We start from the raw sequence: 228,557 nt of genomic DNA on the forward strand, positions 1-228,557 counted from the left end.
GGGCAGCAGCTTCTTGCGCGACAGGTCTCCGGTGACTCCGAACAGGACCAGGACACAGGGCCCGGCCACCCGGGGCAGCCGCTTGTCCCGCGGGTCCCGGAGCGGGTTGTGTGCGATGGTCACGTGGCGGCCCTCTCTTCCCGCGTCGTGCCGTGGACCGTTCCTGCCCACTGATTCATCCTGCTATCTCCCGTGGCCGCGCGCGTTCCCCGGGTGCCCCCGTGCGCGGGCCGTCGTGTTCGGTCAGATGTCGGCTCAGATGTCGGCTTGCGTGTCGTGGTACGTGTGCTCGGTATACCTGTGCTCGGTCAGGACGAGCTCATGCCCCTCCCCGGGCGAGTTCGAGCAGCCGGGCCAGGCCCGACCGGCGGTCGTGCAGATGCAACCGGACCACCGGGCGGCCGCCGTGACGTGCCGCCCGCGCCGCGGCCAGCGCCCGCGCCGGCTGCGCGGCGCCCAGCCGGCGATGCCGTCCGGCGACCGGCACGTCGTGCACGACGTTCCCGGTCAGCATCAGGTATACGCCCTTCTCGCGACGATCATTCCCGGTCGCCGGGAGCCGGCGGCCCCAGGTCACCGTCACGGGCCGGGAGGTGCGCGCGGCCATCAGTCCGGCCAGCCGCCTGACCTGCGCGCCCTGCCCCTGCCGCCGGTCGGGGTCGAGGAAGGCCACGATCGCCAGGTGCCCGTCGTCGGTGACCCGCCAGGTCAGCGCGTCCAGCAGGGCGGACAGGTCGCCGCAGGCGGCCAGGGCGGGGTCGGCGGTGTGCGCCGCCACGGCCTGGCTCCCGTGCCCGTCGACGAAGATCGGTTCGTCGGCGGCGTCGGGCCCGGCGGGATCCGGAACGGCGGGATCCGGAACGGCGGGCTCGCCGGCGTCGTCGGCGGCGGGGGAGGCGAGGGGGTCCTCGCCCAGCAGGTGCCCGGCCACGGCCGCCGCGTACTCCCACACGACCAGCTGAGCGGCGAGCGGTCCGGACACCGTGACGTCGTCCTGCCGCGGCCGCCCGTCCAGGGTCACCAGGAACAGGTCGTCGTCGGGCAGCACCGGCAGGCCGCCGTGCTGCACGACCGGAAGCAGGCGCCCGTGCGTCGCCCCGGCCAGCACGGGGGCGATCCAGTCGGCCAGCTCCGGCGGCTCCGCCGAGTACCCGCCCAGCACCACCGTGCCGCGGCCCGCGCGCACCGCGCCGCCCAGGATCGCGCCCAGCACCAGCCCCGGATTGTTCTCCGGACGGGTCAGGGCGGGCAGCACCGCGGTCGCCGCGTCCAGCACCGCCGCCACGTCCGCCCCGGCGAGCCCCGCGGGGACCAGCGCGTACGGCGACAACGCCCCGAAAACCGTGGGCGAGGGGGCCTCGACCACCGCGTGGCCCGCCTCGGCGGCCAGCTTGGCGGACCTGCTCCCGGTGGCCGCGACCGTCACGAACCGCCGCGCCGTCTCGGCCGGGGACAGCCCCAGCTCGCCGAACAGCGCCGTGAACGCCCGGCTCAGGGCGTCGGTGTCGGGGTCGTCCCCGGTGACGACGACGAGGGTGCGGCCCAGCCGCCCGTGGTCGGACGCCAGCCGCGCCACCGGCCCCGGGTCGCCGCTGTCGAACACCGTCAGCGGGCAGCGGCTCCCCGGCGGCCGCTCGGACGGGTCGCGGTCGGCGAGCCAGCGGCGGACGATGACGTCGGCGGCGCGGGCCGGCGGGCCGCCGCCCAGCAGCGCCACCTCGGTGAGACCCGCGTCCCGCGCCCGGGCCCGCAGCTGCGCCACCCGGTCGAGCACGGCGCGCGCCGCGCCCGGCTGCCCGGGCCAGCACAGCGTCCGCCCCTCCCGCTCGGCGGCGGTCGCCGACGGCCACAGCGTCGCGTCCTCCGAGGCCAGCCGGACGGGGACCTGGTCGATCCACAGCCGCCCCATGACCCGCCGGGCGTGCTGCCGCACGGGATCGCGGGCGGTGACGGTGACCCCGCCCGAGACGACCGAGGTGTACTCGGTCACGGGCCCGTCCGTCCCGCCCGGCCGTCGCCGCCTCCCGCGGCGCGGGCCGCTCCGCCGGCGCGCACGCCGGTGCGCGCGCCCGGCGCCGCGCGCACCGCCTCGATCAGCCGGGCCGCGCCCTCCACCGGGTCGCGCAGGTGCAGCCGGACGACCGGCAGGCCCCGCTGCCGCAGCGCCCGCACCTCCGCCAGCGCCCGCGCCAGCTGCAGCTTGGCCAAGCCGTACGAGCGGCCGGGCACCGGATGGTCGGCCAGCGGGTCGCCCGGCGCCGGATCCCCGGTGACGATCAGGAACGCGCCGCCGCCCGGGCCGTCCTTGTGCACCGGGCCGGTGGCGTGCGGGTACGCCGGCCCCTGCCCGTACAGGACGGGACGGCCGCTGCGCCGCGCCAGCGCGGGCGCCAGGTACCGGCCGGAGATGTCCCCGGACACGTACGTGGCGACCGACACGTACCCGTTCATCGGCATGTGCGCCAGCAGCGCGTCCAGCACCCCCTCCAGCCGCGACCCGCCCAGCGACGGCACGTCGGTGTGCACCTCGATCCCGCCGTCGACGAACGCCGGATCACCGGTCAGCAGCGGGCCCGAACCCGCCGCCTGCAGCATCGTCGCCGCGTCGTCCTCGGCCTCCTGCACCACCAGGCTGCCCGGTTCGAACGGGTTGACGCCCATCAGCCAGCCCGCCACCGCCGTGGCGTACTCCCACAGCAGGAACTGCGCGCCCAGCGGCGCCCACAGCGAGGTGTCGGTCTCCGACGAGCCCTCGGCCCGCGGGTTGATCGCGATGCTGTGCACGTCGGGCCGCTCGCCCGGCCCGCCGGACGGGTCGAACGCCAGGATGCCGCGGCCGCGCTTGCCCGTCGCCACCGCCAGCAGCTGGGCGATCCAGGCGCTCAGCGCGGTCGGGCCGCCGGGCTCGCGCAGCATCACCTTGTCGCGCGGGCCGCCCTCGACGCCGCGCTGCGCGCAGCCGCCCAGGATCGCCCCCAGCAGCAGGCCCGGGTTGTCCTCGTCGCGTCCCAGCGACGCGGCCACGGTGGCCGCCTCGTCCAGCACGCGGTAGGCGTCGGCCCCGGCCAGCAGCGCGGGCACCAGCCCGTAGGCCGACAGCGCCCCGTAGTGGCCGGGCAGGTAGGGATCGGTCAGCCCGATGCGGTAGCCGCACTGGCGGGCGAAGTCGTGCAGCGGGCTGCCGTGGTCGGTGATCACCAGGAACCGCGCGGCGATCTCGCGTTCGGACAGGCCGTGCTCGCGGAACGCCGCCATGAAGATCCGCCGGTAGGCGTCGCCCTCGATGGACACGCCCGGCTTGCTGGCCAGCACCACCAGCGTCCGGTCGAGCCGGTCCAGCGCGTAGCCGAGCGCGGCGGCGTCCCCGCCGTCCAGCACGGTCAGCCCGCCCGACGGGGCGTCCGGCCGGGCCGCCGGGTCGGGCACCGCCGGACGCCCGGCGGCCGCCAGCGGAAGCCCGGCGGGGGAGTGCGCCTCGACGATCGCCTGCGCGGGCAGCGCGTCGGCGCCCACGCCGATCAGCACGACGTGGTCCAGGCCGGTGTAGCGGGCCTCGGTGACCAGCGGCTCGATCTGGTTGAGCAGGCCGCGGGAGGCCACGGGCAGGTCGAGCCAGCCCAGCCGGCTGTGGTCGACCGCGCGGCGGCCCCACAGCCTGGGGTCCTTGGCGGCCAGCGCGCCGGGCACCCCGCAGCTGACGAGGTAGTCGCGCGCCTGCAGCGCCGCGTCCAGCACCTCGCCGCGCGTCAGTACGTCGAATCCGGACACCGTTCCTCCCGACGCCCTATCGTTTCAGGAGAGAACAGGCATTCGCGACCCACTCCCGGATCTCTGGACCGTTCAGTCGGTGAGCGCCGCGACGAGGCGGGCGACGCCCGCCGCGCGGTCGCGCAGGTGCAGCCGCACCGCCGGGCGGCCCACCGAGCGCAGCGCCCGCAGGTCGCCGAACGCCTGGGCCAGTTGCAGCTCCCGCAGGCTGTACGGCCGGCCCGGCACCGCCACGTCGCGCGGCGCCTCCCCGGTGAGCTGCAGGAACACCCCGTTCTGCGGCCCGCCCTTGTGGTACTGGCCGGTCGTGTGCAGCAGCCGCGGCCCCCATCCGAACGTGACCGGGGCCGGGCGCTTGCGGATCGCCTCACCGCGCGCGGCCAGCAACCCGCGCAGGCCCGCCGCCGCCGCGTCGCCCTCCCGGTCCAGGTACGCCATGACGGCCAGGTAACCGCCGTCGGGCACCGCCTCCAGCAGGGCCTCCAGCACGCCGGTCAGGTCGGTGACGCCCCGCACCAGCTCCTCGGGGGCGTGCACCTCCACCTCGTCGCACACCAGCGCCGGAACGCGGCTGATCACGGTGGGCGCCAGGCCCTCCTCGGCGCGCAGCAGCGCCGCGGTGTTGCGCTCGGACGCCCGCACGTCCGGCTGGTCGAACGGATTGACGCCCAGCACCCGGCACGCCACCGCCGTCGCGTACTGCCACAGCAGGAACTGCGCGCCCAGCGGCCCGGACACGCCCAGCGCCGTCTCCTCGCCGAACGGCCCGTGCGCCGCCGGATCGTCGGGGCGGGTCCCCAGCACGACCCGCCGCACGTCCTCGGCGGGCTCGAACCCGGGCGCGTCCACGCCCTCGACCACCACCGGCAGCAGGCCCCGGCCGTCCTTGCCGGTCGACTCGGCGACCAGATGCTCGATCCAGCCGTCCAGGCCGCGAAGGCCGGACCCGTTGTCGGCGATCAGCAGCTTGTCCCGGCCGACCAGCACCGAGGCGCCGAGGACGGCGCCCAGCGCCAGCGCCGGGTTCTCGTAGGGCTGGGCCAGCACCGGGACCAGCTCCGCCGCGTCCTCCAGCAGCCCGGCCACGTCCGCGCCCGCCAGCGCCGCGGGCGCCAGCCCGAGCGCCGACAGCGCCGCGTACCGGCCGCCGACGTCCCCGGGTGCGGGCAGCAGCCGGTACCCGGCCGCGCCCGCCGCCTCCGCCAGCGGCGAGCCGGGATCGGTGACGACCACGAACCGCCGCGCCAGGTCGGCGCCGGTGATCCCGGCCTCCGCGAACGCGGCCTCGAACACCCGGCGCAGCGCGTCGGTCTCCACGTTGTCGCCGGGCGGGTCGGCGACCACCACCAGCGTGCGCAGCGGGTCGCCGTCCAGCGCCCGGCCCACCTCCAGCGGATCGGTGGTGTCCAGCACGGTCAGCGGCACGCCGCACGTGCGGGCGATCACCTCCGGTGCCAGCGCGGCGCCCCCCACGCCCGCCAGCACCACCCGGTCCAGGCCCGCGTCACGGGCCGCGCCGGCCAGCTCGGCCAGCCGCGCCGGCAGCGCCCGCGACCGCTCGGGCAGCCGCAGCCACCCGAGCCGCCGGGACGCCTCCCGCGCCGCGTCCGGGCCCCACAGGCCCGCGTGCCCCGAGGTCAGGGAGCGCGGCACGCCGTCGGAGACCAGGCGCGACAGGATCGTCTCGCTCTCGTCGACGACGGCGCCCCGGATGGTGACCGAGACACCGCCCGCGGTCACCACCGCGGTCATGGCCGGCACCTCCCGGGCCGGCCGTCGGAGACGCGACCGCCGCTCCCCGGCGTCACGCGCCGCCCCCGCCGGGCGCCTTGTCCTCCAGCTCGCGGCGGATCGTGCCGAGCATCTCGCTCCAGGACGCCTCGAACTTCTCCACGCCCTCGTCCTCCAGCACGCGCACCACGTCGTCGTAGTCGACGCCGACGTCCGCGAGCGCCCGCATGTGCGCCCGCGCCTCGTCGTAGGCGCCCTGGACGGTGTTGCCGCGCACCTCGGCGTGGTCGGCGGTGGCCTCCAGCGTGGCCTCCGGCATGGTGTTGACCGTCCCGGGCGCGATCAGCTCGTCCACGTACAGCGTGTCGGGCAGGTTCGGGTCCTTCACGCCGGTCGACGCCCACAGCGGACGCTGCGGACGCGCCCCGGCGTCCTTGAGCGCCTGCCACCGGTCGGAGCCGAACTTCTCCTCGTACAGCGCGTACGCCAGCCGGGCGTTGGCCACGCCCGCCTTGGAGCGCAGCTTCGCCGCCTCCTCCGAGTCGATCTTGTCGAGCCGCTTGTCGATCTCGGTGTCGACCCGGCTGACGAAGAACGACGCCACCGAGGCGATCTTCGACAGGTCCAGCCCGTTCGCCCGGGCCTTCTCCAGCCCCTCGAAGAACGCGTCGATGACCTGCCCGTACCGCTCCAGCGAGAAGATCAGCGTGACGTTCACGCTGATGCCCTCGGCCAGCGCCGCGGTGATCGCGGGCAGCCCCTCCACGGTCGCCGGGATCTTGATGAACAGGTTGGGCCGGTCCACCATCCACCACAGCGCCCGCGCCTCGGCGACCGTCTTCTCGGTCTCGCGGGCCAGCCGCGGGTCGACCTCGATGGAGACCCGCCCGTCCAGGCCCTCGGTGCGGTCGTACACCGGGCGCAGCACGTCGCAGCCCCACCGGATGTCGTAGGTGGTGATCGCGCGGGACGCCTCCTCCACGTCCACGCCCCGCACCGCCAGGTCGCGGACCTGGTCGTCGTACGCCGAGCCCTTGCCCAGCGCCTTGGCGAAGATCGTGGGGTTGGAGGTCACCCCCACCACGTTCTTCTCCCGCACCAGCTGTTCCAGGTTGCCGGTGCGCAGCCGCTCCCGGCTGATGTCGTCGAGCCAGATGGACACGCCTTCGGCGGACAGCCGCTTCAACGTCTCACTCATCGTTCCTCCTGCTCGGGGGTCGCGATCGGGGATACGGCGCTCAGTTGCCGGTGGTCTCGCCGCGCCCGGCGCCCTCGGCGTGCGCCTTGATCAGGCTGGCCTTGGCCGCGGCCACCACCCGCTCGGCGGTCAGCCCGAACTGCTGGAACAGCGTCCTGTAGTCGGCCGAGGCGCCGAAGTGCTCCAGGCTCACCGACTCGCCGGCGTCCCCGACGTAGCCGCGCCAGCCCAGCGCCACCCCGGCCTCCACCGAGACCCGGGCCCGCACCGCCGGCGGCAGCACCTGCTGCTTGTAGGACTCGTCCTGCGCCTCGAACCACTCCACGCACGGCATCGACACCACGCGCGTCGGCGTGCCCTCGGCCTCCAGGATCTCCCGGGCCTCCAGCGCCAGCTGCACCTCGCTGCCCGTGGCGATCAGGATCACGTGTGGCCGCCCGCCGTCGACCTCGGCCTCGGCCAGCACGTACCCGCCCTTGGCGGTGCCCTCGGCCGACGCCAGCCCGTTGCCGCGCTCGACCGTCGGCACCTTCTGCCGGGTCAGGCACAGCCCCGCCGGGCGGTCGGTGTGCTGCAGGATCGTGCGCCAGGCCACCGCGGTCTCGTTGGCGTCGGCGGGGCGCACCACGTCCAGCCCGGGGATCGCGCGCAGCGCCCACAGGTGCTCGACCGGCTGGTGCGTCGGGCCGTCCTCGCCCAGGCCGATGGAGTCGTGCGTCCACACGTACGTCACCGGCAGCTTCATCAGCGCCGCCAGCCGCACCGCCGGGCGCATGTAGTCGCTGAACACCAGGAACGTGCCGCCGTACGGGCGGGTGCCGCCGTGCAGCGCGATGCCGTTGAGGATCGCGCCCATCGCGTGCTCGCGCACACCGAAGTGCAGGGTGCGGCCGTACCGGTGCCCGGGGAACTCCTTGGTCTGGAACTCCTCCGGGATGAACGACGGCTCGCCCTTCATCGTGGTGTTGTTGCTCTCGGCCAGGTCCGCCGAGCCGCCCCACAGCTCCGGCAGCACCGGCGCCAGAGCGTTCAGGATCTGCCCGGACGCGGCGCGGGTGGCCAGCTCCTTGCCCGGCTCGAACTCCGGCAGCGCCTTGGTCCAGCCGTCGGGCAGGCGGCGCTCGGCGAGACGGTCGAACTCGGCGGCGCGCTCGGGGTTGTCCTGCCGCCACGCCTTGAACGCCTTGGTCCACTCCGCGCGCAGGGCGCGGCCCCGGTCGGCGACCTGGCGGGCGTGCGCGAGCACGTCGGCGGGCACGTCGAACGTCTTACCGGGGTCCAGGCCGAGGACGCGCTTGGTCGCGGCGACCTCGTCGGCGCCCAGCGCCGCGCCATGGATCTTGCCGGTGTTCTGCTTGTTGGGGGCGGGCCAGCCGATGATCGTGCGCAGCGCGATGAACGACGGGCGGCTCGTCTCGGCGCGCGCGGCCTCCATCGCGGCGGCCAGCGCCTCGACGTTCTCGTGGTAGTCGCCGCCCTCGGTCCAGTCGACGTGGTGCACGTCCCAGCCGTAGGCGGCGTACCGGGCGCGCACGTCCTCCGACAGCGCGATCGCGGTGTCGTCCTCGATCGAGATGTGGTTGTCGTCGTACAGGACGACCAGGTTGCCCAGCCGCTGGTGACCGGCCAGGGCGCTGGCCTCGTGGCTGATGCCCTCCTCGATGTCACCGTCGGAGCAGATCGCCCAGATGGTGTGGTCGAACGGGGAGGCGCCCGGATCGGCGTCGGGGTCGAACAGGCCGCGCTCGCGGCGGGCCGCCATCGCCATGCCGACCGCGTTGGCGATGCCCTGCCCCAGCGGGCCGGTGGTGGTCTCCACGCCCGCGGTGTGACCGTGCTCGGGGTGGCCGGGGGTGAGGCTGCCCCACTTGCGCAGCGCCTTCAGCTCGTCCAGCGTCAGCGGGTAGCCCGACAGGTAGAGCTGGATGTACAGGGTCAGGCTGGAGTGCCCGCAGGAGAGCACGAACCGGTCGCGGCCGGGCCATGAGGGGTCGGTGGGGTCGTGCCGCAGGAAACGCTGGAAGAGCAGGTAGGCGGCGGGAGCCAGGCTCATGGCCGTGCCCGGGTGACCGGAACCCGCTTCCTCCACCGCGTCCATGGCGAGGGCGCGGATCACGTCCACGGCCCGCCGGTCCAGGTCGGACCATTCAAAGGTGCTGCTGTCCCCAGTCACGGAACGCCAGGCTCCTCTCGAACCACTGTCTCGGATTGTCGTGTGCGATGTGCGCGGCGCCGCCGCGCTCGCCCCGCCCCTAGGCGCAACGTGGCCCAGCCCGCGTGTTCTTCCCGCACGGCCCGGACCCCTCGCCCGACCTGCGGCCGCGCGTGGGAGCGCGATACCGCTCGGCCGTCCTCGGACGGCGTCCCGCCGTGGCCGGTGAAGATCATGCTTCGCCGGTCCGAGCCTAGCGGACCGCCGTGCCGTCTCCGTTGACGTCCGTACAGGCGGCGGGGGGCGTGCCGCCTTGACGACCCTTGCCCGATCGCCTTCGGCCCTAACCCCCCGCCCGGGTGAACTCCAGGGGGACGCCGCGTCCCACCGACGGCGCCGTCGACACGCCCCCGGACCCCCCCTCGGCCGCGGCGCGTCCGGTGACCCGGTGCGTGACCCCGGCAGGGGGCGGACTACAGTGATTGCGCGGTCGCTCCAAGCGGCCGCGGTCGTTTCACCGAACCGAGGTGCGACCCAAAACGCGGGGGCGCCGCCGAGGTGGTACGCGAATCTCCTATGCCTAGCTGAACGTGGACCGATTGTGACGGTGCTCAGTAACAAGTACGCGGTCGATCTCGCCGACGAGATGCCGACCGGGATGACCCCCGAGGCGCCCGCGCTTCCGCCGGCCGCGCAGGCCGCGGCCGGGCGGCGCCCGCTGCCCGAGCTGCTGCGGGCCTACGTGGCGCTGACCAAGCCCCGCGTCATCGAGCTGCTCCTGATCACCACCATCCCGGTGATGTTCCTGGCCGCCGGGGGAGTCCCGCCGCTGGGCACCGTGCTGGCGACGCTGGCGTTCGGCACCCTGTCCGCCGCCGCCGCCAACGCGATCAACTGCTACATCGACCGCGACATCGACGCCAAGATGCGCCGCACGCGCCGCCGCCCGCTGGCCCGCGCGCAGGTGACCCCCACCGAGGCGCTGGTCTTCGGCATCGCCCTGGCCGTCGCGTCCACCGTCGGGTTCCTGCTCACCGTCAACGCGCCCGCGGCGGCGGGGGCGGCGTTCGCGATCCTGTTCTACATCTTCGTGTACTCGCTGCTGCTCAAGCGGCGCACCTCGCAGAACGTCGTGTGGGGCGGCATCGCCGGCTGCATGCCGGTGCTCATCGGCTGGACCGCCATCACCGGCGAGCTGGCCTGGACCCCCTTCGTGCTGTTCGGCGTGGTGTTCCTGTGGACGCCCCCGCACACCTGGACGCTGGCCATGCGCTACCGCGAGGACTACGCGGTCGCCAAGGTGCCCATGCTGCCCGTCGTCGCGGGCGAACGGCGCGTCATCGTCGAGTCCCTGATCTACACCTACGCCACCGTCGCGTGCTCGCTGCTGCTGTGGCCGGTCGGGGGGATGGGACCGGTGTACGGCGGTGTGGCCGTCGTGCTCGGCCTGGTGTTCCTGGCCGAGGGGCACCGCCTGCTGAAGGCCGTCCGCGCGGGCGTCACGGGCGTGCACCTGCGCCCCATGCGCTTCTTCCACCTGTCGAACGTGTACCTGGCGCTGCTGTTCACCGCCGTCGCGATCGACCCGCTGCTGCGCTGACCCCCGCCGCCGCGCCGGCCCCCGCGACCGTGCCGACCCCGCCGCCGTCGCGGGCGACGCGCGCTTAGCGCCCGGCCGACGGGCCGGTTACGCTCGCGACATGGCACGCGTAGACCCCAAGGCGGTCCTGGCGGGACGGATCCCCGGGCGCCCGCCGATCGGACTGATCGCCGGGCTCACCGTCTCCTCGCTGTGCGCCCTGGCCGCGCTGGGCGTCTCCGCCCTGTACGGCGGGGCCGGCTTCTGGACCGGGCTGGTCCTGGCGATCCTGCCGATCCCGCTGCTGATCGCGCTGATGCTCACGCTGGACCGGCTGGAGCCCGAGCCGCCGCGCACGCTGGTGTTCTCGTTCATGTGGGGCGCCGGGGTGGCCGTGCTCGGCGCGCTGGTGCTCAACACCCTCGGCATGATCTACGTCACCGTGCCGGTGTTCGGCGAGGCCGAGGGGCACTTCGTCAGCGCCGTGCTCGGCGCCCCGCTGATCGAGGAGACCCTCAAGGGCGCGGTGCTGTTCGGCCTGCTGTGGTTCCGCCGCAACGAGATCGACGGCGTCGCCGACGGGCTGATCTACGCGGGCATGGTCGGCCTCGGGTTCGCGATGATGGAGAACGTCACCTACTACATGCGCGCCTTCGACGAGGGCGGCGCGCACCAGCTCGGCGCCGTGTTCGTGCTGCGCGGCATCGTCGCGCCGCTCAGCCACCCGCTGTTCACCTCCATGACCGGCCTCGGCGTCGCCTACGCCGCCACCCACCGCCGCGGCCGCGTCGTCGTCCCGCTGATCGGCCTGTTCGGCGCGATGCTGCTGCACGGCATGTGGAACGGCGCCACCACGTTCGGGCTGGGCGGCCTGGCCATGGTGTACGTCCTGGACTTCTGCGTCCTGCTCGTCCTGGTCATCCTCGTGGTGGTGGACCGCCGCGGCACCGTCCGCCGCATCGAGACCTACCTGCCGATGTACGCCGGCACCGGGCTGGTCACGCCGCAGGACGTGCAGATGCTGCGCTCCATGCAATCCCGCCGGATCGCCCGGCGCTGGGCCCGGATGGTCGGCGGCCCCGGCGCGGCCCGCGCCATGGCCGACTACCAGCTGGCCGCCACCGAGCTGGCGCTGCTGCACAAGCGCGTCGAACGCGGCGTCGCCGACCCCCGGTGGTTCGACGCGCGCCGCGACGCGCTGCTGAACCTGATGGCGCTGGCCCGCCAGGCGTTCCTGCGGACGCCGCCGCCCGCCGCGCCGCCGTGGGCGCCGCAGGGGCCGTCCGGCTTCATGCCGCCGCACAGTCCCTACGGCCGCTGACGGCGGCTACCGCGGGGGCGGATCCAGGTCACGACGGACCGCCAATACGATGAATGGCGTGGCCGACGAAGTGCTGTCCCTTTTCTCCAGAGCGCGTGACGCCGTGTGGCGTCCCACCCCCGCGTCGATGCGGCTGCTCGCCCTGTTCGGAGTGATCGGCAACGCGGGGATCATCGCGACCGGCGGCGCCGTGCGGGTCACCGAGTCGGGCCTGGGGTGCCCCGAGTGGCCCAAGTGCACCGGCGACAGCCTCGTCCCCACGCACAGCCCCGAGCATCCGGCCGTCAACATGGCCATCGAGTTCGGCAACCGGATGCTGACCTTCCTGGTGCTGGCGATCGGGCTGCTGGTGTTCGTCGCGGCCCTGCGGCTGCGGCCCCGCCGCCGCGACCTGCTGCTGCTGGCCGCCGCCCAGCCGCTGAGCGTGGTCGCCCAGGCGATCATCGGCGGCATCGTGGTGCTGACCGAGCTGCACCCGACGTCGGTGTCGCTGCACTTCCTGGTCTCGCCCGCGCTGCTGATCTTCTGCGTGGCGCTGTGGGTGCGCGCAGGGGAGGGCGACGCGGCGCCGCGCGCCCTGGTCGGCCCGGCCGTCCGGCGCATCGCGCAGGCGCTGGTCGTCGCCACCGGCGCCGTCCTGATCGCGGGCACCGTCGTGACCGGCACCGGCCCGCACGCGGGCGACGCCGACTCCCGCCGCTACGGCTTCAACATCGAGGACGTCACCCGCGTCCACAGCCTCCTGGCGTGGGTCACCGTCGCCCTCACCGTCACGCTGCTGGCCGCCCTGCACCGGACGAACGCGCCCCGCGACGTGCGCCGCCGCACCCTGGAACTGTTCGGGCTTGAGCTGGGCCAGGGCGTGCTCGGCTACGTCCAGTACTTCCTGGGCGTGCCGGCCCCGCTGGTGGTGCTGCACATGCTCTGCGCGGCCCTGATGTGGATCGCCGTGCTGCGCGTCCTGCTGTCCACGCGCGACCGCGGCCCCCTGCCCGTCCCGGCCCCCACCCCCACCCGGACCAAGGCCCCACAGCCCGCCTGACCCGGCCCCCGCTCGTGCGGCCGCACGAAACCGCATCGCCGCGGCGAGCCTTCGTCGGCGGGCAGCGCGCCGAGCACCTGGTGCCCGGCGCGGGCCTGTCAGGTTTTGCGCAGGAAGGCGCGGAGGCGGTCGAGGGGCCAGGTGTTGATGACGTCGTCGGGGGTCAGCCAGCCGCGCTGGGCGGTGCCCACGGCGTAGCGGATGTTGCGGTGGTGGCCGACCGCGTGGGCGTCGGTGTCGATGGAGAACTTGACGCCGAAGCGCTTGGCGCGGCGGATCAGGTCGGCGGGCAGGTCCAGCCGGTCGGGGAAGGCGTCGATCTCCAGTGCCGTGCCGGTGCGGGCGGCGGCCTTGAAGACCTCGTCCCAGTCGGCGTCGACGGGCGGCCGCCTGCCGATCAGGCGGGCGGTGGGGTGGCCGATCACGTGGACGTGCGGGTTCTCGCAGGCCCGGACCAGGCGGCGGGTCATCTCGGCCTTGTCCTGGGTGAAGTGCGAGTGCACCGAGGCCACGCAGACGTCGAAGCCGGCGAGGAAATCGGCGTCCCAGTCGACGCCCCCGTCGGGGTCGATGTTGAGCTCGGTGCCGTGCAGCAGCGTCAGCCCGGGGTGGCGCTCCTGAAGCGCGCGGATCTCCTCGCGCTGGGCCAGCGCCTTCTCGTCGGTCATGCGCTGCATGAACAGGTTGGGCGCGTGGTCGGTGACGGCGTAGTACTCCAGGCCGCGGCCGGCGGCCGCGGCGACCATGTCCGCCAGCGACGCGGTGCCGTCGGTCAGGTCGGTGTGGCTGTGCAGGTCGCCGCGCAGGTCCTCGACGGTGACCAGGCGGGGCAGGTCCCCGGCCAGCGCGGCCTCGATCTCGCCGCCGTCCTCGCGCAGCGCCGGGGGGATCCACGGCAGGCCGAGGCGCTGGTAGACCTCCTCCTCGGTCTCGGAGACGATCAGCTCGTCGGTGCCGGCGTCGAACAGCCCGTACTCCGACAGCTTCAGCCCGGCGCGGACGGCGATCTCGCGGGTGCGGATGTTGTGCGCCTGCGAGCCGGTGAAGTACTGCAGCGCCGCCCCCCACGACTCGGGCGGGACGACGCGCAGGTCGACCTGCAGGCCCTTGACGGTGCGCACGGAGGTCTTCTTCTCGCCGCGCGCGATGACCTCGGTGACGTAGGGCAGCGCGGTGAACGCCTCCATCAGCGGACCCGGGTCGCCGGAGGCGGCCAGCACGTCGATGTCGCCGATCGTCTCGCGCATGCGGCGCAGCGACCCGGCGTAGGTGCAGCGGACGCACCCGGTGACCCGCGACAGCTCGGCCACGATCTCCTCGGCGAGGTCGGCGGCCACGTCGATGAGGACCCGCTCGCCCGCCTGCTGCATCAGCTCGATGCCGTGCAGGATGTTCTCCTCGGTCTTGGCGCCGAAGCCCCGCAGGTCGCGCAGCCGGCCCTGGCGGATCGCCTCGGCCAGCTCGGGCACCGAGGAGATGCCGAGCGCCTCGTAGACCGCCATGGCCTTCTTCGGCCCGAGCGTGGGGATCGAGGTCAGCGCCCGCACCCCCGCCGGGATCTGCGCGCGCAGCTCCTCGACCTGCCGGATGGTGCCGGTGGCGAGGTAGTCGAGCAGCTTCTTGGCGATCGCGTCGCCGACGGTCGGGATCTTCTTCAGCCCGGCCAGGTCGAGCCCGGAGATGTCCTCGGGGTAGCCCGCGATCGCCCGCGCCGCCTTCTCGTACGCCCGGATCTTGTACGCGTCGCCCCCGGTGATGGACAGCAGATCCGCCAGCTCCTGGATGAGGTCCGCCGCCTCGTCGTTCGCCCGTGCCATATCGGCAGTCTAGGAGCCGGGTACGACGTTCCGCCGGGCCGCCGGAGCCGGTGCCGCCGGGGTCAGCGGAGCGGGGCGACCGGGCCGTCGGGGCGCTCGTAGCGGCCCTGGACGACCTCCTCGACGATCTCGGTGACCTCGTCCTCGGACAGGGCGCGGAAGCCGTCGGCGGTGGCGACCGCGACCGTCGGGTAGATGCGCCGTTGGCGGTCCGGGCCGCCGGTGGCGGTGTCGTCGTCGGCGGCGTCGTAGAGGGCGTGCACGCACACCGCGGCGGCGTCCCGCTCGTCCAGGCCGGGCCGGTAGAGCTTCTTCAGCGCGCCGCGGGCGGACGGGGAGCCCGACCCCTCGGCGTGGAAGTCGCGGGCCTCCTGCGGGGAGCCGGTGATGTCGTAGGTGAAGATGCGGCCGCGGTCCTCGTCGGGGTCGTATCCGGCGAACAGCGGCACCACCGCCAGGCCCTGCATCGCCTGGGCGAGGTTGGCCTGCACGACGGCGCCGAGACGGCGGGCCTTGCCCGCCAGCGACAGCCGCGACAGCTCCATCTTCTCGTAGTGCTCCAGCTCGACCTGGAACAGCCGCACCATCTCCATCGCCAGCCCGACGGTGCCGGCGAACGCGACGATCGAGTACTCGTCGGCGCGCTGCACCTTGTCCAGCTCGCGGTAGGCGATCTCGTGGCCGCGGGTGGCGCGGCGGTCGCCGGCCATCATCACGCCGCCGTCGTAGACCAGCGCCAGCACGGTCGTGCCGTGCGGCAGGTCCGGCAGCGTGCCGCCGTCGCGGCCCACGCGGTTGACGGGCAGCAGGTCGGGGGAGTGGACGCGCAGGAAGTCGACGAACGACGCCGATCCCGCCTCGAAGAACTCGGGCGGCAGTCCCTGCTCGTCGGCGCGGCCGGTCACGGCGGCTCCTTTCCGGTTCGTCCTGCGGGTGATCCTTTCACGGGCCGGCGCCGTCCCGCCACCGTGCCGCGGGCGGTCAGGCGGACGGCTCCTCCCGGCCGCGGGTGGCGCCGACGCAGGCGACGATGACGCATCCGATCGCCGCCCACTGGCGGCCCGACAGCACCTCGCCGAGCAGCGCCACCCCGATCAGGGCGGCCACGGCGGGTTCCAGGCTCATCAGGATGCCGAACACCCGGGCGGGCATGCGCCGCAGCGCCTCCATCTCCAGGCTGTAGGGGATCACCGACGACAGCAGGCCCACGCCCAGGCCGAACAGCAGCAGCTCCGGGTCGAGCATCGCCTCGCCGCCCGCGGCGATCCCCACGGGCATGATCGCGACGGTGCCGACGATGCTGGCCACGGCCAGGCCCGTCGAGCCGGGGAACCGCTGCCCGGTCGCCGCGGTCAGCAGGATGTAGGCGGCCCAGCAAACCCCGGCCAGCAGCGCGTACGCGATGCCGACCGGATCCATCTCGCCGCCGCGCGCCAGCATCAGCACGCCGGTGAAGGCCAGCACCGCCCACACCGCGTCGCGTGCCCGCCGCGACCCCATGATGGCCACGGCCAGCGGCCCGAGGAACTCGATCGTCACCGCCACGCCCAGCGGGATGCGGGAGAACGCCTGGTAGATGGAGAAGTTCATCAGCGCCAGCGTCAGCCCGAACCCCGCGACCACGGCCCAGTCGCGCCGGGACCTGCCGCGCAGCGTGACCCGCAGCGCCCCGCGTGTGACGAACGCCAGCACCACCGCCGAGGTGAGCAGCCGCAGCGAGACCACCGCGTCCGGGGGCAGCCGGTCGAACATGTGCTTGGCCAGTCCCGCGCCCACCTGCACCGACAGGATGCCGAGCAGGATCAGCGCGGGCGGCGGCACGGTGCCCAGGGACAGCGGGCGCGCACGTCCCGCGAACCCGCCGGGACGTTCGTACGAGCCGGGGGCCTCAGCGAGCGCCACGGATCACTCCCATCGGAAGAAGCGGGCGGCCAGGGCCAACCCGGCGGCCGCCCACACCGCCAGGACCAGCAGCGGGCCGCCGGGGAACGCCGCGCCGTCGCGCAGGACGTCGCGCAGCCCCTCGGCCAGCGCCGAGATCGGCAGCAACTCCAGCGCGTCCCGTATTCCCGCGGGGAACTCGTCCAGGGGGAACACCACGCCGCCCACCGCGAGCAGCAGGATGTAGACCAGGTTGGCGGCGGCGAGGGTGGCCTCGGCGCGCAGGGTCCCGGCCATGAGCAGCCCGAAGCCGCTGAACGCGGCGGTGCCCAGCAGCACCAGCGCCAGCACCGACAGCGGGTCGCCGTGCGGGCGCCAGCCCATGGCCGCGGCGACCGAGCAGATCACCGCCGCCTGCAGCACCTCCACCGCGACCACGGTGAGGGTCTTGGCGGCGATCAGCCCGGACCGCGGCAGGGGGGTGGCGCCGAGCCGTTTGAGGACGCCGTAGCGCCGCTCGAAGCCGGTGCCGATGGCCTGGCCGGTGAACGCGGTGGACATCACCGCCAGGGCCAGGATGCCGGGCGTCAGGAAGTCCACGCGCGGCCCCGGGCCGAGGTCCAGCAGGGACGTGGCGCCGAACAGCGTCAGCAGCACCACGGGGATGATCAGCGTGAGCAGCAGCTGCTCGCCGTTGCGCAGCAGGGTCCGCAGCTCGTAGCCGGTCTGCGCGAGGATCATGCGCGGGACGGGCGCGGCGCCGGGCGCGGGGGTCAGGTCGAGGGCGTCCTGCCGCGCGGGCTCGTGCGCGGTCTCGTGCGGGGCGGGGGTCATGACCGCAGCTCCCGTCCGGTCAGTTCCAGGAAGACGTCCTCCAGCGTGCGGCGCTCGATGCGCAGGTCCTCGGTCATGACGCCGTGGGAGGCGCACCAGGCGGTGACGGTGGCCAGCAGTTCGGGGCTGACCTCCCCCTCGACCAGGTAGTGCCCGGCGGGCGACTCCTTGGCGGCGCTGCCCGGCGGCAGCGCCGCCAGCAGCTCCTCCAGGCCCAGGCCGGGGCGCGCGCGGAAGCGCAGCTGCCGCTCGGCGCCGGTCAGCTCGGCCGGGCTGCCCTCGGCGACGACGCGGCCGTGGTCGACGATGACGACGTGGTCGGCGAGGCGCTCGGCCTCCTCCATGTGGTGCGTGGTCAGCACGATCGACACCCCGGCGGCGCGCAGCCGCCCGACCAGCTCCCAGGTGGCGTGCCGGGCCTGGGGGTCCAGCCCGGTGGTGGGCTCGTCGAGGAACACCAGCTCGGGACGTCCCACGACGGCCACCGCCAGCGACAGCCGCTGCTGCTGCCCGCCCGACAGGCGCCGGAACGGCGTGCGCGCGTGCGCGGCCAGTCCGAGCAGGTCGAGCAGGGCGGCCGGGGCCAGCGGACGGGTGTGGAACGAGGCGACCAGGCGCAGGAACTCGCCCGCGCGTGCCGTGCCGGGCACGCCGCCGGACTGCGGCATCACCCCGACCAGCGGCTTCAACGCGCGCGCGTCGGCGACCGGGTCGAGACCCAGCACGCGGACCGTTCCGGCGTCGGCGCGGCGGAACCCCTCGCAGATCTCGATCGTGGTGGTCTTGCCCGCGCCGTTGGGGCCGAGCAGCGCGGTGACGGCTCCCCGGGCGGCGCGCAGCGACAGACCGTTCACCGCGACGGTCCGGCCGTAGCGTTTGACCAGGCCGTCCAGCTCGAGCGCGCTGCCTCCGGGGGGTGCCATGGAGTCGAGTTTAGGTCCGGGCGCCGACACGGCCGTGCCCGGTGTCCCGGATACGGCCCCGCACCCGCCCCGCGGACGCTCCCGCTGACCCTCGCCGGCCCTTCCGGCCGCGGCCCGTCGTCGCCGCCACCCGATCCGGACTGTCAAAGGTCAGGCACGAGTCAATAAACTGGCTGTTTACGTGCAAGTTTGCGTTGGGGGGAAGACATGGCGCTGTCGCCGTCGGAGTGGCAGATCCTGAAGGAGCTCGCCGAACGGACCGCCGCCGAGGACCCGGACTACGTCCAGCGGCTGGCGACCTTCGGCAGCCACGAACCGTGCGAGGCCGCCGTGCCGGCACGCGGGCGGGTGCTGGTGCCGGCTGTGGCGGCGGGCGCCCTGGTGGTGCTGGGCTTCGTGGTGACCGCCGTCGCGGTCGCGGGGTTGGAGGCCGCGGGCGGGCGCAGGCGCGCCTCGTCCGGCCGTTTCCGCCGCTGAGCCGAATACCCCGCGGTCATTTTTGTTCAGTGTGACTGCTGTGACTCGAGAGGAAAGTGAAACGGCGCGCGAACCCCGTCGCACACGCCGCTCGCCACTTCTTAGGTAAGCCTTACCTGTGTGACCTACAACATCGGGATCGGGTTGGTCGCGGGGAAGGAATTACGGCACACTGATGTTGTGAAAAACGTGAGCGAGGAACCGACGAGGACGCAGACCGCCGCCGCGCGGTCCGGCGTGCCGTCGCAGGGCCACGCCATGGGGGCGGGGGAGCGGCACGGCACGGCCGAGCGCGACACCCGCGCCCGGGTGGCGCGGCTGATCCTCGAGCACGGCCCGATCACCGCCTCCGCGCTGGGCGAACAGGTGGGGCTCACGCCCGCCGCGATCCGGCGGCACCTGGACGCGCTGCTCGCCGAGGGGATGATCGAGGTCCGCCGGGCCCGGCCGCAGGCGCGGCGCGGGCGCGGCCGCCCGGCCAAGTGGTTCGCCATCACCGACGCCGGGCGCAGCGCGTTCGTGCACGCCTACGACGACCTGGCGACCGCGGCCCTGCGCTTCCTGGCCGAGAAGAACGGCGACCGCGCGGTGGCCGAGTTCGCCCGCCGGCAGATCGCCGACCTGGAACGGCGCTACCACCCGGTCGTGCAGGCGGCCCCGCCCCACCAGCGGGTCCGCAAGCTGGCCGAGGCGCTGTCGGGCGACGGGTACGCGGCGGCCGCGGCCGAGGCGCCCCGCCCCGGCGGCGGCGAGCAGCTGTGCCAGCACCACTGCCCCGTCGCGCACGTGGCGGCGGAGTTCCCGCAGCTGTGCGAGGCCGAGACCGAGGCGTTCAGCCGCCTGCTGGGCACACCCGTCCAGCGCCTGGCGACGATCGCCCACGGCGACGGCATCTGCACGACCCACGTGAGCCCGCGGTCCCTGTGCGAGGGGGCCGCCGCGTCGCCGTCCGAGCGGTCGCAGGCCTCGCCGTCTCCGGCGGCGGACGCGGGGAGTGGCTCCCCCGAAATGAATCTGACCAGTGACGAGGAGTCCGGGAGGACCTCCCTATGACCACGGCAGCCCACCCCGAACTGGAGGGGCTCGATCGGTACAAGTTCGGTTGGGCCGACCCCGACACGGCCGGCGCGTCGGCGCGCCGCGGCCTGAACGAGGAGGTCGTGCGCGACATCTCGGCCAAGAAGGGCGAGCCCGACTGGATGCTGGACCTGCGCCTCAAGGGGCTGCGGCTGTTCTCCAAGAAGCCGATGCCCACCTGGGGTTCGGACCTCTCCGACATCGACTTCGACAACATCAAGTACTTCGTCCGCTCCACCGAGAAGCAGGCGGCGAGCTGGGAGGAACTGCCCGCCGACATCAAGAACACCTACGACAAGCTGGGCATCCCCGAGGCCGAGAAGCAGCGGCTGATCGCCGGCGTGGCGGCCCAGTACGAGTCCGAGGTGGTCTACCACAAGATCCGTGAGGACCTTGAGGAGAAGGGCGTCATCTTCCTGGACACCGACACCGGGCTGCGCGAGCACCCGGAGCTCTTCCAGGAGTACTTCGGCTCGGTGATCCCCGCGGGCGACAACAAGTTCGCCTCGCTGAACACGGCGGTGTGGTCGGGCGGCTCGTTCATCTACGTGCCGCCGGGCGTGCACGTCGAGATCCCGCTGCAGGCCTACTTCCGGATCAACACCGAGAACATGGGCCAGTTCGAGCGGACCCTGATCATCGTCGACGAGGGCGCCTACGTGCACTACGTCGAGGGCTGCACCGCGCCGATCTACAAGTCGGACTCGCTGCACTCGGCGGTCGTGGAGATCATCGTCAAGAAGGACGCCCGCTGCCGGTACACGACCATCCAGAACTGGTCGAACAACGTCTACAACCTGGTCACCAAGCGCGCCGTCGCCTACGAGGGCGCCACCATGGAGTGGATCGACGGCAACATCGGCTCCAAGGTCACCATGAAGTACCCGGCGGTGTACCTGCTGGGCGAGCACGCCAAGGGCGAGACGCTGTCGATCGCGTTCGCCGGCGAGGGCCAGCACCAGGACGCGGGCGCCAAGATGGTGCACGCCGCGCCCAACACCTCCTCCACCATCGTCTCCAAGTCGGTGGCGCGCGCCGGCGGCCGCACCTCCTACCGGGGCCTGGTGCAGATCCAGGAGGGCGCCCAGCACAGCAAGTCCACCGTCAAGTGCGACGCGCTGCTGGTCGACCAGATCAGCCGGTCCGACACCTACCCGTACGTGGACGTGCGCGAGGACGACGTGGAGATGGGCCACGAGGCCACCGTCTCCAAGGTGTCGGAGGACCAGCTGTTCTACCTGATGAGCCGGGGCCTGAGCGAGGACGAGGCCATGGCGATGATCGTGCGCGGGTTCGTCGAGCCGATCGCGCGCGAGCTGCCCATGGAGTACGCGCTGGAGCTGAACCGGCTGATCGAGCTGCAGATGGAAGGGGCGGTCGGCTGATGGGCCTGGAGTCCGGCACGCCGGTGTCGACCCTGCACGAGAGGGCGTCCTACAAGGTCGGCGACTTCGAGGTGCCCACCGGCCGCGAGGAGGAGTGGCGGTTCACCCCGCTGCGCCGCCTGCGCGGCCTGCACAACGGCACCGCCGCCGAGGGCGGCAAGGTCATCGTGGACGTGGAGGCCGCGCCCGAGGTGACGGTGGAGACCGTCGGCCGCGACGACGAGCGCCTGGGCAGGGCGTACGTCCCGGCCGACCGGGTCAGCGCGCAGGCGTGGGAGTCGTTCGACCGCGCCACCGTGATCACCGTCCCGAAGGAGACCGTGGCGACCACGCCGACCGTGGTGCGGCTGCGCGGCGAGGACGCCTCCGGCGCCGTCTACGGGCACACCACCGTCGTGGTTGAGCCGTTCGCCGTGGCGACCGTGGTGCTCAGCCACCGCGGCTCGGCCACCTACGCCGACAACGTCGAGTTCGTGGTCGGCGACGGCGCGTCCCTGTCGGTGATCAGCCTGCAGGACTGGAACGACGACAGCGTCCACGTGTCCCACCAGCACGCCCGGCTCGGCCGCGACGCCCGCTTCACCGGGCACAACGTGTCGCTGGGCGGCGACCTGGTGCGGATCTCCCCGTCGGTGTCCTACACCGGTCCCGGCGGCGACGCCGAGCTGTACGGGGTGTACTTCGTCGACGGCGGCCAGCATCTGGAGCACCGGCTGCTGGTCGACCACGCCGTCCCGCACTGCCGCAGCCGCGTCGACTACCGCGGCGCCCTGCAGGACCAGGACGCGCACGCGGTGTGGATCGGTGACGTGATCATCCGCGCGGAGGCCGAGGGCACCGACACCTACGAGCTGAACCGCAACCTGGTGCTGACCGACGGCACCCGGGTCGACTCGGTGCCCAACCTGGAGATCCTCACCGGCGAGGTGGTCGGCGCCGGGCACGCCTCGGCGTCCGGCCGGCTCGACGACGAGCACCTGTTCTACCTGCAGGCCCGCGGCATCCCCTGGGACGAGGCGCGCCGCATGGTGGTGCGCGGGTACCTCGGCCAGCTGATCGACAAGATCGAGGTCGCCGAGGTGCGCGAGAAGGTCGCCGAGGCGATCGAGGCCGAGCTGGACCAGGGGGCGGGTGAGTGATGCCGTACGTCAAGGTCTGCCCGCTCGCCGACGTCCCGGCCGACGGGGCGCTCGGCGTCGAGGTCGGCGACACCCCGGTGGCGCTGGTCCGCACCGGCGACGAGGTGTTCGCCGTCAACGACATCTGCTCGCACGCCGAGGTGTCGCTGTCGGAGGGCGAGGTGTACGACGGCACGATCGAGTGCTGGCTGCACGGCTCGTGCTTCGACCTGCGCACCGGCAAGCCCACCAACCCGCCCGCCACCCAGCCGGTCGCCACGTACCGGGTGAAGGTGCAGGACGGCGACGTCTACGTCTCGCTCGACGGCGACGACGAGTAGCCCGCCGACTCGGGCGACGAGCGGCCGCCACCACGAGACCGGCTCCGGACACGACAGAGAGTTCACAAGAGACATGGCCACCCTAGAGATCCGCGACCTGCACGTCTCCGTCGGCGAGGGAACCGACGGGGCCAAGGAGATCCTGCGCGGGGTCGACCTGACCGTGCGGTCCGGCGAAACCCACGCGATCATGGGGCCGAACGGCTCCGGCAAGTCCACCCTCGCCTACGCCATCGCCGGTCACCCCAAGTACGAGGTGACCGCGGGCACCGTCACGCTGGACGGCGAGGACGTCCTGGCGATGAGCGTCGACGAGCGCGCCCGCGCCGGGCTGTTCCTGGCGATGCAGTACCCGGTCGAGGTGCCGGGCGTGTCGGTGTCGAACTTCCTGCGCTCGGCGGTCACCGCGGTGCGCGGCGAGGCGCCCAAGCTGCGCGAGTTCTCCAAGGAGATGCGGCAGGCGATGCAGAACCTGTCCATCGACCCGGCGTTCGCCCAGCGCAGCCTGAACGAGGGCTTCTCCGGCGGCGAGAAGAAGCGCCACGAGATCCTGCAGCTCGAGATGCTCAAGCCCAAGATCGCGGTGCTGGACGAGACCGACTCCGGCCTGGACGTCGACGCCCTGAAGGTCGTCTCCGAGGGCATCAACCGCTTCGGCTCGGGCACCGACACCGGCGTGCTGCTGATCACGCACTACACCCGCATCCTGCGTTACGTGAAGCCCGACTTCGTGCACGTGTTCGCGGGCGGCCGGGTCGTCGAGGAGGGCGGTCCGGAACTGGCCGAGATCCTCGAGAACGAGGGCTACGAGAAGTACGTGAAGGCTGGCGCGTCACTATGAGTCTGCTGCCCGAGGAGATCAAGAAGGACTTCCCGCTGCTGTCGCGCACCGTGCGGGGCGGGCGGCCGCTGGTCTACCTCGACTCGGGGGCCACCTCGCAGAAGCCGACCGCGGTGCTGGACGTCGAGCGGGAGTTCTACGAGCGGCACAACGCCGCCCCGCACCGCGGCGCGCACCTGCTGGCCGAGGAGGCCACCGAGCGGTACGAGGCGGCGCGCGCCACCATCGCCTCGTTCATCGGCGGGACGCCCGGCGAGATCGTGTTCACCAAGAACGCCACCGAGGCGCTCAACCTGGTGGCGTACGCGATGAGCAACGCGGCCACCGCCGGTCCCGAGGCCGAGCGGTTCCGCGTGGGGCCGGGCGACGAGATCCTCATCAGCGAGATGGAGCACCACGCCAACCTGGTGCCGTGGCAGCAGCTGTGTCAGCGCACCGGCGCCACGCTGCGCTGGTTCGAGCTGACCGAGGACGGCCGTCTCGACCTCGACGATCTCGACACGCTGCTCAACGAGCGCACGAAGCTGGTGGCGCTGACGCACCAGTCCAACGTGCTGGGCACCGTCCCGCCGATCGAGCGGATCGCCGAGCGCGCCCACCAGGTCGGCGCGCTGCTGGTGCTGGACGCCGCGCAGTCGGTGCCGCACCAGCCGGTGGACGTGTCCCGGCTGGGCGCCGACTTCCTGGCCTTCTCCGGGCACAAGATGCTCGGCCCCACCGGCATCGGCGTGCTGTGGGGCCGCCGCGAGCTGCTGGAGGCCATGCCCCCGTTCATCACCGGCGGATCGATGATCGAGGTGGTGCGGATGGAGGGCTCGACGTTCGCGCCGCCGCCGCAGCGCTTCGAGGCGGGCGTGCCGATGACCGCGCAGGCCATCGGCCTGGCCGCGGCGTGCGACTACCTCACCGGCATCGGCATGGACCGCGTGCACGCCCACGAGGAGGCGCTCGTCGCCTACACGCTGGAGCGGCTCGGCGAGATCCCCGGCGTGCGGGTCGTCGGCCCGCTCACCACCGAGGCGCGCGGCGGCGCGGTGTCGTTCACCGTGGACGACATCCACCCGCACGACGTCGGGCAGGTCCTGGACGAGCTGGGCGTGGCGGTCCGCGTCGGCCACCACTGCGCCTGGCCGATCTGCCGCCGGTACGGCATCCCCGCCACCACCCGGGCGACCTTCTACCTGTACAACACCCTGGCGGACGTGGACTCCCTGGTCGACGGGGTGCGCAAGGCGCAGGAGTTCTTCGGAAGACGCTGAGCCCCGCGCCGGTTGTACCCCCAGACGGACGTCTCCGGCGCCCCGCCCCGGCGGGAACGTCCATCGGAAGGAAAGGAAGCCATGCAGCTTGAGGCGATGTACCAGGAGGTCATCCTGGATCACTACCGCAACCCCCACAACAAGGGGCTGCGGGAGCCGTACGAGGGCGAGGCGCACCACGTCAACCCGACCTGCGGCGACGAGGTGACGCTGCGGGTGCACCTGGAGGGCGACGGCCAGGACGCCCGCGTCGCCGACGTCTCGTACGACGCCTTGGGCTGCTCCATCAGCCAGGCCAGCGCCTCGGTGATGACCGACCTGCTGATCGGCCGGTCGGTCAAGGAGGCGATGGCCGTCGGCGACGAGTTCCTGGCCCTCATGCAGTCGCGCGGCCAGGGCGAGCCGGACGAGGACGTGCTGGAGGACGCGGTCGCGTTCGCCGGGGTGTCCCAGTACCCGGCCCGGATCAAGTGCGCCCTGCTCGCCTGGATGGCGTGGAAGGACGCGACCGCCCGAGCTCTCGGAGAGGCATCATGAGCGACATTCCCGGCACCGACACCCAGCCCGCCGCCGACACCCCGGCGGCCGGCGAGGGGGGCGTCGCCGAGGAGGAGATCCTGGAGGCGCTCAAGGACGTGGTCGACCCCGAGCTGGGCATCAACGTCGTGGACCTCGGCCTGGTCTACGGCGTCCACCCGGATGCGGACGCGATCACGTTGGACATGACGCTGACCAGCGCGGCCTGCCCGCTCACCGACGTCATCGAGGACCAGGCCGCCAGCGCGCTGGACGGCATGTTCAAGGACGTGCGGATCAACTGGGTGTGGCTGCCGCCGTGGGGTCCCGACAAGATCACCGAGGAGGGCCGCGAGCAGCTGCGCGCCCTCGGCTTCAACGTCTGACCCGCCGGCGGACCGCGTCCGGGGCCGCCACGCGCGGCCCCGGACGCGTCCCGGCGCCGGTATCCGGCCCGCCCGTCGTCACCAGCGGGATCCGCCGCGACCGCTCGTCACGGCCGCGTCCCGCCCGTCCCCGCCGCCGTCGCCGTGGTCCTCGCGGTCGCCGTGGTCCTTGGGACGGGCCGGCCACAGCGTGTGCGTGATCGGCCACAGCGACCAGATCGCCAGGATCGTCGTCAGCCGCAGCGCCCAGCCGAGCAGCGCCTCGGTGCGGTCGGCGTCGCCCACCATCGCGATCATGCCGAGCAGCACCCCGCAGCCGATCGTCCAGGCGATCGCCGCCTTGCCGAACTCGCGCCATTCGTAGCGGGTGCGCTCGGGGGCGTACCGCGGTTTTCCCTTGGGCGGCGGCCCGCCGGCGAAGCGGTGCGCGAACCGCTCGTCCGCCCACCGCACCCAGCTGTGCCCGAACGCCACCGAGTAGCCCAGGTAGGCCGCCGAGAGCCCGTGCGCGAACCCGGCCGTGGCGCCGCCGCGCAGGTCGATCACCGTGGCGGTCAGCAGCACCACGTCCAGCAGCGGGACGCTCACCAGCAGCACGGCGCTGACGCGGTTCCACCGCAGCAGGTAGCGGGTGGCCAGCCCGGCCGCCAGCAGCACCCAGAAACCGATCTCGCAGGCGGCGATGATCGCCAGGAGCATGGTCCCTCATTCCCTCGTCGCCCGGCCGTCGCCGGGCGTCCTCCCAAGCATCCCGGCGGAGACGGGCGGAGTCCTCGGCGCAGATGACGAAACCCGGGGTCCTACGAACGATGTACGCGGCCCCTCACCCAGGCGGAGCCCGGCAGCCCCCGGAGGATGCTGAGATAGGAACGTGCCGCCCCCCGCGCTCACCGCCGCCCGCCGTCTCACCGTGACGCGACAGGACACCCTGATCGCCGTCGCCGCGCTGGCCGGCGGCCTGCTGATGCTGAGCGTGCACGGCTACGCGCGCTGGAGCGACGTCTGGGATCCCGGCGTGGGCTGGCGGGCGCTGCCGCTGGTGGGGATGTGCGCGGCGATGGCGTTCCGGCGCACCGCCCCGCTCCCGGCGCTGGCCTGGGCCACCCCGTTCAACATCCTCGACCTGGCCATGGGCATGAGCTTCGCCGTCGTGGTCATCTACGGCGACGCCCTGTACGCGGCCGCCGTGTACGGGCGGCGGCGCCACGTCGGGGAGTGGCTGCTGGGCGCGACCACGGCGGTGACCCTGGTGGTGATGGCCGTCGTGGGCGTCGGCTGGCACACCTTCGCCGGCGCCGTCATCGCCGGGGCGGTGGCGGGCGTGAGCTGGGCCATGCCGGTGATGACCGCCATGGCCGTGCGCGAGCACCGGGAGAAGGCCGAGGCGCAGCGGCTGCGCGCCGAGCAGATGGCGCGCCTGGCCGAGCTGGACCGGCGCACTGCCGTCGCCGCCGAACGCGCCCGCATGGCCCGCGAGCTGCACGACGTGATCGCCAACCATCTCAGCGCCGTGGCCCTGCACTCCTCGGCCGTGCTGAAGATGCCCCACCTGGACCGCGCCGACGTGCAGCGGTCCATGGAGGTGATCCGCGACAACAGCGTGCGGGGGCTGGCGGAGATGCGGCGCATGATCGGGCTGCTGCGCGACGACGGCGGCGAGGAGCCCGATCCGGCCGCCGCGCCCCGCCTGGAGGAGCTGGACGACCTGGTCGCGCGGACGCTGCGGTCCGACCTGGACGCCCGGCTGACGGTGGCCGGGCGGGCGCGCGAGCTGCCCGCCGCCGTGGAGCTGGCCGCCTACCGCATCGTCCAGGAGTCGCTGACCAACGCGCTCAAGCACGCCGGCCCCGGCAGGGCCGAGGTGCTGCTGGAGCACCGGCCCGGCAGCGTCGCGATCACGGTGCGCAGCCCGCTCGGGCCGGACGGCTCCCGCCTGCCCGGGTCCGGCAGCGGCCTGGTGGGGATGCGCGAGCGCGCCGCCGTGCTGGACGGGACGTTCGCCGCCGGGCCCGAGGGCGCCGCCTGGGTGGTGCGGGCCGAGCTGCCGACCGCGCCGCCCGCCTCCGACGCCGACGACACCGACCGGGTCAGGGAGACGACCGCGTGATCAGGGTGCTGGTGGCCGACGACCAGGCGGCCGTGCGGGCGGGGCTGGTGCTCATCCTGGGCGCCGCCCCCGGCGTCGAGGTGGTCGGCGAGGCCGCCGACGGGGAACGGGCCGTGGCGCTGGCCCGGGAGCTGCGCCCGGACGTGGTGCTCATGGACGTGCGGATGCCCCGCCTGGACGGCGTGTCGGCCACCCGGGAGATCTCCGGGTTCGCCGACGTGCTGGTGCTGACCACGTTCGACCTGGACGAGTACGTCTTCGGCGCGCTGCGGGCGGGCGCGGCCGGGTTCCTGCTCAAGGACGTCGACGCCGACCGGCTGGTGGACGCGGTGCGCACCGTCGCGGCCGGGGACGGGGTGATCGCGCCCCGGGTGACCCGCCGGCTGATCGGCGCCTTCGCCGCGCGGCGCCCCGACCCGGCGACGCGTCCCGACCCGGACGCGCTGGCCGCGCTGACGCCGCGGGAACGCCAGGTGTTCGCCTGCCTCGGCCAGGGCCTGACGAACGGGCAGATCGCCGAGCGGCTCGCCATGGCGGAGACGACCACCAAGACGCACGTCAGCCGCATCCTGTCCAAGCTGGGGCTGCGCAGCCGGGTCCAGGCGGCCATCCTCGCGCAGGAGGCCGCCACTGACGGCTTTTCGCCGCCGATCACGCATTCGGAGCGGGCCGGGGACGAGTGACCGCTCCACGGCCCTCTCAGCGCGCCGATCACGCGCAGGGGCCGGGGCGGGGGCTCAGGGGGACAGGCTGCGGATCAGGTCGGCGACGCGGACGATTCCCAGGCAGCGCCCCACCTCGTCGGTCACCACCAGGTCGTCGTACACGCGCTCGTTCTCGCGGCCCGCGGCGCGCAGGGCGGCGATGGCCGGCACCGTCCGGGGGACGACGCGCGGCGGGTCGGCCAGCCGCACCGCGGGCTTGTGCGCGTGCAGGGCGTGCCCGTACGCGCCCGACAGCTGCAGCAGGAAGCGGGTGCGGTCCACCGTGGCGCGGGGGCGCTGCCCCTCGTCCACCAGCACCACGCTGGTGGTGCCGGTCTCGGCGGTGAGGACGGTGAGGACCTCGTCGGCGGTCGTGGTCACGGGAAGCGTCATGGCGGGCAGCGTGAACTCCGACACCCGCGGCCCCAGCGTCGTCTCGGGGCGCGGGGAGCGAGGCTCCTCCCTGGCCGCCACCGGCACGGTGATGCGCATGCCGGGCCGCCACTCCGGCGGCGCCAGCGCCGGTCCCTGCACCAGCCGCACGCCCGCCTCCCGCGCCTGCAGCACGTGCTCCTCGGTGGCCAGGCCGGGGGCGAGCACGTGGGTGCCCAGCCGGTGCGTCAGCTCCACCAGGGCCGTCACCAGCGCGGCGCGGCGCTGGTCGGAGCCGGTGCGGCGGGCCAGGTCGGCGTCGATCTTGACCAGGTACGGGACGGCGTCGACGAGCAGGTCCAGCGGCACGGGGGAGGCGCCGAGCCCGCCGAGGCCGACGAGGTAGCCCGCGCGGCGCAGCCCCTGCAGGCCGCCGACCACCGCGGGACGGTGCGCCGGGTGGAACGCGCCGGACACGCAGACGATCACCTCGCCCGGGCGGCGCCCGGTCTCGGCCAGCCCGTGGTGCAGGCCCGCCAGCGTCGCCTCGCCGTGCGCGAGCGTCGCGGCGCGGATGCCGACCTGCAGCGGCAGCCGGGTGCCCAGCTCGGCGGCGGCGCGGGCGGCCCCCACCGCGCGGCGCACGTCCTCGGCGGCGGGGTCCGGGCGCGCCGCGGGCGGCTCCCCCTGCCCGGGGCCGCAGTGCGCCTCCACCGCGACGACCGCGCCGGTGCCGAGGTCGACCACCGGCTGGAACACGGCGCGCGCCGGAAGCAGGACATTTGGGGCGGACACAGCGGCATCATGCCGCTCCTACCAGGCCGAATCCACAGTTGTCAGGAGAAGTTAACGCACTATTCGTCCGGATCGGCGGCACGGGCGGCGCCGTTCACGCTAAAAGATCAAGACGGCCGCGCGCCCGGCCGCCCGGCTCACAGGGAGCGGCCGCCGAACGTGGCCGACAGCGCGTAGGTCACCCCGGCCAGCGCCGCCAGCCAGGCGTACGGCACGATGTCGGCGCCGCGCAGCCCCTGCACGATCACCGCGGCGACGACGGCGCCGGTGAGCACGTCCCCGGTCAGGGCCGCCGCGCGGACGTGCGAGCGGGCCCGGTGCCCGGATCCGAACCCCTCGCTGCCCGGCAGGGCGGGTTCGAACCGCCGGTACCCGAGCAGCAGGGCGTAGCCGGCCAGCACTCCCAGGGCGACGAGCCCGGTGCCGGCCCGGTCGTCGGCGGCGAGCAACGCCGCGACCACCACTCCGGCGGCCAGGGTCAGTCCGGGTACGGCCCAGCGGCTGAGGCGACGGCGTTCGGGCGCGATCCACATGCCGGCCATCTTTCCGGATCGGCGCGCTGATCAGGAGGGCAACGCGCCGGGCGCGGACGGACACGGATCCGCCGGCACCGCCGCGGGGGCGGTGCGCCCCGGTATGTTCTGTGCTCGTGGCGCGATTCCGATTGAACGGCTCGAAGATGCTGGCCGTCGAGCTGGCCGGGGACACGATCAGGGCGCTCAACGGCTCCATGGTCGCCTACGACGGCCAGATGACGTTCAAACGCCAGGGCATCTCCGGCGGCGAGGGGCTGCGCGGCGCGCTCAAGCGCCGGATCGCCGGAGAGAGCATGACGCTCATGGAGATCACCGGCCAGGGCACCGTGTACCTGGCCAGCGAGGCGACCGAGGTCACCCTCGTCCCGCTGAACGGCGAGACCTTCTTCGTGGAGTCCGAGAGCCTGCTGGCGCTCGACGGGCGGCTGCAGACGGGCGTGCAGTTCGTGGGGCTGCGCGGCATGGGCACCGGGCAGGGCCTGGCCACCACCAAGGTGGACGGGCACGGCACCGTGGCGATCCTGTCCGAGGGGCCCGCCATCGCCCTGGAGGTCACCCCGCAGACGCCGCTGAGCGTCGACCCGCACGCCTACGTGGCGCACTTCGGGCGGCTGCGGCAGGACGTCGTCACCGACGTCAACTGGCGCACGGTGCTCGGCCAGGGCTCGGGGGAGAGCGTGCAGTTCCGGTACCAGGGGCACGGCGTCGTCTACGTCCAGCCGGCCGAGCGCGGCGGAATTCTGGAGATCTGAGCATGCCCGGATATCAGTCGATCACCTCCAAGATGGTGCGGGTGCCGATCGGGCCCGGACAGGAGGTCTACAGCAGGCGCGGCGCCATGCTCGCCTACACCGGACGGGTGCGCTTCGCCCCGTCCACCACCGCGGGGCAGGGCATCGCGGGCACCCTCGGCCGCGCCGTCGCCGGTGAGCGCACCGAGATGATGCACGTCACCGGGCAGGGCAGCGCGATGTTCGGGCACGCCGGGCTGGAGGTCACCGTCGTCGAGCTGTCCGGCGGCGACACCCTGTACGTCGAGGCCGACCGCCTGCTGGTGCACGACGCGAGCCTGCGGGTCGGCACCATGTTCCTGGGCGAGCAGGGCGGCATCGGCGGGGTGATCCGCGGCGCGGTCAGCGGCCAGGGCCTGTTCACCACCACGCTCACCGGCGACGGCTCGTGCGCGCTGCTGACGCACGGCGGCGTCATGGAGATGCCGATCACGCCGCAGCGGCCGGTGCACGTCGACCCGCAGGCGTACGTGGCGCACCGCGGCCGGCTCCAGAACAAGCTGACCACGGCGGTGGGCCTGCGCGACCTGATCGGCCGCGGGTCCGGCGAGGGCTTCCAGCTGCAGCTCAGCGGCGACGGCGTCGTCTACGTGCAGCCGAGCGAGAGGAAGATCTGACACCGTGACGACCCCCACCTCCACCCCCACGTTCAACGCGGCCACGCTGCCCGCCAACGACAACGTCAACGCCTACTCCTTCTGCGTGGACCTCAACGGCCAGTGGTTCGCGCAGAAGGGCAAGATGATCGCCTACTACGGCGACATCCGCTTCGAGTCGCTGTCGGCCGGGCCGCTGGACGCGCTGGTCGCCGCCCACTTCCACTCGCCGCTGTACTCCCAGGACTGGATCGTCGCGCAGGGACGGGGCAAGCTGCTGCTGGCCGACCGCGGCTTCGACGTCAACTCCTACGACCTGGACGAGGGGAACCTGACCATCCGGGCCGGGAACCTGCTGGCGTTCGAGCCGGGCCTGGAGCTCAAGCAGTCGATCATCCCGGGGTTCCTGACGCTGATCGGCACGGGCCGCTTCGTGGCCGCCTCCAACGGCCCGGTGCACTTCGTCGAGCCGCCGATCCGGGTCGACCCGCAGGCGCTGCTGGGCTGGGCCGACTGCCCCTCGCCCTCCCACCACTACGACCACTCCTACATGCGGGGCGTGATGGGCGCGGCGCGGTCGATGTTCGGCATCGGCGGCACCTCGGGGGAGGAGCACCAGTTCGACTTCACCGGGCAGGGCACCGTGCTGATGCAGTCCTCCGAGGTGGTCGCCAGTGAGGACACGCTGCTGCGCGACCTGGAGGGCCAGATCGGCGTGCTCGGGGTGTCCGGGCTGCAGCGCCTGCACCACACGATCGGCCAGCGCCTGGCCGCCGAACGCCAGGACTGACCGCCGAAACGCCAGGGCGGCCGCCCGGCCGCCGGGACCTGCCGCCGGCGGAGCCGGCGGGGACGGAGACGGCGGCCGGCCGGCCCGCCCGCACGCGGCCCGCGCCGGCGTCACACCGAGTCGGGCATCCGGTCCGGCGGCCGGACGAGGCGGAACTCGGCGCCGAACGGGTCCCTGACGTGCGCCATGCGGCCGTACGGGGAGTTCCACGGGTCGCCTTCGAGCGAGCCGCCCGACGTCTGCACGGTGCGCACCGTCGAGTCGACGTCGTCGACCTCGAAGTAGCTCAGCCAGTACGAGGACACGGTGTCCGGCTCGCCGTGGATGCCGCCGACCTCGTGGCCGTCGGGCCGCCGCAGCAGCGTGTAGTCCAGCTCGCCCGCGATCGGCTCGGTGGTGTAGCGGAACAGGTTCCGGTAGAACTCGCGGGCCTCGTCGGCGTCGCCGGTCACCAGCTCGTTCCACACCAGCGCGCCGGGTTCGTTCACCAGCCGCGCGCCGATGTGGGTGCGGCCCTGCCACAGGCCGAGCGGGGCGCCCACCGCGTCGGTGACGATCGCCATCCGGCCGAGCTCCATGACGTCCATCGGCTGGTGGACCACGCCGCCGCCCGCGTCGGCGGCCCGCTTGACCGCGCCGTCGCAGTCGTCGGTGGCGAAGTAGACGGTCCACCGGATCCCGGCGGCGCCCTCGTCGGGGGCGCGCATGACGCCCGCGACCGGCTCGCCGCGCAGCAGGCACAGGTGGTAGCCGCCGGCCTCGGGTCCCTGGTCCCGGAACTCCCACTCCAGGACGTCGCCGTAGAACCGCCTGGCCGCCTCCAGGTCCGGGACGCCCATGTCCAGCCAGGTGGGCGTGCCTTCGGGTTGGGTGGTGGTGACGTGGCTCATCGAGCTCCCCCCTCGTGCGCTCGTCCCCCACGTCGCATCGCCCGTCCCTCCCATCCTGACATCCCGGAACTTTCCCCGGGGGCCCGCGCAGGCGGCGCGCGAGGTTCGGAATCCGGTTGCGCGCGTCTCGTACACTGATCAGATGGTTTCGCTCCCGAGCTGACAGGCCCCTGGGCGCGTCGTGGTCACGGACCGTGACGCGCCTCGTGCTGCCGCCCGTCCGTCGAACCTCTCCGTCAGGGAGCCCTGTCTACCGTGATCACTGTCAACGACATCGAGCTGCGCGCCGGATCCCGGCTGCTGATCGAGGGCGCCACGTTCCGCGTCAACCCGGGCGACCGGGTGGGCCTGGTGGGCCGCAACGGCGCCGGCAAGACCACCCTCACCCGCGTGCTGGCGGGGGAGGCGCTGCCCGCCGCGGGCGGCGTCACCCGTTCGGGCACCCTCGGCTACCTGCCGCAGGACCCGCGGGAGGTCGACCTGGAGGAGACCGCCCGCGACCGGATCCTGTCGGCGCGCGGGCTGGACGAGGTGCTGCGCGACCTGCGGGCGGCCGAGGAGGCGATGGCCACCGCCGTCGACGGCGACCGCGACCGCGCGGTGCGCCGCTACGGGCGGCTGGAGGAGCGGCTGCACGTGCTGGGCGGGTACGCGGCCGAGGCCGAGGCCGCGTCCATCGCCTCCAGCCTGGGCCTGCCCGACCGGGTCCTGGGCCAGCCCCTGGGCACCCTGTCGGGCGGTCAGCGGCGCCGCGTCGAGCTGGCCCGCATCCTGTTCTCCGGCGCCGACACGCTGCTGCTGGACGAGCCCACCAACCACCTGGACGCCGACTCGATCCTGTGGCTGCGCGACTTCCTGCGCTCTCACCAGGGCGGCCTTGTGGTCATCAGCCACGACGTGGGCCTGCTGGACGCGGTGGTCAACCGGGTGTTCCACCTGGACGCCAACCGCTGCGTCATCGACGTCTACAACGTCGGCTGGAAGACCTACCTGACCCAGCGCGAGACCGACGAGCGGCGGCGCAGGCGCGAGAGCGCCAACGCCCAGCGGCAGGCGGCGGCGCTGCTGGCGCAGGCCGACAAGATGCGCGCCAAGGCCACCAAGGCCAAGGCGGCCCAGCAGATGGACCGCCGGGCCCGGCAGTTGCTGGCCGGGGTGGAGGGCGAGCGGCGGGCCGACAAGGTCGCCAAGATCCGCTTCCCGGATCCGGCGCCGTGCGGCCGCACCCCCCTCACCGCGGAGGGTTTGTCGAAATCGTACGGATCTTTGGAGATTTTCACCGACGTGAGCCTGGCCGTGGACCGGGGCAGCCGGGTCGTCGTCCTGGGCCTGAACGGCGCGGGCAAGACGACGCTGCTGCGCCTGCTGGCCGGGGTCGACAAGCCCGACTCCGGCACGGTCGTCGCCGGGCACGGGCTGCGCATCGGGTACTACGCCCAGGAGCACGAGACCCTGGACGTCGAGCGGTCCGTGCTGGAGAACATGCAGTCGGCGGCGCCCGGGCTGGCGCCGGTGGAGGCCCGCAAGATCCTGGGCTCGTTCCTGTTCTCCGGCGACGACGTCGACAAGCCCGCCGGGGTCCTGTCGGGCGGCGAGAAGACCCGGCTGGCGCTGGCCACGCTGGTGGTCTCCAGCGCCAACGTGCTGCTGCTGGACGAGCCCACCAACAACCTCGATCCGGCCAGCCGGGAGGAGATCCTGGCGGCCCTGCGCACCTTCGCCGGAGCCATCGTCCTGGTCACCCACGACGAGGGCGCCGTGGAGGCGTTGCGACCGGACCGGGTGATTTTGCTGCCGGATGGTGTCGAGGACATCTGGAGTGACGAGTTTGCCGATCTGGTGGCACTTGCGTGACCTGCAGGGCAGCTTCTGCAGATCTTTTCTGGCGGAGTGGGTAGCCGAACGCGCGGGAATGACTGATCATGGCGGGGGATAACGCAGCGGTCACCACATCACTACGGGAGGTACTCGTGGCCGAGACCCTTAAGAAGGGCACCCGCGTGACCGGTGCCGAGCGCGACAAGCTGGCGGCCGAACTCAAGAAGAGGTACGACTCCGGCGAGAGCATCCGCGCCCTGGCAGCCGCCACCGGTCGCTCGTACGGTTTCATCCACCGGATTCTCACCGAGTCCGGCGTCAACCTGCGGGGGCGCGGCGGCGCGACCCGCGGCAAGAAGTCCTGACCGGACGATAGACCCCCGGAGGAGCGCACCGTCCGACCCGCCGCCGCGGCCGACCGAGTATGGTTCGGTTCGCGACGGCGGGTCGGCTCGCGTCCGGCCCCCTTGCCGGGTGCCGGGGCCGGTCCGCCGCGACACGGCAGTCACAGCGGAAGGGGGGCGTCACATGACGGACGCCAGTGCGCAGGAGCCGCGGCCGGAACCGGCCACACCGCCGGACGAGGCGGAGCTGGCCGAGGCGGGGCTGCTGCTGGAGGTCGACGGCGCGGTCGCCACCGTCACGCTGAACCGCCCCGAGCGCCGCAACGCGATGACCTTCGCCACCTGGCGCGGCCTGGCCCGGATCGGCCGGTCGCTGCCGCCGCAGGTGCGGGTGGTGGTGCTGCGCGGCGCGGGCCCGTCGTTCTCGGCGGGCATCGACCTCGGCATGTTCTCCGGCGGTGAGCAGCCCGACGGCTCCGACCCCGAGGCCACCGACCGGTTCATCGCCGAGCTGCAGGAGGGCTACACCTGGCTGCGCCGCCCCGAGATCGTGACGATCGCGGCCGTGCACGGCCACGCCATCGGCGGCGGCTTCCAGCTCGCGCTGGCCTGCGACCTGCGGGTGGCCGCCGACGACGCGGTGTTCTGCATGAAGGAGCCCGCGCTCGGCCTGGTCCCCGACCTGACCGGCACCAAGCCCCTGGTGGAGATCGTCGGGGTGCCGCGCGCCCTGGAGCTGTGCCTGACGGCGCGCAACGTGCCCGCCGAGGAGGCGGCCCGCCTGGGCATCGCCGAGATCGTCACGCCGCGCGACCGGCTGGACGAGGCGGTGCGCGGCCTCGTCGACTCGCTGCTGGCGGTGAACGCCGGCGCCGCCGTGGCCACCAAGCGGCTGCTGTGGCAGGCGCCGGGCAACACCCTCGAGGAGCAGTGCGCCGCCGAGCGCCGCGAGCAGATCGGCCGCCTGCGCGAGATGTTCGGCGCCGGGCGGTCCGCGACCTGATCTCCTCGGCCGTGCGAAAGGGCCGTCAGGGGAGCCGCGAGCCCTCCTGACGGCCCTTCGCTCACGCGCGGGCGCCGCGTCGTCCTACCCGAGGCCCTCCAGCGATCCGCCCGGCGCCATCGGGAACAGCAGCTTGCTGCTCTCCGGACGCACGATCAGCCTCGTGCCCGCCGGGTAGCGCAGCGTGTAGTCGTAGTCGGTGGACAGCACGACCACGCCGATGCGGTGGCCGGGCTTGAACACGTAGTCGGTGGGCTCCATGTCCCAGCGGAACGTGTACTCCCGGCCCGGCGCGAACGGCTCGGTGCGGCTCGGGCTGTGCCGGTTGCGGGCGTCCAGCCACCCCCGCGTGACGATCTTGAAGGGGGCGGTCTCGGTGCGGTGCGCCAGCCGCGTGGTGCAGCCGTCGTCGCCCGGAACGCCCTCGCCGTAGCAGACCCGTTCGCCGGTGTCGACGCGGGCGCCGGTGGGACGGGTGTCGGTGCCGTAGTCCACCAGCAGCGCCGTCAGGTACGGCGACCGCCCGTCAAGGGACGCCTTCACCGACATCCGGGGGATGCCGTTGACGCGGACGGCCTTCTCCAGCTCGGGCGTCAGGTAGACGAGCCGGTTGGGGTCGGCCTGGTTCTCGTTGACCAGCAGCTGCTCGGCGGTGCGGGTACGGCCCGCGTCCACCATCGACTGCGGCGCGCCCGGACGCGGACGCGGCGACAGGGCGCCCGGCTGGCCCTCCGCACCGGCGTTCAGGCTCAGCGGCACGGTGCGGGTGCCCGGGACGGGCCAGTCGCGCGCCGTCTCCCACCGGCCGGGGGCGCGCTCGATGTCGACGCGCGGCTCGGCGGTGATGCCGTTCTGGATGCCGTACAGCCACCGGTCGAACCAGTGGTGCGTCTGCCGCAGCCACTCCTCCAGCCGCCAGCGGAAGGGCGTGGCGTGGTTGCCCTGGTGGAGCCACAGCTTGCGCGGCACCCCCGCCTCCTTGAGGGCGTTCCACCACTGCACGGAGTTCTTGACCTTGACGTTCCAGTCGTTCAGGCCGTGCACCACCATCACGGCGGCCTTGACCTTGCGGGCGTCCCCGACGTAGTCGCGGTCCGCCCACACCTTGCCGTAGTCGCCGGTCTCGCGGTCCTGCGCGGCGGTCAGCTCGTCGATGACCTTCGCGCACACCTCGGGGTTCTTCCGGGTGAGCACGACCTTGGCCAGCACGTCCAGGTCCTCGCCCTGGAAGCCGCCGGGCGCCAGGACGCCGCCGTTGGCGCGGTAGTAGTCGTACCAGCTGGAGATCGCGGCGATCGGCACGATCGCCTTGAGCCCGGTGACGCCGCTGGCCGCCGCCATGTTGGGCAGCGTGCCGTTGTACGACTGGCCGATCATGCCGACGCTGCCGGTGGACCAGGTGGCCTTCACCGGGGTGCCGTCCGGGGCCCAGCCGCGGGCCCGGCCGTTCAGCCAGTCCACGGCGGCCTTGGTCCCGGCCTGCTCGGCGCGGTCACCGGACGTGGGGCAGCCGGTGGAGCCGCCGGTGCCGATGCTGTCGAGGTTGGCCACCGCGTACCCGCGCGGCAGGAAGTAGTTGTCGTAGTAGCCGGGGAAGAACTCGGCCAGGTTCCGCTGGACCGTGGCGCGGGACCGGGCCTGCGCCCCGCCGATGTCGACCGGGTGCATCGGCACGTCGTCATGGGTGCCCGCCCAGTACGGGCTGGGCTCCAGGATCGTCGGGACCCGCAGGCCCCGGTCGGTCTCCTTCGGGCGCATGATCCGCAGCTGGACGCGGTCGCGCACGCCGTCGCGGTCGCTGTCGACCGTGGTCTCGATGTCGACGGTCTGGGTGACGGCGTCGGCGCGGGAGAACACCGGCTGGGTCTCCCCGTTCGCCACCTTGATCGTCGGGACGGCCGGACGGGCGGTCGCGGCCGCCCCGGCGGGCGGCGCGGTCGCGGCGATCAGCGCGGCCGCGAGGGTGAGCGCGCCGGCGGCTCGCCTGGTGGGGCCGCGCAGCAGACGTCGGGTCACGTGGGCTCCAAGGGGGGGTTGAGAGCCGAAAGATGTTGATCAGCAGATCTACTATCCCGGTGCGGGGTACGTCCACGACAAGGCCGGATATGGCGGGTGCCGTGCGGTTGTGCGATTGTGCCGTCGCGGTCGCGTTACGCCCAGAGCTGACCTGGGAAGCCCGGATGCGGGCGATGTGTTGTGCTGTGCTGACGCACGACCTGATTACTTGATTACGTATCAGACGACGGACGTGGCCGCCGGGGCGTCGCGGCCGCGTCGGACCCTCGGAGGTCGCTGTGGGGATGCCGGGAATGCCGGGCAACGGCTGGCAGGTGATGGCCTCGTTCCGCCGGGACGCGTCGGTCACCCGGCAGCGGCTCAAGCCCGGCACCGTGCGCCGTATCGCCGGCTACGCCCGGCCCTACGTCCGCGAGCTGGTGCTGTTCCTGATGCTGAACGCGCTCGCCGCGGGCATCGTGGTGGCCAACCCGCTGCTGCTCAAGTCGATCATCGACCGCGGCATCGTGCCGGCCGACCACGCCGTGGTGGTGTGGCTGGCGGTCGCGGTGGCCGGGCTGGCGCTGCTGGAGGCCGTGCTCGGCCTGGTCCAGCGGTGGTACTCGGCGCGCATCGGCGAGGGCCTGATCTACGACCTGCGCACCCAGGTCTTCGGGCACGTCCAGCGCCAGCCGGTCGCGTTCTTCATGCGGGCGCAGACCGGGTCGCTGGTCAGCCGGCTCAACAACGACGTCATCGGCGCCCAGCGCGCCCTGACCACCACGTTGTCGTCGGTGGTGTCCAACGTGATCAGCCTGATCCTGGTGCTGGTCACCATGTTCGTCCTGTCCTGGCAGGTCACGCTGATCGCGTTGCTGCTGCTGCCGATCTTCATCCTGCCCGCCAAGTGGGTGGGCAAGCGGCTGCAGCGGGTCAGCCGCGAGCAGATGCAGCTGGACGCCGAGATGAGCTCGCTGATGACCGAGCGGTTCAACGTGGCCGGCGCGATGCTGGCCAAGCTGTACGGGCGCCCGGCCGAGGAGGAGGAGAACTTCTCCCAGCGCGCCGCCCGGGTCCGCGACATCGGCGTCGTGGCCGCCATGTACGGGCGGGTGTTCTTCACCGCCCTGACCCTGGTGGCGGCGCTGGCCACGGCCATGGTGTACGGCGTCGGCGGCGTCCTGGTCGTCGACGGGAAGTTCCAGCTCGGCACCCTGGTCGCCCTGGCCACCCTGCTCACCCGCATGTACGGGCCGCTGACCGCGCTGTCCAACGTGCACGTGGACGTGATGACCGCGCTGGTCAGCTTCGACCGCGTCTTCGAGGTGCTGGACCTCAAGCCGCTGATCGCCGACCGCGCGGACGCCCGTCCCCTCACCGTCACCGCCGACGGCGACGGCGGCGCCGGCACGCTCGTCAAGACCGACAAGCCTGAGAAGACCGACAAGCCTGAGAAGCTCGACAAGACCGAGAAGGCCGCCGGGAACGGGCGGGCCGCCGGGGACGGCGCCGCCACGGCGACGACCGCCAAGGTCACGGCGGTCGAGGGGGAGCGCGCCGCCCCGGCGATCGAGTTCGACCACGTGTCGTTCTCCTACCCGTCGGCCGCCGAGGTGTCGCTGGCGTCGCTGGAGTCGATCGCGCGCACCGACAACGCGCCCGGCCGCGAAGTGCTGCGGGACGTGACGTTCACCGTCCCGCCCGGGCAGATGTACGCGCTGGTCGGCCCGTCCGGGGCGGGCAAGTCCACGATCACGCACCTGGTGTCGCGGCTGTACGACGTGACCGACGGCGCGGTGCGGGTCGGCGGCCACGACGTGCGGGACGTGACGCTGGAGTCGCTGCGCGCCCAGATCGGCGTGGTCAGCCAGGACGCCCACCTGTTCCACGACACGATCGGCGCGAACATGCGCTACGCCCGTCCGGACGCCACCGACGAGGAGATCCTGGCCGCGCTGGACGCCGCCGCCATCGGCGAGCTGGTCGCCGCGATGCCCGAGGGCCTGGACACGGTGGTGGGCGACCGCGGCTACCGCCTGTCGGGCGGGGAGAAGCAGCGCCTGGCGATCGCCCGGTTGCTGCTGAAGGCGCCGTCGGTGGTGGTGCTGGACGAGGCCACCGCGCACCTGGACTCCGAGTCCGAGGCGGCCGTCCAGCGGGCGCTGGCCACCGCGCTGGCCGGGCGCACCTCCCTGGTGATCGCGCACCGGCTGTCCACGGTCCGGGAGGCCGACCAGATCCTGGTGATCGACGGCGGCCGCGTCGCCGAGCGGGGCCGCCACGAGGACCTGCTGCTGCGCGGCGGCCTGTACGCCGAGCTGTACCGCACCCAGTTCGCCCGCCAGGCCGACCCCGCCCCACCGGCGGAGCCCGCCGAGGTCACCGAGCCCGCCGAGGTCGACGCGCCCGCTGCCGACGGCCTGCCCGGCTCTCGCGAGACCGAGCGCGCGGCCGCCGACTGACGACTCCATGCCTGGTCTTTGCCGGGACGCGCCGGAGCGGCCACCGAGCGGTCACCTTGGGGGCCTTCCCTGGGGATGACGGCCGTGCGCGCCGGGGGGCGCGAGCGGCCGCGTCATGGCACACGCTGAGGAAGGAGCACGGCGTGCGTGTGACGGTCAACCCCGGTCGCATCGTCAGGAGCGGGACGGGACGCTACGCCGTCCTCGTGGTCGGCCTGGGCGCGGCGGGCGTGGCGATCGGCTGGCTCGGGCCCGACCGGCTGCCCGAACTGGCGTCGTCCCCGGCGGCGCTGGTCAGGCGCCGCTGACCCGCCGTCTCCGCGGGGCGCACGCCGCGGGGCCTCAGCCCGCGGTGCCGAGGTCGTAGCCGAGGCGTCCCAGCTCGGTGCCCGCCACCCGTTCGACCTGCGTGAGCTGCCGGGGCGTGAGCCGCTCCCGCCAGACGCCCACGCGCCGGTCGTCCGGGACGGGCGCGCCCCTGCGCACCAGCCCGGTCAGCACGCCCGTGGAGATCGGGGCGCCCAGGTACTCCGACACGGCGTCGGCGACCCGGCGGGGCCGCCGCACCAGGTCCTCGAAGCGCACCGTGAGCAGCTGCTCCTCGGGCGTCTGCGCCCGCAGGCGGGCGCTGAGCCGCACCGACCCGCGCCAGCGCAGCGCGCACTTGACGGCCGGGGCGGCGCGCGGCCAGCGGGCCCGGTCGGCCACGTCCTCCACGCCCAGGAACGGGTTGGGGAACACCTCGTCCAGGTTGGCCAGGCCCGGCTTGAACCAGGCCAGGCAGCGCTCGTCGGCGAGCATGTCGGCCACCACGTCCCGCCCGTCGCGGATGACCTGCAGCAGCTGGGCGTCGGGGAAGGCGTCCAGCAGCACGTCCGCGCTGTAGATCAGGTCGGGGGAGGCGTCGGCGAACCGGTCGACGTCGCGCGGCGCCACGCACGGCGCGTCGTCCACGGCGGGGACGCCGGCCGCCGACGGCGGGAGCCCGGCGGCGTCGCGGCACACGTCCGGGCACTGCGCGCAGGCGCGCGCGGAGATCTGCCACGCCTCGGCGTAGGCGTCGCGCAGGACCCGGGCGGCGCCCCGGCCCCGGCCGGTGGCGATCGACGGCCGCCGCGCGAACGCGTAGGTGACCCTCAGCACCCCGGGGCGTCCCATGGTCAGATGGAACCCCGCGGACCGCTTCAGGGCGCGCGCCAGCAGGTCCGCGCCGGAATGGGGCGAGCCCAGGATGAACACCGGACGGCGGACCTTGGTGCCGTTGACCACGAGGATGTGCGGCGTGGACCTCATACGAGTGTTCAGTTTCTCACCTCGCCGGGACGAGAGCCGACAGGCCGGCGCGCTCACAGGGATAATAGGAGCAGAAGAGTGCTTTCCCGGCCTAGCCTTGGAGAAATGGACGCTCCGACCACCCTGCGGGAATGGCTCCCGCGGGCGCAGGCGATCACCGTGCTGTCCGGCGCGGGCATCAGCACCGACAGCGGGATCCCCGACTTCCGCGGCCCGCAGGGCGTGTGGACGAAGAACCCCGAGGCCGCGGCGCAGTCCACGATCGGCGCCTACCTGGCCGACCCCGAGGTGCGGCGGCAGGCCTGGCGGTCGCGGCGCGACCATCCGGCCTGGCACGCCCAGCCCAACGCCGCGCACGAGGCCCTGGTGCGGCTGGAGAGGGCGGGGCGGCTGCGCGCGATCGTCACCCAGAACATCGACGGCCTGCACCAGCGGGCGGGGGCGGCGCCCGAACGGGTGATCGAGATCCACGGCACCATGCGCGAGGCCGAGTGCCTGTCGTGCGGGCTGCGCACGCCCATGCCGCAGGTGCTGGCCCGGGTGGAGGCGGGCGAGGACGACCCGCCGTGCCCCGACTGCGGCGGCATCCAGAAGTCGGCCACGATCTCCTTCGGGCAGGCCCTCGACCCCGACGTGCTGGACGCGGCGGTCGAGGCGGCCCGCTCCTGCGACCTGTTCCTGGCGGTCGGGACGTCGCTGACCGTGCAGCCCGCCGCGGGCCTGTGCCTGGAGGCGGTCGAACGCGGCGCCCGGTTCGTGATCGTCAACGCCGAGCCCACCCCGTACGACCCGGTCGCCGACGCGGTGCTGCGCCGCCCCGTCGGCGACACGCTGCCCCGGCTGGTCGAACTGGCGGTCGGGGCGGCCCGGTGACCCGTCCGACCTGCGGCGCGTCACGCGGCGCGATGATCCGCCCACGGATCGTGAGCGGACGGCCCTTCCTTTGGCGACCTTCTCCTGACAAGCTCTATCCGTCGCGGTGCGAGGAGGGACGAGGTTGATGAGCGGGGGCACCCGCGAGGGGGCCGCACCCGAGGACGGGTCGCCCCGCCGGTTCGCCGGGCTGCGCCCCGGCGACCGGGTGGCCGTGGTCGCGCCGAGCGGGCCGGTCGATCCCGTCCGGCTGGAGGCCGGCTGCGGCGTGCTGCGCGATCTCGGGCTGGAGGTCGTCCTGGCCGGGCATGTCCTGGACCGCGCCAACCTCGCCGGCGCCGCCGCCCGCGACGGATGGCACCGCCTGGCGGGCACCGACGCCGACCGCGCCGCCGACCTGGAGGCCGCCTGGTGCGACCCGGACGTCCGCGCGGTGCTGTGCGCCCGCGGCGGCTACGGCGCCACCCGCCTGCTCGACCTGCTCGACTGGGACGCGCTCGCCGCCGCGTCCGGTGACGGACGCGGCCCCAAGGCGCTGCACGGCTCCAGCGACATCACCGCCCTGCACGTGGCGTTCGGCGCGCGGCTGGGCGTCAGCACCTCGTTCGGCCCCATGGTGGCCGGGCTGGTCGCCGACCTCGCCGGCCCGCTCGACGACGACCGGGAGCGCACGCTGGCGCACCTGCGGTCGACCCTCTTCGGCGACCCGGCCGGGGCGACGGTCACCGGCAGTCACGCGCTGAGCCCCGGGCGTGCCGAGGGCGTGCTGACGGGCGGTACGCTGGCTCTGCTCACCGCGCTGATCGGTACCCCCCACGCCCCGCCGCCGGCGGCCGGTCGCATCGTCCTGCTCGAGGACGTGTGCGAGGCGCCCTACCGCGTCGACCGGATGCTCACGCAGCTGCTCCAGGCCGGGTGGTTCGACGGTGCGGCGGGCGTGGTGCTGGGCTCGTGGACCGACTGCGGCGACCCGGCCGAGCTCGACGCGGTGTTCACCGACCGGCTGGGCCCCCTGGGCGTTCCGGTGCTGGCCGGTGTGCCCGCCGGGCACGGACCGTGCCAGGTCACCCTGGAGCTCGGCGCCCCCGTACGGCTGGACGCCGCAGCGCTGACCCTGAGCGTCCCGGCCGGACGGCGCCGCGCAAGTGACAGCCGACCCCTGCCGGGAGGAGTGCGATGAGCGGCCGGCATGCCCGTCCCGGTGCGTGGGACGACGGTCGCCGGGACGGCCTGTGGGACCAGGGCGCCCTCGACTCGCTGCTGGTGCTGGTGGCCGAGAGCCTCGGCTACTCCTGCCGCCGCGTCCCCGGCGACGTCATGCTGCTGGAGGGCGCCAACCGGCTGCACGTCAGCATGCGCAACCTGCGGCAGCTGGCCCGGCTGGTGCCGCGTGACGACTGGCCCGCGCTGGTGTCCGACCACGTCACCACGATCGTCACCGCCGTCGAGGAGCCGCTGGACCTCAGCGACTTCGACCTGGCCCAGCATCTGCTGCGCACCCGCATCTACCCGGCCGAGGCCGACAACGGGGTCCTGGCCGCGCGCCCTTTCGCACCCGGGCTGATCGAGGTGGTGGTCGTCGACACCCCCACCACGGTCCGCACCGTCACCACCGACGAGATGCACGGCTGGCCGGTGTCGGGGGACGCGCTGTTCATGCTCGGCCGCTCCAACGTGCGGGGCGACGGGCCGCTGCAGGTCGACGAGGACGAGCTGCGCAGCGTGCGGGTGTCGGTGCTGCACGGCTGGACGTTCTACGCCGCCACCCACCTGGCGTGGCTGGAGGAGTACCTGCCGATCGGCCCGTACGGCGCGCTGGTGGTGGCGCCCAACCGCAGCCAGATCGTCGCGCACCCGCTGCGGCCCGCGGGCGGCTGCCCGCGCGCCCGCTACCGGGCCGCCGTCAACGCCGCCCGCGAGCTGCAGGCGCACGCCCGCCGCGCCTACGAGGACGGCCCCGGCTCGCTCAGCCCGCACCTGTACTGGTGGCGGATGGGCGAGCTGACGCTGCTGGACCTCCGCTACCAGGGCGACGCGGTCGTGCTGCCCGAGGAGTTCACCTCGGTGCTGACCAAGCTGGCCGCCGAGCCCTGAGCCGCGGCCCCGCGGCTATCGTGACCGTGTGATCAGCGCGGAGGACGCCCGGGCCATCGTGGCCGAGATCACCCGGCGGCTGGGCCGCAACGTCAACATCATGGACCGGCACGGCGTGATCATCGCCAGCGGCGACCCGGCCCGCGTCGGCGAGGTGCACGAGGGCGCCCGGCGGGTGCTGGCGACCGGCGAGCCGTTCGCGGTGACCGGCGCCGAGGCCCGGCGGCTCGGCGGCACCCAGGCCGGGGTGAACCTGCCGATCCGCGCCGCCCGGGACGGCGGCGCCGGCGGCGAGGCGGTCGCCGGGGTGGTCGGGGTGACCGGCGAGCCCCGCGAGGTCGGCGAGCTGGCCGCCGCGGTGGTGCTGATGACCGAGCTGATGATCACGCAGCGGGCGCTGCGGGAGGAGGCCGGCTGGCGGCGGCGCGTCCGCGAGCAGATCCTCGCCGACCTGGTGGCCGGGCGGCTGACGGCCGCGGAGTGGCGCCGCCGGCTGCGCCTGGTGGACGCCCGTCCCGGCCCGCCGTCCCGGGCGTTCGCGCTGCGCGCCGCCGACCCGGCCGCGACCCGCGACCTCGACCGCAGGCTCGGCGCCGACGAGCGGCGCGTGCTGGCCGCCGTCGACGCCGACGGCGTCCTGTGGGCGGTGGCGGCCGCGGACGCGGCGGCCGCGCTGCGGCCCCGGCTGGAGGCCCTGCGAGCGGAACTGCCCGGCGGGGCCCTGCTGGACGCGGGCGACGCCGCCGACCTCACCGCGCTCACCGACGTCCTCACCCGGGCCCGGCTGGCGCTGCGCCGCCCCTGGACGGGCCGGCGGCGGCTGGACGACCTGGAGCTGCCCGTTCTGCTGGCCCGCGTGGACGAGACCGAGCGCGCCGCCATGGCCGGACGGGTCCTCGGCGCGCTGCCCGGGGAGCTGCGCCGCACCCTGCGCGCCTACCTTGACCACGACCGCGACGCCGCCGCGGCCGCCCGCGCGCTGAACGTCCACCGCAACACCCTGGCCTACCGGCTGACCAAGATCGCCGACCTCACCGGCCGCGACCCCCGCCGCTTCACCGACGCCGTCACCCTGCGGGTCGCCCTGGACGCCGCCGAGACCGGCTAGTTCTCGTTGTGCGGCGCGCACAGTCTCAGGGGCGTCGCAGCGGTGATGCTTCGGCGGGGTGCCCAATGCCTGGCGCGGGCGGGGGCCGTAGGGTCTGTGCCCGAGGGAAGGGAGCCCAGCGTGCGGATCGTCATCGCGCCCGACTCGTTCAAAGGCAGCCTGAGCGCCGCCCAGGTGTGCGTCGCCGTGGAGGCGGGGGTGCGCCGGGCCGCGCCCGACGCCAAGACCGTCGCGGTGCCGATGGCCGACGGCGGCGAGGGCACCCTGGACTGCTTCCTGCGCGGCGCCGGCTGGCAGGAGATCCGGATGACCGCCCACGACCCGCTGGGACGCCCCGTGGCGGCCCGGTACGCGCTGTCGCGGGACGGACGCGCCGCCGTCGTCGAGCTGGCCTCGGCGTCCGGGCTGCCGCTGCTGGGCCCCGGCGAGCTGGACCCGCTGCGCGCCGACACCCGCGGCACCGGCGAGCTGGTCGCCGACGCGCTGCGGCGCGGCGCCCGCGACGTGCTGGTGTGCATCGGCGGCAGCGCCAGCACCGACGGCGGCACCGGGCTGCTGCGCGCGCTGGGCGTGCGCTTCACCGACGCCGCCGGCGCCGAGCTGCCGCCCGGCGGCGCGGCGCTGGCCCGGCTGGCCGCGATCGACGACTCCGGGCTGGCCGAGGGGGCGCGCGAGGCGCGCTTCCGCGTCGCCTGCGACGTGACCAACCCCCTGGTGGGGGCGCGGGGCGCGGCGGCGGTGTTCGGGCCGCAGAAGGGCGCCACGCCCGAGCAGGTCGCCGAGCTGGACGCGGCGCTGGTGCGCTTCGCCGACGTGCTGGCCGAACGCACCGGACGGCGCGTTCACGACCTGCCGGGCGCCGGAGCGGCGGGCGGCACCTGCGGCGGCCTGGTCGGTGTGCTGGACGCCGCGCCCGCCAAGGGCGCCGAGCTGGTGGCCGACCTGATGGGCCTGCCCGCCGCGCTCGACGCCGCCGACCTGGTGATCACGGGGGAGGGGCGGCTGGACGACCAGAGCGCCGGCGGCAAGGTCGTCTCCGTCGTGGCGAGCCTGGCGCGGGAGCGCGGCGTGCCGGCGGTGGCGCTGGCCGGGAGCGTGGCCGGGCCGCTGGACGAGCTGCACGGGCTCGGGCTGACCGCCGCGTTCAGCCTGGCCGACGGCCCGCGCACGCTGGCCGAGCTGACCGAGGGGGCGGCCGGCCTGCTCGCGGCCGTGGCCGAACAGGCCACCCGCCTCCGCCTCGCCTGACAGGGTCTTTCTGGGGGCTCAGCTCGACGCGGGCTCGGGCTCGGGCGCGGTGCGCTCGGCGGCGGGCGCCTCCTCGGCGGGGGCCGGGGTGTCCTTCACGGGCTCCCTGACCTGCATGAGGGGAATGAAGACGTGCGCCAGGGGGCCGATCGTCACGGCGTACAGCAGGGTCCCGACGCCGACCGTGCCGCCGAGCAGCCAGCCCACCGCCAGCACGGCCAGCTCGATGGAGGTGCGCACGACGCGGACCGAGTGGCCGCGGGCCGCCAGCCCCGTCATCAGCCCGTCGCGCGGGCCCGGCCCCAGCCCGGCGCCGATGTAGCAGCCGGTGGCGAACCCGCCGGCCACGATGCCCGCGACCAGGAACGCCCAGCGGGCCGCGGTGGCGTCCGGGTCCGGCAGCAGGTACAGGAACAGGTCGGCGAACACCCCGACGAGCAGCGCGTTGCTGACCGTGCCGATCCCCGGCCGCTGCCGCAGCGGGATCCAGGCCAGCATCACCAGGGCCCCGATGATGATGATCCACGCGCCGATCGACAGCCCGAACCGGCGTGACAGGCCCTGGTGGAACACGTCCCACGGATCGTTGCCGAGTCCGGAGGCCACCTGCAGGGCGATGCCCAGACCGTAGAGGGCCAATCCCGCGTACAGCTGGACCAGGCGGCGTGCCATCAGGGCCATTCGTGCCTACTCTCCTACCTCGACCTTTGGACAACGCCGACTATTTTGGACGGCAATGGCCTGGTCATCATAGGGCCAATCATGCGAAAGTGGACTCATGACCACCCGCTATGTGAGCGGTCCGCAGCTGGCCCGGCTGCTCGGCGACGTCCCGCAGGAGCGCCCGTACTACCTGGCGCTGGCGCGGGCGGTGCGCGGCCTGATCCTCGACGGCCGGCTGGCGCTGCGCACGCGCCTGCCCGCCGAACGCGACCTGGCCGCCGCCCTGGGCGTCAGCCGCACCACCGTGACGGCCGCCTACGACCGGCTCCGCGCCGACGGCTATATGGAGAGCAGGCAGGGCGCCGGAAGCTGGACGGCGCTGCCCACGACGAACATGACCGCCGTCGCCCCCGCCCGGCGGAACGACGCCGAGGGCGACCCGCGGTACGGCATGGCCGACGCGCCCACCGGCCCCGGGTTCATCGACCTGGGCTGCGCCACCCCCGCCGCGCCCGAGATCTTCGACGAGGCCGTCGCCGCCGCCGTGGCCGAACTGCCGCGGCACGCCGCCGGGCCCGGATACCAGCCCGCCGGGCTCCCCGAGCTGCGCGAGGTGATCGCCGACGGCTACACCGCGCGGGGGCTGCCCACCCGGGCGGACCAGATCGTCGTCACCACCGGCGCGCAGCACGCCCTGACGCTGCTGGCCCAGCTCACGGTGCAGGCGGGCGACCCGGTGCTGGTGGAGCGGCCCACCTACCCGCACGCGCTGGGCGCGCTGCGCCGCCGCGGCGCCCGGCTGGTGCCGGTCGGCGTCACCGAGGGCTGGGACGTCGAGCTGATCGCCGCCACCATGCGGCAGACGGCGGTGCGCACCGTCTACACCGTCCCCGAGTTCCACAACCCGACCGGCCTGCTGATGCCCGCGGCCGCCCGCCGGGCGCTGGTGGAGGCCGCCCGCCGCGCCGACGCCATGCTGATCGCCGACGAGACGTTCGCCGGCCTGGCGCACGACCGGACGGCCCCCGTGCCGCCGCCGCTGGCCGCGTTCGACACCGGCGGCCGGGTGGTGAGCGTCGGGTCGGCGTCCAAGCTGCTGTGGGGCGGGCTGCGCATCGGCTGGATCCGGGCGTCCGCGCCGCTGGCGCGCAGGCTGACGCTGTCACGCGAGGCCACCGACATCGCCAGCCCGGTGCTCGAACAGCTGATCGTGCGGGAGCTGCTGCTGCGGCAGGACGAGGTGCGGGCCGAACGCGCGGCGGCGCTGCTGCGCGGCCGCGACGCGCTGGCCGCCGCGCTGCGCGAGCGGCTGCCCGGCTGGACCTTCACCCTGCCCGAGGGCGGCATGTCGCTGTGGCCGCGGCTGGAGGCCCCGGTCGCCACGCAGATCGCCGACGCGGCGGGACGGCTCGGCGTGCGGGTGGTGCCCGGCCCGGTGTTCGGCGAGGACGGCGTGCTGGAGGACCGGCTGCGCCTGCCGTACGTCCTGCCGCCCGAGACGCTGCGCGTCGCGGTGGACCGGCTGGCGCAGGCCCAGGCGGCGGTGGACGCGGCGCCCGCCGTCCGGCCGTCCCTGCCCGCCTACGTGTGACGCCCCGGGGACGTCGCACGCAGGCGGGACGTCACCGGGAGGTGACGGGCGCGCGTCAGGGGACGCGCGTCAGGGGGCGCGTTGGATGTAGCCGACGAGATACTCGCGTTCGCTCTCCAGCTCGTCGATGGTGCTCTTGACCACGTCGCCGATGCTGACGATCCCGGCCAGCCGCCCGCCCTCCACGACGGGCAGGTGCCGGATGCGGTGCTCGGTCATGGTGCGGCGCAGGTCGTCCACGTCGGCGTCGGGGGCGCAGGTGCGCACCTCCGCGGTCATGATCTCGGTGACGGGGCGGTCGAGCAGCGCGGCGCCGTGCTCGTGCAGGCGGCGCACCACGTCCCGCTCGGAGACGATCCCGGCGATCGCCGTGCCGTCCGGCGAGACCACCGCCGCGCCGATGTTGTGCTGGGCCAGCGTGGCCAGCAGGTCCCGGACGGTGGCCTCGGGTCGCACCGTGGTCACCGTGTCGCCTTTCCTACGCAGGATGTCGCGGATTCGCATGTCACACACTCCGGCGCCGGTTGGGCCCACCTGCCGAGGGGGGCGTCGGCCTGATGTCGTGTTCACAAGTTCGCATGTTCGGGGCCGCCGGAAAACCCCGCGCGGGTAAACCCTGCCGCCGGGGCGACCGTGCGTACGTCGCGGACCCGGACGGAGCGGGGTATCCCGGAATGAACCGCGAGCAGCGGGAACACCCTCCGGGTGGACGAGCCGGCACGCATCGAGGACTACGCGCTGATCGGTGACTGCCAGAGCGCGGCGCTGGTCGGCGACACCGGATCGGTCGACTGGCTGTGCCTGCCGCGCTTCGACTCCGGCGCGTGCATGGCCGCGCTGCTCGGCGACGCGGGCGACGGCCGCTGGCTGCTCGCGCCGGACGGCGCGGGCCGTGCCTCGTGCCGCCGCTACCGTCCCGGCACGCTGGTGCTGGAGACCGAGTGGGACACCCCCACCGGCGCCGTGCGGGTGGTCGACTTCATGCCGCACCGCGGCGAGGCCCCCGACGTGGTGCGGGTCGTGGAGGGACTGTCGGGCACCGTGCGGATGCGTTTCGACCTGCGGCTGCGCTTCGAGTACGGGCGGCGCGTGCCGTGGGTGCACCGCGCCGGCGGACGGCTGGCCGGCTGCACCGAGGAGGCCGGCGCGTGGCGGCGGTGGCTGGAACGCGCGCTGGCGGGCAGCCCCGAGGACATCCAGATCATGTACGGGTGGCGGGGGAGCGCCTGCTGCACGAGTGGGAGGTCGACTGGCTGCCCGGCTACGAGGGCTCCCGCCCGGTGCGCGTCGGCGCGGGACGGTCAGCCCACTCCGACGTGCTCGGCGATCCACTCGGCGATCACGTCGGGATGGCTGCGCGGCACCCAGTGCCCGGCGGTGATCGTCCGCAGCGACAGGTTGGGCGCGCGTCCGGCCAGGCCGCCCACCAGGTGCGGGGACACGAACAGGTCGCGGGTGGGGACGATCACCTGCGTGGGCACGTCCGTGCGCCGCTCGCGCGGCCTGCGCAGGCGCTGGCGCATGTTGGCGCGGTACAGGTTGACGCCGGTGGCGCCGTCGCGCGGCAGCGTCCGCGCCGGGTGCCCGGGACGGGGCGTCACGCCCTCGCCCGCCTCCAGGGCGCGGGCGAACGGGCGGGCCATCCCGGCGCGCCACAGCACCTCGGGCAGCAGCGGCGTCTGGAACAGGTAGATGTACCAGGACCGCAGCGTCTGCCCGGCCGCCTGCCGCAGGTTGCGCGGGGTGGGACGCCGCAGCCTGCGGCGCATCCAGTGCGCGACGTGGTCCAGGCACGGGCCGGAGATCGAGGTGAACGAGGCGAACCGCTGCGGGAGGGTGCACACCGCCTCCCACCCCTGGATGGAGCCCCAGTCGTGCCCGGCCAGGTGCACCTTCTTCTCCGGCGCGGTGGCGTCCAGCACGGCCTCGAGGTCGGCCATCAGATAGTCGAAGGCGTACCGCCTGCGGCCGAACGGCCGTGACGAGGCGCCCGCGCCACGCACGTCGTAGCGCACGACGTGGAAGCGGTCGGCGAGGCGTTCGGCCACCTCGTCCCACACCGCGTGGGTGTCGGGGTAGCCGTGCATGAGAAGCACGGTCGGGCGCGACGGGTCGCCCTGCTCGTACACGGCGAGGTCGACGCCGTCGCCGCGCACACGCCGCCGTCTCTTGGCCGCGCGCACGGCCGTGGCCGCGGCCTGTGCCTCCGTGGCCGCGGCCTGTGCCTCGCCGGGGCCGGTCCCGGGCACGGGCGGCTCGGCCGCGCCGGTCTCCGCCGGGGCGGCCTGTGCCGGATCGGCCTGCGCCGGGTCGGCGGCGGGGCGGATCTCGTTCACCGTCATGCGGACGCCTTTCCGTCGGCGCGCCGGCGCGCGTGCGGCAGGTCGGGGGTCGGCCTGACTCCCGCACGCGGACGGACGCCATGTCGAAAATGTACGGCATGCCGCCGTGGGGAGGGTGATTCCCCCGCCGCGGAGCGGCTCGCGCGTCGCGGCCATGGGGTCAGGACGAGGCGTGACCCGCCGCCCGCGCGGCGGGGGAGCGCCTCAGGTACTCCAGGGCCTGTGGCGTCGAGCAGATCCGCGAGGGGTGGTGCGACGGCCGCAGGTACACCGGCGCCTCGCCGATCAGCAGCCGGAAGACGCCGGGCACGTGGCCCTTGCGGACCGACCGCCGGTAGGCGCGGTAGACGCGCGGCAGCGTCACCGGGCCGCGCACGGTCGGGTCCTGCCTGAGCAGGTAGACCGCCCCGCCGATCAGCGCCCAGTACAGGAACAGCAGCGACACCGCCCAGGCCGCCACGCGCAGCGGGTAGCGCCCGCCCATCGCCCGGTAGACGTCGAACACCACCGAGCGGTGCTCGACCTCCTCGGCGCCGTGCCAGCGCAGCAGGTCCAGCATGGTCGGGTCGGCGCCGTCGGCGTCCAACTGCCGGTTGTCCATGATCCACTGGCCGAGCACGGCGGTGTAGTGCTCGATCGCGGCGACCGCGGCGAGCTCGAAGCGCAGCCGCCGCCGCCACGCCCGGGGCGAGCGCCTCTTCAGCGCGGCCATCCGCGCGGGCCGTTCGGCGTTGCCGCGCGCCGCCTGCTCGGTGATCGGGCTGACATCGATGCCGTTGGCCGCCAGCAGCCGGTCCAGCACGCCTTGGTGGGAGCGGGCGTGCACCATCTCCTGGCCGATGAACCCCCGGATCTCCGCCAGCAGCCGCTCGTCGGTGATGTGGGGGCGGGCGTCCCTGACGCACTGGACGAACCACTTCTCGCCCTCGGGCAGGACGATGTGGAAGGAGTTGATGATGTGCGTGGCCACCGGGTCGCCGGGGATCCAGTGCAGCGGGGTGTCCGACCAGTCGAACGACACCCGGCGCGGCCGGATCGCGGGATGCCGTTCGTCGACGTCCGTCATCGTCCTCTCCTCGGGCGCGACCGAAGCTACCGTTCGGTAGTCAGAGAAGTGAATCGCGCGCCGGGGGCGAGGTCTTCACGGCGAGACCACAAAACGGCGCCCCGGGTTCGTGCCCGGGTGACAGGGGCCGCCCGGGTCAGGCGGTGACGCGGTGGGCGCCGGTGTAGACGTTCATGGTCTCGCCGCGCAGGAACCCGACGAGGGTCATGCCCGCGTCCTCGGCCAGGTCCACCGCGAGCGACGACGGCGCCGACACCGCCGCCAGCACCGGGATCCCGGCCTGCGCCGCCTTCTGGGTGAGCTCGAAGGAGGCCCGGCCGCTGACCATCAGGATCCGGCCGGTCAGCGGAAGCAGGCCCGCGCGCAGCGCCCAGCCGACGACCTTGTCGACGGCGTTGTGCCGCCCCACGTCCTCGCGCACGGCCAGCGGCTCTCCGGTCGCGTCGAACAGCGCGGCCGCGTGCAGGCCGCCGGTGCGGTCGAACACCCGCTGCGCCTCCCGCAGCCGCTCGGGCAGCCGCGCCAGCACCTTGGGCGTCAGTGCGACGGGGTCGGCGGCGATGTCGTAGGGACGGTCCACGCGCAGCGCCTCGATGCTGGACTTGCCGCACACGCCGCAGGCGCTGGTGGTGGTGAACGCGCGGGTCATGCCCGGGTCGGGCGGGGGCACGTGGTCGGCCAGCACCACGTCCAGGGTGTTCTGCTCGGTGGCGTCCGCGCAGTAGCGCAGCGCCACCAGGTCGTCGGCCCGCGCGATGACGCCCTCGGCGGCCAGGAACCCGGCGACCAGGTCGAAGTCGTCGCCGGGCGTGCGCATGGTGATGGTGAGCGGACGGCCGGCGACGCGGATCTCCAGAGGCTCCTCGACGGCGAGGGTGTCGGGCCGCCGTCCCCGCACCCCCGCGGTGCTCAGCCGCAGGACCGGTTTGCGCACGGTGATCCGCCCCATAGCCGCGACCGTACCTCGCGAAACGGCGTCGCGCGAGATCAGCCCCCCGGACGGCCGCCGGTCCGGCCCTGCGGGCGGTCGCCGGAGTGGCCCTCGCCGCGCTCGTCCTCGCGGTCGATGTTCCAGTTGGCCACGACCGCGGCGAACGGCGGGATGACCATCGCGACCAGCGACATCGCGACCGCCGCCGCGGGGGAGTAGCGCCGGACCACGGCCCAGGCGAGCACGAACAGCGTCAGGCAGGTGCCCATCATGATCCCGTACGCCAGCCTGCGGCGTCTCATGCCTCCACGGTAAACCTTGGTGGGTTTCGTGAGGCTCGTCCAGGTTTTATGCCTGGTGAGGCATTGGTGAGGCATGTCGGTGACCGCCCCCGTACGCTCCGTTTCTTGATCATTTGACGACCGGTCGGTTAAATCCCGCTGTGACCTCCCCCGCTGATCTGCGCCTGACCCAGTACGCCCACGGTGGCGGCGGCGCGGGCAAACTGCCGCCCGGCGAGCTGGAAGGGCTGATCTCCGGGTTGACCGGGCCCGCCGGCGACGGCTCCCTGCTGCTCGGCGCCGCCGACGGCGACGACGCGGCCGTGCTGCGGCTCGACGCCGCCCGGGCGGTGGTGTCCACCGTGGACGTGCTGCCGCCCGTCGTGGACGACCCCTACGACTGGGGCCGGATCGCCGCGGCCAACGCGCTGTCGGACGTGTACGCCGTGGGCGGCGAGCCCGTCATGGCGCTCAACCTGCTCGGCTGGCCGCGCGACGTGCTGCCCTCGGAGGTGGCGCGGGAGGTGCTGCGCGGCGGCCGCGACGTCGTCGCCCGCGCGGGCTGCCCCGTCGCCGGCGGCCACAGCGTGGACGACCCCGAGCCCAAGTACGGCCTGGCGGTGACGGGCACCGCGGACCCCGACCGGCTGCTGCGGCTGGCCGACGGACGGCCCGGACTGCCGCTGTCGCTGACCAAGCCGCTCGGCACCGGCGCGCTCAACGCCCGGCACCGCGCCACCGGCGAGGCGTTCCCCCACGCCGTGGAGTCGATGGCGGCCCTGAACGCCGAGGCCGCCCGGCTGGCGCTGGCCGCGGACGTGCGCTGCGCCACCGACGTCACCGGCTTCGGGCTGCTCGGCCACCTGTTCAAGCTGGCCCGGGCCAGCGGCGTCACCGCCGTGGTCGACGCCGCGGCCGTGCCGTACCTGGAGGGGGCGCGCGAGTCCGTCCGCGACGGGTTCGTGCCCGGCGGCACCCGCCGCAACCTGGCGTGGGTGTCCCCGCACACCGACTTCGGCCGCCTCGCCGAGGAGCGGCGGCTGCTGCTGGCCGACGCGCAGACCTCCGGCGGCCTGCTGATCGCCGGCGAGATCCCCGGCGCGGTCGTCGTCGGCGAGCTCGTCGAACGCCGCGCGCACACCCTCGTCGTCCGCTGACCCCGCGCCGGGCGCACCCGGCGCCCGCGCCGTTCGGCCGCTGATCGCGCGGGTACGAACGCGGTCTGCGTGCGTACGCGCCACGGCGGATCTCGGGGGGAGCGCATGGCGACGACTCCTACGCGCGCGCCCGCCGGGCGCACGTTCTTCGGGCACCCGTGGGGGCTGGCCACGCTCTTCTTCACCGAGATGTGGGAGCGGTTCAGCTTCTACGGGATGCGCGGGATCCTGGTGCTGTTCCTGATCGCCCCGCCGTCCCAGTCGGGCCTGGGCCTGGCCGAGGGCACGGCCAAGGCGCTGCTGGGCGTCTACATGGCGATGGTCTACTTCGCCGCGCTGCCCGGCGGCTGGCTGGCCGACCGGATCCTGGGCGCGCGCCGGACCGTGCTGGCGGGCTGCGTGGTCATCATGTGCGGGCACCTGTCGATGGCGGTGCCGGCCGGGGCCGGAGCGGTCTACCTGGGCCTGGCACTGATCATCCTGGGGTCGGGGCTGCTCAAGCCCAACATCTCCACGATGGTCGGACGGCTGTACTCCCAGGAGGACGACGCGCGCCGCGACTCGGCGTTCTCGCTGTTCTACCTGGGCGTCAACATCGGCGCGCTGGCCCCCTTCGTCGTCGGCTACCTCGGCGAGAACATCAACTGGCACCTGGGGTTCGGCGCGGCGGCCGCGGGCATGGCGCTCGGCCTGACCCAGTACGTGCTCGGCGCCAGGCATCTGCGGGGCGTCGGCGACCAGCCCGGGCACCGGCTGACCCCGGACGAGCGCCGCAGGCTCGCGCGGGCGGCGGGCGGCGTGCTGGCCGCGGCGGTGCCGGCCGTGGCCGTCGCCGCCGTGGCACTCGGCGGGATCACGGTCGACCACGTCACCGTGGCGCTGACCGTGCTCGCGGTGGCCGTCCCGGTGGCCTACTTCGCCTACCTGTTCCGCAGCCACGAGGTGACCGCCGAGGAGCGGACGCGGCTGCGCGCCTACGTGTGGCTGTTCGCGGCCGCCGCGCTGTTCTGGATGATCTACGACCAGGCGGCCGGGCCGCTCAACATCTTCGCCGAACGCAGCGTCGACCTGACCGTGTTCGGCTGGCGGATGCCCGCGAGCTGGACGCAGAACATCAACCCCATCATGATCATCTGCCTGTCGGGGTTCTTCGCCTGGCTGTGGCTGCGCCTGGGCGACCGCGTGACGATCCCGCAGAAGTTCGCCTTCGGGCTGGTCATGTGCGGGCTGTCGTTCGTGGTGATGTCCCTGGCCGCGCACGCGGCGGCCGGGGGCGTCCGGGTGTCGCTGCTGTGGCTGGTCGCCGTCTACCTGCTGCAGACGGTGGGGGAGCTGGCGCTGTCGCCGGTCGGGCTGTCGGTCACCGTCAAGCTGGCGCCCCGCGCGTTCGTCGGCCAGCTGCTGGGCGTGTGGTTCCTGGCGGTGGCGTGCGGCGACGCGGTCGGCGGGCAGGTCGCGCGGCTGCAGGACGTCTGGGGCGGCGTGCGGTACTTCCTGCTGCTGGGCGCGGTGACCGTCGCGGCGGGCGCCGCGATGTTCGCCTTCGCCCGGACGCTGGGCCGGCTGGCCGGGCAGGGCGGCGACCGCGAGCCCCGCACCGCCGCAGTCCCGTGATCCGGCGGCCGGAACCCTACGACGCGGCGCTCGGCCGCAGCACGGCGCGCAGGTCGTCCAGCACCTCCGGATCCTCGATCGTCGAGGGCACCGCGACCTGCCGGCCGTCGGCGATGCCGCGCATCGCGCCGCGCAGGATCTTGCCCGAGCGGGTCTTGGGCAGCGCCCGCACCACCGCGACCTCCTTCAGCGCCGCGACCGGGCCGACCTGCTCGCGCACCATCCGCACCACCTCGTCGCGCAGCGCCGCGTGGTCGGCGTCCGCGCCGCTCTTGAGCACCACCAGCGCGCGCGGCACCTGCCCCTTCAGCGCGTCCTGGACGCCGATGACCGCGCACTCGGCCACCGCCGGATGCGCCGCGATCACCTCCTCCATCGTGCCCGTCGACAGCCGGTGCCCGGCCACGTTGATGACGTCGTCGGTGCGGCCCATCACCCACACGTAGCCGTCCTCGTCGATGTGGCCGCCGTCGCCGGTGAGGTAGTGGCCGGGGTGGCGGGTCAGGTACGACTCGACGAACCGCTCGTCGTCCTGCCACAGCGTCGGCAGCGTGCCCGGCGGCAGCGGCAGCCGCACCACGATGTCGCCGTCCACGCCGGGCGGGGCGGGGGTGCCGTCGGCCGCCAGCACCCGCACGTCGTACCCGGGGACGGGCACCGACGGCGACCCCGCCTTGACCGGCAGCGGCTCCAGGCCGCGCGGGTTCGCCACCATCGGCCAGCCGGTCTCGGTCTGCCACCAGTGGTCGATCACGGGGCGGCGCAGCCGGTCGGCCGCCCACCGGTACGTGTCGGGGTCCAGGCGCTCGCCCGCCAGGAACAGCGCCTCCAGGCTCGACAGGTCGTAGGAGGCGAGCAGCGCGCCGTCCGGGTCCTCCTTCTTCACCGCCCGGATCGCGGTCGGCGCGGTGAACAGCACCTTCACCCGGTGCTGCGACGCCACCCGCCAGAACGCGCCCGCGTCCGGCGTGCCGACCGGCTTGCCCTCGTACAGGACGGTCGTGCATCCGGTCAGCAGCGGCGCGTACACGATGTAGGAGTGCCCGACGACCCAGCCGACGTCCGAGGCCGCCCAGAACACGTCGCCGGGCCCGACGCCGTAGACGTTCTCCATCGACCAGCGCAGCGCGACCGCGTGCCCGCCGTTGTCGCGGACCACGCCCTTGGGACGGCCCGTCGTGCCGGAGGTGTACAGGATGTAGAGCGGGTCGGTGGCGGCCACCGGAACGCACTCGGCCGGAACGGCCTGCGCGACCGCCTCGTCCCACTCCACGTCGCGCGGGCGCGTCAGGTCGGCGTGCAGCTGCGGGCGCTGCCGGATCACGCACCGCTCGACCTTGTGCGCGGCCAGGTCGAGGGCCTCGTCCAGCAGCGGCTTGTACGGCACCACGCGGCTGCCCTCGATGCCGCACGACGCCGACACCACGGCCTTGGGCCGGGCGTGGTCGATGCGCGTCGCCAGCTCGCGGGCGGCGAACCCGCCGAACACCACCGAGTGCACCGCGCCCAGCCGGGCGCACGCCAGCATGGCGATCACCGCCTCGGGGATCATCGGCAGGTAGATCACCACCCGGTCGCCGCGGTCGACGCCCTGCGCGCGCAGCGCCCCGGCGAACCGCGCCACCAGGTCGGTCAGCTCCCGGTAGGTGTAGGTGCGCACGGTGCCGGTGACGGGGCTGTCGTAGATGAGGGCGGCCTGGTCGCCGCGGCCCTCCTCCACGTGCCGGTCCAGGGCGTTGTCGCAGGTGTTCAGCTCGCCGCCGGTGAACCACCGGTAGAACGGCGGCGCCCCGTCGTCCAGGACCCGGTCCGGCGGGACCAGCCAGCGGATGTCGCGTGCCGCCAGGCCCCAGAACCGGGTCGGGTCGGCGATGCTGCGTTCGTACGCGGCCGCGTAGGCGCCCATGTCGTCCTCCGGGTCGGGTCCCCCGCCCCAATTCGTATTTCGGGGCGCACCCCTATAGGGCATGCCCGCGGCGTCGTTCGTCAAGTCCCGCACGGGCGTTTCACCGTCCGGTCACGGCGCCCGTCCCGGCCGGGCCACGGCCGCGACGTGCGGTCATCCGTGGCGCAGGCCGTGCCCCGCCGCGACGACCGCCGCCAGCAGGCCACCCGTGGCCACGATGGCGAAGCACAGCTGGTACGCCCCCTGCGACGGCACGGACGTGCCCGCGATGGTGTGCGCGCTGAGGACGGCGGCGGTGACGGCGCCCGCGACGCTGCCGCCCGTGGTGCGCACCAGCGAGTTGACGCCGCTGGCGATGCCGCTCTGGTCCATCGGCACGTGCCGCACCGCCAGAGTGCCCAGCGCCGCGTAGGCGATGCCGAACCCGATGCCCTGGATGGTGCTGAACGCCAGCATGTCGTAGGCGTGGGAGATGGACACCGCCAGCCACAGGTAGCTGACGGCCACGAACGCCGACCCGATGGCCAGGGTGTAGGCGGGCCCGATGCGGGCGGCGATGCGTCCCGACAGCGACGACAGCACGAGCATGGTGACGGTGCTGGGCAGCATGTACAGGCCCACGTCCAGCACCGAGCCGTCCAGGCCGTAGCCGACCTCGTCCCTGCGCGCCTGCACCAGGCCCGCGATGAGGGTGAACGTGGCGAACATCGAGAAGCCCAGCAGCGCCGAGGCCAGGTTCGCCGACAACGACCTCGGGCCGACCAGCAGCGCCAGGCGCACCAGCGGCTCGCGCACCCGCAGCTCGATCGCCACCCACACCGCGCACAGCACGGCGGCGCCGCCGAACAGCGCCAGCACGCCGGCCGACGTCCAGCCCCACCGGTTGCCCTCGCTGACGCCCAGCAGCAGGCACACCAGCCACGCCGCCAGCACCACGGCGCCGGGAAGATCGGGGCGGCCGCCCACGCGCGCGCCGTTGTCGGGCGCGCACAGGCGCACCAGCGCCAGCCCGGCGACGGCCAGGCCCGCGGCCACCCAGAAGATCGGCTGGTGCCCCTCGGTCCGGTCCGCGATCAGCCCGGTGACGATCATCCCGGCGGTGCCGCCCACGCCCATGGTGGCGCTGACCACGCCGATCGCGGTGGTGATCCGCTCGGCCGGGAACGTGTCCCGGATCATGCCGATGGCCAGCGGGATCATCGCCGCCGAGGTGCCCTGCAGGGTGCGTCCGGCGACCAGCACGCCGAGCGAGCCCGACAGCGCGCACACCACCGACCCGGCCAGCAGCAGCCCCATCGCCACCATGATCATGCGCTTCTTGCCGTACATGTCGCCGAGCCGCGACAGCACCGGCGTGGCCACCGCGCCGGCCAGCAGGGAGGCGGTGAACACCCAGGTCACCGCGCTGACCGAGGCGTCGAACAGGCGCATCAGCTGCGGCAGCACGGGGATGACCAGGGTCTGCTGCACCGACACCACCAGCCCCGCCGCGGCCAGCGCCAGCAGCGCCGGGCCGGTGCGCGGCGCCGCGGGGGCGCGCTCGGTCAGGTCGGTGGCTGGCGTGGCGACGCCGGTCATGCACAACCTCCTGGGCCCGCCGTGCCGGGCCGTTTCGGGGGGAAACAGGAGCAAATCCGGAATTGTACTTAGTTGCTGAAATTAAGTAATTACACTGTAAGGTGAATCACATGTCTCCCCCGCAGTCAGCCGCCCCTGGCGACGACGTGCCCGCCGACATCGTGGAGATCGAGCGGGCGCTGACCCGGGTGGCGCACATGCTCACGCGGCACCGCCGGCACGACCGGACGGTCGCGGCCGCCGGCGTGCCGGTCGACCGCGCCGCCGTGCCGCTGCTGCGGCTGCTGGCCGACACCGGCGAGCCGATGCGGCCCGGCGAGCTGGCCGCCCGCCTGGGCGTCGAGGCCCCGCACGTGTCCCGCCTCGTGCAGCGCCTGGAGAAGGCCGGTTACGTCGAGCGGGTGCCCGACGCCCACGACCGGCGCGCCCAGCGGGTGCGGCTGCGCGCCGAGGGACGCGACGCGGTCGAGTGCATCCGCGCGGTGGGACGCCGCTGGATGCACGAGGCGCTCGGCTCGTGGTCGGAGGGGGAGCGCCGGCTGCTCGCCGAACTCGTCAACCGCATGGTCGACGATTTCCTCGCCCACTCGGCCGAGCGCGACCACCACGCGCCCGGCCCCTGACCGGCCAATACCGTATCGCGCGCAGAGCAGGTCACGGGCGGTTTTCCTGACACCTTTCCGGGCGCCGCGTTCCTCCCGCCGTTCCGCGCCGCCATTGTTCGAGAGGTTCGCGCCCTTCTGGCCGTTCCGGCCGTTCCGCCGATTTCCGGGCGTCGTTCCCGGAAGGGGGTTTCACCTCCCGCTCTGCGGCCCCCGCCCCTCGATGCGTCCTCCGGTGTCGCACATCCGGAACGGGAATTGTGATCTCATACTGTGAACCTGTTCGGCTTTCGCGACGGCCCTCCGCGTCCATAGGGTTGTTCGACGTGGACCCCCGGCCATATGTCCCTCGTATCCCCGTCCTTCGCGTCCGCGGTCATCGCGGCCGCCTTCTCCGCGATCGGCCCGTCCGGCACCGGCGTGCCGCGGCGCCCGGTACCCGGAAAGGGAGCTGATGCAGGTCGTCGCGACCGCCGGGCACGCCGGCCACGGCAAGTCCGCGCTCGTGCGCGCCCTGACCGGCCCGCGGCCGGCCGGGCGGGACGAGCCGGCGGACCCCGGCGACGGTGCCGATGACGGCGCCGATGACCGTGCCGGGCAGGGCGGGCGCCGCGGCGTCCCGTCCCCGGCGCTGGAGTTCGCCCTGACGACGCTGCCGTCGGGCCGGCGGCTGGCGTTCGTGGACGTCCCCGGGCACGAGCGGGCCGTCGCCACCATGCTCGCGGGCGCGGGGCCGGTCCCGGCGGTGGTGCTGGCGGTGGCGGCCGACGAGGGGTGGATGCCGCAGTCGGAGGAGCACCTGGCCGCCATCGACGCCCTCGGCGTGCGCAACGGCGTGCTGGTGGTGACCCGTTCCGACCGCGCCGACCCCAGGCTGGCGCTGCGCCAGGCGCGCGAGCGGCTCGCCCGCACCGGCCTGCGGGGCGCCGAGAGCGTCACCGTCAGCGCCCTCACCGGCGCCGGGATCGAGGAGCTGACCGCTGCGCTGGACCGCCTGGCCGGGCGGCTGCCCGTGCCCGACCCGGCCGCGCCCGTGCGGCTGTGGGCCGACCACGTCGGGCGCGGCCCGGGCGGCGGCGCGCTCGTCCACGGCACGCTGGCCGCCGGGACGATCGGCGTGGACGACGAGCTGCTGCTCATGCCCGCCGGGCGGCGGGTGCGGGTGCGGTCAGCCGAGGCGGGCGGCGAGCCGTGCGCGCGGGCGCACGGCGTGACGCGCGTGGCGGTGGAACTGGACGGTGTCGCCCCCGCCCGGGTCGCGCGCGGCATGGCCCTGGTCACCCCCGACCGGTGGACCGCCACCGGCTGCGTCGACGTGCGCACCGGGTTCGGTGAGGCGTCCGGGCGGCTGGCCAGGCGCATGACCCTGCACATCGGCGCGGCGGCCGTGCCCGTGGCGCTGCGGCCGCTGGGCCCCGACACCGCCCGCCTGACCCTCAACACGCGACTGCCGCTGCACGTCGGCGACGTCGCCGTGCTGCGCGACCCGGGCCGCCGCGCCGTCGCCCGGGTGAGCGTGCTGGACGTGCGGCCCCCGACGCTGGTGCGGCGCGGCGACACCGCCGCCCGCGCCCGGGAGCTGGCGTCCTGGCCGGACCGTCCCGGCGGCGAGGTGGTGCTGCGCCGCCACGGCGTGCTGCACCGCGCGGAGCTGGCCGGGATGGGCTGCGCGCCGCCCGCCGACGCCGTGCGGGTCGACGGGTGGCTCGCCGACCCCGGCCACTGTGAGGCGCTGTACCAGCGCCTGGCCGGCCTGGTCGCCGAGCGCGCCGCGTCCCGGCCGCTGGCGCCCGGCCTGCCGCTGGAGCGGGCCCGGCTGCGGCTCGGCCTGCCCGCGTGCCGCCTGGTCGAGGCCCTGGTGCGGCCTCCGCTGCGGGTGGCGGACGGCCGGGTGCACGGCCCGGACCAGGGCCCGCCGCCGCACGTCGTCGTGGCGGTGGGACGGTTGCGCGAAGAGCTGCGGTCCGCGCCGTTCTGCGCGCCCGTCCCCGAACGGCTGGCCGAGCTGGGCCTCACCCCGCCGGTGCTGGACGCCGCCGAGCGGGCGGGCGCGATCCTGCGGCTGGGCGACGACGTCGTCCTGCCGTCCGGGGCCGACCGGGAGGCGCTGCGGATCCTCGGCGCGCTGCCGCAGCCGTTCAGCGTCGGCCGCGCCGCGCAGGCCCTCGGCACGGACCGCCGCGTCGCCGTCGCGCTGCTGGAGCACCTGGACGGTCAGGGCCTGACGCAGCGCGTCGCCGACGGCCGCCGCGTCCCCGGCCGGTGAGCATTCCACGGGCGCCCCGGCGAATCCGTAGAAAATGGTTTGAACCGGCGGGGCGCGGTCTGGCGTCATAGATCACGGTTCGGCCCGCCGTCGATCGCGGAGAGGAGCAGGTGATGCCTTACCAGACGCTCAAGGGCGGCCGCGTTCCGATCCGCATGTGGACGGACCCGGCCACCGTCGAGGACGTCGCGCTCGACCAGCTGCGCAACGTGTCCGCGCTGCCGTGGGTGGAGGGCCTGGCGGTCATGCCCGACGTGCACTACGGCAAGGGCGCGACCGTCGGCTCGGTCATCGCGATGCGCGACGCGGTGTCCCCGGCCGCGGTCGGCGTGGACATCGGCTGCGGCATGACCGCGGTCAAGTCGAGCCTGACCGTCGAGGACCTGCCCGACGACCTCGGGCCGCTGCGCTCGCGCCTGGAGAAGGCGATCCCGGTCGGCCACCACGCGCACAAGACGCCGGTGGACCCGTCGGCGCTGCCCGGGCTGAGGGAACGCGGCTGGTACGACTTCTGGAAGGACTTCGAGGAGCTGCACCCGGCGGTGCGCGGCCGTCTCGGCCGGGCCCGCGGCCAGATGGGCACCCTCGGCTCGGGCAACCACTTCCTGGAGGTCTGCGCGGACGACGACGGCGCGGTGTGGGTCGTGCTGCACTCCGGTTCCCGCAACATCGGCAAGGAACTGGCCGAGCACCACATCGAGGCCGCCCGCAGGCTGCCGCACAACCAGGACCTGCCCGACCGGGACCTGGCGGTGTTCCTCACCGGCACCCGCAAGATGGAGGAGTACCGCCGCGACCTGTTCTGGGCGCAGGAGTACGCGCGCCGCAACCGCGCCGTCATGCTCGCCCTGGCGCAGGACGTGCTGACCCGCCGCTTCGGCGAGAAGCGCTGCCGGTGGGGCGAGGTGATCTCCTGCCACCACAACTACGTGGCCGAGGAGGTCTACGACGGGGTGGAGCTGCTGGTCACCCGCAAGGGCGCGATCCGCGCCGGCAGGGGCGACCTGGGCATCATCCCCGGGTCGATGGCCACCGGCACCTACATCGTGCGCGGCCTGGGCAACCCGTCGGCCTTCAACTCCGCCTCGCACGGCGCGGGACGCCGGATGAGCCGCAACAAGGCCCGCAAGGCGTTCACCGTCGACGACCTGGTGGCGCAGACCAGGGGCGTGGAGTGCCGCAAGGACGGCGGCGTCCTCGACGAGATCCCCGGCGCCTACAAGGACCTGGAGTCGGTGATCGAGGCGCAGTCCGACCTGGTCGAGGTGGTCGCGCACCTGCGGCAGCTCATCTGCGTCAAGGGCTGAGGGGCCGGGACGTGACGGGCACGGCGGCGCGGGGCAGGCGGCAGCGGCCCGCCAACGCGCGGGCCGCCGCCGACCCCGACGTGCTGCGCCCCCTGGTGTGGGACCGCTGCGGCGCGATCAGGCGCGGCACCCACACCAGGCTCGGGAACCTGCGCCACCTCGACCGGCGGACGGCCGGGCACCTCGCCGGGATCGGCCTGCACACGCTCGACGACCTGGCCTACGTCGGCCCCGTCAACGCGTATCTGCGGCTGGAGGAGACTCAGACCCCCGGCCTGACCCTCGATGTGCTGTGGGCGATGGACGGCGCCCTGTCCGGCACCGACCCGCGCGAGCTGCCGGCCGGCCGCAGGAACGAGCTGCTCGGCGAGCTCAGACGCGTCAAGGGGCGGCTGGTGAGGCGCGGGCGGCGGCGATGACGACCCGGCGGCGGACGGTGTTCCACTGCGCGGCCTGCGGGGCCCGCCTCAGCGCGCCCGTCCTGCGCGTCCCCCTCCCCAACCACGGCATCACCCCTGACCACTTCGAGATCCCGCTGGGCATGGCGCCCGGCACCTACGCCGTGGACGACACCCGGTACGGACCGCCCGGCACGTTCGTCCTCGCGCCCGGGGACGTCCACAACACGCGCGTGATGATCGAGAAGATCCGGGACGAGCCTCCCGAGTACGGGTGCCTGGGGATCGGAGCCGGCCCCAACCTGGCCTGTGCGTCGTGCGGCGCGGAGGTCGGCACCAGGGTCGACGACTGCCAGGCGTGGCAGGAGACGCGGCTCGCGCCCGCCGCCGTGCGGACCCGCGAGACCGAGGTCCGCGAGGCCGACGATCCCTACCCCTGGGATCCGATGGCGGACGAGATCCTGGGCAGCGCGCCGTGGAAGCCCGACGGATGGTGGGACTGGGTGTGGTTCGGGCGGCTCGCCGCGGGCACCGCCGACGTGCTGGCGCGCTCGGGCGGCGGCCCCCTCCTGCTGGCCGAGGAGGCCGCCGAACCCGTCCGGCAGCTCCTCGACGTCGTGCTGCGCGGCACCGGGCACGCGTCCGCCGTGCACCGGCTGCCGTCGCCGCGCGGCCGCACCGCCGCCGAGTGGCGGCTCACCGCGTCGACGGCCGGGCTGACCCCGGCGGCGCTGGCCGGGACGCCGCGGCGGCCGGTGGCGATCTGCGACCTGGTGGGCCCGGACCGTTCCTTCACCGCCGCGACGGGCGAGCTCGGCCGGTGGTGCGCCGAGGAGGGCGTCCGGCTCGGCGAGGTCCGGGTGCTCGGCCTGGTTCCGCTGGCCAGGATCGACCCGGAGCCGTGGCCGTGGCGCGACCGGCGGGTGGCCTGGACGCCGGCCGCCTCGTCCGGCCTCACCGTGACGGCCGTGCCGCTCGACAAGCGGGTGTGGGACTGGCTCGCCCGGGGGCGGCCCGTCGAGTACGTCCACGCGTACGGCCGCTGGCACGGCCGCCGGGGCATCGCGCGGTCGCTGATGCGGCGGCCCCGGGCGGACGAGCCGTGGCTGAGCGCGCTGATCGACGAGCTAGGCCGGCGGTGAGGCGGCGCCGGCCAGCACCCGGTCGACGAACGCCGTGACGTCCGTGAGGACCTCGTCGCGGTTGGTCTCGTTGAACACCTCGTGCCGGGCCTCGGGGTAGATCCGCTCGGTCAGGTCGGAGCCGCGGACGGCGTCGATGCCCGTGCGGGTGCCGTCCAGGGGCACCAGCCGGTCGTCGTCGCCGTGCACCCACAGGGTGGGCAGCGCGCCCAGCGAGCCGTGCGCGGACGCCGCCCGGATCGCCGCGTCCAGCGCCTCCAGCGTCGGCCGCTTGAACGGCCCGTGCCAGACCAGCGGGTCCTCGGCGTAGGCCTTGCCGACGGCGGGGTCGCGCGACAGGGTGCCGGGGTCGATCGGCACGTCGGGGATCTCCTCCAGCGCCAGCAGCTGCGACAGCGCGTCCCAGCGGCCCAGTACCGGCCCCGACAGCACCAGCGCGGTCAGCTCCGCGCCGTGCAGCTGCGCGTAGCGGGTGGCGATCAGCCCGCCCATCGAGTGGCCGATCATCACCACGGGCAGGTCGGGGTGGTCGTCGCGGGCCGACGCCACGACCGTGTGCACGTCGGCCACCAGGTCGCCGACGTCGTCGACGAGCACGCGGTCGCCCGCCGACAGGCCGTGCCCGGCGTGGTCGGGCCCGCACACCACCGCGCCGTGCCGGGCCAGCGCGCCGGCGACGTGGTCGTAGCGGCCGAGGTGCTCGCCGTACCCGTGCACCAGCACCGCCACGTAACGCGGGGCGGGGTTGGGCCAGGTCCGCGCGGTGACCGCGCCGCGCGTCCCCGCGAACTCCCAGCGCCGTGCCGTGGTCATCGCCGCACCTCCGGGTCCCTCAGCGGACGATCTTTCGGGTGATCTGCCCGATACCGTCTCGCGCGGTGCGCGGAACGTCAACCGCCGCAATAGGCTGGATGTTCACGGCAATCCAGGCGGCCCGTGCGACACGGCGCCGCCACGGCAGTGGGAAAGGGCGTCCGTGCTGGTCGACACCTTCGGTCGTACCGCCACCGATCTGCGGGTCTCCCTGACGGACCGGTGCAACCTGCGGTGCTCCTACTGCATGCCTCCCGAGGGCCTGGACTGGCTGCCCAAGCCGGAGGTGCTCACCGACGACGAGGTGGTGCGGCTGGTGCGGGTGGGCGTCGAACGCCTCGGCATCACCGAGGTCCGCTACACCGGCGGCGAGCCGCTGCTGCGCCGCGGCCTGGCCGGCATCGTGCGGCGCACCGCCGAGCTGCGGCCCCGCCCGCAGATCTCGGTCACCACCAACGGGATCGGGCTGGACCGGCTGGCCGCCCCGCTGGCCGAGGCGGGCCTGGACCGCGTGAACGTGTCCCTGGACACCCTCGACCCCGAGGTGTTCCGGCGGCTGGCGCACCGCGACCGCCTCGGCGACGTGCTGACGGGCCTGGCCGCCGCGGCCGCCGCGGGCCTGGCGCCGGTCAAGGTCAACGCGGTGCTGATGCGCGGCGTCAACGACCACGAGGCGGTGCCGCTGCTGCGCTACTGCCTCGACCACGGCTACCGGCTGCGGTTCATCGAGCAGATGCCGCTGGACGCCCAGCACGGCTGGACCCGCGCCGGCATGATCACCGCGGACGAGATCCTGGCCCGGCTGGGCGAGGCGTTCACCCTCACTCCCGACGACCCGGCGGCGCGCGGCAGCGCCCCGGCCGAGACGTTCCTGGTCGACGGCGGTCCCGGCACGGTCGGGGTGATCGGCTCGGTGACCCGGCCGTTCTGCGGGAACTGCGACCGGGTCCGCCTCACCGCCGACGGGCAGGTCCGCAACTGCCTGTTCGCCACCGAGGAGTCCGACCTGCGCGGGGCGCTGCGCGGCGGCGCGTCCGACGAGGAGCTGGCCGAGCGGTGGCGGGCCGCGGTGCGCGTCAAGCGCGCCGGGCACGGCATCGACGACCCCGCCTTCCTGCAGCCCGCCCGTCCCATGTCCGCGATCGGCGGGTGAGCACGGCGCCGATGACCCAGGCGTTCGACGCGGCGTTCGGCACGGCGTTCGAGGAGGTCTTCGACGCGGTGGTGCTGGCGGGCGGCCGCGCCCGCCGGATGGACGGCGCCGACAAGCCCGGCCTGCCGGTCGGCGGGCGCACCCTGGTCGCCCGTGTCGCCGAGGCGGTGCGGGACGCGCGGCACCTGATCGTCGTCGGGCCGCCCCGGGCGGAACTGCCGCACGCGACCGTGGTCCGTGAGGACCCGCCCGGCGCCGGGCCCGTCCCCGCCCTGCGCGCGGGGTTGGCCGAGGTGCGGGCGCCCTGGCTGGCGCTGCTGGCCGCCGACCTGCCGTTCCTGCGTCCCGGGCACGTCGCCGCGCTGCTGGACGCCGCGCGCCGCGGCCGGGGCGGCGGGGCGGTGCTGGTCGACGCCGAGGGGCGGGAACAATGGCTCGCGGGATGCTGGCGGACCGCCGGACTGCGCGCCGCGCTGGCCGGTTACGAGGGCGCCTCGCTGCGCGGCGTGCTGGGCCCGCTGACACCCGTCCGGGTGTCCCTGGGGCCGGCCGGCGCGGCGGGGGAGCGGCCCCCGTGGTACGACTGCGACACCCCCGGTGCGCTGGCGCACGCCCGGCGCCTGCTGACCGAAGGGGAGGAGTGACGATGCTGGAGGAGTGGATCGAGGCCGTCTGCCTGGAGCTCGGCCTGGACCGCGGCGAGGTCGACCGGGACCTGGTGCTGGACCTGGCCCGCGACGTCGCGCACGGCGTGGCGCGGCCCGGCGCCCCGCTGACGACCTTCCTGCTCGGCCTGGCCGTCGGCCGCGGCACGCCCGCCCGGGACGCCGCGGCCCGCATCACCGAGATGGCCGAGGGGTGGAAGGGCGACGCGGGCGGCTCGCCCGGCGTGACGCAGTCGCCGCCCGGCCTGGCCTGAACGCGCGCCCGCCCGGGCGGGCCCGGGGCTAGGCGGGCTCGTCCAGCTCGGCGAGCGGGACGACGTCGCGCAGGAACCCGCGGCGGTCCAGGAACGCCGACAGGTGCTCGCGGTGCGCGTCGCAGGCCAGCCAGACCTTGCGCCGCTCCGGAGTGTGGATCTTGGGGTTGTTCCAGCGCAGCGCCCACACGGCGGCGTCCCGGCAGCCCTTGGCCGAGCACTGCTGTTCCGCGTCGTCAGGGGCGGGGTCCGGCGGCACATCCGTCACATGACCACCTTGTCACATAAGTCCGTAACGCGGCTTACGTGGGGGCATGGTTTGGACCGTGACGAGCCCGGACATGCTCCGGTCCATGCCCACCGGATCGCCCACCGGATCGACGACCACCCCCACGGCGGTGCACTGCGCCCGGCGCCGCTGGCAGGCCCTGGCGGTGTGCCTGGTCGCCGCGTTCATGACCCTGCTGGACGTCAGCATCGTCAACGTCGCGCTGCCGTCGATCCGGGAGGGGCTGCACGCCTCGGAGTCGGGCCTGCAGTGGATCGTGTCGGGATACGCGCTGACGTTCGGCCTGGTGCTGGTGCCGGCCGGGCGGCTGGGCGACGCGCGCAGCCGCCGCGCGGTGTTCATGGCCGGGCTGGCGCTGTTCACCGCCTCCAGCGCCCTGGCCGGGCTCGCCCCCACCGTCGAGCTGCTGGTCGCGGCCCGGCTGGTGCAGGGCGCGGCGGCGGGCGTGCTGCAGCCGCAGACCGCCGGGCTGATCCAGCAGCTGTTCGTCGGCGCCGAACGCGGCCGGGCGTTCGGCGCGCTCGGCGCCGTCATCGGCATCGCCACCGCCGTCGGCCCCATGCTCGGCGGCGCGCTGATCGCCCTGGCCGGGATCGAGGAGGGCTGGCGCTGGGTGTTCTACGTCAACATCCCCGTCGGCCTGGTGGCGCTGCCGCTGGCGTGGCGGCTGCTGCCCCCGCCGCAGTACGGGGAACGGCGCGGCCTCGACCCGCTCGGCGTGCTGCTGCTGGGCGTCGGCGTCGTGTGCGTGATGCTGCCGTTCGTGCAGGAACGGCAGTGGCACGGCAACGGCAAGTGGCTCCTGGTGCTGCTCGGCGCCGCCGTGATCGCGGTGTTCACGCTGTGGGAGCGGCGGCACCCCTCGCCCATGGTGGACCTGACGCTGTTCCGCCTGCGCTCCTACGGCCTGGGCACGGCCATCGCCGTGCTGTACTTCGCCGGATTCACCGCGATCTTCTTCACCTACACCCTCTACCTGCAGATCGGGCTCGGCTACAGCCCCCTGCTGGCGGGCGTGTCGATGACCCCCTTCGCGCTCGGATCGGCCGTGGCCGCCACGGTCGGCGGACGGATCGTGGCGCGCTACGGGCGTCCCCTCGTCGCGGTGGGGCTGGCGGTCGTCGCGGCCGGGCTGGTCGCCGTGTGGGTCGCCGTGGAACTGCGGTCCGGACCGGACGTGGCGTGGTTCACCGCCGTGCCGCTGCTGGTCGCGGGGCTCGGCAGCGGCCTGGTCATCGCGCCCAACCAGACGATCACCCTGGCGGAGGTGCCGCGGACGGGCGGCGGCAGCGCCGCCGGGGTGCTGCAGACCGGGCAGCGCTTCGGCGCCGCCGTCGGCATCGCCACCACCGGCGCGATCTACTTCGCCACCGTCGCCGGCACGCACGGCGACTGGGCGCTGGCCTTCCGGCACGGCCTGTTCGTCGTCATCGGATTCGTGCTGGCGGCCCTGGTCGCCGCGCTGTACGACCTGGTCAGCGGCTCCGGCGCAGGGCGCGGGCGGCACGGGCGGCACGGACGGCGCGGGCGCCCGCCCCGGCCGGCGCGGCGGCGGCCCGTCGGCGCAGGGCGGCACGAGCGGCCCGGACGGTCAGCCCCGTCGCCGCGAACGCCGCAAGCCCCGCCGCCGCCAGCGTCCGGTTCTGCCGCCTGATCCGCTCGGGGATCCGCGCGTACGGCACGGTGCTGAACGACACCAGCTCGTACCGCGACACGTACCGGCCCGGCAGCCGCCGCTCCAGCGCGTGCTGGGCGGCCTGGCCGAGCCGGAACGCCGGGGAGGCGACCCGATCGCGCATCTCGACGAAGTTGTCCAGCGCCATCTCCGCGATCGCGTCGGTGTTGGGCTTGCGCCGCTCCTGGTAGATCGACAGCGCGCGCCGCCAGTTCCCGCCGGTCTCCTCCAGGCAGCGGTCGATCTCGACGCAGTCCTCGAACGCGCAGTTGGCGCCCTGCCCGTAGAACGGCACGATCGCGTGCGCGGCGTCGCCCAGCAGCGCCACCGTCGCGCCCCTGCCGTACCGCACCCACGGCCAGCACCGCACCGTCACCAGCGACCCGACGGGGTTGTGCGCGAAGTCGTCGGCCAGGTCCGGCATGAGCCCGGCCACGTCGGGATAGCGGGCCCGGAAGTGCTCGCGCACCCGGCGCGGCGTGTCCAGCGCGTCGAAGTCGGCCTTGGGCCAGAACAGCGTGCAGGTGAACGAGCGGTCCAGGTTCGGCAGCGCGATCATCATGGCGTCGCCGCGCGGCCAGATGTGCAGGGCGTCGGGGTCCAGCGCGAAGTCCCCGCCGGCCGTCGGCGGGATGGTCAGCTCCTTGTAGCCGTGTTCGAGGAAGTCCTGGGTGTGGGTGAACGGCTCGACGCCCTCGATCGTGCGGCGGGCCGCGCTGTAGGCGCCGTCGCCGGCCAGCACCACGCCGGCGTCCTCGGTGACCACGCCGTCCGGCGTCTCCAGCGTCAGCCGTCCCTTGGCGGCGTCGACGTTGGTGAGCCGGTGCCCGAAGCGCACCGTCACGCCGGGGGTGGCCTCGGCGGCGTCCAGCAACGCGGCGTTCAGCTCGGCGCGGCTGATCGAGTTGATCGCGCGGGTGCCGTCGGCGCTGTAGGGCTGGAAGTTGCGGGCCCCGCCCAGGGGGTGCACCATCCGGCCGTGCATGGGCAGCGCGCGGGCCAGGGCCTCCTCGCGCAGCCCGACCTCCTCCAGCGCGGCCAGGCCGCGCGCGGAGATCGCCAGGTTGATGGACCGGCCGCGTTCGGGCCCGGCCACGCGCGGGTCGGGACGCCGCTCGTACACCGTCACCGGCACGCCGCGCCGGCCCAGCAGCGTGGCCAGCAGGCATCCGGCCAGGCCCGCCCCGACCACGGCCACGCTCTCCTCACGCGCCATCGACGGGCTCCTCCTCGATCTTCGACCGGACCTCCCACAGGTCCGGGAACGCGGGTACGAACAACGTGGAGCGCAGGTAGTCGGCCCCGGCCGACCCGCCGGTGCCGAGCTTGGCGCCGATGGTGCGCTCGACCATCTTGACGTGCCGGTACCGCCACTCCTGTACGCCCTCGTCCACGTCGACCAGCGCCTCGCATACCTCCGCCTCGGGGCGGCTGTCGTCGGCGTACACCGCCACCAGCACGTTCTGCACGCGCGGGTCGGGCTCCCACGGCCGCGCCGGGTCGCGGTCGAGGATGTCGGCGGGGACGGGGTGGCCGCGCCCCGCCAGGTAGCGCAGCAGCGAGTCCATCAGCGACGGGCGGCGCACGGTCTCCCGGAGCTCGGGGTCGTCGCGCAGGTCCGAGGCGGGGAACGCGCGGCGTCCCAGCACCGCCTCGATCCGCCGGAACTGGTCCGACTGGAACCCGCTGGAGGTGCCCAGGGCGTCGCGGAACGAGGCGAACTGCCGGGGCGTCATCGTCTCCAGCACGTCCAGCTGCCCCACCACCGTCTTGAGGATCTTGGCGATGCGGCGGGCGGTGTGCAGGGACCCGGCGCTGTTGCCGTCCTCCAGCCTGCGCTGCAGCAGCGCCGCCTCGTGCAGGATCTGCTTGAACCACAGCTCGTACACCTGGTGGATGACGACGAACAACAGCTCGTCGTGCGCGCCGGTGCGCGGTTCCTGGCAGGTCAGCAGCCTGTCCAGCCGAAGGTAGGAGCCGTAGGTCAGTTCCTCGGGCTCACGAGGTGCGTCAGTCATCTCCCGCTCCAGCCCCGCCCCGGGCACGCCCGGCACCACGTCGTGCCGTTCCCCACCCGCCCGCGGTCCGGGGTTCACCACGGTATATACCGGGACAAGGCGCGCCGATCCAGTGCGGTGCCACCGTCCCCGGCCCCGCACGGCCCCCGGGACGGGCGGCGCGGCTCACCACAGGCGCAGCGAACGGGTGAAGATCCCGGCGACGTCCTCCTCGGTCACCGGGCGCGGCGCGATGGCCAGCAGACGCTGCTGCTTCATCGTGCCCGCCACCAGGTCCGGCACGTCGGCCTCGGTGTAGCCGACCGCCCCCACCCCGTCCGGGATGCCGATGTCGCGCATCAGCGCCAGCAGCGCCCGCGGCAGGTGCTCGGCCGGGTCGTCCGGACGCTCCAGCCCGGGGGCGAGCAGCTCCGCCGCCCGCACGTGCCGCTCCGGGCACGCCTCGAAGGTGAACCGGAACGCCTCGGGCGCGGTCAGCGACACCGCCATGCCGTGCGGCACCAGCGGCTCGCCGCCGGGGTAGCCGGACGGGCGGAACCCGCGGACGCGGCCCGCGATCGGGTAGGCGTTGGCGTGCGGGACGTGCACGCCCGCGTTGCCGAACCCGAGCCCGGCGAACGTCGCGGCCAGCGCCATGTCGCCGCGGGCGCGGGTGTCGTCGCCGTCGCGCACGGCGGCGCGGAACGACCGCGCGATCAGCGTCAGCGACCTCTCCGACCACATGTCGGAGATCGGGTTGGCGCCGCAGTACGGCACGCGCTGCTCGGGCGCCTTGCGGTCGAACGCGTCGTACGGCCGCGCCGTGTACGACTCCAGGGCGTGGCAGACGATGTCCATCCCCGACGACGCGGTCACCCCGGCGGGCTGGCTGACTGTCAGGCCGGGGTCCACCACGGCCAGCGCGGGACGCAGCGCCGGATGGCTGATGCCGGTCTTGACCTTCAGCTCCAGCACGTCCAGCACGCACACCGTGGTGCTCTCGGCGCCGGTGCCCGTGGTGGTCGGCACGGCCACCAGCGGCAGCAGCGGCCGGGCGGGGGCGCGCCCCGCGCCGACCGGCGGGTTGAGGTAGTCCGCCAGGTCGCCCTCGTTGGTGATCAGCAGGTCGACGGCCTTGGCGGTGTCGATGCTGGACCCGCCGCCGACCGCCACGATCGCGTCGTAGGGGCCGGTGTCGCGGGCGTGCGCGACGGCCCGGCGCAGGCTCTCGTCGGTCGGCTCCACGCGCACGCCGTCGAACACCGTCGCCGTCACGTCGTAGGCCTTCATGGCGTCCGCGACGCGCTGCGGGGCGCCGGTCGCGGCCACCCCCGGGTCGGTCACCACCAGCGCCCGCCGCGCCCCGTACCGGGCCAGGTCGTAGCCGATCTCGTCGGCCGCGCCGGGCCCGAACTTCAGCTGCGGCGCGCCGTAGGTGAAGACGGTCTCGTTCGCCACGCCGGCACCCCCTCCCATGTCCTGCCGCCCATGATCCCCTCCAACGCTCGCACCGCGCGCGGGGAAGTCAACGCCCGGCCCGCGGCCGGGGCGGCTCCGGGGGGACCTCGCCGGCCGCGGCCCGCACGGCGCGCAGCACGGCGGTGACCTGCTCGGCCTGCTCGGCGGTCAGGTCCGCCAGCCCGAACGACGCCTCGTGCAGGGCGCGGGTGGCGTCCTCGGCCAGTTCGCGGCCGGCGGGGGTGATCTCGGCGAGGACCACACGGCGGTCGTCGGGGGAGGGGCGGCGCTGGACCAGGCCCCGGCGCTCCAGCCGTCCGATGACGTTGGTGACCGACGCCGGGTGCACCATCAGCCGCGCCCCCATCTTGCCCATGGGCAGGGCGCCGGTGCGGGTGAAGGCCAGCAGGCGCAGCGCCTCGTAGGCGGCGAACGTCAGGCCGTGCGGTTTGAGGACGGTCTCGATGCGGGCGAGCAGCAGCTGCTGGACGCGCATCACCGACGTGACCGCGGCCATCCGGTCGGCGTGCTCGGGCCAGCGCGCGCTCCACTGCCGGTGCGCCTCGGCGATGGGGTCGGGAACGGGCACCGCCTCACCGTATCCGCCGTCCGGAGCCTTGACCGCGTCGCGCATGCGAATTACTTTAGCTTCCAAATATTGGACTTCCAAGGGCTTGGTGAGCGGCCCACAGACGATCGCGAGGTGGCTCATGCACGTCCCGGCGCGCCCGGTGCGGTTCGTGACGGCGGCGGCCCTGTTCGACGGGCACGACGCGGCGATCAACATCATGCGGCGGATCCTGCAGTCGCAGGGGGCCGAGGTGGTCCACCTGGGCCACGACCGGTCCGTGCGCGAGGTGGTGGACGCGGTTCTGGAGGAGGACGCCCACGGCGTGGCGATCAGCTCCTACCAGGGCGGCCACGTGGAGTACTTCGAGTACCTGGCGCGGCTGCTGCGCGAGTCCGGCGCCGGGCACGTCAAGATCTTCGGCGGCGGGGGCGGCGTGATCGTCCCGGACGAGATCGCCCGGCTGGCCGACTCCGGCGTGCGCATCTTCTCCCCGCAGGACGGGCAGCGGCTCGGCCTGCCCGGAATGATCAACGAGCTGATCCGCGACTGCGACGCCGAACTGCCGCCCGAGCCGGTGGAGGGCGTGCTGGCGGGGGAGCGGCGCGCCCTGGCCCGCGCCATCACCTGCCTGCAGGAGGACCGGCTGCCCGACCGCGACCGCGAGGTCATCGCCGAGGCCGCGTCCCGCCGCGCCGTCCCCGTCCTCGGCATCACCGGCACCGGCGGCTCCGGCAAGTCGTCCCTCACCGACGAGCTGGTGCGCCGGCTGCGCGTCGACCAGCAGGACAAGCTGCGCGTGGCGGTCCTGGCGGTCGACCCGACCCGGCGCCGCGGCGGCGGGGCGCTGCTCGGCGACCGCATCCGGATGAACTCCCTGGACGGCGACCACGTGTTCTTCCGCTCGCTGGCCACCCGCGGCGGCCGCGAGCTGCCGGACCGCATCGAGGACATCGTCGCCGCCTGCCGCGCCGCCGGATACGACCTGGTCATCCTGGAGACCCCCGGCATCGGGCAGGGCGACGCCGCGATCGTCCCGCTGGCCGACGTCGCGCTGTACGTGATGACGCCCGAGTTCGGCGCCGCGTCCCAGCTCGAGAAGATCGACATGCTGGACTTCGCCGACGTGGTGGCGATCAACAAGTTCGAACGGCGCGGCGCCGCCGACGCCCTGCGCGACGTGTCGCGCCAGCTGGTGCGCAACCGCGAGGCGTTCGGATCGCGGCCCGAGGACATGCCGGTGTTCGGCACCAGCGCCGCCACCTTCAACGACGACGGCGTCACCGCCCTCTACCAGAGCCTGACCGGGCTGCTGGCCGAGCACGGCCTGCACCTGGAACCCGGCACGCTGCCCAGGGCCGACACCCGCGTGTCCACGGGCGCCGCGCAGATCATCCCGCCCGCCCGCGCGAACTACCTCGCCGAGATCGCCCAGACCGTCCGCGGCTACCACGCCGAGACGGCCCGCCAGGTCGAGGCCGTGCGGCGCGCGCAGCGCCTGGCGGCCGTGCGCGAGGAGCTGACCGGCGACGCCGCCGACGAGGTCGGCCGGCTGCTGGAGGACGCCCGCCGCGCCGTCTCCGCCGACAGCGCCGCGCTGGTCGAGCAGTGGCCGAAGGTCGTCGAGGCCTACTCCGGCGAGGAGCAGGTCGTCCGCGTCCGCGACAAGGAGCTGCGGACCAGGCTGACCCGCGAGACCCTGTCGGGCAGCCGCATCCCGCGCGTCGCGCTGCCCCGCTACCAGGACCACGGCGAGCTGCTGCGGTTCCTGCGCGCGGAGAACCTGCCCGGCCGCTTCCCCTTCACCGCCGGGGTGTTCCCCTTCAAGCGCGACAACGAGGACCCGGCGCGGATGTTCGCCGGCGAGGGCGACCCGTTCCGCACCAACCGCCGCTTCAAGCTGCTGTCGGAGGGCCAGCCCGCCACCCGCCTGTCCACCGCGTTCGACTCGGTGACGCTGTACGGGCGCGACCCCGGCGAGCGTCCCGACGTCTACGGCAAGGTCGGCACCTCCGGCGTCTCCATCGCCACGCTGGACGACATGAAGGCGCTCTACGACGGCTTCGACCTGTCCGCGCCGACCACCTCCGTGTCGATGACGATCAACGGCCCGGCGCCCACCATCCTGGCGTTCTTCCTCAACACCGCGATCGACCAGGGCCTGGACGCCTTCCGCGCCGAGCACGGCCGCGAACCCACCGCGCAGGAGGCCGCCGACATCCGGGCCCGGGTGCTGTCGACGGTGCGCGGCACCGTGCAGGCCGACATCCTCAAGGAGGACCAGGGCCAGAACACCTGCATCTTCTCCACCGAGTTCTCGCTGCGGATGATGGCCGACATCCAGGAATGGTTCATCGCCAACAAGGTCCGCAACTTCTACTCGGTGTCCATTTCCGGGTACCACATCGCCGAGGCCGGGGCGAACCCGATCAGCCAGCTGGCGTTCACGCTGGCCAACGGCTTCACCTACGTCGAGTCGTATTTGGCGCGGGGCATGGACGTCGACGACTTCGCGCCCAACCTGTCGTTCTTCTTCTCCAACGGCATGGACCCCGAATACAGCGTCATCGGCCGGGTCGCCCGCCGCATCTGGGCGATCGCCATGCGCGAGCGGTACGGCGCCAACGAGCGCAGCCAGAAGCTGAAGTACCACATCCAGACGTCGGGCCGTTCCCTGCACGCCCAGGAGATGAACTTCAACGACATCCGCACGACGCTGCAGGCCCTCATCGCCATTTTCGACAACTGCAACAGCCTGCACACCAACGCCTACGACGAGGCCGTCACCACCCCCACCGCCGAGTCGGTGCGCCGCGCCCTGGCCATCCAGCTCATCATCAACAGGGAGTGGGGCCTGGCGATGAACGAGAACCCGCTGCAGGGCTCGTTCGTCATCGAGGAGCTGACCGACCTGGTGGAGGAGGCGGTGCTGGCCGAGTTCGACCGCATCAGCGAGCGCGGCGGGGTGCTGGGCGCCATGGAGACCGGCTACCAGCGCGGCCGCATCCAGGACGAGTCGATGCTGTACGAGCGGCGCAAGCACGACGGCTCCCTGCCGATCATCGGCGTCAACACGTTCCGCAACCCCGACGGCGACGACGCGGCGGACGGGCCGCTGGAGCTGGCGCGCGCCACCGAGGAGGAGAAGCGCTCGCAGCTGGAGCGCGTCCGCGCCTTCCAGGACCGCCACCGCGAGGACGCCCAGGCCGCCCTGGCGGCGTTGAAGGAGGCCGCCCGGTCCGGGGAGAACGTGTTCGCGGTGCTGATGGACGCGGCGCGGGTGTGCAGCCTCCAGCAGATCACCGAGGCGTTCTTCGAGGTCGGGGGCCAGTACCGGCGCAACGTGTGATGGCCGTCCCGCCCCACGCCGGCCCGCTCGACGACACCGGCGCGCCCGTGCCCGTCCCGGACCGGGTGCGCCGGGTGGTGTCGCTGGTGCCGTCGCTGACCGAGACGGTCGCGGTGACGGCGCCCGGCCTGCTGGCCGGCGCCACCGACTGGTGCACCCACCCGCCCGGCCTGGACGTCACGCGGGTGCGCGGCACCAAGAACCCCGACCTGGAACGCGTCGCCGCCCTGCGTCCCGACGTCGTGCTCGGCAACGCCGAGGAGAACCGCCCCGCCGACGTCGCGGCGCTGCGCGCGGCCGGGATCGCGGTGTGGATGACCGACATCCGCACCGTCGGCCAGGCCCTGACCTCGCTGCGCCGCATGCTCGCCGAGGCCTGCCGCGTCCCCGTCCCCGCCTGGCTGGACGAGGCCGCCCGCGCGTGGTCGGCGCCGCCCGTTCCGCCGCGCCGCCGGACGGCGGTCGTCCCGGTGTGGCGGCGGCCGTGGATGGTCGTCGGGCGCGACACCTTCACCGGCGACGTGCTGTCACGGCTCGGCGTGGACAACCTCTACGCCGGCCATCCCGACCGCTACCCCAAGATCGGCATCGACGAGCTGACCGCCGCCGGCGCCGACCTGGTGGTGCTGCCGGACGAGCCGTACCGCTTCACCGCCGACGACGGCCCCGAATGCTTCCCCGGCGTCGACGTCGCCCTGGTCGACGGCCGCCGCCTCACCTGGTACGGCCCGTCGCTGGTGGACGCCCCGCGCGTGCTGGCCGCCCAGCTCGCCGCCGTGCTGCGCCGCTGACCCGGGAGGGCTCAGGCGGGCGGGGACGGCTCAGGCGCGCGGCCCGCCCGCCACGTAGATCACCTGGCCGGACACGAACGAGGCGTCGTCGCCGACCAGGAACGCCACCACCCCGGCGATGTCGCCGGGCACGCCGACCCGCCGCACCGGGATCTCCCTGGCGGCCGCGGCCTTGAAGTCCTCGAAGTCCACGCCCATGCGCGCCGCGGTCGCCGCCGTCATCTCGGTGGCGATGAACCCGGGCGCGATCGCGTTCACCGTCACCCCGAACCGGCCCAGCTCGATCGCGAGGGTCTTGGTGAAGCCCTGCAGGCCCGCCTTGGCCGCCGAGTAGTTGGCCTGGCCGCGGTTGCCCAGCGCCGAGGTGCTCGACAGGTTGACGATCCGGCCCCAGCCCGCCTCGGTCATGTGCGCCTGCACGGCCCGGCTCATCAGGAACGCGCCGCGCAGGTGCACGGCCATGACCGCGTCCCAGTCGTCGTCGGTCATCTTGAACAGCAGGTTGTCGCGGATGATCCCGGCGTTGTTGACCAGCACCACCGGCGGCCCCAGCTCGGCCGCCACCCGGTCGACCGCCGCCCGCACGGCCTGCGCGTCCGCCACGTCCACCCCGACGGCCAGCCCCCGGCCGCCCGCCCGGTCGATCTCCTCGACCGTGCCCGCGCACGCGGCCTCGTCCAGGTCGCACACCGCGACGGCGAACCCGTCGACCGCCAGCCGCACCGCCGTCGCCGCGCCGATGCCGCGCGCCGCGCCCGTGACGATGGCGACCCTGCTCCCGGCCATTGCGCCTCCTCGGTTCCCGCCGCGTGTCCGGCCGACGCCAACCTAATTGGAATCTCGTTCTAGAATCAAGCGCCGTGCGCCCGGACGCCCCCGGCGTCCACGACTCCGGGACGGCACCGCACGGCGGTGTGCGCGCCTGTGAGGGCCCGGTGGGCGCGGCAGGCAAGATCGGGTGGGCGTGCCGCCGGCGAACGCTCCACGGCGCCCTGAGCGCGGCGCCGCATGACGCCCCGCGCGTGCACCATGCGGAGGCGCCGCGAGAGTCGGGAAGAAGGCGCCGAAACGTGTTGGCCGGGTCCGGTCAGCGACGGGGAACCGCCCGGCCGCCGCGTCCGTTCGTCACAGTGGAACGCGCATGATCGGGAGAGCGGAACCCGGTCCCCGCAAAGAGAAAGCGACGCCGGGTGGATACGGGGGCAATCCACCCGGCGTCGCATCATCGGTGTTCCGACGGGGGCCCGGAACACCGGCACGGGCGCTCCGACGGGGGACCAGAGCGCCGAGACAAATCGTACACCGAACCCCCCCGCCCTTAGTCAAGAGAAAGTCACGACCCGATTTCCGGACCATGTCCGGAAATCTGCTTCCGGTTCGTGCTTTCGTCGGTGAAGCGGGCGGTCGGCTGCGGCTCGCGGCCGCCGTTGGCGAAGATCACGCTGATGTACGGCAGGAACAGCGCGCCCACCACCAACAGGACCACCAGCCACAGCGGCGCGCCGAGCATCGCCGAGAGCACCGCTCCCACGAAGCAGCCCGTCCGGATCCCCATCGAGATCAGGTAGCGGCGCTGCCGGTAGCTGATGTCCTCCGACATCGGCTTGGGCGCGTCGGTCACCGTGTAGACCGCGGCGCGCCTGCGGGGAATGACCTTCACATTTCCACGGTACGCCCGTGGGAGCAGGACGGCGACACCAGGGGGAAACACCAGGGAAGGGGACCCACATGACCGACCACACCTACCGGGTGACCGAGATCGTCGGCAGCTCGCCGGAGTCCGTCGACGCAGCCATCCGCAACGCCGTCGCCCGCGCCGCGCAGACCCTGCGCCACCTGGACTGGTTCGAGGTCACCGAGATCCGCGGCGACCTCTCGCAGGGCGAGGTCGCGCACTATCAGGTGGGCCTGAAGGTGGGCTTCCGGCTCGAGGAGCCCTAGTCACCCACCGGTCGCAGATAGTGTGCGAATCGTCACAGCCGGGAGTGCGGCCCGTTGCAGCCAGCGAGGTCACTGAGACCCGCAGCCAGCTGGAGGATGGCCAGTCCACCGCGGTCCCGGCTGTGACGATCTCCGCGTCGGCTACGTCGCCTGGCTGACGGTGGACATGTGGAAGTCGCCCACGCGCACCGGCGGCATGGCGGCGCGGGTGAAGTAGTCCGACCACTCGCGCGGCAGCGTGGGGGCCGTGGCGCCGACCTCGGTGAGCCGCGACAGCAGGTCCACCGGGCTCTCGTTGAAGCGGAAGTTGTTGACCGCCCCGACGACCTCGCCGTTCTCGACGAGGTAGACGCCGTCGCGGGTGAGACCGGTGAGCAGCAGCCGCTGCGGGTCCACCTCGCGGATGTACCACAGGCAGGTCAGCAGCAGGCCGCGCTCGGTGCGCGCCACCATGTCCTCCAGCGACGCGCCGCCGTCCCGGCCCCCGCTCATGACCAGGTTGTCGATGCCGGGGGTGAGCGGCAGGCCGGTGCGCTCGGCGGACCGGCGGGTCTGGGTGAGCGCGGTGAGCGTGCCGTCGGCGATCCAGTCGGTGGCCGACAGCGCCAGGCCGTTGTCGAACACCGACGCCTCGCGGCTGGAGGCGTGCGCGATGACGAACGGCGCGCACTCCAGTCCCGGCGCGGCCGGGTCGCTGGACAGCCGCACCGGCAGGCTCGCCAGCTTCTCCCCGACGCGGGTGCCGCCGCCGGGGGCGCTGAACACGGTGCTGCCGTCGTGGGCGTCCTGCGCCCCCGCCGACCAGTACAGGTAGATCATCAGGTCGGCGACGGCGCTGGGCGGCAGGATCGTCTCGTAGCGGCCCGCGGGCAGGTCGACGCGGCGGGCGCCCCAGTCCAGGCGGCGCGCCAGGTCGGCGGCGACGCCGGGCACGTCCACGTCGGTGAAGTCGCGGGTGCCGACGCCCGCCCACGCCGAGCCGCCCCGCTCGTCCTTGGCGTTCAGCTCCAGCAGTCCGGTGGGCTGGTCGTGGCGCAGCCGCAGACCCGCCGAGGTGCCGAGGAAGGTGGAGGTCACCATGTGGTTGGCGAACCCGTACAGACGGCGCCCGGCGGCCTCGGCGGCGGCGAACGCCTCGCCCAGCGCGGGCGCGACGCCGGTGAACACGCCGATGCCGGTCTCGGCCGGGTCGTCGTCCCAGCGGGCGCCGGGCGCGGTGCCGCTCACCAGCGGCGCGGCGTCCTCGGCGGGCTCGTTGCCGGCGGCGACGGCCTCGGCGGCGCGCACCAGCTCCTCGACGTCGCCGGCGCCGACGGCGGCCCGCGACACCACGCCGGCGGCGACGCCTTCGCCGGTGCCGCGCAGCGCGATCACGGTGAGCCGGTTGGAGCGGGTCACGCCGTTGGTGGTCAGCGTGTTGCCCGCCCAGCGCAGGTTGGCGGTGCTGGACTCGTCGGCGATGACCACGCAGTCGTCGGTGCGGGACAGCTCGAGCGCCCGTTCGACGGCCTCCTGCGGCCTCATCGTGCTCACTGCCCGGCCTCCTTGCGCGCGTTGAGGATGTTGACCCCGCGGAACAGCGCCGACGGGCAGCCGTGGCTGACCGGGGCGACCTGCCCGGGCTGGCCCTTGCCGCAGTTGAACGCGCCGCCCAGCACGTAGGTGCCGGGCCCGCCGACGGCCTCCATGGAGTTCCAGAAGTCGGTGGTGGTGGCCTGGTACGCCACGTCGCGCAGCTGCCCGGCCAGCCGCCCCTTCTCGATGCGGTAGAAGCGCTGCCCGGTGAACTGGAAGTTGTAGCGCTGCATGTCGATCGACCAGCTCTTGTCGCCGACGATGTAGATGCCGCGTTCGACGCCGGAGATCAGCTCGTCGGTGGACGGCCCGTCCGGCGCGGGCCGCAGCGACACGTTCGCCATGCGCTGCAGCGGCATGCTGGAGGAGGAGTCGGCGAACGCGCAGCCGTTGGAGCGTTCGGCGCCGGTGAGGCGGGCGATGCGCCGGTCCAGCTGGTAGCCGGTGAACATGCCCTCGGAGACGATGTCGAACGACTGCGTCTCCACGCCCTCGTCGTCGTAGCCGATGGTGGCCAGGCCGTGCTCGGCGGTGCGGTCGCCGGTGACGTTCATGACGGGCGACCCGTAGCGCAGGCGGCCGAGCTTGTCGGGGGTGGCGAACGAGGTGCCCGCGTAGGCGGCCTCGTAGCCCAGGGCGCGGTCGAGTTCGGTGGCGTGCCCGATCGACTCGTGGATGGTGAGCCACAGGTTGGACGGGTCGATCACCACGTCGTAGGCGCCCGGGTCCACCGACGGCGCGGCCAGCTTCTCGGCCAGCAGTTCCGGCAGCCGCGCCAGCTCGCCGTCCCAGTCCCAGTGCGCGCCGGTCAGCCATTCCCAGCCGTACCCGGCGGGCGGCGCCAGCGTGCGCATGGTGTCGAACGCGCCGTCGGCGATGCCCACCGCGTTGATCGCCGGGTGCAGCCGGACGCGCTGCTGGGTGGTGACGGTCCCGGCCAGGTCGGCGAAGAACTTGTTCTCCTTGACCTGCAGCAGCGCGGCGTCGACGTGCTGCACGCGGGGGTCGTCCAGCAGGCGGCGGCTCCAGTCGGCCAGCAGCGCCACCTTCTCGGCGGTGGGCACGGCGAAGGGGTCGACCTCGTAGGACGACACCCAGGTGCGCTCGCCGTGCACCGGCTCGGGCGCCAGCTCGATGGGTTCGCGGTTGACCGCCGCGGCGACCGCGGCGACCTCCACCGCCTGCGCGGCCACCCGGGCGGCGCCGGCGGTGCTCAGGTCGATGCCGGCGGCGAAGCCCCAGGTGCCGTTCTTGACCACGCGGACCGACAGGCCCAGGTCGTCGGCGTCCAGCGCGGTCTCCAGCGCGGCGTCGTGCAGGCGCAGGGTCTGGCTGCGGATGCGCTCCAGCCGGAAGTCGGCGTGCTCGCAGCCCAGTTCGCGGGCCCGGGTCAGCGCCGCGTCGGCGAGCTCGCGCAGGGGGAGCGCGGTGAAGTCGGGATCGATGTCGTGCACCTTCCGCAACCTACCCCCTAACCCGCCCGAACCGGCGGGGCCGCGGGGCGGTCCGGGCCTCCCGGTGGATCGGGGTGGAACAAAGGGCGGGACGCGGATCTTGTGGGGCTCGCACATCCGCGTTACCGGCGGTAGGTCGATACGCTCGGCTCGCTGTGGTGAGTCGATGAAGGGTACGAGATGAGTCGCTCTGTCCTCGTGACCGGCGGGAACCGGGGCATCGGGCTGGCGGTCGCGCGGGAGCTGTCGGCCGCGGGCGATGCGGTGGCGGTGACCTACCGGTCGGGCGAGCCGCCCGAGGGCCTGTTCGGCGTGCGCTGCGACGTGACCAGCATGGAGGACGTCGACGCCGCGTTCGGCAAGGTCGAGGCGGAGCAGGGGCCGGTGCAGGTGCTGGTCGCCAACGCCGGGATCACCGACGACACCCTGCTGGCGATCATGAGCGAGGAGTCGTTCACCTCCGTCCTGGACACCAACCTGACCGGCGCCTACCGGGTCGCCAAGCGCGCGGTGAAGGGCATGATGCGCAAGCGCGGCGGCCGGATCGTGCTGGTGTCGTCGGTGGTGGGGCTGCTCGGGTCGGCCGGCCAGTCCAACTACGCCGCCTCCAAGGCGGGCCTGGTGGGCTTCGCCCGGTCGCTGGCCCGCGAGCTGGGCTCGCGCAACATCACCGTCAACGTGGTCGCGCCCGGCTTCGTCGACACCGACATGACCGCCGCGCTCAGCGAGGACCAGCAGAGCGCGATCAAGAAGGCGATCCCGCTGGGCCGGGTGGCGCAGCCGGACGAGGTGGCCAAGGCCGTGCGGTTCCTGGCCAGCGACGACGCCGCCTACATCACCGGGGCCGTGATCCCGGTGGACGGCGGCCTGGGAATGGGGCACTGACCGATCATGGGCATCCTGGAAGGCAAGCGGATCCTGGTCACCGGCGTCCTCACCGACGCCTCCATCGGCTTCCACGTGGCGCGCGTGGCGCAGGAGGAGGGCGCGCGGGTGGCGCTGACCGCCTACCCGCGTCCCACGCTCACCCAGCGCACCGCCAAGCGGCTGCCGTCGGGGCCGGACGACCCGCCGCCCGTCATCGAGCTGGACGTCACCAGCACCGAGGACCTGGACGCGCTGGCCGGGCGGCTGCGCGAGCACGGGTTCGACCGGCTGGACGGCGTGGTGCACGCCATCGGGTTCGCGCCGCAGACCGCGCTGGGCGGCACGTTCCTGGACACGCCGTGGGAGGACGTGGCCACCGCGCTGCACGCCTCGACGTACTCGCTGAAGTCGCTCACCATGGCGTGCCTGCCGCTGATGGAGCAGGGCGGGTCGGTGGTCGGCCTGGACTTCGACGCCACCAAGGCCTGGCCGGTGTACGACTGGATGGGCGTGGCCAAGGCGGGACTGGAGTCGTGCTCGCGTTACCTGGCCAAGTACCTGGGGCCGAAGAACATCCGGGTGAACCTGGTGTCGGCCGGGCCGCTGGCCACGATGGCGGCCAAGAGCATCCCCGGCTTCGGGGGGCTGACCGAGATGTGGCCGCAGGCCGCGCCGCTCGGCTGGGACATCAAGGACAGCGAGCCCACCGCGCGCGCGGTGGTGGCGCTGCTGTCGGACTGGTTCCCGGCCACCACGGGCGAGATCGTCCACGTGGACGGCGGCCTGCACGCCGTCGGCGCCCCCGAGCCCGACCTGGACTGACCCCCGGCCGCCCAGCGTCCACACACACGCGGGTGGTCTGACCTGCGCGGGGCGGGGTGGGTCTAGCGTGCGCGGGGACGGGGCAGGGGGCGGGCGCGGCGGAAGCGGCGGGCCATCACGCTGGCGTTGAGCGCCGCGACGGCTCCGGCGGCGCCCGAGGCGGCGGCCACCCACGCCGTGGTGGCGCCGTCGTCGTGGGCGGAGGCGGCCGCGGGCGACACGAGCCGCGTGTCCGGCATGACGGTGCCGTCCGCGGGGTCGGCGACCCGCGGTGACGGCAGCAGCCCGGGCAGGTTCGCCGGGGCGCCGGGGGAGTAGGGCCGCACGCTGCGGGGGTCGGTGAGCGGCGCGGGCACCGACGGCGCCCGCACGCCCGGGCCCGTGCCGCCCGAGCGCGAGCCGGCTCCGGTTCCGGGACGTGGCGCCTTCCGCTTGTCGCCCCCGGAGCCGCCGCGGTCGCCGCCGTCGCCCGGCTTGGGCTTCGGCGCGGGCTTCGGCTTGGACGGGGTGGGGGACGGCGCCGGCGTGGTCGTCGGCTGCTTGGGCGTGAGGCCCTCGCGGATGTTGTCGAGCTGGCACTTCCAGTTGTCGACCGTGCTGGCCGGGTCGGTGCCCTTCGGGCACGGTCTGGGGGCGGCGGCCGCGTGTGCGTGGGCGGCCTGCGCGCCGCCCAGCAGCACCAACGCCATCGTGCCCGCCGATACCGCGCCGATTCGTGTGAGGCGCCGCTGCCGGTGCATGTGTCCTTCCGCCTTCCGCCCGAAGCGATGTAAGTGTGCGCTTATGGTTCCTTGGAAGACGCACGCGTAAACACCGGCACGGGCGGTTTCCTCCGCCCCCGGACTCCGTCACCGCACCACCAGCCGCGCCAGCCTGGTGCGTCTCCCGGGGGCGTCCACCTCGCGGACGGCCCTGGCCAGGGCGGGCCCGGCGGCCTGCACGACCGACAGGTGACGCAGCGCCAGCCCGAACGCGGTGGCCACCATCGGCCGCGACAGGCCCGCCTCCGCGTCGTCGGTCATGACGGCCACCACGGCGGGATGACGTGTCGCGCGCGCCAGCGGCACCGGGGCGGCCCAGCCGTGCCGCAGCCGCGTGCTCAGCGCGGGAGGGATCGTGACGGTGCCGCCGGTGAACTCCACGTGCAGGCCGTCGGCGTCGGCTCCGGTGACCACGCCCGGCTCGCCCAGGGCGGCCTCGGGCAGCGGCACGGCCACGACGACGCGGTCGCCCGGGTCGAACCCGCCGAACTCGCCCGGCCCGGGGTTGAGACGGTTCTTCAGGGCGGCGTTGAGGGCCGCGACGCCCGCCTCCCCGGCCGCGGCGGCCGCGACCACCTGGACGTCCTCGGCGGGGATGCCGAGCGCCCGGGGGATCGAGTCGGTGACGAGCTGGACGGCGCGGTGCACCGCCTCGGCGCCGGACGCGGCGGGGACGATCACGACCTCCCGGCCGGGCGCGTCCACCGGGACCAGCTCGCCCGCGCGCACGGCGGCCGTCAGCGCCTGCAGCGGACCGGCCTCGGCACCGGGTTCCAGCGTGACGACCGGCACGGTCTCCGAGGCCTCCAGGTCGTCCAGCGCCCGGCCGGGCCCGGCGGGCGGCAGCGCCCCCGGTTCGCCGCCCAGCACCAGGTGGGCGCCGTCCGGGCACGCCTCGACCAGCATGGCGGTCATCTCCACGTCCAGCGCGGCCGCGTCCGGCACCACCACCAGGTCCAGGTCGAGCGGGTGCTGCTCGCCGCGTGCGAACACCACCGTGCCCGGCGGGGCGGGCGGGGGTGCGGGACGGGGCTCCAGCAGCCGGTGCAGGCCGACGACCGTGCCCGCCGGGGCCGTGCCGCGCGCCAGCGCGGCGGCGGCGTGGTCGGTGGGGGTGACGACGGCGACGCGCAGGCCGTTGCCGGCGGCGACGGAGGCGATGCCGAGGGCGGTGCCCGCCAGGTCGCCGGGCGCGCCGCGCAGGACGCTGACGCCCGTGCGCAGCGCGGCGGTCAGCGCCAGGGAGCGGTCCTCGGGCAGGCCCTGCCGCACCGCCTTGATCGTCGCGTCGTCCAGCAGCGGCGCGGCGGTGGCGGCCAGCCGCTGGAAGCCCTCGGCGGCGGCCTCCTCGGCCAGCGCCCACCGCGCCACGCCCAGCGACTCCTCCGGCTCGGGCGGCTCCTCCTCCAGCGCCTCCGGCGACTCCTCGTCGAACTCCGGCTCCTCGACCAGGGCCACCGCCTCGCCGGTGTCGAGCGCGCCGTCGATCGCCTGCCGCGCGTCCGGCACCCGCTGCGCGGCCAGCGCCGCCACCACGTCCGCGACGGGGGTGGCGGTGTGGCCCTGCCGGGCGGCCTCGGTCAGCAGGTGCAGCACCAGCGCGCGTCCCCGCCGGGGATCGTCGGGCCGCGCCTGGTCGCCCAGCAGCCGCCGGGCGAAGTGGTCGGCCTGCCGCGGCAGCACGCCCGGCACGCGCAGCAGCAGCCAGGGGTCGGCGCGCAGCCGTCCGGGGGCGTCGGCGCCGAGCCGCGCGGCGGCGCGCGGCACCAGCGCGGCGGGCACGCCGGTCGCCTCGAACAGCTGGGCCAGATCGGGCGCGGAGTCGGTCACGGGCCTCCCGTCAGTGCTCGCCCGCCCGGACCCGGGCTCCCCGGGGCAGGGCTCCGGGTCGGGTTCGGGCGTGGTTCATGGCTCGGGCTTGTCGGATTCCGGTCCCGAGGGTGCCATGCGCGGCCGCACAGGTCACGGATGGGGCGCCGACATGTCGGACACGTCGTCCAGCGCCTCCCGGATCTCCTGCGGGAGCGTGAGCTTGTCGCTGCGCAGGGCCTGCCCCAGCTGCGCCGACGTACGCGCCCCCACGATCGGCGCGGCCACCCCGGGACGGTCGCGCACCCATGCCAGCGCCACGTCCAGCGGCGACACGCCCAGCCCCTCGGCGGCCGTCACCACCGACTCCACGATGCGGGCGCACTCCTCGTCCAGGTACGGATGGACGAACTCCGAAAGATGCGGCGCGGCCGCCCGCGAACCCGCCGGGATGCCGGTGCGGTACTTGCCGGTGAGCACCCCGCGGCCCAGCGGGGAGCAGGGCAGCACGCCCACCCCCGCGTCCAGCGCGGCGGGCAGCACCTCGCGTTCGATGTCGCGCCGCAGCAGCGAGTACTCCGCCTGCACCGACACGATGGGGGCGCGGCCCGGCCAGGCGCTCTGCCACGCCGCCGCCTTGGCCAGCTGCCACCCCGCGTAGTTCGACACCCCCGCGTACCGGGTGCGGCCGCTGGCCACCGCCTCGTCCACCGCCGACAGCGTCTCCTCCAGGGGCGTGGACGGGTCGTACACGTGCAGCTGCCACAGGTCCACGTTGTCGACGTCCAGGCGGTCCAGGGACGCGTCCAGGGCGGCCAGCAGATGCCGCCGGGATCCGTCGTAGCGGCCGTCCGGGCGGATCGCCGACTTGGTCGCCAGCACGATCGACTCGCGGTCCACCACGTCGCGCAGCAGGTGCCCGAGGATGCGTTCGCTGGCGCCCTCACTGTAGACGTCGGCGGTGTCGACCAGGGTGCCCCCCGCGTCCACGAACGCCGTCAGCTGCGCGGCCGCCTCGTCGGGCTCGGTGTCCTGCCCCCAGGTCATGGTGCCCAGGCCCAGCCGGGACACCAGCAGCCCGCTGCGCCCGAGGTGACGCTCTTCCATAGGCGGTCACAGTAGCGGCCCCGCCGATCGGACCACCGCGCCGGTGGCGCCGCCGCCGCCGGCGCGGCCGGCCGGTGACGCGGGGGTGTCCCGGAGGCGTCGCGACGGCGTCGGCGGGACGATCGGGACGTGACGACGCGCAGGCCGCGTGTCGCCTGCGGGCCGAGCACGCCCCGCGACCACTAGGCTCACGGATCGTGAACGTCGTGGAAGCGACCGTCCTCGGCATCGTCCAGGGACTGACGGAATTCCTGCCCATCTCCAGCTCCGGGCACATGCTGTTCGTGCCCAAGTTCCTCGGCTGGGAGGATCCCGGGTCGGCCTTCAGCGCGGTCATCCAGATCGGCACGATGGCCGCGGTGATCATCTACTTCTGGCGCGACCTGGGACGCATCCTCCTCACCTGGACGCGCAGCCTGTGGCGGTCCGAGCTGCGCCGGCACCAGGACGCCCGGATGGGCTGGTACATCGGCCTCGGCACGATCCCGATCGGGGTGTGCGGCCTGGCGTTCAAGGACTTCATCGAGGAGCCCGCCCGCAACCTGTGGATCAATGCCACGTCGCTGATCGTCATGGGCCTGCTGCTGATGGTGGCCGAGTGGTGGGGGTCGCGCAAACGCGAGGTCGGCGACCTCAACCTGCGCGACGGCCTGATCATCGGAACGTTCCAGGCGCTGGCGCTGATCCCCGGCTCCTCCCGGTCCGGGTCCACCATGACCGGCGCGCTGTTCCTCGGCTACACGCGGGAGGCGGCGGCGCGGTACTCGTTCCTGCTGTCGGTGCCGGCCGTGGTGCTGTCGGGGCTGTTCGAGCTGCGCAAGGCGTTCTCCGGCGACCTGCAGCTGATGCCGACCGCGGTGGCGACGGCGGCGTCGTTCGTCGTCGGCTACGCCTGCATCGCCTGGCTGCTGAAGTTCCTGGCCCGGCACTCGATGATGGTGTTCGTGTATTACCGGGTGGCGCTCGGCGGCGTCATCCTCGGCCTGCTCGCCGCCGGCGCCATCAGCGCCACCTGACCGCGCCCCCGCACCGCCGCCCGCACCCGGCGCGTGACGCGCCCTCGACCCGCGCACGTCAATCGGCCCGGGCCGTGACGACGACCTCGTCCGGCCAGGGCCGTTTTTTGTCGCCGCGTGCGTATCGCCGCGTCCGGCCCCGGATTACAGTGCGCGCCCATGGCGACCCCGCCCTTCCCGATGTACTCGCCGCGCACCCCGGCGGACGGCGGCCCGCTGGTGCGGCCGCGGTACGGCGCGGGACGCGCCGACGACCCGGGCTACCTGCGGTCGCTGCGCACCGGCACGGTGCTGGCGCGGCTGCGCGCGGTGATGCTGGTCCTCGCGGTGGCGCAGGTGCTGATCCTGGCGATCTCGCCGCTGCTCGTCCCCGGCGGGCCCGCCCGGCTCCCCGCGCCGTGGACGGTCCCGCCGCTCGCGGCCGCCGTGCTCGTCGCGGCGCTGGCCGGGCCCCGCACGCCGCGTCCGCTGCGCCCCGGCCGCGACCGCGAACAGGCCGCCGCGGCGGCGCTGCTGCAGTTCCGGCAGGCGATCCTGGTGCGGTTCGCGCTCGCCGACGCCGTCATCCTGCTCGGCCTGGCCCTGGCGGTCACCACGCGCGACGAGCCGGTGTTCCTGGCGGCGTTCGCGCTGGGCTACCCGCTGCTGCTCGGCCTGGCGCTGCCCACGGCGGGCGGCGTCGAGCGCGTGCGGCGCCGCCTGGAGGCCGGCGGCGCCGACTCGCACCTGTGGGCCGTGCTGCTGGCGCCCGCCCCCGATCGCCGGCACCCGCCGACGGCGCGATGATCACACCGGTGCCGCGCATCTCGTAGAGTGCGTGTCGTGACGACGCTGCTGCTGGTCCGCCACGGACTGACCGCGCTGACCGGGCCCGTGCTGGCGGGCTGGACCCCCGAGGTGCGCCTGGACGAGCGCGGCCGCGGGCAGGTGCGGGCGCTGGCTGCGCGGCTGGCGCCGGTGCCGCTGGCGGCGGTGGTGTCCAGCCCCCTGGAACGGTGCCTGGAGACCGCCGAGGCGATCGCCTCCGGCCACGCCGACCCCATCGACAAGGTCGAGGTCGACGAGCGGTTCGGAGAGGTCCGCTACGGCGACTGGACGGGCCGCCCGCTCAAGGAGCTGGCCGAGGAGCCGCTGTGGCGGGTCGTGCAGGCCCACCCCAGCGCGGCCCGCTTCCCCGGCGAGGACGGCGAGTCGCTGGCCGACGCCCAGCACCGCGCGGTCGCCGCGGTCCGCGACTGGAACGCCCGGATCGCCGCCGAGCACGGCCCGGACGCCGCGTACGCGGTGTGCAGCCACGGCGACATCATCAAGGCCGTCGTCGCCGACGCCCTCGGCCTGCACCTGGATCAGTTCCAGCGCATTCAGGCCGCGCCCGCGTCGCTCACCGTGATCCGCTACACCGAGCTGCGGCCGTTCGTGGTGCGCCTCAACGACACCGGCGGCGGTGTCGACGACCTGCTGCCCCCGCCCGAGGACGAGCGGGAACAGGGGCGCGAGCAGGGCCCGGGGCGCGGTGACGCGGCCGTCGGCGGCGGCGCGTAGGGTCGTTGTCATGCCGGTCATCTCCTATGAACTGCCGGACAGGTTCGTCGCCGGCACCGTCGGGCGCCCGGGGGAGCGCTCGTTCTACCTGCAGGCCCGCGAGGGCCGCCGGGTCACCAGCGTGGGCCTGGAGAAGTTCCAGGTGACGCTGCTGGCCGAGCGGCTGGAGGAGCTGCTGGACGAGATCCTGCGGCGCAGCGGCGGCGCCGCCCCGGTTCCCGCGGTCACCCCCGCCGAGTTGCAGGACGACGGCCCCCTCGACCAGCCGGTCGAGGAGGAGTTCCGGGTCGGCACCATGGCGCTGGCCTGGGACCCCGAGGACGAACGCGTGATCATCGAGGCGCAGGAGGTCACCGAGGCCGACGACCAGGAGGCCGAGGTCGGCGAGGATGACCCGGCGATCGCCGTGCTGCGCGTGCGGATCACCGCCGCGCAGGCCCGCGCGTTCGCCGAACGGGCCCTGAAGGTGGTGGCGGCGGGCCGCCCGCCCTGCCCGCTGTGCGGGCTGCCGCTGGACGCGGGCGGGCACATCTGCCCCCGCCAGAACGGGCACATGGCGTGAACGGGCACTCGGCGTGAGCGGGCACCCGGCATGAACGGCCGCCGTGCGTGAACCACGGGACGTCCCCGGCCGGGACGAGCCCGGGCGGCACGCGCGCGGCGCCCGGCGCGGCGGCCGGCGGCGGCGCACCTCACCACCGCCCGTGCTGGATCATGGGCGCGGCGCCCGGGACAATGGACGCATGACGCAGCCCTCCCGGGATCGCAGCCCCGCCGACGACGGTCCCGGCCGCACCGTCTCCCCCCGCGACGCCGACATCGCCGAACGGCTGCTCTCCAAGGGCCGCCTCACCGTGGAGGGACGTCTCGTCCAGGCGTCCAACGCCACGCTGTACTGCTCGGTCGAGTGGGAGGACGTCACCGCCGCCTGCGTGTACAAGCCGGTGGCGGGCGAGCGTCCGCTGTGGGACTTCCCGGACGGCACGCTGGCCGGACGCGAGGTCGCCGCGTACGCGGTGTCGCAGGCGATGGGCTGGAACATCGTGCCGCCCACCGTGCACCGCGACGGCCCGTACGGGCCCGGCATGGTGCAGCTGTGGGTGGAGCCCGACCCCGACGTCGACCTGGTGGCGCTGTCGCGGTCGGACGACCCGGCGATCCGGCGGATGGCGGTGTTCGACGCCGTCATCAACAACGCCGACCGGAAGATCGGGCACCTGCTGCCGCCCGGCGACGGCCACGTCTACGGCTGCGACCACGGCGTGTGCTTCTCGGTGGAGTACAAGCTGCGCACCGTGCTGTGGCAGTGGCGCGGCAAGCGGCTGACCGACGAGGCGCTGGAGGCGCTCGGCCGGGTCGAGGCGGCGCTGGCCGACGGTTCGCTGGGCGACCGCCTGGCCGGGCTGCTGACCGCCGAGGAGGTCGACGCCACCCGCCGCCGCGTCGAGCTGATGCTCAAGCACCGCATCCACCCCTACCCGCCGGAGGACTGGCCCGCCATCCCCTGGCCGCCGCTCTGACACGCCGCTTCGACCGGCCGCTCTGATGGCCGTTCCTGCCGGTGGACCCGCCCTGCGGCGGTTCTGGGCGAAGTGCTCCAATGGGGCGCATGTGCACGGCGATCGTGAGTTTCGACCCCTCATCTCCCGTCCCGGTGCTGCTGGTGGGCGTCCGGGACGAGTTCCTGGTCCGCGCGTGGGAACCGCCGGGCCGGCACTGGCCGGACCGGCCGGGCCTGGTCGGCGGCCGTGACCGGCGCGCCGGGGGCACCTGGCTGGCGGTCGACCCGGCCGCCCCGCGCGCGGCCACCGTCCTGAACGGCCGCGGCCGCGACGCGCCCGAGACGGCGCGGTCCTCGCGCGGCGAGTTGCCCCTGCGGATGGCGGCCGACGGCAAGCTCGACGGGCTGGACCCGGCCCGCTTCGACCCGTTCCACCTGCTGTGCGCCGAGCCGGACGCGGTGCGGCTGTGGAGCTGGGACGGCGTCGCGCTCGTGGAACGCGCGCTGGGCCCCGGCCTGCACATGGTGGTCAACAACGGCCTGGAAGGGCGGGACCGCCGCGAGGACGGGCACGCCGACGACGGCGACCAGCACATGGCCGAACGCCTGGCCTACTTCCGGCCCCGGCTGGCGGCCGCGCCCCGTCCCGAGCCCCGCGACGGGACGGCCGCGCAGGCGTGGGGCCAGTGGCTGGCGTTCGCCGAGGGCGCCGGGCTGCCGCGCACCGACCCGCGCGCCCTGCTCCCGCTGGTCGACCTCGCCGGGACGGGCGTGTGGGGCACCACGTCGGTGAGCCTGGTGGCGTTGCGCGCCGACGGCGTCCGCTACGACTTCTCACCCGCCCCCGGCGACCCCGACGCCTGGACCCAGGTGATCTGAGCAGACGACCCCCACCCGAAGGCGTGACCCGGGCGGCGTGACCCGGGCGGCGTGATCGGGATGGCGTGGCCGGGGTGGCATGGCCGGGGTGGCATGGCCGGGGCGGGGTGGTTGGGGCGGGGTGGTTGGGCGGGCTGGGGGCGCGTCCTGTCGGCGGCCGCACTGGTGCTCACGTTCGGTGCTACCTTCGTTACCCGTCGCGATCGTGCGGGGAGGTGGGGCGCCGGATGGGAGCGTTCGTCGTCCGCAGGCTGCTGCACGCGGTCGTGGTGCTGTGGCTGGTGTCCACGCTGGTGTTCGCGTTCCTGCACCTGTCGCCGGTGCCGGTGGAGCAGGTGATCGGCGGCCCCCGCGCCACCGCCGACACCCTCGCCCAGATCCGCCGCGGCCTCGGCCTGGACCGTCCGCTGGCCGTGCAGTACGGCGACTTCCTGCTGCGGCTGGCGCGCGGCGACCTCGGCGACTCCTACGTCACCGGTGTGCCGGTGGCGCGGCTGATCGCCGAGCGGGTCCCGACGACGCTGTGGCTGGTGCTGGGCGCGAGCGTGCTGTGGCTGGCGGGCGGTGTGGCGGCCGGGGTGCTCGGCGCGGCCCGTCCCGGCGGCGTGTGGGACCGGCTGACGACGGTGTTCGTGCTGGTCGGGCTGTCGGCGCCGCCGTTCGTGCTGGCGCTGGTGCTGCTGCAGGCGCTGGCCGGCGGCACCGGGTTCTTCGAGGCGGGGCCGCCGCTGCAGGAGCACTTCTGGCGCCGCATGGTCCCGCCGTGGTGCGCGCTGGCGATGCTGATGGCGGCGGCTTACGCCCGGCTCACCCGCGGCGCCCTGCTGGACGCGCTCGGCGAGGACTACGTCCGCACCGCCCGCGCCAAGGGCCTGCCGGAGCGGCGCGTGCTGGCGCGGCACGGCCTGCGCGCGGCGCTGCCGCCGGTCGTCACGCAGTTCGGCGTGGACGTGGGGGCGCTGGTCGGGTCCACCGTCGTCACCGAGAAGGTGTTCGGGTTGCAGGGCGTGGGCCAGCTGGTGCAGCAGTCCATCGCCTCCGGCGACGCCCCCGTGGTCATCGGGGTGACGCTGCTGGTGACCGTCTGCGTGATCGTCACCGGGCTGGCCGCCGACCTCGCGCACTCCGTGCTGGACCCGCGCGTCCGGCTGCCGTGACGCCGCCGCCCCGGACATTACGGATGATCTCGCCGTAAAACCGTGAACGGGGCCTGGATAAGCTTGCCGGTATGCGATCGTGGCCCGCCCCTGAGGTTCCCCACCTGCCCACGGCCGGTCTTCCGGCCATCGCGTCCCCGCTGCGCCTGCATGACACGGGAACCGGAGAGGCGCGGGCCACCGGCCCTGGCGCCACCGCCCGGATGTACGTGTGCGGCATCACCCCCTACGACGCCACCCACCTGGGGCACGCCGCCACCTACCTGGCCTTCGACCTGGTCAACCGGGTGTGGCGGGACCTCGGCCACCAGGTGCGCTACGTCCAGAACGCCACCGACGTCGACGACCCGCTGCTGGAACGTGCCCGGCAGACCGGCCAGGACTGGCGCGAGCTGGCCGACCGGGAGATCCAGCTGTTCCGCGACGACATGACGGCGCTGCGGATCCTGCCGCCCGACCACTACATCGGCGCCGTGGAGGCCATCCCGCTGATCACGGAGATGGTGGAGAAGCTGCGCGCCAAGAACGCCACCTACGACCTGGACGGCGACCTGTACTTCCCCGTCGACGCCGACCCCGACTTCGGCCGGGTCAGCCGGCTGACCCGCGAGGAGATGCTGCCGCTGTTCGCCGAGCGCGGCGGCGACCCGGGCCGCTCGGGCAAGAAGGACCCGCTGGACCCGCTGGTGTGGATGGCCCGGCGGCCCGGCGAGCCGAGCTGGGACTCCCCGTTCGGGCAGGGCCGTCCCGGCTGGCACGTGGAGTGCTCGGCGATCTCCGTGGAGTACCTGGGGATGGCCTTCGACGTCGAGGGCGGCGGCTCCGACCTGGCCTTCCCCCACCACGAGATGGGCGCCTCGCACGCCCAGATCGCCACCGGCGAACGCCCGCACGCCCGCGCCTACGTGCACGCCGGCATGGTCGGCCTGGACGGCGAGAAGATGTCCAAGTCGCGCGGGAACCTGGTGTTCGTGTCCCGGCTGCGGCGCGACGGCGCCGACCCGATGGCGATCCGGCTGGCGCTGCTGGCCCATCACTACCGCGCGGACTGGGAGTGGGTGCCGGGCGTGCTGGACGAGGCGACGGCGCGGCTGGAACGCTGGCGCGCGGCCGTCCGCCTGCCCGCCGGGCCGTCCGCCGCCGCCACGGCCGCCGAGGTGCGCGCCCGCCTGGCCGACGACCTGGACGCCCCCGCCGCGCTGGCGGCCGTGGACCGCTGGGCCGAGCGGGCCCTCGCCGACGAGCCGTCCACCCGCGACGCCGACACCGAGGCGCCCGCCCAGATCCGCGCGCTCACCGACGCCCTCCTCGGCGTCGCCCTGTGACGCGGATCGCCTGTGACGCGGGTCGCGTGTGACGAGGCTCGCGCGTCGCGGCCGGTGACCTCGATGCCTCCTCACAGCAGGCCGGCGAGCTTGTAGAGGACGAGGGAACCGGCCACGGCCACGTTGAGGCTGTTGCCGCTGCCCACCATGGGGATCTCCACGGCCATGTCCAGCAGGTCCAGCGCCTCGTCCGGTATGCCGTACTGTTCGTGCCCCAGCACCGCGACCGTGCGTTCGCGCGCGGCGGGCAGGTCGGCAAGGCGCACCGCCTCGTCGGCCAGTTCCACGCCCACCACCCGCGTGCCGCCGTCGCGCTGGCGGGCCAGCCAGTCCAGGGGGTCGTTGACCCAGTGGACGCAGGACGGCCTGCGCAGCGTGTTGCCGCGTGCCAGCGCCTCGGGCACCCACCGGTGCCGGGGCACCGCCAGGCAGGCGCCGACGGCGTCGCAGGTCCGCAGGAGGGTTCCGAGGTTGACGCCGTGCAGCGGCCACAGCGGCGCGGCGATGAGGTGGTCCCAGCAGGAGTGGGCGCGGCTCCTGCGGTGGCGTCTCAGCTCACGCCGGGGCCGGACGCGGATCGCCGCCGGGGCCGTTGCGGGGGCCGCCGTCACGTCCGGGGCGCGGACGTCGGGGGCGCGGACGTCGGGGGCGCGGACGTCGGGGGTCTGGGCGGGGCGCGGGCGACGGCCCGCGCGGGCGCTCACCGGCTGAGGGCGCCTCCGCCCCCGGGAAGCTCGGCAGTGTTCATGATGTGCGCACTTCGCGGCGTGCGCGGGCCATCGACGGGACGTCCCCGGCCGGGCGGGGCCCGGGACGCCGTGCGGAGCGCGGCTTGCGCCGCCGTCAGACCATGATAAGCCCGGCGCCCGCCCCGGGCACGCGGTTCCACACCGCGCGGCGCGGGCGGCGGGGCGCGGCGCGGGTGACGGCCTGCGAGCCGGGTCAGCCGGTCTCGCGGCGGCGCAGGTAGCGTTCGAACTCGCGGGCGATGGCGTCGCCGCTGGCCTCGGGCAGCTCCAGGGCGTCCTTCTGCTCCTCGAGGCTGCGCACGTACTCGGCGACCTCCGAGTCCTCCTCGGCCAGCTCGTTGACGCCGTTCTCCCAGGCCCGCGCCTCCTCGGGCAGCTCGCCCAGGGGAACGGTGACGTCCAGCACGTCCTCCACCCGGCGCAGCAGCGCGAGGGTGGCCTTGGGGGACGGCGGCGAGGCCACGTAGTGCGGCACCGCCGCCCACAGCGACACCGTGCTCAGGTCGGCCTTGGAGCACGCGTCCTGCAGGACGCCGAGGATGCCGGTCGGCCCCTCGTACCGGGCCGGCTCCAGGTGGAGGGTGGTCACCAGGCCCGCGTCGGACGCGGCGCCGGTGACCGGTACCGGCCGGGTGTGGGGGGCGTCGGCCAGCAGCGCGCCGAGCAGGACGACGTTCTTGACCTCCAGTTCCAGCATCAGCCCGACGAGCTCGCGGCAGAACGACCGCCACCGCATGTTGGGCTCGATGCCGTGCACCAGCACCACGTCGCGCCCGGACGGCAGGCGCGCCCAGGACACCCGGGTGGTGGGCCAGGTGATCCCGCGGCTCTCCCCGTCCGCCATCTCGATGAGGGGACGGGTGACCTGGAAGTCGTAGTAGTCGTCCGGGTCCAGTTCGGCGATCGGCACGGCCTCCCAGATCGACTCCAGGTGGCCGATGACACCGCTGGCGGCCTCTCCGGCGTCGTTCCACCCTTCAAAGGCGGCCACGACGACCGGATCGACGAGTTCGGGCACGCTTTCCAGCTCGACCACGCGCTGCCTCCTTCCGACGACAGGTACAGCGTCACCGAGGGGGCCGTGATTCCCGGGGGGCGGACCCGCTCATGATCGGTGCTGTCAGCCTACGTCCTAGGGGCCTTCTTGCCCCACCGTTGCGGCGCCCCGTTCGCCCCCGGCAGACCCGTGAACGCCTCCACAAGGGAGGGGCCTGCCGCGGGGGTGGGGATTGCCGTGCCGTGACGGCTCATTTGCCTTTCTCGGTGGTGTGGACGATGAGCACGTCGCAGGGGGAGCGGTGGGACAGGTTCGCCGGAACCGACCCCAGGATGCGACCGGCGAGGCTGTTGAGGCCCCGGTTGCCGACGACGACGAGGTCGACGGCGCGGTCCCTGGCCAGGCGGGCCAGCACGTCCACGGGGTCCCCCTCCAGGGCGGCCTGGTCGATGTCGCGGGCGCCCGCGGCGACGGCGCGTTCCCGGGCGGCGCGCAGGGCGTCGTCGGCGGGCGTGGACCCCTGCACCTTGTAGGCCAGGTCGCCCAGGCGGTCGGCGGCGCTGAGCCGCTCGCGCTCGGGCATGGGGCTGTAGGCGGAGGCGAGCAGCAGCGTGGCGCCGGTGGCGGCGGCCAGCTGCGCGGCCCGGTCGACCGCGCGGAACGAGGAGTCGGAGCCGTCGGTGCCGACGAGGATGGTGCGGTACGCGCTCATGCCGCTCCTTACCGATGAGTAGTTCGCAGGGTGGCACGGTATCGGTCGGACGCGCAGCGTCACCACCCCCTCCCGCCGCCCCCGCATCGGCCCCGCATCGCCCTCCCGCCGGCGTCGCGTCGGCGTTCCGTCGGCCGGGCGTCGCCGTCGCGTCGCCGTCCGGGTTCGTGCGGATCCGCGACGGCTCCGGAAGATCGACCGCCGTGCCCGGCTAGGCTGGAGCACCATGAGCACTCCGACACCTCAGTCCCTCCGGCAGGCCCTGCAGCAACGCGTCGTCGTGGCCGACGGGGGCATGGGGACGATGCTCCAGGAGGCGGGCCCCACACTGGACGACTTCCAGGGGCACGAGGGCTGCAACGAGATCCTGAACGTCACCCGGCCGGACATCGTCCGCTCCGTCCACCAGGCCTACTTCGACGCCGGCGTCGACTGCGTGGAGACCAACACCTTCGGCGCCAACCTGGGGAACCTGGGCGAGTACGGCATCACCGAGCGGATCGAGGAGCTGTCGGAGGCCGGCGCCCGCCTGGCCCGCGAGGTCGCCGACGCCCTGTCCACACCCGACCGGCCCCGCTGGGTGATCGGATCGGTCGGCCCCGGCACCAAGCTGCCCACCCTCGGGCACGTGTCGTTCGCCGAGCTGCGCGACGCCTACCAGCGCAACGCCGAGGGGCTGCTGGCCGGCGGCGTGCACGCGATCCTGGTGGAGACCTGCCAGGACCTGCTGCAGGCCAAGGCCGCGCTCATCGGCGCCAAACGCGCCATCGCCGCCGCCGGCACCGACACGGTCCTGGTCGCGCAGGTGACGATCGAGCAGAACGGCGCGATGCTGCTGGGCTCGGAGATCGGCGCCGCGCTGACCGCCCTGGAGCCGCTGGACCTGGACCTGATCGGCCTCAACTGCGCCACCGGCCCGGCCGAGATGAGCGAGCACCTGCGCTACCTGGCCCGGCACGCCCGCATCGGCCTGTCGTGCATGCCCAACGCGGGCCTGCCCGAGCTGACCGCCGACGGCGCCCGCTACCCCCTCACCCCCGCCGAGCTGGCCGACGCGCACGACGCGTTCACCCGCGACTTCGGGCTGTCGCTGGTCGGCGGCTGCTGCGGCACCACCCCCGAGCACCTGCGGCAGGTGGTCGAGCGGGTCCGCGGCCGCGAGATCGCGCAGCGGCGGCCCCGCCCCGAGGCGGGCGCGTCGTCGCTGTACCAGCACGTCCCGTTCCGGCAGGACACCTCCTACCTGGCGATCGGGGAACGTACCAACGCCAACGGCTCCAAGGCCTTCCGCGAGGCCATGCTGGAGGGCCGCTGGGACGACTGCGTCAAGATCGCCCGCGACCAGGCCCGCGACGGCGCCCACATGCTGGACCTGTGCGTCGACTACGTCGGCCGCGACGGCGTCGCCGACATGAAGGAGCTGGCCGCGCGGTTCGCCACCGCCGCCACGCTGCCGATCGTGCTGGACTCCACCGAGGTGCCCGTGCTGACGGCGGGCCTGGAGATGCTCGGCGGCCGCGCCGTGGTCAACTCCGTCAGCTTCGAGGACGGCGACGGGCCCGACTCCAAGCTGGCCAGGCTCATGCCGGTGGTCAGGGAGCACGGCGCCGCGATCGTGGTGATGTGCATCGACGAGGAGGGCCAGGCCCGCACCGCGGAGTGGAAGGTCCGCGTCGCCACCCGCATGATCGAGGAGCTCACCGGCAAGTGGGGCATGCGGGTCGGCGACATCATCGTCGACTGCCTGACGTTCACCATCGGCACCGGCACCGAGGAGTCCCGCCGCGACGCCGTCGAGACGATCGAGGCGATCCGCGAGCTCAAGCGCCGCTACCCGGAGGTGCAGACCACCCTCGGGGTGTCGAACGTGTCGTTCGGCCTCAACCCGGCCGCGCGCGTGGTGCTCAACTCGGTGTTCCTGTCCGAGTGCGTCGACGCGGGCCTGGACTCGGCGATCGTGCACGCCTCCAAGATCCTGCCGATGGCGCGGATCGACGAGGAGCAGCGCAAGGTCGCCCTCGACCTGGTCTACGACCGCCGCTCGGACGGCTACGACCCGCTGCACCGGTTCATGGAGCTGTTCGAGGGCGTCGACACCGCCGCGCTGAAGGCCGGCCGCGCCGCCGAGCTGGCCGCGCTGCCGCTGTGGGAGCGGCTCAAGCGCCGCATCATCGACGGGGAGCTGGACGGCCTGAACGCCGACCTGGACGAGGCCCTGACGCAGCGGCCCGCCCTGGAGATCGTCAACGACGTGCTGCTGGACGGCATGAAGGTCGTCGGCGAGCTGTTCGGCTCCGGGCAGATGCAGCTTCCGTTCGTGCTGCAGTCGGCGGAGGTGATGAAGACCGCCGTCGCCTACCTGGAACCGCACATGGACAAGGTGGAGGGCGACGGCTCCAAGGGCCGCATCGTGCTGGCCACCGTCAAGGGCGACGTGCACGACATCGGCAAGAACCTGGTCGACATCATCCTGTCCAACAACGGCTACGAGGTGATCAACCTCGGCATCAAGCAGCCGATGTCGGCGATCCTGGAGGCCGCCCGCGACGAGCGCGCCGACGTGATCGGCATGTCCGGGCTGCTGGTGAAGTCGACCGTGGTGATGAAGGAGAACCTGGAGGAGCTCAACTCCCGCGGCCTGGCCGGCAGGTGGCCGGTGCTGCTCGGCGGCGCCGCGCTCACCCGCGCCTACGTCGAGCAGGACCTGGCCGAGCTGTTCGACGGCGAGGTCCGCTACGCCCGCGACGCGTTCGAGGGGCTGCGGCTGATGGACGCGTTCATGGCCGTCAAGCGCGGCGAGGAGGGCGCGCAGCTGCCGCCGCTGCGCGAGCGCAGGGTCCGCAAGGGCGCCACGCTGAAGGTCACCGAACCCGGCGACCTGCCGGCCCGGTCGGACGTGGCCGCCGACAACAAGGTGCCCGAGCCGCCGTTCTGGGGCGACCGCGTCGTCAAGGGCATCCCCATGGCCGACTACGCCGCGTTCCTGGACGAGCGCGCCACCTTCATGGGGCAGTGGGGCCTCAAGCCCGCCCGCGGCGGCGACGGCCCGTCCTACGAGGAGCTGGTGGAGACCGAGGGACGGCCCCGGCTGCGCATGTGGCTGGACCGGATCCAGACCGAGGGCCTGATCGAGGCCGCCGTCGTCTACGGCTACTTCCCGGCCGTGTCCGAGGGCGACGACCTGGTCATCCTCAACGACGACGGCTCCGAACGCGAACGGTTCACCTTCCCGCGCCAGCGCCGCGACCGGCACCTGTGCCTGGCCGACTTCTTCCGCCCGCGCGAGTCCGGCGAGACCGACGTGGCCGCCTTCCAGCTCGTCACCGTCGGGTCGAAGGTCAGCGAGGCCACCGCGGAGCTGTTCGCCAAGAACGCCTACCGCGAGTACCTGGAGCTGCACGGCCTGTCGGTGCAGCTGACCGAGGCGCTGGCCGAGTACTGGCACGCCCGCGTCCGCTCCGAGATCGGGTTCGGCGGGGAGGACCCGGACGACCTGGACGACTTCCTCAAGGTCGGCTACCGCGGCGCCCGCTACTCCTTCGGCTACCCGGCCTGCCCCGACCTGGAGGACCGCGCCAAGGTGGTGCGGCTGCTGCGGCCCGAACGCGTCGGCGTCACCCTGTCGGAGGAGTACCAGCTGGTGCCCGAGCAGGCCACCGACGCCCTGGTCGTCCACCACCCGGAGGCCAAGTACTTCAACACCTGACCCCTGCCGCGCCCCCTTGTGATCTGCGCTACGCGGCGGCCCCGTCCCGGCGCCGATCGCGTACCGTCCGTGGGGAAATGACCGCCACGACGGATCCGAGGGGGCGCGTGAGTACCGACGAGCTGCCGCAGGCCGTGCTGTTCGACATGGACGGGCTGCTGATCGACTCCGAGCGGCTGTGGCTGGAGGTCGAGGAGGAGGTCGTCGCCTGGCTGGGCGGCACGTGGACCAGCGAGGACCAGGAGCGGATGCTGGGCGGCTCGCTGGACAAGGCCGTCCGGTACATGCTGGACCTGACCGGCGCGGACGTGCCGCCCGGCGAGGTGGGCCGGCGGATGCTGGACGGCATGGCCGAGCGGCTCGGCGCGTGCGTGCCGCTGCTGCCGGGCGCCAAGGAGCTGCTGGCCGAGGTCCGCGCCGCGGGGGTGCCGGCCGCGCTGGTGTCCTCCAGCCACCGGCGGCTGATCGAGCCGGTGCTGGACGCGGTCGGCCGCGAGCACTTCGCGGTGACGGTCGCCGGTGACGAGGTGGCGCGCACCAAACCCGACCCCGAGCCGTACCTGACCGCCACGGCCCGGCTGGGCGTCGAGCCGCGCCGCTGCGTGGTGCTGGAGGACTCGCCCAACGGCCTGGCCGCCGCCGAGGCCGCCGGGTGCGTGACGGTCGCGGTGCCCAGCCTGCTGCCGGTGCCGCCCGCGCCGGGCCGCACCGTCGTCGCCTCCCTGACCGAGGTCGACCTGCCGCGCCTGGCCGTCCTGGTCGGCTGACACCGGCTGATACCCGAGGGTGGGAGGCGTCGCGGGGGTCCCGCTCGTTCCCTAGGGGGAGCCTCACGCCGGGGGAGGAGCGCCGGGGGCGCACAACCCTTCGCTGGGAGGAGCGACGTCCGCGCCGGACGTGTGACGATGGGAAGAGCACGGCAGCAGGCACAGAGGGGGCCGGCATGAGCGACACCGTCATCTTCGCGATCAGCCTGGGCGTCACCGCGCTCGGGCTGCTGATCAGCTGGGGCCTCTACCGCCGCCGCGGCGCCGCCTCGGGGCTGCGCGGCGCGGCCTGGTCGCTGGTGCCGCTGGCGGCCGCCATGACCGGCGTGACCGGGTTCCTGGCCGACCTGGCGTTCAGCCCCGCCAAGTGGGCGGGGGTGGCCGTGGCCGGGCTGGCCGTGCTGCTGTACCTGACGTCGGGGGCGATGCTGAGCCGCCGGGGCGGCGCGGGCGGCCGCGCCGTGGAGCGCGGCGGCGCCGCGTCCGCCGCGTCCGGCGGGGCGGCCCCCGCGCCGAAGAGCAAGGGCAGGGCCGTGGAGAAGGCGCGGCCCGCCGGGCTGGACCCGGAGATGGCGGAGATCGAGGAGATCCTCCGCAACCGCGGCATCAAGTAGCAGGGGGCCCGCGCGGCCGCGCCGACGGTGGCGGCCGGGGACGCGGGCGGTGGTCGCGCCGGTGGCGCGGCGACGCCGGCGAACGGCCGGGACGCGATGTCCCGGCCGTTTCTCATGGGTCACGGCAGAGCCGGCGCTCACGCAAGCAACTCCTGTCACGCGGCCCTGACCTGCGCCGAATCGATATCGAATCGGCTTCGGAACGATAAAGCTTGCGGGCCGGAACACCCCCGGTGGCTCCGTCTGCTCGTGACCGAGCGTACGATCTGGGCGGTTTGTCGCTTCCATTGTGCGGATCGCATGTGCCCCAGATGACGACGAGATCACAAGTCAGAAACGGGTACTGGCAGACACGGGTTCGCGGGATGGACAGTCGTGGCCGAAGGACTAGGTTTCCCTCAGCAAAACACGGCGTAACGGGCATGCGGTGCGGAGACCCCGCCCTCGCGGCGCGTGCGCCGGCGGCGACGTGGCCGAACGGTAGGAGGTACGCAGCGTGACCGCACCGATCGAGGTGTCCGGGGCCGAATCGGCCCAGCCGGACGCCGTCCTCGAGGGGGTCGGGCGCAAGGCCATCCAGGGCCGCTCGCTCGGGCAGATCGCCTGGCTGCGGCTACGGCGCGACAAGGTCGCCATGACCGGCGGCGTGCTGATCATCCTGCTGGTGCTGATGGCGATCTTCGCGCCGCTGCTGGTGAAACTGTTCGGGCACCCGCCCAACGAGTACCACCAGGAGCTCATCGACCCGACGCTGGGCGCCCCCATGAAGCCGATGGGCGGCATGAGCGGCGACTTCCTGCTCGGCCTCGAGCCCACCACCGGCCGCGACCTGTTCAGCCGCATCGTCTACGGGTCGCGCGTGTCCCTGCTGGTCGGCTTCCTGGCCACCGTGGTCGCCGCGGTCATCGGCACCGCCCTCGGCGTCATCGCCGGATACTTCGGCGGCTGGGTCGACGCGGTGATCGCGCGCGTGATGGACGTGTTCCTGGCCTTCCCGCTGCTGCTGTTCTCCATCGCCATCGTCGGCGTGCTGCCCGAGTCGATGCTGGGCCTGAGCGGCAACGGACTGCGGATCGCGATGCTGGTGTTCATCATCGGCTTCTTCAGCTGGCCCTACATCGGCCGGATCGTGCGCGGCCAGACGCTGTCGCTGCGCGAACGCGAGTTCGTCGACGCCGCCCGCTCGATGGGCGCCCGCGCCCCGTACATCATCGTCCGCGAGATCCTGCCGAACCTGGTCGCGCCGATCCTGGTGTACGCCACCCTGATGATCCCCACGAACATCCTGTTCGAGGCGGCGCTGTCGTTCCTGGGCGTCGGCATCGAGCCGCCCACGCCGTCGTGGGGCGGCATGCTGACCACCGCGATCAGCACCTACCAGATCGCGCCCTACTACGTGGTCATCCCCGGTGTCGCGATCTTCGTCACCGTCATGGCCTTCAACGTGTTCGGCGACGGACTGCGCGACGCACTTGACCCCCGGACCCGCTGACCCCCGCGGGGACGACCGTCATAGTTGAAAGGGAGCTCATGAGAAGGCCCAAGGTCCTTGCGACCGCGGCCGCCGGCGCACTGGCGCTCAGCCTGGTGTCGGCGTGCGGAGGCGGCGACGACGAAGGCGGCAGCGCCAGCACCTCGGTCAGCAACGCCGCGATCGGCAAGATCCACAACCCGTCGGACCGCCGCGGCGGCGCCCTGAAGATGGCGACCAGCTCCGACATCGACTCGATCGACCCGGGCGACATGTACTACGCCTGGGCGAACAACTTCGTCCGGCTGTACTCGCGGATGCTGCTGACCTACCCGGCCAAGCCCGGTACCGAGGGCTGGCAGCCGGTCCCGGACCTGGCCGAGGGCCTCGGCCAGGCCAGCGCCGACGGCAAGTCCTGGACCTACAAGCTGAAGAAGGGCCTGAAGTACGAGGACGGCACGGAGATCACGGCGAAGGACATCCGCTACGCCGTGGCCCGTACGTTCGACCGCGGCGTGCTGCGCAACGGTCCGAGCTACTTCTCCACCCTCCTGGACGCCGAGGGGTACAAGGGTCCCTACAAGGACAAGAACCTCGACCACTTCAAGGGCGTCACCACCCCCGACGACTACACCGTCGTCTTCCACCTCAAGAAGCCGTTCGCCGAGTTCAACGAGCTGGTGACCTTCAGCGGCCAGACCGCGCCGGTGCCGCAGAGCAAGGACAAGGGCGAGCGGTACGGCCTGCACCCGGTGTCGTCCGGCCCTTACAAGTGGGAGAAGGACTACGAGCCCGGCAAGGGCGGCACGCTGGTCCGCAACGACCAGTGGGACCAGTCCACCGACCCCAACCGCAAGCAGCTGCCCGACAGCATCCAGCTGGTCGCCGGCATGAACGCCGACGAGCTGGACAACCAGCTGATGTCCGGGCAGATCCACGTGGACCTGCCGGGCACCGGCGTGCAGGAGAACGCCCGCAAGGCGATCCTCACCGACCCCAAGAAGCGTGAGAACGCCGACAACCCGCCCGGCGGCTTCAGCTGGTACAACCCGATCAACACCAAGCTGATCCCGCTGGAGTGCCGCAAGGCGATGGTGTGGGCCGCCAACCGCGACGCGATGTGGCGCGCTTACGGCGGTGACGTCGGCGGCGAGCTGGCCACCTCGATCATGCCGCCGAACATCGAGGGCCGCCAGAAGGGCACCGACCACTACACCAAGGCCGAGAAGGGCTACACCGGCGACGTCGAGCAGGCCAAGCAGGCGCTGCAGCGGTGCGGCAAGCCGAACGGCTTCGAGACCAAGATGGTCTACCGCAGCGACCGGCCGAAGGAGAAGGCCGTCGCCGAGGCGCTGCAGCAGTCGCTGGGCCGCGTCGGCATCAAGCTGAACCTGCAGGGCTACCCGGCCAACACCTACACCAACGACCAGTTCGGCTCGCCGTCCTTCGTGGAGAAGGAGGGCATCGGCGTCGGCACCTACGGCTGGCACGCCGACTGGCCGACCGGCTACGGCTACCTGCAGGCGATCACCGACAAGGACGCGATCGTCGAGTCCGGCAACGCCAACGCGGGCCTGTTCGACAACGCCCAGGTCAACAAGATCTGGGACGACGTGATGAACATCGCCGACCGCAACCAGCGCGCCCAGATGTACAACCAGGTGGATGACATCTTCCGCAAGGAGGCCGGTGCCATCCCCAACGTGTACGCCAAGTCGCTGCTGTACCGCCCGGAGAAGCTGACCAACGTCTTCTTCCACGAGGGCTACGGCATGTACAACTACTCCACGCTCGGCCTGAGCGGCTGAGGCCCCGACACCACTCGCTGAACGAAAGCAGGTGAAGGCGTCGGGCGGCCGCCCGGGTCACGAGCCCGGGCGGCCGCCCACCGCCGCAGACCGTGATCGCATACATCGTTCGCCGGCTCGTGGGCGCGGTCGCGCTGATGGTGGTCATCAGCGCGGTCACCTTCTCCATCTTCTTCCTGCTGCCCCGGCTGGCCGGCACCAGCACCGACGACCTGGCCTCCCGTTTCGCCGGCAAGTCGCCGACGCCCGAGACGGTGCAGGCCATCAAGGAACGGCTCGGGTTCGACGACCCCATCCCGGTGCAGTACGGCCGGTTCCTCAAGGGCGTGGTGGCCGGCGACACCTACGACACCGGCACCGAGAAGATCGACTGCCCGGCGCCGTGCTTCGGGTACTCGTTCCGCACCAGCACGAACGTCACCGACCAGGTCGTCGACCGGATTCCGGTGACGCTGTCGCTGGTGGTGGGGGCGGCGTCGCTGTGGCTGGTGATCGGCGTGTCGATCGGCGTGCTGTCGGCGCTGCGCAAGGGCTCGGTGTTCGACCGGGCCGCGATGCTGGTGGCGCTGGCCGGAGTGTCGTTGCCGATCTTCTTCACCGGTCTGCTGTCGCTGACGTTCATCGTGCACGAGTGGGACCTGCTGCCACCGGTCAGCTACCACTCCTTCCTGGACAACCCGTTCGCCTGGGCGGGTAATCTCATACTCCCGTGGGTGACGTTGGCGTTCCTGTACGCGGCGATGTACGCGCGGATGACGCGGGCGGGCATGCTGGACACCCTGAGCGAGGACTACATCCGCACCGCGCGGGCCAAGGGACTGCCGGAGAAGACGGTCATCACCAAGCACGCGCTGCGCGGCACGCTGACGCCGCTGCTGACGCTGTTCGGCCTGGACATCGGGCTGCTGCTGGGCGGGGCGGTGCTCACCGAACGCACGTTCGGGTTGCACGGCCTGGGCGAGCTGGCGCTGGCCGGCGTGATCGGCAGCGACCTGCCCGTGGTGCTGGGCGTGGTGTCGGTCGCGGCGCTGTTCATCGTCCTGGCGAACCTGGTCGTCGACCTGCTGTACGGGATCGTCGACCCGAGGGTGAGGCACAGCTGATGGCGAAGGGCAAGGACAAGGCCGGCAAGGCCGAGACCGGCACGGCCGGCAAGGGCAAGGACGGCGGGGCCGTCGAGACGGTCGCCGAGACCGCCGGGTCCCGGCCGCCGACGGCGTTCCTCGAGGTGCGCGACCTGCGCATCCACTTCCCGACCGACGACGGCCTGGTCAAGTCGGTGGACGGGCTGTCGTTCCAGCTCGAACGCGGCAAGACCCTGGGCATCGTGGGCGAGTCCGGATCCGGCAAGAGCGTCACCAGCCTGGGCATCCTCGGCCTGCACAACCGGCGCAACGCCCGCGTGTCGGGGGAGATCTGGCTGAACGGCAAGGAACTGGTCGGCGCCTCACCCGACGAGGTGCGCCGGCTCCGCGGCCGCGACATGGCGATGATCTTCCAGGACCCGCTGTCGGCGATGCACCCGTTCTACACGGTGGGCCAGCAGATCGTCGAGGCGTACCGGATCCACAACGCCGTCTCCAAGCAGGTCGCCCGCAAGCACGCCATCGACATGCTCGGCCGCGTCGGCATCCCCCGCCCGGACCGGCGGGTGGACGACTACCCGCACCAGTTCTCCGGCGGCATGCGCCAGCGCGCCATGATCGCGATGGCGCTGTCGTGCGACCCCGAACTGCTGATCGCCGACGAGCCCACCACCGCGCTGGACGTGACGGTGCAGGCGCAGATCCTGGACCTGATCCGCGACCTGCAGCAGGAGTTCAACTCCGCGGTCATCATGATCACCCACGACCTGGGGGTGGTGGCCGAGCTGTCCGACGACATCCTGGTGATGTACGCGGGCCGCTGCGTGGAGTACGCCACCGTCGACGACGCCTTCCACCGGCCGCTGCACCCCTACACGTGGGGCCTGCTGGGGTCGATGCCGCGGCTGGACCGGGCCCGCGCGGAACGGCTCATGCCGATCAAGGGCGCCCCGCCGAGCCTGATCAACGTGCCGCAGGGCTGCGCGTTCAACCCGCGCTGCGCCTACGCCGAGCTGAACGACGGCAAGAGCGAGACGGAACGGCCGGAGCTGCGCGAGGTGGAACCGGGCCACAAGGTCGCCTGCCACCTGCCGCTGAGCAGGCGGCGGGAGATCTGGAACACCGAGATCGCGCCGAAACTGTGACGAGCACGGGTGGGACCACTGTGAGCACCAAGACAACCGCGGCCGAGACCGAGACCGTCACCGAGGGCGAGACCCTGCTGTCGGTGGAGGGGCTCGGCAAGCACTTCCCGGTCACCGCCGGGCTGCTGCGGCGGCAGGTCGGCGCCGTCAAGGCCGTGGACGGGGTGTCGTTCTCGGTCCGCAAGGGCGAGACGCTGGGCCTGGTGGGCGAGTCGGGCTGCGGCAAGACCACCACCGGCCGCATGATCATGCGGCTGCTGGAGCCGAGCTTCGGCTCGATCACCTTCGAGGGCCAGGACATCACCCACATGTCCCAGCGGCAGCTGCGCCCGCTGCGCCGGGACATCCAGATGATCTTCCAGGATCCGTACTCGTCGCTGAACCCGCGGCAGACGGTCGGGTCGATCGTCGGGGCCGCGTTCCGGCTGCAGAAGATCGAGACCGAGCAGGGCGTCAAGAAGGCCGTGCAGGACCTGCTGGAGCTGGTCGGGCTCAACCCCGAGCACTACAACCGCTACCCGCACGAGTTCTCCGGCGGGCAGCGCCAGCGCATCGGCATCGCCCGCACCCTGGCGCTGCGGCCCAAGCTGATCGTGGCCGACGAGCCGGTGTCGGCGTTGGACGTGTCGGTGCAGGCGCAGGTGGTGAACCTGCTGGAGGACCTGCAGGACGAGCTGGACCTGACCTACGTCGTCATCGCGCACGACCTGTCGGTGGTGCGGCACATCTCCGACCGGGTCGCCGTCATGTACCTCGGCAAGATCGTCGAGCTGGCGGACCGCGACGACCTGTACGAGCGGCCGATGCACCCCTACACCAACGCGCTGCTGTCGGCCGTGCCGATCCCCGACCCGGCCAGGCGGGGCGACCGCGAACGCATCCGCCTGCAGGGCGACGTGCCCAGCCCGCTGGACCCGCCGCCGGCCTGCCGCTTCCACACCCGCTGCTGGAAGGCGCAGGACATCTGCAAGCAGATCGAGCCGCCGCTGGTGGAGCTGAGCCCGGGGCACCTGACCGCCTGCCACTTCCCCGAGAACGCCACGGTCAGCGCCACCGACGAGGTCGCCAAGGCCGCCGTCGCCCACAACGGCGCCTCCGCCGCCGACGCCGACACCGCCGCCACCGACGACCAGCCGCCGGCCTGAGCGGCGCCTCCGCGCGGGGCACCGGGCTGACCCGCGTCCTGACACTCCCGGGCGTCGTCGTGTAACGGTCTGGACACTCGACGTGACACGATCCCCTTCGTGCAGCAGATTCGTCCTGGTGACGGATCCGGCTGGACCTGGCGGGAGGGGAGATGCGGGACGCGGGCGTGCTCGCCGTCACGGCCCGGATGCGGGCCGCCTCCGCGCGACGCGCGGCGCCGCGCGGACCGTGGGGCATGGCGCTGGCGCGGCTGCGCCGCGACCGGCCGGCGACGGCGGCGCTGGCCGTGCTGGCGCTGCTGGTCGTGTTCGCCGCCGCGGCGCCGCTGCTGGAACGCTGGACGGGCCACGCCGCCGGCCGCGGCTACCCGGCGACCGGCCTGGACCCCTCGGGGCGGCCGGCGCCGCCGTCGGGGGAGTTCTGGCTCGGCGCCGACGCCCTCGGCCGTGACGTGCTGGTCCGCGCCGCCTACGGCGCCCGCGTGTCGCTGCTGGTGGGGGTGGGCGCGACGGCGCTGGCGACGCTGCTGGGCGTGGCGGCGGGCACGGCCGCGGGCCTGCTGGGCGGCGCCGCCGACACGCTGCTGGGACGCCTCGCCGACATCGTCCTGTCCTTCCCGTACCTGCTGGTCGCGATCGTCGTGGCTACCACGTTCGGCGGGGGGCTGCTGACGACGGTGTGCGTGATCGCGGTGTTCTCCTCGGCGGCGATGGCGCGGGTGGTGCGCGGGGAGGTGCTGGCGATCCGTGAGCAGGAGTACGTGCAGGCGGCGCGGGCGCTCGGCGCCGGCCCCCTGTGGATCATGGCGGTGGAGGTGACGCCGAACCTGGCGGCGCCGGTGACGGCGCTGGCGTCGCTGCAGGTGCCGCAGGCGATCGTGCTGGAGTCCACCCTGACGTTCCTGGGCGCGGGCGCCGACCCGTCCACGCCCAGCTGGGGCGGGATGCTGGCCGAGGCGCAGGACTACTACCAGACGGCGTGGTGGTTCCTGCTGGTGCCGGCCGGGCTGCTGCTGGCCACCACGATCGCGTTCAACGTGCTCGGCGACGCCGTCCACGCCGCCGTCAACCCGCGCCGCGCGTGACCGCGCCCGCATGAGAACGGGCGTCCCGCGCGGCCGCAGCCGCACGGGACGCCCGCCCCCGGGGCGCCGGGTCACTCGGTGGAGATGGCCTTCAGCACGTCCATGCGCCCGGCGCGCCACGCCGGCCACACCGCCGCCACCACCCCGATCACGGCGGCCACCACCACGTACACGGCCAGGGTGCCGACGGGGACGCTCAGCTCGGTCAGCCCCTGGCCTTCGAGGGCCTGCTGCAGCGCCGCGCCGAACACCACGCCGATGGTGATGCCGAGCACCGCCCCGAACACCGCGATGACGATCGACTCCAGCCGGATCATGCGGCGCAGCTGCCGCCGGTTGACGCCGATGGCCCGCAGCAGCCCGATCTCCCGGGTGCGTTCGATCACCGACAGCGCCAGCGTGTTGACCACCCCGACCGCCGCGATGATCACCGACATGACCAGCAGGATGGTCAGGAACGTCACGAACCCGTCGACCTGCTCGGCGGCCTCCTCCTTCAGTCCGCTGCGGTCCTGCACCTTCACGTTCGGGTAGTCGGCCAGGGCGCGTTCCACCGCCTGCCTGGTGGCCGCGTCGGAGTTCGCCGCGTCGATGATGACGCCCTGCACCCTGGGCCGGGCGGTGTGCGCCAGGTACGTCTGCTGCGCCACCACCCGCGAGCCGAGCGACTCGTTCTTGGCGTACACGCCGGCGACCCGCAGCCGCTCGGTCTTCCCGTCGGGGAACTGCACCGGCACGACGCTGCCGACCGTCCACTTGTTGCCGTCGGCGACGTCCTCGTCGACCAGCATCCCGTCGCGGCCCAGCGCCGTCCCGCCGGACACCATCTTCAGGTTCGAGCCCCGCGACAGCGCCGCGGCGTCACCCGCCACGTAGTACTCCCGCTCGCCGCCGAACTTGGCCTGCCCGAGGTAGTACGCCGTGACGGACGTCACCCCCGGCGCCGCGGCGACCTTCCCGGCGACCTCGGTGCCCATACCGCCCGCACCGGTCGGCGACACGATGTAGTCGGCGCTGAACTGCTTGTCGATCTGCGCGTCGACGGACGCGCGCATCGACGACCCCAGCACGTTCACCGCCGTGATCAACGCCAGGCCGATCATGAGGGCCGCGGCGGTGGCGGCGGTGCGCCGCGGGTTGCGCAGCGCGTTCTGCCGCGCCAGCCGGCCCGGCGCGCCCATCAGCCGCGCGAACGGCGCACCCAGCACCCGCACCACCGGCACGCTGATCACCGGGGCGAGCATGGCGACGCCGAGGAACACCAGCAGCGCCCCGACCCCCACCGGGACCGCCGGGTTGCCGCCGCCCCCGGCCAGGCCCAGCCCGATCAGCGCCGCGCCCGCCGCGGTCAGCAGCGACCCCAGCGCCACCCGGATCCGCAGCGACCGCTGCGGCAACGCCACGTCGTCGCGCATCGCCGCCACCGGCGGGATCTTGGCGGCGCGGCGCGCCGGGAAGTACGCCGACACCACGGTCACCACGATCCCCACCGTGTACGACCAGAGCACCGGGGTGGCGGTGAACACCAGGCCGCCGCCGTCCTCACCCATGAACTGGGCGTTGAGCAGCGCCGCCAGCCCGGCGCCCGCCGCCAGGCCCAGCGTCGACCCGACCACGCCGACCGCGACGGCCTCACCGACCACCGCGCGGGTGATCTGCGGGCGGGCCGCGCCGATCGCGCGCAGCAGCGCCAGCTCCCGGGTGCGCTGGGCGACCAGCATGGAGAAGGTGTTGAAGATGATGAACGCCCCGACGAAGATCGAGATCAGTGCGAACACCAGCAGGAACGTGCGGAAGAAATCCATGAACCCCGCGACGTCGCTCTTGGCGTCCTCACGCAGCTGGGTGCCGGTGACCGCCTCGACCCCGGCGGGCAGCACCCGCGCGACCCGGTCGCGCAGCTCGGCCTCGCCGGGCCCCGACGAGCCCATCTGGATGTCGGTGAAGTAGCCGGGGCGGCCCAGCAGCCGTTGCGCGGTGGGGGTGTCGAACGCGGTGATGGTCGCGCCCATCATGCCGCCGGCGTCGAACATCCCGACCAGCCGCATCCGCTGCGGCGGCCCCTGCGTGGCGATCTTGACGGTGTCGCCGAGGCGCAGCCCGGCCTTGTCGGCGGTACCGGAGTCCAGCACGACCTCACCGGGACCGCGGGGCGCACGCCCGGAGGTCAGGTCGTAGTCGCCGCCGGGCACCCAGTTCACGCCCAGCTGCGGCGGCCCCTGGCTCTCCGCGCCGACGATCTTGCCGTCGCGGCCGACGACGGCGGCGTACCCGGTGACGTTGCCGGTGACGTCCTTGACGCCGTCCACCTTGCGCAGCGTCTCCACCAGCGACGCGGGCACCGGCGGGGACCCCGACCCGTCGTCCATGGGGTCGTCGACGGCCTTCTTGGCCCGCACGTCCACGGCCACGTTCTTGCCGATGCCGTTGAACAGGTCGTCGAACTGCTTGTTCATCGTGTCGGTGAAGATCAGCGTGCCGGACACGAACGCCACGCCGAGGATCACCGCGACGGCGGTGAGCACCAGGCGGATCTTGTGCGCCGCCAGATTGCGGAGGGTGACCCGTGCCATCATCGGGCGGCCACTCCCGGCAGCTCGAAGCCCTTCATCCGCTCCAGCACCCGCTCGGCGGTGGGCTCGGTCATGGTGTCGACGATCCGCCCGTCCTGCAGGAACAGCACCTGGTCGGCGTAGGCGGCGGCGGACGGGTCGTGGGTGACCATCACGATCGTCTGGCCCATCGAGGTCACCGACTCGCGCAGGAACGACAGCACCTCCGCCCCGGACCGCGAGTCCAGGTTCCCGGTCGGCTCGTCCGCGAAGATGATCTCCGGCCGGGACGCCAGCGCGCGGGCGCACGCCACCCGCTGCTGCTGCCCGCCCGACAGCTGGTTGGGACGGTGCTTCAGCCGCGGCCGCAGCCCCACGGTGTCGATCACCTTGTCCAGCCACTCGCGGTCCGGCCGGCGCCCGGCGATGTCCATCGGCAGGGTGATGTTCTCCAGCGCGGTCAGCGTCGGCACCAGGTTGAACGCCTGGAAGATGAACCCGACCTTGTCGCGGCGCAGCCGGGTCAGCTGCTTGTCGCGCAGCCGGGTCAGCTCCACGTCGCCGATGTAGACCTGCCCGGAGTCGACCGAGTCCAGGCCCGCCATGCAGTGCATCAGGGTGGACTTGCCGGAACCCGACGGACCCATGATCGCGGTGAACCGGCCGCGGGGGATGCCGACGGTCACCGCGTCCAGGGCGATGACCTCGGCGTCGCCGGAGCCGTAGACCTTGGCGATCTGCTGTGCCCGTGCGGCGAAGTCGCCCGCCCCGGGCGCGTCGAACGCGTCGGCGGTCGGTGGGGCGGTGTTCGTCACGTGAACTCCCCTGTCTGAAAGGTGGAACGCGGAATCGGAAGGAACGGAAGGGCGGACACCGAGCCGGACCGGCTCGGCGGCGGCGTCGAACTCCCCCATCGATCGCCGTCACAAGAACAGTAGATGCCGCGAGTGACCGAAAAATGAGTCTCAGGCAGGGAATCGGTGCTCCGCCCCCGGCAGGAGGACTCCACCCCCGATCGTCCTACCGGAGTAGGGGAGCCCCGGCCACAGGACAGGGACCGCTCAGGGCGCACCTCAGGGTGACCGCCGGGGACGACCGGGCCGACCTGCGGCGACACCCCCGCACGACCCGCCCCCACAAGGGCGGACGACCCCGCCCGAACCAACGCCGGAGGCCCGCCCGAACCCCCGGCACGAACCGCCCCGCGGCCTCACCGCCGCCGGGGCCGCGCTCGGAGCCGCGCTCAGTTCTGCCCGGGACGGCTCAACCCCGTCTCATAGGCGTACACCACCGCCTGCACCCGGTCCCGCAGCCCCAGCTTCGCCAGCACGTTCCCCACATGCGTCTTCACCGTGGTCTCACTGACCACCAGCTCCGCGGCGATCTCGGCGTTCGACAACCCCCGCGCCACGTGCGTCAGCACCTCACGCTCCCGCTCGGTCAGCGTGTCCAGCCCCGGCGGCGGCGCCGCGTCGTGCACCGCCGGCAGCCGCGTCGCGAACTTGTCCAGCAGCCGCCGCGTCACGCTCGGCGCCACGATCGCGTCACCCGCCGCCACGATCCGGATCGCCTGCACCAGATCCTCCGGCGGCGAGTCCTTCAGCAGGAACCCGCTGGCCCCCGCCCGCACCGCCTCGATCACATACTCGTCCAGGTCGAACGTCGTCAGGATCAGCACCTTCGGATCATGCGAGGCCGCGCCGTCGCGCACGATCCGCCGGGTCGCCTCGATCCCGTTCGTCCCCGGCATGCGGATGTCCATCAGCACCACGTCCGGCAGCAGCGACCGGGTCAGCTCCACCGCCGCGGCGCCGTCCCCCGCCTCACCCACCACCGCGATGTCGGCCTCCGCCTCCAGGATGAGCCGGAACCCCGTCCGCAGCAGCGGCTGGTCGTCCACCAGCAGCACCCGCACCGCGCTCATGACCTCGCCCCGACCCTGCGTCCCGCGTGCCGGCTCCGGCTCATCCACCCGCTCCTCGCCTCGCCGCCCGGCGCGCTCAGCACCGGGCCCCTGCACCGTCCCCCGGCCACGACCACGCGGCCGCCCGAGGCCGTCCGATGGCTGACATGGGGGGACGCCGTCCCCGCCACGCCGCCGACCAATCTACGCCTTCAGTGGAAACCGGGCCCGCACCCCGAAACCGCCCCCGACCCGCGGCCCGATCCGCAGCTCACCGCCGTACAACGCGACCCGCTCGTACATCCCGACCAGACCGTGCCCCGGTTCGTCCCGGTTGTCGGCCATGATCGTAGCGGTGCCGCGCCCGTCGTCCTCGATCTCCACGGTCAGGTCCTCATCGGTGTAGTACAGCCGCACCCACGCGCGCGCCTGCGCCCCGGCATGCTTGAGGGTATTGGTCAGCGCCTCCTGGATCAGCCGGAACGCCGCCACGTCCACCCCCGGCGACAGCGTCCGCGCCTCACCCTCGATCCACAGCTGCACCGACAGGCCCGTCTCCCGCACGTTGTCCAGCAGCTCACCCAGATCGCCCAGACCCGGCTGCGGCACCAGCTCCCGGCCCTCCTGCTCACCGTCCCGCTCGGTCCGCAACACCCCCACGATCCGGCGCATCTCGCTCAACGCGGTGCGCCCCACCTCCTCGATCGTGGTCATCGCCTCCCGCGCGCTGCCCGGATCACGATCCAGAATCCGCCGCGCCGCACCCGCCTGCACCGTCATCACGCTGACATGGTGCGCCACCACGTCGTGCAGCTCCCGCGCGATCCGCGACCGCTCCTCCACCCGCGCCGCCCGCGCGTCGTTGCCGCGCACCCGCTCCAGCCGCGCCGCCCGGTCCTCCAGCTCGGCGTAGTACGCCCGCCGCACCCGCAGGTTGCGGCCCAGCACCCACACCCCGACCAGCAGCCCGTTGTCCGTCAGGTACGTCAGCAACCCCAGATCGACCGGATAGCTGATCAGCAACCCGTTGAACACCACCAGCGCCAGCAACCCGCCCAGGCAGCTGCGGGCCAAAGCCCGATGCGCCGCCACGCTGTACACGCCGATCAGGAACGCCACCACGTCCGGCACGCTCGGCCGGTAGTGCCCCAGCCCCAGCCACACCTGCACCGCCGACATGAAGCACAGCGTCGTCAGCGGATGCGTCCGCCGGAACGTCAACGCCATCGCCGCCGCCGCGACCAGGACCAGCTGCAACGCGTCCGGCCCCGCGAACGCGTCGCTCAGCTCCGGCGGCAGCCGCTCGACGTACAACTGCGGCAACCCCGCCGCCAGCAGAACGACCGCCAGCAGCGCGTCGGCCGCCTGCGGACGCGCCTGCAGCCAGGCACGACAGCTGCGAAGTCCACGGATGCGGGGTGACACGACTCTCACCCTAGGAGCCCGCGCCCGCCGCCGAGCCATCCTGAACGCGGATTCGCCGTCCTCCCCAAGGATGAACCGCCCACCTCACCCACCGCATACGGCACACCACCACTGCCACTGACCCCGACACGCGGCGCCCGCCGCACCCACCCGGCCGGCAGGCCCCGCGTCACAGATCGCCGTGCTCGCGCAGCGACGACTCCAGGTCCGCGGGGGAGGGACGGCCCACCGGCGCCGTCGGCAGCGGCGGGGGAGTACCACCGAACTCCGGGCAGCGCACCTTGTGGTCGCACCAGTCGCACAGACGGCTCGGCCGGTGCCGCCACTCACCGGTGTCCATCGCCCGCCGGATCGCCTGCCACAACGCCTCGACCTTGCGCTGGGTCGCCCGCAGATCCGCCTCGTCCGGCGCGTACCGCAGGATCTCACCGTTGCCCAGATACATCAGCTGCAGCAACCGAGGCACCCGGCCCTGCAGCCGCCACAGCACCAGCGCGTAGAACTTCATCTGGAACAGCGCCCGCGCCTCGAAGTCGGCACGCGGCGCCGTGCCGGTCTTGTAGTCGACGATGCGGACGTCACCCGACGGCGCCACGTCCACCCGGTCGATGAACCCGCGCAGCCGCAGTCCCGACTCCAGCACCGTCTCCACGAACACCTCGCGTTCGGCCGGCTCCAGCCGCCGCGGATCCTCCAGCGTGAAGTACCGCTCGACCATGCGGCGCGCCTGCTCCAACCAGACCGCCTCGCTCTCACCCGCCGCCCCACCGGACGCCCCACCGGACGCGTCGGCGGACGGGGCAGCGGACGGATCGGCGGGCGCGTCGCCGTCGCCGGCCGACGCCGCGGCACGGAACAACTCCGCCAGCTCCGGCTCCTCGGCCACCAGCCGCTCCCACTGCGGCACCAGCATGTCCACCGCGGCCTGCACCGTACGGGCCTCGGTGGGCAGGTCGAACAGCTTCTCCAGCACCGCGTGCACCAGCGTCCCCCGCACCTGCGCCGGACTCGGCCGCTCCGGAATCCGGTCGATCACCCGGAACCGGTACAGCAGCGGACACGTCATGAAGTCACCCGCCCGCGACGGCGACAGCGAACCCACCACCGCCACGTCCCCGCCCGCCTCCCGGTCGGGCGCGCGCCGCGGCGCCGGCGGAACCCCGGAAGTCTGCGAGCTGGCTGAGCGATCGGCCTCGGCGGTCGTCATAGCCCAGAGCGTAGGGGACGCCCCCGACGAAATCCCGCACCCCCGGCGGCCTCACCCACCGCCGCGCCCGCGCCACCCGGCCACACCCGCCCACCGCCCCCGCACGTCACACCCCCGCCCCCACCGGACCCTCCCCGGCACCCGCACCCCCGGCCGCCTGGCACGCAATCGGCGCCGCGAGGGCCGTAGCATCGAGAACGTGGCAGACAGCGCACCCCAGACCGAGGGCAAGACCGACACCGGCGACACCGCGGGCCCCGGCGGCGGCCGCCGCGACGCCGGCCCCGGCCTCTTCATCGGACGCCTGTTCGGCGTGCCGGTGTTCGTCTCGCCCAGCTGGTTCCTGGTGGCCATCGTCGTCACCATCATGTTCGAAGGCCAGGTCAACGGCGTCGTCTCCCGCCCCGCCAGCTTCGCCGTCGCCTTCACCTACGCCGTGCTGCTGTACGGCTCGGTGTTCGTCCACGAACTCAGCCACGCTGTCACCGCCCTGCGTCTCGGCCTGCCCGTCCGCCACGTCACCCTGCACATCCTCGGCGGCGAGACCTCCATCGAACGCGAGGCCCCCACACCCGGCCGCGAGTTCCTCATCGCCTTCGCCGGCCCCCTCGTCAACCTCGTACTGGCCGGACTCGGCGTGCTGGCGCACCTGCTGCTGCCCCTGCCGCCCGTCGGGCTGCTGCTCGTCGACGCCCTCACCTTCGCCAACCTGCTCGTCGGCCTGTTCAACCTGCTGCCCGGCCTGCCGCTGGACGGCGGCCGCCTCGTCCGCGCCGCCGTGTGGAAGTTCACCGGCCGCTCCCGCAACGGCGCCGTCTTCGCCGGCTGGGTCGGCCGCGGCGTCGCCGTGCTGTGCCTGCTCGCCGGCGCGTTCATCGCCACCTACCGCATCGACGGCACCGGCGGCGCGGGCTTCGGCTGGCTCGGCCTGCTGTGGTCGGCCCTCATCGCCTCCTTCATCTGGGTCGGCGCCGGCCAGGCCATCCGCGCTGAACGCGTCCGCGACCGCATCCCCCTGCTCGACGCCCGCCGCCTGGCCCGCCGCGCCACCCTCGTCACCGCCGAGACCCCCGTCTCCGAAGCCGTCCGCCGCGCCCACCACGACCACTCCGGCGCCCTCGTCGTCGTCGACGGTGACGGCCGCCCCCGCGGCCTGGTCAACGAGAAGGCCGTGCAGGCCACCCCCGAACAACGCCGCCCCTGGATCTCCATCGGCGACCTGTCCCGCGGCCTGGAACCCGACCTCACCCTGCCCGCCGACCTCACCGGCGAGGACCTCATCGCCGCGCTGCGCCGCGCCCCCGCCTCCGAATACCTGCTCCTCGACACCGACGGACACGTCTACGGCGTCCTGGTCGCCGCGGACGTCGACCGCGCCTTCGCCGGAGTCTGAAACACACCCCCACCGAGACCGCCCCCGCCCGCCCCCTACCGCCCTTCCCGCGCCTTCCGCGTGGCCTGAGCGGACCCCGCACACCGATAACCTGACCACCATGAGCGAACCCACGCCGAACGGCGCAGACGGCGTCAACGGCCCCGACGGCCCGGCCACCGGCCGCGTCCCCCACGGACCCTTCCGCCCCGGCGACCAGGTTCAGCTCACCGACCCCAAAGGCCGCGTCAACACCATCACCCTCCAGACCGGCAAGCAATACCACTCCCACAAGGGCGCCATCGCCCACGACGACATCATCGGCAGCCCCGAAGGCACCGTCTTCCGCAGCACCGGCGGCACCGAATACCTCGCCTTCCGCCCCCTGCTCGCCGACTTCGCCCTGCGCATGCCCCGCGGCGCCGCCGTCGTCTACCCCAAGGACGCCGCCCAGATCGTCGCCATGGCCGACATCTTCCCCGGCGCCCGCGTCGTCGAGGCCGGCGCCGGCTCCGGCGCCCTCACCTGCTTCCTGCTGCGCGCCGTCGGCGAACACGGCCTGGTGTCCTCCTACGAACGCCGCCCCGACTTCGCCGACATCGCCCGCGCCAACGTCGAACGGTTCTTCGGCGGTCCCCACCCCGCCTGGCGCCTCACCGTCGGCGCCCTCGAGGACGCCCTCACCGAAACCGAGGTCGACCGCGTCGTCCTCGACATGCTCGCCCCCTGGGAATGCCTGGACGCCGTCGCCAAGGCCCTCATCCCCGGAGGCCTGGTCTGCGTCTACATCGCCACCACCACCCAGATGTCCCGCGTGGTGGAGGACCTGCGCGCCCACGGCTCGTTCGCCGAGCCCTACGCCTTCGAGACGCTGCTGCGGTCCTGGCACGTCGACGGCCTGGCCGTCCGCCCCGACCACCGCATGGTCGGGCACACCGGCTTCCTGGTGACCGCCCGCCGTCTCGCCGAGGGCGTCACCCCCCCGATGCGCCGCCGCCGCCCGGCCAAGGGCGCCCACCCCGCCCCGGCCCCCGAGACGCCCTCGACCCCCGGGACGCGCCCCGCCGAAGAGCCCGCCGCGGGCACCGGCGAAACCGCCCCACCGGCCCCCGACACCCCCGAGTCCTAGATCACAGTTCGGAAATCCCGAACGATCCCCACCACCCCCGCGACCCCGCCTCCACCCCCCACGGCAACGCCACGGCCACCTGCGGGCATGGACGTAACAACGAATTCACACACCAAACGCAACCCCCCGCCCACCCCCAGAACCGCCCCCCACGCCCCCGCCACCCGGGAATCCCACCCCCCGCGACCGGCGTTTCTCCTGCGTATTCGCACAAACATCGGCATTCTGGGACCCGGTTCACGCGCCGTTCCCACGCCGCCACACCGCGGCGGGCACGACACGAGTACCGAAAGGGCAGGTTACGGAAGCCCGCCAGATAGGTAGGGTCTCAGTAGGTCGTCGGCTCTCTTCGTGAGGAGGTGACGGGGCGTGGCCGCTCGAGACGATGCTGGGGCGCGCAGGGCGCAGCACGACAAGGAGGTCAGGGACCTCCAGACGCAGGTGTCCTTCCTGGAGGAGGAGATCTCCGTGCTGCGCCGCAAGCTCGCGGAATCCCCGCGCCAGGTTCGGGTTCTTGAAGAACGACTCCATGAGGCACAGGCCAACCTGGCCGCCGTGACGGGGCAGAACGAACGCCTCGTCGCGACCCTCAAGGAGGCCCGCGAGCAGATCGTGGCGCTCAAGGAGGAGGTCGACAGGCTCGCACAGCCACCATCCGGATTCGGCGTCTTCCTCGACGCCCGCGACGATGGAACGGTCGACATCTTCACCGGCGGACGCAAGCTGCGCGTCAACGTCAGCCCCGCCGTGGACGTCGAGAAGCTGCAGCGCGGCCAGGAGGTCATGCTCAACGAGGCCCTCAACGTCGTCGAGGCCCTCGAATTCGAAGACCAAGGCGAAGTCGTCATGCTCAAGGAGCTGTTCGACGACGGCGAACGCGCCCTGGTCATCGCCCACGCGGACGAGGAACGCGTCGTCAAGCTCGCCGAACCGCTCCGCGGCGTCCCGCTGCGCGCCGGCGACTCCCTCATGCTCGAACCGCGCTCCGGATACGCCTACGAAAAGATCCACAAGGCCGAGGTCGAAGAACTCGTCCTGGAAGAGGTCCCCGACATCTCCTACCACGAGATCGGCGGGCTGGCCTCCCAGATCGAGATGATCCGCGACGCCATCGAACTGCCCTACCTGCACGCGGACCTGTTCCGCGAACACCACCTGCGCCCGCCCAAGGGCGTGCTGCTGTACGGCCCGCCCGGCTGCGGCAAGACCCTCATCGCCAAGGCCGTCGCCAACTCCCTGGCCAAGCAGGTCGCCGAGAAGACCGGCCAGGAGGGCAAGAGCTTCTTCCTCAACATCAAGGGCCCAGAGCTGCTCAACAAGTACGTCGGCGAGACCGAACGCCACATCCGCCTGGTCTTCCAGCGGGCCCGCGAGAAGGCCTCCGCCGGCACCCCCGTCATCGTCTTCTTCGACGAGATGGACTCCATCTTCCGCACCCGCGGCTCCGGCGTGTCCTCCGACGTCGAGAACACCATCGTCCCGCAGCTCCTCAGCGAGATCGACGGCGTCGAAGGCCTCGAGAACGTCATCGTCATCGGCGCCTCCAACCGCGAGGACATGATCGACCCGGCGATCCTGCGGCCCGGCCGCCTCGACGTCAAGATCAAGATCGAGCGGCCCGACGCCGAAGCCGCCAAGGACATCTTCTCCAAGTACATCCGCGCCGAACTGCCGCTGCACCCCGACGACCTCGCCGAGCACGGCGGCAGCCCCGAGGCCACCGTCGACGCCATGATCCAGCGCGTCGTCGAGCGCATGTACGCCGAAAGCGAGGAGAACCGCTTCCTCGAGGTCACCTACGCCAACGGCGACAAGGAAGTCCTCTACTTCAAGGACTTCAACTCCGGCGCCATGATCCAGAACATCGTCGACCGCGCCAAGAAGATGGCCATCAAGCAGTTCCTCGACACCGGCCAGAAGGGCCTGCGCGTCACCCACCTCCTCGCCGCCTGCGTCGACGAGTTCAGCGAGAACGAGGACCTGCCCAACACCACCAACCCCGACGACTGGGCCCGCATCTCCGGCAAGAAGGGCGAGCGGATCGTCTACATCCGCACCCTCGTGTCCGGCAAGCAGGGCGCCGAAGCCGGCCGGTCCATCGACACCGTCGCCAACACCGGCCAGTACCTGTAAGACGGCCGGCCCCTCCGGAGGCACACGGCCACAACCGATCACGACGACCCGCCGCGGCGGCCACCCTCACCCGGGTGGCCGCCGCGCCACGTTCCCACCCCCTCGCCAGGCACCACGCCACCCCACCGGCCCGCCACGCGGCCCACACCACGACCGGCACGGCCACCCCGCCCCACCACCCGGCCGATCACCCCCGCGCAGCCGTACTCCCCACCATGACCACCACTGCCACACCCCACACCACGAATTACGGAGAACCGCACAAACACATCAAGCCCGTCCCTTAAGCTCAACGCCGATGTCTCCCGCCCACACCCACACCAGCAGCCGTCCCGCAGGTCACACCCGCCTCCACGAGGTCGACCTGCTCCGCTTCCTCGCAGCCATGGTCGTGGTCCTCTACCACTTCACCGGCGGCAACGGAGGCCCCTGGAAGGACGAAACCGCCCGCGACCTGTACACCCCCATATCCAAGGTCACACAGTTCGGCTACCTCGGCGTCGACCTGTTCTTCCTCATCAGCGGTTTCGTCATCCTCATGAGCGTCTGGGGACGCGGCCTCGCCGACTTCACCGTCTCCCGCATCACCCGCCTCTACCCCGCCTACTGGTTCAGCGTCGCCCTCGTCGGCGTCATCTACCTCACCACAGGCCTGGGCAAGGGACGCCCCGAAGACCTCATCCCCAACCTCACCATGTTCCAGCGCGGCATGGGCGTCACCGACGTCAGCGGCGTCTACTGGACCCTCTGGGTCGAGATGCACTTCTACGCCCTCATCGCCCTGCTGGTCGTCGCGGGAACCACCTACCGCAACTGCGTCGCGTTCATGGGCACCTGGAGCGTCCTGGCCATCTTCGCCGACGAAACCGGCAACGAGACCCTCAAGAACCTCCTCATCCCCAGCTACGCCCCGTACTTCATCGCCGGAATGGCCTTCTACCTCATCCACCGCTTCGGCTCCAACATCCTCCTCTGGGGCATCGCCGCCTTCTCCTGGGCCGTCTCCGTCCGCCACGCCCTCCCCATCGCCACCGGCAAGCCCTACCACATCGCCCCCGCCGACGCCTGGCCCGCCGCCCCCATCATCGTCACCGCCACCTACGCCGTCATGGCCCTCGTCGCCATCGGCGCCCTCCGCCGCCTCCGCTGGCGCTTCTTCGCCACCCTCGGCGCCCTCACCTACCCCACCTACCTGATCCATTACGAAATCGGACCGGTCCTCGGACACGCCATTTACCCCGGCATCCCCCTCGAGGTCGCCACCGCCGTCCTCATCGCCGCCGTCCTCGCCGCCGCCTACCTCATCCACCGCTTCATCGAACGCCCCGGCGCCGCCTGGCTCAAGCCGCGCCTGCGCGACTCCTTCGACCGCCTCCGCCGCGTCGACCGAGGCCTCCGCAAAACCGCCCGCGCGCAGACCTCCACCGCCCCCACGGCGGAAACGCCCGGCCACCCCGGCACCACCGACGAAACCACCGGCGGCACCCCCTCCGGCCCGACACCACGGCGCAATGAGGAGGAGCCCCATGGCTCCACTCCCTCGCCCCCGATAGGCTCGACGATATGAGTGTTCGGCGGGTGATGGGCATCGAGACCGAGTACGGCATCTCCGTACCGGGCCAGCCAGGGGCCAACGCGATGGTGACCTCCTCCCAGGTCGTCAACGCCTACCTCGCGGCATCGGCCGCACGGGCCAGAAGAGCACGCTGGGACTTCGAAGAGGAGAACCCCCTCCGCGACGCCCGCGGATTCGACCTCGCCCGCGAGGTCGCCGACCCCAGCCAGCTCACCGACGAGGACCTCGGCCTCGCCAACGTCATCCTCACCAACGGCGCACGGCTCTACGTCGACCACGCCCACCCCGAATACTCCGCCCCCGAATGCACCAACCCCCGCGACGCCGTCATCTGGGACAAAGCCGGAGAACGCGTCATGGCCGACGCCGCCCAACGCGCCGCCATGATCCCCGGCACCCACCCCATCCAGCTCTACAAGAACAACACCGACAACAAAGGCGCCTCCTACGGCTGCCACGAGAACTACCTCATGCGACGGGAAACCCCCTTCGCCGACATCGTCCGCCACCTCACCCCCTTCTTCGTCTCCCGCCAGGTCGTCACCGGCGCCGGCCGCGTCGGCATCGGCGTCGACGGTCGCGGCGACGGCTTCCAGATCAGCCAGCGCGCCGACTTCTTCGAAGTCGAGGTCGGCCTGGAGACCACCCTCAAACGCCCCATCATCAACACCCGCGACGAACCCCACGCCGACCCCGAGAAATACCGGCGCCTGCACGTCATCATCGGCGACGCCAACATGAGCGAGGTCTCCACCTACCTCAAGCTCGGCACCACCTCCCTCGTCCTCGCCATGATCGAGGACGGCTTCCTCACCGTCGACCTCTCCGTCGACATGCCCGTCGCCGCCCTGCGCGCCGTCTCCCACGACCCCTCCTGCAAGCACCTGCTCACCCTGCGCGACGGCCGCAAGATGACCGCCGTCCAGCTGCAGATGGAATACCTCGAGCAGTCCCGCAAGTACGTCGAGGACCGCTACGGCGCCGACGTCGACGAGATGACCAAGGACGTCCTGGACCGCTGGGAGTCGGTCCTGCACCGCCTCGGCGACGACCCCATGCAGCTGTCCCGCGAACTCGACTGGGTCGCCAAGCTCGAACTGCTGGAGGGCTACCGCAGCCGCGACGGCCTCGACTGGTCCCACCCGCGGCTGCAGCTGGTCGACCTGCAGTACACCGACATCCGTCCCGACAAGGGCCTCTACAACCGCCTGGTGGCCCGCGACCGCATCGAACGCGTCGTCTCCGAGGACGAGGTCCAGCACGCCATCGAGCACCCGCCCGAGGACACCCGCGCCTACTTCCGCGGCCGCTGCCTGCGCCAGTACGCCGACTCGGTGGCCGCCGCCTCCTGGGACTCGGTCATCTTCGACGTCCCCGGCCGCGAGTCCCTGCAGCGCGTCCCCACCCTGGAGCCCCTGCGCGGCACCAGGCAGCACGTGGGCGCCCTGCTGGACCGCTGCCGCACCGCCGGCGACCTGGTCGCCACCCTGACCGGCGAGGGCTGACCGAGCCTTTCACCCGGGCCGACGAGCGCCCCCACGTGGTAATGCGCCACGTGGGGGCGCTGCTTATTTGTGACCGTTATGACCGTTTCGCTGGGCGATGGACGGGCGATAACCCCACCAGGCCCCCGGGCCGCCGGGACGGTGAAACGGCTCGTCATGATCCGCTCACCGACCATGATCGGGGATAGGCTGGGGGCAACCGGCAGAGGAGGTTACGGGATGGCCACGAAGGACACCGGCGGTCAGAAGCAGACCACGCGCCGCACCGAAGAGGTCGAGGAGACCCAGGAGGCGAGCGCCGAGGAACTGCAGGAGCGCAAGGAAAAGCTCGACGACGACGTCGATGCAATTCTGGACGAAATCGACGAAGTTCTCGAAGAGAATGCAGAGGAATTTATCCGCTCGTATGTCCAGAAGGGCGGGGAATAGCAACATAAAAGCGGACATGTCCGATATGTCGATCCTCATTTCTTGATCGGCCAGTAAAACGCTGACAAGGCACGGGTGTGGGCGGTAGGGTCGGGGGCCGTGCTGACCAAGAAATGTCGAGACTGCGGCCAGGTGAAGCCTGTCTCGCAGTTCTATAGGCGCAAAGCATCTCCCGATGGATTGGCGCTCTACTGCAAAGAGTGCTTCGGCCTGCGGAACGCCGCGTCCTACCGGAAGCGCCAGGCGGCGTTGGGCAAGGAGGCGAGGCCTTATCGCAGGCACTCGGCCGTCCCCGAAGGCATGAAGTACTGCCCTCGGTGCGAGCAGATCAAATCTGTCGAAGAGTTCGGCCGGAACCGATCGACGAAGTCCGGGCTGACCGCCTACTGCAAGCGCTGCCACAACACGGTCATGGTCGAGGGGAAGCGGCGCAAGCACGGCAGTGAGCGCAACTACCTCCTCAAGCTCCGCTACGGCATCACCGAGGAGGAGATGGAGCAGATGAGGGCGCAGCAGGGCGGCGTCTGTGTCATCTGCCTCCAGAACGCCGCCAGGCACGTCGATCATGACCACATGACCGGGCTCGTCCGCCACCTGCTGTGCTTCAAGTGCAACGGGGGGATCGGCCAGTTCGAGGACGACCCGCAGTGGATGCGCGACGCCGCCCTGTACCTGGAGTTGGGCGGCCCGCACGCGCGGCGCATGATGATCGAGCTCGGTACCAAGGTGATCAACCGTGCCAACCGGCACGTGCTCAACGAGTTGAGGCGGTGGGCGAAGCCGCGCCCGTTGGAGGAGGGGTCGACGCGGCACCACCACCTGCGCAGGAAGTATGGCATCGACCACCACGACGCCGAGCTGCTGCTCCACCTCCAGGTGGGGTTGTGCGCGATCTGCTGCGACAGGCCCGCGGAGCACGTCGACCACGATCACGACACCGGTGACGTGCGCGGCATGCTGTGCACCGGCTGCAACACCGGTATGGGGCAGTTGGGCGACGACCCGATCTCTCTTCGCCGGGCGGCGGACTACGTTCAACGCCGCCTCGTCCAGGAAGTGCCCGACGGTGAGGACGGCGGTATGCGGCTGTCGTTCACCGAGCCTGACGTCGACCCTCGGACGGTTCCGATGGATGGCTGGGGCCCGTACAGGGAGCGGGACGGGGAGTACCGCAGGGACGCGGTCGCCGTCGAGGAGGAGATCGAGAGCATGCCGTGGGCCGAGATGTTCCATTCGTCCTGGAACGCCGACAGAGGAACACCGGCCGGCTGATCAAGACCCCCTGTGAGGGTTGGGCGAAACTGCCTCCAAGCTAGGGGAGCCAAGTCGGCGGGCTGAGACCGCGATCACACGACCGTCAGGTAAGACCTGCGGCGGGAAGATCCGGCAGGTGCCGGTCGTAGCCGCCGGATGGGCTGGGCCTTGATTGAGGCCCGGTAAGGGGATCCGGCTCTTAGGGCTCGGGTGTGGGGTGCTGGTCGATGACCTGGTCCGGGTCGGTGTTCGCGCAGACGTTCTTCTCGTCCGCGTTGGTGTCGGCCGTGTCGTCGCTCGCCCCGTCGTTCGCTCCGTCGGACGCGTCGTCGCTCGTACGGTCGCTCATGCCCTCGCTGATGCCGTCGATGGGCATGTCGGTGACGGTGGGGGTGGCGGCGAGGGTGTCCATGTGGGCGATGTAGGCGTTGGGGACGGTGAAGCCGCGGGGTGGGATGGGGATGCCTCCGGCGAGGCGTGACCAGGCGAATCCGACGGCGGCGGAGGCGCTGAGGACGCCGAGGGCGGTGTCGGGGTCGGGCGGGGTGAGCCGTGGTGACGGGGTGTCGTCGGTGGGCCACAGGTCGCGGAGGGGGTGGGTGTCCTGCCGGACGATGTCGGTGAGGAGTGCGCGGAGTTCGGGGTCGAGCCAGCGGGAGACGGGGGTGGCGAGGTCGGGGCGGTAGGCGGCCATGTCGGCGGCGAGCAGGGCGGTGGCGGCGTGGCGGGGTTCGACGAAGGTGGTGTCGGTGGGGTCGCCGCACAGGGGGTGGAGGGCGGTGGCGAGGTCGTAGAAGGCGAGTTGGAAGCGTTCGCCGGGGGCTGAGTCGGCGAAGAGGGTGGCGGCGAGCGGGGCGGGGCAGCGGGTGCGCCAGTGGCGTTCGACGGCCTGGTCGCCGTAGGGGAGTGCGCGGTGGTCGAGGGCGGGGTTGGCCTGGAGGGGTTCGATCATGGCGAGCAGGGCGGTGGCGCGCAGGCGGAAGCGGGGGTCGTCGCGGAGGGCCTGGGCGGTCATGACCATGCAGCGGATGAGCTGGGCGGCGGCGTCGGGGCGGCCGGCGCGGAGGCGTTCGGCGTAGAGGCCGATGATGGTGTGCAGGGGTGGTGGGGCGAGCCAGCGGAGGCGGCCTTGGTCGCCGTAGGGCTGGGCGAGGTGGGGGTTCCACAGGTCGAGCAGGTCGTTGTGGACGTGGGGGTCGAAGGCGGGGACTGAGGCGCACCAGAGGGTGGTGCTCCAGGTGACGGCGATGGTGCTGGGTGTGCCGTGGAGGAAGAAGTTCCAGCCGAGCGGGTAGTCGGGGGGTGGTGCCTGGGCGGCTTCGGACATGACGGAGCGCAGGCGGTAGAGGATGGCGCCGGGGAGGGGGGTGCCGGCGATGGCGCGGGGTGGTCCGTAGTCGTGGGCGTAGTCGGGTCCGGTGGGGAGGATTTCGGCGGGGATGAGGGGTGGGGCGTAGCCGGGTTGGAGGGGGAGTGCGGTGGTGCGGTCGTGGCCGGTGGGGGGTGGGGTGAGGAACCAGCGGCTGTCTGCGGGGTGCCAGCGGTACCAGCGGGCCCAGGCGCCGTGGAGCCACCAGCCGTGGTCGGGGAGGGAGAGGAGTTGGGGTATGAGGGCTTGTTGGCGTTGGAGTGGGGTGGCGGTGGGCCACCAGGGGCTGCCGACGATGAGGCGGGTTTCGTGTTCGGCGCGGGTGAAGGGGTCGGCGTCGTCGGGGAGTGGTGGTTCTGGTGGTGTTGCCGGGGGTGTGGCGGCGTAGGCGGGGATGTTGTGGGGGCGCCGGGAGGGCCAGGCGTGTTGGCCTGGGGCGCTGGGCCAGGTTGGTTGGCCGAGGGGGCTCGGCCAGCCCGGTTGTCCGGGCGGGGGGCCTTGGGGGCCGGGAGGACGCCACACCACGTGGTCATCGTAGTGGCCGGGGGGTGTGTGGGGCTTGGTGTGGAGGGGTTTGCGGGTGTGTCGGGGGTGTGGGTTTCGCCGTGGGCGGATCTGGGTGAGGATCACGTCGCATGCGGTGAGCGTGGTTTGAACAGTAGGGTCTAGACGTCCGCGCCGGTGTGCTCGTGTGGGCGGCCGGTGCCATGGTGGAGGGAAGGAGTCGCGTGGGGTCCCACGATTCGCACACCCGACGTCTGCCGGGGTTGTTCGGTAGCCCTGACACGTCTTCGTTCACGGAGTTTCTGGCCGCGTACTCGCCGGAGTTGCTGCCTGGGCGGCGTGTGCTGCCGGCGTCGTCGGCGGGGGAGGAGATTCCGCACGGTACGACGATCGTGGCGGTGACGTTCCCCGGCGGTGTGGTGATGGCGGGTGATCGGCGCGCGACGGCGGGGCACATGATCGCTCAGCGTGATGTGGAGAAGGTGTTCCGGGCCGACGAGTTCTCGGCGATCGCGGTGGCGGGGACCGCGGGGATCGGGATGGAGGTCGTGCGGCTGTTCCAGGTGGAGCTGGAGCACTATGAGAAGCGGGAGAGCCGTCCGCTGTCGATGGAGGGCAAGGCGAACCGGCTGGCGACCATGATCCGGGGGAATCTGGGTCTGGCGATGCAGGGTCTCGCGGTGGTGCCGTTGTTCGCGGGGTACGACGAGGAGCGGGACGAGGGGCGGATCTTCTCCTACGATCCGGCGGGGGGCCGGTACGAGGAGCGGGAGTTCCATTCGATCGGTTCGGGTTCGGTGTTCGCGCGGGGGGCGTTGAAGAAGCTGTACCGTGCGGATCTGTCGGCCGAGGACGCGGCGACGGTGTGTGTGCAGGCGTTGTACGACGCGGCCGATGATGATTCGGCGACCGGTGGTCCGGATCTGACGCGCCGTATCTTTCCGGTGGTGGCGACGGTGACGGCCGACGGTTACCGCAGGCTGGGTGAGGACGAGGTGGGCGCGTTGGCGCAGGCCGTGGTGGAGGCTCGTTTCGAGTCGCCCGGTGGTCCGACCGCTCCGCTGCGATAGAAGGGATCCAGACCGGTGTCCATGCCGTTCTATGTGTCGCCCGAACAGCAGATGAAGGACAAGGCGGACTATGCGCGTAAGGGGATCGCGCGGGGCCGCAGTGTCGTGGTGCTGCAGTATGACGACGGCATCCTGTTCGTGGCGGACAATCCGTCGCGGGCGCTGCACAAGATCAGTGAGATCTATGACCGGATCGCGTTCGCGGCGGTCGGGAAGTACAACGAGTTCGAGAATCTGCGGCTGGGCGGGGTGCGGTACGCCGACATCAACGGGTACCAGTACGACCGGCGTGATGTGACGGCGCGCGGGTTGGCGAACGTGTACGCGCAGTCGCTGGGGACGATCTTCACGGAGACGAACAAGCCGTACGAGGTGGAGCTGGTGGTGGCCGAGGTGGGGGAGGACGCCGCCTCGGATCAGATCTACCGGTTGACGTTCGATGGTTCGGTGGCCGACGAGCACGGTTATGTGGCGATGGGCGGTCAGGCCGACGCGGTGGCGCAGGCGTTGAAGGACCGGTTCCGGGAGGGGATGGGTCTGGCGGAGGCGCTGCTGGCGGGGGTGCGGTCGTTGGAGGCGCAGGACGCGGATCGCCGGTTGGAGGCGACGTCGTTGGAGGTGGCGGTGCTGGATCGCAATCGTGAGCATCGGTTGTTCCGGCGGCTTCCGGCGGCGCGGATCGAGTCGTTGTTGCGTGAGGCGGACGGCGGTTCGGCGGGTGCGTCGGGTGAGGGCGCCTCGGGTGGTGGTTCGGAGAACGGCGCGTCCTGAGCGGGCGGCGCGTCCTGAGCGGGCGCGTCGCGTCCTGGGGCGTGGCGTGTCGAGCGTCTGGGCGTGCCTGGTCGTGTGACCCGTCGTGGCCGGTCGTTCTGGGGGTGGGGCGGCTGGTCACGGCGGGTTTTTCTGTCGGGAAAAATCCCCCAAATCGGATCTACGCCGTAAAGGTGATGGGCGGTGCGGCGGTCAAACCTGTCGGGGGTGGCCGTCCCTGGCCTGATGGCGGGTGCGAAACAAGGGGCTGTGGAGACTGCCAAGTGACGGTCCCGCCGCATAGGCTCACTGATGTGGACAGGCGCATCTTCGGGCTCGAGAACGAGTACGGCGTCACCTGCACCTTCCGCGGGCAGCGGCGGTTGTCACCCGACGAGGTGGCCCGCTACCTGTTCCGGCGGGTGGTGTCGTGGGGCCGCAGCAGCAACGTGTTCCTGCGCAACGGCGCGCGGCTCTACCTGGACGTGGGCAGCCACCCCGAGTACGCGACGCCCGAGTGTGACAGTGTCATCGACCTGGTGACGCACGACAAGGCCGGTGAGCGGATCCTGGAGGGCCTTCTGGTGGACGCCGAGCGGCGTCTGCGGGAGGAGGGCATCGCCGGCGACATCTACCTGTTCAAGAACAACACCGATTCGGCGGGCAACTCCTACGGCTGCCACGAGAACTATCTGGTGGGGCGGCACGGGGAGTTCGGCCGGCTGGCGGACGTGCTGATCCCGTATCTGGTGACGCGGCAGATCATCTGTGGTGCGGGCAAGGTGCTGCAGACGCCGCGTGGGGCGGTGTACTGCGTGTCGCAGCGGGCCGAGCACATCTGGGAGGGGGTGTCGTCGGCCACCACGCGGTCCCGGCCGATCATCAACACGAGGGACGAGCCGCACGCCGACGCCGAGCGGTTCCGCCGGCTGCACGTGATCGTGGGCGACTCGAACATGAGCGAGACCACGATGCTGCTGAAGGTGGGCGCGACCGACCTGGTGCTGCGGATGATCGAGGCCGGCGTGGTGATGCGGGACCTGACGCTGGAGAACCCGATCCGGGCGATCCGCGAGGTCAGTCATGACATGACGGGCCGGCGGAAGGTCCGGCTGGCCAACGGCCGGGAGGCCAGTTCGCTGGAGATCCAGAAGGAGTACTACGGCAAGGCGAAGGACTTCATCGACCGGCGCGGCGGGGATCCGGTGGTCAAGCGGGTGCTGGACCTGTGGGAGCGGACGCTGCGGGCGGTGGAGACCGGGGATCTGGATCTGGTGTCGCGGGAGATCGACTGGGTGACGAAGTACCGGCTGATCGAGCGGTACCGGCGCAAGTACGATCTGCCGTTGTCGTCGCCGCGGGTGGCGCAGCTGGATCTGGCGTACCACGACGTGCATCGCGACCGGGGTCTGTACTACCTGATGGAGAAGCGCGGGTCGGTGGAGCGGGTGACGCGCGACCTGGACATCTTCGAGGCCAAGTCGGTGCCGCCGCAGACGACGCGGGCGCGGTTGCGCGGGGAGTTCATCCGGCGGGCGCAGGAGAAGCGGCGGGACTTCACGGTCGACTGGGTGCATCTGAAGCTGAACGATCAGGCGCAGCGGACGGTGCTGTGCAAGGATCCGTTCCGGTCGGTGGACGAGCGGGTCGACAAGTTGATCGCCGGTATGTGACGTTCGTCGTGTGGCCGGGGGCGGCGCCGGTGTGGGCGCCGTCCCCGGTTTCGCGCGTGTAGGGGCTACTGGCCGGTCACCTTGGCGGTAGGGTGTGCGCTCAGTTCGGGTCGCCGTGCGTTGGGTGAGGAGCCGCATGCGCCGTCGTGTCTTCGCGCCGTTGCTGGGGGTCGTGCTGGCGGGGCCGTTGGTGCTGGCCGCCGGGTGTTCGGGTGGGGACGACGTCGGGGTGTCGGTCCGGGGGAAGTTCGGGGCGCGTCCGGAGGTGTCGTTCCCGAAGGGGGAGCCGAGCGCGGAGCTGGCGGTGAAGACGCTGGTGAAGGGGGACGGCCAGGGGGCGCGTAAGGGCGATCTGGTGGTGGCCGACTATGTCGGGTACCGGTGGAGCAAGGACGGCAACAAGTTGCTGGCCAACAGTTACATCGCGGGGTTGCCGGGGGCGTTTCCGACGGGGCGGCTGGTGCCGGGGCTGGACAAGGCGTTGCTGGGGGCGCGGGTGGGTGACCGGGTGGTGGCCAAGATTCCGCCTGCGGAGGGGTACGGCGACAAGGGCGACACCCAGCATCAGGTGGGCGCGGACGATTCGCTGGTGTACGTGCTGGACGTGCGGGGGGTGTACGGCAGGACGGCGCATGCGCGGGGCCGGGCGCAGGGGCTGGACGATCCGCGGTTGCCGCGTGTGTCGGGCGGGGCGCAGGGGCAGGCGCCGCAGGTCACGGTTCCGCGTGTGGCGGCGCCGAAGGGGTTGCAGGTGCGCAGCCTGATCCAGGGGGAGGGGCCGGCGGTCGCCAAGGGGCGGCTGGTGGCGTTGCAGTACGTGGGGGTGTTCTGGCGGGACGGCAGGGTGTTCGACTCGTCGTGGCGCAGCGGCCGTCCGTACGCGGTGACGATCGGTACGGGTCAGGTGATGAAGGGCTGGGACGAGGCGTTGGTGGGGCAGAAGGTGGGCAGCCGCCTGCTTTTGGTGGTGCCGCCGTCGCTGGGCTACGGCAAGGAGGGGCTGGCGCAGGCCGGCATCAAGGCCAACGACACGCTGGTGTTCGTCGTCGACCTCCTGGGCGTCCACTGACCCGCGCCGTTCCCTGACCCGAGGCGTTCTCTGGTCCACGGCGTTCTCTGACCCGCGGCGTTCCCCGGTCCGCGGCGTTTCCTGGCCCGCGGTGTTCTAACGCCAAGTCCGGCTGTTCTTAGACTGGGCTGGTGGAGGACTTCGAGGCGTTCGGCGCACTGCGTGATCCGTTGCGGCGGCGGCTGTACGAGTACGTGGCCGCGCAGGATCATCCGGTGAGCCGGAACGAGGCGGCCGAGGCTGCGGGGATGGCGCGCACGCTGGCGGCCTTTCATCTGGACAGGCTGGCCGAGGCGGGGCTGCTGGAGACCGAGAGCCGGCGGTTGACGGGGCGGTCGGGGCCGGGGGCGGGGCGTCCGGCCAAGCTGTACCGGCGGTCGCCCGAGGATCGGGCGTTGTCGCTGCCGCCGCGTGACTACCGGACGGCGGCCGAGGTGCTGGCGGAGACCGCCGAGGCCGCGGGCCTGGACGAGGAGCTGCGGCGGGTGGCCCGGCGTCGTGGGCGGGCGCTGCGCGGTGCGGAGCCCGTGGGCGGTCTGGAGGCGGTGAGGGCCGTGCTGGCGCGTCGTGGTTACGAGCCGCGGCAGGAGGAGGGCGGCACGGTGCGGATGCGCAACTGCCCGTTTCACGCGCTCTCGGAGCAGTTCCCGCCGTTGGTGTGCGGGATGAACCTGGCGCTGCTGGAGGGGCTGCTGGAGGGCGCGGAGGGGCTGCGGGTGCGGATGGACGCGCGTCCGGGGTGGTGCTGCACGGTGGTGGAGGAGTCTGGGCCTTCTAAAAACAACGAAGATTGACATAGAGTGTCCGGCATGACCGGCCATCATCTCGCCCAGTTCAACGTGGGCACGCTGAACGAACCCCTGGACGCCCCGGGCATGGCGGAGTTCATGTCCCGGCTCGATCCGATCAACGCGCTGGCCGACGGGTCGCCCGGCTTCGTGTGGCGCCTGGTGGAGGAGGGCGCCAACGACGCCACCGGTGTGCGTCCCGTCGGCGACGACGTGATCATCAACTTCTCGGTGTGGGAGTCGCGGGAGGCGCTGTGGGACTTCGTCTACCGCAGCGCCCACCTGGAGGTGCTGCGCCGCCGCCGTGAGTGGTTCCGGCGGCACGTCGGCGCCTACCAGGTGCTGTGGTGGGTCCCCGCCGGTTACATCCCCACGGTGGAGGAGGCGGTGGAGCGTCTGGAACTGCTGCGCGGGCGGGGCCCGTCCCCGCGCGCGTTCACGTTCCGCGACTTCTACACCCCCGAGGGGGTCCCTGAGAGGGCGCAGCCCGCCCGGGCCTGATGGCCGGTCAGGTGAGCAGCGCGGCCGCGTGGCGGCCCGCGGCGGCGGCGGACAGGAAGTAGGCCAGGTCCTGGTCGAGGCGGCGGCCCATCGTGGACAGCCGCACGCCCCAGTCCGTCTCGGCGTCGCGCAGGGCGTCGCGCAGGCCGTCCACCGGTACCGGCACCAGGGTGTGGCGTTCGCCCAGCGGCGCCGCCTGCGCCGCGACGCGCTGCCCCAGGTCCCCGCCCAGTTCGGGCACGACGACGTCGGCGGGGGCCAGGGCGACGCGTCCGTAGGCGGTGAGGCTGTGGTGGGACACGCCCTGGTGCCGTTCGCGTGCGTCGCCCTCGCTGACGCGCAGGGACGCCACGGCACGTCCCGACAGGGCGGCGGCGGCGTTGACGGCCTCGCCCGCCGCGACGCCGGAGAATCCCCAGCGGGTGCCGCTGCCCAGGTTGCCGGGTCCCTGCGCTACGACCGCCACGTCGGCGTCCAGGACGAGGCGGGCGGCCAGCAGCCCGGTGTGGACGGTGACCGTCTCCAGGTCGCCGCCGAACGCCTGCCCGACGGTGACCGTGGCGGCGAGCGCGCCGGCCTGCCGCAGCCGGGCGATCGACATGGAGAACCAGGCGGGCAGGGCGCCGCCGTCGGTCATCACGTACACCACGCGGGTGCCGGGCCGGTCGGCCAGCAGGCCCGCCAGGACCGGCGGCAGCGCCGAGTGCAGGTCGGCCACGATCACCGGCATGCCGTCCAGGGAGTCGGCCTCGCGCAGCGTCTCGTGGTGGGGGGAGTCCTGCTCGTCGGCGCCCAGCACGGTCGCCTGCAGCGGGGTGTAGCGGGCCTTGACCAGGTGGCCGGGGCCCGTCGGGTCCGGCGGCAGCCGGTCGGGGACGGCCACGACCATGGCGTAGCCGCCGGTGCCCAGGCCGAGCGCCAAGGCCGTAGTGTTGAGCAGGACGGTGTCGCCCGGCTGTGGTCTGCCCACCAGCGCGGTGTAGGCCAGGGCCCGGCGGGTGCCGTCGCCGTCGATCGTCACGTCGAGCTCGACCGCCCCCGGCCATTCCCGGCGGACGCTTTCAACCGTGCCTTTGCGCCATCGGATCACAGCAGGAAACGGTAGCGTCCTGATCGGAGGAATCGTCCGGGAACGCGCGGGCTCGCCGAGCGGACCGCAGCACGACTTCGAGGTGGTGGCCAAGTGTCGCGGCGCAAGACCGAGCGCCTGCTCAATCTGGTGGTCTGCCTGCTGGCCACGCGGCGCTATCTGACCGCCGAGCAGATCCGCCGGGCGGTGCCCGGCTACCCCGACTCCGACGAGGCGTTCAAGCGGATGTTCGAACGCGACAAGGAGGAGCTGCGCGAGCTGGGGGTGCCGCTGGAGGTGGGCAGCGACCAGCACGGCGCGGGCGGGGAGGACATCGGGTACCGGATCCCCCGGCAGGCCTACGAGCTGCCCGACATTCATCTGACGCCCGACGAGGCGGCGGTGCTGGGGCTGGCGGCGCGGGTGTGGCAGCGCGCCAGCATGGCCGACGCGGCGTCGGGGGCGCTGCTGAAGCTGCGCGCGGCCGGGGTGGAGACCGACACCGCGAGCGCGCCGGGCATCGAGCCGCGGCTGGACACCGGCGAGCCGTCGTTCCCGGCGCTGTGGGAGGCGGTGCGCGACGGCCGCCCCGTGGCGTTCGACTACCAGGGGGTCGGGCGCACCCGGGCGGCGCGGCGGCATCTGGAGCCGTGGGGCGTGGTGAGCCGCCGGGGCCGCTGGTACGTGGTGGGGCACGACCGCGACCGGGACGAGACGCGGGTGTTCCGGCTCAGCCGCATCGTCGGGGAGGTCGTCCCCGACGGCCCGCCCGGCAGCGTCACCGTCCCGCCGGGGGTGGACGTGCGGCGGATCGCGTTCACGTGGGGCGACCCGGTGAGCGAGCCGCGCCCGGCCACGGTGCGGCTGCGGGCGGGCGCCGCGCAGGGGCCGCGGCGCTGGGCGCGGGACGTGCGGCCGGTGGGCGACGGGACGTGGGACGAGGCCGTCCTCACCTTCCGTGACGTCGACCGCTTCGCGCCGTACCTGGCGCGGTTCGCCGACGACGTGGTCGTGCTGGACCCGCCGGACCTGCGTGAGGCGGTCATCTGGCAGCTGAAGGCGGCGCTGGCGGCCAGCGACCGATGACGGCCGGAGACCGGACGGGGAGCGGACCGGGGAGCGGACCGGGGAGCGGACGGGGAGCGACCGATGACGGGGAGTGATCGATGACGGGGCAGAGCACGGGGGCGCCCGCGGCCCGGACGGGGGGCCGCGCCACCACCTCCACCGACCGGCTGGCGCGGCTGCTGGCGCTGGTCCCCTACGTGATCAGCCGGGACTCGGTGGCGCTGGACCAGGCCGCGCGGGCGTTCGGCGTCACCGAGAAGCAGCTGATCGACGACCTGAACCTGCTGTGGTGCGTGGAGCTGCGCGCGCCCGACCCCTACTGCCCGATCGACCTGTCCTACGAGGGCGGGGAGATCATCGTCACCGAGGCCGAGTCGATCGCCCGGCCGCTGCGGCTGAAGGTCGACGAGGCCAGCGCGCTGCTGGTGGCGTTGCGGATGCTGGCGGGCATCCCCGACCTGCCCGACCGCGACGCGCTCAGCCGCGTGATCGCCAAGCTGGAGACCGCGGCGGGCGCGGCGGCGGCGCCGGCCAGCAAGGTGGCGGTGGAGGTCGCCGCGGGCGGCGGCGCGCCGGACGCGCGCGGCCACCTGGGCCGCCTGCGCGACGCGATCGCCCGGGGCCGGCGCGTGCACCTGGCGTACTACGTGCCCGCGCGCGACGAGAACACCGAACGCGACGTGGACCCGATGCGGCTGCTGGTGGTGGAGGGCAGCACCTACCTGGAGGGGTGGTGCCGCCGCGCCGAGGCGGTGCGGCTGTTCCGCCTGGACCGCATCACGTCGCTGCGGGTGCTGGACGAGGTGCCCGCGCAGGTCCCCGAGGACGCCGAGCCGCGCGACGTGGACGCCGGCGGCCTGTACCGGCCCTCGCCCGACGACGTCGTGGTCACCCTGGAGCTGACCGCGCAGGGCCGCTGGGTCGCCGACTACTACCCGTGCGAGAGCGTCCGGGAGCTGGGGGAGGGGCGGCTGGAGGTGGTGCTGCGCACCTCCGACACCCGCTGGGTGCGGGGCCTGGCGCTGCGCCTGGGCGACCAGGGCCGCGTGGTGGCGCCCGTGGAGCTGGCCGCCGAGGTCCGCGACGACGCCTCCCGAGCGCTGGCGCTGTACGGGCACGCATGAGCGGGACCCGGTGACGGCGCTTTCGGCGGTGCCTTCTGCGGTGCTCTCGGCGGCGTTCTCGGGGGCGTTCTCGGGGGCGTTCTCGGGCGGCACCGCGGCGGTGCCGGGGGGAACGTGGATGGCGCGGCGCCCGCTCCAGGTGTTGTTTGCACTGTTTCGTGGTGATACGACGTCTGTGTGAACATCACGTGACGGTGCCGCGCGGACCGGTCCGGATGACGACAGTGGTGGAGGACGTCGGTTACGGTGGCGGACGTGGGATGGGTCGGTGCGTCGGTGGCGCTGGGCTTCGCGGGCCTGGCCGTGCTCGCGGTGTGCGCGTTCAAGGTCTACCTGGGGGTCCGCCGCCTGGGCCGGGAACTGGACCGCACCCGGCGGCGGCTGGCCCCGCGGCACTCGGCGCTGAACGAGGAACTGCGGATCCTGCAGGAGACGGCTCCCCAGGGGGAGGCGCGGCGCCGCGAGGACGGCGTACGATCGTCGTGAGTAGACCTGCTGAAGAGGAATGTCATGGGTAATTTCGGCACCAGCGAGATCCTGATCGTTCTCGTGGTCGTCCTGCTGCTGTTCGGCTCGGCCAAGCTGCCCCAGCTGGCCCGTTCGCTGGGCAAGTCGGCGCGCATCCTGAAGGCCGAGACCAAGGGGCTGCGCGACGACGACGACGGCGCCGCCCAGCCCGCCGCCGCGTCGCAGACGCCGCAGAACGACCCGCGCCAGGAGGCCGCCCGGCTGCGCGAGGAGGCCGCCCGCCTGGAGCGCGAGGCCGCCGCCGACGGTGCCGCCGCCCCCCGGCGTTCGCTGCCCTCCGGCGAGCCGATCCAGGGCGTTCCGGTCTCCGACCCCAACCAGTTCCGCAACTCCTGACCGCGCCCGGCGTCGCCCCGGTGTCGTACCGTGACGTGCCCCGCGTACCCCGCACCCGCGTACCGCGCGTGCCGCCGCCCGGCGCCGCGCCGCGGTGCCGCCGCGCGGCGCGGCCGGGCGAGCGTCCGGCGGCCGGGCCAGCGGCGCCCGTCCCTCCCGCACCCGCGGCGCCCCGCATCGGCGTCCCCGCAGGGCCGGCGCCCCGCGGGCGTCCGGCGCCCGGCGTGCCCCGCGCGCACCCATCCGACCCGCATCGTGCCCGCGTGAGCGGCGGCACCCGACCCCGAAGCCGACGATGAAGTTTCTGAGCCCGAGCAGCGGCAAGGCCGTCGACCCCGAAGGCCGCATGCCGCTGATGGACCACCTGCGCGAACTGCGCAACCGGCTGATCAAGGCGCTGCTGGCCCTGGTGGTCGGGACGATCGTCGGCTGGATCTTCTTCCAGCCCATCTGGGACTTCCTCAAGGAGCCCTACTGCGCGCTGCCCGCCTCCCAGCAGCTGGAGTCGGGCAAGTGCACCCTGGTGGTCAACACCATCTTCCAGCAGTTCTTCCTGCGCCTGAAGATCTCCTTCATCGTCGGCATCGTCCTGTCGTCGCCGGTGTGGCTGTACCAGCTGTGGGCGTTCGTGGCGCCCGGCCTGTACCGGCGGGAGAAGCGCTGGACGTACGTGTTCCTCGGCGCGGCGATCCCGCTGTTCCTCGTCGGCACCGTGCTGGCGTACATGACCGTCGACAAGGGCCTGCAGCTGTTCCTGGGCGGCTTCTCCATCGACGACGTCACCGCGCTGATCACCGTCGACCACTACCTCGGCTACGTGATGGCCATGCTGCTGGTGTTCGGCATGACCTTCGAGCTGCCGCTGTTCGTGGTGGTCCTGAACATGGCCGGCGTGCTGAGCTTCGAGATGATCAAGAAGTCGCAGCGGATCGCGGTCTTCGGGATCTTCGTGTTCGCCGCCGTGGCCACCCCCAGCGGCGACCCGTTCACCATGCTGGCGCTGGCGCTGCCCACCCTGGTGCTGTTCGAGATCTCGGCGGTGCTGGCGTTCTTCAACGACCGGCGTCGCGCCCGCCGCCCCGACCCCTACGCCGGCCTGTCCGACGACGAGGCGTCCCCGCTGGACCTGGACGAGATCGACGCCGAGCTGGAACGGGACGGACGACCCGCCGACCCCGCCCGCTGACCCGCCCGCGACCCGCCCGCCGCCCGCCGCTTCATCCGCGGCCTGCCCGCCGACCCATCCGCGACCCGGCCGCCGATCCACCGGCGGCCCGCCCGCTGACGACCCCCGGCCCGCACCGGCCCCGCGCCCCGGCGCCCGGAATTGGGAATCGGGCCGGGTGAAAACGTAGGCTCGACTCATGACCACCCCCGACACGCAGTCGGCCACCGAATCCCCCGCGGCGCGGTACTCGCAGTTCCGCAGGCGCACCGCGGACAACGGCCCCGCGCTGCTGGACTTCCAGACCCTGTACGACTTCGACCTGGACCCGTTCCAGCTCGAGGCGTGCCGCGCCCTGGAGTCCGGCAGCGGCGTCCTGGTCGCCGCGCCCACCGGCTCCGGCAAGACGGTGGTGGGGGAGTTCGCCGTCCACCTGGCCCTGACCGGTGGCCGCAAGTGCTTCTACACCACGCCCATCAAGGCGCTGTCCAACCAGAAGTACGCCGACCTGGTGAGCCGCTACGGGCCCGAGAAGGTCGGGCTGCTCACCGGCGACAACAGCGTCAACGGCGAGGCGCCCGTGGTGGTGATGACCACCGAGGTGCTGCGCAACATGCTCTACGCCGGCTCGCCCACCCTGTCCGGGCTGGCGTTCGTGGTGATGGACGAGGTGCACTACCTGGCCGACCGGTTCCGCGGCGCGGTCTGGGAAGAAGTGATCATCCACGTGCCGGACTCGGTGCGGATCGTGGCGCTGTCGGCCACCGTCAGCAACGCCGAGGAGTTCGGCGAGTGGCTGCAGGCCGTCCGCGGCGACACCGCCGTGATCGTCGACGAGCACCGGCCCGTCCCCCTGTTCCAGCACATGCTGGTCGGCACCCGCCTGTACGACCTGTTCGTCGAGGTCGGCAAGGGCGCCAACCGGCAGGCCCGGGTCAACCCGCAGCTGCAGCGCATGGCGGTGGAGGAGGTGCGCCGCGCCAAGCTCAACCAGAACCGCCGCACCGGCCGCCGCCGCGCGCCCCGCCCCACCCGGTTCCGGCCGCCCGCCCGGCCCGACGTGGTGGAGCGCCTCGACCGCGCCGGGCTGCTGCCCGCGATCAACTTCATCTTCTCCCGCAACGGCTGCGACACCGCCGTCCTGCAGTGCCTGCACGCCGGGCTGCGGCTGACGTCCAAGGAGGAGAGCGAGGAGATCCGCGCGCACGTCGAGCTGCGCACCGCCGACATCGCCCCCGACGACCTGGCCGTGCTCGGCTACGACGACTTCCTGTCGGCGCTGGAGCGCGGCATCGCCGCCCACCACGCCGGGATGCTGCCGACGTTCAAGGAGATCGTCGAGGAGCTGTTCGTACGCGGGCTGATCAAGGTGGTGTTCGCCACCGAGACCCTCGCCCTGGGCATCAACATGCCCGCCCGCACCGTGGTGATCGAACGGCTCGACAAGTGGAACGGCGAGGCCCACGTCGACCTCACCCCCGGCGAGTACACCCAGCTCACCGGACGCGCCGGACGCCGTGGCATCGACGTCGAGGGCCACGCGGTGGTGGTGTGGGGCCCCAACGTCGACCCCGGGTCGGTCGCCGGGCTGGCCGGCACCCGCACCTACCCGCTGAACTCCAGCTTCCGCCCGTCCTACAACATGGCGGTCAACCTGGTCGGCGCCGTCGGCGTCGAACGCGCCCGCACCCTGCTGGAGGAGTCGTTCGCCCAGTTCCAGGCCGACCGCGCCGTCGTCGGCCTGGCCCGGCAGGTGCACCGCAACGAGGAGGCCCTCGCCGGGTACGCGCAGGCCGCCGAGTGCCACCTGGGCGACTTCATGGAGTACGCGGCGCTGCGCCGCCGCCTGTCCGACCGCGAGGCCGAACTGGCCCGCGAACGCTCCTCCGCGCGCCGCGCCGAGGCCGCCCGCAGCCTGGAACGGCTGCGGCCCGGCGACGTCATCCACGTGCCGTCCGGGCGCCGCTCCGGCCTGGCCGTGGTGCTCGACCCCGGTCTCGGCCGCCGCTCCGACGGGCCCGCGCCGCTGGTGCTGACCGTCAACCGGTCCGTGCAGCGGCTGTCGGTGCAGGACTTCCCCCGCGCCGTCGAACCCGTCGAGCGGCTCCGCATCCCCAAGGGGTTCAGCCCGCGCAACCCGCAGGACCGCCGCGACCTGGCCGCCACGCTGCGCAACAAGGTCGCCGACGACGCCCACGAGCGGCGCCGCGGCCGCGGCCGGGACGTGCCGGCCGCCGACGACCGCGAGATCGCCGAGCTGCGCGCCGAGCTGCGCCGCCACCCCGTCCACGGCTGCGACAAACGCGAGGAGCACGCCCGCTGGGCCGAACGCTACTACCGCCTGGAACGCGAGACCGAGCAGCTGCGCCGCCGCGTCGAGGGCCGCTCCCAGGTCATCGCCCGCACCTTCGACCGCGTCTGCGCGGTCCTGCAGCAGCTCGGCTACCTCGACGGCGACACCGTCACCGACGAGGGCCGCCGCCTCGGCCGCATCTACAACGAGCTGGACCTGCTGACGGCCGAATGCCTGCGCGCCGGCGTGTGGGAACGTCTCGGGCACGCCGAGCTCGCCGCGTGCGTGTCGGCGCTGGTGTACGAGTCGCGGCAGCCCGACGACGCCACCCCGCCCCGCACCCCCACCGGGGAGACCCAGGACGCCCTGGCCGCCATGGTGCGGCTGTGGGGCGAGCTGGACGCCGTCGAGAAGGACAACCGCGTGTCGTTCCTGCGCGAACCCGACCTGGGGTTCGCCTGGACCGCCTACCGGTGGGCCCAGGGCCACGACCTGGACGAGGTGCTGCTGGAGACCGACCTGACCGCCGGCGACTTCGTCCGCGCCGTCAAGCAGCTGCTCGACCTGCTCGGGCAGATCGCCGACGCGGCCCCCGAGAACAGCCACATCCGCAAGACCGCCCGCCGCGCCATGGACGCCATGCGCCGCGGCGTCGTCACCTACTCCTCCGTCGCCTGACGCGAACCGCCGCCCCGCCCCGCCTGGCGGGGCGGCGAGCCCGCCGCGACCCGCGCGCCCTCCCCGGCGGCCCCCTACGGGTGGCCGCCGCGCGAGCCTGCAAACATCCCTACGGACCGTAGGAAAATCGACGCCGCGTAGGTAAAGTAGCCGACGTCACGTCGGAAAAACCCTTCCGTCGATTACTTAGGTAAGGCTAACCTAAGTTGCTCCGGTGGGATGGAGGAGGCCCCATGGGCGGTACGGACGGCACGACCACGGCGACCGGCTTCTCCGCGCGGCTGCGCGCGGCCACCTGGGACGGCCACGGCGACAGCCAGGACACCGCCTACATGCGGGCCCTGCTCGACGGGCGGGTCGACCGCGACGGGTACGCCCTGCTGATCGCCCAGCTCTACCCCGTCTACGACCTGCTGGAGCAGGCCGCCGACCGGCTGGCCGCCGACCCCGTCGCGGGCCCGTTCGTCATCGACGACCTGCGCCGCCGCGACGCCCTGCGGGCCGACCTGGCCTACTTCTACGGCCCCCGCTGGGCCGACCGCGTCACCCCCGGCCCCGCCGCCGCCCGCTACTGCGACCGGCTGCGCGAGGTCTGCTTCGCCTGGCCCGGCGGCTTCGTCGCCCACCAGTACACCCGCTGCATGGGCGACCTGTCCGGCGGCCAGTACATGGCCCGGCTGGTCGGCCGCACCCTCGGCGCGCCCGCCGGCGACGACGGCGTCCGCTTCTACCGGTACCCGGGCAAGCCCAAGCGCTACAAGGACCACTACCGCGCCCTGCTGGACGCCGCGCCCTGGGACGCCGCCGAACAGGACCGCGTCATCGACGAGGTCAGGATCGCCTACCGGCACAACGTCGCCGTCACCGAGGAGCTCGGCCGCACCCTGCGCCTGGAACCGGCCGCCTGACCACACCCCCGCCCGCGCGCCGTCCGGCGTGCTGACGCTGGACGCGGTGCTGGGCGAGGCGGCGCTGTTTGAAGCGGCGCGCCGCGGACATCTCCGGGAACACCCCCCGACCCGGAGGTTCACATGCTCGCGATCGTCGCGGCGGTCCTCTTCGGCCTCGCCCTGCTGTTCGACCTGGCCGACGTGGCCACCGGCTCCATCGGCTCGGCCGAGCTCACCACGCTCGGGCTGCTGCTGCTCGCCCTGCACCTGGCCGGATACGGCACCACCTGGCACCGCCGCTGGTCACGCCGCCGCTAGCCCGCCCGGACGGCGATCAGTCCTCGCCCTCGGCGTAGGCGCGCAGGCCGGGCAGATCCTCCACGACGATCTTGCGCCAGCCGGTGCGGACCAGGCCCTGGGCGCGCAGGTTGTTCAGCGCCCGGGCGACCGTCTCGCGGGAGGCGTCCATCCAGCTGCCCAGCTCCTCCTGCGACAGCGGCGGCGCGATCGCGATGCGGCCGTCCGGCGCGGGCGGGCTGTGCTTGGCCGACATCTCCGCCAGCTGCGCCAGCAGCCCCGCCAGCCGCCGGGTGCCCTTGGCCGACACGTGCGCCTGCAGGCGCCGGTCGGCGTCGTCCTGCCGCCGCACCAGCGTGCCGCTGACCAGCCGCCACACCGCCGGATGGGTGTCGAGGAACCCGGTGAAGCGCGCCGCGGGCACCACCAGCGCCCGCACCGGGCTCAGCGCCGTCACCGTCGCCGACCGGCGCCGGCCCCCCAGCACCGCGCTCTCGCAGATCAGGTCGCCGGGGCCGCGCACCGCCAGCACCACGTCGTGCCCGTCCTGCGTCGTGGAGGTGACCTTGGCCCAGCCGCTCTCGATGATGATGATGTGGTCGGAGTCCTCGCCCTGGTAGCACAGCGGCGCCCTGGCCGAGTACGTGCGCGGACGCGCCGCGGTGCGCAGGTCCTCGCGCTGCGCGGTGTCCAGCGCGTTCCAGAAGCCGTCGCGCGGCGCGGCCGGGACGGCGGCGTCGGCTCCCCGCGCGGCGGGCCGTGCGCCGCGGCGGGGGCCGGTCGGGGAAGCGGTCTGTTCGATCACCGGCGATCCGTCTTCTCGGGTTCTCCATGGCCGCGGGCCCGTCCGGGGCCGCGGTCCACTCCAGTGGACGACCGGCGCGCGCCGCGGGCAAGGCCACCGGGCCGGGTGTCCGGCCGCCGGGCCGGATCCGGCCGTGCCCCCGCGCGGCCGCCACCCGCCGGGCCGGGGCCCGCCGGGCCGCACGCCGGACGCCGCCGCGGTGGGCGGCGCCCCCGCTGCGCCGTGCACCGCCGCGGCGGGCGTCCCGGCGCTGAACCGGGACCCGCGGCGATTGGGGGGAGTGGGGCGGTCAGGCCCAGCGCCGCGGGAACCGGCCCGTCCATGCGTCGGCCACGCCGGCCGCCGGGACCGCCCCGGCCCCTGGCCGGCGGTGCGTGCCTGGTCTTCACAGGTCCAGGAAAACCCGCCATTGCTCTGGATGGTGCGCCTCCGCGCCCGCCGTGTCTGCGTCATCTGACACATTCGCCGGGAAGAGCGGACCGGACGTCAGGAAACCGGTCAAGCCCCGACGGGCCCGCCGCGCCGGGCGTGCCCGGCCCGGTACGGCACGGGTCGCGGGCGCCGCTGTCAACGCCCCCGTCAGGACGCGCCGGAACGGGCCGCCAGCGCGTTCAGCAGGCGGTTGACCGGGCCGTCCAGCCCCCACCGGTCGGCCAGCTCCACCAGCGCGTCCGGATCGCGCGGTTCGGCCGGCAGCCGGTCGTCCAGATCGCGCAGCTCGGCGGCGTCGATGTCGGTGACCACCCGCACCACCGTGCCCGCCACCGCCAGGTACCCGCGGGCGGCCTCCAGCCGGCGCCGCGCCCCCGCCGGGAACCCCTCGTCGGTGCCCGCGTCCAGCGCCGCCAGGATCCCCTCCACCGACCCGAACCGGGTGACCAGGGCCGCGGCGGTCTTGTCGCCCACGCCCGGCACGCCCGGCAGCCCGTCGCTGGGGTCGCCGCGCAGCGTGGCGTAGTCGGCGTAGCCGCGGCCGGGGATGCCGTACTTGGCCGCGACCTCCTTCTCGCCCATGACCTGGAGGTTGCGGATGCCGCGCGCGGTGTACAGGACCTGCACCGGGCCGCGTTCGTCCACCAGCTGGAACAGGTCGCGGTCGCCGGTGACCACGTCGACCGGCCCGCGCGCCGCGCCCCGCACCGCCAGCGTGCCGATCACGTCGTCGGCCTCGTAGCCGGGCACCCCGGTGCGGGCCAGCCCGAAGGCGTCCAGCACCCGGTCGATCACCGGCAGCTGCGCCTCCAGCGCGTCGGGCGTCTGGTCGCCGCCGTCGGCGGCGACCCGGTGCGCCTTGTACGACGGCAGCGCCTCCACCCGGAACCGCGGCCGCCAGTCGGCGTCCATGCAGCACACCAGCCGCTCGGGGGAGCGGTCCCGGACCAGGCTGGCGATCATGTCCAGCAGCCCGCGGACGGCGTTGACCGGCGTGCCGTCCGGCGCGGTCACGCTCTCGGGCACGCCGTAGAAGGCGCGGAAGTACAGCGACGGCGTGTCCAGCAGCATCAGCCCGCTCATGCCGCCCATCCTCCCACGCGGGACGCCACCCGCGGGCGTCCGGCGCCGCCCCCCGGAGGCGCTCCTCTAGCCCTCGCCCGCCACCTCGCGTTCGTAGGCGCGCAGCGTGTCGACGACCAGGCGGCGCTGCTCGGCGGTCAGCGGCTCCAGGACGGTGCGCCACGCCTGCGCGCCGCGCGCCAGCCAGGCGTGCACCGCCTCGCGGTTGGCCGGGGCGACGCTGACGATGGTGCGGCGGCGGTCGGTCTCGTCCTCGCGGCGCTCCACCACGTCCTTGCGGCTGAGCTCGCCCACCATCAGGCTCACCGTGGTCGGCGCCACCTCCAGCCGGGCGGCCAGCTCGTTTACCGTCAGCGGCCCGTCGAACAGCAGGTAGGCCAGCAGCGACAGGTGCCGCGGCGCCAGCTCCAGCGACCGCAGCGGCTCGGGCGGCGGTGTGCGCTTGGCCCGGCCGACCAGGCGCGGCATCAGCAGCAGCAGCGTGCGGACCCCGTCGTCGACGGACAGCCCCTCACCCGTTGACATACCTTGATCTCCAAAATAGCTTTGCTTCTAAAGCAAATAACCTTCCGTCTGGAGGTCATCGTCGCATGCCCGGCTGGAACGACCAGATCATCGAGGAGTTCCGGGGGAACGGCGGCAAGGTCGGCGGCATGTTCGAAGGAACGCCGCTGGTGCTGCTCACCACCACCGGCGCCCGCACCGGCCGCCGCCACACCACCCCCCTGACCTGCCTGCGCGACGGCGGACGCCTGCTGGTGTTCGCCTCCAACGCCGGCGCCGACCGCCACCCCGCCTGGTACGGCAACCTGCTGGCCGACCCGCGGGTCACCGTCGAGATCGGCGACGGCGCGTCCATCGAGACCTTCGACGGCCTGGCCCGGCCCGTCGAGGGCGCCGAACGCGACCGGCTCTACGCCAAGGTCGCCGAGCTGATCCCCGCCTACGCCGAGTACCAGGACAAGACCGACCGGGTCATCCCCGTCGTCGCCCTGTACCGCTCCGACCCCCGCACCCGCGCCCTGGGCGACGAGCTGGTGCGCATCCACCGGGAGCTGCGCCGCCGGCTGGACGAACTGCTCGACGACGTCGACGCCCACCTGGCCGGGAACCGGCCCTCCGGCACGCCCCCCGCCCTGGACGGGCAGCTGCGCGAACGCTGCCTGCTGTTCTGCGAGGCCGTCCACGGCCACCACACCAACGAGACCGAGCGCGGCTTCCCCCTGCTGGAGAAGAGATTCCCCGAACTGGCGCCCGTCCTGCAGGAGCTGCGCCGCGAACACGACACCCTCGCCCGCGTCCGGGACGACATCGAACGGGTGCTGGCGCGCCTGGGCGCCCCCGGCCACGACGCCGGGCGCCTGCGCGACCAGCTGCACGCCCTGGCCGACCGGTTGCGCGAGCACTTCGCCAAGGAGGAACGCCACCTGGTCGACTCCCTCAACACGCTGTAGGCGACCCGGCGGCGGTCCCCGGACGCGCGTGTGACCCGCCCTGACCGGCGGGCATACGATGCTGACCGACAGCTGACGGACAAGGCAGCTCACGGACATGGGGATGGATGTGACAACGCGGTTGTATCCACGGGAGCGGCTGGGCCGGGTCCAGCAGGCGGCAGGACGCGTGGGGCTGGGCGCCGTGCTGCTGACGCCCGGGCCGGACCTGCGCTACGTGACCGGCTACGACGCCAAGCAGCTCGAACGGCTCACCTGCCTGGTCGTGCCCGCCGCCGGGGACCCCTTCCTCGTGGTGCCCCGGCTGGAGCTGCCCGCCGCCCAGGCGTCCCCCGCCGGGGACCTGGACGTGGAACTGGTGCCCTGGGACGAGACCGACGACCCCTACGCGCTCGTCGCCTCCCGCCTGCCCCGCGGCGTCGCCAACGTCGCCGTGGCCGACCGGATGTGGGCGGTCATGGCGCTGCGGTTCCGCGCCGCCCTGCCCGGCGCCGAGCAGGTCCCCGCCGGAGGCGTCATGCGCGAGCTGCGCATGCGCAAGAGCGCCGCCGAGGTCGCCGCGCTGCGCGAGGCCGGCGCCGCCATCGACCGGGTGCACCGGCGGGTCCCCGACCTGCTCAAGCCCGGCCGCACCGAACGCGAGGTCGGGCGCGACATCGCCGACGCGATCATCGCCGAGGGGCACGCCACCGTCGAGTTCGTCATCGTCGGGTCCGGCCCCAACGGCGCCAACCCGCACGCCGAGCTGTCCGACCGGGTCATCCGGCCCGGCGAACCCGTCGTCGTCGACATCGGCGGCGCCATGCCCAGCGGCTACTGCTCCGACTCCACCCGCAACTACTGCATCGGCACGCCGCCCGAGGAGTACCTGGCCTACTACCGGGTCCTGCAGGAGGCGCAGCAGGCGTCCTGCGACGCGATCCGCCCCGGCGTCACCCCCGAGTCGGTGGACGCCGCCGCACGCGACGTCATCGCCGCCGCCGGATACGGCGAGCACTTCTTCCACCGCACCGGCCACGGCATCGGCCTGGAAGGCCACGAGGACCCCTACATCGTCGCGGGCAACACCGAACCCCTCGAACCCGGCATGGCGTTCTCCATCGAACCGGGCATCTACCCCGGCCCCCACGGCGCCCGCATCGAGGACATCGTCGTGTGCACCGACGACGGGTACGAACGCATGAACACCGTCACCCGCGACCTGGTCATTGTCGACTAGCCGGCTGACCAGCCGGCCCGGCGCCCCCCGGGATCACCCACCGCCCGGCACCGGCACCACGGTGCCGGGCGGACGGGCGGGCGGATACGGCTCGGGCGTCCACGCGACGCCGAAGACGTGCTCGCCCGAACCGACCTCCACCGGCTCGCCGCCGCCCGGCGCCACCACCACCGCCGAGGCGTTCGGCGGCACCACCACCCGCACCTCCAGCCGGTCGCCGTCCAGCGACCACCCCGCCGACGCGGTGCCGTACGGGGTGTCGTGCACGGCCCGCGCGTACGTCAACCCCCCGCCGGGACGCGGACGCACCAGGATCCTCCGGTAGCCGGGCGCCGCGGGCGCCAGCCCCGCCACCGACCGGTGCAGCCAGTCCACGATCGCCCCCGGCGCGTAGTGGTTGAACGAGGTCATCTCGCCCGGGTTGAGGCGCCCGTCGGGAAGCAGGGCGTCCCAGCGCTCCCACACCGTCGTCGCGCCCATCGTGACCGGATACAGGAACGACGGGCAGCCGCGCTCCAGCAGCAGCCGGTACGCCAGCTGCGTCTCACCGGCGTCCTCCAGCGCGTCGGCGATCAGCGGCGTGCCGGCGAACCCGGTGCCGACGCGGTAGCCGCCCGCGTGGACCAGCTCGGCCAGCCGCCGCCCCGCCCGCTCCCGCTGCGCCGCCGACGGCAGCAACCCGAAACGCAACGCCAGCGCGTACGCGGTCTGCGAGTCGCCCGCCACCCGGCCGTTGGGGGACACGAACTCGTCGGCGAACGCCCGCCGCACCCGCGCCGCCAGCTCGGCGTAGCGGCCGGCGTCCTCGTCACGGCCCAGCAGCGCCGCCACCCGCGCCACCGTCTCGGCGGAACGCGCGAAGTACGCCGTCGCCACCAGGGCTCCGTCGGTGCGGCCCGCCGCCGGACGGTCCGGCGGCGCCGCCGGGTCCAGCCAGTCGCCGAGATGGAACTGCCCGTCCCACACGCACGACGGACCGGCCAGCTCGGCCACGCGGTCCACCCACGCGGTCATGCCGGGGTAGCCGCGGCGCAGCACCTCCACGTCGCCGAACCGCTCGTACAGCGTCCACGGCGCCAGCGTGACCACGTCGCCCCACCCGGCCTGCGCGGTGTCCCAGCCCATCGCCGGGTCCGGCACCGTCAGCGGCGGCGTGCCGGACGGCGAGGCCATCTGCTCGGCCAGCACGTCGCGCAGCCACGAGGTCAGCACGCCCGCGCAGTCGTACAGGAAACTGCCCGCCGGAGCGAAGACCTGCAGGTCACCGGTCCAGCCGAGCCGCTCGTCGCGCTGCGGGCAGTCGGTCGGCACGTCCAGGAAGTTGCCGCGCATGCTCCACACCACGTTGTCGTGCAGCCTGTTCAGCAGCGGCTCGGAACACTCGAACCACCCCGTGCGCCGCATGTCGCTGTGGCACACCACGGCCGTGACGTCGTCGGCGTCCGGCTCGCCCGGCCAGCCCTGGATCTCGGCGTACCGGAAGCCGTGGAAGGTGAACGACGGCTCCCACTCCTCGGCCTCGCCCGTCCCGCGCAGCACGAACGCGTCCTCGGCCCTGGCGCCCCGCAGCGGACGCAGCGCGAGCTCGCCGTCCTCCAGCACCTCGGCGTGCCGCAGCACGATCCGCGTCCCGGCCGGGCCGCGCGGCCGGATCCGCAGCCGACCCACCACGTTCTGCCCGAAGTCGACGATCATCCGCCCGCCGGGGGAGCGGCCCACCGACACCGGCCGCACCAGTTCCGTGCGGCGCACCGGCGGCCCCGTGGGCGCCACCAGCCGCGCCGCGTCCACCGCCTCGGCGCGCACGGCCGCCCAGCCGGCGTCGTCGAACCCCGGGGACGTCCAGCCGTCCCACATCAGCCGGGCGTCACAGGTCTCGCCGTCGTACAGGCCCGCCTCGGTGATCGCGCTCGCCGCCGTCCGCCACGCGCCGTCCGTGCCGACGACCTGCCTGCCGCCGGACGCGTAGACGATCTCCAGTTGCGCCAGCAGGGCACCGCGGTCACCCCAGATGTTCCGCCTGCCGCCGGAAAAGCCCAGCCGCCCCCGGAACCAGCCCTCGGCGGCCAGCGCCCCCAACGCCGCCGGACCGGGACGCAGCAACCCGGTCACGTCATGGGTCTGGTACCGCAGGCGATGGCGGTAGCTCGTCCACCCCGGCGGCAGGACGTGATCGCCCACCTCGGCGCCGTTGAGCCACAGCCGGTACACCCCGTGCGCGGTGACGTACAGCCGCGCCCGCCGCACCTCGCCGCCCACCACGAACTCCCGGCGGAACGCCGGCACGGCCGGATGCGCGCCCGCCGGGGAGATCAGCCGGGCCGTCCAGTCGCCGGGATCCAGCAGCCCCGCCTCCACCGGCCGCGGATCGCTCCACCCCGTCGCACCGCCCGAACCCCACACCCGCACCTGCACCGCCAGCCGCTGCCGCGACGCCAGCCGCTGCCCCGGCCACGCCACCAGGTTCGACTCGTCGTCCTCGACGCGCTCGCCGCACCAGGCCACCGCGCCGTCCTCCGCCAGCGCCCGCACCTGGTACGCCGCCTGCCGCCACCCCGGCGGAGCCCCGCCGACCAGCCACGACAACCGGGGCGCCCGCTCCCCGATCCCCAGCGGCTCGCGGTGATGTTCGAAACGCAGGTCGGTGATGCGCACGGCTCCTCCAGGCCCACCGCCGCACAAGCGATCCCGCCGGCACGGCCCGCCCACCGTAACCCCCGCGCCGCGCGCCCCACATCTTCCAGACGGCCGCGCCACGGCCACCGGCCGCCCGCGCGGGCGGCCGGTGGCGGGTCCTGACAGCCGTTCCGCCGGAAGCGGCGGAGGCCGCGGCGGGTCAGGTGACCGTGCAGGAGGCCCCGTTCAGGGTGAACGACGCCGGCTTGGCGGTGTTGCCGTTGTGGGTGGCCTGGAACCCGATGCTGACCGACGCGCCGGACGCCAGCGACGCGTTGTAGGACACGTTCCTGGCGGTGACCTGGCCGCCGGCGGGGGAGAAGGCGGCGTTCCACCCGGAGGTGATCGTCTGACCGGAGGGCAGGGTGAACGCCAGCGACCAGCCGTTGACGGCGGACGAGCCGGTGTTGGTGATCGTGATGCTCTCGGTCAGCCCGGTGTTCCAGGCGTTGACCGTCACGCCGACCCGGCACGCCCCCGACGGCGGCGGGTCGGTCGGCGGGTCGGTCGGCGGGGTGCCGCCGCCGGTGATGCCCAGGAAGTCCAGGATCCGCGCGGCCATGCCGCCCGCCATGATGTTGTGGCCGCCGCCCTGGATGCTGATCGCCTCGACCGGGGCGGTCGTGCCGGTGCCGCCGTAGCGGGTGCGGGTCCAGTTCGCCTGCGGCTGGTCGGTGGAACTGGGCGTCTGGCCGACGCCCAGCACGTTCGTCCACTGCTTGATCTGCTCGCCGAAGTTGGGGTAGCGCAGCACGTCGTCGTTTGGTGGTCGTGGCGGGTCGGGGCGGTGTTGGTCAGGGCTTATGTCGTGGGGCGGCGGGGTGTCGGGGGTTTCGGTTTGGGTGGGGTTGTGGCGATTCATTGACGCATGTGTGTGTTATGCAGTTAACTCGGTTCCTGACGGAGGACCGGTCGAGCTGTTGCGGCCATCGGCGGGCTCGGCCGGGCCACGCCCGGACAGGCTCGCGGGCGCCGGCACAGGTGGTCGACGCGCCCGCGGACCCCGCATCGCCTTCCCGAGGGAGGTATCGATGACCACCACGTTCGAACCGGCCGGCGCGGACCCGGCCGCCGTCCCGCACTACCCGATGGAGCGGGCGGCGGGCTGCCCGTTCGACCCGCCACCGGGCCTGCGGGCCCAGCAGCGCGAGGGGCCGATCACCAGGGTCCGGCTGTGGGACGGCAGCACCCCGTGGCTGGTGACCCGCTACGCCGACCAGCGGGCGCTGATGAGCGACCCGCGCGTCAGCGCCGACGTCTCCCGTCCCGGCTATCCGAACGTCGCGCCGATCCCGAGCGGCGGCCCCTCGGGCTTCAGCTTCATCACCATGGACGACCCCGAGCACAACCGGCTGCGGCGCATGGTGACCGCGCCGTTCGCCATCCGCCGGGTGCGGGCGATGCGGCCGGCGATCCAGGAGATCGTCGACGGTCTCATCGACGACATGCTGGCCGGTCCCAAGCCGGCCGACCTGGTCGAGGCGTTCGCCCTGCCCGTGCCGTCGCTGGTCATCTGCCGGCTGCTCGGCGTGCCCTACGACGACCACGAGTTCTTCCAGGCCAACAGCAAGATCCTCATCCGGCGCAGCGTCGCCGTCGAACGCCGCGACGAGGCCCGCCGGGCGCTGCTCGGCTACCTCGACGACCTGATGGCCGACAAGCTCGCCCGTCCCGGCGACGACCTGCTGTCCGGGCTGGGCGAACGGGTCAGGGCCGGCGAGCTGACCCGCGCGGAGGCCGCCCGCATGGGCGTGCTGCTGCTGGTCGCCGGGCACGAGACCACCGCCAACATGATCGCGCTCGGCACCCTGGCGCTGCTGCGCAACCCGGACCAGCTCGCGCTGCTGCGCGACGCCGACGACCCCGCGCTGGTCGAGTCGGCGGTGGAGGAGCTGCTGCGGTACCTGACCATCACGCACATGGGGCGGCGCCGCGTCGCGCTGGCCGACATCGAGATCGGCGGCCAGGTGATCCGCGCGGGCGACGGGATCGTCCTGCCCAACGACCTCGCCAACCGCGACCCCGACGCCTTCCCCGAGCCCGACCGGCTCGACCTGCGCCGCGGCGACGCCCGCCGCCACGTGGCGTTCGGCTTCGGCGTGCACCAGTGCCTCGGCCAGCCGCTGGCCCGGATCGAGCTGCAGGTCGTCTACGGCACCCTGTACCGGCGCGTGCCCACGCTGGCGCTCGCCACGGACCTGGAGAAGATCCCGTTCAAGCACGACGGGGCCGTCTACGGCGTCTACGAACTGCCCGTCACCTGGTGACGCACCTGAGGGAGTCAGATGAAGGTCATCGTGGACCAGGACAAGTGCGTCGGCTCCGGGCAGTGCGTGCTCACCGCCGAGCGGGTGTTCGACCAGCGTGAGGAGGACGGCATCGTGGAGCTGCTCGACCCCGAGCCGCCCGCCGAGGCCGCCGCCGACGTCCGGCTGGCCGCGTCGCTGTGCCCCGCCCTGGCCATCCGGATCGAGGACGCCACGGCATAGCCGCCGAAGGCCCGGCCCCGCCCGGCCGGGCTGCTCCGGCGTGACGTCGGCGATGGCGGCTCTGCCAGGCGATGTGGTCCCGGCCGGCGGCTGCGGCACGGCCCGGTCGCCACGCGGCCCTTGACCGAGCAAATGAACGCTCGTTTAATTCCGCGTATGGGCCGTGTCGCCGGCGTCACCGCCGCCGAGACCCGTGAACGGCTGCTGCGCGCCGCCGCCGACGCGTTCGCCGCACGCGGGTACGACGGCACGCGCGTCGCCGACATCGCGGCGGCCGCGGGCGTCAGCAACGGCGCCCTGTACGCGCACTTCGGCTCCAAGGCCGAACTGCTGGTGGCGGCGCTGCGCGCGCACGCGCGGCGGGTCCTGGCCGATCTGGTCGACGCCGAGCCCGAACGGTCACTGGCCGACCTGCTGCTGATCGCCGGACGGTGCCTGCCGCGTCCCCGCGACACCCGCGGCGACCTCATCGTCGAGGCGCTGGCGGCGGCCCGCCGGGACGGCGACGTCGCCAAGCCCATGCGCGACTACGTGGGCGAACGCGTCGACGGGGTCGCCGACCTGCTGCGGGCGCCCCGCGGTGGCGGCGAGCTCGACCCCACGTTGTCCCCGCGCGCCCTGTCCTACCTGTGCTTCCTGCTGGCGGTGGGAAGCGCGCTGGTCCCGCCGGACCTGCTCGCGGTCGACGAGGAGGAGTGGGCCGCGCTGCTCGCCCGCCTCGCGTCCGCCGTCGTCGCCCCCGCCGAGTCCGCCCCCGACGAGTCCGCCCCCGACGACGCCGCCCCGACCCAGTCCACCCTCACCGACGGCACCCCGAAGACGGGAGACACGCAGTGAAAGTGCGGATCGACACCGGCCGCTGCCAGGGCCACGGCCGCTGCTACGACCTGGCCCCCGACCTGTTCGGCGAGGACGAGGAGGGCTACGGGACGGTCCTCGGCGACGGGATCGTCCCGCCGGAGAAACGGGACCAGGCGCGCCTGGCGGCCGCCAACTGTCCCGAACACGCCGTCGAACTGGCCGAGGAGTCCTGACATGACGGTCGACGACCGTTTCCCCCGGGAGGTCGGCGACCTGCCCGACACCCGGTCCGGCGGCACGCGCAGCGAGGTCGTCACCGGCCCGGTGACGGACTGGGCGACCGACTTCTCGCACGTCGAACCCGAGTGGGCCGCCGACCCGTACCCGATCCAGGACGACCTGCGGCGGCGCTGCCCGATCGCGCGCACCGAGCGGTTCGGCGGCGCCTGGCTGCCCACCCGCTACGAGGACGTCGCGGCGATCGCCTACGACACCGAGCGCTTCACCTCCCGGTCGGTCGTCATCAGCAACTTCCGGCCGTCGCGCGAACTGGAGCCGGTCGGGGTCAGCCCGCCGATCTCCTCCGACCCGCCGTTCCACCACGACGCCCGCAGGCTGCTGCTCCCGGCGTTCACCAAGAGCGCCGTCAGGCGGCTGGAGCCCGCGACCAGGGCGTACTGCAACGAGCTCGTCGACGGGTTCAAGGGACGCGACGTCGTCGACGCCGCCCAGGACTACGCCCAGCACATCCCCATGCGGGTGATCGCCGACATGCTCGGCTTCCCGCCCGAGGACGGTCCCCGGTTCCGCGAGTTCGTCGAGAGCGTGCTCGAGGGCGTCAACCTGCCGACCGACGAGCGCATCGAACGCGTGGACAGGCTGTTCGACTACCTGCTCGCGCAGATCCACGACCACGTCGCGCACCCGCGCGACGACCTGACGACCCACCTCATCAACGCCGAGCTGGGCGGGCGCAAGCTCGACGCGTCCCAGGTGTCGGGCATGATGGCGCTGCTGCTGATCGCCGGGATCGACACCACGTGGAGCGCGCTCGGCGCGTCGCTGTGGCACCTGGCCGGGACGCCCGGCGACCGCGAGCGGCTGGTCGCCGAGCCCGGCCTGCTGCCGACCGCGATGGAGGAGTTCCTGCGCGCCTACGCGCCGGTCACGATGGCGCGGCTGGTCAAGGACGACATGCGCTGGCGCGGCGTGGACATGAAGGCCGACGACTGGATCCTGCTGTCGTTCCCCGCCGCCAACCGCGACCCGGCGCAGTTCGAACGGGCCGGCGAGGTCGTCATCGACCGCGAGGTCAACCGGCACGCCGCGTTCGGCCTGGGCGTGCACCGCTGCGTCGGCTCGCACCTGGCCCGCATGGAGCTGCGCGTCGCGCTGGAGGTCTGGCTGGAGCGCATCCCGGAGTTCACGCTGGCCGACCCGTCCGCGGTCACCTGGGCCGCGGGCCAGGTGCGCGGACCCCGCACCCTCCCCATCCGCATCGGCTGACCGGCCGCCCCGTCACAGGAGCCCGGTCACAGGAGCCCGGTCACAGGAGCCCGTCACACGAGCCCCGCCGCAGCCGGTCCCGGCGCGGCGGGCCCTGTCACAGCGGGTACTCGACGCCGGTCAGCTCCTCCGAGACCGCCCACAGGCGACGCTGCGCGGCCGTGTCGTGCGACAGCCTGCTGGACGTGACCGGCTTGGGATGCCCCCTGGCCTCGAACGGCCCGTCCGGTCCGTAGAACTGGCCGCCGCGCACGTCCGGGTCGGTCGCGGCGCGCAGCGTCGGCAGCGCGCCCATCTCGGCGCTCTGGGCGAACACCGGAGCGACCGCCTTGGCGACGACCAGCCGCACCGCAGCGGGGGAGTTGCGTATCAGCTCGGTCGCGGCGAAGCCCGGATGGGCCGCGACCGCGATCGTGCCGGCGTCCCCCTGCGCCAACCGGCGTTGCAGCTCGTAGGTGAACAGCAGGTTGGCCAGCTTGGACTGGGCGTAGGCGGCCATCCGGTCGTAGCGGCGCCGCTCCCACCGCAGGTCGCCGAAGTCGATCCGGGCGCGGACCCGGTGCATGGCGCTGCTGACGGTCACCACCCGGGACCCGGGGACCGGCAGCAGGGCCTCCAGCAGCAGCCCGGTGAACGCGAAGTGCCCCAGGTGGTTGGTGCCGAACTGCAGCTCGAACCCGTCCCGCGTGGTGCCCTTGGGCGTGTACATCACCCCGGCGTTGTTGATCAGAAGGTCGATCCGCGGATGCCGGGAGCGCACCTCGCGGGCGGCGGCGCGCACGGACTCCAGCGAGGTCAGGTCCAGGCGCAGGACCGAGACGTCCGCCTGCGGGGCGGTCTCGGCGATCCGGGCGGCGGCCCGCCCGCCCTTGTCCGCGTTCCGCACCGCCAGCACCACCGTCGCGCCCCGCTCGGCCAGCACCCGCGCGGTGTCGAAGCCGAGCCCGGTGTTGGCGCCGGTCACCACGGCGACCCGGCCGTGCTGGTCCGGGACGTCCTGGGCGTTCCACTTCCGTGCCATGCCGATCACCCTAACCCTCGCCGCCGCCCGGTTCCGGGCAAGGCCGACGGCCCTGCGCCCGATGGGGACGCAGGGCCGCCGGCCGGTGGACGTGAAGGGCGGCGGGTCAGCTCGCGGACGATGCACATCACGCCGCGGGGGGCGCCGCGTGCGCTGGGAAGGGCGGATGCGGGCGGTTGTGCGCAGGCCAGGAGAATGAAGGCATGGACAGGCCCACGCACATGATCGAGTTCGAGACCATGCTGCTGTCACGGCACAGCCTGGCCGCACGCCGCGCCCAGCGCGACAGCGGCCTGCTCGAACGCAGCGCCTATCTGCTGCTGAGCCGTATCCGCATGGAGGGCCCGATGTCCATCCGGCAGCTCAGCGAGGCGTTCGACCTGGACGTCTCCACCCTCAACCGGCAGACCGCCGCCATGACGCGCGCCGGGCTGGTCGAGCGCATCCCCGACCCCGACGGGGGGATGGCCCGCAAGTTCCGCATCACACCCGAGGGCGAGCGCCGACTCGACGACGACCGCGACCACATCGTCCGCAGCCTGGACAAGGTGCTGGCCGACTGGGCGCCCGAGGACCTCGCCGCCTTCGCCGGCTACCTCAAGCGGTTCAACACCGACATCGAACGTCTCGGCGGACGCCCCTGGCCCCGCCCCTGACCTCCCGCGCCCCCAGTGACGGAGCATCCCGGCGGCGCCCGCACGGGCGCCGGGGCAGGCGCCGCCGACCCGGGGTGGGGCTTGACGTGGCGACGCCTGCGCCGTGAGAGTTGCGGCCGCAATGCTCTGCGCTGATCGTGAACGTGCCGCAGCCGCCGCGCAACGCCGCTGATTTCAAATGGTGATCCGCCGCCCCGCCGCTGCTCCGTTGCCGGCCCACCGGCGCGTCACCGGGCCGTCGCCCGGCGGGCGCGCCGCCGTCGCCGCGCCGCCGTCTGCGGCGGCGCGGCCGCACGTACGATGAGGGGGTGTCCGGCGCGCGACTGCTGGTGATCGAGGATGATCCGGAAATCGGATCCGAGCTGGTCACCGCGTTGACCGAGCAGGGATACACCGCCAGCCTGGCCGGAACCGGCGGCGCGGCGGTGGCCATGGTCGACCGGCGGCCCCCCGAACTGATCCTGCTGGACCTCGGCCTGCCCGACGTCGACGGGGTGGAGCTGTGCTCGGTGCTGCGGCGGCGGCTGCCCGGCGCCGCGATCGTGGTGCTCACCGCCCGCTCCCAGGAACGGGACGTGGTCACCGCGCTGGACGTCGGCGCCGACGACTACGTCACCAAGCCGTTCCGCCTGCGCGAACTGCTGGCGCGCACCCGCGCGCAACTGCGCCGCCGCCCGCCGCGGGCCGAGGTGGAGGCGCTGGTCGTCGGCGCGCTGCGGCTGGAGCCGGAGGCGCGCCGGGCGTTCGTCGGCGCCCAGGAGGTCGCCCTGCGCCCGCGCGAGTTCGACCTGCTGCTGGCGCTGGCGTCCCGGGCCGGTCGAGTGGTGCCCCGCGCGGAGCTGATGCGCGAGGTGTGGGGCCCCGGCTGGTTCGGCGACCGCAAGACGCTCGACGTGCACGTCTCCGCGCTGCGCCGCCGGCTCACCGGCGCCGGGCTGGAGTCCGGGCGGATCGTCGCGGTGCGCGGCCGCGGCTACGGTTACGTGGCCGGGCTCTGAGCCGTCGTCTCGGGAACCGCGCCGCGGCACGCCAGGGGCTGCGCGCACACCGGGATCTCGACGGTGTAGGCGGTCGGCCCGTCCGTCCGGGCGAGCAGCCGTCCGCCCTCGGCCTCGGCCAGGGCGCGCGCCAGCGCCAGCCCGATCCCGTGCCCGGCGGGCGCGGCGCGGCGGTGGCCGGCGACGCCGCGGTCCGCGACGTCGATCGCCACGACGGTGCCGCGGTGGCGCGCCGTCAGGGTGATGTCGCCCCGTCCGTGGGCGAGCGCGTTGTCCACCAGCACGTTCAGGATCTGCACGAGCGCGGCGCGCGCGGCGCGGACCCGGGGGAACCGGGCGGGGACGTGGACGGTCAGCCGCCGCCCGGCCCGCTCGGCCTGCGGCAGCCAGACGTCGCGGACGCCGTCCAGCAGATGCCGGACGTCGAGCAGCTCGCGCACCTGCCGTCCGCGCGCCAGCAGCAGCATGTCGTCGACGGTGTCGGCGAGACGGTGCCCGCGCCGCACGGCGGTCCGGATGACCGCGCCCAGGTCGGCTCCCGGACGTTCCAACGCGGCCTCCAGCCCGATCAGCATCGAGGTCAGCGGGGTGCGCAGCTGGTGCGCGACGTGCTCGCCGTACCGGCGTTCCCGCGCGAACGCGTGGTCCAGACGGCGGGCGGCCCGGACCGCGCGGCGGGTCAGCACCAGCGCCGCCAGCACCAGGGACAGCGCGGTCGCCCAGATCAGCGTCCAGGCGCGCTCCGTCCGGCGCGCCACGGGCGCGTACGGAACGCTCACCCGCATCACGCGGGCGGCCGTCAAGGAGCACCGTGGTGACGGCGGTGGCGGACACCCTCATCGGCGGGCGGCGCGTGACTCGGGCACGGACCAGTGGCCGCCGGACGCCCCCGGCCCGTGGGCGCGCGGCCCCGGGCCCGCCCCGCGCGACCGGTAGACGACGTAGGGCCGGACCGCGTAACCCAGCGGCGCGGCGAACGCGTGCACGAGACGGCTGAACGGCCACAACGCGAACAATGCCATGCCGAGCAGCGCGTGCGCCTGGAAGACGAACGGGGCGTCCGCCATCGCCGCCACGTCCGGGTCGAGCGCGAACAGGCTGCGGAACCACACCGACACGCCAAGCCGGTAGTCGTAGTCCCCCGTCGCGGGCCCCAGCAGCGTCGCGGCGAGCCCCGCCAGCAGCGCCGCGGCGAGCACCGGGTACAGCACGCGGTCGTCCCGCCGGGTGGCCCTGCGCACCGCCCGGACTCGCACGCGCCGCCACACCAGGACGCCGAGCCCCACCGCGGCCGCCAGCCCGGCCGTGCCGCCCACCGTCAGCGCGTTGAGCCGGTACAGCGACTCCGACACGTGCGCGGCTCGGTCCAGCTCTCCGGGACCAGCAGCCCGACCACATGCCCGCCGATCACGAAGAACAGGCCGGCGTGGAACAGCGGGCTGCCGATCCGCAGCAGCCTGCTCTCGTGCAGTTGCGTGGACCTCGTCGTGATGCCGAAGCGGTCGTGCCGGAACCGCCAGACCGTCCCGGCGACGAACAGCACCAGCACCATGTACGGGAGCACTCCCCACACGGCGACCCGCACATGGTTCACCGGCGCGCTCCCTCCGCCGCGGCGATCGGGTCGCCGAAGGCCGGCACTTCGGGCGCCCCGTCCAGGCCGACCGTCTCGGCGGGCGGCCCGGTGCGCGCCGCCGACCGCACGGCGCGGCGCTCGGCGCGGCCCGGCGCCGGCAGGGTGGCGCGGACGGCGTCCACCAGCAGCGCGTAGGAACTGCCGTGGTCGTGCAGTCCCCGCCGCAGCAGTTCCAGCCCCGCGCGGTGCTCGGCCAGCAGCTCCCAGCCCGGCGCCGGGCAGCGGGCGGCGAACTCCAGCATCACCGGCAGGAAGTCCGGCAGCTCCGTCTCCTCCGGCGCCCACCCGGCCGACCGGTAGCGCGCCTTGAGCGCCGCCAGCGACGCGCCCCGAGAGCGCGTGTCCCCGTCGGTGTAGTACGTCATGTAGAGCGTGCGGCGGCGGCTGCGGTCGAACGTGGCGACGTAGCGGGCCTGCAGCTCCGGCGGCTCCACGTCCCGGGTCTGCCGGACGAAGCGGCGCACCGCGTCCGCGTGGGCGGTGTCCAGGCGTCCGGCGGCCAGCTCGCCGAGCCTGCGGGCCAGGCCGTGGAAGATGTCGAAGTCGGTGCGGGCCTGCCACGGCGGGATGATCGCGGGGGAGAAGGCGTGCACGTACGGGTGCATGTCGGTGCTGGACAGGTCGTGCTTCTCGTACCAGGTCGCGGCGGGCAGCACCAGGTCGGCGTACAGCGTGGTGGACGTCATCCGGAAGTCCAGCGCCAGCAGCAGGTCGAGCTTGCCGCGCGGCTCGTCGTCCCGCCAGGCCACCTCCGCCGGCCGCGTCCCGGGCCCGGCGGGCGGTGTGGTGGCGTTGTCGGCGGCGCCGAGCAGGTGACGCAGGAAGTACTCGTTGCCCTTGGCCGACGAGCCGATCAGGTTGGCGCGCCACACCGTCAGCACACGCGGCCAGTTCTCCGGCGCGTCCGGATCGGCGCAGGCGAACGACAGCCGCCCGCGCCGCACCCGGCCGTCCTCGACGTCGAAGCGCGGCAGCACCACCTGGGCGGTCTCCGCCGCGTCCCGGAGCAGTGACAGCCGCGGGTCGACGTCGCCGAGGTCCAGGTTCCAGCGCCCGGTGCTCTGCTCGTCCCAGCGGTGGCCCAGCGTGCCGTCCGGCGCCACGGGGTCGCCCGTGCGGTCGTCCACGAGCACCGGCTGCCACCGCCGGGACTCCTCCGCGGTGCCGGTGTCCAGGCCGAGGTCGGCGGCGGTGACGAACGGCCCGGGCGTCAACTCCCCGTCCTTTCCCGGGACGAGCGACACCAGGAACGGCAGATCGGTGACCTTCTTGACGTATTCGGTGAAATACGGGACGGGGCGGCGGACGAAGAACTCGGTGAGGATGACATGGCCCATCGCCATGGCCATCGCCGCGTCCGTTCCCGGATGCGGATGCAGCCACTCGTCGGCGAATTTCGTGGCGTCCGAATAATCCGGGGAAACCACCACCACCTTCGGATAGTCGGTCTGCTGCGTCTCCCAGGTGATGAGCCCGTCCTTGACGTACACCTTCCACGAGCAGGAGCCCGTGCAGTTCACCCCGTGCGTGGAGCGCACCACCCGGTCGTGCGCCCAGCGTTCCCGGTAGGGCAGGTCGTTGACGCTCTGGTCGGCCCGGTACACCGCGCGCAGATCCGCGGTCGTCTCCGTGCGGCGCAGAAATCGTCCGGCTTTCAGCAGCCGTTCGGCCGCGACCCGTTCCCATTCCCGACGACCCATGCGTGTGGCCAATGCGGCGTCTCCCTTCCTGGGCGCGCAACTCGCCCAGGGTTACGACAGGCCACACCGGCCGGGCCGAGCGGCGAAAAGCCGAATCGATGCCCTCCCCGGCGAACGCACCGGGCGAGTTCGTCCTCAAGGAATCTCACGCCGTCTGACCATTCACGTCAACCTTCTTTACGCTCCTCTAACCTCCGCTCGCGGGGCGCATCCGCGAGACGGTCGAAGGAGCGTCCGAAAAGCCGGCCGGGCGCGGCGGCGCCCGCGTCCGGTGCGCCGGCCGATCGGCTCGGGACCGTCCGGGCGGCGAGCGCGGCGGGTGCGCCTGGCCAGAGGGGCTCGCGAGTCCGGTGGCGATAAGGTGTCAGGTGATCAAAACGGGGTGTATGTGCCTGTGCGTCCGGGGGACGGCGCATCGCGCCCGGCGTTTCTGTTACAAGTGTCGTAGGTGACGAAAGGTTGCCCGATCGCACAGGAGTTCGCGCGGGCCGGCGATGCGCGGGCCCGGACGGCCGGGGAGACGAGTGAAGCGAGCGACCACGCGGGAGCGCCTCCGCTACTGGTTCGACAACACCATGTCGAAGGGCACGCCGGCGCTGATCGGCTGGCTCGGCCTGGCGTCCGGGGCGCTGGTCCTGGCCGTGGCGACGGCCGCGGTGCTGCTCGCGCCCCGCGACTCCGACGAGAACGGGCACTGGCCGGGGGTGCTGTGGCGCAGCCTGCTGCGTACGCTCGACCCGGGGACGATGGGCGACGACGAGGGCAGCGCCCCCTACCTGGCCATGATGCTGACGGTGACGGTCGGCGGGATCTTCATCGTCAGCGCCCTGATCGGTGTGATCACCACCGGCCTGGAAGGCAAGATCGCCGAGCTGCGCAAGGGCCGCTCCCGGATCATCGAACGCGACCACACGGTACTGCTCGGCTGGTCGGACCAGGTGTTCACGGTGATCGCCGAGCTGTCCGAGGCCAACCGGAGCCGGCGCGGCTCGTGCGTGGCGGTCCTGGCCGACATGGACCGGGTGGACATGGAGGACGCCATCCGGGCCCGGGTCGGCGACACCGGCCGCACCCGGGTGATCTGCCGGCACGGCAACCCGCTCAAGGTCGCCGACCTGGACCTGGTCAGCCCCGGCACGGCGCGCTCGATCGTGGTGGTGTCGCCGCCGGTCGACGACCCGGACGTGCACGTGCTGAAGGTGCTGCTGTCGCTGGGCGCCCGGGAGTGGGCCGAGCGGCGCCCGCACGTGGTGGCCGCCGTGCACGACTCGGCCAACCTGGCCGCGGCCCGGCTGGCCGGCGGTCCCGACGCGCACGTGATCGACGCCGACGACATGGCGATCCGGCTCATCGTGCAGTCGCACCGCCAGTCCGGCCTGTCGGCGGTGTTCACCGAGCTGCTCGACTTCAGGGGCCACGAGCTGTACATCCGCCCGGAGCCGTCGCTCACCGGGACCACCTACGGGGAGGCGCTGTTCGCCTACCGGCTCGGCGTGCCCATCGGCCTGCGGCACGCCGACGGCGAGGTGTCGCTGAACCCGCCCACCGGCACCGTCATCGCCCCGGACGACGAGTTGATACTGCTCGCCGAGGACAACACGATGATCGAGCTGGCGACGGCGCCGCCGCCCGTCGTCGAGGACGCGCTGGGCACCCCCACCCCCGTGCACACCGCGCCCGAACGCACCCTGGTGCTCGGCTGGAACCACCGGGCCCCCAAGATCCTCGAGCTGCTGGACGACTTCGTCGAGCCGGGCTCGGCGGTGCACGTCGCCGCCGACCGGCCGGACCCGACGCCCGCGCTGCCGGGCCTGGCCAACCTCACCGTCGGCTTCTCCCGCTGCGACCCCACCGACCGCGCGTCGCTGGAACGCCTGGACGCCGGCTCCTTCCAGCACGTCATCGTGCTGGCCGACGCCGGGCACGCCCCCGACCACGCCGACGCCCGGACCCTGGTCACCCTGCTGCACCTGCGGGACATGGAGGACGGCCCCGGCGCCCCCTACTCCATCGTCAGCGAGATCAACGACGACGCCAACCGGGAGATCGCCCAGGTCACCGAGGCCGACGACTTCGTGGTCAGCGACAAGCTGATCAACCAGGTGCTCACCCAGCTCAGCGAGGACCGGCACCTGCACGAGGTCTACATGGACCTGCTCGACCCCGAGGGCTCGGAGATCTACCTGCGGCCCGCGGCCGGGTACCTGCGTCCCGGCGCCGTGGCCAACTTCGCCACCGTCATCGAGGCGGCCCGGCGCCGCGACGAGACCGCCCTCGGCTACCGGCTGCGCGCCCAGTTCCACCAGCCGCCCGGCTACGGCGTCGTGCTCAACCCCGACAAGACGGCGCCGCTGACGCTGGCCGCCGACGACACGGTGATCGTCCTCGCCGAGAAGTAGCCCGGAGAGCGGGCCGAGCGGGGCCCGGCCCGGGCCGCCCGCCGAGGCATCGGGCTGTTCGCCGCCCTGACGTGCGGGCGGTTGCGTGGGCAACGAAATTACACCCGTAGTATGAGAATCGGGCCCATTCACCGACCAGAGAGACACATGGACGACCACCATCCCTCCGCCCGCGCCGCCCACGAGCCCGGGACGGGCCGCCGTTGATCACCGTCCTGTCCCTGCTCGCCGGGGTCGCGGTCGTCCTGCTGATCACCGCGGCGACGGGCTACTTCGTGGCCCAGGAGTTCGCCTACATGGCCGTGGACCGCTCGCGGCTGGCCGCCCGCGCCGAGGCCGGCGACCAGGTCGCCGGGCGCGCGCTGACGGTGACGCGGCGCACCTCGTTCATGCTGTCGGGCGCCCAGCTGGGCATCACGGTGACGGGCCTGCTCGTCGGGTACGTCGCCGAGCCGCTGATCGGCCGGGCGTTCGGCGACCTCATGGGCGGCGCCGGGCTGCCCGCCGGCGCCGGGATCGCGATCGGCACGGTGCTGGCGCTGGCGTTCTCCACGCTGGTGCAGATGCTGTTCGGCGAGCTGTTCCCCAAGAACCTGGCGATCGCGCGCCCCGAGCCGGTCGCGCGGTGGCTGGCGCGCTCCACCCTGCTGTACCTGCGCGGCCTGGGCTGGCTGATCTGGATCTTCGACCAGGCGTCCAACCTGCTGCTGCGGCTGCTGCGCATCGAGCCGGTGCACGACGTCGAGCACGCGGCCACCGAACGGGACCTGGAGCACATCGTCGCCGACTCGCGCCGCAGCGGGGACCTGCCGCCGGACCTGTCGATCCTGCTGGAGCGCATCCTGGACTTCCCGCGCCGCGACGTCGAGCACGCGATGATCCCGCGCACCCGGGTCGACACCGTCGAGACCGACGTGACCGTCGGCGAGGTCAGGAGGCTGATGAGCACCGGCCACTCCCGGTACCCGGTGGTGGACGAGCGCGAGCGCGTCGCCGGGGTCGCGCACCTGGACGACGTGCTGACCGCGTCCGACCCCGCCGCCCCGATCTCCTCGATCATGCGGCCCCCGACGCTGCTTCCGACGGTGATGACGCTGCCCGCCGCGCTGGACCGGCTGACCGACGAGCGCGGGGAACTGGCCTGCGTCGTCGACGAGTTCGGCGGCTTCGTCGGCATCGTCACCCTGGAGGACCTGGCCGAGGAGCTGGTCGGCGAGATCACCGACGAGCACGACGCCGCCGTCGAGCCCGCCGCCACCGCCGCCGGGGACGCCTGGATCGTCCCGGGCGGCTTCCACATCGACGAGGTGGAGCGCACCATCGACCGCCGGCTGCCCGAGGGCGACTACGAGACCATGGCCGGGCTGGTGATCGCCGCCTGCGGGGCGCTGCCCGAGGCCGGCACCGAACTCGACGTCGAACTGCCGCCCGACCCCGCCGACCTGGCCCGCACCGACGAGCCGCCGCGACGGCACCTGCACGTGGAGGTCCTGGAGGTCGGCGACCACAACGTGCCCTCGTCGCTGCGGATCAGGGTGCTGCCCGCCGGCGACCCCGCCGCCGAACCCGGCGGCGACGCGGCCGAGGGCCTCCGGGGCGCCGGCGAGCGGGGGAGCGCGGAGCGATGAGCAACCCGTGGGCGGTCCTGGCCGCCACCATCGCGATCATCGCGCTGAGCGCGTTCTTCGTCGCCGTGGAGTTCGCGCTCATCGCGGCCAAGCGGCACCGGCTGGAGGACGCGGCGCCGTCCAGCCGCTCGGCGCGGGCGGCCCTGCGCAGCGCGTCGGAGCTGACGCTGCTGCTGGCCGGGGCGCAGCTGGGCATCACGTTCTGCACCCTGGCCCTCGGCGCGATCACCAAGCCGGCCGTCCACCACTGGCTGACCCCGTGGCTGGCCGACCTCGGCGCGCCGCCGTGGCTGGCGGACTCGGCGGGCTTCGTGCTGGCTCTGGTCATCGTCACGTTCCTGCACCTGGTGATCGGCGAGATGGCGCCCAAGTCGTGGGCGATCGCCCATCCGGAGCGGTCGGCGACGATGCTGGCGCTGCCGATGCGCGGCTTCATGTGGCTGACCCGCCCGCTGCTGCGCGCCCTCAACGAGGGCGCCAACCGGTGCCTGCGCCTGGTCGGCGTCGAGGCGGCCGACCGGGTCGACTCCGGCCAGGACCCCGACGCGCTGCGCCACCTGGTCGAGCACTCGGCCAACGTGGGGGCGCTGGACGCGGTGCACTCGGCCCAGCTGTCGGAGGCCCTGGACCTGCGGAACCTGCGGATCGGCGACCTGGTCAAGCGGCACGCGACGCCGACGTCCGTCCCGCCCGGCGCCACCGTGGCGGACGTGCAGGCGGCCGGCCGCGCCTCCGGGCACCTGCGCATCCTGGTGCCCGGCCCCGGCACCGCGTGGCGCGTGGTGCACGTGCGCGACACGCTGACCCGGCCCGAGTCGTCCGGGATCGCCGACCTGGCCCGTCCCGCCTTCCGCGTCCCGGCCGACACCACGGTCTACACGGCGCTGACCCGGATGCGCGAGGCCAGCGAACAGCTGGCCCTGGTGACCGAGGACGGGAAGGTCGTGGGCGTCGTCACCATCACCGACGTGCTGCGGCGGCTGTTCCCCCGCGCGGCCGAGCCCGTCCCGGCCGCCTGAGGGCCGTCCCGGTCTTGCGGCGATGCGACGGTGACCGTCGGTGGCGCCTGCCATGATCGTGCGCATGCTGGTGACGCCCCCCTCCGATCCGTCGTCGTCCACCCTCTACCTGGACTGGGTGCGTGCCCACGCGCCCACCTGGGAGAAGGACGCCGAGACGCTGCTCGACACGATCCGGCAAGGGATCGGACGCGCCCACGGCAAACCCGGGCGGTTCCTCGACGACATGAAAGGCCGCGCGCGGCGCCTGCCCGCCGAGCACCTGCCGTGGTTCTGGGACACCGTGGGGCACCGGCTCGCCAAGGTCGCCTGGCGGCACGCCGCGTCGGCCTACGGCCTGGCGCGCGAGGCCGAGAACACCCACGGGCTGCCGGTCGACCCCGATTACAGGGTGGCGAACGCGCTGCTGTTCGCCCGGGCCGGGGCACTGGCGGGCAAGGAGACGCGCGCCCACCAGCAGTGGCTGGCGGCCGTCTTCCCGGCGGAGCGGGCGCACGAGGAGTTCCTGCGTTTCGTCCGGGCGTGGAGCGAGGGCGGCGCCCCGCCGGCGGCGGACCTGCACACGCGGCTGCGCGCGTCCGCCAAGGCGGCCGGGCTGGGCGACGAGGACGTGGCGCGCGTGCTGGGCGAGGTGCTGGCCGCGGCCAAGGGCACCGAGGTGCCGAACGGGCTGCTGGACGGCGCCGCCAAGCTGTTCGCCAAGTACCCGCCCGGCGACGAAGTGCGGCAGGCGCTGGTGGACATGTTCCCGCCCACCAACTCCGACGGCGCCGCGTTCCTGCGGCTGCTGCGCGCCACCGGCACCGTCGCGGCGATGGCCGACGGCCGCGTCACCCCCGACGGCGGCCTGGCCCGCTGGCTCGGCCGCTACACCTACCTGTACTCCTATCGGCGCGAACCCTACGGCGGGGTCATGCAGTACCCGCTGCCGGACGAGCTGTACGAGGTGCTGCCGCTGCTGGCGCCGCGCCTGCGCGCCGCCGGCACGCCCGTCCGCCTGCACGAGGGCCGCTACCGGCACACCAACTTCGACGCCGACCTGGTGGACGCCTGCCTGGCCGAGGGCATCGCCGTCGACGACCCCGGCCCGGACGTGCGGCTCGACTACTGGGGCGACCGCTCCCGCCGCGACCTGAAGGCCCTGGCCGCCCACCCCGTGCTGGGCCGGCGCCTGGAGGGCACGGTGCACGCCCGGCACCAGCGGGAGGCCCCCCGGGCGGGCGGCACGGCCATCACCCGCCTGGCCGGCGCCCCCCAGATCGCCGACAGCGTCCTGGAACGCGTCACGGGCCTGATCGACCAGGTCGCGGGCGGCGGGCTCGGCGCGGCCGACGCGGCGGCCGCCACCCTGGACGACCTGCTCGACACGCCGACCGCCGCCGCGCTGGACGGCGTCGGCGACGCGCTCGCCGCCCTGGACCTGACCGGCCCGCTGCTGCGCACGCTGCGCGCCGGCCTGCCCGACGAACTGGGCTGGCCCGCACTGGACGAGGCGGTGGCCGAGCTGACCGCCGGCGGCGCCGACATCGAGGGCGTCACCTCCACCTGGCCCGTGCTGACGGTGTTCTCCGCCGACCGCGCGATCGCCGTCGACCATCGGGGCAGACGCGCCAAGTGCGCGTTCACCGTGCCCGGCGACGCGGCCGTGCGGGTGGTGTTCCACGTCGGCGGCGACTTCCTGGTCGGGTGGGGGCAGGAAGGCTCGCACGCCGACCGGGCGTACTGGGCGAGCGACCCCGAGACGGTGTTCACGCCCGACGACCCGCACGGCATGTCGCCGTTGTCGCAGCGCTACCGCCTCACCCTCGGCTACCAGCTCGAGACCGCCGACGGCGGCGGCCGCCACGACGGCCACCGCGTCCTGCGGCCCGGCGACCGCTCCGGGCCGCACTGGGATGCGGCCGAGCTGCTGAGCGACGGCACGGGCCTGTGGAAGGCCCCCGAGGACATGCGCGGCCGGACCGCCTGGCAGCAGATCGATCCCAAGACCGGGGAGGCGGCCGAGGCGCGCTCCCTGCCCGCGTTCTTCGCCGACCCGCTGCCCGACGGGACGGTCTGGTCGCACGAGCACCTGTCGTTGACCCGGCTGCCGGACGGGGTGACCGGTTCACCGCTGGGCCAGACCGCCCACGGTCTGGCCGGGTTCCGCGTCACCAGCCCACGCGCGGAGCGCGGGCGCGGCCCCGGCGGCTACACCCTGGAGGGCGTCGACGGCCGTCGTGCCGTGCTGCGGCGCACCTCCGGCTTGGGCGACCCGTGGGGTGTGATCCGCATGCCCGACGGCCCCGACCTCGTCGTCACGTGCGGCAGCGGCTCCGACATGCCGGTGTCCTGCCACGACGCCGAGGACGGCTCGCAACTGTGGCAGGTGCGCGGCTTCGCGGGCCGGACGCCGCGTCACGGCCGCACGGTGTTCCCGCCGCCCGCGTTCTGGCACTTCCTGCGCCCGCGCGACCCGGCGTCCTCCCGCGCCCTGCGGCAGGTGACCCGGGACGCCGTGCGCGACCTGCTGGACGCCGCACGCGACGGCGACACGGCCGTCCGCGCCGCCCTGGCCCGCGTGCTGCCCGAGGTCACCGACCCCCGCATCGCCGACGGCGTGGCCGCGGTGGCGCAGCGCGCCGCGCGGGTGCTGCGGCGCCGTGAGGAACTCTCGCGGCGGGTGGCGGTGGTCCGCTCCGGCGCGCTGGTGCGGCCCGCCGCCGAGACCCCCGACGCGCACCTGCTGGCAGCGCTGCGCGGCCTGATCCTCGGCAAGGTCCCGCACGAGCCGACCGCCCAGCCGGCCCTGGTCACCGCCGTCGCCGCCGACGGCCGGTACCTCGACGGCCAGGCCGACGACCAGGTGCGCTGGCTGAGCCGTCCCGCACCCACCGAGGACTGGACGGTGCTGCTCGGCCGCATCGACGCCGTCGCCTGGCGCCTGCTGGCCGAGCCGACCTCCGCCCAGGACCGCGCCGCCCTCGCCGCGCTGCTGCGCACCTGGGCCGAGCAGCCGTTCGCCCGGCCCGGCCGGTGGCGGGTCGGCAGGGCCACCGGTGCGGCGCTGCGGCCGCTGTGCGAGTCCGGGCGGGCCGTCGTGCCCGGATCGGCCGCCGACGCCCTCGATCCGGCCCGCTCCTACCGCTTCGTCCAACGCGCCGACGCCCCGCCGCCCGCCGGCGCCGGGAACGTCGAGACGGTCACCGTCGGCCGCGACGACGCGTCCCGGCTGCGGCGCGTGCTGGACCTGCTGGACGAACACGGCCCGCTGCCGCTCGACGAGGCGGCGATCGAGGTGTTCACCCGCCGCACCGGCGTGCGGCGGTCCCTGGCCGCGCTGGCGCTGGCGGGGCTGCCGAGGAGGGCCGAGTTCGGCGGGGACCTGCTCACGCGCTACGAGGAACACAAGAAGATGCTGCGCGCCAAGCCCTACCGGGCCACCAAGCAGGGCGCCGACGAGGCCGAGGCGCTGTCCCGTGACCTCGGCGTCCACGGGCGGCTGCGGGTGCTGGCCGCCGCGATGCCCGACGACCCCACCGAGCTGTGGGCCGGCGGCGGCGCGGTCGCCGCCGCCGAACGCATGGCCGCCGAGTGGACCCGGCTGCTGGGCACCCGGGAGAGCGTCGACGAGGCCACGGCCGCGCAACTGGAGAAGGATCTGGGGCTGGGCGCCCGATGGGCCGCCGCCCTCGCCGCCCCCGCGGCGTCGGATCTGGCGACCGGCGACCCCCGGTACATCCTGGTGGCGGGCAAGTACGGCGGCCTCGAGGCGCACGAGCCGGGCGAGGACGGCCAGACCGGCTACCGCACCCGCAGAGAGGGCACGGTCTACACGGCACTGGCCGCCATGCTGATCTGGGCGTTGACCCAGCGTCCGGTCGGCGACCCGGCCCTCGCCGGGGTGCCCGAACTGCACGACCGGCTGCGCGCCCGGCTCGACAACCCGGACCTGTTCCTGCGGCTCGGCGCGGTCCACCTGCGGATGGGCCAGGACGAGAAGCGGGAGCCGTTCGGGCCCCGCACCATCCCGGTGCGGCCCGCCGAGGACGCCGCCTCCGACCGTGCCCGCGAACCGCTGGCCTTCGACGACGGACTGCTGGTCATCGACGGCCTCCGCGACGTGCAGTGGCCGTACCTGCGGCCCGCCGGGTTCGCCGACCCGGCCGCCATGGAGCGGATCACCCGGCTGTGCGCCGACCACGGCGTTCCGGACCTGCTGCGGCAGGTCCGGCAGTTCAAGGTGATGTACGACGACGGCCTGGCCCGCATGGTGGCGCGCGCCGCCGACACCCCGGTGCCGCCCGGGGGGTACGAGGCCCACCCGCTGCTGAGCGTCCCGGACCTGGTGGACGAGGTGGCCGAGGCGCTGCGGGCGAGCCGGGACGCGGCCGCGCTCTACCTGCAGCTGCTCGCGCTGTCCCGGCCGACCGACCGCAACGTCCGCACCTGGAACGGCTGGACGGCGGCCCGTCACAAGGCCGCCCAGGCGGAGCTGGTGGAACGCGAGGCGGTCGTGCAGGACAAGCGCCCGCGCGCCGGACGCACCGCGTTCATCCCCGGCGGCTGGACCGTGCTGAAGGCCCCGCACCTGCCGCTGGAGACCTACAAGCTCGACCTGCACCTGGCCGCCGTGGACTTCCGCAAGGAGGTGGACGCGCCCGTGACCCGGCTCATGCCGCCCAAACCGCTGCACGAGATGTTCGCCGACGCCTGGCGCGGCCGCTGACACGGCCGCCGTATCGTGACGGCATGTCGTCCGCGCAGACCGCCCCCGGCCAGGAGGTCGAGGCCGATCACACCAGCGTGCCGCGCTGGGGGCGGGACGTGCCCGAGGTCGATCCCTCGGGACGGCACTTCGCGGTGATCGCCATCGGGCGTCCCGCCCGGGCCGTGGGCGAGGCCTGGGCGGAGCGGATCGCCGCGTCGGGCGCCCCCTGCTGGGTCTGCTACGCCGACGAGCCGGACGAGCCGCTGCTGCGCGCCTTCCGCGAGCGGCTCGCCACGGCGGTGGTGGGGTGGCGCCTGATGCTCGCCGGCCCCGAAGCCCAGATCGCGCGGCTGCGAAGCGAGGCGGTGCGCGCCGGGGCCGTCCCCGCGGAGATCCGCATGCACGCCACGGAGACCCGGTCGCGCCGGGTCTACTGCCCGCACTGCCGTTCGATCACCGAAGCGGACGTGGCGGTCGGCGGGCGGGTCACCTGCCACGGCTGCGGCCTGACGCTGGTGTGCGACCGCCACTTCTCCCGCAGGCTGGCCGCCTACATGGGGTACGCCGCCGACGCCGAGGACGCGCCGTGACCACGATGACCCTCGTCGTCCGCGAGGCGGGCACGGCCGCGGCCGGGATCCGGACGCTGACGCTGGCCCGTCCCGACGGCGGTGTCCTGCCCCCGTACGTCCCCGGCAGCCACCTGGTGGTGGAGTGCGGCGGGGCACGGCGCAACGCCTACTCCCTGACCGGCTCGGGCGCGGCGTCCGCCGCCTACCGCATCTCCGTCCGGTGCGACCCCGGCGGGCGCGGCGGGTCGCGCTGGATGCACCGGCTCCCGGTCGGCGCCACGGTGCGGGTGTCGGCGCCGCGCAGCGCGTTCCCGCCGGTCGCCACCGCGCGCCGCCACCTGCTCATCGCGGGCGGGATCGGGGTGACGCCGCTGCTGTCGCACGCCCGCGCCGCCGCCGCCTGGGACCGTCCGTTCAGGATGCTGTACGCATACCGTCCCGGCTGCGGGGCGCACGTCGAGGAGCTGCGCGAGCTGTGCGGCGACCGGCTCGGCGAGTTCCACGGGCGCCGGGCGTTCATGCGGGCCGTGCGCCGGGAGCTGGGCCGCCAGCCGCTGGGCACGCACCTCTACGTCTGCGGGCCCGGCGGACTCATCGACGCCGTGTGCGAGGCGGCCCGCGACCTCGGCTGGCCCGCCGAACGCGTGCACGCCGAGCGGTTCTCGGCCGACGACCTGGACCCGGGCAGGCCGTTCACCGCCCGCCTGGCCCGCTCCGGCCGCGCGATCCCCGTGCCCGCCGGGGTCAGCCTGCTGGAGGCCCTGGAGAAGGCGGGCGTCGCGGTCGCGAGCATGTGCCGTCAGGGTGTCTGCGGCGAGTGCCGCGTCGGCGTGCGCGCGGGGCGGCCCGAGCACCGCGACCTGTTCCTGACCCCCGCCGAACGCGCGGCGGGCGACGCGGTGATGTGCTGCGTGTCGCGCAGCCTGGACGAGACACTGGAGCTGGCCCTGTGACGCCCTCAGCGGACGCCCGCTCCGGGACCGCCGCCCGGATCGCCCGCTTCCCCTTCCCCTTCGGCTCCGACACCTACCGTTACACAACGAACGTCGAACCCGCCCGCCGCCGGGTCGCCACCGCCGCCGGGGCATGGGGCGGACCGGTCATCGACGTCGACGACGACTACCACGCCGAGCTGGCCGAACGCCGCCGCGTCCTCGCCCGCGACCCGGGCAGGTGCGTCGTGCTGCCGCACATGCGGCCCGCCGCGTGGGACGCGCTGCTGTTCGTGCTGCGCGAGCTCGCCGCCGGGCATCCCGGCGTCATGGAGCTGCGCGACGACGGCGCCGGACGCCTGCGCTGGCGCAACGACCTGCTCGGCGTCGACCAGGCGTTCACCGTCGGCGACGACGGCTCGGTGCCCGGCGGCCCGCTGCGGTTCGCCGGATCCCAGGCGCAGGAGGACCTCGTCCTGCTCGACCAGCGCGAGGACGCCCTGTGGGCCGACGCCGGGCTGGTCACCTTCGCCGCGAACTGGTCGCTGGCCTTCGACATCGGCATGTCGTTCGCCGAGGTGCACGGGCCGGTGCCGCGCCTGCACGCCGCCGGCGTGGTCGACCGGGCGCAGCGGTTCCTGCTGCGCCTGGCCCCCGGCCAGGAGTACCGGCGGACGAACTGGGGCATGACGGTCGACCGGCGCCTGGACACCTCGGCCGAGACCTACCCGCACTGGGGACGCGACCGCCGGACGGTCGCCGAAGGCCCGGCCGCCGAGCTGGGCGACCGCCTGCACCTGCGCGTGGAGGTGCAGCACCTGGTCCGTCTCGCCCCGTCCGGCGCCGTCCTGTTCCTCATCCGCACCTACCTGCTGTCCCTGGCCGACCTGGCGACCGTGCCGGAGTGGCGGCGCCGGTTCGCCGCCGTCCTGGCGTCCCTCCCCGACGACCTCGTGGACTACAAGGGGCTGGTGCGCTTCCGCGACGCCGCCGTGCGGTGGCTGCACGCGGCCGGACCGCCGTCCGGCGCCGTCACTTGACGCCGCCCACGGTCAGGCCGCTGACCAGGTACCGTTCGATCGCCACGAACAGGAACACCACGGGCGCGATCGCGATGAGGGACGCGGCGAACAGGTACTGCCACTGCTCCTGGTACTGGGTGACGAACGACGGGATCGCCACGGTGAGCGGCTGGCGCTCGGGCGTGGCCTGGACGGTCAGCGCCACGACGTACTCGTTCCACGCGCCGATGAAGGTGTAGATGACGGCGGTGACCACGCCGGGCAGCGACAGCGGCAGCGTGACCCGCGCCATCGCCGCCGCCCGTCCGCAGCCGTCCAGCCACGCCGCCTCCTCCAGCTCGCGCGGGATGCCGGAGAAGTAGGCGTTCAGGATCCAGATCGAGAACGGCAGGTTGAACGCGGCGTTCACCAGGATCAGCGCGGCGTAGGTGTCGGTCAGGTCGAGCACCACCATCTCCCGGTAGATGCCGATCAGCAGCGCGGTCGGCGCGAACATCTGGGTGACCAGCACCAGCAGCAGGAACGCGCCCCGTCCGCGGAAGCGGTACCGCGCGGTGTAGTACGCGGCGGGCAGCGCCGCCGCCAGCGCCAGCGCCGTCGCCGCCACCGACACCACCAGCGAGACCCGCAGATGCGTGCCGATCGGCGCGGCCCTCCATACCTCGGCGAAGTTTGACCAGTGCCAGCTGGACGGCAGGTAGCCCGGCGGCGACTCCATCAGCTCGCGCCGGGGCTTGAGCGCGGTGAGCAGCATCTGCGCGTACGGTGCCAGCACCACCACGGCCACCAGCCAGCCGAGCCCGGTGATGATGACCGGCCGCATCCGCGGACGCCGCGAACGGGCCCGGCGACGGTGGCCGCGCCGCGCCGCCGCCGGGCCGCCGCGCGCCGCCGGACCGCCGCCGGTCACCGTGCCTCCGCCCGACGCGGGACCGCCGCCGGTCACGGGACCGCCGCCGGTCACCGGAACGCCTCGCGTCGCCCCACGGCCCGCAGGTAGAGCGTCACCATGGTCAGCACCAGCGCGAAGTTCACCACGGCCAGCGCCGCGGACTCGCCGACGTGCTGGTCGAGGAAGGCCACCTTGTACATGAACGTCGTCGTGGTGTCGGTGGCGTGCCCGGGCCCGCCCTGCGTCATCGCCCAGATGATCGGGAACGAGTTGAACACGTTGATCACGTTGATGATCGCGGCGACCAGCAGCGCGGGACGCAGCAGCGGCAGCGTCACCGCGACATACGTGCGCACCGCCCCCGCCCCGTCCACGCGGGCCGCCTCGTACACGTCGGCGGAGATCGACTGCAGCCCCGCCAGCAGCACGAACGTGGTGAACGGCAGCGACACGAACACCGCCACCGCCATCATCCAGGCGAACGCCCACGCCGGGTCGGCCAGCCAGTTCACCGGCCGGTCGAGCAGCCCGACGTCCATGAGGACCCGGTTGACCACCCCGTAGGCGTCGTTCAGCATCCACCGCCAGATCAGCGCGCTCATCAGCACCGAGGCAGCCCACGGCACGATCAGCGCCCAGCGCACCACCCGCCGCCCCGGGAACCGCGCGTCGAGGAGCTGCACCAGCGGAAGCGCCAGCGCGATCGTGACCGCGACGACGCCGACCACCCACAGCACGGTGCGCAGCAGCACCCCCGGCAGGTCCGGCTGGGCGAACAGGTCGGCGTAGTTGCGTCCGCCGCGGAACCCGACCGTCAGGCCGGAGGAGCTGACGGCCAGCAGCGACGTGCGGACCATCTCCACGACCGGCCACAGCACGACGGACGCGATCAGGACCAGCGCGGGGCCGAGCCACAGCAGCGGCGCCAGCGCCCCGGCGATCCGGCGCGCCCGGCCCGGGGCGGACCCGGCGCCGCGCGCCCGCACGCCGCGGCCGCGCCGGCCCGCGCGCCCGGCCGCCGGCGCGTTCCGCGGACGGCCGCGTTCTCGATGGGCCACGTCCAACGAGTCCCCCTGACCTCGAAACTAGGACCTCTCCGCGGTCCGCTGCAGCCTGCGCAGGACCGTCGCGGGATCGGCGGCGGCGACCGCCGTGCCGATGTACTGCTTGGCGGCGCCGTCGACCGCCTGCCAGGCGGGGGCGCCGGTCGGCGCGAACCTGGCGTTCGGCAGCGCCTTCACGAACTCGCGCAGGTACGGGTCGGCGCTCAGCTCCCGGCCCGCCGACCGCGTGACGGGCAGGAACCCGCCCGTCCGCAGGAACCGGACGGCGTTGTCCTTCCGGTAGACGAAGTCGAGGAACCGCGACACCGCCTCGCGGTTCCGGCCGCCGTCCCTCCTGAAGGCCATGAGGAAGTCGACGACGCCCAGCGTGTTGTGCGTCGTGCCGTGCCTGCTGGGCAGCGGCGCGACGCCGTAGCGCAGGTTCCTGTTGACCGGGTCGATGAAGCCCTTGGGCAGGAACACGGCGCCGTTGAGCATGCCGATCTGGCCCTGGGCGAACCGGTTGAACACGTCCTTGCGGTTGGTGGTCTCGGGGTTCGGCTGGGTGAGGCCCGCCTTCGTCAGCCCCCGGAGGAAGTTCAGGGTGTCGACGTTGGCGGGCTGGTCGATGGCCCAGCGGCCGGAGGGGTCGGTCCAGCCGCCCCCGTTGTTCATCGCCCACATGAAGAACTCCGCCTCGGCCTCCTCGGGGCCGAGCGGCAGGCCGAGCGGGATCACACCGGTCCTCCGGATCTTCTCGGCGTCGGCCCTGACGTCGTCCCACGTGGCAGGGGGCCGGGAGAGACCCGCCTTGGCGAAGACGTCCTTGTTGTAGAAGAACAGCCGGGCGCTGGAGATGAACGGGATCCCGTACATCGCGTCCCGGTACCGGCTCTGCCGCCGGAAGACCGGCAGGAAGTCGGCCCGGGTCCGGGGGGAGAGCACCTCGTCGGCCCGGTAGAGCAGCCCGTCGCGGGCGAAGTCGGAGAACTTGTTGAGGTTGAGCACGTCCGGCTGCTGCCGCGTCTGCACCTCGCGCTTGGTCTTGGCGTCGATCTGCTCCCAGTCGACGACCTCCAGCCGGACCTTGTAACCGGGGTTGCGCGCCTCGAAGTCCCTGATCACGCCCTGCCAGTACGGGCGGGTGCCGTCGTCGTACCTGGCCGCGACGAACCGGATGCCCTTGCCCTCGGCCGCGTTCGGCAGGCCGCCCTTGGCGCATCCGCCGGCGGCGGGCGCCGCCGCGACGGCCAGTGCGGCCAGGACGGCGGCCGGGCCGATGAGCCGGGGCCGTCCCGCCCCCCGGTGAGCGCTGTGCCGACGCTTCACGTGATGCCCGACCTCTCGTCGTGTCGTCCCGTCCACGAGCGGGCGTGCCCCCGTCACCCGCGCATGCGGTGGCCGCGTGATTGTTTTTGCGCGGAACTTGCACTTCTCGAACTTCTAATGACTTCCGCGCCCGGAAGTGAAGCCCCCGCGTGCCACACGTCTGGGACGGCCGGGTCAGGCTTGGATCACGCGCAGTCCCGCCTCGGCGAACTCGGCCACGCGCGCGTCGTCGGCGCCGCCGTCGGTGAGCAGGACGTCGATCTCGCCGAGCGCGCAGATCCGCGCGAACGCGCGGCGGCCGAGCTTGGAGCCGTCGGCGACCACGACGACCCGGCGGGCCCGCCCGGCCATCAGGTGGTTGATGCTGGCCTCGCCCTCGTGGTGCGCGCTGGCGCCCTGCTCGACGTCGATCGCGTCCACCCCGATGATCGCCATGTCCAGCGAGACGTCCCGCAGCACGCCGGTCGCCAGCGGCCCGATCAGCTCGTAGGACTGCGGCCGGGCCACCCCGCCGGTCACCACCGTCTTGACGTGCGGCCGCACGACCAGCTCGTTGGCGATGTTCAGCGCGTTGGTCACGATCGTCACCGCCGGTCCGGCGCCCGCCGAGCGCAGGTCGCTCCGGGCGCCGATGGCGCGGGCGGCCTCGGTCGTGGTGGTCCCGCCGTTCAGCCCGACGATCATGCCGGGTTCTACCAGCCGGGCCGCGGCCGCGCCGATCCGCTGCTTCTCCGGGGCGTGCCGGGCGGTCTTGTAGCGCAGCGGCAGGTCGTAGGAGACGCCGTGCGCCACCGCGCCGCCCCGGGTGCGGGTCAGCATCTGCTGCCGGGCGAGCTCGTCCAGGTCGCGGCGGATGGTCGCCGGGGACACCCCGAGCGCCCGCGCCGCCTGCTCCACCTCCAGGCGCCCCTCGCCCGCCAGCAGTTCGAGCAGGGCGTTCCACCGCTCGTACCGGGCCACGAACGTCCCCCATTCCGTGAGCGGATCATTGCCGACGAAGGGTTGCACATCCCCCCACCTCATGACACCCGGCGAGCGGGGCATGTGCACTGTGACCAGGGGGCCGCTGGACTTTTCTGCAAGTTCATGCGCAGTATCGCGCAAGAACGCGCAGCAGGCGGCCGCGCCGGGAAGGGGGCGACGCATGAGCCGGGAGACGGGCGTGAGCCACACCGAGTCCGAGATCGCGAGCCAGCCCGACCGCTGGCGGCGCGCCATCGAGCTCGCCCGGCGGGCGGACGGCGCGGCCCGCGCGTGGCTGCCGCGGCCCGGCGAGCGCGTCGCCGTCGCCGGGTGCGGCACGTCGTGGTTCATGGCGCAGGCGTACGCGGCGCTGCGCGAGCGCGCGGGCCACGGCGAGACCGACGCGTTCCCCGCCTCGGAGGCGCGCACCGGCCGCCGCTACGACCGGGTGCTGGTGCTGTCGCGGTCCGGCACCACCACCGAGGTGCTGGACCTGCTCGGCGCCCTGCGCGGCCGGACGGTCACCGTCGCGGTCACCGCCGATCCCGCCGCGCCCGTCGTGGCCGCCGCGGACGGCGCCGTCGTGCTGGACTTCGCCGACGAGCGGTCGGTCGTCCAGACCCGGTTCGCCACCACCGAGCTGGTGCTGCTGCGCGCCCACCTCGGGGAGCCGCTCGACCACCTGGCGGCCGACGCCGAGTCCGCGCTCGCCGCGCCGCTGCCCGCCGAGCTGACCGCCGCCGAGCAGTTCACCTTCCTCGGGCGGGGCTGGACGTACGGGCTCGCGCAGGAGGCCGCGCTCAAGCTGCGCGAGGCCGCCGGGGCGTGGACCGAGGCGTACCCGGCGATGGAGTACCGGCACGGCCCGGTCAGCGTCACCGGCCCGAACCGCGTGGTCTGGGTGTTCGGTGAGCCGGGCCGCGGACTGGCCGAGCAGGTCGCCCGCACCGGCGGCCGGTTCGTCGCGCCCGCCCGCGATCCGCTGGCCGACCTGGTCGTCGCGCAGCGGCTGGCGGTGGCCGTGGCGGCGGCGCGCGGCCTGGACCCCGACCGGCCCCGTCACCTCACCCGCTCGGTGATCCTCACATGACCGCGCCGCCCGGCCGGGTGCTCGCGCTGGACGTGGGCGGCGGCACGATCAAGGCCGCGTTCGTCGGCCGCGACGGCGCCCTGGCCGGCCGCGCCCGCCGCGCCACCGGACGCGACCGCGGCGCGGACGCGGTGGTCGCCACGGTCCTCGACGTCGCCGCCGAGCTCACCGCGGGCGCCCCCGCCCCGCCGCCCGCCGTCGGCGTGGCCGCGCCCGGCATCGTCGACGAGACCGCGGGCGTGGCGGAGCTGTCGGCCACGATCGGCTGGCGGGACGTGCCGCTGCGCCGGCTGCTGGAGGAACGGCTGGGGCTGCCGGTCGCGCTCGGCCACGACGTGCGGGCCGGGGCGGTCGCCGAGGCGCGCGCCGGAGCGGGCCGCGCGGCGGGCGACTTCGTGTTCGTGGCGATCGGCACCAGCATCGGCGCCGCCGTGGTGATCGACGGCCGTCCCTATCCGGGCGCGCACTGGCGGGGCGGCGAGCTCGGCCATCTGGTGGTGCGGCCAGGCGGCGGCCCCTGCGGCTGCGGCCAGCGCGGATGCCTGGACACGCTGGCCTCGGGCGCCGCCCTCGCCGACCGCTACCGGACCGCCTCGGGCGGCGCCCTCGGCGGCGCGGCCGGTGCCCTGGAGGTGGTGCGGCGCGCCCGCGACGGCGAACCGGCGGCCCTGGCGGTCTGGCACGAGGCGATCGAGGCGCTGGCCGACGCGCTGCTGATGTGCTCGGCCCTGCTCGACCCGGCCGCCGTGGTGCTGGGCGGCGGCCTGGCCTGCTGCGGGGAGACCCTGCTGACCCCGCTGCGCCGCGCGCTCGGCCGCCGCGCGACCTTCCACGCGCCGCCGGCGATCGTCGGCGCCCGCCTGGGGGACGAGGCGGGCTGCGTCGGCGCGGGCCTGCTGGCCTGGGACCTGCTCGACGCCCGGGAGCCCCGGTGATCGTCACCGTCACGCCCAACCTGGCGCTCGACGTCACCTACCACGTCGACGCGCTGCGGCCGGCGCGCATGCACCGGGTGCGGTCGGTCGGGCGGCGCGCGGGCGGCAAGGGCGTCAACGTGGCGCGGGTGCTGCGCCGGCTGGGCGCCGACGTGCTGGTGGTCGGGCCGTGCGGGGGGCCGTCCGGGGAGGCGGCGCGCGCGGACCTGGCCGCCTGCGGGCTCGCCGAGCGGCTCGTCCCGGTCCGCGGCGACACCCGCCGCACGCTCGCCGTGGTCGACGCGGCCGCAGGGGACGCCACCCTGTTCAACGAGCCCGGCCCCGCCGTGTCGCCGGGGGAGTGGCAGCGGCTGCGCGCCGTCTACGAGGAGTCGCTGCCCGGCGCCGCGGCCGCCGTCCTGGCCGGGTCGCTGCCGGTGGGCGCGCCCGAGGACGCCTACGCGGTGCTGGCCGCGTCGGCGGCGCGGCACGGCGTGCCCGCCGTCGTCGACGCGGACGGCCCGCCGCTGCTGGCCGGGCTGGCGGGACGGCCCGCCCTGGTCAAGCCCAACGCCGACGAACTCGCCCGGGTCAGCGGGCGGGCCGACCCGATGGCGGCGGCCGGATGGCTGCGGGCCCGGGGCGCGCAGGCGGTGGTGTGCTCGCTCGGCGCGGACGGCCTGCTCGCGGTGACCGCCGAGGGCTGCTGGCGGGCCGTGCCGCCGCGCCGGCTGGCGGGCAACCCGGTCGGCGCGGGCGACGCCGCCGTCGCCGCGCTGACGTACGGGATGGTCCGCGGGCAGCCGTGGCCGGAGCGGCTGCGCGCCGCCGCCGCGCTGTCGGCCGCGGCGGTGCTGGCCGCCGTGGCGGGCGAGTTCGACGCCGTGGCCTACGAGCGGTTCCTGCCCGAGGTCGCGGTGCGGGAGGTCCGGCGCCGCCCGGGACACGGCGCCGGTCGGGCCGAGTCGAAGGGGGGACGGCCATGACGCTCGTCGGAGCGGGGGAGATCGTCGGGCGGGCCCGGCGTGCCGGTCGCGGGGCGGCCGCGTTCAACGTCGTGCAGATCGAGCACGCGCAGGCCGTCGTGGCGGGCGCCGAACGCGCGGACGCGCCGGTCATCCTGCAGATCAGCGAGAACGCGGCGCGCTACCACGGCGCGCTGCGGCCCATCGGCGCGGCCGTCCTGGAGGTGGCCGCGGCCGCCCGCGTGCCGGCGGCCGTCCACCTGGACCACGCGACCGGCGCCGAGCTGGTGGACACGGCGATCGAGCTGGGCTTCGGCTCGGTCATGTACGACGCGTCGGCGCTGGAGCACGGCCGCAACGTCGCGGTCACCGCCGAGATCGCCGCCCGCTGCCACGCGCGCGGCGTCTGGGTGGAGGCCGAGCTCGGCGAGATCGGCGGCAAGGACGGCGTGCACGACCCCACGGCGCGCACGGACCCGGACGAGGCCGCCGCGTACGTCGCCGCCACCGGCGTGGACGCGCTGGCCGTCGCGGTCGGCACGTCCCACGCGATGCTCACCCGGACCACGACGCTCGACCTCGGCCGGATCGCCGCGCTGCGCGCCGCCGTGCCCGTGCCGCTGGTGCTGCACGGCTCCTCGGGCGTGCCCGACGAGGGGCTGGCGGAGGCGGTCGCCGCCGGCATCACCAAGGTCAACATCGCCACCCGGCTCAACCAGGTCTACACGCGGGCGATCCGGGAGCACCTGGCGGCCGATCCGGAGGTGGTCGATCCGCGGCGTTACGTCGCCTCCGCCCGCGACGCCGTGGCCGGGGAGGTGACGCATCTGCTCGGCGTGCTGCGCGCCCCCGGGGCGATGCGCCCGGCCGAACGAAGCTGACGCCGCCGCTGAGGCCGGACGGCCCCGGCGGATCGTTCAAGGAGGACACCATGGCAGGGAAGCTGTCGCTGCTGGCGTCGTTCGCCGCCGGGACCCTCGCGGCCGGCGCGGGCGCGGGCATCGCCACCACCGCCGGATCGTCCGACCCGGACTCCGCGTCCACCACCGGGTCCACCAGCGGGTCCACCACGGCGTGGCTGACCGCCAAGGTGGCCGACGCCATGGGCACCAGGGGCGTCGTCACCTGGGTGCCCACCGGGTCCTTCGCGACCTCGGCGGAGGTGCGCGTCCCCCGGTACCCGTTCACGATCGACGGCAAGGACACCCGGAAGCTGAGCCTGTCGGCGGTGCGGGGCGAACAGGTCTCCGCCCAGATCGCCATCGCCGCCGGGCGGCGGCTCGACGGGGTGAGCGCCGACGTCGGCGACCTGACCGGGCCCGGTGGCGCGCGCCTGCCGGCGCCGCAGGTCCGGTTCGTCCGGTACGTACCGGTCATGCGCTCCAAGAGCGAGACCGACTGGTCGGCCACCGTCGACCAGGTCGCCTCCGCCCGCGAGGTGTCCGGCGACCGCAACCCCGACGTGGTCGGCGACCCGCTGGAGGAAGGGCCGTCGGTCGACGTGCCCGCCTACGCCGCGCAGCCGCTGTGGTTCACCTTCCACGTCCCCGCGGACGCCGGGCCCGGCTCCTACACCGGCACCATCGAGGTCGCCGCGAACGGCCGGGCGCAGGCCACGTACCCGCTGACCGTCGAGGTCGCCGACGCGGCCGTCCCCGACGCGTCCGCCTTCCGGTTCTTCCTGGACGTGTGGCTGCAGCCGGAGACGATCGCGCGGGCGCACGGCGTGCGGCCCTGGTCGCGCCGCCACTGGGAGCTCATCGAGGTCTACCAGCGCGACCTGCTCTCGCGCGGGCAGAAGGTCATCAACACCACGATCGTCCACGACCCCTGGCGGCACCAGTGGGCGCTCGGACGGCGGCGCTCGCAGACCTACCTGCCGTACGGCAGCATGATCGGCTGGACGTGGGACGGCACCCGGTTCGGGTTCGACTTCGCGCGCTTCGACCGGTACGTCGGCACCGCCCGCCGCGCGGGTCTCGGCCCCACGATCGGCGCGTACTCGATGCTGGCGTTCCACGACGCCGAGCACCTGACCTACGTCGACACCCGCTCGGGCCGGACCGTCCGCGAGAACGTCAAGCTCGGCGGCGGCCGCTGGAAGGACGCCTGGCGGGCCTTCCTCACCGCCTTCCAGGCGCACCTGGAGGACAGGGGCTGGCTGAAGCACACCTGGCTGTCGTTCGACGAGCGGCCGGTGGAGTCCATGAAGGTCGTCCGCGACCTCGTGCACGAGGCGGCGCCCGCCTTCGACGACCGCATCGCCGTCGCCGGGTCGGTCAACACCGAGCCGATCGCGTCGAACCTGTCGGTCGACTGGGGCGGCGTCGACGCCCTGACCCCGGCGAAGGCCGACGAGCGCCGCCGCGCCGGGAAGATCACCACGTTCTACGTCTACGGCCGCCCGCCGCACCCCAACGTCCTGTCCTACTCGCCGGCGATCGAGGGCCGGATGCTGCCGTGGATCGCGGCGTCGCGGCACCTGGACGGCTTCCTGCGCTGGTCGTACAACAGCTGGCCGCGCGACGTGTTCCGCGAGCCCGTGTTCGTCTTCACCCAGGGCGACGAGTACCTCGTCTACCCCGGCCCGGACGGCCCGATGTCGAGCATCCGGTGGGAGCAGCTCCGCGAGGGCGTCGAGGACTACGAGCTGATCGCCCAGGCGCGGCGGCGGCGCGGCGGCGACACCGACGCCCTGCGGCAGGCGTTCACCCTGGCCACCCGCGACCTGGACGGCCGCACCAAGAACCCCGCCGACATGGCCGAGGCGCGCCGCCTGCTGCTGCGGGAGCTGACCGGCTGAACCGGTCTCAGCCGCGGTGCGCCTCGCACCACGCCTTCAGCGACCGCGCCTCGGTGTCGACGTGGTCGCGGATCGTCCGGCCGGCCAGCAGCGTCGCCAGCGGTGCCAGCGGGCCCGACACCTCGAAGGTCAGCACGACGGTGACCTCGCCGCCCGCGCCGTCGCGCAGCTCGTGCCCGGCGGTGAAGCGCAGCCCGCGGCCGCCCGTGGTCCAGGTGAACGACTCCCCGTCGCGGATCTCGGTGACGACCCACACCCGGGCCGGCCGGCGCGGCTGCGTCAGCTCGGTGCGGGCGCCGGGGACCGCAGCCTGCGGAACATCGCGGCGGGCGCGGGCACGGTCCGCCCTCGCCGGGCACCCCGGCGCCGCGCTGCTGCTGGACGGCGTCATCGACTCCTGGCTCGAACCCCTGGTCGGCCTGGAGGACGTCCCCGGCCTGACCGCCGCCGGCCGCCGCACCCGCGCCCGCCTGGTCCTCGCCTTCACCCGCGGCGCCCTGCTCGACCTGCTGGCCACCGGCGACCGCGAGGAGGTCGACCGGATGGTCGACGACTTCATCGCGCTGACCCTCCCCGCCTAGCCGCGCCCGCGCGGGCCGCCGCCGGAAATGGGATGGACGCGGGGCGAAGTGTCGGTTATGTTGTTCTCATCCTGAGATGAACTCAGACTGAGAATGACTTGGAGGGCGGCGTGATGGCCGGGTGGGGCGAGCAGGACGAGCGGGAGTTCCTGGAGAGCTACGACCCGCGGGCCTACGACCCGGTCTCCGTGACGGTCGACGTGGTCGCGCTCACCATCCGCGACGGCGCCCTGCACGTGCTGCTGGTGCGGCGCGGCGCGGCCCCGTACGCGGGGATGTGGGCGCTGCCCGGCGGTTTCGTGCGCGGCGTCCGGGACGCCGAGGACCTGCCCGAGGCGGCGGTGCGGGAGCTGGCCGAGGAGACGGGGCTGACCGCCGAGGACGGCCCGCTGGAGCGCGTCCACCTGGAGCAGCTCGGCACCTACGGCACCCCGGGCCGCGACCCGCGGATGCGCGTCATCTCGGTCGCCTACCTGGCGTTCGCGCCCGAGCTGCCCGACCCCCAGGCGGGCGGTGACGCGGCCGACGCGGCGTGGACGCCGGTGGACGCGCTCGGCCTGACCGAGGCGGGGGACCAGCGGCCGGGCACCACGCGCAGGCTCGCCTTCGACCACGCGCGGATCCTGTCCGACGGGCTGGAGCGGGCGCGGTCGAAGCTGGAGTACACGCCCCTGGCCACGGCGTTCTGCGCCCCCGAGTTCACCATTCCCGAGCTGCGCGCGGTGTACGAGGCGGTGTGGGGCGAGGAGCTGCACGCGGGCAACTTCCACCGCAAGGTCCTGTCGGTCCCCGGCTTCGTGGAGAGCACGGGCGGCACCTCCGACAAGGCCGGACGGCGCGGCGGCCCGCGTCCCAAGCTCTACCGGGCGGGCGACGCGCGCCTGCTGCACCCCGCGCTGCTGCGGCCCAGCCGCGAGGAGGAGGTCCGATGACGATCCCCGACCTCGACGAGGCCCTGGCACTGCTGGACCGCGTCCGCACCCCCGCCGAGGTGTTCGGCGACGACACCGCCGAGGCGCCCCGCGTCTACCGCCGCCTGGCCCGCGTGCTGCACCCGGACGCCAACGGCGGCCGCACCCAGGACGCGTTCGCCCGGCTCAACGCGCTGTGGCGCGGCTACCGGCGGGCCGACCCCCACACGATCACGACGCCGCGGCACAGCTGCCCGCTGCTCGGCCGCGTGGCGTGCGGCGACCTCGCCGACCTCTACCGCTCCCACTACGGGGCGGCCGGGCCCCGGGACGGCGAGGTGCTCGTCAAGATGCCGCGCGACCCGCGCGACAGCGACCTGATGGAACGCGAGGCGGTGGCGCTGCGCCGGCTGCGCGAGCACGGGGACGCCAGGTTCCGGCCGTACGTGCCGAGCCTGGTCGCGACGTTCCGGCACCAGGACGCGGCCACGGGCGCGCGCCGCCGCGTCAACGTGGTGGACCGGCTCATGGGCTTCCACAGCCTCGCCGAGGTGCGGGCGGCCCATCCCGGCGGGGTGGACCCGCGCGACGCGGCCTGGATGTGGCGGCGGCTGCTGGTCGCGCTGGGCTTCGCGCACCGCGCGGGCGTGCTGCACGGCGCGGTGCTCCCCGAGCACGTGCTGATCCATCCCGAGCGGCACGGCCTGGTCCTCGTCGACTGGTGCTACTCGGTGTCCGGCGGTCACGCCGCCACCGACACCGCCACCGACATCGACACCAGCGGCCGCGTGCCCGCGATGGTGGACCGCTACGCCGACTGGTACCCGCCGGAGGTCCCGGCCCGCCGGACGGCGAGCCCCGCCACCGACATCCACATGGCGACCCGGTGCATGACCCACCTGATGGGCGACCGGGCGCCCAAGGCGATGCGGCTGTTCGCCAGGGGCTGCCGGCTGCCCGCCCAGGAGCGCCGTCCCGGTGACGCCTGGCGGCTGCTGGCCGAACTGGACGAACTGCTGGAGCGCCTGTACGGCCCGCGCAGATTCCGCCCGTTCACGATGCCGGCCACCCGATAAGACCCCGTACGAGGAGGAGTTCCCATGGGAAGCGGACGCTGGTCCACCGACGTCTACGCCGCCGCGGCCGACTACCGCAGGTCCACGGGCGCCAGCGCCTTCGCCTACAGCGACGGCGGCGCCTCCACCGTCCACCCCGACCTCGACCCGTCCGGCGTGATCCTCCGGGAGAGCCGCGACTCCGACGAGCACCCCGAGTCCCTGGCGATCGCGGTGCTGTTCGACGTCACCGGCTCGATGGGCACGGTGCCCAGGACCCTGCAGACGCGGCTGCCCGACCTGCTGGGCCTGCTGCTGCGCAAGGGCTACGTCGAGCACCCGCAGATCATGTTCGGCGCGGTCGGCGACGCCACCTGCGACCGGGCCCCGCTGCAGATCGGCCAGTTCGAGTCCGACAACCGGATGGACGACGACCTCGGCAAGATCCTGCTGGAGGGCGGGGGCGGCGGCCAGATGACCGAGTCCTACGAGCTGGCCATGTACTTCATGGCCCGGCACACCGCCATGGACTGCCTGGACAGGCGCGGCAGGCGCGGCTACCTGTTCATGATCGGCGACGAGCTGGCGTACCCGGCGGTCAAGCGCGCCGAGGTCGCCAGGGTGATCGGGCGGGCACCGCAGGAGGACATCCCCGTCGAGGAGATCGTCCGGGAGCTGCGGCGCAGGTTCGAGGTGTTCTTCATCATCCCCGAGGGCGGCTACCACTCCGGCGACCGCAGGCTGCGCGACTTCTGGCAGGGGCTGCTCGGCCAGAACGTCCTGTACCTGGACGACCTGGACGCCGTCTGTGAGACGATCGCGCTGACCATCGGGCTCGCCGAGGACGCCATCGACCTGCGGGAGGGCCTGGAGCACCTGGACGAGTTCGGCTCGGCCGCCGGACCCTCGGTGTCGCGCGCCCTGGCCCCGCTCGACGCCTCCCGGGCCCCGGCCGCGGTGTCGTCCGCGCCCGCCGACCTGGGCTCCGGCCCGGCCCGCCACACCCGCCTGTGACGCCGGAGGGGCGGCGGACGATGCGGCACGTGATCGTGGCCGACCTCGGGTTCGGCGACGCGGGCAAGGGCACCGTCGTGGACTGGCTCTGCGCACGGGGGCCAGAGCCGGTCCACGCGGTGGTGCGGTTCAACGGGGGCGCGCAGGCGGCGCACAACGTCGTCGCCCCGGACGGGCGGCACCACACCTTCGCCCAGTTCGGCTCGGGGACCTTCACGCCGGGAGTGCGGACGCACCTGTCGCGGTTCATGCTCGTGGACCCCCTGGCGCTGGCCGCCGAGGCGGCGCACCTGCGCGCGCTGGGGGTCCCGGACGCCCTCGACCGGGTGACCGTCGACCGCGACGCGCTGCTGACCACGCCCTACCACCGGGCCGCCAACCGGGCGCGGGAGACCGCCCGGGGCGCGGCCCGGCACGGCTCCTGCGGCATGGGCATCGGCGAGACCGCCGCATACGCCCTGTCCCACGCCGACGCCCCCCGCGCGGGGGACTGCCTGTCGCCCGCACGGCTGCGCCGGCGCCTGGCCGCGGTGCGCGACTGGTACCGCGCCCGGTTCCCCGGCGGTGAGCCGGTCCCCGACGTCGCGGACTGCGTGGACGCCTTCACCGCGTTCGGCGAACGCGTCCGCGTCGTCGGAGGCGAGCACCTGCACCGGCTGCTGCGCACCGGGAACGTCGTGTTCGAGGGCGCCCAAGGGGTGCTGCTGGACGAGTGGCACGGCTTCCACCCGTACACCACCTGGTCGACGACGACGTTCGCCAACGCCGAGACGCTGCTCGCCGAGGCCGGCGGCCAGGACGCCGTCCGCCTCGGAGTGCTGCGGGCCTACGCGACGCGGCACGGCCCCGGCCCGTTCGTCACCGAGGATCCCGTGCTGACGGCCGAACTGCCCGACCCGCACAACGGCACGGGCCGCTGGCAGGGCGCCTTCCGCGTCGGTCACCTGGACGCGGTGGCCCTCCGGTACGCCCGCGACGTGGCGGGCGGGGTCGACGCGCTCGCCGTCACCCACCTGGACGTCGCCCGCACCCGCCCCGACCTGCTGTACTGCCGCGCGTACGACATCGGGAGGCGGCGCGTGGACCGGCTGCCGGCGGGACCGGCGGGCGACCTCCGCCGCCAAGCCGCGCTCACCGAACGCCTGCTGACCGCGCGTCCCGTCTACGCGTCCCTGACCGACCCCGTGGCGACCATCGAGGAGACCCTGTCGGCACCCGTGGTGCTGCGTTCCTACGGCCCCACCGCCGCCGACAAGGAGACGACCCTCCCGGCGCCCACCGCCGTCCCGGGCTGACCGCGACTCGCCACGGCCGGGCACCGCGGCGTGATCGTCCCGGATGGACCCTGGCATAACCGCTCTCGTACGTCGACTCGAAAATCTTCGAAAAGAGGTGAAATGCGTTATTGAACGGCGCGTAGTCGTCCTGGCCGGGGCGACAGTTGATCGGGTTTCGCCGGTATCGGCGAGGGTAGGCGGGCCGTGTGGAGACGTGGGAAGCGATCACGTCGCGCCGCAACGTCCGGGCTTACGAAGACCGGGAGTTGCCGCGCGGACATCTCGATCGGATCCTTGAGGCGGGCCGCCGCAGTCCGTCGTCCCGCAATTGGCAGCCGTGGGACTTCGTGCTGGTCACCGGACGCGAGCGGCTCCAGGAACTGGCCAGGGTGTGGCGGGGAGCGGGCCATGTCGCCGACTCGGCGGCCACCGTCGCCGTCGTGGCGCGGACCCCGCGGGACTCCGCCGAGAGCGAGCGCCTCCACTTCGACCTGGGGCAGGCCGTGATGGCGATGATGCTGGCCGCCGCGGACCTCGGCATCGGCAGCGGACACGCCGCGGTGGCCGACCAGGACCTGGCACGTGAACTGATGGGGCTTCCCGACGACCGGTTCTGCGCCCATCTGGTCGGCCTCGGCTACCCGGCGGACCGCCCGCTCAAGCCCATCAGCCGCCCCGACCGCAGACCGTTCGACGACGTCGTCCACGTCGACCGCTGGTAGCCCGGCCGCCCATCGCGGTTCCGTCGCCGCCTCGGGAATTCGGGGGACCCGGCGTGATCTTCCATATCGACTCTGTGAACTCCGCGAATGGTCGTTGACGGAGTCGCGCCCTTTGTGCGGGACTGACTGTCATGGGAGAGCTACACGTCAGCGATGAGTTCGACGCCTTGATGGCGCGGCTGGACGCCATCTCGGATGTGCTGCAGGACAACGCCGACAAGAGCGAGGAACTCGGCCGCCTCACCGACGAGTCGGCCGAGGCCCTGCGCGAGACCGGTGCGTTCCGCGTCGGCATCCCGCGGGAACTGGGCGGCTACGAGTTCTCGCCCCGCCAGGTGATCGAGACCATCGCGAGGATCTCCTACGCCGAGGCCTCGGCCGGATGGGCGTTCATGGCTCTGCAGATGGTCACCGGGACCACCGCGGCCTATCTCGGCCCGGAGGCGGCCGGCGAGCTCTTCCCGGACGTGCGCGACGGGCGGCACGCGCTCATCGCCGGGCAGGGCACCAAGCTGGGCAGGGCGGTCAGGGCCGACGGCGGGTACCGGATCAGCGGGCACTGGCACTTCGCCTCCGGCATCTCCATGGCCAGCCACATCCACACCGCCGCGCTGGCCGAGGAGACCGGCGAGGCGCTGGTCTTCACGTTCCCCGTCGAGCAGGCGACCCTGGTGGACAACTGGGACGTGATGGGACTGCGCGCCACCTGCAGCATCGACTACGTGTGCGAGGACGTCTTCGTGCCGGACGCCTACGTCTACCCGATCGCCACGATGGACCCGCGCAACGGCGGCGCCGTCTACCGGATGGGCCTGGCCAACATGTCGGGCATCTGCCACACCGGGTGGGCGCTTGGCGTCGGCAGGCGGATGCTGGACGAGATGCGGGCGCTGGCGGCCAGGAAGTCCGGCGCGCCGGGAGCGTCGGTGGACACCCAGCAGTTCTACGCGGAGTACGCCGAGGCCGAGGCGAAACTGCGGGCCGCCCACGCGTTCGCCATGCAGGTATGGGCGGACAACGAGGCGACCCTCGACCGCGGCGGGCACCTGACGACCGAGCAGGAGACGCTGACCCGGCTGATGCTCAACCACACCACCTGGTCGGTGCACGCGGTGGGGCAGACGGTGTACAAGTGGGCGGCGACCGCCGCGCTGCGCCGTGGCGCCCTGCAGCGCTTCTTCCGTGACCTGCACGCGGGCACCCAGCACGTCACCTCGGGCCCGGTGGTCCTGCAGAACTGCGGCAAGTGGCTCGCCGGCCTCGCCCCCGGCGCCCGGTGGGTCTTCCTCGACCTGCAGGACCCGCGGTGACCACCCGATGACGCGCGCCAGCGGCCGGAGACACTCAATGTGATCTTATTGTGACCGAAAGTGGTCATAGTGGCGCCCGCGGCCTCCGCGATGCTTCCCGGCAATGGTCACGTCAGGTAGGTTAATGATCACGCAAAGTGATCAGGGGGTGTGTTCATGCCTGACGAGTCCGCCAAGGTCGCTCCCGCCGTGCTGGAACGGCTGCGGCTCCGGTTCCGGATCCTCGACACCGACGGCAACGGCTACCTGGAGGAGAAGGACTTCGACCGGCTCGCGGCCGAGGTGCTCGGCGCGATGGGCGAGCCGGAGGGGTCGGCGAAGGGACAGGCGGTGCTGGCCGGGCACCGCCGCTTCTGGTCGGGCCTGCGGGCCGCGCTGGACGCCGACCGGGACGGCCGGGTCAGCCTCGACGAGTACATCGCCGGGCTGGGCGACCCCGGCGACGCCGAACGGACCGCCGCCGACTACGCCGCGTCGCTCGCCGCGCTGGCCGACCGCGACGACGACGGGTACATCGAACGGGCCGACTTCCTCGCCTGCATGACCGCGCTCGGGTTCGCGCGGTCCAACAGCGCGACGCTGTTCGAGACGCTGGACGAGGCGGGCGACGGCCGCGTCCCGGTCGGCCGGTGGGCCTCGACGATCATGGACTACTACCGGTCGGAGCGCACCGACGTCCCCGTCCACGTCCTGACCCGACCGGCGTCCGATGCCTGATCCGGCCCGATCGGTGCCGGCGGGGCCGACCGGTCTCGGCACCCCCGTCCCGGCTCGCGCGCGCCGCCCCGTTCCGGCGGAGCGGCCCGCGCCCGGGACGGGGGTGCGGCCGCCCCGGCGGGCGATCAGGTCGCTGCGGCCGTCGTTCCTGTTCGAGTCCCGCCCCGAGGACGAGGGCCTGGTGAACCTCAGGGACAACGAGAACCCCTTCGCCGGTCCGCACCGGCACTACCCCGACAACACCCACCGCACGCTGGTCGAGCTGTACGCCGCCGCCCTGGACGTCCTGGAGGGCGCCGGCCCGCGGGCCGCCGCCGAGCGGCCGGAGCGGACCCGCTGGCGCTGGGGCCCCGAGACGATCCTGCCGACCCGCGGCGCGGGCGACGCCCTGGACCTGCTGTTCCGCACCTTCTTCGAACCGCGCGCCGACACCGTGGCGGTCACCCCGCCGTCCTTCGCGCTGTTCGACGAGCTGGCGGCCGTGCACGAGATCGGGTGCCTGGCCGTACCGCTCACCGGCACCGCGCACGACCGGCTCGACGTCGCGGCGCTGGCCTCGTCCGGCGCGGCCGGGATCTTCCTCTGCGACCCCGGCAACCCGGTGGGGACGTCGTTACGCCCCGGCGAGCTCGAGCGGCTGCTGGACGCCTACGACGGCCTGGTGGTCGTGGACGAGGCCTACGTGGAGTACGCCGGTCGTCCCTCGCACCGCCATCTCGTCCCCGGCCGCCCGAACCTGGTCGTCGTCCGGTCGATGTCCAAGGCGCTCGGCCTGGCGGCACTGCGGCTGGGCGCGGTGCTGGCGCACCCGGCGATCGTGACGGCGCTGCGGCGGGCCCGCCTGCCGTTCACGCTCCCCGCCCCGGTCGTCGCCGAGGCCGAGGCGGCCCTCGCCGACCCGGTCGGCCTCCGCCGCGCCATCGACCTGTTCGTCGCCGAACGCGACCGGCTGGCCGCGGGGCTGCGGCGCTGCCCCGGGCTGGGCCGCGTCGGCTCCGCGGCCGGGTTCGTCACCGTCCGCACCGAACGCCCCGCCGCCGAGGTCGCCGCCCGGCTGCGCGCCGCGGGCCTGGCCACCCTGCCCGACCCCATGGGATGGCGCGGCCACCTGCGCGTCTCGGTCGGCTCCCCGGCCGTCAACGACCGGCTGCTCGCCGTCCTCACCGAGGCCGGACGACGCACCACCGAAAGACGAGGACTCCCATGACCACACCGGCGACGGCGGCGCCCGGCGCCCTGACGGCCGTCACCACCGTGCACCGCGCCGACATCCGGGCGATCACCTCCGTCACGGTCGGCGGCCGGACGCACGAACTCGGGCAGCAGCGCGACTTCCGCCGCCACCCCGCCCTGTCGGCGTTCCTGCCCGACGCCGGGCGCCCGTCCTTCGCCTGGGTGCGGCTGCGCGACGGCGAGGAGCTGGCGGTGCACAGCCACCCGACGAGTTCGATGATCCTGGTCTGCCGGGGCACCGTCCGCCTCCTCGGCGACGGCGAACGGCCGCTCACCGAAGGCGACGTGGTGTGCGTGCCGCCGGGCCGCCTCCACGGGTTCCGCACCGGTCCGGGGGAGGAGTTCCACGGCCTCTCCGTCCAGTTCGAGGGCTCGGGCCTGTACGAGGACGAAGGCGCCCCCCGCGTCTCCTTCGACCCGGCCGCCGCCGGGGCGGCCGACGGCGCCGCGCTCGCCCAGGGCGGCCCCCTCGCCGACCTCGAACGCCTCAACGACGAACTGGCCGGACGGCACACCCGCAACTCCCTGTTCACCCTGCTGCGCAGTGGCCGGCTGCGCGACGACCCGCAGGCGCGCGCACGCTTCGTCGCCGCGCTGTACGTGTGGTCGTCCCACTTCCAGCGCATGCTGTACGCCCGCCAGGCCGTATGCGTGGACCCGCTCCTCGAGCGCGACTACGAGGAGCACCTGGGCGAGGAGTACGGCCACGACCGGATGCTGCGCGACGCCCACGGTGTCACCGCCGAGGTCGACGACCCGGTTCTGGAAGCCGCCTGCACCTGGTTCGTGGCGCAGATGTTCCAGCTGGACGAGGCGCAGAAGGTCGTCCTGGTGCACATGGTCGTCGAGACCAGCGGCCGGCTTTTCGGAGAGGCCGCCGCCGGCATCCACGCCCCGAACGCGGCGGACGACTTCTTCACCCTGCACGCCGCGGCGGACGACGACCACAGCAGGATCGGCCGGCACCGGCTGGCGGCGCTGCCCCCGTCGGAGTTCCCCCGCCTGCGGGCGACCTGCCGCCGGGCCTGGAGTCAGATGGACCTGATCCACGAACGCATCGCGGCGTGGATCCGCGAAGGCCGCTGACCACACGCCGGCGCCGGCCACGGTGGCGGCCGGTGCTCATGCCGCACACAGAACGGGAGGTGGTCCGGAGGTGGGGCGTGATCCGGTCGCGGCGCTGGCCGAAGAGATCGTCGACCTGTTCGCGGCCGAGGGGTACCGGTTCGCCGACGGGCCCGAACTGGAGGCGGAATGGTTCGTCTACGACGCGCTGAACATGGGCGCCGACCACCCCAGCCGTGCCGCCGACAAGGCCTTCCACATCGCGCGCCCCGGTGGCGGCTCGGGGCTGGTGCTCCGGGGGCACACCTCGCCGGTGCAGGTGCGGGAGATGCTCCGCCGCCCCGTCCCCCTGCGCATGGTCACCGCCGGGCGTGTCTTCCGCCCCGATCCGCTGGACGCCACGCACAGCCCCGTCTTCCACCAGGCCGAGGGGCTGGCCGTGGCCGAGAACCTGACCATGGGCGACCTGCGCGCCACACTCGCGCGGTTCGCCGTGGCCATGTTCGGCGAGCGCACACCCGTTCGGTTACGTCCGCACTCGTTCGCCTACACCGACCCGTCGGCCGAGGTGGACGTGTGCTGCCCGGCGTGCCGAGGCGGCGGGTGCGGGCTGTGCGACGACGGCTGGGTCGAGTGGGGCGGCTGCGGCATGGTCCATCCCCGCGTGCTGGCCACGTGCGGAATCGACCCGCTCCGCCACGCGGGCTTCGCCTTCGGCGTCGGCATCGAACGCACCCTCATGCTCCGTCACGGCTTGAGCGACATCCGAGACGTCATCGGACACGACCGGCCCCACCCGGGCCTGCGCGTCCCCAACGTGCCACGCCGTGCCGCCGAGGCGGTTTCGCCGTTCACCAGGCGGCAGGCCACCGCCCACGCGCTCACGGACGCCGGCTGGACGGAGCTGCACACCGGCCCCTTCCTGGATCAGGCCGTATGGGACGCACTCGGGCTGGGCGGAGACGACCCGCGGCGGGCCGCGCTCCATGTCGCCAACCCGCTCGACGGACAGCCGTCCGCGCTGCGCACCGCGCTGCTTCCCGGACTGCTCGCCGCCGTGCGAACCCGGGCGCGGCACGCCTCCGGCGAGCTCAGGGTGTTCGAACAGGGGAGGGTCTTCTCGCTGCCGTCCGGTGGGCTCCAGCCGCTCACGCCGCCGCCCACAGGTACCCGGCCTCGCCCCGAGCAGGTCGAGGCCGTGTGCTCGGCCATCCCTCCCCAGCCGTACCAGCTCGCGGCTGCCGTGACGGAGGCGCGGCACTGGCAGGCCATGGTCCCGGTCATCCGCGACGTGGCCCGGCAGTGGGCCGTCCCCCTCCGGCCGCAGCCCGGTCGTTCCCGTGGTTCCTGGCCGTGGCGCGGCGACCGCCCCTGGGTCCGCGTCGTCGCCGGCCGGACACCGGTGGGCGAGGCGGGCGAACTCGAACCCACGGTCCTGCGCCGCCTCGGCCTGCCCGCGACGGCGGTGGCTCTCACACTCGACCTCGACGCGCTGGAACGCAGGGAAAGGACGACCAGGAAATGACCCCGATCGAGCTCGCCGGCACCTACCGGGACGCGTTGACGCGCGCCGACCTGCAAGGAGTCCTGGCGTTGTTCAGCCCCGGCGCGACGGTGCATTCTCCGCTGTACGGTCCCATTCCGGCCACCGAGTTCTATCCCGAGCTCTTCGCCGACACCAGCCGTGCCAAGTTCCATCTGCTGGGCGTGGCCGAGGGCGGCAAACCGGACGGCGGGCGGATCGTCACCGTCTGGTTCCAGTTCGACTGGCGGCTGCCCTCGGGGCAGCCGGCCGACTTCGAATGCGTCGACGTCCTCGAACTGGCCGACGACGGCAAGATCACAACGCTTCACATCATCTACGACACCGTCACCGCCCGCCCCGCCTTCGAGGCCGAGAAGGGCGAGGGCAGTTCGTGGCGTCCCGCCTCGTCCACCGGCCGGGCGCGATGACCGGGGCCGGCCGGTGCGCACCGTGCCGGCCCGGCGCCGGCCGCGCGGCGAACAGGCCACCGTCGTGACGATCGGGGCCGCGTCGGCTCCGTTGCGGAGCACGGCGGCCCCGCTCTTCAGCGGCGTCGTCTCCGGCCGCGGCGGATGGCGGAGACCATGACCGCGATCACGGTGACGGCCAGGACGGTGATGCCGATGGCCGCGGCCCACCGGCCGTAGTGGGGCAGACGCAGCGCGCCGGCGCAGGCGACCAGGAGAACCCCGGCCGCCGTGTCACCGGCGCGAAGGTTCGGCATCGTGCCGCCGGACGCGGAGGGGCATCTGGCCGTGATGCCCCTCCGGTGGCTCCCGTCCGGGGGGCGGGCGGCAGCGCGGTCACTTCTGGATCGCGATCCGCTTGGCCTCGTGCTCGGCGGCCTTGGGCAGCGGCACGCGGACGGTGAGGATGCCCTGGTCGTAGGACGCCTTGATGGCCTCGGTGTCGGTGTCCGCCGGCAGGGTGAAGGAGCGCGTGAAGGTTCCGTAGCGGAACTCCGACCGGTGCGCCTCCTTCTTCTCCTCGTGACGTTCGGCGTGGACGCGCAGCATGCCGCTCTCGGCCGTGATCTCCACGTCCCTGTCGGGGTCGATGCCGGGCAGCTCGCACCGGATGACGTAGTCGTCGCCGTCGATGTAGTCCTCGACCCGCATGGTCTGCCCCATGCCCGCACGCAACATCGCGAACGGCGACTCCATCCAGTCGAACAGCTCGGGGAACAGGCTGCGCGGTTCCCTGTGCTCGAGTGCACCCATGACGCCTCCTTCGGCAGAGGTCTTCCGCGATCGCCCCCGGCGGCGGCCGGTCCGCAGGGCGGCCGCTCCTGGTACCGGAGGGGGTGCCCTCCGCGCCGGTCGTCAGTCATCGAGGAGGCCGTCACTCCGGCCGGGGCGGCCGTCAGATCGCTCGCCGTGGGGGCGCGTACGCCTGCGCACATCAGAAGACCTGTGAGGCGCTCTCCCTGCGCCGGCATTGTCCGGTTCAGGTTCAAGGGGTCGCCGCACCACTTGACGTGGTTACGGCCTCTCAGCCTTTCCATTGACTCTCCGTTGGATTTCTCCTTCAGAGAACCTCTGGTCCAGCTCCCTCGCTCGTCTCACAGGCCTGTATCCAATATCGCGCGGCCGGTGATCCGGCACCAGGGGGCGGCGGGCGTTTTTACGGGAAGTGGAGGCACTCTTTGCCGAATTTCGCGTATGCGGTACTTCGCCGCCTGCACCGAAAAAAGGGATGACGCTGAGATAGCGGCCCTGGACGGGGGGTAAAGCGTCAGCGACCCGGGGCCGGCGAGGTGGCAGGGGGAGGAGAGCGGTGGTGGACGGCAGCGAGACGCGTGGTCTGCTCCACCCCTTCCTGCTGCTGCTGATCTGCGAGCAGCCGGGGCACGGCTACGAGCTCATCGACCGGCTCGGCTGCCTGGGCGTGTCCGGGGTGGAGCCCGGTCACGCCTACCGGGTGCTGCGCAACCTCGAGCGTGAACGGCTGGTGGTGTCCACCTGGATCACCTCCGACGCGGGGCCCGCCCGTCGCCGCTACGAGCTGACCCGTGAGGGGCACGCCGACCTGGAGGCGTGGATGGCCCGTCTGGCGCGGCTGCGCGAGGTGCTCGACTCCTGCCTCCTCCGGTGGAGCAGGGCGGACCGGGCGCCGTCCGGGTCGCCTAACGGGCGGCGCGGGTCGTACACGGTCTCGTGAGCGGGAAGGGAGCATGCGAATGGCCGAGGGACGGCCGGTGGCGTCCGCGGTCCGGGCCCCGTTCGAGCGCCGGGCCGAACCCGGCCGGGCGCTGGCCGAGCAGGCCGACCACGTGGCGCGCGCGTGCCGGGACATGGCAGGACGCTTCCGCGACGGCGGCAAGCTGATCGTGTTCGGGAGCGGCGGCGCGTCGACCGACGCCCAGCACATCGCCGTGGAGTTCGTCCATCCGGTCATCGTGGGCAAACGGGCGCTGCCCGCGGTGTCGCTGACCGACGACGCCGCCGCCCTGACGGGGATCGCGGCGGCCGAGGGGCTGGGCGCGGTGTTCGCCGCGCAGGTGCGGCTGCTGGGCGGCCCGCGGGACATCGCGCTCGGCCTGTCGGGGGACGGCCGGTGTCCCGAGGTGTTGCGCGGGCTGCGGGCCGCCCGCGGCCTCGGCATGCTGACGGTCGCGCTGGCCGGCGCCGGCGGGGGAGACGTCGCGGCGGCGGCCGACCATCCGCTGGTGACCCCCTGCGACGACCCCTGTGTGGTGAAGGAGATGCACGTCACCATGTACCACCTGCTCTGGGAACTGGTGCACGTCTTCCTGGAGCATCCGGCGGCGCTGGAGCGCGGCGATGAGCGGTGACGCCGACGGGCCGCGGTGCCACGACGAGGTCTGCGTGACCTGTTCCGACAGCGCCGTCCCCGTCAGGATCCGCGAGCTGCTGGGCGACGGCCTCGCCGTCGTCGACACCGACGCCGGGCCGGAGGAGATCAGCGTGGCGCTGGTCGACGCCGGGCCGGGGGACGTCGTTCTGGTCCACGCCAAGGAGGCCATCGCCGTCGTGGAGGACGCGCCATGACCGTGCCGGACGACACCGGGATGGAGACGCTCTACCCCTTCCTGTACTCGGGCGGCGCCCGCGCCGGCGCCCTCCTGGCGGAGGCGGGCCGCTCGGCCAGGGAGAAGGCCGCCGAGATCGCCGAGCTGCGCGGCTCCCTGGCCGAGCGGCACGGCGCGGCGCTGCTGCGTTGCGCGCGCCGGCTGGCGGAGGCGTTCGAGGCGGGCGGCAGGCTGCTGACGTTCGGCAACGGCGGCAGCAGCACCGACGCGCAGGCGGTCGCGCGGCTGTTCGTGTGCCCGCCGGCGCCCGCGCGGCCGCTGCCCGCGATCTCGCTGCCCCACGACGTGGCGACGCTGACGGCGCTGTCGAACGACGTCGGGTTCGAGGTCGTCTTCGCGCGCCGGCTCGCCGCCCTGGGACGGCGCGGCGACATCGCCCTGGGCCTGTCGACCAGCGGCGGCTCGCGCAACCTGCTGCGCGCCTTCGACGAGGCCGCCGGGCGCGGCATGGTGACGGTCGGTTTCGCCGGGTACGACGGGGGCGCGATGGCCGAGGCCGGGACCGTCGAGCACCTGTTCGTCGTGCCGTCGTCGTCGGTGCACCGCATCCAGGAGGCCCAGACCACCCTCTACCAGGTCCTCTGGGAGCTGACCCGGCGGGCGCTGGACGGTGACCTGTGACCTCGGCCGCCGGGCCGGTGCCGCGCACGCGGATCCGGATCCGCGTCGAGGGGATCGTGCAGGGGGTCGGGTTCCGGCCGTTCGTGCACGGACTGGCCGGCGAGCACGGCATCGCGGGTTTCGTCGGCAACGACGCGGCCGGCGTGTTCGCCGAGGCCGAGGGAGCGCCCTCGGCGCTGGCGCGGTTCGTGGCCGACCTGGAGCGGCGGGCGCCGCCCCTGGCACGGGTCGAACGGGTCGTCACCGAGCCGCGCGAACCGCGCGGGGAGCGCGGGTTCCGCATCGTGGCCAGCGTCGACGGCGCCGCCCGGCAGGCGCTGGTGCCGCCCGACGCGGCGACGTGCGGCGCATGCGTCCGCGAGATCTTCGACCCGTCCGCGCGGCGCCACCGCTACGCGTTCACCAACTGCACGAACTGCGGGCCGAGGTTCACGATCGTCACGGACGTGCCGTACGACCGGGGCAACACCACCATGGCCGCGTTCCCCATGTGCGGCGACTGCGCGGAGGAGTACGGCGACCCGCGCGACCGCCGGTTCCACGCCCAGCCGGTGTGCTGCCCGTCGTGCGGCCCCGCGCTCCGGCTCCTCGGGCCGGACGGCCGGACGGCGACGCGGGCGGACCCTCTCGAGACCGCCGCGCGCTGGCTGCTGCGCGGCCGGATCCTGGCGGTGAAGGGGCTCGGCGGATACCACCTGGCCGCGCTCGCCGGCCACGAGGAGGCGGTGGCGGCCCTGCGCGCCCGCAAACACCGCGAGGACAAGCCGTTCGCGGTGATGGCGCCCGACGTGGCCGCCGCCCGCGCCCTCGTCCACCTGGAACCCGAGGCCGAACGGCTGCTGACCGGCGCCCGCGCCCCGATCGTGCTGGCGCCCCGCCGAGCCGGTGCCGGGGTCGCCGCCGCGGTGGCGCCGGGCAGCCGCCGGCTCGGGGTCATGCTGCCGTACACGCCGCTGCACCATCTGCTGGTGCGGCGGGTCGCCCGCCCCGTCGTGCTGACGAGCGGCAACCGGTCCGACGAGCCGATCGCCCACCGGGACGACGACGCCGTGGCGAGGCTGGCGGGGATCGCCGACGGGTTCCTGCTGCACGACCGGCCGATCCACGTGCGCACCGACGACTCGGTGGTGCGGGTGTTCCGCGGGCGGCCGCTTCCGGTGCGCCGTTCCCGCGGCTACGCGCCGTCGCCGGTGACCGTGCGCGGCCGGTTCCCGCGGCCGGTGCTGGCCTGCGGCGCCGAGCTGAAGAACACCTTCTGCGTGGCCAAGGGCGACCGCGCGTACCTGTCCCACCACATCGGCGACCTGGAGAACTACGAGACGCTGCGCTCCTACGTCGAGGGCATCGCGCATTTCCGCCGGGTGTTCGACGTGCGGCCGGAGGTGGTGGCGCACGACCGGCATCCGGAGTACCTGTCCACCAAGTACGCGCTGGAGCAGGCCGGCGCGGAGCCGGTCGCGGTGCAGCACCACCACGCGCACGTCGCCTCCTGCCTGGCCGACAACGGGGCGTGCGGCCCGGTGATCGGCGTGGCGTTCGACGGGCTCGGCTACGGCGACGACGGCGTGCTGTGGGGCGGTGAACTGCTCGTCGCCGACCTGGCGGAGTACGAGCGGGCCGGGCACCTGGCGGCCGTGCCCCTGCCCGGCGGGGCCGCGGCGGTCCGCGAACCGTGGCGCATGGCCGCCGCCTACCTGGACGCCCTCTACGGCGACGACCTGCCCGACCTGGACGTGGTCCGGCGGCACCGCGACCGCTGGGCGGCGGTCACCGGCATGGCGCGCACGGGGACCAACGCCCCGCTCACCACGAGCGCCGGCCGGCTGTTCGACGCGGTGTCGGCCCTCGCGGGCGTGCGCGACGCGGTCACCTACGAGGGGCAGGCCGCCGTCGAACTGGAGCAGCGGGTGTACCTCGGGGAGCACGGCGCCTACCGGGCCGGGCTGGCCGAGCGGCCGGAGCTGGTGATCTCCGGCCACGACCTGGTGCGGGCCGTGGTCGACGACCTGGCGGCGGGGACCGACGCCGGGCGCGTCGCCGCCCGCTTCCACAACGGCCTGGCGCGCGCCGTCGTCGACGCGGCCGACGTGCTGCGGCAGCGGACCGGTCTCGGCACGGTCGCCCTGTCCGGCGGGGTCTTCCAGAACCTGGTGCTGCTCGACCGGGTGGTGTCCGGCCTGGAGAAGGCGGGGTTCGCGGTGCTCGTCCACTCCCGCGTGCCGCCCAACGACGGCGGGATCTCCCTCGGCCAGGCGGTCGTGGCCGCCGCCCGTGACCGCCGCGCGCCACCGTGACCGCCCTGATCAGCGGGCAGACCGCTAGCAGATGCGCGGCAGCGGGTCGCCGACGAGCATGTCGACGATCCGGGTCCCGCCGATGGACGTCTCGAGCAGCACCAGACCGGCCGGCTCGTCCTCGACGCGCCCCACCAGCGCCGCGCCCGCGCCGAGGGGATGCGCCCGCAGCGCGTCCAGGGCGGTGTCGGCGCGGTCGCCGTCGACCACGGCGACGAACCGGCCCTCGCACGCCACGTACAGCGGGTCGATGCCCAGCAGCTCGCACGCGCCGTTCACCACCGGCCGCACCGGCAGCGCCGGCTCCCGCATGACGATCGCCGCGCCGGCCGCCCGCGCCACCTCGTTGAGGACCGTGGCGACCCCGCCCCGGGTGGCGTCGCGCAGCATCCGGACCCCGCCGGGCACCGCGTCCAGCAGCGCCGCGACCGCGCCGTGCAGCGCGGCCGTGTCGGACGCCAGCTCCGCCTCGATCTCCAGCTCCCCCCGCGCGACCATGATCGTGACACCGTGCTCGCCGATCGGGCCGGACACCAGCACGGCGTCGCCGGGCCGCACCGCCGAGGCGCCCAGCGCCACGTCCCGGTCGAGCACGCCGACGCCCGCGGTGGTCACGTAGCAGCCGTCCGCCTTGCCGCGTTCGACCACCTTGGTGTCGCCTGTGACGACGGCGACGCCCGCGCGTTCGGCCGCCGCCGCCATCGACGCGACGATCCGCCGCAGGTCGTCGACGGCGAACCCCTCCTCCAGGATGAAGCCCGCCGACAGGTACAGCGGCCGCGCCCCGCACATCGCCAGGTCGTTGACGGTCCCGTTCACCGCCAGGTCGCCGATGTCGCCGCCGGGGAAGAACAGCGGCGACACCACGAACGAGTCGGTGGTGAAGGCGAGCCGCCCGCCGTCGACGGACAGCACGGCGCCGTCGCCCAGCGCCTCCAGCGCCGGGTTGCGGAAGTGCTCCAGGAACAGCGCCTCCACCAGCGTCTGCGTCGCCTTGCCGCCCGCGCCGTGGGCCAGCGTGATGTTCTTCTCCCGCACCCGGGGGCGGTGCCGCCGCGCACGCTCGATGCGTTCGAGCACCTGCTGCTCCTGCGACAGGTGGCCCGTGCCCGGCTCGCTCATGTGGAGGACACCTCCCGCGCGCGCCGCCGCGTGAACCGCCCGAAGTTGTAGTACGCGGCGCAGGCCCCCTCCGACGACACCATGCAGGTGCCGATCGGCGTCTCGGGCGTGCACGCGGTGCCGAACACCTTGCACTCCCACGGTTTGAGCACGCCCTTGAGCACCTCGCCGCACTGGCACGCCTTCGGATCGGCCACCCGCACGCCCGGCACCTCGAAGATCCGCTCGGCGTCGTGCGCGGCGTAGGCGTCGCGGACGCGCAGCGCGGACTGGGAGATGAAGCCCAGGCCGCGCCACTCGAAGTACGGCCGCGGCTCCATCACCTCGCCGATCGCGCGCAGCGCGCGGGGATTGCCGTTCCACGGGACGACCCGGCCGTACTGGTTCTCCACCTCGGCCCGTCCCTCGGCGAGCTGCTCCAGCAGCATGGCGACCGACTGCAGCACGTCCAGCGGCTCGAAGCCCGCGCACACCAGCGGCTTGCCGTGCTCGCGGGCGATGAACTCGTACGGTCGGCAGCCGATGACCGTGGAGACGTGCCCGGGGCCGATGAAGCCGTCCAGCCGCAGGTCCGGGGAGTCCAGGATCGCCTTGATCGCCGGGATGATCGTCACGTGGTTGCAGAAGACCGAGAAGTTGGTCACGCCCTCGCGGGCCGCGCGCAGCACGGTCATCGCCGTGGACGGCGCCGTGGTCTCGAACCCGACGGCCAGGAACACCACGCGCCGGTCGGGATGGCGCCGGGCGAGGGACAGCGCGTCCAGCGGCGAGTACACCATGCGGATGTCGGCGCCCTCGGCCTTGGCGTCCAGGAACGAGCCCCGCCCGCCCGGCACCCGCATCATGTCGCCGAACGACGTCATGATCACGTCGGGGTGCCGGGCGATGGCGATGGCGTCGTCCACCCGGCCCATGGGGATCACGCAGACCGGGCATCCCGGGCCGTGCACCAGCGTGACGTTCTCCGGAAGGTGGTCCTCCAGGCCGTGCCGGTAGATGGTGTGCGTGTGGCCGCCGCACACCTCCATGAACTTGTACCGCCGTCCCGGCTCGCACAGCGCGGCGATCCGCGCGGCCACCGCCCGTGCCTTGCCCGCGTCGCGGTACTCGTCGACGAACCGCATGTCGTCAGCCGCCTTGTCGTCGGAGTCGCAACCCTCGGCGCCCTCGGATGGCCTCGGCCGCCCGCGGGCGCCGTCGGGTTCTCAGGTGTCAGGTGATGTCGGACTCGGTGAGCGCCGCCACCTCGTCGGCGTAGGCCTGGCCGAGCCCGTCGAGCAGGGCCAGCGTCGCCGCCGCCTCGGCCTCGTCGATCTTCGACATGGCGAAGCCGACGTGCACGAGCACCCAGTCGCCGGGGCGCACCTCGCCCTCGCCCAGCAGCCCGATGTTGATGGCGCGGCGGACGCCCGCCACCTCGACCCGGGCCAGGTCGGTCCGGTCCGGCAGGATCTCGACGATCTCACCGGGGATGCCGAGACACATCCGCCGCCCCTCCGCTCACATCCGCTCGATCTTGTAGTAGCGCCGCATCGCCGGGAACTCCTTCCACAGCAGCGCGAGCAGCCCGATGCCGCCCAGGGCGGCCAGCCACGTCCACCGCCGCCCCGTCTCCCTTCCGCCCCGTCGCCGTCGTTCGTGGCGTCGCCGCATGGCCCTGCTCCCTCCTCGTCCGCGGGCGCCCGCGCGCCCGCCTCGCCCCCGCATTCCGCCTCACCCCGGCGGCAGGTTCGGCATGATCGGCAGGATCGGCTGGTGCTTCTTGGGGTTCACCCCGGTCGAGCGCCGCGCGTCGGCGGTGCCGTCCAGGTAGTGCCCCATCTGCCTCTTCAGGGCGCCCTTCTTGTTGCCCTGGTGCACCCCCTTGGTGTGCGAGGGGGTGTCGGGCTTGACGTCCGGTTTGCCGACCCGGATCTCTGCCATCGTCGTCGCCTCCTCTCAGCTCGCCGCGGCTCGATGGCGGTGTGCGCCGCGGGTTCCGCCGCGCTCGCCGAGCCCGGCGAAGAACCGGTCGATCTCCGGCCAGACCTCCCGTCCTCCCGACAGCCCCTTCCAGGAGCCGCGGACGACGGCCACCAGCCGGTAGCACTCGTCGATGGGGACCAGCCACTGCTCGTCGGCGCCCCGCACGGTGTTGACCAGCAGCGCCTCCACGGCGGGACGCAACGACCGCAAAGGCTCGCACGCCTCGACGACCCGTTCCCACCTGGCGGGGTCCACCTCGCATCGGGTGGCGCCCGCCGGGCTCGGGTAGTGCGCGAGGACGACGCCGTCCGGCCCGCGGACGAAGAACGCCAGCCCCACCGGGACGCCCAGCTCGGCCGCCGGCACTCCGCTCAGCCGGACCCGCCGGTCGGGCACCAGCCGGTAGTGGCCGCGGCCCGCCGCCTCGCGCTCGAACAGCAGCCCGCACGCCCGGCACGCGCACAGCAGGTTCCCCTGCCGTTCGTCGAGCAGATGGGCGTGCGCGTCGGGGATGTCGACGCCGCACAGGTCGCAGCGCTCGCCGGGCTCCCGGCCGAGGCCGTCCGCCCGCCTGATGACCCGCTGGAGCGCACCGGCCGTCATGTCGCCCCCTCGCCGGGAGCGCGGCGGGTGCGCAGCAGCGCCTCGACGGGCACGAACGCCGCCGGCGCCCCGGCCCGCCCGCCGCCGGCGGAGCCGTTCGGGGCTGAGTCGTCCGGGCCGGAAGGGACCTGCTCGACCGCGGACAGCTCCGGAACCGCCGCCAGCACGACGTCCTTGACGGCCGTCTCCAGCGTCCGCGCGGACGAGGCGCACGACCCGCAGCCGCCCGTCAGGCGCACCCGGGCCACATCGCCGTCGATACCGCTCAGCTCGACGTCCCCGCCGTGCGACCGCAGGTAGGGCCGCACCTCCTCCAGCGCCCCCCGCACCCGCTCCTCGACGGTCGCCGGATGCAGGCCGTGCAGGGCGAGCAGGTGGCCGACCAGCTCGTCGGCCGTGAGCGCGGCGGCCGGTTCGGGTCCCGTGCGGTCCATGACGCGGGCGAGCGCCTCGCCGTACACCTCGGTGAGCACGGCGACGGCGTCGAGCGCCGTCTCGGCGGTCGGCCCCGGCGTCTGCTCCAGGCGGGCCAGGAGCCGCTCCAGCAGCGTCAGGCGCTCGGCGACCGCCGTGTCGCCGAGCCGCCGCGGACCGCCGCCCGCGGGAGCCGCGGCCGGCGGACGCGGCTCCCGTTCGGCGGCGTGCGGCTCAACCATGGGCGGCACCGAACATCGGCGAGTGCAGTTTGCGCACCTCGCGACCCTTGCCGAGGTACATGTGCACGCCGCAGGGCAGGCACGGGTCGAAGCTGCGCACCGTCCGCATGATGTCGACGCCCTTGAACTCCTCCGGCCCGTTCTCCTCGAAGATCGGCGTGCCCTGGACGGCGTCCTCGTACGGGCCGGGCGTGCCGAAGCTGTCGCGCGGGCTGGCGTTCCACGGTGTCGGCGGGTACGGGTGGTAGTTGGCGATCTTGCCGTTGCGGATCACCATGTGGTGGGACAGCACGCCCCGCACCGCCTCGTGGAAGCCGCAGCCGATCGCCTCGTCGGGCACGTCGAAGTCCTGGAAGACCCTGGTGTCGCCCGAGCGGACCAGCTGCAGCCCCTGCTCGATGAAGTGCATCGCCATCGCCGCCGCGTACGCCACGAAGTAGACCCGGGCCCGGTCGCGCTCCAGCGTGTTGGACCACTGCGGGATGCGCCACTCCAGCGTCTGCTCCGGCAGCTTGTCGCCCTTGGGCAGCATGATCTGCACGCTGGAGCCGGTCGCCTTGACGTAGGGAGTGTCGACGAGATTGGACAGCGCTGTCACGTACAGCCGGGCGAAGGGACCGCCGCCGGTGTCGAGCGCGAGGTGCCGCCCGCTGCCCGGGTCCAGCCAGCGCGGGCTCATCACCCAGCTGTACTTGTCCTCGAAGTTCCGCTTCTGCGGCACGGGAAGCGTGGTCTGGTTCCACGGGTGCCGCATGTCGACCGGGTTGCCGAGCGGGTCGTGGGTGACGAACGGCTCCTCGTTCACCCAGTCGTCGTAGTAGGAGCTGCCCAGCAGGATGCGCATGCCGAGGTTGATGTCCACCAGGTCGTTGGTCAGCAGCGCGCCGTCCACCACGATGCCCGGGGTGACGAACATCGCCTTCCCCCAGCGGTTCATCGTCTCGTAGCGGTAGTCGGTGACGTTGGGATTCTGGAAGGCGCCCCAGCACCCCAGCAGGATCCGGCGGCGGCCGACCTCCTCGTAGCCCGGCAGGGCCTCGTAGAAGAAGTCGAAGACGTCGTCGTTCATCGTGACGGACCGCTTGACGAAGTCGACGACGCGGATGAGGCGGCTGAGGTAGTCGGTGAACAGCGTCGGCTCCGGCATCGTGCCCACGCCGCCGGGATAGACCGTCGAGGGGTGCACGTGCCGCCCCTCCATGAGGCAGAACATCTCGCGGGTGACGCGGCTGACCCGCAGCGCCTCCTGGTAGAACTCGCCCTCGAACGGATTGAACGCCTCCATGATGTCGGCGATCGTCCGGTAGCCGTGCAGCTCCGCGTGCGGCGCCTCGGTGCTGCGCGCCCTGGCCAGCAGGCCGGGGTTGGTCTCCTTGACCATGGCCTCGCAGAAGTCGACGAAGACCATGTTGTCCTGGAACAGGGTGTGGTCGAACATGTACTCGGCGGCCTCGCCGAGGTTGATGATCCACTCGGCCAGCGGCGGGTTCTGGATGCCGTACGCCATGTTCTGCGCGTACACCGAGCAGGTGGTGTGGTTGTCCCCGCAGATGCCGCAGATCCGGCTGGTGATGAACCCGGCGTCGCGCGGGTCCTTGCCCTTCATGAACACCGAGTAGCCGCGGAACAGCGACGAGGTGCTGTGGCACTCCACGACCTGCCGGTTCGCGAAGTCGATCTTGGTGTAGATGCCGAGGTTGCCGATGATCCGGGTGATCGGGTCCCACGCCATCTCGACGAGCTGGCCGGGTTCGGCGGGTGCGGGTCTGCGCTCCGTCGTGGTCATCCGCCCGATTCCTTTCGTCCCGTTCCGCTGGTGCCGTCCGCCGGTGCCGTCCGCGCCGCCGGCTAGGGCCGGTAGCGCGGGTCGTAGCCGCTGGTGAGCACGTCACGGTTGTGGTGCCACTTGGGTTCCCTGTTCGCCGTGCGGTTGGTGAGCGCGCGCAGGCGGCGGATGACCGCCCCGTACGGCTTGATCATCATCGAGGAGAGGCTGCCGCCCGGCGGCTGGTCCATGAACGGCATGAACTTGTCCGGGAAGCCGGGCATGGTGCAGGCGATGCAGATGCCGCCCACGTTCGGGCAGCCGCCCAGGCCGCCCATCCAGCCCCGCTTGGGCACGTTGCAGTTGACGACCGGCCCCCAGCAGCCCACCTTCACCTGGCACTTGGGGGAGTTGTAGTCCTTGGCGAAGTCGGCCTGCTCGTAGTACGCGGCGCGGTCACAGCCCTCGTGGACCGTCTTGCCGAACAGCCACTGCGGCCGCAGCATCGAGTCCAGCGGCGGCGGGGGCGCGGAGCCGGCCGCGTGGTACAGCACCCACGTCAGCGTCTCCATGAAGTTCTCCGGCTGGATGGGGCACCCGGGGACGTTGACGATCGGCAGCGCCCCGGCCGACCGGAAGTCCCACCCGAGATAGTCGGCCAGCCCCATGCAGCCGGTCGGGTTGCCCGCCATGGCGTGGATGCCGCCGTAGGTGGCGCAGGTGCCCGCGGCCACCACCGCCCACGCCCGCGGCGCGAGCATGTCGATCCACTGGTTGAGGGTCATCGGCTCGCCCGTCTCGGGGTCGTTGCCGAACGAGGTCCAGTAGCCGTCGCCGTTGATGTTCTCGTTCGGGATGGACCCCTCGATGACGAGGATGAACGGGTCCAGATCGCCGCGCGCGGCCGCGCGGAACGGAGCGAGGAACTGCTCGCCGCCGACGGCGGGCGACAGCACCTTGTTGTGCAGGTTCACCTTGGGCAGCCCCGGGATGCGGCCGTTCACCACGTCCTCGATCGCGGGCTGGGCCGAGGCGGTCATCGAGACGGTGTCCCCGTCGCAGCTCATCCCCTCGGAGATCCACAGAATCGTGATCTCGTCGAACCCCTCACGGGTGGGGGCGGTCGCCTCCTGTGCCTGGGTCATGTGCGTGGCCTCCCCTGGATCCGGTCGCGGACACGGTCGTAGACGGCGGCCACCGGGGCCGCCAGCGCCAGCGCGGGCGGCCGGTCGGGGGCGGCCGGGTGCGGACGCGTGGGCGCGCGCTCCTTGGCACGCCGGATGTCCTCGCCGAGCGTGCGCAGGGCCTCCGCGCCGGCCCGGGCGCGGACCCTGGGCATGAGGTCGCCCTCCTCCTCGCGGATGTGCTCGGCGAGCTCCCTGCGCAGGCCCGCCACCAGCCGGCCGGTGCGCTCGTCGCCCTCGGGCAGCCGGTCCAGTTCGGCCAGCAGGCGTTTGACGGTCATGTGCTCCTGGAGGTGGCGGTCGATCTCCTCGTCCGCGTCCAGCAGCCGGCCGGCGAACGGGTAGAACAGCAGCTCCTCGACCGCGGCGTGCTTGGACAGCTCGCGCACCAGGATCTGCACCACGGCCCGCCGCTGCCGCTCCGAGGCGGCGGCGTGGTAGTCGCGGAACAGCTGCTCGACCATCCGGTGGTCGTGGGTGAGCAGGTCGATGGCGTCCATCAGGCACCCTCCCGGACGGGACCGTCCATGGTGATCGACTCCAGCACGACGTCGTCGTGCCCGGCGACCTCGACGTCGACCCCGCCGCAGCGGGGGCAGGCGACCAGGCAGGCCGCGTCGGCGACCGGCGACTCGGCGCCGCAGCCGCCGCAGCGCGCCGTCAGCGGCACCACCACCAGGTCCAGGGCGGCGTCCTGCGCGACCGTCCCCGCCGCCGCCATCCGGAAGCCCTGCTCCACGACGCCCGGGTCGACGGCGTGCCCGCCGACGCGCACGCGCACGCCGCGCACCCGCCGCCCGCCGGCCCGGCGCACCGCCGCCTCGACGATCGCCTCGCACATCCCCATCTCATGCATCCGCCCGCACCCCTTCCCCGGTCGTGTCCGGCCGCGCCGCCTCCGCGCGGGCCGCCTCCTCGCGGGCCACCGCCGTGACCAGGCGGACCGCCTCCGGCACGGCGTCGGCGACGGGCCGCGACAGCCCCATGCGCTCGTCGACGGTCTCGGGCCGGCACCCCACGACCAGCGCGCGGTCCACGGCGCCGCCGAGGTGGCGCAGCAGGCGCAGCACCGTCAGCGGGTCCATGCCGTGCCCGTCGACGACCGGTGCGCCGAGGCCGTCGGCGTCCGCCGCGGCGTCGCCGACGTCGAGGACGGCCAGGGTGCCGGGCGGCCCGTCCAGGGGCACCGCGTCGACCATGATCAGCGTGTCGTGGCGGCCGTCGAGCAGCTCGTAGGCCAGATGCACGCCGCGGATGCCGTAGTCGGCGACGTCCACGGTGGCGGGCAGCTCCGCGGCGTCGACGCGGCGGACCACCTCGACGCCGAAGCCGTCGTCGCCGAGGAACACGTTGCCGATGCCCGCGACGAGAACGCGCCGCGGCCGGTCGGGGCTCATGCGTCCCTCCCCTCGCCGGCCAGCGGCTCGACCTCGTCGGGGCGGAAGTAGCGGAACCGGCCGTACCAGCGGTGCAGGTCCGCGCCGGGGTCGTCCTCGACCGTCACGGCCAGGTGGCGGGCGCCGTCCACGTCCAGCAGCACCGCCTCGACCACGGCGGTCCGGCCCTCCAGGAACGCGTCCTGCGGGTCCGTGCCCTGGCCGCGCGGCCGCAGCCGCACCCGGGAGCCCCTGGACACCGGCACGCCGGACACCATGACGCGGTCGGTCTCCGGGGAGACCGAGTCGTCCGCGCCCGGATCCCACCACGGCGTCGACGGGCGCCCCGTCGTGTCGCCGGACGGGGCGTGGGCGTGCGGGACGGGCCGCCGCGACCGGATCGTGCCGTGCAGCCGCGACTGGACCGCCGGGGGCATCTCCTCGACCTGGTCCAGGATCCGCGCGGCCCGGGGATCGGTCGCCCGCGCCTCCCGTTTCTCGGCGTCGGTCAGGGTGCGCGTGCGCAGCGAGAGGATCTCGTCGATCTCGGTCGCGTCGTGCAGGTCGCCGGGGCTCTCCGGCGCCACGCGCGGGTGGTCGTACAGCAGGATCGGCGACGACAGCACCACGTCACGCCTGCCGGGCTCGCCCGCCAGGACCGGGAAGGTGTGCTGGTTGGTGCATGCGCGGACCGCGTCCGCCGCCCAGGCCGGAGGCTCCAGAAGCGAGACGAACGCGCCGTCCCGCACGGCGAGCAGGACGTGCGAGGCGATCGGCGACACGCGCAGCGCCTCGTCCCGTGCCGCCTCCACCTGGAAGGTGTCGTTGACGTTCTCCACGCGCACCCGGAGGCGGAACAGCGGGGTCCGCGTGCGGCAGGGGACGGCCGACACCGCCAGCAGCGCGGTCACCGGCCACCGCCTGCGCACCACGCGTCCCACCGGGCGGCCCGCGTCGTCGGTCAGCGGCTCGACGTCCTCGCCCTCCTCGGCGTGCAGCGTGAGGCGGTGCTCCTCGGCGAGCAGCTCGCCGACGGAGAAGGCGGCGTCGAACTCCCTGGGGACCGCCTCGTCGAAGCTCAGTTCCGGCCGCGAACCCGCGTCCATGGCGTCGGCGGGCCGGTAGGACCCGTCCGGCAGCAGCCGTTCCACCGACCGGTGCTGAACCTGCAGGAACCGGATCCGGCAGTCGACGACGGCGTCGCCCGCGGCCTCCACCAGGCAGTCGGTCTGCTGCCACCAGGTCTCCGCGGACCCCGCCACGCCCGCGTCGGCCGGGCCGCGCGCCAGCGTCCACGTCCGCGGCGTGAGGACGCCGAACTGCCAGCGCACCCGGTTCTTGATGGACGAACGGCGGTACGGATACAGCAGATAACCCTCGTACAGGATCGCGTCGGCCACCGCCCGCGCGGCCTCGAATCCCGCGGTGGCGGCGCCGGCCTTCCCCATACGATCGTCCTCCGTTGCGCTGGAATTCGCCCGCGGACGGCAGGCGGGGACTTTTCCGGTATAGCAACGACGCTCCGAGGCGGGTAAGTGGCGCCGGACGATAGGTGACGAGCGCACCTAGCGGAATCTGGGGGAATGCACGGCGGGACGGCGGGCAGACCCCAGCCGAGCCGAATTCCCGTCAGGAGGTCGCAGAGTGCGCAGAGAGGAAACGCGTCCGACGCTGGCCCGCTCCGCGGCCCGCGGGCTGGTCGCCGCGATGGCGATGACCGGGATCCGCACCGTCACCGCGGCCGTCGGCAGCTACGAGAAGAGCCCGCCCGAGGCCATCTTCGAGAAGCACGCCCCCGGCCGGATCCGGCGGCTGCCGCGCCGCCAGCGCGAGGCCGTCACCGAACTCGCCCACTGGGCGTACGGGACCGGCGGCGGTGTGATGTTCGGCCTGCTGCCCCGCCGCGTGAGGCTGCACCGCGCCGCCGGCCCCGTCTACGGCCTGTCGATCTGGCTGGCGTTCGAACTGGGAATCGCGCCGCTTCTCGGCGTCCGCCACACCCGCCGGCGCCCCGCCCTCTGGCGCGCCGTGGTGGCCGTCGACCACATTCTCTACGGAATCGTGGTGGCGGGCTGGCTCGCCCCCGAACCGTCGCTTCCGCCGGAGCCGTCGAACGAGAAGGAAATCGCCGACGATTCCTCCGGGCAGGAAATGACCTCCGGCACGGAAGCTCGGCGCAATTAGGCGGAGTGCCGCCGCGTCATCGGTACCTCGTCCGATGTCCCGCCTCTGCTGACCGCGTCGCGCGAAGACCACTTCCACGCCCTGCCCCTCCGCTGCCCCGCATGTGGTAAATCGCCAGGTCAGTGGGGGTGTGGCCGGTGAGAAGCGGCACGGGAGGGGTACGACGCCCCCCATGATTCCGGCGGGGGGCCGATGAGCACCGCGCTCGCACTGGCGGCGGCCTGCTTCATCGGCGCGGGATTCGTCGCCCAGCAGCACGTCGCCTACCGCGAGCCGCTGGACGAGATGATGCACCTGCGGCTGCTCACCCACCTGATCCGCAAGCGGGTGTGGCTGCTCGGCATCGCCGCCATGGTCTGCGGCCAGGTGCTGGGCGCGCTGGCGCTGACCGGGGCCGACCTCGGCAGCGTCGAGCCGCTGCTGGCCACGAACCTGATCTTCGCCTTCCTGATCGCGCACGCGGTCTACCAGGAATGGCTGAGCCACGCGGCCTGGTGGGGGGCGGTGCTGGTCACCGGCGGGGTGACCGGCTTCCTGGTGTTCGGGCGGCCGCAGGGCGGGCAGGCGGCGGGCCCCACGTCGCCGCGCTGGCTGGCCGCCGGGGTGGTGCTGGCGCTGGCCGCCGGGCTGGCCCTGCTCGCCGCGCCGTGCTCGCTGCGGACCAAGGCCATGCTGTTCTCCGCCGCGGCGGGCATGATGTTCGGCGTCCAGGACGCGCTGACCCACGGCACGCTGCAGGCCCTGGACGGCGGCGGCCTGGCCGCCGGCCTGTGGAACTGGCAGCCGTACGCCCTGGTCGCCATCGCCGTGGTGTCGCTGCTGCTGGCGCAGAGCGCGTTCGACGCCGCCCCGCTGGCGATCTCGCTGCCCGCCATCACCGCCGCCGAACCGATCGTCGGGATCGTCCTCGGCGTCTTCGTCTTCGCCGAACGCCTGCAGGTCACCGCGGGGGCGCTCGCGGCCGAGGTCGCCGGGCTGAGCATGGTCGTGCTCGGCATCGTCGTGCTGGGCCGGGCGCGCTATCCCGGCAAGCCGGTGACCACGGGGGACGGTCCGTCATGATCATCGCGATCGTCCTCGCCCTGTGCGCCGCGGCGAGCAACGCCCTGTCGTCGGTGCTGCAACGGCGCGCGGCGCGCTCGGTCGCGCCGGGCGACTCCTTCCAGATGTCGGTGATGCTGAGCCTGGTGCGCGACACCGGCTGGCTCCTCGGCATCCTCGCGCTGATCGCGGGGTTCCTCTTCCAGGCCGGGGCGCTCACCGTCGGCCAGCTCGCCCTGGTCCAGCCGATCCTGGTGACCGAGCTGCCCTTCACCATGGCCTTCATCTGGCTGGTGCTCGGACGCAGGCTCGACCGCGAGTCCTGGATCGCCGTCGGCGCCATGACCGTCGGGCTGGCCGTCCTGCTCGCCGCGGCCAGCCCGGCCCACGGCACGCGGACGCCCCACCGCGTCGAGTGGGCGATCGCCATCCTGGTCACGGTCGGGGTGATGGCGTTCCTGGTGGCGTCGTCGCGGGGGGGCCGCGGCGCGCGCCGCGCGGTCCTGCTGGCGGTGGCGAGCGGGCTGGGGTTCTCCTTCACGGCCGCGCTCATGAAGGACGCCACCCGCGCCATCCCCGGCGGCGCGTCCTCGGTGCTGACGTCGTGGGCCCTCTACGCCATGGTGGCGGCGGGGCTGGCGAGCCTGGTGCTGCTGCAGGACGCCCTGCGCAGCGGCTCGCTGGTGGCCGTGCAGCCGGGACTCAACGTGACCGACCCGGTCGCCAGCATCGCCTACGGCGTCGGCCTGTTCGGCGAGTCGATCCGCCTGGGCGGCTGGGTGGTCCTGGAACTGCTGGGCATCGGCCTGATCCTCTACGGCAGCATCCACCTCGCCCAGACGCGGCCGCTGCGCGACCACGCCGGGGGCAGGGACGTCTGCGACTGAGGTCCGCCCGGCGCCGGCGCGGAAGCGCCGCCGAGCAGGAGCGCCTCGGCGGACGGCTCCGCGAAGAGGGCGGCGCCGGCGGCGACCAGCCGGGCGCGCTCCCCGGGGCCGGCCAGCCGGTCGAGCGCGGCGAGCAGGTCCCGCGGGCCGTCGGCGTGGACGCTGAGCCCGTCACGCGCCATGGCCAGCGCGCCGTCGCGGCCGTGGCCGGGAATCGGCCGGTAGGAGATCACCGGCAGCCCGGCCGCGAACGCCTCCCGGCAGGTCAGCCCGGCGGCGTTGTCGACCAGCGCGTACGCGTCCGCCATCAGCGCGGGCAGGTCGTCGCGCCAGCCGAGGGCCAGGCCGGGCCGGACGGCGGCCAGGCGGCGGCGCAGCCGCTCGTTGCGGCCGCACAGGACGACGGGCAGGTACCGTCCCGAACCCGCCAGGACGCGGGCGGTCTCGGCCACCTCGCCGACCCCCCACGATCCGGCCGAGACCAGCACCAGCCGGTCGTCCGGCCGCACGCCGAGCCGCTCCCGGGCCCGCCGCACCGCCGCCGGACGGCCGCGCGGGCGGTGGAACGCCGGGCCGGTGAGCGGGGCGCAGCACGCCGCCGGACGGCCGGTCAGCGCGGTCACGCGCCGCGCGGTCGACGGGGACGGGCACAGGTAGCGGTCGTTGCCCGGATGCAGCCACATCCGGTGCACGGCGAAGTCGGTCAGCAGCACGGTGCTCGGCACGGCGAGCCGGCCGCGGCCCCGCAGCCGCCCGGCCGCCTGCGCGGCCACGTGGAACGTGGTGACGACCTCGCCCGGACGACGGCGCCCCACCAGCCGCCGCAGGCGCGCGGCGGCCAGCACCGTCAACGGCGAGTCCCATGCGAGGGCGCGCCGCTCCCGCCGGGCGCGGGGCGCGGGGTCGCCGCCGTCCGGCTCCCGGAGCGGCGGGGGAGCGAAGAACACCCGGTAGATCAGCGCGTACACCCACGGCGCCGACCGCATCATCCAGCCGTACCACCGGCGCAGCCCGCCGCCCAGCCCGAGCGGCAGCAGGTCCAGCAGGTCCACCACCTCGGCGGCGCCGCCGGCCGCCGTGAGCCGCCGGGCCAGCTCGGCGGCGACGCCGTCGTGCCCGGCGCCCATGCTCGCGCTGACGATCAGCACGCTGTGTCGTGCTGGCGTCACCGTCCGGCTTCCCGCAGACTGGAGGGAATGGCCCGCGCCGCGCTCACACTCGGATTCACCGGCCTGGCCCTGCTGCACGCCGGGCCCGCCGCGTCCTGGCTGCCCGTCGTGCGCCGCCGCCTGCCGGGGCTGGCGGGCGTCGGCCACGCCGGGCACGTCGCCCTGACCTTCGACGACGGGCCCGACCCCCGGTCGACCCCGCTGTTCCTGGACGAGCTGCGGCGGCTCGGGTGCCGGGCCACCTTCTTCCTGCTGGGCGACATGCTGCGCCGCCACCCGGAGCTGGGCCGCCGGATCGCCGCCGAGGGCCACGAGGTCGCCGTGCACGGCTGGGGGCACCGCAACTCGCTGGTGACCCGCCCCGGCCGGGTGACCGCCGAGATCGCCCGCGCCGCCGACCTCGTCGCCGCCGTCACCGGCACCGAACCGGTCTGGTACCGGCCCCCCTACGGGGTGCTGAGCGCCGAGGCGCTGGCGGCGGCCCGCCGTCGCGGGCTGCGGCCGGTGCTGTGGACGGCGTGGGGCAAGGACTGGACCCGCACGGCGACGCCGGCGTCGGTCCTGGCCACGCTCGCCCCCGGCCTCCGGGGCGGGGCCACCGTCCTGCTCCACGACTCCGACTGCACCTCCGCTCCGGGTTCCTGGCGGGCGGCGCTCGGCGCCCTGCCCGACGTGGTGGCCCGCTGCGCCGACCTCGGCCTGCGGGTGGGTCCGTTGCGGGAGCACGGCGTCCGCTGAGAGGGCCGCCCGCCCACCGGACACGGCACGCGCCGGTCCGGTGGCGGTGCGTCACCACACGTTCCACCCGTCTGCCCGATGGACCGCCGGCCAAACCGCCGTCCGGCGGGCGTCCTAAAGTTCCGTGCCGCTCGACCGTCGTAGCAGGCATGAGGATTCGCGAGGCGCCGGGAGGGACCGTGGTCGTGCAGGAGGAGGGGCCCGGGGGCCCCGCGATGTGGGTCCGGATCGGTGACGGGCAGTGCCCGGGGCCGGACACCTGGCGTCGGCGCGCACCCTCCTGGTGGGCGGCACGGGCGGCCTGCAGACCGTCACCGTCGACGGCGACCGCCTCGGACGGCCCGCCGCCGCCGCGAACCCGTCCTCGTCGGGCGTCTACACCGTGATCGACGACGAGAGGCGGCACCGGCTGATCGTGGGCTGGGGCGACCGCGTGACTGGGCACGGCGGTGGCCTCCAGCAGCTCGTCGCCTACCGCAACAGTGCCGTCTCCATCGGCACCGAGGGCGACCTCCGGGTCACCGACGCGGCCACCGGCACGCCGCTGCCCCCCGGGCTGAGGGGGCGGGGTCAGTCCGGGGAGACCGTGCTGTGCGGAACGGTGTCCCGCTGACGCTCGGGGAGCACCGGCTCCATCCGGTACATCGACGGCATGCAGGAGCCGCGCGGGCGGTCGTGCCCGGGGGCTCCGGCCAGCGCCGCGATCAGGTCGCGGGCGGTGACCAGGCCGATGAGGTCGCCGTGCTCGCCGGTCACCGTCACGTTGTCGCGTTCGGCCGACAGCATCGCGGCGGCGGCCTGCGCGAGCGTGGCCTCGGGCCGTACGCACATCGGGCCCCGGCGCGGCAGCAGGGTCGTGACGGCCCTGCGGGCGCGCACCGGGCTGGTCGGCTCCCAGGTGGAGGTGAGCGTCGCCGCGTCGACGACGCCCAGGCAGTGCCCGTCGCCGTCCACGACCGGCAGGTGGTGGACGTGCGCCCGGCACATCAGCTCCCAGGCCATCAGCACGGTCTCCTCGGCGGTGACGGTGAGCAGGTCGGTCGTCATCACCTCGGCGACCGGGCGCTGGTCCGGCGGCCTGCGCGTGTTCATGGTTCCTCCTGGACGTGGGCGGAGACGGCGTCCCTTCGGGGCGGCGGGGTGGGCGGCCGCAGGATGCGGCGGCCGGTGACCTGCCGCGCGGTGACGCGGATGAAGTGGTCCCGCGTCCCCGGAGACCACGGGGTCAGCGGCAGCCGGGCCAGCCGGGCCCGTTCGGCGGGGGAGGTCACGGCGCGGGCGGGGCCGACCAGGGTGACCGACCAGCCGGTGCGGTCGGCCTCGTCGAAGTCGTCGGCCTCGAAGGCGACGATGGCGCCGCGGGTCGCGGCGGCCAGCTTCGACCCGGGCACGGTCCGGATGATCACGCTGTCGTCGGCGTCGAGGACGAAGTTGACCGGCTGGATCGCCGGCAGCGCCCGGTCGGTGAACACGATCCTGCCGATCGGCACCGACCGCATCAGGTCCAGGCACTCCCGCGTGCCGATGACCTGCAGCCCGCCGTCGGCGTCCTTCGTGTCGTGCCTCATGTCGTGCCTCACGTCTCCCGTTCCGGCCCTGCCCTCATGTCTCCACTGTCGGCGCACACCCGGCCGGTTCGGCAGGGACGAACGTCACCGGACGTGGGGACGTCGGCGTCCGGACGGCCCCCGGGGAACGGACCTTCGTCCCTGCCGCGGCGGGGACGGGCGGTGATGCGATTGCCGTGCCCGGTCGCGGGGAGGTCGTCCAGACGCGGAACGCTCGACGACCCGCGGCGGCGGACCGGCCCCGCCGCGTCCGCCGCGGGCACCGACAAGGCGAAGGAACCCGCCATGAAGCAAGCCGAAGCGCTGACCGACCACGACGTGCGGCTGATCGACGCGTACTGGAGGGCGGCGAACTACCTGTCCGCCGGGCAGATCTACCTGCTCGCCAACCCTCTGCTGCGCGAGCCGCTGCGTCCCGAGCACATCAAGCCGCGGCTGCTCGGCCACTGGGGCACCACGCCGGGGCTGAACTTCTGCTACGCCCACCTCAACCGCGTGATCAAGGCCCGCGACCTGGACATGATCTACATCATGGGGCCCGGGCACGGCGGCCCGGCGGCGGTCGCCAACGCCTGGCTGGAGGGCACCTACAGCGAGGTGTATCCGCACGTACCGCGGGACGCGGCCGGCATGGCGCGGCTGTTCCGGCAGTTCTCCTTCCCCGGCGGGGTGCCGAGCCACGTGGCGCCCGAGACGCCCGGGTCGATCCACGAGGGCGGCGAGCTGGGGTACGCGCTGGCGCACGCCTACGGCGCGGCGTTCGACAACCCCGACCTGGTGGTCGCGTGCATCGTCGGCGACGGGGAGGCAGAGACGGGCCCGCTGGCGGCCAGCTGGCACTCCACCAAGTTCCTGGACCCGGTGCGGGACGGGGCGGTGCTGCCGATCCTGCACCTGAACGGCTACAAGATCGCCAACCCGGCGGTGCTGGCCCGCATCCCCGAGGAGGAGCTGGTGGCCCTGCTGCGCGGCTACGGCCACCACCCGATCCTGCTGAGCGGGGACGACCCGGAGGAGATGCACCGGGCGATGGCGGTCGCGCTGGACGAGGCCCTGGACGAGATCGCCCGCATCCAGGCCGCGGCCCGCTCCGGGGTGCTCACCGGACGGCCCCGCTGGCCGATGATCGTGCTGCGCACCCCCAAGGGATGGACGGGCCCGAGGGAGGTGGACGGCCTGCCGGTGGAGGGCACGTGGCGGGCCCACCAGGTGCCGCTGGCGGGCGTACGGGACGACCCCCAGCACCTGGCGATGCTCGAGGCATGGCTGCGGTCCTACCGGCCCGAGGAGCTGTTCGACGCCGACGGCCGTCCGCTGCCCGAGCTGCGCGACTGCGCGCCGGTGGGGGAGCGGCGGATGAGCGCCAACCCGCACGCCAACGGCGGGCTCCTGCTGCGGCCCCTCGTCCTGCCGGACTTCCGCGCCTACGGGGTCGCGGTCGACAAGCCGGGCGCCACCGTCACCGAGCCGACCCGGGCGCTGGGGGCGTTCCTGCGCGAGGTCGTGGCGGCCAACCCGGACAACTTCCGGATCATGGGCCCGGACGAGACCGCCTCCAACCGGCTGGGCGCGGTGTTCGAGGCCACCGACCGCGTCTTCACCGGGGACCGGTACCCGACCGACGAGCACCTGGGGCCGCACGGCCGCGTCATGGAGGTGCTCAGCGAGCACCTGTGCCAGGGCTGGCTGGAGGGCTACCTGTTGACCGGCCGGCACGGGCTGTTCAACAGCTACGAGGCGTTCATCCACATCGTCGACGCCATGTTCAACCAGCACGCCAAGTGGCTGAAGGTCACCCGGCACCTGCCGTGGCGGCGGCCCGTCGCCTCGCTGAACTACCTGCTGTCGTCGCACGTGTGGCGCCAGGACCACAACGGGTTCACCCACCAGGACCCCGGCTTCCTGGACGTGGTGATGAACAAGAAACCGGAGATCATCCGCGTCTACCTGCCGCCGGACGCCAACACCCTGCTGTCGGTGGCCGACCACTGCCTGCGCTCGCACGACTACGTCAACGTCGTCGTCGCGGGCAAGCAGCCGTCCCCGAACTGGCTCCCCATGGACGAGGCCGTGCTGCACTGCACCCGCGGCATCGGCATCTGGGAGTGGGCGAGCACTGACGGCGGCGCCGACCCCGACGTGGTGCTGGCCTGCGCGGGCGACGTCCCCACCCTGGAGACGCTGGCCGCCGCCGACCTGCTGCGGCGCCACTTCCCCGAGCTGCGGGTGCGGGTGGTCAACGTGGTCGACCTGATGCGGCTGCAACCGGAGTCCGAGCACCCGCACGGGCTCGGCGACGCCGAGTTCGACGCGCTGTTCACCGTCGACAAGCCGATCATCTTCGCCTTCCACGGCTACCCGTACCTGATCCACCGGCTCACCTACCGCCGCGCCGGCCACGGCAACCTGCACGTGCGCGGCTACAAGGAGGAGGGCACCACCACGACCCCGTTCGACATGGTCATGCTCAACGACCTGGACCGCTACCACCTGGTCATGGACGTCATCGACCGGGTGCCGTCGCTGGGCGGGCGGGTGGCGCACGTCCGCCAGCGCATGAACGACCAGCGGCTGGTCATGCGGGCCCACACGCGCGAGCACGGCGAGGACGCGCCCGAGGTCCGCGACTGGACCTGGCCCTACTAGGCCAGAGAGGAGGCAGCGATGCGGATACTGACCGTCAACCCCGGATCCAGCAGCCTCAAGCTGAGCCTGCTGGACGACGACACCCCGCTCACCCGCGCCGAGATCGCCACCGGTGACGGAGGGCGGCAGTCCGAGCGCATCACCGCCGCGGTGGCGCGGATGCCCCGGCCCGACGCCGTGGGGCTGCGGTTCGTGCACGGCGGCCGCGACCTCGTCGAGCCCGTGGTCGTCGACGACCGGGTGACCAAGCGGCTGTACGAGCTGGTGGACCTGGCGCCCGTGCACCAGCCGCTGTCGCTGTACGCGCTGGGCGAGATCGGCCGGGCCCTGCCCGGCGTCCCGGTCGTCGGCTGCTTCGACACCGCCTTCCACGCGCACCTGCCCGAGGCCGCCGCGACCTACGCCGTCCCGGCCGAGTGGCGCGAACGCCACGGCCTGCGCCGCTACGGCTTCCACGGCCTGTCCTACGCCTACGCCACCCGGCGTGCGGGCGAGCTGCTGCGGGCCGATCCGGCCACGCGGCGCATGGTGATCTGCCACCTGGGGTCGGGCGCCTCGCTGGCGGCGGTCGCCGGCGGCCGCTCGGTCGACACCACGATGGGCTTCACCCCGCTGGAGGGGCTGGTCATGGCCGGACGCGCCGGAAGCATCGACCCCGGCATCCCGCTGTGGCTGATCCGCCACGGGCTGTCCGCCGAGGACGTCAACGACGCGCTGGAACACCGCTCGGGGCTGCGCGGGCTGGCGGGCACCGGCGACATGCGGCGGCTGCGCGTCCGCGCCGCCGACGGCGACGAGACCGCCGCCTTCGCGCTGGACGTCTACCACCACCGGCTGCGCGCCTGCGCAGCCGCGATGGCCGCCGCGCTGGGCGGCCTGGACGTGCTGGTCTTCACCGGCGGCGTCGGCGAGCACGACGCCGAGGCGCGCCGCCGCCTCGCCGAGGACCTGTTCCACCTCGGCGTCGCCGTCGACCCCGACCTCAACGCGACGGCCCACGGCGACATCGAGATCACCGCCGCCGACGCCCCCGTCCGCACCCTGGTGGTCACCGCCCGCGAGGACCTGGAGATCGCCGCGGGGGTGCGGGCCGCCCTCGGCGCCGCCTGAGGGCCGGCGCGGGCGCCCGCTTCACAGGGGCGCCGCTGCTCTCACAGGGGCGCCGCGTGGCCCGCCGTGTCGGGGGCCGGCGCCGGGATGCGGCGCCCGGAGAACATCTGCGGGCGGATGCGGAGGAAGTGCTCGCGCTCGCCCGGCGCCCACGGGGACAGCGGCAGCCGGCGCAGCTGCTCCAGCTCGCCGGGGTCGGTGACGACGCGGGCGTGGCCGACGACCACCACCGACCAGCCGGTGCGGGTCGTGGCGTCGAAGTCGTCGGCCTCGAACGCGACGACGGCGCCCCGTACCGCCGCGGCCAGCTTGGACCCGTTGGACGTGCGGATCACCACCTCGTCGTCCACCAGCGCGAAGTTGACCGGCTGGACCGCGGGCAGGGCCCGGTCGGTGAACACGACGCGGCCGACGGGAGCACCCGCCAGCAGGGAACGGCACTGGTCGGCGTCCAGGATCTCCAGTCCGCTGCGATCGAGAGGCATGCCCCTCAGCCTCCCGCCGGGCCGCGCACCGGCACCAGGGACGAAGGTCCCTGGACGGCGGCCGGGACCCGTGCGCCGCACGGCCCGCTGCCACAGGACGATCCGGAAAGGGGCTTTCGGCCCTACGGCGGCGCGCGCGAACGAGAGTCGATGGAGGTGACGCACGAGGAGGGGACGATGACTCACGGTTCGCACGTGCTCGTCGGCTACGACGCGACGCAGGAGAGTGAGCGGGCGTTGCGGTGGGCGGCCGAGGAGGCCCGGCTGCGCGGGCTGCCGCTGCGCGTGTGCCACGCCTGGAGGTGGCCGTACCCGGTCGGCTACATCGACTACGAGTGCATGGCCAAGGTCCAGCGGATCGGCGAGCACATCCTCGACCGCGGGATCGCCCTGGCCCACGACATCGCGCCCACGGTGGAGACGCAGAGGCACCTGATGGACGGCCCGGCCGACGCGGCGTTGATGCACCAGGCCCACGGCGCGGAGCTGATCGTGGTGGGCTCGCACGACCTGGACGAACTGCCGGTGGGGTCGACCGCGCTGCGGCTGCCCGCCCGCGCGCGTCGTCCGGTGGTGGTCGTGCGCCCGACCGGCACGCGGTCCGGCGAGGTGGTCGTCGGCGTCGACGGTTCGGCGGCCGGCGACGCGGCCCTGGCGATGGCCTTCGAGGAGGCCGAGCTGCGCGGCTGGCGGGTGCGGGCCGTGTACGGCTGCTGGGAGCCCAGCGCGGCGCGCGACGAGGACCTCGGGCTGTTCAACGACCAGGAGAAGCTGTGCCGGGTCTGCCGGGACCGGCTGGACCGCGCGGTCGCGCCCTGGCGTGCGCGCCACCCGCTGGTGGAGGCCGAGGCCGCCCTGGTGGTGGAGCCGCCGCGGCAGGCGCTGTTCGCCGCCGCCGAGACCGCCGACCTCGTCGTGGTGGGCAACCGCGGCGTGGGCGGGCTGGAACCGCTGGCGCTGGGGGCGACCAGCACCGCGCTGCTGCAGCACGTGCCGTGCACGGTCGCCGTCGTCCAGGCCGCCGGGCAGTTCACCGTACTGGAGGACTGACTGCCGGGCGGGGGACCGGCCTGCCGGCCAGTGATCCAGGGGTCTGGTGTTCCGGTCTAGTGTTCGCGTCCGGCGTCGGCGCGGGTCCCCTCCGCCCTGAGCTGGGCGGCCAGCGCGGCGGCCTGCGTGCGGCGGCTCATGCCCAGCTTGGCGAACAGGTTGGAGACGTAGTTCTTCACCGTCTTCTCGGCCAGGAACATCCGCTCGCCGATCTGCCGGTTCGTCAGGCCCTCGCCGATCAGCTCCAGGATCTGGCGTTCCTGGTCCGACAGGGCGGCCAGGGGGTCCTTGCGCTCCTGCCGTTCGCGCAGGCGCCGCAGCATCCGCTGGGTGCTGCGGGGGTCCAGCAGCGACTGCCCGGAGGCGACGGTGCGCACCGCGCCGACCAGGTCCGAGCCGTGGATCTGCTTGAGCACGTAGCCGGCGGCGCCGGCCATCACCGCGTCGAACAGGGCGTCCTCGTCGTCGAACGAGGTCAGCATGAGGCAGGCGATCTCCGGCCGGCGGGAGCGGATCTCGCGGCAGACGCTCACCCCGTCGCCGTCCGGCAGCCGCACGTCCAGCACGGCCACGTGCGGGCGGGCCGCGGGGATGCGGGCCAGCGCCTGGTCGGCCGAGCCCGCCTCGCCGACGATCTCGATGTCGTCCTCGGCCGACAGCAGGGCGGCGACGCCGCGGCGCACCACCTCGTGGTCGTCCAGGAGGAATACCCGGATGATCTGGTTTTTGTCGGCCGTTGGGCCCGTCATGACATCAGTCCCCTAGTCTCGTGGTCGTGTCCACTGTTCGACGCTAGCCGTGGGGGAAAAGGTCGAGAAGCACCAAGGTCCCCGATCCGGGGGACCAAGGTCCCGAGATGGACGCCCGCGCTCGAACGAGAAATGCTGAACTGGTGATCCACGACAACGGCTCCGGGGACGAGGCGGCACGCCCCATGCTGCCCCAGCTACGGCTCGACGACCTGCTCGCCGAGCTGCAGGCGCGGCTGGAGGCGGCCCGTGCCACCCGCGACCGGATCCACGCCCTCCTGGAGGCGGTCGTCTCCATCGGCAGCGAGCTTGACCTGGAGACGGTGCTGCACCGCATCATCGAGGCCGCCACCACGCTGGTGGACGCCCGGTACGGCGCGCTCGGCGTGATCAGCGAGGAGGGGGAGCGGCTCGTCGAGTTCATCACCGTGGGCGTGTCGGACCGGCAGATCGAGGACATCGGGCACTGGCCGCACGGCCACGGCATCCTCGGCCTGCTCATCAAGGAGCCGCACTCCCTGCGGCTGACGGATCTGAGCCGGCACCCCGAGTCGTACGGGTTCCCGCCGGGCCACCCGCCGATGCGCACGTTCCTGGGCGTGCCGATCCGGGTCCGCGACGAGGTCTTCGGCAACCTGTACCTGACCGAGAAGGCCGGCGGCGCGCAGTTCGACGAGGAGGACGAGGCGGTCGTCATCGCCCTGGCCACCGCCGCCGGAGTCGCGATCGAGAACGCCCGGCTGTACGAGGAGACGCGGCGCCGGGAGCGCTGGCTGGAGGCCTCGGCGGAGGTCTCCACCGCGCTGCTGTCGGGCACCGACCCGCGCGAGGTCACCGATCTGGTCGCCCAGCGCGCCCGCCAGATCGCCGACGCCGACCTGGCCACGGTGTGGCTGACCGACGAGTCGGGCGGCGAGCTGCGGATGGAGGCCGCCGACGGCGCGCACGCCGGCGAGCTGCGCGGCCTGCGCATGCCGCTGGACGAGACCACCGCCGAGGGGGTGCCCGGCCGCGTGTACCGCACCGGCGTCCCGCTGCGCCTGGAGGAGGGCCGGGCGGCGCCGTGGAGCGTCGAGCTGCCCGCCGGGCTCCAGGACGGCGCCGTCCTGGTCGTCCCGCTCGGCCTCGGCGCCTCCGCCCGCGGTGTGCTCGCCCTGCTCAACGCGCCGCTGTCGCAGGCGTTCGACACCGCCGCCCAGCGGCTGGTCGAGGCGTTCGCCGCCCAGGCCGCGGTGGCGCTGGAGCTGGCCGACCGGCGCCGCGACGCCGAGCGTCTCACCCTGCTGGAGGATCGCGACCGCATCGCCCGGGACCTGCACGACACCGTCATCCAGCGGCTGTTCGCCACGGCCATGACGCTGATGAGCGCCATCAAGATCACGCAGCGGCGGGACGTGGCGGTCCGCGTGCAGCGGGCGGTGGACGACCTGGACGACACCATCCGGCAGATCCGCTCGACCATCTTCGCCCTGCAGACCACGCCCGACGAGGAGAGCCTGCGCAGCCGCCTGCACGCCGTGGTCGACGCGGCGGCCGCCAACCTCGGCTTCGCGCCCTCGGTCCGGCTGGACGGCCTGCTGGACACCGCCGTCTCCGACGACGTCGGCGAGCACCTGCTGGCCGTCGCGCGCGAGGCGCTGTCCAACGTCGCCCGGCACGCCCGGGCCACCGAGGCGAAGGTGGCCGTCGAGGTCGGCGACGAGGAGGTGGTGCTGCGGGTGGAGGACGACGGCGTGGGCATCCCCGAGGGCGGCCGCCGCAGCGGGCTGCGCAACATGGCCGAACGCGCCGAGCGCCTGGGCGGCTCCTTCCAGACGCGCACCCGTCCCGGCGGCGGAACCCTCCTGGTGTGGCGCGCGCCCCTGGAGGAGGCGGGCTGACGCCCGCCGGGCGGGCGGCGGCTCACGTCAACGGGCCGCGCGGATGACGTACGGCCGCATCATCTCGTTGTCCTCGTGTTCCAGCAGGTGGCAGTGCCACATGTACCGGCCGGCCCGGTCGAACCGCACCTTGACGCGCGTGATCGCGTTCGGGAGGGCGAGCACGGTGTCCTTGAAGCCCCGCTCCCATGCCTCCGGCGGGCGGGCCCTTTGCCCGCGCCGCTGCCGGTCGACGACCTGGAACTGG

The 228,557-nt window shown here is 73.7% G+C and carries 210 protein-coding genes, 4 pseudogenes and 1 riboswitch (2 of these 215 cut by a window edge); of the genes and pseudogenes, 130 read left to right on the forward strand and 84 right to left on the reverse strand.

Going from position 1 to position 228,557, the window contains the following annotated elements:
- The 6 genes from zwf to tkt all read right to left on the reverse strand — a co-directional run.
- On the reverse strand, positions 1-123 hold the 5' portion of the coding sequence (gene zwf / locus ABZ801_RS14325) for a glucose-6-phosphate dehydrogenase (protein ID WP_360697528.1). Its footprint begins 1,404 nt before the window's first position; the window shows 123 of its 1,527 coding nt (coding positions 1-123); the start codon lies at positions 121-123; the stop codon falls past the left edge of the window.
- A 196-nt stretch (positions 124-319) separates the two neighbouring features.
- Entirely contained in the window at positions 320-1,990 is a 1,671-nt protein-coding gene (locus ABZ801_RS14330; RefSeq protein WP_344944868.1) for a glucose-6-phosphate isomerase, read from the reverse strand.
- Positions 1,987-3,768: a phosphoheptose isomerase gene (locus tag ABZ801_RS14335; RefSeq protein WP_360697531.1), complete on the reverse strand. Its 1,782-nt coding sequence runs from the start codon at positions 3,766-3,768 to the stop codon at positions 1,987-1,989. The genes ABZ801_RS14330 and ABZ801_RS14335 overlap by 4 nt, the downstream gene beginning before the upstream one ends.
- A gap of 72 nt (positions 3,769-3,840) precedes the next feature.
- Positions 3,841-5,520 carry a glucose-6-phosphate isomerase gene (locus ABZ801_RS14340; RefSeq protein WP_360697534.1) on the reverse strand — a complete coding sequence of 560 codons (1,680 nt, stop codon included), beginning with the start codon at positions 5,518-5,520 and terminating at the stop codon, positions 3,841-3,843.
- Positions 5,521-5,572: 52 nt separating this feature from the next.
- Positions 5,573-6,697, reverse strand: a complete 1,125-nt coding sequence (tal, locus tag ABZ801_RS14345) for a transaldolase (RefSeq protein WP_344944877.1) — start codon at positions 6,695-6,697, stop codon at positions 5,573-5,575.
- A gap of 40 nt (positions 6,698-6,737) precedes the next feature.
- Positions 6,738-8,870 carry a transketolase gene (gene tkt / locus ABZ801_RS14350; RefSeq protein ID WP_360697537.1) on the reverse strand — a complete coding sequence of 711 codons (2,133 nt, stop codon included), beginning with the start codon at positions 8,868-8,870 and terminating at the stop codon, positions 6,738-6,740.
- Positions 8,871-9,450: 580 nt separating this feature from the next.
- On the opposite strand from tkt, the gene ABZ801_RS14355 reads away from it, so the two are divergent.
- The 3 genes from ABZ801_RS14355 to ABZ801_RS14365 all read left to right on the forward strand — a co-directional run bounded on the left by ABZ801_RS14355 (position 9,451) and on the right by ABZ801_RS14365 (position 12,791).
- On the forward strand, positions 9,451-10,449 hold the full coding sequence (locus tag ABZ801_RS14355; protein WP_344944882.1) for a heme o synthase: 999 nt from the start codon (positions 9,451-9,453) through the stop codon (positions 10,447-10,449).
- Positions 10,450-10,549: 100 nt separating this feature from the next.
- Entirely contained in the window at positions 10,550-11,749 is a 1,200-nt protein-coding gene (locus ABZ801_RS14360; protein WP_360697542.1) for a PrsW family intramembrane metalloprotease, read from the forward strand.
- Positions 11,750-11,807: 58 nt separating this feature from the next.
- Positions 11,808-12,791 (forward strand): COX15/CtaA family protein, encoded by a 984-nt coding sequence (locus ABZ801_RS14365; RefSeq protein ID WP_360697545.1) that lies wholly within the window; start codon positions 11,808-11,810, stop codon positions 12,789-12,791.
- Positions 12,792-12,889: 98 nt separating this feature from the next.
- On the opposite strand, the gene polX is transcribed toward ABZ801_RS14365, so the two are convergent.
- The 5 genes from polX to ABZ801_RS14390 form a co-directional block, all read right to left on the reverse strand.
- Entirely contained in the window at positions 12,890-14,608 is a 1,719-nt protein-coding gene (polX, locus tag ABZ801_RS14370) for a DNA polymerase/3'-5' exonuclease PolX (protein WP_344944891.1), read from the reverse strand.
- Positions 14,609-14,670: 62 nt separating this feature from the next.
- Positions 14,671-15,513, reverse strand: a complete 843-nt coding sequence (gene prcB, locus ABZ801_RS14375) for a proteasome subunit beta (protein WP_344944894.1) — start codon at positions 15,511-15,513, stop codon at positions 14,671-14,673.
- Positions 15,514-15,589: 76 nt separating this feature from the next.
- Positions 15,590-16,510 (reverse strand): EamA family transporter, encoded by a 921-nt coding sequence (locus ABZ801_RS14380; protein ID WP_344944896.1) that lies wholly within the window; start codon positions 16,508-16,510, stop codon positions 15,590-15,592.
- A 3-nt stretch (positions 16,511-16,513) separates the two neighbouring features.
- Entirely contained in the window at positions 16,514-17,323 is an 810-nt protein-coding gene (locus ABZ801_RS14385) for an ABC transporter permease (protein WP_360697550.1), read from the reverse strand.
- Positions 17,320-18,246 carry an ABC transporter ATP-binding protein gene (locus tag ABZ801_RS14390; protein ID WP_344944902.1) on the reverse strand — a complete coding sequence of 309 codons (927 nt, stop codon included), beginning with the start codon at positions 18,244-18,246 and terminating at the stop codon, positions 17,320-17,322. Before ABZ801_RS14390 ends, ABZ801_RS14385 begins: the two co-directional genes overlap by 4 nt.
- A gap of 207 nt (positions 18,247-18,453) precedes the next feature.
- Between ABZ801_RS14390 and ABZ801_RS14395 the strand changes: the two genes are divergently transcribed.
- The 9 genes from ABZ801_RS14395 (at position 18,454) to ABZ801_RS14435 (ending at position 25,646) form a co-directional block, all read left to right on the forward strand.
- Positions 18,454-18,723 (forward strand): DUF3040 domain-containing protein, encoded by a 270-nt coding sequence (locus tag ABZ801_RS14395; RefSeq protein WP_344944904.1) that lies wholly within the window; start codon positions 18,454-18,456, stop codon positions 18,721-18,723.
- Positions 18,724-18,981: 258 nt separating this feature from the next.
- The gene (locus ABZ801_RS14400; protein WP_344945130.1) at positions 18,982-19,776 is read left to right on the forward strand and encodes a metalloregulator ArsR/SmtB family transcription factor; all 795 of its coding nucleotides are present in this window, start codon (positions 18,982-18,984) and stop codon (positions 19,774-19,776) included.
- Positions 19,773-21,185 (forward strand): Fe-S cluster assembly protein SufB, encoded by a 1,413-nt coding sequence (gene sufB, locus ABZ801_RS14405; RefSeq protein ID WP_360697555.1) that lies wholly within the window; start codon positions 19,773-19,775, stop codon positions 21,183-21,185. Before ABZ801_RS14400 ends, sufB begins: the two co-directional genes overlap by 4 nt.
- Positions 21,185-22,324 carry a Fe-S cluster assembly protein SufD gene (gene sufD, locus ABZ801_RS14410; RefSeq protein ID WP_360697558.1) on the forward strand — a complete coding sequence of 380 codons (1,140 nt, stop codon included), beginning with the start codon at positions 21,185-21,187 and terminating at the stop codon, positions 22,322-22,324. Before sufB ends, sufD begins: the two co-directional genes overlap by 1 nt.
- Positions 22,324-22,644: a bifunctional 3-phenylpropionate/cinnamic acid dioxygenase ferredoxin subunit gene (locus ABZ801_RS14415; RefSeq protein WP_344944912.1), complete on the forward strand. Its 321-nt coding sequence runs from the start codon at positions 22,324-22,326 to the stop codon at positions 22,642-22,644. Before sufD ends, ABZ801_RS14415 begins: the two co-directional genes overlap by 1 nt.
- A 73-nt stretch (positions 22,645-22,717) precedes the next feature.
- A complete protein-coding gene (gene sufC, locus ABZ801_RS14420; protein ID WP_344944915.1) occupies positions 22,718-23,485 on the forward strand; it encodes a Fe-S cluster assembly ATPase SufC in 768 nt (255 codons plus the stop codon).
- Positions 23,482-24,744 (forward strand): cysteine desulfurase, encoded by a 1,263-nt coding sequence (locus ABZ801_RS14425; protein ID WP_344944918.1) that lies wholly within the window; start codon positions 23,482-23,484, stop codon positions 24,742-24,744. The genes sufC and ABZ801_RS14425 overlap by 4 nt, the downstream gene beginning before the upstream one ends.
- Before the next feature lie 81 nt (positions 24,745-24,825).
- On the forward strand, positions 24,826-25,281 hold the full coding sequence (sufU, locus tag ABZ801_RS14430) for a Fe-S cluster assembly sulfur transfer protein SufU (protein ID WP_344944920.1): 456 nt from the start codon (positions 24,826-24,828) through the stop codon (positions 25,279-25,281).
- On the forward strand, positions 25,278-25,646 hold the full coding sequence (locus ABZ801_RS14435; RefSeq protein WP_344944923.1) for a metal-sulfur cluster assembly factor: 369 nt from the start codon (positions 25,278-25,280) through the stop codon (positions 25,644-25,646). Before sufU ends, ABZ801_RS14435 begins: the two co-directional genes overlap by 4 nt.
- Positions 25,647-25,724: 78 nt before the next feature.
- Here ABZ801_RS14435 and ABZ801_RS14440 read toward each other — a convergent pair whose 3' ends face one another.
- On the reverse strand, positions 25,725-26,345 hold the full coding sequence (locus ABZ801_RS14440) for a hypothetical protein (protein ID WP_360697564.1): 621 nt from the start codon (positions 26,343-26,345) through the stop codon (positions 25,725-25,727).
- 172 nt (positions 26,346-26,517) lie between these two features.
- On the opposite strand from ABZ801_RS14440, the gene ABZ801_RS14445 reads away from it, so the two are divergent.
- On the forward strand, positions 26,518-27,753 hold the full coding sequence (locus tag ABZ801_RS14445; RefSeq protein WP_360697567.1) for a histidine kinase: 1,236 nt from the start codon (positions 26,518-26,520) through the stop codon (positions 27,751-27,753).
- Positions 27,750-28,436: a response regulator transcription factor gene (locus tag ABZ801_RS14450; protein WP_360697570.1), complete on the forward strand. Its 687-nt coding sequence runs from the start codon at positions 27,750-27,752 to the stop codon at positions 28,434-28,436. Before ABZ801_RS14445 ends, ABZ801_RS14450 begins: the two co-directional genes overlap by 4 nt.
- A gap of 54 nt (positions 28,437-28,490) precedes the next feature.
- Here the strand turns inward: ABZ801_RS14450 and ABZ801_RS14455 are convergent, their stop codons facing one another.
- Both ABZ801_RS14455 and ABZ801_RS14460 read right to left on the reverse strand, forming a co-directional pair.
- A complete protein-coding gene (locus tag ABZ801_RS14455) occupies positions 28,491-29,624 on the reverse strand; it encodes an EAL domain-containing protein (RefSeq protein WP_360697573.1) in 1,134 nt (377 codons plus the stop codon).
- 137 nt (positions 29,625-29,761) lie between these two features.
- Positions 29,762-30,157 carry an ABC transporter permease gene (locus ABZ801_RS14460; RefSeq protein ID WP_344944936.1) on the reverse strand — a complete coding sequence of 132 codons (396 nt, stop codon included), beginning with the start codon at positions 30,155-30,157 and terminating at the stop codon, positions 29,762-29,764.
- A 116-nt stretch (positions 30,158-30,273) separates the two neighbouring features.
- On the opposite strand from ABZ801_RS14460, the gene ABZ801_RS14465 reads away from it, so the two are divergent.
- Genes ABZ801_RS14465 through ABZ801_RS14475 form a run of 3 tightly spaced genes read left to right on the forward strand, consistent with a single transcriptional unit; the run spans position 30,274 to position 32,337 of the window.
- Positions 30,274-30,912, forward strand: coding sequence for an AIM24 family protein (locus ABZ801_RS14465; protein ID WP_360697576.1), 639 nt, complete (start codon positions 30,274-30,276; stop codon positions 30,910-30,912).
- A gap of 2 nt (positions 30,913-30,914) precedes the next feature.
- Entirely contained in the window at positions 30,915-31,568 is a 654-nt protein-coding gene (locus ABZ801_RS14470) for an AIM24 family protein (protein ID WP_344944941.1), read from the forward strand.
- 4 nt (positions 31,569-31,572) lie between these two features.
- Complete coding sequence (locus tag ABZ801_RS14475) at positions 31,573-32,337, forward strand: AIM24 family protein (protein WP_344944944.1); 765 nt, start codon at positions 31,573-31,575, stop codon at positions 32,335-32,337.
- Between the two features lie 110 nt (positions 32,338-32,447).
- On the opposite strand, the gene ABZ801_RS14480 is transcribed toward ABZ801_RS14475, so the two are convergent.
- Positions 32,448-33,227 carry a VOC family protein gene (locus tag ABZ801_RS14480; RefSeq protein ID WP_360697581.1) on the reverse strand — a complete coding sequence of 260 codons (780 nt, stop codon included), beginning with the start codon at positions 33,225-33,227 and terminating at the stop codon, positions 32,448-32,450.
- Positions 33,228-33,482: 255 nt separating this feature from the next.
- Here ABZ801_RS14480 and ABZ801_RS14485 point away from each other — a divergent pair, with 255 nt between their 5' ends.
- The 3 genes from ABZ801_RS14485 (at position 33,483) to ABZ801_RS14495 (ending at position 36,392) form a co-directional block, all read left to right on the forward strand.
- Entirely contained in the window at positions 33,483-35,081 is a 1,599-nt protein-coding gene (locus ABZ801_RS14485) for an ABC-F family ATP-binding cassette domain-containing protein (RefSeq protein ID WP_344944950.1), read from the forward strand.
- 116 nt (positions 35,082-35,197) lie between these two features.
- Entirely contained in the window at positions 35,198-35,410 is a 213-nt protein-coding gene (locus ABZ801_RS14490; protein ID WP_012852589.1) for a helix-turn-helix domain-containing protein, read from the forward strand.
- 163 nt (positions 35,411-35,573) lie between these two features.
- The gene (locus tag ABZ801_RS14495) at positions 35,574-36,392 is read left to right on the forward strand and encodes an enoyl-CoA hydratase/isomerase family protein (protein ID WP_344944953.1); all 819 of its coding nucleotides are present in this window, start codon (positions 35,574-35,576) and stop codon (positions 36,390-36,392) included.
- Between the two features lie 84 nt (positions 36,393-36,476).
- Here the strand turns inward: ABZ801_RS14495 and ABZ801_RS14500 are convergent, their stop codons facing one another.
- The gene (locus ABZ801_RS14500) at positions 36,477-38,408 is read right to left on the reverse strand and encodes a Xaa-Pro dipeptidyl-peptidase (RefSeq protein ID WP_360697586.1); all 1,932 of its coding nucleotides are present in this window, start codon (positions 38,406-38,408) and stop codon (positions 36,477-36,479) included.
- A 293-nt stretch (positions 38,409-38,701) separates the two neighbouring features.
- On the opposite strand from ABZ801_RS14500, the gene ABZ801_RS14505 reads away from it, so the two are divergent.
- Positions 38,702-40,849 carry an ABC transporter ATP-binding protein gene (locus ABZ801_RS14505; protein ID WP_360698173.1) on the forward strand — a complete coding sequence of 716 codons (2,148 nt, stop codon included), beginning with the start codon at positions 38,702-38,704 and terminating at the stop codon, positions 40,847-40,849.
- A 143-nt stretch (positions 40,850-40,992) separates the two neighbouring features.
- Entirely contained in the window at positions 40,993-41,157 is a 165-nt protein-coding gene (locus ABZ801_RS14510; RefSeq protein WP_344944959.1) for a hypothetical protein, read from the forward strand.
- Positions 41,158-41,191: 34 nt separating this feature from the next.
- On the opposite strand, the gene ABZ801_RS14515 is transcribed toward ABZ801_RS14510, so the two are convergent.
- Positions 41,192-42,142 (reverse strand): sulfotransferase, encoded by a 951-nt coding sequence (locus ABZ801_RS14515; protein ID WP_360697590.1) that lies wholly within the window; start codon positions 42,140-42,142, stop codon positions 41,192-41,194.
- Between the two features lie 105 nt (positions 42,143-42,247).
- Here ABZ801_RS14515 and ABZ801_RS14520 point away from each other — a divergent pair, with 105 nt between their 5' ends.
- From ABZ801_RS14520 to ABZ801_RS14540, 5 genes are all read left to right on the forward strand, one after another.
- A complete protein-coding gene (locus ABZ801_RS14520; protein ID WP_360697592.1) occupies positions 42,248-43,015 on the forward strand; it encodes a Sir2 family NAD-dependent protein deacetylase in 768 nt (255 codons plus the stop codon).
- Positions 43,016-43,142: 127 nt separating this feature from the next.
- Positions 43,143-44,195 (forward strand): LD-carboxypeptidase, encoded by a 1,053-nt coding sequence (locus ABZ801_RS14525; protein ID WP_344944968.1) that lies wholly within the window; start codon positions 43,143-43,145, stop codon positions 44,193-44,195.
- Positions 44,192-45,109 (forward strand): hypothetical protein, encoded by a 918-nt coding sequence (locus ABZ801_RS14530; protein WP_344944970.1) that lies wholly within the window; start codon positions 44,192-44,194, stop codon positions 45,107-45,109. Before ABZ801_RS14525 ends, ABZ801_RS14530 begins: the two co-directional genes overlap by 4 nt.
- Positions 45,110-45,137: 28 nt before the next feature.
- Entirely contained in the window at positions 45,138-46,217 is a 1,080-nt protein-coding gene (locus ABZ801_RS14535; RefSeq protein WP_360697596.1) for a sugar diacid recognition domain-containing protein, read from the forward strand.
- 120 nt (positions 46,218-46,337) lie between these two features.
- Positions 46,338-47,465 (forward strand): glycerate kinase, encoded by a 1,128-nt coding sequence (locus ABZ801_RS14540; protein ID WP_360697600.1) that lies wholly within the window; start codon positions 46,338-46,340, stop codon positions 47,463-47,465.
- Between the two features lie 18 nt (positions 47,466-47,483).
- Here the strand turns inward: ABZ801_RS14540 and ABZ801_RS14545 are convergent, their stop codons facing one another.
- On the reverse strand, positions 47,484-48,146 hold the full coding sequence (locus ABZ801_RS14545; protein WP_360697602.1) for a hypothetical protein: 663 nt from the start codon (positions 48,144-48,146) through the stop codon (positions 47,484-47,486).
- 97 nt (positions 48,147-48,243) lie between these two features.
- Between ABZ801_RS14545 and ABZ801_RS14550 the strand changes: the two genes are divergently transcribed.
- Positions 48,244-49,719 (forward strand): PLP-dependent aminotransferase family protein, encoded by a 1,476-nt coding sequence (locus ABZ801_RS14550; RefSeq protein WP_360697605.1) that lies wholly within the window; start codon positions 48,244-48,246, stop codon positions 49,717-49,719.
- 69 nt (positions 49,720-49,788) lie between these two features.
- Here the strand turns inward: ABZ801_RS14550 and ABZ801_RS14555 are convergent, their stop codons facing one another.
- Entirely contained in the window at positions 49,789-50,223 is a 435-nt protein-coding gene (locus ABZ801_RS14555) for a CBS domain-containing protein (RefSeq protein WP_344944987.1), read from the reverse strand.
- Between the two features lie 201 nt (positions 50,224-50,424).
- Here ABZ801_RS14555 and ABZ801_RS14560 point away from each other — a divergent pair.
- A pseudogene (locus tag ABZ801_RS14560) lies at positions 50,425-51,098 on the forward strand (trehalase-like domain-containing protein); the annotation flags it as partial.
- On the opposite strand, the gene ABZ801_RS14565 reads toward ABZ801_RS14560, so the two are convergent.
- The 4 genes from ABZ801_RS14565 to ABZ801_RS14580 all read right to left on the reverse strand — a co-directional run bounded on the left by ABZ801_RS14565 (position 51,021) and on the right by ABZ801_RS14580 (position 54,360).
- Complete coding sequence (locus tag ABZ801_RS14565; RefSeq protein WP_360697609.1) at positions 51,021-52,217, reverse strand: alpha/beta fold hydrolase; 1,197 nt, start codon at positions 52,215-52,217, stop codon at positions 51,021-51,023. The pseudogene ABZ801_RS14560 and the gene ABZ801_RS14565 overlap by 78 nt on opposite strands.
- Positions 52,218-52,221: 4 nt before the next feature.
- On the reverse strand, positions 52,222-53,127 hold the full coding sequence (locus ABZ801_RS14570; protein ID WP_360697613.1) for a metal-dependent hydrolase: 906 nt from the start codon (positions 53,125-53,127) through the stop codon (positions 52,222-52,224).
- 136 nt (positions 53,128-53,263) lie between these two features.
- The gene (gene fdhD, locus ABZ801_RS14575) at positions 53,264-54,076 is read right to left on the reverse strand and encodes a formate dehydrogenase accessory sulfurtransferase FdhD (protein ID WP_360697616.1); all 813 of its coding nucleotides are present in this window, start codon (positions 54,074-54,076) and stop codon (positions 53,264-53,266) included.
- Positions 54,077-54,114: 38 nt separating this feature from the next.
- The gene (locus ABZ801_RS14580; RefSeq protein WP_360697619.1) at positions 54,115-54,360 is read right to left on the reverse strand and encodes a DUF3099 domain-containing protein; all 246 of its coding nucleotides are present in this window, start codon (positions 54,358-54,360) and stop codon (positions 54,115-54,117) included.
- 140 nt (positions 54,361-54,500) lie between these two features.
- Between ABZ801_RS14580 and selD the strand changes: the two genes are divergently transcribed.
- Both selD and ABZ801_RS14590 read left to right on the forward strand, forming a co-directional pair.
- Positions 54,501-55,496 carry a selenide, water dikinase SelD gene (gene selD, locus ABZ801_RS14585; RefSeq protein WP_344945004.1) on the forward strand — a complete coding sequence of 332 codons (996 nt, stop codon included), beginning with the start codon at positions 54,501-54,503 and terminating at the stop codon, positions 55,494-55,496.
- Positions 55,497-55,601: 105 nt separating this feature from the next.
- Positions 55,602-57,110 (forward strand): peptide MFS transporter, encoded by a 1,509-nt coding sequence (locus ABZ801_RS14590; RefSeq protein ID WP_360697624.1) that lies wholly within the window; start codon positions 55,602-55,604, stop codon positions 57,108-57,110.
- A 16-nt stretch (positions 57,111-57,126) separates the two neighbouring features.
- Here the strand turns inward: ABZ801_RS14590 and ABZ801_RS14595 are convergent, their stop codons facing one another.
- Both ABZ801_RS14595 and ABZ801_RS14600 read right to left on the reverse strand, forming a co-directional pair.
- Positions 57,127-59,016, reverse strand: coding sequence for a propionyl-CoA synthetase (locus ABZ801_RS14595; protein WP_344945010.1), 1,890 nt, complete (start codon positions 59,014-59,016; stop codon positions 57,127-57,129).
- A 153-nt stretch (positions 59,017-59,169) separates the two neighbouring features.
- Positions 59,170-60,594 (reverse strand): MFS transporter, encoded by a 1,425-nt coding sequence (locus ABZ801_RS14600; protein ID WP_360697627.1) that lies wholly within the window; start codon positions 60,592-60,594, stop codon positions 59,170-59,172.
- 110 nt (positions 60,595-60,704) lie between these two features.
- Between ABZ801_RS14600 and ABZ801_RS14605 the strand changes: the two genes are divergently transcribed.
- The 5 genes from ABZ801_RS14605 to ABZ801_RS14625 all read left to right on the forward strand — a co-directional run bounded on the left by ABZ801_RS14605 (position 60,705) and on the right by ABZ801_RS14625 (position 66,309).
- Entirely contained in the window at positions 60,705-61,217 is a 513-nt protein-coding gene (locus ABZ801_RS14605; RefSeq protein WP_360697630.1) for a MarR family transcriptional regulator, read from the forward strand.
- Between the two features lie 433 nt (positions 61,218-61,650).
- Positions 61,651-63,462, forward strand: coding sequence for a SelB C-terminal domain-containing protein (locus ABZ801_RS14610; protein WP_360697633.1), 1,812 nt, complete (start codon positions 61,651-61,653; stop codon positions 63,460-63,462).
- Positions 63,463-63,575: 113 nt separating this feature from the next.
- Positions 63,576-64,769: an RtcB family protein gene (locus ABZ801_RS14615; RefSeq protein WP_360697636.1), complete on the forward strand. Its 1,194-nt coding sequence runs from the start codon at positions 63,576-63,578 to the stop codon at positions 64,767-64,769.
- A gap of 11 nt (positions 64,770-64,780) precedes the next feature.
- Entirely contained in the window at positions 64,781-65,188 is a 408-nt protein-coding gene (locus ABZ801_RS14620) for a TfoX/Sxy family DNA transformation protein (protein WP_360697639.1), read from the forward strand.
- Entirely contained in the window at positions 65,185-66,309 is a 1,125-nt protein-coding gene (locus ABZ801_RS14625) for a hypothetical protein (RefSeq protein WP_360697642.1), read from the forward strand. Before ABZ801_RS14620 ends, ABZ801_RS14625 begins: the two co-directional genes overlap by 4 nt.
- On the opposite strand, the gene ABZ801_RS14630 is transcribed toward ABZ801_RS14625, so the two are convergent.
- Complete coding sequence (locus ABZ801_RS14630; protein ID WP_360697645.1) at positions 66,295-67,122, reverse strand: lysophospholipase; 828 nt, start codon at positions 67,120-67,122, stop codon at positions 66,295-66,297. The genes ABZ801_RS14625 and ABZ801_RS14630 overlap by 15 nt on opposite strands.
- A gap of 163 nt (positions 67,123-67,285) precedes the next feature.
- On the opposite strand from ABZ801_RS14630, the gene moaA reads away from it, so the two are divergent.
- From moaA to ABZ801_RS14645, 3 genes are read left to right on the forward strand one after another with little or no spacing between them, the layout of a single operon-like run.
- Positions 67,286-68,275, forward strand: a complete 990-nt coding sequence (moaA, locus tag ABZ801_RS14635; protein ID WP_344945033.1) for a GTP 3',8-cyclase MoaA — start codon at positions 67,286-67,288, stop codon at positions 68,273-68,275.
- Between the two features lie 11 nt (positions 68,276-68,286).
- Positions 68,287-68,919: a molybdenum cofactor guanylyltransferase gene (locus ABZ801_RS14640; protein ID WP_360698176.1), complete on the forward strand. Its 633-nt coding sequence runs from the start codon at positions 68,287-68,289 to the stop codon at positions 68,917-68,919.
- A 2-nt stretch (positions 68,920-68,921) separates the two neighbouring features.
- Positions 68,922-69,194, forward strand: coding sequence for a DUF6457 domain-containing protein (locus ABZ801_RS14645; protein WP_344945036.1), 273 nt, complete (start codon positions 68,922-68,924; stop codon positions 69,192-69,194).
- A 28-nt stretch (positions 69,195-69,222) separates the two neighbouring features.
- On the opposite strand, the gene ABZ801_RS14650 is transcribed toward ABZ801_RS14645, so the two are convergent.
- Entirely contained in the window at positions 69,223-69,462 is a 240-nt protein-coding gene (locus ABZ801_RS14650) for a hypothetical protein (protein ID WP_360697649.1), read from the reverse strand.
- Between the two features lie 85 nt (positions 69,463-69,547).
- On the opposite strand from ABZ801_RS14650, the gene ABZ801_RS14655 reads away from it, so the two are divergent.
- The gene (locus tag ABZ801_RS14655; protein ID WP_360697652.1) at positions 69,548-71,137 is read left to right on the forward strand and encodes an MFS transporter; all 1,590 of its coding nucleotides are present in this window, start codon (positions 69,548-69,550) and stop codon (positions 71,135-71,137) included.
- A gap of 184 nt (positions 71,138-71,321) precedes the next feature.
- On the opposite strand, the pseudogene ABZ801_RS14660 reads toward ABZ801_RS14655, so the two are convergent.
- The 4 genes and pseudogenes from ABZ801_RS14660 to ABZ801_RS14675 all read right to left on the reverse strand — a co-directional run.
- A pseudogene (locus ABZ801_RS14660) lies at positions 71,322-72,374 on the reverse strand (NAD(P)/FAD-dependent oxidoreductase); the annotation flags it as partial.
- Positions 72,364-73,176, reverse strand: coding sequence for a tryptophan 2,3-dioxygenase family protein (locus ABZ801_RS14665; protein ID WP_360697655.1), 813 nt, complete (start codon positions 73,174-73,176; stop codon positions 72,364-72,366). The pseudogene ABZ801_RS14660 and the gene ABZ801_RS14665, both read right to left, overlap by 11 nt.
- 165 nt (positions 73,177-73,341) lie before the next feature.
- On the reverse strand, positions 73,342-74,613 hold the full coding sequence (locus tag ABZ801_RS14670) for a hydroxyacid-oxoacid transhydrogenase (protein ID WP_360697658.1): 1,272 nt from the start codon (positions 74,611-74,613) through the stop codon (positions 73,342-73,344).
- Between the two features lie 67 nt (positions 74,614-74,680).
- Complete coding sequence (locus ABZ801_RS14675) at positions 74,681-75,247, reverse strand: MarR family transcriptional regulator (protein WP_360697661.1); 567 nt, start codon at positions 75,245-75,247, stop codon at positions 74,681-74,683.
- Between the two features lie 76 nt (positions 75,248-75,323).
- On the opposite strand from ABZ801_RS14675, the gene icmF reads away from it, so the two are divergent.
- Positions 75,324-78,530: a fused isobutyryl-CoA mutase/GTPase IcmF gene (gene icmF / locus ABZ801_RS14680; protein WP_360697664.1), complete on the forward strand. Its 3,207-nt coding sequence runs from the start codon at positions 75,324-75,326 to the stop codon at positions 78,528-78,530.
- A complete protein-coding gene (locus ABZ801_RS14685) occupies positions 78,530-79,321 on the forward strand; it encodes a helical backbone metal receptor (protein ID WP_360697667.1) in 792 nt (263 codons plus the stop codon). Before icmF ends, ABZ801_RS14685 begins: the two co-directional genes overlap by 1 nt.
- Before the next feature lie 30 nt (positions 79,322-79,351).
- Here ABZ801_RS14685 and fabG read toward each other — a convergent pair whose 3' ends face one another.
- Complete coding sequence (gene fabG / locus ABZ801_RS14690; protein ID WP_360697670.1) at positions 79,352-80,107, reverse strand: 3-oxoacyl-ACP reductase FabG; 756 nt, start codon at positions 80,105-80,107, stop codon at positions 79,352-79,354.
- 547 nt (positions 80,108-80,654) lie between these two features.
- Positions 80,655-80,981 carry a DUF3099 domain-containing protein gene (locus ABZ801_RS14695; protein WP_360697673.1) on the reverse strand — a complete coding sequence of 109 codons (327 nt, stop codon included), beginning with the start codon at positions 80,979-80,981 and terminating at the stop codon, positions 80,655-80,657.
- A 68-nt stretch (positions 80,982-81,049) separates the two neighbouring features.
- On the opposite strand from ABZ801_RS14695, the gene ABZ801_RS14700 reads away from it, so the two are divergent.
- Positions 81,050-81,262: a dodecin gene (locus ABZ801_RS14700; RefSeq protein ID WP_360697676.1), complete on the forward strand. Its 213-nt coding sequence runs from the start codon at positions 81,050-81,052 to the stop codon at positions 81,260-81,262.
- A gap of 141 nt (positions 81,263-81,403) precedes the next feature.
- Here the strand turns inward: ABZ801_RS14700 and ABZ801_RS14705 are convergent, their stop codons facing one another.
- Entirely contained in the window at positions 81,404-82,786 is a 1,383-nt protein-coding gene (locus ABZ801_RS14705; RefSeq protein ID WP_360698180.1) for a metallopeptidase TldD-related protein, read from the reverse strand.
- Between the two features lie 5 nt (positions 82,787-82,791).
- Positions 82,792-84,291 (reverse strand): TldD/PmbA family protein, encoded by a 1,500-nt coding sequence (locus ABZ801_RS14710; RefSeq protein ID WP_360697679.1) that lies wholly within the window; start codon positions 84,289-84,291, stop codon positions 82,792-82,794.
- Positions 84,292-84,471: 180 nt separating this feature from the next.
- On the opposite strand from ABZ801_RS14710, the gene ABZ801_RS14715 reads away from it, so the two are divergent.
- Both ABZ801_RS14715 and fabI read left to right on the forward strand, forming a co-directional pair.
- Positions 84,472-85,176, forward strand: a complete 705-nt coding sequence (locus ABZ801_RS14715) for a beta-ketoacyl-ACP reductase (RefSeq protein WP_344945072.1) — start codon at positions 84,472-84,474, stop codon at positions 85,174-85,176.
- 6 nt (positions 85,177-85,182) lie between these two features.
- The gene (fabI, locus tag ABZ801_RS14720; protein WP_344945074.1) at positions 85,183-85,980 is read left to right on the forward strand and encodes an enoyl-ACP reductase FabI; all 798 of its coding nucleotides are present in this window, start codon (positions 85,183-85,185) and stop codon (positions 85,978-85,980) included.
- 62 nt (positions 85,981-86,042) lie between these two features.
- On the opposite strand, the gene ABZ801_RS14725 is transcribed toward fabI, so the two are convergent.
- From ABZ801_RS14725 to ABZ801_RS14735, 3 genes are all read right to left on the reverse strand, one after another.
- Positions 86,043-86,720 carry a hypothetical protein gene (locus ABZ801_RS14725; protein WP_360697683.1) on the reverse strand — a complete coding sequence of 226 codons (678 nt, stop codon included), beginning with the start codon at positions 86,718-86,720 and terminating at the stop codon, positions 86,043-86,045.
- A 108-nt stretch (positions 86,721-86,828) separates the two neighbouring features.
- A complete protein-coding gene (locus tag ABZ801_RS14730; RefSeq protein ID WP_360697686.1) occupies positions 86,829-88,571 on the reverse strand; it encodes a helix-hairpin-helix domain-containing protein in 1,743 nt (580 codons plus the stop codon).
- 132 nt (positions 88,572-88,703) lie between these two features.
- Positions 88,704-89,657, reverse strand: coding sequence for an aldo/keto reductase (locus ABZ801_RS14735; RefSeq protein ID WP_360697689.1), 954 nt, complete (start codon positions 89,655-89,657; stop codon positions 88,704-88,706).
- Positions 89,658-89,854: 197 nt separating this feature from the next.
- Between ABZ801_RS14735 and ABZ801_RS14740 the strand changes: the two genes are divergently transcribed.
- The 8 genes from ABZ801_RS14740 (at position 89,855) to mshC (ending at position 97,077) form a co-directional block, all read left to right on the forward strand.
- Positions 89,855-90,673 carry an undecaprenyl-diphosphate phosphatase gene (locus ABZ801_RS14740; RefSeq protein ID WP_360697692.1) on the forward strand — a complete coding sequence of 273 codons (819 nt, stop codon included), beginning with the start codon at positions 89,855-89,857 and terminating at the stop codon, positions 90,671-90,673.
- A gap of 159 nt (positions 90,674-90,832) precedes the next feature.
- Positions 90,833-91,459: a hypothetical protein gene (locus tag ABZ801_RS14745; RefSeq protein ID WP_360697695.1), complete on the forward strand. Its 627-nt coding sequence runs from the start codon at positions 90,833-90,835 to the stop codon at positions 91,457-91,459.
- Positions 91,460-91,495: 36 nt separating this feature from the next.
- Positions 91,496-92,215 carry a histidine phosphatase family protein gene (locus ABZ801_RS14750; protein WP_360697698.1) on the forward strand — a complete coding sequence of 240 codons (720 nt, stop codon included), beginning with the start codon at positions 91,496-91,498 and terminating at the stop codon, positions 92,213-92,215.
- Between the two features lie 10 nt (positions 92,216-92,225).
- Entirely contained in the window at positions 92,226-92,777 is a 552-nt protein-coding gene (locus ABZ801_RS14755) for a DUF3090 domain-containing protein (protein ID WP_360697701.1), read from the forward strand.
- 181 nt (positions 92,778-92,958) lie between these two features.
- Entirely contained in the window at positions 92,959-93,735 is a 777-nt protein-coding gene (locus ABZ801_RS14760) for an SCO1664 family protein (RefSeq protein ID WP_344945092.1), read from the forward strand.
- Between the two features lie 89 nt (positions 93,736-93,824).
- On the forward strand, positions 93,825-94,595 hold the full coding sequence (locus ABZ801_RS14765) for an NRDE family protein (protein WP_360697705.1): 771 nt from the start codon (positions 93,825-93,827) through the stop codon (positions 94,593-94,595).
- Between the two features lie 227 nt (positions 94,596-94,822).
- The gene (locus ABZ801_RS14770) at positions 94,823-95,752 is read left to right on the forward strand and encodes an ABC transporter permease (RefSeq protein ID WP_360697708.1); all 930 of its coding nucleotides are present in this window, start codon (positions 94,823-94,825) and stop codon (positions 95,750-95,752) included.
- A gap of 71 nt (positions 95,753-95,823) precedes the next feature.
- Complete coding sequence (mshC, locus tag ABZ801_RS14775) at positions 95,824-97,077, forward strand: cysteine--1-D-myo-inosityl 2-amino-2-deoxy-alpha-D-glucopyranoside ligase (protein ID WP_360697711.1); 1,254 nt, start codon at positions 95,824-95,826, stop codon at positions 97,075-97,077.
- Between the two features lie 71 nt (positions 97,078-97,148).
- Here mshC and ABZ801_RS14780 read toward each other — a convergent pair whose 3' ends face one another.
- The 3 genes from ABZ801_RS14780 to ABZ801_RS14790 all read right to left on the reverse strand — a co-directional run bounded on the left by ABZ801_RS14780 (position 97,149) and on the right by ABZ801_RS14790 (position 99,535).
- Positions 97,149-97,781: a TrmH family RNA methyltransferase gene (locus tag ABZ801_RS14780; protein WP_360697714.1), complete on the reverse strand. Its 633-nt coding sequence runs from the start codon at positions 97,779-97,781 to the stop codon at positions 97,149-97,151.
- A gap of 238 nt (positions 97,782-98,019) precedes the next feature.
- The gene (locus ABZ801_RS14785; RefSeq protein ID WP_344945104.1) at positions 98,020-98,862 is read right to left on the reverse strand and encodes a PAC2 family protein; all 843 of its coding nucleotides are present in this window, start codon (positions 98,860-98,862) and stop codon (positions 98,020-98,022) included.
- A 211-nt stretch (positions 98,863-99,073) separates the two neighbouring features.
- A complete protein-coding gene (locus ABZ801_RS14790; RefSeq protein ID WP_344945107.1) occupies positions 99,074-99,535 on the reverse strand; it encodes a universal stress protein in 462 nt (153 codons plus the stop codon).
- 226 nt (positions 99,536-99,761) lie between these two features.
- Between ABZ801_RS14790 and metH the strand changes: the two genes are divergently transcribed.
- The 9 genes from metH (at position 99,762) to ABZ801_RS14835 (ending at position 112,361) form a co-directional block, all read left to right on the forward strand.
- Positions 99,762-103,241 (forward strand): methionine synthase, encoded by a 3,480-nt coding sequence (metH, locus tag ABZ801_RS14795; RefSeq protein ID WP_360697719.1) that lies wholly within the window; start codon positions 99,762-99,764, stop codon positions 103,239-103,241.
- Between the two features lie 107 nt (positions 103,242-103,348).
- Positions 103,349-104,008: an HAD family phosphatase gene (locus ABZ801_RS14800; protein ID WP_360697722.1), complete on the forward strand. Its 660-nt coding sequence runs from the start codon at positions 103,349-103,351 to the stop codon at positions 104,006-104,008.
- A gap of 176 nt (positions 104,009-104,184) precedes the next feature.
- A complete protein-coding gene (locus ABZ801_RS14805; RefSeq protein ID WP_360697725.1) occupies positions 104,185-104,622 on the forward strand; it encodes a hypothetical protein in 438 nt (145 codons plus the stop codon).
- Between the two features lie 496 nt (positions 104,623-105,118).
- Positions 105,119-106,114 carry an ABC transporter permease gene (locus ABZ801_RS14810; RefSeq protein WP_360697728.1) on the forward strand — a complete coding sequence of 332 codons (996 nt, stop codon included), beginning with the start codon at positions 105,119-105,121 and terminating at the stop codon, positions 106,112-106,114.
- Positions 106,115-106,152: 38 nt separating this feature from the next.
- On the forward strand, positions 106,153-107,901 hold the full coding sequence (locus ABZ801_RS14815; protein WP_360697731.1) for an ABC transporter substrate-binding protein: 1,749 nt from the start codon (positions 106,153-106,155) through the stop codon (positions 107,899-107,901).
- Positions 107,902-107,993: 92 nt separating this feature from the next.
- Entirely contained in the window at positions 107,994-109,004 is a 1,011-nt protein-coding gene (locus ABZ801_RS14820) for an ABC transporter permease (RefSeq protein ID WP_344945141.1), read from the forward strand.
- A complete protein-coding gene (locus ABZ801_RS14825; protein ID WP_360697735.1) occupies positions 109,004-110,131 on the forward strand; it encodes an ABC transporter ATP-binding protein in 1,128 nt (375 codons plus the stop codon). Before ABZ801_RS14820 ends, ABZ801_RS14825 begins: the two co-directional genes overlap by 1 nt.
- Positions 110,132-110,151: 20 nt before the next feature.
- Positions 110,152-111,276 carry an ABC transporter ATP-binding protein gene (locus ABZ801_RS14830; protein WP_344945127.1) on the forward strand — a complete coding sequence of 375 codons (1,125 nt, stop codon included), beginning with the start codon at positions 110,152-110,154 and terminating at the stop codon, positions 111,274-111,276.
- A gap of 152 nt (positions 111,277-111,428) precedes the next feature.
- Positions 111,429-112,361 carry an ABC transporter permease gene (locus tag ABZ801_RS14835; RefSeq protein ID WP_360697739.1) on the forward strand — a complete coding sequence of 311 codons (933 nt, stop codon included), beginning with the start codon at positions 111,429-111,431 and terminating at the stop codon, positions 112,359-112,361.
- Between the two features lie 71 nt (positions 112,362-112,432).
- Here the strand turns inward: ABZ801_RS14835 and ABZ801_RS14840 are convergent, their stop codons facing one another.
- The 5 genes from ABZ801_RS14840 to ABZ801_RS14860 form a co-directional block, all read right to left on the reverse strand.
- Positions 112,433-114,937 carry an FtsX-like permease family protein gene (locus ABZ801_RS14840; protein WP_360697742.1) on the reverse strand — a complete coding sequence of 835 codons (2,505 nt, stop codon included), beginning with the start codon at positions 114,935-114,937 and terminating at the stop codon, positions 112,433-112,435.
- Positions 114,934-115,728 (reverse strand): ABC transporter ATP-binding protein, encoded by a 795-nt coding sequence (locus ABZ801_RS14845; protein WP_344958435.1) that lies wholly within the window; start codon positions 115,726-115,728, stop codon positions 114,934-114,936. Before ABZ801_RS14845 ends, ABZ801_RS14840 begins: the two co-directional genes overlap by 4 nt.
- 428 nt (positions 115,729-116,156) lie before the next feature.
- Positions 116,157-116,837, reverse strand: a complete 681-nt coding sequence (locus ABZ801_RS14850) for a response regulator transcription factor (protein WP_344958467.1) — start codon at positions 116,835-116,837, stop codon at positions 116,157-116,159.
- A 183-nt stretch (positions 116,838-117,020) separates the two neighbouring features.
- On the reverse strand, positions 117,021-118,241 hold the full coding sequence (locus ABZ801_RS14855) for a sensor histidine kinase (RefSeq protein ID WP_360697745.1): 1,221 nt from the start codon (positions 118,239-118,241) through the stop codon (positions 117,021-117,023).
- A gap of 169 nt (positions 118,242-118,410) precedes the next feature.
- On the reverse strand, positions 118,411-119,448 hold the full coding sequence (locus ABZ801_RS14860) for a PD-(D/E)XK nuclease family protein (protein ID WP_360697748.1): 1,038 nt from the start codon (positions 119,446-119,448) through the stop codon (positions 118,411-118,413).
- Positions 119,449-119,647: 199 nt separating this feature from the next.
- On the opposite strand from ABZ801_RS14860, the gene ABZ801_RS14865 reads away from it, so the two are divergent.
- The 7 genes from ABZ801_RS14865 to ABZ801_RS14895 all read left to right on the forward strand — a co-directional run bounded on the left by ABZ801_RS14865 (position 119,648) and on the right by ABZ801_RS14895 (position 128,864).
- Positions 119,648-120,841 (forward strand): M50 family metallopeptidase, encoded by a 1,194-nt coding sequence (locus tag ABZ801_RS14865; RefSeq protein ID WP_360697751.1) that lies wholly within the window; start codon positions 119,648-119,650, stop codon positions 120,839-120,841.
- A 100-nt stretch (positions 120,842-120,941) separates the two neighbouring features.
- On the forward strand, positions 120,942-121,949 hold the full coding sequence (locus tag ABZ801_RS14870; RefSeq protein ID WP_360697754.1) for a tRNA (adenine-N1)-methyltransferase: 1,008 nt from the start codon (positions 120,942-120,944) through the stop codon (positions 121,947-121,949).
- A 369-nt stretch (positions 121,950-122,318) separates the two neighbouring features.
- A complete protein-coding gene (gene arc / locus ABZ801_RS14875; RefSeq protein WP_344958443.1) occupies positions 122,319-124,082 on the forward strand; it encodes a proteasome ATPase in 1,764 nt (587 codons plus the stop codon).
- A 298-nt stretch (positions 124,083-124,380) separates the two neighbouring features.
- Positions 124,381-125,649 (forward strand): acyltransferase, encoded by a 1,269-nt coding sequence (locus ABZ801_RS14880; RefSeq protein ID WP_360697758.1) that lies wholly within the window; start codon positions 124,381-124,383, stop codon positions 125,647-125,649.
- Positions 125,646-127,163 carry a depupylase/deamidase Dop gene (dop, locus tag ABZ801_RS14885; protein WP_344958447.1) on the forward strand — a complete coding sequence of 506 codons (1,518 nt, stop codon included), beginning with the start codon at positions 125,646-125,648 and terminating at the stop codon, positions 127,161-127,163. The genes ABZ801_RS14880 and dop overlap by 4 nt, the downstream gene beginning before the upstream one ends.
- 219 nt (positions 127,164-127,382) lie before the next feature.
- Positions 127,383-127,592 carry a ubiquitin-like protein Pup gene (locus ABZ801_RS14890; RefSeq protein ID WP_344958449.1) on the forward strand — a complete coding sequence of 70 codons (210 nt, stop codon included), beginning with the start codon at positions 127,383-127,385 and terminating at the stop codon, positions 127,590-127,592.
- 99 nt (positions 127,593-127,691) lie between these two features.
- On the forward strand, positions 127,692-128,864 hold the full coding sequence (locus tag ABZ801_RS14895) for an endonuclease VII domain-containing protein (RefSeq protein ID WP_360697762.1): 1,173 nt from the start codon (positions 127,692-127,694) through the stop codon (positions 128,862-128,864).
- A 181-nt stretch (positions 128,865-129,045) separates the two neighbouring features.
- Here the strand turns inward: ABZ801_RS14895 and ABZ801_RS14900 are convergent, their stop codons facing one another.
- The gene (locus ABZ801_RS14900; protein WP_360697765.1) at positions 129,046-130,740 is read right to left on the reverse strand and encodes a hypothetical protein; all 1,695 of its coding nucleotides are present in this window, start codon (positions 130,738-130,740) and stop codon (positions 129,046-129,048) included.
- Between the two features lie 182 nt (positions 130,741-130,922).
- On the opposite strand from ABZ801_RS14900, the gene prcB (ABZ801_RS14905) reads away from it, so the two are divergent.
- From prcB (ABZ801_RS14905) to ABZ801_RS14930, 6 genes are all read left to right on the forward strand, one after another.
- Positions 130,923-131,789, forward strand: a complete 867-nt coding sequence (gene prcB / locus ABZ801_RS14905) for a proteasome subunit beta (RefSeq protein ID WP_344958454.1) — start codon at positions 130,923-130,925, stop codon at positions 131,787-131,789.
- Positions 131,790-131,810: 21 nt separating this feature from the next.
- Complete coding sequence (prcA, locus tag ABZ801_RS14910) at positions 131,811-132,560, forward strand: proteasome subunit alpha (protein ID WP_344958470.1); 750 nt, start codon at positions 131,811-131,813, stop codon at positions 132,558-132,560.
- Between the two features lie 293 nt (positions 132,561-132,853).
- Positions 132,854-134,212, forward strand: a complete 1,359-nt coding sequence (pafA, locus tag ABZ801_RS14915; RefSeq protein ID WP_360697768.1) for a Pup--protein ligase — start codon at positions 132,854-132,856, stop codon at positions 134,210-134,212.
- A gap of 136 nt (positions 134,213-134,348) precedes the next feature.
- Positions 134,349-135,281, forward strand: coding sequence for an FKBP-type peptidyl-prolyl cis-trans isomerase (locus tag ABZ801_RS14920; protein WP_360697771.1), 933 nt, complete (start codon positions 134,349-134,351; stop codon positions 135,279-135,281).
- A gap of 131 nt (positions 135,282-135,412) precedes the next feature.
- Complete coding sequence (locus tag ABZ801_RS14925; RefSeq protein ID WP_360697774.1) at positions 135,413-136,075, forward strand: helix-turn-helix domain-containing protein; 663 nt, start codon at positions 135,413-135,415, stop codon at positions 136,073-136,075.
- A gap of 15 nt (positions 136,076-136,090) precedes the next feature.
- Positions 136,091-136,570 (forward strand): DUF3291 domain-containing protein, encoded by a 480-nt coding sequence (locus ABZ801_RS14930; protein ID WP_360697777.1) that lies wholly within the window; start codon positions 136,091-136,093, stop codon positions 136,568-136,570.
- Positions 136,571-136,577: 7 nt separating this feature from the next.
- Here the strand turns inward: ABZ801_RS14930 and ABZ801_RS14935 are convergent, their stop codons facing one another.
- Positions 136,578-137,660 (reverse strand): DUF3866 family protein, encoded by a 1,083-nt coding sequence (locus tag ABZ801_RS14935; protein ID WP_360697780.1) that lies wholly within the window; start codon positions 137,658-137,660, stop codon positions 136,578-136,580.
- Between the two features lie 93 nt (positions 137,661-137,753).
- On the opposite strand from ABZ801_RS14935, the gene ABZ801_RS14940 reads away from it, so the two are divergent.
- From ABZ801_RS14940 to ABZ801_RS14975, 8 genes are all read left to right on the forward strand, one after another.
- On the forward strand, positions 137,754-138,725 hold the full coding sequence (locus tag ABZ801_RS14940) for a YafY family protein (protein WP_344958461.1): 972 nt from the start codon (positions 137,754-137,756) through the stop codon (positions 138,723-138,725).
- Positions 138,726-138,805: 80 nt separating this feature from the next.
- Complete coding sequence (locus ABZ801_RS14945) at positions 138,806-139,831, forward strand: WYL domain-containing protein (RefSeq protein ID WP_360697783.1); 1,026 nt, start codon at positions 138,806-138,808, stop codon at positions 139,829-139,831.
- Between the two features lie 255 nt (positions 139,832-140,086).
- Positions 140,087-140,317: a hypothetical protein gene (locus ABZ801_RS14950; RefSeq protein ID WP_360697786.1), complete on the forward strand. Its 231-nt coding sequence runs from the start codon at positions 140,087-140,089 to the stop codon at positions 140,315-140,317.
- A gap of 24 nt (positions 140,318-140,341) precedes the next feature.
- Positions 140,342-140,695, forward strand: a complete 354-nt coding sequence (tatA, locus tag ABZ801_RS14955; protein WP_360697789.1) for a Sec-independent protein translocase subunit TatA — start codon at positions 140,342-140,344, stop codon at positions 140,693-140,695.
- Positions 140,696-140,990: 295 nt separating this feature from the next.
- On the forward strand, positions 140,991-141,881 hold the full coding sequence (gene tatC / locus ABZ801_RS14960) for a twin-arginine translocase subunit TatC (protein ID WP_360697792.1): 891 nt from the start codon (positions 140,991-140,993) through the stop codon (positions 141,879-141,881).
- 178 nt (positions 141,882-142,059) lie between these two features.
- Positions 142,060-144,831 carry a DEAD/DEAH box helicase gene (locus ABZ801_RS14965; RefSeq protein ID WP_360697795.1) on the forward strand — a complete coding sequence of 924 codons (2,772 nt, stop codon included), beginning with the start codon at positions 142,060-142,062 and terminating at the stop codon, positions 144,829-144,831.
- Positions 144,832-145,064: 233 nt separating this feature from the next.
- Entirely contained in the window at positions 145,065-145,739 is a 675-nt protein-coding gene (locus ABZ801_RS14970) for a biliverdin-producing heme oxygenase (RefSeq protein WP_360697799.1), read from the forward strand.
- 123 nt (positions 145,740-145,862) lie between these two features.
- Positions 145,863-146,039, forward strand: coding sequence for a hypothetical protein (locus tag ABZ801_RS14975; protein WP_344959112.1), 177 nt, complete (start codon positions 145,863-145,865; stop codon positions 146,037-146,039).
- 16 nt (positions 146,040-146,055) lie between these two features.
- On the opposite strand, the gene ABZ801_RS14980 is transcribed toward ABZ801_RS14975, so the two are convergent.
- The 3 genes from ABZ801_RS14980 to ABZ801_RS14990 all read right to left on the reverse strand — a co-directional run bounded on the left by ABZ801_RS14980 (position 146,056) and on the right by ABZ801_RS14990 (position 148,863).
- Positions 146,056-146,823 carry a Crp/Fnr family transcriptional regulator gene (locus tag ABZ801_RS14980; protein WP_344959114.1) on the reverse strand — a complete coding sequence of 256 codons (768 nt, stop codon included), beginning with the start codon at positions 146,821-146,823 and terminating at the stop codon, positions 146,056-146,058.
- A gap of 579 nt (positions 146,824-147,402) precedes the next feature.
- Positions 147,403-148,338, reverse strand: coding sequence for a 5'-3' exonuclease (locus ABZ801_RS14985; protein ID WP_360697803.1), 936 nt, complete (start codon positions 148,336-148,338; stop codon positions 147,403-147,405).
- Positions 148,339-148,404: 66 nt separating this feature from the next.
- The gene (locus ABZ801_RS14990) at positions 148,405-148,863 is read right to left on the reverse strand and encodes a MarR family winged helix-turn-helix transcriptional regulator (RefSeq protein ID WP_360697806.1); all 459 of its coding nucleotides are present in this window, start codon (positions 148,861-148,863) and stop codon (positions 148,405-148,407) included.
- Between the two features lie 65 nt (positions 148,864-148,928).
- On the opposite strand from ABZ801_RS14990, the gene ABZ801_RS14995 reads away from it, so the two are divergent.
- Together ABZ801_RS14995 and ABZ801_RS15000 are read left to right on the forward strand one after the other, a co-directional pair.
- Positions 148,929-149,792: a nitroreductase/quinone reductase family protein gene (locus tag ABZ801_RS14995; protein ID WP_360697809.1), complete on the forward strand. Its 864-nt coding sequence runs from the start codon at positions 148,929-148,931 to the stop codon at positions 149,790-149,792.
- A 103-nt stretch (positions 149,793-149,895) separates the two neighbouring features.
- Positions 149,896-151,011: a Xaa-Pro peptidase family protein gene (locus ABZ801_RS15000; protein WP_360697812.1), complete on the forward strand. Its 1,116-nt coding sequence runs from the start codon at positions 149,896-149,898 to the stop codon at positions 151,009-151,011.
- Between the two features lie 33 nt (positions 151,012-151,044).
- Here the strand turns inward: ABZ801_RS15000 and ABZ801_RS15005 are convergent, their stop codons facing one another.
- Both ABZ801_RS15005 and ABZ801_RS15010 read right to left on the reverse strand, forming a co-directional pair.
- On the reverse strand, positions 151,045-153,666 hold the full coding sequence (locus tag ABZ801_RS15005) for a glycoside hydrolase family 78 protein (protein ID WP_360697815.1): 2,622 nt from the start codon (positions 153,664-153,666) through the stop codon (positions 151,045-151,047).
- A gap of 181 nt (positions 153,667-153,847) precedes the next feature.
- Positions 153,848-154,441 (reverse strand): cellulose-binding domain-containing protein, encoded by a 594-nt coding sequence (locus ABZ801_RS15010; RefSeq protein ID WP_360697818.1) that lies wholly within the window; start codon positions 154,439-154,441, stop codon positions 153,848-153,850.
- A 277-nt stretch (positions 154,442-154,718) separates the two neighbouring features.
- On the opposite strand from ABZ801_RS15010, the gene ABZ801_RS15015 reads away from it, so the two are divergent.
- The 5 genes from ABZ801_RS15015 to ABZ801_RS15035 all read left to right on the forward strand — a co-directional run bounded on the left by ABZ801_RS15015 (position 154,719) and on the right by ABZ801_RS15035 (position 158,483).
- Positions 154,719-155,954: a cytochrome P450 gene (locus ABZ801_RS15015; protein WP_360697821.1), complete on the forward strand. Its 1,236-nt coding sequence runs from the start codon at positions 154,719-154,721 to the stop codon at positions 155,952-155,954.
- 18 nt (positions 155,955-155,972) lie between these two features.
- Positions 155,973-156,176, forward strand: a complete 204-nt coding sequence (locus ABZ801_RS15020; protein WP_344956010.1) for a ferredoxin — start codon at positions 155,973-155,975, stop codon at positions 156,174-156,176.
- 156 nt (positions 156,177-156,332) lie between these two features.
- On the forward strand, positions 156,333-157,013 hold the full coding sequence (locus ABZ801_RS15025; protein WP_360697825.1) for a TetR/AcrR family transcriptional regulator: 681 nt from the start codon (positions 156,333-156,335) through the stop codon (positions 157,011-157,013).
- Positions 157,010-157,210 carry a ferredoxin gene (locus ABZ801_RS15030; protein ID WP_360697828.1) on the forward strand — a complete coding sequence of 67 codons (201 nt, stop codon included), beginning with the start codon at positions 157,010-157,012 and terminating at the stop codon, positions 157,208-157,210. The genes ABZ801_RS15025 and ABZ801_RS15030 overlap by 4 nt, the downstream gene beginning before the upstream one ends.
- A gap of 1 nt (position 157,211) precedes the next feature.
- A complete protein-coding gene (locus ABZ801_RS15035; protein WP_360697831.1) occupies positions 157,212-158,483 on the forward strand; it encodes a cytochrome P450 in 1,272 nt (423 codons plus the stop codon).
- 97 nt (positions 158,484-158,580) lie between these two features.
- Here the strand turns inward: ABZ801_RS15035 and ABZ801_RS15040 are convergent, their stop codons facing one another.
- The gene (locus tag ABZ801_RS15040; RefSeq protein WP_360697834.1) at positions 158,581-159,504 is read right to left on the reverse strand and encodes an SDR family NAD(P)-dependent oxidoreductase; all 924 of its coding nucleotides are present in this window, start codon (positions 159,502-159,504) and stop codon (positions 158,581-158,583) included.
- Positions 159,505-159,707: 203 nt separating this feature from the next.
- Between ABZ801_RS15040 and ABZ801_RS15045 the strand changes: the two genes are divergently transcribed.
- Together ABZ801_RS15045 and ABZ801_RS15050 are read left to right on the forward strand one after the other, a co-directional pair.
- Positions 159,708-160,160: a MarR family transcriptional regulator gene (locus ABZ801_RS15045; RefSeq protein WP_360697837.1), complete on the forward strand. Its 453-nt coding sequence runs from the start codon at positions 159,708-159,710 to the stop codon at positions 160,158-160,160.
- A gap of 308 nt (positions 160,161-160,468) precedes the next feature.
- Positions 160,469-161,158, forward strand: a complete 690-nt coding sequence (locus tag ABZ801_RS15050) for a response regulator transcription factor (RefSeq protein WP_360697840.1) — start codon at positions 160,469-160,471, stop codon at positions 161,156-161,158.
- Here ABZ801_RS15050 and ABZ801_RS15055 read toward each other — a convergent pair.
- The 4 genes and pseudogenes from ABZ801_RS15055 to ABZ801_RS15070 all read right to left on the reverse strand — a co-directional run.
- On the reverse strand, positions 161,140-161,937 hold the full coding sequence (locus tag ABZ801_RS15055; RefSeq protein ID WP_360697843.1) for a HAMP domain-containing sensor histidine kinase: 798 nt from the start codon (positions 161,935-161,937) through the stop codon (positions 161,140-161,142). The genes ABZ801_RS15050 and ABZ801_RS15055 overlap by 19 nt on opposite strands.
- A 57-nt stretch (positions 161,938-161,994) precedes the next feature.
- Positions 161,995-162,710, reverse strand: a pseudogene (narI, locus tag ABZ801_RS15060) (respiratory nitrate reductase subunit gamma).
- Positions 162,711-162,748: 38 nt separating this feature from the next.
- Complete coding sequence (gene narJ, locus ABZ801_RS15065) at positions 162,749-163,330, reverse strand: nitrate reductase molybdenum cofactor assembly chaperone (RefSeq protein ID WP_360698185.1); 582 nt, start codon at positions 163,328-163,330, stop codon at positions 162,749-162,751.
- A pseudogene (locus ABZ801_RS15070) lies at positions 163,310-164,494 on the reverse strand (molybdopterin-dependent oxidoreductase); the annotation flags it as partial. The pseudogene ABZ801_RS15070 and the gene narJ, both read right to left, overlap by 21 nt.
- A gap of 524 nt (positions 164,495-165,018) precedes the next feature.
- On the opposite strand from ABZ801_RS15070, the gene ABZ801_RS15075 reads away from it, so the two are divergent.
- The 7 genes from ABZ801_RS15075 to ABZ801_RS15105 all read left to right on the forward strand — a co-directional run bounded on the left by ABZ801_RS15075 (position 165,019) and on the right by ABZ801_RS15105 (position 176,774).
- Complete coding sequence (locus tag ABZ801_RS15075) at positions 165,019-166,893, forward strand: potassium transporter TrkA (protein ID WP_360697846.1); 1,875 nt, start codon at positions 165,019-165,021, stop codon at positions 166,891-166,893.
- A 203-nt stretch (positions 166,894-167,096) separates the two neighbouring features.
- Positions 167,097-168,521: a hemolysin family protein gene (locus tag ABZ801_RS15080; RefSeq protein ID WP_360697849.1), complete on the forward strand. Its 1,425-nt coding sequence runs from the start codon at positions 167,097-167,099 to the stop codon at positions 168,519-168,521.
- Positions 168,518-169,540, forward strand: coding sequence for a hemolysin family protein (locus ABZ801_RS15085; RefSeq protein WP_360697851.1), 1,023 nt, complete (start codon positions 168,518-168,520; stop codon positions 169,538-169,540). Before ABZ801_RS15080 ends, ABZ801_RS15085 begins: the two co-directional genes overlap by 4 nt.
- Before the next feature lie 64 nt (positions 169,541-169,604).
- The gene (locus ABZ801_RS15090) at positions 169,605-174,248 is read left to right on the forward strand and encodes a hypothetical protein (protein WP_360697854.1); all 4,644 of its coding nucleotides are present in this window, start codon (positions 169,605-169,607) and stop codon (positions 174,246-174,248) included.
- A 23-nt stretch (positions 174,249-174,271) separates the two neighbouring features.
- The gene (locus ABZ801_RS15095) at positions 174,272-174,820 is read left to right on the forward strand and encodes a dimethylamine monooxygenase subunit DmmA family protein (protein ID WP_360697857.1); all 549 of its coding nucleotides are present in this window, start codon (positions 174,272-174,274) and stop codon (positions 174,818-174,820) included.
- A gap of 5 nt (positions 174,821-174,825) precedes the next feature.
- Positions 174,826-175,755, forward strand: a complete 930-nt coding sequence (locus ABZ801_RS15100; protein WP_360698188.1) for a PDR/VanB family oxidoreductase — start codon at positions 174,826-174,828, stop codon at positions 175,753-175,755.
- Positions 175,752-176,774 (forward strand): DUF3445 domain-containing protein, encoded by a 1,023-nt coding sequence (locus ABZ801_RS15105; RefSeq protein WP_360697860.1) that lies wholly within the window; start codon positions 175,752-175,754, stop codon positions 176,772-176,774. Before ABZ801_RS15100 ends, ABZ801_RS15105 begins: the two co-directional genes overlap by 4 nt.
- Here ABZ801_RS15105 and ABZ801_RS15110 read toward each other — a convergent pair.
- The 4 genes from ABZ801_RS15110 to ABZ801_RS15125 form a co-directional block, all read right to left on the reverse strand.
- Entirely contained in the window at positions 176,767-177,666 is a 900-nt protein-coding gene (locus tag ABZ801_RS15110) for a carbohydrate ABC transporter permease (protein WP_360697863.1), read from the reverse strand. The genes ABZ801_RS15105 and ABZ801_RS15110 overlap by 8 nt on opposite strands.
- Before the next feature lie 50 nt (positions 177,667-177,716).
- Entirely contained in the window at positions 177,717-178,706 is a 990-nt protein-coding gene (locus ABZ801_RS15115; protein ID WP_360697867.1) for a sugar ABC transporter permease, read from the reverse strand.
- A 27-nt stretch (positions 178,707-178,733) separates the two neighbouring features.
- Complete coding sequence (locus ABZ801_RS15120) at positions 178,734-180,020, reverse strand: extracellular solute-binding protein (protein ID WP_360697870.1); 1,287 nt, start codon at positions 180,018-180,020, stop codon at positions 178,734-178,736.
- A 174-nt stretch (positions 180,021-180,194) separates the two neighbouring features.
- Positions 180,195-181,028 carry a DeoR/GlpR family DNA-binding transcription regulator gene (locus ABZ801_RS15125; protein ID WP_360697873.1) on the reverse strand — a complete coding sequence of 278 codons (834 nt, stop codon included), beginning with the start codon at positions 181,026-181,028 and terminating at the stop codon, positions 180,195-180,197.
- 136 nt (positions 181,029-181,164) lie between these two features.
- Here ABZ801_RS15125 and ABZ801_RS15130 point away from each other — a divergent pair, with 136 nt between their 5' ends.
- From ABZ801_RS15130 to ABZ801_RS15150, 5 genes are read left to right on the forward strand one after another with little or no spacing between them, the layout of a single operon-like run.
- Entirely contained in the window at positions 181,165-182,073 is a 909-nt protein-coding gene (locus ABZ801_RS15130) for a sugar isomerase (RefSeq protein ID WP_360697876.1), read from the forward strand.
- Entirely contained in the window at positions 182,070-183,008 is a 939-nt protein-coding gene (locus ABZ801_RS15135) for an ROK family protein (protein WP_360697878.1), read from the forward strand. The genes ABZ801_RS15130 and ABZ801_RS15135 overlap by 4 nt, the downstream gene beginning before the upstream one ends.
- On the forward strand, positions 183,005-183,973 hold the full coding sequence (locus ABZ801_RS15140) for a hexose kinase (protein WP_360697881.1): 969 nt from the start codon (positions 183,005-183,007) through the stop codon (positions 183,971-183,973). The genes ABZ801_RS15135 and ABZ801_RS15140 overlap by 4 nt, the downstream gene beginning before the upstream one ends.
- Positions 183,970-184,833, forward strand: a complete 864-nt coding sequence (locus tag ABZ801_RS15145; protein WP_360697884.1) for a class II fructose-bisphosphate aldolase — start codon at positions 183,970-183,972, stop codon at positions 184,831-184,833. Before ABZ801_RS15140 ends, ABZ801_RS15145 begins: the two co-directional genes overlap by 4 nt.
- Before the next feature lie 50 nt (positions 184,834-184,883).
- Positions 184,884-186,755, forward strand: a complete 1,872-nt coding sequence (locus ABZ801_RS15150) for a glycoside hydrolase domain-containing protein (protein ID WP_360697887.1) — start codon at positions 184,884-184,886, stop codon at positions 186,753-186,755.
- Positions 186,756-186,762: 7 nt separating this feature from the next.
- On the opposite strand, the gene ABZ801_RS15155 is transcribed toward ABZ801_RS15150, so the two are convergent.
- Positions 186,763-187,011, reverse strand: a complete 249-nt coding sequence (locus ABZ801_RS15155; RefSeq protein WP_360697890.1) for a hypothetical protein — start codon at positions 187,009-187,011, stop codon at positions 186,763-186,765.
- Here ABZ801_RS15155 and ABZ801_RS15160 point away from each other — a divergent pair.
- The 12 genes from ABZ801_RS15160 (at position 186,998) to ABZ801_RS15215 (ending at position 198,593) form a co-directional block, all read left to right on the forward strand.
- Complete coding sequence (locus ABZ801_RS15160; RefSeq protein ID WP_360697892.1) at positions 186,998-187,336, forward strand: hypothetical protein; 339 nt, start codon at positions 186,998-187,000, stop codon at positions 187,334-187,336. The two genes, ABZ801_RS15155 and ABZ801_RS15160, sit on opposite strands and share 14 nt — an antisense overlap.
- A 113-nt stretch (positions 187,337-187,449) precedes the next feature.
- A complete protein-coding gene (locus tag ABZ801_RS15165) occupies positions 187,450-188,268 on the forward strand; it encodes an NUDIX domain-containing protein (protein ID WP_360698191.1) in 819 nt (272 codons plus the stop codon).
- Positions 188,265-189,323 carry a molecular chaperone DnaJ gene (locus ABZ801_RS15170; protein WP_360697895.1) on the forward strand — a complete coding sequence of 353 codons (1,059 nt, stop codon included), beginning with the start codon at positions 188,265-188,267 and terminating at the stop codon, positions 189,321-189,323. The genes ABZ801_RS15165 and ABZ801_RS15170 overlap by 4 nt, the downstream gene beginning before the upstream one ends.
- A 24-nt stretch (positions 189,324-189,347) precedes the next feature.
- A complete protein-coding gene (locus ABZ801_RS15175; protein ID WP_360697898.1) occupies positions 189,348-190,316 on the forward strand; it encodes a hypothetical protein in 969 nt (322 codons plus the stop codon).
- Positions 190,317-190,336: 20 nt separating this feature from the next.
- The gene (locus ABZ801_RS15180) at positions 190,337-191,611 is read left to right on the forward strand and encodes an adenylosuccinate synthetase (RefSeq protein WP_360697901.1); all 1,275 of its coding nucleotides are present in this window, start codon (positions 190,337-190,339) and stop codon (positions 191,609-191,611) included.
- A 188-nt stretch (positions 191,612-191,799) separates the two neighbouring features.
- Positions 191,800-192,315, forward strand: a complete 516-nt coding sequence (locus ABZ801_RS15185; protein WP_344958354.1) for a nitroreductase family protein — start codon at positions 191,800-191,802, stop codon at positions 192,313-192,315.
- 131 nt (positions 192,316-192,446) lie between these two features.
- The gene (locus tag ABZ801_RS15190; RefSeq protein WP_344958356.1) at positions 192,447-193,625 is read left to right on the forward strand and encodes a hypothetical protein; all 1,179 of its coding nucleotides are present in this window, start codon (positions 192,447-192,449) and stop codon (positions 193,623-193,625) included.
- A gap of 156 nt (positions 193,626-193,781) precedes the next feature.
- A complete protein-coding gene (locus tag ABZ801_RS15195; RefSeq protein ID WP_360697905.1) occupies positions 193,782-194,342 on the forward strand; it encodes an EF-hand domain-containing protein in 561 nt (186 codons plus the stop codon).
- Positions 194,335-195,549 carry an aminotransferase class I/II-fold pyridoxal phosphate-dependent enzyme gene (locus ABZ801_RS15200; RefSeq protein ID WP_360697908.1) on the forward strand — a complete coding sequence of 405 codons (1,215 nt, stop codon included), beginning with the start codon at positions 194,335-194,337 and terminating at the stop codon, positions 195,547-195,549. Before ABZ801_RS15195 ends, ABZ801_RS15200 begins: the two co-directional genes overlap by 8 nt.
- Positions 195,546-196,661, forward strand: a complete 1,116-nt coding sequence (locus ABZ801_RS15205; RefSeq protein WP_360697911.1) for a cupin domain-containing protein — start codon at positions 195,546-195,548, stop codon at positions 196,659-196,661. The genes ABZ801_RS15200 and ABZ801_RS15205 overlap by 4 nt, the downstream gene beginning before the upstream one ends.
- Before the next feature lie 70 nt (positions 196,662-196,731).
- Complete coding sequence (locus ABZ801_RS15210; protein ID WP_360697914.1) at positions 196,732-198,165, forward strand: hypothetical protein; 1,434 nt, start codon at positions 196,732-196,734, stop codon at positions 198,163-198,165.
- The gene (locus ABZ801_RS15215; protein ID WP_360697917.1) at positions 198,162-198,593 is read left to right on the forward strand and encodes a nuclear transport factor 2 family protein; all 432 of its coding nucleotides are present in this window, start codon (positions 198,162-198,164) and stop codon (positions 198,591-198,593) included. Before ABZ801_RS15210 ends, ABZ801_RS15215 begins: the two co-directional genes overlap by 4 nt.
- A gap of 116 nt (positions 198,594-198,709) precedes the next feature.
- On the opposite strand, the gene ABZ801_RS15220 is transcribed toward ABZ801_RS15215, so the two are convergent.
- Both ABZ801_RS15220 and ABZ801_RS15225 read right to left on the reverse strand, forming a co-directional pair.
- Positions 198,710-198,889 carry a hypothetical protein gene (locus ABZ801_RS15220; protein WP_360697920.1) on the reverse strand — a complete coding sequence of 60 codons (180 nt, stop codon included), beginning with the start codon at positions 198,887-198,889 and terminating at the stop codon, positions 198,710-198,712.
- A 79-nt stretch (positions 198,890-198,968) separates the two neighbouring features.
- Positions 198,969-199,385 (reverse strand): Hsp20/alpha crystallin family protein, encoded by a 417-nt coding sequence (locus tag ABZ801_RS15225; RefSeq protein ID WP_344958370.1) that lies wholly within the window; start codon positions 199,383-199,385, stop codon positions 198,969-198,971.
- A 186-nt stretch (positions 199,386-199,571) separates the two neighbouring features.
- Positions 199,572-199,729: riboswitch (TPP riboswitch) on the reverse strand.
- A 215-nt stretch (positions 199,730-199,944) separates the two neighbouring features.
- Between ABZ801_RS15225 and ABZ801_RS15230 the strand changes: the two genes are divergently transcribed.
- Genes ABZ801_RS15230 through hypF form a run of 5 tightly spaced genes read left to right on the forward strand, consistent with a single transcriptional unit; the run spans position 199,945 to position 204,132 of the window.
- Complete coding sequence (locus ABZ801_RS15230) at positions 199,945-200,325, forward strand: helix-turn-helix transcriptional regulator (protein ID WP_360697923.1); 381 nt, start codon at positions 199,945-199,947, stop codon at positions 200,323-200,325.
- A 19-nt stretch (positions 200,326-200,344) separates the two neighbouring features.
- Entirely contained in the window at positions 200,345-200,959 is a 615-nt protein-coding gene (locus ABZ801_RS15235) for an SIS domain-containing protein (RefSeq protein ID WP_360697926.1), read from the forward strand.
- Positions 200,949-201,176, forward strand: a complete 228-nt coding sequence (locus tag ABZ801_RS15240; protein ID WP_344958376.1) for a HypC/HybG/HupF family hydrogenase formation chaperone — start codon at positions 200,949-200,951, stop codon at positions 201,174-201,176. Before ABZ801_RS15235 ends, ABZ801_RS15240 begins: the two co-directional genes overlap by 11 nt.
- Positions 201,173-201,838, forward strand: a complete 666-nt coding sequence (locus tag ABZ801_RS15245; protein WP_360697929.1) for an SIS domain-containing protein — start codon at positions 201,173-201,175, stop codon at positions 201,836-201,838. The genes ABZ801_RS15240 and ABZ801_RS15245 overlap by 4 nt, the downstream gene beginning before the upstream one ends.
- A complete protein-coding gene (gene hypF, locus ABZ801_RS15250) occupies positions 201,835-204,132 on the forward strand; it encodes a carbamoyltransferase HypF (protein ID WP_360697932.1) in 2,298 nt (765 codons plus the stop codon). The genes ABZ801_RS15245 and hypF overlap by 4 nt, the downstream gene beginning before the upstream one ends.
- A 24-nt stretch (positions 204,133-204,156) precedes the next feature.
- On the opposite strand, the gene hypE is transcribed toward hypF, so the two are convergent.
- The 13 genes from hypE to ABZ801_RS15315 form a co-directional block, all read right to left on the reverse strand.
- Positions 204,157-205,254, reverse strand: a complete 1,098-nt coding sequence (gene hypE / locus ABZ801_RS15255) for a hydrogenase expression/formation protein HypE (RefSeq protein WP_360697935.1) — start codon at positions 205,252-205,254, stop codon at positions 204,157-204,159.
- Entirely contained in the window at positions 205,251-206,378 is a 1,128-nt protein-coding gene (gene hypD, locus ABZ801_RS15260) for a hydrogenase formation protein HypD (protein WP_360697938.1), read from the reverse strand. The genes hypE and hypD overlap by 4 nt, the downstream gene beginning before the upstream one ends.
- A gap of 88 nt (positions 206,379-206,466) precedes the next feature.
- Positions 206,467-206,739: a HypC/HybG/HupF family hydrogenase formation chaperone gene (locus ABZ801_RS15265; RefSeq protein ID WP_344958386.1), complete on the reverse strand. Its 273-nt coding sequence runs from the start codon at positions 206,737-206,739 to the stop codon at positions 206,467-206,469.
- 15 nt (positions 206,740-206,754) lie between these two features.
- A complete protein-coding gene (locus ABZ801_RS15270; RefSeq protein ID WP_344958388.1) occupies positions 206,755-206,907 on the reverse strand; it encodes a hypothetical protein in 153 nt (50 codons plus the stop codon).
- A 60-nt stretch (positions 206,908-206,967) separates the two neighbouring features.
- Positions 206,968-207,177 (reverse strand): hypothetical protein, encoded by a 210-nt coding sequence (locus tag ABZ801_RS15275; protein ID WP_344958390.1) that lies wholly within the window; start codon positions 207,175-207,177, stop codon positions 206,968-206,970.
- 15 nt (positions 207,178-207,192) lie between these two features.
- Positions 207,193-207,822, reverse strand: a complete 630-nt coding sequence (locus tag ABZ801_RS15280; RefSeq protein WP_360697943.1) for a DUF5947 family protein — start codon at positions 207,820-207,822, stop codon at positions 207,193-207,195.
- Positions 207,819-208,478, reverse strand: coding sequence for a NifU family protein (locus tag ABZ801_RS15285; protein WP_344958394.1), 660 nt, complete (start codon positions 208,476-208,478; stop codon positions 207,819-207,821). Before ABZ801_RS15285 ends, ABZ801_RS15280 begins: the two co-directional genes overlap by 4 nt.
- A complete protein-coding gene (locus tag ABZ801_RS15290; protein WP_344958396.1) occupies positions 208,471-210,264 on the reverse strand; it encodes a nickel-dependent hydrogenase large subunit in 1,794 nt (597 codons plus the stop codon). The genes ABZ801_RS15285 and ABZ801_RS15290 overlap by 8 nt, the downstream gene beginning before the upstream one ends.
- 62 nt (positions 210,265-210,326) lie before the next feature.
- A complete protein-coding gene (locus ABZ801_RS15295; RefSeq protein WP_360697946.1) occupies positions 210,327-211,388 on the reverse strand; it encodes a hydrogenase expression protein HypE in 1,062 nt (353 codons plus the stop codon).
- Complete coding sequence (locus tag ABZ801_RS15300) at positions 211,385-211,927, reverse strand: hemerythrin domain-containing protein (protein ID WP_344958400.1); 543 nt, start codon at positions 211,925-211,927, stop codon at positions 211,385-211,387. The genes ABZ801_RS15295 and ABZ801_RS15300 overlap by 4 nt, the downstream gene beginning before the upstream one ends.
- Positions 211,927-212,283 carry a hydrogenase maturation nickel metallochaperone HypA gene (locus ABZ801_RS15305; RefSeq protein ID WP_360697949.1) on the reverse strand — a complete coding sequence of 119 codons (357 nt, stop codon included), beginning with the start codon at positions 212,281-212,283 and terminating at the stop codon, positions 211,927-211,929. The genes ABZ801_RS15300 and ABZ801_RS15305 overlap by 1 nt, the downstream gene beginning before the upstream one ends.
- On the reverse strand, positions 212,276-212,824 hold the full coding sequence (locus tag ABZ801_RS15310) for a hydrogenase maturation protease (RefSeq protein WP_360697952.1): 549 nt from the start codon (positions 212,822-212,824) through the stop codon (positions 212,276-212,278). The genes ABZ801_RS15305 and ABZ801_RS15310 overlap by 8 nt, the downstream gene beginning before the upstream one ends.
- Positions 212,821-214,251: a hypothetical protein gene (locus tag ABZ801_RS15315; protein ID WP_360697955.1), complete on the reverse strand. Its 1,431-nt coding sequence runs from the start codon at positions 214,249-214,251 to the stop codon at positions 212,821-212,823. The genes ABZ801_RS15310 and ABZ801_RS15315 overlap by 4 nt, the downstream gene beginning before the upstream one ends.
- 196 nt (positions 214,252-214,447) lie before the next feature.
- Between ABZ801_RS15315 and ABZ801_RS15320 the strand changes: the two genes are divergently transcribed.
- The 3 genes from ABZ801_RS15320 to ABZ801_RS15330 all read left to right on the forward strand — a co-directional run bounded on the left by ABZ801_RS15320 (position 214,448) and on the right by ABZ801_RS15330 (position 216,915).
- Entirely contained in the window at positions 214,448-214,987 is a 540-nt protein-coding gene (locus tag ABZ801_RS15320) for a hypothetical protein (RefSeq protein ID WP_360697958.1), read from the forward strand.
- 192 nt (positions 214,988-215,179) lie between these two features.
- Positions 215,180-216,049, forward strand: coding sequence for a DMT family transporter (locus ABZ801_RS15325; RefSeq protein WP_360697961.1), 870 nt, complete (start codon positions 215,180-215,182; stop codon positions 216,047-216,049).
- Complete coding sequence (locus ABZ801_RS15330; protein ID WP_360697964.1) at positions 216,046-216,915, forward strand: DMT family transporter; 870 nt, start codon at positions 216,046-216,048, stop codon at positions 216,913-216,915. The genes ABZ801_RS15325 and ABZ801_RS15330 overlap by 4 nt, the downstream gene beginning before the upstream one ends.
- Here ABZ801_RS15330 and ABZ801_RS15335 read toward each other — a convergent pair.
- Complete coding sequence (locus ABZ801_RS15335; protein ID WP_360697967.1) at positions 216,843-218,084, reverse strand: hypothetical protein; 1,242 nt, start codon at positions 218,082-218,084, stop codon at positions 216,843-216,845. The genes ABZ801_RS15330 and ABZ801_RS15335 overlap by 73 nt on opposite strands.
- A gap of 27 nt (positions 218,085-218,111) precedes the next feature.
- Between ABZ801_RS15335 and ABZ801_RS15340 the strand changes: the two genes are divergently transcribed.
- Positions 218,112-218,822 carry a polysaccharide deacetylase family protein gene (locus ABZ801_RS15340; RefSeq protein WP_360697970.1) on the forward strand — a complete coding sequence of 237 codons (711 nt, stop codon included), beginning with the start codon at positions 218,112-218,114 and terminating at the stop codon, positions 218,820-218,822.
- A 241-nt stretch (positions 218,823-219,063) separates the two neighbouring features.
- Entirely contained in the window at positions 219,064-219,435 is a 372-nt protein-coding gene (locus tag ABZ801_RS15345) for a hypothetical protein (RefSeq protein ID WP_360697973.1), read from the forward strand.
- Here the strand turns inward: ABZ801_RS15345 and ABZ801_RS15350 are convergent.
- Both ABZ801_RS15350 and ABZ801_RS15355 read right to left on the reverse strand, forming a co-directional pair.
- Positions 219,393-219,914: a CBS domain-containing protein gene (locus ABZ801_RS15350; protein ID WP_360697976.1), complete on the reverse strand. Its 522-nt coding sequence runs from the start codon at positions 219,912-219,914 to the stop codon at positions 219,393-219,395. The two genes, ABZ801_RS15345 and ABZ801_RS15350, sit on opposite strands and share 43 nt — an antisense overlap.
- On the reverse strand, positions 219,911-220,390 hold the full coding sequence (locus ABZ801_RS15355) for a pyridoxamine 5'-phosphate oxidase family protein (RefSeq protein ID WP_360697979.1): 480 nt from the start codon (positions 220,388-220,390) through the stop codon (positions 219,911-219,913). The genes ABZ801_RS15350 and ABZ801_RS15355 overlap by 4 nt, the downstream gene beginning before the upstream one ends.
- A gap of 285 nt (positions 220,391-220,675) precedes the next feature.
- Here ABZ801_RS15355 and ABZ801_RS15360 point away from each other — a divergent pair, with 285 nt between their 5' ends.
- Positions 220,676-223,036, forward strand: a complete 2,361-nt coding sequence (locus ABZ801_RS15360; RefSeq protein WP_360697982.1) for a phosphoketolase family protein — start codon at positions 220,676-220,678, stop codon at positions 223,034-223,036.
- Between the two features lie 18 nt (positions 223,037-223,054).
- Positions 223,055-224,146, forward strand: a complete 1,092-nt coding sequence (locus tag ABZ801_RS15365) for an acetate/propionate family kinase (protein ID WP_360697985.1) — start codon at positions 223,055-223,057, stop codon at positions 224,144-224,146.
- Between the two features lie 41 nt (positions 224,147-224,187).
- Here the strand turns inward: ABZ801_RS15365 and ABZ801_RS15370 are convergent, their stop codons facing one another.
- Complete coding sequence (locus ABZ801_RS15370; RefSeq protein WP_360697988.1) at positions 224,188-224,631, reverse strand: pyridoxamine 5'-phosphate oxidase family protein; 444 nt, start codon at positions 224,629-224,631, stop codon at positions 224,188-224,190.
- 177 nt (positions 224,632-224,808) lie between these two features.
- On the opposite strand from ABZ801_RS15370, the gene ABZ801_RS15375 reads away from it, so the two are divergent.
- Entirely contained in the window at positions 224,809-225,681 is an 873-nt protein-coding gene (locus tag ABZ801_RS15375; protein WP_360697991.1) for a universal stress protein, read from the forward strand.
- Positions 225,682-225,737: 56 nt separating this feature from the next.
- Here ABZ801_RS15375 and ABZ801_RS15380 read toward each other — a convergent pair whose 3' ends face one another.
- On the reverse strand, positions 225,738-226,430 hold the full coding sequence (locus ABZ801_RS15380; RefSeq protein ID WP_360697994.1) for a response regulator transcription factor: 693 nt from the start codon (positions 226,428-226,430) through the stop codon (positions 225,738-225,740).
- Positions 226,431-226,615: 185 nt separating this feature from the next.
- Here ABZ801_RS15380 and ABZ801_RS15385 point away from each other — a divergent pair, with 185 nt between their 5' ends.
- A complete protein-coding gene (locus ABZ801_RS15385; protein ID WP_360698194.1) occupies positions 226,616-228,310 on the forward strand; it encodes a GAF domain-containing sensor histidine kinase in 1,695 nt (564 codons plus the stop codon).
- A 27-nt stretch (positions 228,311-228,337) separates the two neighbouring features.
- On the opposite strand, the gene ABZ801_RS15390 is transcribed toward ABZ801_RS15385, so the two are convergent.
- Positions 228,338-228,557, reverse strand: partial view of a multicopper oxidase gene (locus ABZ801_RS15390; RefSeq protein WP_360697997.1) — the 3' end only. It continues 1,718 nt past the right edge of the window; the window shows 220 of its 1,938 coding nt (coding positions 1,719-1,938); the start codon falls outside the window, past its right edge; the stop codon is at positions 228,338-228,340.

Source organism: Actinomadura sp. NPDC047616 (assembly GCF_040642915.1).
In the GTDB taxonomy this organism is placed as follows: domain Bacteria; phylum Actinomycetota; class Actinomycetes; order Streptosporangiales; family Streptosporangiaceae; genus Spirillospora; species Spirillospora miaoliensis.

Coding starts and splice junctions, on each gene's coding strand:
- ABZ801_RS14825 (WP_360697735.1), top strand. CDS start 109,004: ATGGCGAAGGGCAAGGACAAGGCCGGCAAGGCCGAGACCGGCACGGCC.
- ABZ801_RS14595 (WP_344945010.1), bottom strand. CDS start 59,016: ATGGGCGCCTACGCGGCCGCGTACGAACGCAGCATCGCCGACCCGACC.
- ABZ801_RS15375 (WP_360697991.1), top strand. CDS start 224,809: ATGACTCACGGTTCGCACGTGCTCGTCGGCTACGACGCGACGCAGGAG.
- ABZ801_RS15280 (WP_360697943.1), bottom strand. CDS start 207,822: ATGACGGCCGGTGCGCTCCAGCGGGTCATCAGGCGGGCGGACGGCCTC.
- ABZ801_RS14470 (WP_344944941.1), top strand. CDS start 30,915: ATGCCCGGATATCAGTCGATCACCTCCAAGATGGTGCGGGTGCCGATC.
- ABZ801_RS14610 (WP_360697633.1), top strand. CDS start 61,651: ATGCAGGTCGTCGCGACCGCCGGGCACGCCGGCCACGGCAAGTCCGCG.
- prcB (WP_344958454.1), top strand. CDS start 130,923: ATGGTGGAGGGAAGGAGTCGCGTGGGGTCCCACGATTCGCACACCCGA.
- dop (WP_344958447.1), top strand. CDS start 125,646: ATGAGTGTTCGGCGGGTGATGGGCATCGAGACCGAGTACGGCATCTCC.
- ABZ801_RS15275 (WP_344958390.1), bottom strand. CDS start 207,177: ATGGCAGAGATCCGGGTCGGCAAACCGGACGTCAAGCCCGACACCCCC.
- ABZ801_RS15370 (WP_360697988.1), bottom strand. CDS start 224,631: ATGCCTCTCGATCGCAGCGGACTGGAGATCCTGGACGCCGACCAGTGC.
- ABZ801_RS15130 (WP_360697876.1), top strand. CDS start 181,165: ATGAGCCGGGAGACGGGCGTGAGCCACACCGAGTCCGAGATCGCGAGC.
- ABZ801_RS14725 (WP_360697683.1), bottom strand. CDS start 86,720: ATGCACCGGCAGCGGCGCCTCACACGAATCGGCGCGGTATCGGCGGGC.
- ABZ801_RS15165 (WP_360698191.1), top strand. CDS start 187,450: ATGGCCGGGTGGGGCGAGCAGGACGAGCGGGAGTTCCTGGAGAGCTAC.
- ABZ801_RS14480 (WP_360697581.1), bottom strand. CDS start 33,227: ATGAGCCACGTCACCACCACCCAACCCGAAGGCACGCCCACCTGGCTG.
- ABZ801_RS14745 (WP_360697695.1), top strand. CDS start 90,833: ATGGCGACCCCGCCCTTCCCGATGTACTCGCCGCGCACCCCGGCGGAC.
- ABZ801_RS15170 (WP_360697895.1), top strand. CDS start 188,265: ATGACGATCCCCGACCTCGACGAGGCCCTGGCACTGCTGGACCGCGTC.
- ABZ801_RS14570 (WP_360697613.1), bottom strand. CDS start 53,127: ATGACGGACGTCGACGAACGGCATCCCGCGATCCGGCCGCGCCGGGTG.
- ABZ801_RS15355 (WP_360697979.1), bottom strand. CDS start 220,390: ATGAGGCACGACACGAAGGACGCCGACGGCGGGCTGCAGGTCATCGGC.
- sufU (WP_344944920.1), top strand. CDS start 24,826: ATGCAGCTTGAGGCGATGTACCAGGAGGTCATCCTGGATCACTACCGC.
- ABZ801_RS15190 (WP_344958356.1), top strand. CDS start 192,447: ATGGGAGAGCTACACGTCAGCGATGAGTTCGACGCCTTGATGGCGCGG.
- ABZ801_RS14425 (WP_344944918.1), top strand. CDS start 23,482: ATGAGTCTGCTGCCCGAGGAGATCAAGAAGGACTTCCCGCTGCTGTCG.
- ABZ801_RS15040 (WP_360697834.1), bottom strand. CDS start 159,504: ATGGCACGGAAGTGGAACGCCCAGGACGTCCCGGACCAGCACGGCCGG.
- ABZ801_RS14890 (WP_344958449.1), top strand. CDS start 127,383: ATGGCCACGAAGGACACCGGCGGTCAGAAGCAGACCACGCGCCGCACC.
- ABZ801_RS15385 (WP_360698194.1), top strand. CDS start 226,616: ATGCTGCCCCAGCTACGGCTCGACGACCTGCTCGCCGAGCTGCAGGCG.
- ABZ801_RS14985 (WP_360697803.1), bottom strand. CDS start 148,338: ATGAGCGGGCTGATGCTGCTGGACACGCCGTCGCTGTACTTCCGCGCC.
- tatC (WP_360697792.1), top strand. CDS start 140,991: ATGAAGTTTCTGAGCCCGAGCAGCGGCAAGGCCGTCGACCCCGAAGGC.
- metH (WP_360697719.1), top strand. CDS start 99,762: ATGAGCACTCCGACACCTCAGTCCCTCCGGCAGGCCCTGCAGCAACGC.
- ABZ801_RS14665 (WP_360697655.1), bottom strand. CDS start 73,176: ATGACTGACGCACCTCGTGAGCCCGAGGAACTGACCTACGGCTCCTAC.
- ABZ801_RS14760 (WP_344945092.1), top strand. CDS start 92,959: ATGACGCAGCCCTCCCGGGATCGCAGCCCCGCCGACGACGGTCCCGGC.
- ABZ801_RS14530 (WP_344944970.1), top strand. CDS start 44,192: ATGAGCGGCCGGCATGCCCGTCCCGGTGCGTGGGACGACGGTCGCCGG.
- ABZ801_RS15305 (WP_360697949.1), bottom strand. CDS start 212,283: ATGCATGAGATGGGGATGTGCGAGGCGATCGTCGAGGCGGCGGTGCGC.
- tal (WP_344944877.1), bottom strand. CDS start 6,697: ATGAGTGAGACGTTGAAGCGGCTGTCCGCCGAAGGCGTGTCCATCTGG.
- ABZ801_RS15265 (WP_344958386.1), bottom strand. CDS start 206,739: ATGTGTCTCGGCATCCCCGGTGAGATCGTCGAGATCCTGCCGGACCGG.
- ABZ801_RS14550 (WP_360697605.1), top strand. CDS start 48,244: ATGACCACCCGCTATGTGAGCGGTCCGCAGCTGGCCCGGCTGCTCGGC.
- ABZ801_RS15020 (WP_344956010.1), top strand. CDS start 155,973: ATGAAGGTCATCGTGGACCAGGACAAGTGCGTCGGCTCCGGGCAGTGC.
- ABZ801_RS15135 (WP_360697878.1), top strand. CDS start 182,070: ATGACCGCGCCGCCCGGCCGGGTGCTCGCGCTGGACGTGGGCGGCGGC.
- ABZ801_RS15235 (WP_360697926.1), top strand. CDS start 200,345: ATGGCCGAGGGACGGCCGGTGGCGTCCGCGGTCCGGGCCCCGTTCGAG.
- fabG (WP_360697670.1), bottom strand. CDS start 80,107: ATGGCCGGGAGCAGGGTCGCCATCGTCACGGGCGCGGCGCGCGGCATC.
- ABZ801_RS15035 (WP_360697831.1), top strand. CDS start 157,212: ATGACGGTCGACGACCGTTTCCCCCGGGAGGTCGGCGACCTGCCCGAC.
- ABZ801_RS14835 (WP_360697739.1), top strand. CDS start 111,429: ATGCGGGACGCGGGCGTGCTCGCCGTCACGGCCCGGATGCGGGCCGCC.
- tatA (WP_360697789.1), top strand. CDS start 140,342: ATGGGTAATTTCGGCACCAGCGAGATCCTGATCGTTCTCGTGGTCGTC.
- icmF (WP_360697664.1), top strand. CDS start 75,324: ATGCACGTCCCGGCGCGCCCGGTGCGGTTCGTGACGGCGGCGGCCCTG.
- ABZ801_RS14770 (WP_360697708.1), top strand. CDS start 94,823: ATGGGAGCGTTCGTCGTCCGCAGGCTGCTGCACGCGGTCGTGGTGCTG.
- ABZ801_RS14805 (WP_360697725.1), top strand. CDS start 104,185: ATGAGCGACACCGTCATCTTCGCGATCAGCCTGGGCGTCACCGCGCTC.
- ABZ801_RS14385 (WP_360697550.1), bottom strand. CDS start 17,323: ATGACCCCCGCCCCGCACGAGACCGCGCACGAGCCCGCGCGGCAGGAC.
- ABZ801_RS15215 (WP_360697917.1), top strand. CDS start 198,162: ATGACCCCGATCGAGCTCGCCGGCACCTACCGGGACGCGTTGACGCGC.
- ABZ801_RS14965 (WP_360697795.1), top strand. CDS start 142,060: ATGACCACCCCCGACACGCAGTCGGCCACCGAATCCCCCGCGGCGCGG.
- prcA (WP_344958470.1), top strand. CDS start 131,811: ATGCCGTTCTATGTGTCGCCCGAACAGCAGATGAAGGACAAGGCGGAC.
- ABZ801_RS15195 (WP_360697905.1), top strand. CDS start 193,782: ATGCCTGACGAGTCCGCCAAGGTCGCTCCCGCCGTGCTGGAACGGCTG.
- ABZ801_RS15150 (WP_360697887.1), top strand. CDS start 184,884: ATGGCAGGGAAGCTGTCGCTGCTGGCGTCGTTCGCCGCCGGGACCCTC.
- ABZ801_RS14630 (WP_360697645.1), bottom strand. CDS start 67,122: ATGACCACGGCACGGCGCTGGGAGTTCGCGGGGACGCGCGGCGCGGTC.
- ABZ801_RS14440 (WP_360697564.1), bottom strand. CDS start 26,345: ATGCTCCTGGCGATCATCGCCGCCTGCGAGATCGGTTTCTGGGTGCTG.
- mshC (WP_360697711.1), top strand. CDS start 95,824: ATGCGATCGTGGCCCGCCCCTGAGGTTCCCCACCTGCCCACGGCCGGT.
- ABZ801_RS14870 (WP_360697754.1), top strand. CDS start 120,942: ATGAGCGAACCCACGCCGAACGGCGCAGACGGCGTCAACGGCCCCGAC.
- ABZ801_RS15270 (WP_344958388.1), bottom strand. CDS start 206,907: ATGCGGCGACGCCACGAACGACGGCGACGGGGCGGAAGGGAGACGGGG.
- ABZ801_RS15340 (WP_360697970.1), top strand. CDS start 218,112: ATGGCCCGCGCCGCGCTCACACTCGGATTCACCGGCCTGGCCCTGCTG.
- ABZ801_RS15350 (WP_360697976.1), bottom strand. CDS start 219,914: ATGAACACGCGCAGGCCGCCGGACCAGCGCCCGGTCGCCGAGGTGATG.
- ABZ801_RS15290 (WP_344958396.1), bottom strand. CDS start 210,264: ATGACCACGACGGAGCGCAGACCCGCACCCGCCGAACCCGGCCAGCTC.
- ABZ801_RS15000 (WP_360697812.1), top strand. CDS start 149,896: ATGGATGTGACAACGCGGTTGTATCCACGGGAGCGGCTGGGCCGGGTC.
- ABZ801_RS14395 (WP_344944904.1), top strand. CDS start 18,454: ATGGCGCTGTCGCCGTCGGAGTGGCAGATCCTGAAGGAGCTCGCCGAA.
- ABZ801_RS14840 (WP_360697742.1), bottom strand. CDS start 114,937: ATGATGGCACGGGTCACCCTCCGCAATCTGGCGGCGCACAAGATCCGC.
- ABZ801_RS15200 (WP_360697908.1), top strand. CDS start 194,335: ATGCCTGATCCGGCCCGATCGGTGCCGGCGGGGCCGACCGGTCTCGGC.
- ABZ801_RS15045 (WP_360697837.1), top strand. CDS start 159,708: ATGGACAGGCCCACGCACATGATCGAGTTCGAGACCATGCTGCTGTCA.
- hypE (WP_360697935.1), bottom strand. CDS start 205,254: ATGAGCGAGCCGGGCACGGGCCACCTGTCGCAGGAGCAGCAGGTGCTC.
- ABZ801_RS14640 (WP_360698176.1), top strand. CDS start 68,287: ATGACCCAGGCGTTCGACGCGGCGTTCGGCACGGCGTTCGAGGAGGTC.
- ABZ801_RS15295 (WP_360697946.1), bottom strand. CDS start 211,388: ATGACCCAGGCACAGGAGGCGACCGCCCCCACCCGTGAGGGGTTCGAC.
- ABZ801_RS15360 (WP_360697982.1), top strand. CDS start 220,676: ATGAAGCAAGCCGAAGCGCTGACCGACCACGACGTGCGGCTGATCGAC.
- ABZ801_RS15240 (WP_344958376.1), top strand. CDS start 200,949: ATGAGCGGTGACGCCGACGGGCCGCGGTGCCACGACGAGGTCTGCGTG.
- ABZ801_RS14590 (WP_360697624.1), top strand. CDS start 55,602: ATGGCGACGACTCCTACGCGCGCGCCCGCCGGGCGCACGTTCTTCGGG.
- ABZ801_RS15310 (WP_360697952.1), bottom strand. CDS start 212,824: ATGAGCCCCGACCGGCCGCGGCGCGTTCTCGTCGCGGGCATCGGCAAC.
- ABZ801_RS15205 (WP_360697911.1), top strand. CDS start 195,546: ATGACCACACCGGCGACGGCGGCGCCCGGCGCCCTGACGGCCGTCACC.
- ABZ801_RS15285 (WP_344958394.1), bottom strand. CDS start 208,478: ATGGTTGAGCCGCACGCCGCCGAACGGGAGCCGCGTCCGCCGGCCGCG.
- ABZ801_RS14340 (WP_360697534.1), bottom strand. CDS start 5,520: ATGACCGCGGTGGTGACCGCGGGCGGTGTCTCGGTCACCATCCGGGGC.
- ABZ801_RS14515 (WP_360697590.1), bottom strand. CDS start 42,142: ATGAGGTCCACGCCGCACATCCTCGTGGTCAACGGCACCAAGGTCCGC.
- ABZ801_RS14645 (WP_344945036.1), top strand. CDS start 68,922: ATGCTGGAGGAGTGGATCGAGGCCGTCTGCCTGGAGCTCGGCCTGGAC.
- ABZ801_RS14755 (WP_360697701.1), top strand. CDS start 92,226: ATGCCGGTCATCTCCTATGAACTGCCGGACAGGTTCGTCGCCGGCACC.
- ABZ801_RS15175 (WP_360697898.1), top strand. CDS start 189,348: ATGGGAAGCGGACGCTGGTCCACCGACGTCTACGCCGCCGCGGCCGAC.
- ABZ801_RS14685 (WP_360697667.1), top strand. CDS start 78,530: ATGGCCGTCCCGCCCCACGCCGGCCCGCTCGACGACACCGGCGCGCCC.
- ABZ801_RS14790 (WP_344945107.1), bottom strand. CDS start 99,535: ATGAGCGCGTACCGCACCATCCTCGTCGGCACCGACGGCTCCGACTCC.
- ABZ801_RS14555 (WP_344944987.1), bottom strand. CDS start 50,223: ATGCGAATCCGCGACATCCTGCGTAGGAAAGGCGACACGGTGACCACG.
- sufD (WP_360697558.1), top strand. CDS start 21,185: ATGGGCCTGGAGTCCGGCACGCCGGTGTCGACCCTGCACGAGAGGGCG.
- ABZ801_RS15025 (WP_360697825.1), top strand. CDS start 156,333: ATGGGCCGTGTCGCCGGCGTCACCGCCGCCGAGACCCGTGAACGGCTG.
- ABZ801_RS15365 (WP_360697985.1), top strand. CDS start 223,055: ATGCGGATACTGACCGTCAACCCCGGATCCAGCAGCCTCAAGCTGAGC.
- ABZ801_RS15330 (WP_360697964.1), top strand. CDS start 216,046: ATGATCATCGCGATCGTCCTCGCCCTGTGCGCCGCGGCGAGCAACGCC.
- ABZ801_RS15100 (WP_360698188.1), top strand. CDS start 174,826: ATGACCCTCGTCGTCCGCGAGGCGGGCACGGCCGCGGCCGGGATCCGG.
- ABZ801_RS14415 (WP_344944912.1), top strand. CDS start 22,324: ATGCCGTACGTCAAGGTCTGCCCGCTCGCCGACGTCCCGGCCGACGGG.
- polX (WP_344944891.1), bottom strand. CDS start 14,608: ATGGCACGGGCGAACGACGAGGCGGCGGACCTCATCCAGGAGCTGGCG.
- ABZ801_RS15090 (WP_360697854.1), top strand. CDS start 169,605: ATGCTGGTGACGCCCCCCTCCGATCCGTCGTCGTCCACCCTCTACCTG.
- ABZ801_RS14615 (WP_360697636.1), top strand. CDS start 63,576: ATGCCTTACCAGACGCTCAAGGGCGGCCGCGTTCCGATCCGCATGTGG.
- ABZ801_RS14600 (WP_360697627.1), bottom strand. CDS start 60,594: ATGACCGGCGTCGCCACGCCAGCCACCGACCTGACCGAGCGCGCCCCC.
- ABZ801_RS14700 (WP_360697676.1), top strand. CDS start 81,050: ATGACCGACCACACCTACCGGGTGACCGAGATCGTCGGCAGCTCGCCG.
- sufB (WP_360697555.1), top strand. CDS start 19,773: ATGACCACGGCAGCCCACCCCGAACTGGAGGGGCTCGATCGGTACAAG.
- ABZ801_RS14505 (WP_360698173.1), top strand. CDS start 38,702: ATGCCGGGCAACGGCTGGCAGGTGATGGCCTCGTTCCGCCGGGACGCG.
- ABZ801_RS15015 (WP_360697821.1), top strand. CDS start 154,719: ATGACCACCACGTTCGAACCGGCCGGCGCGGACCCGGCCGCCGTCCCG.
- ABZ801_RS15145 (WP_360697884.1), top strand. CDS start 183,970: ATGACGCTCGTCGGAGCGGGGGAGATCGTCGGGCGGGCCCGGCGTGCC.
- ABZ801_RS14625 (WP_360697642.1), top strand. CDS start 65,185: ATGACGACCCGGCGGCGGACGGTGTTCCACTGCGCGGCCTGCGGGGCC.
- ABZ801_RS14520 (WP_360697592.1), top strand. CDS start 42,248: ATGGACGCTCCGACCACCCTGCGGGAATGGCTCCCGCGGGCGCAGGCG.
- ABZ801_RS15095 (WP_360697857.1), top strand. CDS start 174,272: ATGTCGTCCGCGCAGACCGCCCCCGGCCAGGAGGTCGAGGCCGATCAC.
- ABZ801_RS14715 (WP_344945072.1), top strand. CDS start 84,472: ATGAGTCGCTCTGTCCTCGTGACCGGCGGGAACCGGGGCATCGGGCTG.
- ABZ801_RS14975 (WP_344959112.1), top strand. CDS start 145,863: ATGCTCGCGATCGTCGCGGCGGTCCTCTTCGGCCTCGCCCTGCTGTTC.
- ABZ801_RS15245 (WP_360697929.1), top strand. CDS start 201,173: ATGACCGTGCCGGACGACACCGGGATGGAGACGCTCTACCCCTTCCTG.
- fabI (WP_344945074.1), top strand. CDS start 85,183: ATGGGCATCCTGGAAGGCAAGCGGATCCTGGTCACCGGCGTCCTCACC.
- ABZ801_RS14580 (WP_360697619.1), bottom strand. CDS start 54,360: ATGAGACGCCGCAGGCTGGCGTACGGGATCATGATGGGCACCTGCCTG.
- ABZ801_RS15085 (WP_360697851.1), top strand. CDS start 168,518: ATGAGCAACCCGTGGGCGGTCCTGGCCGCCACCATCGCGATCATCGCG.
- ABZ801_RS14765 (WP_360697705.1), top strand. CDS start 93,825: ATGTGCACGGCGATCGTGAGTTTCGACCCCTCATCTCCCGTCCCGGTG.
- ABZ801_RS14970 (WP_360697799.1), top strand. CDS start 145,065: ATGGGCGGTACGGACGGCACGACCACGGCGACCGGCTTCTCCGCGCGG.
- ABZ801_RS14495 (WP_344944953.1), top strand. CDS start 35,574: ATGACGGACGCCAGTGCGCAGGAGCCGCGGCCGGAACCGGCCACACCG.
- ABZ801_RS14525 (WP_344944968.1), top strand. CDS start 43,143: ATGAGCGGGGGCACCCGCGAGGGGGCCGCACCCGAGGACGGGTCGCCC.
- hypD (WP_360697938.1), bottom strand. CDS start 206,378: ATGCGGTTCGTCGACGAGTACCGCGACGCGGGCAAGGCACGGGCGGTG.
- ABZ801_RS14390 (WP_344944902.1), bottom strand. CDS start 18,246: ATGGCACCCCCCGGAGGCAGCGCGCTCGAGCTGGACGGCCTGGTCAAA.
- ABZ801_RS14460 (WP_344944936.1), bottom strand. CDS start 30,157: ATGTGGATCGCGCCCGAACGCCGTCGCCTCAGCCGCTGGGCCGTACCC.
- ABZ801_RS15225 (WP_344958370.1), bottom strand. CDS start 199,385: ATGGGTGCACTCGAGCACAGGGAACCGCGCAGCCTGTTCCCCGAGCTG.
- ABZ801_RS14435 (WP_344944923.1), top strand. CDS start 25,278: ATGAGCGACATTCCCGGCACCGACACCCAGCCCGCCGCCGACACCCCG.
- ABZ801_RS14360 (WP_360697542.1), top strand. CDS start 10,550: ATGGCACGCGTAGACCCCAAGGCGGTCCTGGCGGGACGGATCCCCGGG.
- ABZ801_RS15300 (WP_344958400.1), bottom strand. CDS start 211,927: ATGGACGCCATCGACCTGCTCACCCACGACCACCGGATGGTCGAGCAG.
- sufC (WP_344944915.1), top strand. CDS start 22,718: ATGGCCACCCTAGAGATCCGCGACCTGCACGTCTCCGTCGGCGAGGGA.
- ABZ801_RS14920 (WP_360697771.1), top strand. CDS start 134,349: ATGCGCCGTCGTGTCTTCGCGCCGTTGCTGGGGGTCGTGCTGGCGGGG.
- ABZ801_RS14655 (WP_360697652.1), top strand. CDS start 69,548: ATGCCCACCGGATCGCCCACCGGATCGACGACCACCCCCACGGCGGTG.
- ABZ801_RS14930 (WP_360697777.1), top strand. CDS start 136,091: ATGACCGGCCATCATCTCGCCCAGTTCAACGTGGGCACGCTGAACGAA.
- ABZ801_RS14545 (WP_360697602.1), bottom strand. CDS start 48,146: ATGGCCCTGATGGCACGCCGCCTGGTCCAGCTGTACGCGGGATTGGCC.
- ABZ801_RS14995 (WP_360697809.1), top strand. CDS start 148,929: ATGCCCGGCTGGAACGACCAGATCATCGAGGAGTTCCGGGGGAACGGC.
- ABZ801_RS14735 (WP_360697689.1), bottom strand. CDS start 89,657: ATGGAAGAGCGTCACCTCGGGCGCAGCGGGCTGCTGGTGTCCCGGCTG.
- ABZ801_RS14815 (WP_360697731.1), top strand. CDS start 106,153: ATGAGAAGGCCCAAGGTCCTTGCGACCGCGGCCGCCGGCGCACTGGCG.
- fdhD (WP_360697616.1), bottom strand. CDS start 54,076: ATGGGGCGGATCACCGTGCGCAAACCGGTCCTGCGGCTGAGCACCGCG.
- ABZ801_RS14850 (WP_344958467.1), bottom strand. CDS start 116,837: ATGAGCGCGGTGCGGGTGCTGCTGGTGGACGACCAGCCGCTGCTGCGG.
- ABZ801_RS14990 (WP_360697806.1), bottom strand. CDS start 148,863: ATGTCAACGGGTGAGGGGCTGTCCGTCGACGACGGGGTCCGCACGCTG.
- ABZ801_RS14945 (WP_360697783.1), top strand. CDS start 138,806: ATGACGGGGCAGAGCACGGGGGCGCCCGCGGCCCGGACGGGGGGCCGC.
- ABZ801_RS14675 (WP_360697661.1), bottom strand. CDS start 75,247: ATGCGCGACGCGGTCAAGGCTCCGGACGGCGGATACGGTGAGGCGGTG.
- ABZ801_RS14400 (WP_344945130.1), top strand. CDS start 18,982: ATGGGGGCGGGGGAGCGGCACGGCACGGCCGAGCGCGACACCCGCGCC.
- ABZ801_RS14860 (WP_360697748.1), bottom strand. CDS start 119,448: ATGACGACCGCCGAGGCCGATCGCTCAGCCAGCTCGCAGACTTCCGGG.
- ABZ801_RS15315 (WP_360697955.1), bottom strand. CDS start 214,251: ATGGGGAAGGCCGGCGCCGCCACCGCGGGATTCGAGGCCGCGCGGGCG.
- ABZ801_RS14880 (WP_360697758.1), top strand. CDS start 124,381: ATGTCTCCCGCCCACACCCACACCAGCAGCCGTCCCGCAGGTCACACC.
- ABZ801_RS15380 (WP_360697994.1), bottom strand. CDS start 226,430: ATGACGGGCCCAACGGCCGACAAAAACCAGATCATCCGGGTATTCCTC.
- ABZ801_RS15325 (WP_360697961.1), top strand. CDS start 215,180: ATGAGCACCGCGCTCGCACTGGCGGCGGCCTGCTTCATCGGCGCGGGA.
- ABZ801_RS15180 (WP_360697901.1), top strand. CDS start 190,337: ATGCGGCACGTGATCGTGGCCGACCTCGGGTTCGGCGACGCGGGCAAG.
- ABZ801_RS14605 (WP_360697630.1), top strand. CDS start 60,705: ATGTCTCCCCCGCAGTCAGCCGCCCCTGGCGACGACGTGCCCGCCGAC.
- ABZ801_RS14565 (WP_360697609.1), bottom strand. CDS start 52,217: ATGGCCGCGACGCGCGAGCCGCTCCGCGGCGGGGGAATCACCCTCCCC.
- ABZ801_RS15220 (WP_360697920.1), bottom strand. CDS start 198,889: ATGCCGAACCTTCGCGCCGGTGACACGGCGGCCGGGGTTCTCCTGGTC.
- ABZ801_RS14705 (WP_360698180.1), bottom strand. CDS start 82,786: ATGAGGCCGCAGGAGGCCGTCGAACGGGCGCTCGAGCTGTCCCGCACC.